Annotated in this window: 188 protein-coding genes, 3 tRNA genes, 3 pseudogenes and 2 riboswitches (1 of these 196 running past the window's edge); of the genes and pseudogenes, 109 read left to right on the forward strand and 85 right to left on the reverse strand. The window is 73.6% G+C overall.

What is annotated here, in order from left to right:
- From ACZ6ZI_RS15855 to ACZ6ZI_RS15890, 8 genes and pseudogenes are all read right to left on the reverse strand, one after another.
- Positions 1-201 (reverse strand): annotated as a pseudogene (locus tag ACZ6ZI_RS15855) (phosphatidylserine decarboxylase); the annotation flags it as partial.
- Positions 202-387: 186 nt separating this feature from the next.
- Positions 388-1,593 (reverse strand): acyl-CoA dehydrogenase family protein, encoded by a 1,206-nt coding sequence (locus tag ACZ6ZI_RS15860; protein WP_030868030.1) that lies wholly within the window; start codon positions 1,591-1,593, stop codon positions 388-390.
- 2 nt (positions 1,594-1,595) lie between these two features.
- Complete coding sequence (locus ACZ6ZI_RS15865; RefSeq protein ID WP_030155134.1) at positions 1,596-2,108, reverse strand: MaoC family dehydratase; 513 nt, start codon at positions 2,106-2,108, stop codon at positions 1,596-1,598.
- A gap of 16 nt (positions 2,109-2,124) precedes the next feature.
- Positions 2,125-3,099 carry an HpcH/HpaI aldolase/citrate lyase family protein gene (locus tag ACZ6ZI_RS15870; protein ID WP_363054755.1) on the reverse strand — a complete coding sequence of 325 codons (975 nt, stop codon included), beginning with the start codon at positions 3,097-3,099 and terminating at the stop codon, positions 2,125-2,127.
- A complete protein-coding gene (locus ACZ6ZI_RS15875) occupies positions 3,096-5,165 on the reverse strand; it encodes a protein meaA (protein ID WP_469520632.1) in 2,070 nt (689 codons plus the stop codon). Before ACZ6ZI_RS15875 ends, ACZ6ZI_RS15870 begins: the two co-directional genes overlap by 4 nt.
- A gap of 31 nt (positions 5,166-5,196) precedes the next feature.
- Complete coding sequence (gene ccrA, locus ACZ6ZI_RS15880; RefSeq protein WP_363054757.1) at positions 5,197-6,534, reverse strand: crotonyl-CoA carboxylase/reductase; 1,338 nt, start codon at positions 6,532-6,534, stop codon at positions 5,197-5,199.
- A 413-nt stretch (positions 6,535-6,947) separates the two neighbouring features.
- Positions 6,948-7,769: a TetR family transcriptional regulator gene (locus ACZ6ZI_RS15885; protein ID WP_469520636.1), complete on the reverse strand. Its 822-nt coding sequence runs from the start codon at positions 7,767-7,769 to the stop codon at positions 6,948-6,950.
- A gap of 163 nt (positions 7,770-7,932) precedes the next feature.
- Entirely contained in the window at positions 7,933-9,750 is a 1,818-nt protein-coding gene (locus tag ACZ6ZI_RS15890; protein ID WP_469520640.1) for a 3-hydroxyacyl-CoA dehydrogenase family protein, read from the reverse strand.
- A gap of 468 nt (positions 9,751-10,218) precedes the next feature.
- On the opposite strand from ACZ6ZI_RS15890, the gene ACZ6ZI_RS15895 reads away from it, so the two are divergent.
- The gene (locus ACZ6ZI_RS15895; protein WP_469520643.1) at positions 10,219-10,788 is read left to right on the forward strand and encodes a HEAT repeat domain-containing protein; all 570 of its coding nucleotides are present in this window, start codon (positions 10,219-10,221) and stop codon (positions 10,786-10,788) included.
- A gap of 201 nt (positions 10,789-10,989) precedes the next feature.
- Here the strand turns inward: ACZ6ZI_RS15895 and ACZ6ZI_RS15900 are convergent, their stop codons facing one another.
- Together ACZ6ZI_RS15900 and ACZ6ZI_RS15905 are read right to left on the reverse strand one after the other, a co-directional pair.
- Complete coding sequence (locus ACZ6ZI_RS15900; RefSeq protein ID WP_469520646.1) at positions 10,990-11,466, reverse strand: RidA family protein; 477 nt, start codon at positions 11,464-11,466, stop codon at positions 10,990-10,992.
- 34 nt (positions 11,467-11,500) lie between these two features.
- Entirely contained in the window at positions 11,501-13,075 is a 1,575-nt protein-coding gene (locus tag ACZ6ZI_RS15905) for an alpha/beta hydrolase (RefSeq protein ID WP_469520649.1), read from the reverse strand.
- A 344-nt stretch (positions 13,076-13,419) separates the two neighbouring features.
- On the opposite strand from ACZ6ZI_RS15905, the gene ACZ6ZI_RS15910 reads away from it, so the two are divergent.
- The 5 genes from ACZ6ZI_RS15910 to ACZ6ZI_RS15930 all read left to right on the forward strand — a co-directional run bounded on the left by ACZ6ZI_RS15910 (position 13,420) and on the right by ACZ6ZI_RS15930 (position 18,544).
- Positions 13,420-13,863 (forward strand): SRPBCC family protein, encoded by a 444-nt coding sequence (locus ACZ6ZI_RS15910; RefSeq protein ID WP_469520652.1) that lies wholly within the window; start codon positions 13,420-13,422, stop codon positions 13,861-13,863.
- 205 nt (positions 13,864-14,068) lie between these two features.
- Positions 14,069-14,902 (forward strand): M55 family metallopeptidase, encoded by an 834-nt coding sequence (locus ACZ6ZI_RS15915; protein WP_469520655.1) that lies wholly within the window; start codon positions 14,069-14,071, stop codon positions 14,900-14,902.
- Between the two features lies 1 nt (position 14,903).
- Positions 14,904-16,250 carry a M20/M25/M40 family metallo-hydrolase gene (locus ACZ6ZI_RS15920; protein WP_469521604.1) on the forward strand — a complete coding sequence of 449 codons (1,347 nt, stop codon included), beginning with the start codon at positions 14,904-14,906 and terminating at the stop codon, positions 16,248-16,250.
- Positions 16,247-18,268, forward strand: coding sequence for a S9 family peptidase (locus tag ACZ6ZI_RS15925; RefSeq protein ID WP_469520658.1), 2,022 nt, complete (start codon positions 16,247-16,249; stop codon positions 18,266-18,268). Before ACZ6ZI_RS15920 ends, ACZ6ZI_RS15925 begins: the two co-directional genes overlap by 4 nt.
- Before the next feature lie 33 nt (positions 18,269-18,301).
- Positions 18,302-18,544, forward strand: coding sequence for a LapA family protein (locus ACZ6ZI_RS15930; protein WP_363054766.1), 243 nt, complete (start codon positions 18,302-18,304; stop codon positions 18,542-18,544).
- Positions 18,545-18,594: 50 nt separating this feature from the next.
- Here the strand turns inward: ACZ6ZI_RS15930 and ACZ6ZI_RS15935 are convergent, their stop codons facing one another.
- The gene (locus tag ACZ6ZI_RS15935; RefSeq protein WP_469520661.1) at positions 18,595-19,314 is read right to left on the reverse strand and encodes a hypothetical protein; all 720 of its coding nucleotides are present in this window, start codon (positions 19,312-19,314) and stop codon (positions 18,595-18,597) included.
- 35 nt (positions 19,315-19,349) lie between these two features.
- Here ACZ6ZI_RS15935 and ACZ6ZI_RS15940 point away from each other — a divergent pair, with 35 nt between their 5' ends.
- Entirely contained in the window at positions 19,350-19,928 is a 579-nt protein-coding gene (locus ACZ6ZI_RS15940; RefSeq protein ID WP_469520663.1) for a GNAT family N-acetyltransferase, read from the forward strand.
- Between the two features lie 124 nt (positions 19,929-20,052).
- Positions 20,053-22,026, forward strand: coding sequence for a DUF5107 domain-containing protein (locus tag ACZ6ZI_RS15945; RefSeq protein ID WP_469520665.1), 1,974 nt, complete (start codon positions 20,053-20,055; stop codon positions 22,024-22,026).
- A 72-nt stretch (positions 22,027-22,098) separates the two neighbouring features.
- On the opposite strand, the gene ACZ6ZI_RS15950 is transcribed toward ACZ6ZI_RS15945, so the two are convergent.
- Positions 22,099-22,968: a methyltransferase domain-containing protein gene (locus ACZ6ZI_RS15950; RefSeq protein ID WP_469520668.1), complete on the reverse strand. Its 870-nt coding sequence runs from the start codon at positions 22,966-22,968 to the stop codon at positions 22,099-22,101.
- 201 nt (positions 22,969-23,169) lie between these two features.
- Between ACZ6ZI_RS15950 and ACZ6ZI_RS15955 the strand changes: the two genes are divergently transcribed.
- From ACZ6ZI_RS15955 to ACZ6ZI_RS15965, 3 genes are all read left to right on the forward strand, one after another.
- The gene (locus tag ACZ6ZI_RS15955; RefSeq protein ID WP_469520671.1) at positions 23,170-23,742 is read left to right on the forward strand and encodes a TIGR03086 family metal-binding protein; all 573 of its coding nucleotides are present in this window, start codon (positions 23,170-23,172) and stop codon (positions 23,740-23,742) included.
- 90 nt (positions 23,743-23,832) lie between these two features.
- The gene (locus ACZ6ZI_RS15960) at positions 23,833-25,152 is read left to right on the forward strand and encodes an aminotransferase class I/II-fold pyridoxal phosphate-dependent enzyme (protein ID WP_469521607.1); all 1,320 of its coding nucleotides are present in this window, start codon (positions 23,833-23,835) and stop codon (positions 25,150-25,152) included.
- A gap of 281 nt (positions 25,153-25,433) precedes the next feature.
- Positions 25,434-26,453, forward strand: a complete 1,020-nt coding sequence (locus ACZ6ZI_RS15965; protein ID WP_469521610.1) for an MBL fold metallo-hydrolase — start codon at positions 25,434-25,436, stop codon at positions 26,451-26,453.
- Positions 26,454-26,468: 15 nt separating this feature from the next.
- On the opposite strand, the gene ACZ6ZI_RS15970 is transcribed toward ACZ6ZI_RS15965, so the two are convergent.
- On the reverse strand, positions 26,469-26,930 hold the full coding sequence (locus ACZ6ZI_RS15970) for a MarR family winged helix-turn-helix transcriptional regulator (RefSeq protein ID WP_363054774.1): 462 nt from the start codon (positions 26,928-26,930) through the stop codon (positions 26,469-26,471).
- 283 nt (positions 26,931-27,213) lie between these two features.
- On the opposite strand from ACZ6ZI_RS15970, the gene ACZ6ZI_RS15975 reads away from it, so the two are divergent.
- Positions 27,214-28,725 carry an amidase gene (locus ACZ6ZI_RS15975; RefSeq protein ID WP_469520674.1) on the forward strand — a complete coding sequence of 504 codons (1,512 nt, stop codon included), beginning with the start codon at positions 27,214-27,216 and terminating at the stop codon, positions 28,723-28,725.
- A gap of 5 nt (positions 28,726-28,730) precedes the next feature.
- On the opposite strand, the gene ACZ6ZI_RS15980 is transcribed toward ACZ6ZI_RS15975, so the two are convergent.
- Together ACZ6ZI_RS15980 and ACZ6ZI_RS15985 are read right to left on the reverse strand one after the other, a co-directional pair.
- Entirely contained in the window at positions 28,731-29,366 is a 636-nt protein-coding gene (locus ACZ6ZI_RS15980; RefSeq protein ID WP_469521613.1) for a DedA family protein, read from the reverse strand.
- A gap of 2 nt (positions 29,367-29,368) precedes the next feature.
- Entirely contained in the window at positions 29,369-30,145 is a 777-nt protein-coding gene (locus ACZ6ZI_RS15985; RefSeq protein ID WP_469520677.1) for an MBL fold metallo-hydrolase, read from the reverse strand.
- 159 nt (positions 30,146-30,304) lie between these two features.
- On the opposite strand from ACZ6ZI_RS15985, the gene ACZ6ZI_RS15990 reads away from it, so the two are divergent.
- The 3 genes from ACZ6ZI_RS15990 (at position 30,305) to ACZ6ZI_RS16000 (ending at position 34,553) form a co-directional block, all read left to right on the forward strand.
- A complete protein-coding gene (locus ACZ6ZI_RS15990; RefSeq protein ID WP_363054779.1) occupies positions 30,305-30,709 on the forward strand; it encodes a hypothetical protein in 405 nt (134 codons plus the stop codon).
- Between the two features lie 181 nt (positions 30,710-30,890).
- Positions 30,891-33,056 (forward strand): phage holin family protein, encoded by a 2,166-nt coding sequence (locus ACZ6ZI_RS15995; protein ID WP_469520682.1) that lies wholly within the window; start codon positions 30,891-30,893, stop codon positions 33,054-33,056.
- 75 nt (positions 33,057-33,131) lie between these two features.
- Positions 33,132-34,553 (forward strand): amino acid permease, encoded by a 1,422-nt coding sequence (locus ACZ6ZI_RS16000; protein ID WP_469520685.1) that lies wholly within the window; start codon positions 33,132-33,134, stop codon positions 34,551-34,553.
- 82 nt (positions 34,554-34,635) lie between these two features.
- Here the strand turns inward: ACZ6ZI_RS16000 and ACZ6ZI_RS16005 are convergent, their stop codons facing one another.
- Together ACZ6ZI_RS16005 and ACZ6ZI_RS16010 are read right to left on the reverse strand one after the other, a co-directional pair.
- Entirely contained in the window at positions 34,636-36,225 is a 1,590-nt protein-coding gene (locus tag ACZ6ZI_RS16005; protein ID WP_469520687.1) for an RNA polymerase sigma factor, read from the reverse strand.
- Between the two features lie 238 nt (positions 36,226-36,463).
- The gene (locus ACZ6ZI_RS16010; protein WP_469520689.1) at positions 36,464-37,225 is read right to left on the reverse strand and encodes a methyltransferase domain-containing protein; all 762 of its coding nucleotides are present in this window, start codon (positions 37,223-37,225) and stop codon (positions 36,464-36,466) included.
- A 57-nt stretch (positions 37,226-37,282) separates the two neighbouring features.
- A riboswitch (ZMP/ZTP riboswitch) is annotated at positions 37,283-37,377 on the forward strand.
- A 99-nt stretch (positions 37,378-37,476) separates the two neighbouring features.
- Here ACZ6ZI_RS16010 and ACZ6ZI_RS16015 point away from each other — a divergent pair.
- Positions 37,477-38,322: a bifunctional 5,10-methylenetetrahydrofolate dehydrogenase/5,10-methenyltetrahydrofolate cyclohydrolase gene (locus ACZ6ZI_RS16015; protein WP_469521615.1), complete on the forward strand. Its 846-nt coding sequence runs from the start codon at positions 37,477-37,479 to the stop codon at positions 38,320-38,322.
- Between the two features lie 305 nt (positions 38,323-38,627).
- Positions 38,628-39,881: an NADH:flavin oxidoreductase/NADH oxidase family protein gene (locus ACZ6ZI_RS16020; protein WP_469520692.1), complete on the forward strand. Its 1,254-nt coding sequence runs from the start codon at positions 38,628-38,630 to the stop codon at positions 39,879-39,881.
- A 225-nt stretch (positions 39,882-40,106) separates the two neighbouring features.
- Here the strand turns inward: ACZ6ZI_RS16020 and ACZ6ZI_RS16025 are convergent, their stop codons facing one another.
- The 4 genes from ACZ6ZI_RS16025 to ACZ6ZI_RS16040 all read right to left on the reverse strand — a co-directional run bounded on the left by ACZ6ZI_RS16025 (position 40,107) and on the right by ACZ6ZI_RS16040 (position 44,521).
- The gene (locus tag ACZ6ZI_RS16025; RefSeq protein ID WP_469520696.1) at positions 40,107-41,336 is read right to left on the reverse strand and encodes an MAB_1171c family putative transporter; all 1,230 of its coding nucleotides are present in this window, start codon (positions 41,334-41,336) and stop codon (positions 40,107-40,109) included.
- The gene (locus tag ACZ6ZI_RS16030) at positions 41,333-42,745 is read right to left on the reverse strand and encodes an NAD(P)/FAD-dependent oxidoreductase (RefSeq protein ID WP_469520699.1); all 1,413 of its coding nucleotides are present in this window, start codon (positions 42,743-42,745) and stop codon (positions 41,333-41,335) included. The genes ACZ6ZI_RS16025 and ACZ6ZI_RS16030 overlap by 4 nt, the downstream gene beginning before the upstream one ends.
- Positions 42,746-42,875: 130 nt before the next feature.
- Positions 42,876-43,490 carry a toxin-antitoxin system, toxin component gene (locus tag ACZ6ZI_RS16035; protein WP_469520701.1) on the reverse strand — a complete coding sequence of 205 codons (615 nt, stop codon included), beginning with the start codon at positions 43,488-43,490 and terminating at the stop codon, positions 42,876-42,878.
- Complete coding sequence (locus ACZ6ZI_RS16040) at positions 43,487-44,521, reverse strand: hypothetical protein (RefSeq protein ID WP_469520704.1); 1,035 nt, start codon at positions 44,519-44,521, stop codon at positions 43,487-43,489. Before ACZ6ZI_RS16040 ends, ACZ6ZI_RS16035 begins: the two co-directional genes overlap by 4 nt.
- A gap of 324 nt (positions 44,522-44,845) precedes the next feature.
- Between ACZ6ZI_RS16040 and ACZ6ZI_RS16045 the strand changes: the two genes are divergently transcribed.
- Complete coding sequence (locus tag ACZ6ZI_RS16045; protein WP_469520706.1) at positions 44,846-45,262, forward strand: hypothetical protein; 417 nt, start codon at positions 44,846-44,848, stop codon at positions 45,260-45,262.
- On the opposite strand, the gene ACZ6ZI_RS16050 is transcribed toward ACZ6ZI_RS16045, so the two are convergent.
- Positions 45,248-46,084: a helix-turn-helix domain-containing protein gene (locus ACZ6ZI_RS16050; protein WP_469520708.1), complete on the reverse strand. Its 837-nt coding sequence runs from the start codon at positions 46,082-46,084 to the stop codon at positions 45,248-45,250. The two genes, ACZ6ZI_RS16045 and ACZ6ZI_RS16050, sit on opposite strands and share 15 nt — an antisense overlap.
- A 40-nt stretch (positions 46,085-46,124) precedes the next feature.
- Positions 46,125-47,942 carry a hydroxysqualene dehydroxylase gene (locus tag ACZ6ZI_RS16055; RefSeq protein WP_469520710.1) on the reverse strand — a complete coding sequence of 606 codons (1,818 nt, stop codon included), beginning with the start codon at positions 47,940-47,942 and terminating at the stop codon, positions 46,125-46,127.
- A gap of 184 nt (positions 47,943-48,126) precedes the next feature.
- Here ACZ6ZI_RS16055 and ACZ6ZI_RS16060 point away from each other — a divergent pair, with 184 nt between their 5' ends.
- A complete protein-coding gene (locus tag ACZ6ZI_RS16060; protein WP_469520713.1) occupies positions 48,127-48,432 on the forward strand; it encodes a 4a-hydroxytetrahydrobiopterin dehydratase in 306 nt (101 codons plus the stop codon).
- A gap of 99 nt (positions 48,433-48,531) precedes the next feature.
- Here the strand turns inward: ACZ6ZI_RS16060 and ACZ6ZI_RS16065 are convergent, their stop codons facing one another.
- From ACZ6ZI_RS16065 to ACZ6ZI_RS16095, 7 genes are all read right to left on the reverse strand, one after another.
- The gene (locus ACZ6ZI_RS16065) at positions 48,532-48,957 is read right to left on the reverse strand and encodes an RICIN domain-containing protein (RefSeq protein ID WP_469520715.1); all 426 of its coding nucleotides are present in this window, start codon (positions 48,955-48,957) and stop codon (positions 48,532-48,534) included.
- Positions 48,958-48,967: 10 nt separating this feature from the next.
- Positions 48,968-49,810 (reverse strand): aldo/keto reductase, encoded by an 843-nt coding sequence (locus tag ACZ6ZI_RS16070; protein WP_469520718.1) that lies wholly within the window; start codon positions 49,808-49,810, stop codon positions 48,968-48,970.
- Between the two features lie 159 nt (positions 49,811-49,969).
- Complete coding sequence (locus ACZ6ZI_RS16075) at positions 49,970-50,740, reverse strand: ABC transporter ATP-binding protein (RefSeq protein WP_469520721.1); 771 nt, start codon at positions 50,738-50,740, stop codon at positions 49,970-49,972.
- A complete protein-coding gene (locus tag ACZ6ZI_RS16080; protein WP_469520723.1) occupies positions 50,737-53,697 on the reverse strand; it encodes an ABC transporter permease subunit in 2,961 nt (986 codons plus the stop codon). The genes ACZ6ZI_RS16075 and ACZ6ZI_RS16080 overlap by 4 nt, the downstream gene beginning before the upstream one ends.
- A 9-nt stretch (positions 53,698-53,706) precedes the next feature.
- Positions 53,707-54,972: an ABC transporter substrate-binding protein gene (locus ACZ6ZI_RS16085; protein ID WP_469520726.1), complete on the reverse strand. Its 1,266-nt coding sequence runs from the start codon at positions 54,970-54,972 to the stop codon at positions 53,707-53,709.
- Between the two features lie 143 nt (positions 54,973-55,115).
- Positions 55,116-56,942 carry an AMP-dependent synthetase/ligase gene (locus ACZ6ZI_RS16090; RefSeq protein ID WP_469520729.1) on the reverse strand — a complete coding sequence of 609 codons (1,827 nt, stop codon included), beginning with the start codon at positions 56,940-56,942 and terminating at the stop codon, positions 55,116-55,118.
- A gap of 139 nt (positions 56,943-57,081) precedes the next feature.
- Positions 57,082-57,933: a LysR substrate-binding domain-containing protein gene (locus tag ACZ6ZI_RS16095; RefSeq protein ID WP_363054799.1), complete on the reverse strand. Its 852-nt coding sequence runs from the start codon at positions 57,931-57,933 to the stop codon at positions 57,082-57,084.
- A gap of 178 nt (positions 57,934-58,111) precedes the next feature.
- Between ACZ6ZI_RS16095 and ACZ6ZI_RS16100 the strand changes: the two genes are divergently transcribed.
- Together ACZ6ZI_RS16100 and ACZ6ZI_RS16105 are read left to right on the forward strand one after the other, a co-directional pair.
- Complete coding sequence (locus ACZ6ZI_RS16100; RefSeq protein ID WP_469520732.1) at positions 58,112-59,149, forward strand: bile acid:sodium symporter family protein; 1,038 nt, start codon at positions 58,112-58,114, stop codon at positions 59,147-59,149.
- A gap of 9 nt (positions 59,150-59,158) precedes the next feature.
- The gene (locus ACZ6ZI_RS16105) at positions 59,159-59,587 is read left to right on the forward strand and encodes a (2Fe-2S) ferredoxin domain-containing protein (RefSeq protein ID WP_469520735.1); all 429 of its coding nucleotides are present in this window, start codon (positions 59,159-59,161) and stop codon (positions 59,585-59,587) included.
- Between the two features lie 12 nt (positions 59,588-59,599).
- On the opposite strand, the gene fdhD is transcribed toward ACZ6ZI_RS16105, so the two are convergent.
- Positions 59,600-60,448 carry a formate dehydrogenase accessory sulfurtransferase FdhD gene (gene fdhD, locus ACZ6ZI_RS16110; protein WP_469521618.1) on the reverse strand — a complete coding sequence of 283 codons (849 nt, stop codon included), beginning with the start codon at positions 60,446-60,448 and terminating at the stop codon, positions 59,600-59,602.
- 206 nt (positions 60,449-60,654) lie between these two features.
- Here fdhD and ACZ6ZI_RS16115 point away from each other — a divergent pair, with 206 nt between their 5' ends.
- The 3 genes from ACZ6ZI_RS16115 to ACZ6ZI_RS16125 all read left to right on the forward strand — a co-directional run bounded on the left by ACZ6ZI_RS16115 (position 60,655) and on the right by ACZ6ZI_RS16125 (position 62,533).
- On the forward strand, positions 60,655-61,596 hold the full coding sequence (locus ACZ6ZI_RS16115; RefSeq protein ID WP_469520738.1) for a beta-ketoacyl-ACP synthase III: 942 nt from the start codon (positions 60,655-60,657) through the stop codon (positions 61,594-61,596).
- A gap of 206 nt (positions 61,597-61,802) precedes the next feature.
- Positions 61,803-61,887 (forward strand) — tRNA-Leu (locus tag ACZ6ZI_RS16120).
- Positions 61,888-61,960: 73 nt separating this feature from the next.
- The gene (locus tag ACZ6ZI_RS16125; RefSeq protein ID WP_469520741.1) at positions 61,961-62,533 is read left to right on the forward strand and encodes a hypothetical protein; all 573 of its coding nucleotides are present in this window, start codon (positions 61,961-61,963) and stop codon (positions 62,531-62,533) included.
- On the opposite strand, the gene ACZ6ZI_RS16130 is transcribed toward ACZ6ZI_RS16125, so the two are convergent.
- The 3 genes and pseudogenes from ACZ6ZI_RS16130 to ACZ6ZI_RS16140 form a co-directional block, all read right to left on the reverse strand.
- Positions 62,530-63,192, reverse strand: coding sequence for a GOLPH3/VPS74 family protein (locus ACZ6ZI_RS16130; RefSeq protein WP_469520744.1), 663 nt, complete (start codon positions 63,190-63,192; stop codon positions 62,530-62,532). The two genes, ACZ6ZI_RS16125 and ACZ6ZI_RS16130, sit on opposite strands and share 4 nt — an antisense overlap.
- Positions 63,193-63,600: 408 nt before the next feature.
- A pseudogene (locus ACZ6ZI_RS16135) lies at positions 63,601-64,320 on the reverse strand (IclR family transcriptional regulator); the annotation flags it as partial.
- Positions 64,321-65,132: 812 nt separating this feature from the next.
- Positions 65,133-65,729, reverse strand: a complete 597-nt coding sequence (locus ACZ6ZI_RS16140) for a sigma-70 family RNA polymerase sigma factor (protein ID WP_469520748.1) — start codon at positions 65,727-65,729, stop codon at positions 65,133-65,135.
- 312 nt (positions 65,730-66,041) lie between these two features.
- Here ACZ6ZI_RS16140 and ACZ6ZI_RS16145 point away from each other — a divergent pair, with 312 nt between their 5' ends.
- From ACZ6ZI_RS16145 to ACZ6ZI_RS16155, 3 genes are all read left to right on the forward strand, one after another.
- Complete coding sequence (locus ACZ6ZI_RS16145) at positions 66,042-68,042, forward strand: hypothetical protein (RefSeq protein WP_469520751.1); 2,001 nt, start codon at positions 66,042-66,044, stop codon at positions 68,040-68,042.
- Positions 68,043-68,333: 291 nt separating this feature from the next.
- On the forward strand, positions 68,334-70,055 hold the full coding sequence (metG, locus tag ACZ6ZI_RS16150; protein ID WP_469520754.1) for a methionine--tRNA ligase: 1,722 nt from the start codon (positions 68,334-68,336) through the stop codon (positions 70,053-70,055).
- Between the two features lie 173 nt (positions 70,056-70,228).
- Positions 70,229-71,440 (forward strand): glycosyltransferase 87 family protein, encoded by a 1,212-nt coding sequence (locus ACZ6ZI_RS16155; protein WP_469520758.1) that lies wholly within the window; start codon positions 70,229-70,231, stop codon positions 71,438-71,440.
- A gap of 84 nt (positions 71,441-71,524) precedes the next feature.
- Here ACZ6ZI_RS16155 and ACZ6ZI_RS16160 read toward each other — a convergent pair whose 3' ends face one another.
- From ACZ6ZI_RS16160 to ACZ6ZI_RS16170, 3 genes are all read right to left on the reverse strand, one after another.
- Entirely contained in the window at positions 71,525-72,181 is a 657-nt protein-coding gene (locus ACZ6ZI_RS16160; RefSeq protein ID WP_469520761.1) for a response regulator transcription factor, read from the reverse strand.
- Positions 72,169-73,539, reverse strand: coding sequence for a sensor histidine kinase (locus ACZ6ZI_RS16165; protein ID WP_469520764.1), 1,371 nt, complete (start codon positions 73,537-73,539; stop codon positions 72,169-72,171). Before ACZ6ZI_RS16165 ends, ACZ6ZI_RS16160 begins: the two co-directional genes overlap by 13 nt.
- Positions 73,540-73,600: 61 nt before the next feature.
- Positions 73,601-75,073 carry a YfcC family protein gene (locus ACZ6ZI_RS16170; RefSeq protein ID WP_469521621.1) on the reverse strand — a complete coding sequence of 491 codons (1,473 nt, stop codon included), beginning with the start codon at positions 75,071-75,073 and terminating at the stop codon, positions 73,601-73,603.
- Between the two features lie 443 nt (positions 75,074-75,516).
- Here ACZ6ZI_RS16170 and ACZ6ZI_RS16175 point away from each other — a divergent pair, with 443 nt between their 5' ends.
- Positions 75,517-76,134, forward strand: coding sequence for a hypothetical protein (locus ACZ6ZI_RS16175; protein ID WP_469520769.1), 618 nt, complete (start codon positions 75,517-75,519; stop codon positions 76,132-76,134).
- Positions 76,135-76,167: 33 nt separating this feature from the next.
- A complete protein-coding gene (locus ACZ6ZI_RS16180; RefSeq protein ID WP_469520772.1) occupies positions 76,168-76,944 on the forward strand; it encodes a bestrophin-like domain in 777 nt (258 codons plus the stop codon).
- Between the two features lie 74 nt (positions 76,945-77,018).
- Here ACZ6ZI_RS16180 and ACZ6ZI_RS16185 read toward each other — a convergent pair whose 3' ends face one another.
- From ACZ6ZI_RS16185 to ACZ6ZI_RS16195, 3 genes are all read right to left on the reverse strand, one after another.
- Positions 77,019-78,203, reverse strand: a complete 1,185-nt coding sequence (locus tag ACZ6ZI_RS16185) for an MAB_1171c family putative transporter (protein WP_469520775.1) — start codon at positions 78,201-78,203, stop codon at positions 77,019-77,021.
- On the reverse strand, positions 78,200-78,757 hold the full coding sequence (locus ACZ6ZI_RS16190; RefSeq protein WP_469520780.1) for a toxin-antitoxin system, toxin component: 558 nt from the start codon (positions 78,755-78,757) through the stop codon (positions 78,200-78,202). Before ACZ6ZI_RS16190 ends, ACZ6ZI_RS16185 begins: the two co-directional genes overlap by 4 nt.
- 64 nt (positions 78,758-78,821) lie before the next feature.
- A complete protein-coding gene (locus tag ACZ6ZI_RS16195; protein WP_363054815.1) occupies positions 78,822-79,490 on the reverse strand; it encodes a helix-turn-helix domain-containing protein in 669 nt (222 codons plus the stop codon).
- Positions 79,491-79,707: 217 nt separating this feature from the next.
- Between ACZ6ZI_RS16195 and ACZ6ZI_RS16200 the strand changes: the two genes are divergently transcribed.
- From ACZ6ZI_RS16200 to ACZ6ZI_RS16215, 4 genes are all read left to right on the forward strand, one after another.
- Positions 79,708-80,694 carry an MmyB family transcriptional regulator gene (locus ACZ6ZI_RS16200; protein WP_469520783.1) on the forward strand — a complete coding sequence of 329 codons (987 nt, stop codon included), beginning with the start codon at positions 79,708-79,710 and terminating at the stop codon, positions 80,692-80,694.
- A 260-nt stretch (positions 80,695-80,954) separates the two neighbouring features.
- Positions 80,955-82,310 (forward strand): 6-phospho-beta-glucosidase, encoded by a 1,356-nt coding sequence (locus tag ACZ6ZI_RS16205; protein WP_469520786.1) that lies wholly within the window; start codon positions 80,955-80,957, stop codon positions 82,308-82,310.
- Between the two features lie 36 nt (positions 82,311-82,346).
- Positions 82,347-84,455, forward strand: a complete 2,109-nt coding sequence (locus ACZ6ZI_RS16210) for a DHA2 family efflux MFS transporter permease subunit (RefSeq protein ID WP_469520790.1) — start codon at positions 82,347-82,349, stop codon at positions 84,453-84,455.
- A gap of 176 nt (positions 84,456-84,631) precedes the next feature.
- Positions 84,632-86,098: an FAD-dependent oxidoreductase gene (locus tag ACZ6ZI_RS16215; protein WP_469520793.1), complete on the forward strand. Its 1,467-nt coding sequence runs from the start codon at positions 84,632-84,634 to the stop codon at positions 86,096-86,098.
- A 13-nt stretch (positions 86,099-86,111) separates the two neighbouring features.
- On the opposite strand, the gene ACZ6ZI_RS16220 is transcribed toward ACZ6ZI_RS16215, so the two are convergent.
- The gene (locus tag ACZ6ZI_RS16220) at positions 86,112-87,185 is read right to left on the reverse strand and encodes an ATP-dependent DNA ligase (RefSeq protein WP_469520798.1); all 1,074 of its coding nucleotides are present in this window, start codon (positions 87,183-87,185) and stop codon (positions 86,112-86,114) included.
- Between the two features lie 75 nt (positions 87,186-87,260).
- Here ACZ6ZI_RS16220 and ligD point away from each other — a divergent pair, with 75 nt between their 5' ends.
- Both ligD and ACZ6ZI_RS16230 read left to right on the forward strand, forming a co-directional pair.
- Positions 87,261-88,280, forward strand: coding sequence for a non-homologous end-joining DNA ligase (ligD, locus tag ACZ6ZI_RS16225; RefSeq protein ID WP_469520800.1), 1,020 nt, complete (start codon positions 87,261-87,263; stop codon positions 88,278-88,280).
- Between the two features lie 90 nt (positions 88,281-88,370).
- A complete protein-coding gene (locus tag ACZ6ZI_RS16230; RefSeq protein ID WP_363054826.1) occupies positions 88,371-88,619 on the forward strand; it encodes a WhiB family transcriptional regulator in 249 nt (82 codons plus the stop codon).
- A gap of 118 nt (positions 88,620-88,737) precedes the next feature.
- Here ACZ6ZI_RS16230 and ACZ6ZI_RS16235 read toward each other — a convergent pair whose 3' ends face one another.
- The 3 genes from ACZ6ZI_RS16235 to ssgD all read right to left on the reverse strand — a co-directional run bounded on the left by ACZ6ZI_RS16235 (position 88,738) and on the right by ssgD (position 92,214).
- Entirely contained in the window at positions 88,738-89,709 is a 972-nt protein-coding gene (locus ACZ6ZI_RS16235; RefSeq protein ID WP_363054827.1) for an acyl-ACP desaturase, read from the reverse strand.
- 247 nt (positions 89,710-89,956) lie between these two features.
- Positions 89,957-91,591, reverse strand: coding sequence for an ABC-F family ATP-binding cassette domain-containing protein (locus ACZ6ZI_RS16240; RefSeq protein ID WP_469520805.1), 1,635 nt, complete (start codon positions 91,589-91,591; stop codon positions 89,957-89,959).
- A gap of 206 nt (positions 91,592-91,797) precedes the next feature.
- Positions 91,798-92,214 (reverse strand): spore wall synthesis regulator SsgD, encoded by a 417-nt coding sequence (gene ssgD, locus ACZ6ZI_RS16245; RefSeq protein ID WP_469520808.1) that lies wholly within the window; start codon positions 92,212-92,214, stop codon positions 91,798-91,800.
- Between the two features lie 405 nt (positions 92,215-92,619).
- Here ssgD and ACZ6ZI_RS16250 point away from each other — a divergent pair, with 405 nt between their 5' ends.
- Positions 92,620-93,768 (forward strand): WD40/YVTN/BNR-like repeat-containing protein, encoded by a 1,149-nt coding sequence (locus ACZ6ZI_RS16250; RefSeq protein WP_469520811.1) that lies wholly within the window; start codon positions 92,620-92,622, stop codon positions 93,766-93,768.
- On the opposite strand, the gene ACZ6ZI_RS16255 is transcribed toward ACZ6ZI_RS16250, so the two are convergent.
- Entirely contained in the window at positions 93,769-94,326 is a 558-nt protein-coding gene (locus tag ACZ6ZI_RS16255) for a GNAT family N-acetyltransferase (RefSeq protein ID WP_469520814.1), read from the reverse strand.
- Between the two features lie 39 nt (positions 94,327-94,365).
- The gene (locus ACZ6ZI_RS16260; protein WP_469520817.1) at positions 94,366-94,665 is read right to left on the reverse strand and encodes a YciI family protein; all 300 of its coding nucleotides are present in this window, start codon (positions 94,663-94,665) and stop codon (positions 94,366-94,368) included.
- 25 nt (positions 94,666-94,690) lie between these two features.
- Between ACZ6ZI_RS16260 and ACZ6ZI_RS16265 the strand changes: the two genes are divergently transcribed.
- A complete protein-coding gene (locus tag ACZ6ZI_RS16265) occupies positions 94,691-95,368 on the forward strand; it encodes an endonuclease V (protein WP_469520820.1) in 678 nt (225 codons plus the stop codon).
- 73 nt (positions 95,369-95,441) lie between these two features.
- Here ACZ6ZI_RS16265 and ACZ6ZI_RS16270 read toward each other — a convergent pair whose 3' ends face one another.
- A complete protein-coding gene (locus ACZ6ZI_RS16270) occupies positions 95,442-96,641 on the reverse strand; it encodes a saccharopine dehydrogenase family protein (RefSeq protein ID WP_469520823.1) in 1,200 nt (399 codons plus the stop codon).
- A gap of 96 nt (positions 96,642-96,737) precedes the next feature.
- On the opposite strand from ACZ6ZI_RS16270, the gene ACZ6ZI_RS16275 reads away from it, so the two are divergent.
- From ACZ6ZI_RS16275 to ACZ6ZI_RS16300, 6 genes are all read left to right on the forward strand, one after another.
- Positions 96,738-97,151: an MmcQ/YjbR family DNA-binding protein gene (locus tag ACZ6ZI_RS16275; protein ID WP_469520825.1), complete on the forward strand. Its 414-nt coding sequence runs from the start codon at positions 96,738-96,740 to the stop codon at positions 97,149-97,151.
- Between the two features lie 119 nt (positions 97,152-97,270).
- Positions 97,271-98,422 (forward strand): CaiB/BaiF CoA transferase family protein, encoded by a 1,152-nt coding sequence (locus tag ACZ6ZI_RS16280; RefSeq protein WP_469520828.1) that lies wholly within the window; start codon positions 97,271-97,273, stop codon positions 98,420-98,422.
- The gene (locus ACZ6ZI_RS16285) at positions 98,422-99,447 is read left to right on the forward strand and encodes an LLM class F420-dependent oxidoreductase (RefSeq protein ID WP_469520831.1); all 1,026 of its coding nucleotides are present in this window, start codon (positions 98,422-98,424) and stop codon (positions 99,445-99,447) included. Before ACZ6ZI_RS16280 ends, ACZ6ZI_RS16285 begins: the two co-directional genes overlap by 1 nt.
- A 19-nt stretch (positions 99,448-99,466) precedes the next feature.
- The gene (locus ACZ6ZI_RS16290) at positions 99,467-100,609 is read left to right on the forward strand and encodes an acyl-CoA dehydrogenase family protein (RefSeq protein WP_469520834.1); all 1,143 of its coding nucleotides are present in this window, start codon (positions 99,467-99,469) and stop codon (positions 100,607-100,609) included.
- A gap of 56 nt (positions 100,610-100,665) precedes the next feature.
- Positions 100,666-101,880, forward strand: a complete 1,215-nt coding sequence (locus ACZ6ZI_RS16295; protein WP_469520837.1) for an acetyl-CoA C-acetyltransferase — start codon at positions 100,666-100,668, stop codon at positions 101,878-101,880.
- 48 nt (positions 101,881-101,928) lie between these two features.
- Positions 101,929-104,115, forward strand: coding sequence for a 3-hydroxyacyl-CoA dehydrogenase NAD-binding domain-containing protein (locus ACZ6ZI_RS16300; protein ID WP_469520840.1), 2,187 nt, complete (start codon positions 101,929-101,931; stop codon positions 104,113-104,115).
- Positions 104,116-104,331: 216 nt separating this feature from the next.
- Here ACZ6ZI_RS16300 and ACZ6ZI_RS16305 read toward each other — a convergent pair whose 3' ends face one another.
- Positions 104,332-105,084 (reverse strand): MerR family transcriptional regulator, encoded by a 753-nt coding sequence (locus tag ACZ6ZI_RS16305; RefSeq protein ID WP_469520844.1) that lies wholly within the window; start codon positions 105,082-105,084, stop codon positions 104,332-104,334.
- A gap of 85 nt (positions 105,085-105,169) precedes the next feature.
- Here ACZ6ZI_RS16305 and ACZ6ZI_RS16310 point away from each other — a divergent pair, with 85 nt between their 5' ends.
- The 4 genes from ACZ6ZI_RS16310 to ACZ6ZI_RS16325 all read left to right on the forward strand — a co-directional run bounded on the left by ACZ6ZI_RS16310 (position 105,170) and on the right by ACZ6ZI_RS16325 (position 112,288).
- Positions 105,170-107,002, forward strand: a complete 1,833-nt coding sequence (locus tag ACZ6ZI_RS16310; RefSeq protein ID WP_469520847.1) for an AMP-dependent synthetase/ligase — start codon at positions 105,170-105,172, stop codon at positions 107,000-107,002.
- A 160-nt stretch (positions 107,003-107,162) separates the two neighbouring features.
- Entirely contained in the window at positions 107,163-108,842 is a 1,680-nt protein-coding gene (gene aspT, locus ACZ6ZI_RS16315; protein WP_469520848.1) for an aspartate-alanine antiporter, read from the forward strand.
- Positions 108,843-108,859: 17 nt separating this feature from the next.
- Entirely contained in the window at positions 108,860-110,563 is a 1,704-nt protein-coding gene (gene aspT / locus ACZ6ZI_RS16320) for an aspartate-alanine antiporter (protein ID WP_469520850.1), read from the forward strand.
- Positions 110,564-110,629: 66 nt separating this feature from the next.
- Complete coding sequence (locus ACZ6ZI_RS16325) at positions 110,630-112,288, forward strand: bifunctional aspartate transaminase/aspartate 4-decarboxylase (protein WP_469520852.1); 1,659 nt, start codon at positions 110,630-110,632, stop codon at positions 112,286-112,288.
- Between the two features lie 110 nt (positions 112,289-112,398).
- Here ACZ6ZI_RS16325 and ACZ6ZI_RS16330 read toward each other — a convergent pair whose 3' ends face one another.
- Positions 112,399-112,614 (reverse strand): hypothetical protein, encoded by a 216-nt coding sequence (locus ACZ6ZI_RS16330; RefSeq protein WP_469520855.1) that lies wholly within the window; start codon positions 112,612-112,614, stop codon positions 112,399-112,401.
- Between the two features lie 30 nt (positions 112,615-112,644).
- Positions 112,645-113,202 carry a glycine-rich domain-containing protein gene (locus ACZ6ZI_RS16335; protein WP_469520858.1) on the reverse strand — a complete coding sequence of 186 codons (558 nt, stop codon included), beginning with the start codon at positions 113,200-113,202 and terminating at the stop codon, positions 112,645-112,647.
- A 199-nt stretch (positions 113,203-113,401) separates the two neighbouring features.
- On the opposite strand from ACZ6ZI_RS16335, the gene ACZ6ZI_RS16340 reads away from it, so the two are divergent.
- Positions 113,402-114,622: a helix-turn-helix domain-containing protein gene (locus ACZ6ZI_RS16340; RefSeq protein ID WP_469520861.1), complete on the forward strand. Its 1,221-nt coding sequence runs from the start codon at positions 113,402-113,404 to the stop codon at positions 114,620-114,622.
- A gap of 118 nt (positions 114,623-114,740) precedes the next feature.
- Here the strand turns inward: ACZ6ZI_RS16340 and sph are convergent, their stop codons facing one another.
- Positions 114,741-115,739 (reverse strand): sphingomyelin phosphodiesterase, encoded by a 999-nt coding sequence (gene sph, locus ACZ6ZI_RS16345; RefSeq protein WP_469520864.1) that lies wholly within the window; start codon positions 115,737-115,739, stop codon positions 114,741-114,743.
- A gap of 189 nt (positions 115,740-115,928) precedes the next feature.
- On the opposite strand from sph, the gene ACZ6ZI_RS16350 reads away from it, so the two are divergent.
- Positions 115,929-116,846: an oxygenase MpaB family protein gene (locus ACZ6ZI_RS16350; protein ID WP_469520867.1), complete on the forward strand. Its 918-nt coding sequence runs from the start codon at positions 115,929-115,931 to the stop codon at positions 116,844-116,846.
- A gap of 40 nt (positions 116,847-116,886) precedes the next feature.
- On the opposite strand, the gene ACZ6ZI_RS16355 is transcribed toward ACZ6ZI_RS16350, so the two are convergent.
- Positions 116,887-118,500 (reverse strand): M1 family metallopeptidase, encoded by a 1,614-nt coding sequence (locus ACZ6ZI_RS16355; RefSeq protein ID WP_469520871.1) that lies wholly within the window; start codon positions 118,498-118,500, stop codon positions 116,887-116,889.
- A 422-nt stretch (positions 118,501-118,922) separates the two neighbouring features.
- On the opposite strand from ACZ6ZI_RS16355, the gene ACZ6ZI_RS16360 reads away from it, so the two are divergent.
- From ACZ6ZI_RS16360 to ACZ6ZI_RS16380, 5 genes are all read left to right on the forward strand, one after another.
- Positions 118,923-119,789 (forward strand): SCO6745 family protein, encoded by an 867-nt coding sequence (locus ACZ6ZI_RS16360; RefSeq protein ID WP_469520874.1) that lies wholly within the window; start codon positions 118,923-118,925, stop codon positions 119,787-119,789.
- A gap of 87 nt (positions 119,790-119,876) precedes the next feature.
- The gene (locus ACZ6ZI_RS16365; RefSeq protein ID WP_469520877.1) at positions 119,877-122,381 is read left to right on the forward strand and encodes a Tex family protein; all 2,505 of its coding nucleotides are present in this window, start codon (positions 119,877-119,879) and stop codon (positions 122,379-122,381) included.
- Between the two features lie 268 nt (positions 122,382-122,649).
- A complete protein-coding gene (locus ACZ6ZI_RS16370; protein ID WP_469520880.1) occupies positions 122,650-123,162 on the forward strand; it encodes a M78 family metallopeptidase domain-containing protein in 513 nt (170 codons plus the stop codon).
- A gap of 22 nt (positions 123,163-123,184) precedes the next feature.
- The gene (locus ACZ6ZI_RS16375) at positions 123,185-124,342 is read left to right on the forward strand and encodes an MAB_1171c family putative transporter (RefSeq protein WP_469521624.1); all 1,158 of its coding nucleotides are present in this window, start codon (positions 123,185-123,187) and stop codon (positions 124,340-124,342) included.
- A gap of 82 nt (positions 124,343-124,424) precedes the next feature.
- Complete coding sequence (locus ACZ6ZI_RS16380; RefSeq protein ID WP_469520882.1) at positions 124,425-125,204, forward strand: SDR family NAD(P)-dependent oxidoreductase; 780 nt, start codon at positions 124,425-124,427, stop codon at positions 125,202-125,204.
- A 49-nt stretch (positions 125,205-125,253) separates the two neighbouring features.
- Here ACZ6ZI_RS16380 and ACZ6ZI_RS16385 read toward each other — a convergent pair whose 3' ends face one another.
- Together ACZ6ZI_RS16385 and ACZ6ZI_RS16390 are read right to left on the reverse strand one after the other, a co-directional pair.
- Positions 125,254-126,891: an ABC-F family ATP-binding cassette domain-containing protein gene (locus tag ACZ6ZI_RS16385; protein WP_469520884.1), complete on the reverse strand. Its 1,638-nt coding sequence runs from the start codon at positions 126,889-126,891 to the stop codon at positions 125,254-125,256.
- A 97-nt stretch (positions 126,892-126,988) separates the two neighbouring features.
- Positions 126,989-128,251, reverse strand: coding sequence for an SLC13 family permease (locus ACZ6ZI_RS16390; RefSeq protein WP_469521627.1), 1,263 nt, complete (start codon positions 128,249-128,251; stop codon positions 126,989-126,991).
- Between the two features lie 148 nt (positions 128,252-128,399).
- Here ACZ6ZI_RS16390 and ACZ6ZI_RS16395 point away from each other — a divergent pair, with 148 nt between their 5' ends.
- Positions 128,400-129,434 (forward strand): GlxA family transcriptional regulator, encoded by a 1,035-nt coding sequence (locus ACZ6ZI_RS16395; protein ID WP_469520887.1) that lies wholly within the window; start codon positions 128,400-128,402, stop codon positions 129,432-129,434.
- Between the two features lie 102 nt (positions 129,435-129,536).
- Complete coding sequence (locus ACZ6ZI_RS16400; protein ID WP_469520889.1) at positions 129,537-130,172, forward strand: DJ-1/PfpI family protein; 636 nt, start codon at positions 129,537-129,539, stop codon at positions 130,170-130,172.
- Here ACZ6ZI_RS16400 and ACZ6ZI_RS16405 read toward each other — a convergent pair.
- Positions 130,150-130,896 (reverse strand): enoyl-CoA hydratase/isomerase family protein, encoded by a 747-nt coding sequence (locus ACZ6ZI_RS16405; RefSeq protein WP_469520892.1) that lies wholly within the window; start codon positions 130,894-130,896, stop codon positions 130,150-130,152. The two genes, ACZ6ZI_RS16400 and ACZ6ZI_RS16405, sit on opposite strands and share 23 nt — an antisense overlap.
- Positions 130,897-131,106: 210 nt before the next feature.
- Here ACZ6ZI_RS16405 and ACZ6ZI_RS16410 point away from each other — a divergent pair, with 210 nt between their 5' ends.
- Both ACZ6ZI_RS16410 and ACZ6ZI_RS16415 read left to right on the forward strand, forming a co-directional pair.
- Complete coding sequence (locus ACZ6ZI_RS16410; protein ID WP_469521630.1) at positions 131,107-131,709, forward strand: HdeD family acid-resistance protein; 603 nt, start codon at positions 131,107-131,109, stop codon at positions 131,707-131,709.
- A gap of 130 nt (positions 131,710-131,839) precedes the next feature.
- The gene (locus ACZ6ZI_RS16415; RefSeq protein ID WP_469521633.1) at positions 131,840-132,340 is read left to right on the forward strand and encodes an ATP-binding protein; all 501 of its coding nucleotides are present in this window, start codon (positions 131,840-131,842) and stop codon (positions 132,338-132,340) included.
- A gap of 63 nt (positions 132,341-132,403) precedes the next feature.
- Here ACZ6ZI_RS16415 and idi read toward each other — a convergent pair whose 3' ends face one another.
- The 3 genes from idi to ACZ6ZI_RS16430 form a co-directional block, all read right to left on the reverse strand.
- Complete coding sequence (idi, locus tag ACZ6ZI_RS16420; protein WP_363054863.1) at positions 132,404-133,003, reverse strand: isopentenyl-diphosphate Delta-isomerase; 600 nt, start codon at positions 133,001-133,003, stop codon at positions 132,404-132,406.
- A gap of 153 nt (positions 133,004-133,156) precedes the next feature.
- Complete coding sequence (locus tag ACZ6ZI_RS16425; protein ID WP_469521636.1) at positions 133,157-134,395, reverse strand: GNAT family N-acetyltransferase; 1,239 nt, start codon at positions 134,393-134,395, stop codon at positions 133,157-133,159.
- 532 nt (positions 134,396-134,927) lie between these two features.
- Positions 134,928-135,065, reverse strand: a complete 138-nt coding sequence (locus ACZ6ZI_RS16430) for a hypothetical protein (protein WP_363054864.1) — start codon at positions 135,063-135,065, stop codon at positions 134,928-134,930.
- Here ACZ6ZI_RS16430 and ACZ6ZI_RS16435 point away from each other — a divergent pair.
- The 15 genes from ACZ6ZI_RS16435 to ACZ6ZI_RS16505 all read left to right on the forward strand — a co-directional run bounded on the left by ACZ6ZI_RS16435 (position 135,039) and on the right by ACZ6ZI_RS16505 (position 152,257).
- Complete coding sequence (locus ACZ6ZI_RS16435) at positions 135,039-136,682, forward strand: DUF5941 domain-containing protein (RefSeq protein ID WP_469520897.1); 1,644 nt, start codon at positions 135,039-135,041, stop codon at positions 136,680-136,682. The genes ACZ6ZI_RS16430 and ACZ6ZI_RS16435 overlap by 27 nt on opposite strands.
- Complete coding sequence (locus ACZ6ZI_RS16440) at positions 136,679-137,431, forward strand: phosphocholine cytidylyltransferase family protein (RefSeq protein ID WP_469520900.1); 753 nt, start codon at positions 136,679-136,681, stop codon at positions 137,429-137,431. Before ACZ6ZI_RS16435 ends, ACZ6ZI_RS16440 begins: the two co-directional genes overlap by 4 nt.
- Positions 137,419-138,480 (forward strand): iron-containing alcohol dehydrogenase family protein, encoded by a 1,062-nt coding sequence (locus ACZ6ZI_RS16445; protein ID WP_363054867.1) that lies wholly within the window; start codon positions 137,419-137,421, stop codon positions 138,478-138,480. The genes ACZ6ZI_RS16440 and ACZ6ZI_RS16445 overlap by 13 nt, the downstream gene beginning before the upstream one ends.
- Entirely contained in the window at positions 138,458-139,237 is a 780-nt protein-coding gene (locus ACZ6ZI_RS16450) for a CDP-alcohol phosphatidyltransferase family protein (RefSeq protein ID WP_469520904.1), read from the forward strand. The genes ACZ6ZI_RS16445 and ACZ6ZI_RS16450 overlap by 23 nt, the downstream gene beginning before the upstream one ends.
- Positions 139,238-139,272: 35 nt before the next feature.
- Positions 139,273-140,118 (forward strand): glycosyltransferase family 2 protein, encoded by an 846-nt coding sequence (locus ACZ6ZI_RS16455; protein WP_469521638.1) that lies wholly within the window; start codon positions 139,273-139,275, stop codon positions 140,116-140,118.
- Positions 140,119-140,211: 93 nt separating this feature from the next.
- Entirely contained in the window at positions 140,212-141,141 is a 930-nt protein-coding gene (locus tag ACZ6ZI_RS16460; protein ID WP_363054869.1) for an ABC transporter permease, read from the forward strand.
- Positions 141,134-141,946 (forward strand): ABC transporter ATP-binding protein, encoded by an 813-nt coding sequence (locus ACZ6ZI_RS16465; RefSeq protein WP_469520908.1) that lies wholly within the window; start codon positions 141,134-141,136, stop codon positions 141,944-141,946. Before ACZ6ZI_RS16460 ends, ACZ6ZI_RS16465 begins: the two co-directional genes overlap by 8 nt.
- Positions 141,947-142,281: 335 nt before the next feature.
- Positions 142,282-143,220: a squalene synthase HpnC gene (gene hpnC, locus ACZ6ZI_RS16470; RefSeq protein WP_469520910.1), complete on the forward strand. Its 939-nt coding sequence runs from the start codon at positions 142,282-142,284 to the stop codon at positions 143,218-143,220.
- Positions 143,217-144,185 (forward strand): presqualene diphosphate synthase HpnD, encoded by a 969-nt coding sequence (gene hpnD, locus ACZ6ZI_RS16475; RefSeq protein WP_469520913.1) that lies wholly within the window; start codon positions 143,217-143,219, stop codon positions 144,183-144,185. The genes hpnC and hpnD overlap by 4 nt, the downstream gene beginning before the upstream one ends.
- Positions 144,186-144,390: 205 nt before the next feature.
- Positions 144,391-145,779 (forward strand): hydroxysqualene dehydroxylase HpnE, encoded by a 1,389-nt coding sequence (gene hpnE, locus ACZ6ZI_RS16480; protein WP_469520917.1) that lies wholly within the window; start codon positions 144,391-144,393, stop codon positions 145,777-145,779.
- A gap of 59 nt (positions 145,780-145,838) precedes the next feature.
- Complete coding sequence (locus ACZ6ZI_RS16485; protein WP_469520920.1) at positions 145,839-146,933, forward strand: polyprenyl synthetase family protein; 1,095 nt, start codon at positions 145,839-145,841, stop codon at positions 146,931-146,933.
- 113 nt (positions 146,934-147,046) lie between these two features.
- Positions 147,047-149,170 carry a squalene--hopene cyclase gene (gene shc, locus ACZ6ZI_RS16490; RefSeq protein ID WP_469520923.1) on the forward strand — a complete coding sequence of 708 codons (2,124 nt, stop codon included), beginning with the start codon at positions 147,047-147,049 and terminating at the stop codon, positions 149,168-149,170.
- Positions 149,167-149,820 (forward strand): phosphorylase family protein, encoded by a 654-nt coding sequence (locus ACZ6ZI_RS16495; protein WP_469520925.1) that lies wholly within the window; start codon positions 149,167-149,169, stop codon positions 149,818-149,820. Before shc ends, ACZ6ZI_RS16495 begins: the two co-directional genes overlap by 4 nt.
- Positions 149,821-149,825: 5 nt before the next feature.
- Positions 149,826-150,857: an adenosyl-hopene transferase HpnH gene (hpnH, locus tag ACZ6ZI_RS16500; RefSeq protein ID WP_363054877.1), complete on the forward strand. Its 1,032-nt coding sequence runs from the start codon at positions 149,826-149,828 to the stop codon at positions 150,855-150,857.
- Positions 150,854-152,257, forward strand: a complete 1,404-nt coding sequence (locus ACZ6ZI_RS16505) for an aspartate aminotransferase family protein (protein ID WP_469520928.1) — start codon at positions 150,854-150,856, stop codon at positions 152,255-152,257. Before hpnH ends, ACZ6ZI_RS16505 begins: the two co-directional genes overlap by 4 nt.
- Positions 152,258-152,305: 48 nt before the next feature.
- Here ACZ6ZI_RS16505 and ACZ6ZI_RS16510 read toward each other — a convergent pair whose 3' ends face one another.
- A complete protein-coding gene (locus ACZ6ZI_RS16510) occupies positions 152,306-153,124 on the reverse strand; it encodes a tyrosine-protein phosphatase (protein WP_363054879.1) in 819 nt (272 codons plus the stop codon).
- Between the two features lie 318 nt (positions 153,125-153,442).
- A riboswitch (cyclic di-AMP (ydaO/yuaA leader) is annotated at positions 153,443-153,607 on the forward strand.
- 4 nt (positions 153,608-153,611) lie between these two features.
- Between ACZ6ZI_RS16510 and ACZ6ZI_RS16515 the strand changes: the two genes are divergently transcribed.
- From ACZ6ZI_RS16515 to ACZ6ZI_RS16525, 3 genes are all read left to right on the forward strand, one after another.
- On the forward strand, positions 153,612-154,634 hold the full coding sequence (locus ACZ6ZI_RS16515; RefSeq protein ID WP_469520931.1) for a peptidoglycan DD-metalloendopeptidase family protein: 1,023 nt from the start codon (positions 153,612-153,614) through the stop codon (positions 154,632-154,634).
- Between the two features lie 162 nt (positions 154,635-154,796).
- Positions 154,797-155,582, forward strand: coding sequence for an SGNH/GDSL hydrolase family protein (locus tag ACZ6ZI_RS16520; protein WP_363054881.1), 786 nt, complete (start codon positions 154,797-154,799; stop codon positions 155,580-155,582).
- Positions 155,583-155,683: 101 nt separating this feature from the next.
- Complete coding sequence (locus ACZ6ZI_RS16525) at positions 155,684-156,928, forward strand: MBL fold metallo-hydrolase (protein ID WP_469520933.1); 1,245 nt, start codon at positions 155,684-155,686, stop codon at positions 156,926-156,928.
- Positions 156,929-157,089: 161 nt separating this feature from the next.
- Here ACZ6ZI_RS16525 and ACZ6ZI_RS16530 read toward each other — a convergent pair whose 3' ends face one another.
- The 7 genes from ACZ6ZI_RS16530 to ACZ6ZI_RS16560 all read right to left on the reverse strand — a co-directional run bounded on the left by ACZ6ZI_RS16530 (position 157,090) and on the right by ACZ6ZI_RS16560 (position 170,811).
- Positions 157,090-160,053 carry an amino acid adenylation domain-containing protein gene (locus ACZ6ZI_RS16530; protein ID WP_469520936.1) on the reverse strand — a complete coding sequence of 988 codons (2,964 nt, stop codon included), beginning with the start codon at positions 160,051-160,053 and terminating at the stop codon, positions 157,090-157,092.
- Between the two features lie 26 nt (positions 160,054-160,079).
- Positions 160,080-160,904 carry an SDR family oxidoreductase gene (locus ACZ6ZI_RS16535; RefSeq protein ID WP_469520939.1) on the reverse strand — a complete coding sequence of 275 codons (825 nt, stop codon included), beginning with the start codon at positions 160,902-160,904 and terminating at the stop codon, positions 160,080-160,082.
- Positions 160,901-161,641: a thioesterase II family protein gene (locus tag ACZ6ZI_RS16540; RefSeq protein WP_469520942.1), complete on the reverse strand. Its 741-nt coding sequence runs from the start codon at positions 161,639-161,641 to the stop codon at positions 160,901-160,903. Before ACZ6ZI_RS16540 ends, ACZ6ZI_RS16535 begins: the two co-directional genes overlap by 4 nt.
- A gap of 109 nt (positions 161,642-161,750) precedes the next feature.
- Positions 161,751-162,809 (reverse strand): amino acid--tRNA ligase-related protein, encoded by a 1,059-nt coding sequence (locus tag ACZ6ZI_RS16545; RefSeq protein WP_469520945.1) that lies wholly within the window; start codon positions 162,807-162,809, stop codon positions 161,751-161,753.
- A 13-nt stretch (positions 162,810-162,822) separates the two neighbouring features.
- Entirely contained in the window at positions 162,823-164,229 is a 1,407-nt protein-coding gene (locus ACZ6ZI_RS16550) for an FAD-binding oxidoreductase (protein WP_469520947.1), read from the reverse strand.
- Between the two features lie 38 nt (positions 164,230-164,267).
- Positions 164,268-168,332 carry a non-ribosomal peptide synthetase gene (locus ACZ6ZI_RS16555; RefSeq protein ID WP_469520949.1) on the reverse strand — a complete coding sequence of 1,355 codons (4,065 nt, stop codon included), beginning with the start codon at positions 168,330-168,332 and terminating at the stop codon, positions 164,268-164,270.
- Positions 168,333-168,390: 58 nt separating this feature from the next.
- The gene (locus tag ACZ6ZI_RS16560; RefSeq protein ID WP_469520952.1) at positions 168,391-170,811 is read right to left on the reverse strand and encodes an amino acid adenylation domain-containing protein; all 2,421 of its coding nucleotides are present in this window, start codon (positions 170,809-170,811) and stop codon (positions 168,391-168,393) included.
- Positions 170,812-171,081: 270 nt separating this feature from the next.
- Here ACZ6ZI_RS16560 and ACZ6ZI_RS16565 point away from each other — a divergent pair, with 270 nt between their 5' ends.
- The 3 genes from ACZ6ZI_RS16565 to ACZ6ZI_RS16575 are packed head-to-tail and all read left to right on the forward strand — an operon-like array spanning position 171,082 to position 175,393.
- Positions 171,082-172,377 (forward strand): MFS transporter, encoded by a 1,296-nt coding sequence (locus ACZ6ZI_RS16565; RefSeq protein WP_469520955.1) that lies wholly within the window; start codon positions 171,082-171,084, stop codon positions 172,375-172,377.
- The gene (locus ACZ6ZI_RS16570) at positions 172,374-174,101 is read left to right on the forward strand and encodes a condensation domain-containing protein (protein WP_469520957.1); all 1,728 of its coding nucleotides are present in this window, start codon (positions 172,374-172,376) and stop codon (positions 174,099-174,101) included. Before ACZ6ZI_RS16565 ends, ACZ6ZI_RS16570 begins: the two co-directional genes overlap by 4 nt.
- 2 nt (positions 174,102-174,103) lie before the next feature.
- Positions 174,104-175,393: an ATP-grasp domain-containing protein gene (locus ACZ6ZI_RS16575; RefSeq protein WP_469520962.1), complete on the forward strand. Its 1,290-nt coding sequence runs from the start codon at positions 174,104-174,106 to the stop codon at positions 175,391-175,393.
- 28 nt (positions 175,394-175,421) lie between these two features.
- On the opposite strand, the gene ACZ6ZI_RS16580 is transcribed toward ACZ6ZI_RS16575, so the two are convergent.
- Genes ACZ6ZI_RS16580 through ACZ6ZI_RS16595 form a run of 4 tightly spaced genes read right to left on the reverse strand, consistent with a single transcriptional unit; the run spans position 175,422 to position 178,882 of the window.
- Positions 175,422-176,039: a LysE family translocator gene (locus tag ACZ6ZI_RS16580; protein ID WP_469520966.1), complete on the reverse strand. Its 618-nt coding sequence runs from the start codon at positions 176,037-176,039 to the stop codon at positions 175,422-175,424.
- A complete protein-coding gene (locus ACZ6ZI_RS16585; protein ID WP_469520969.1) occupies positions 176,039-177,133 on the reverse strand; it encodes a histidinol-phosphate transaminase in 1,095 nt (364 codons plus the stop codon). Before ACZ6ZI_RS16585 ends, ACZ6ZI_RS16580 begins: the two co-directional genes overlap by 1 nt.
- Positions 177,134-177,144: 11 nt before the next feature.
- Complete coding sequence (locus ACZ6ZI_RS16590) at positions 177,145-177,933, reverse strand: alpha/beta fold hydrolase (RefSeq protein WP_469520972.1); 789 nt, start codon at positions 177,931-177,933, stop codon at positions 177,145-177,147.
- Between the two features lie 34 nt (positions 177,934-177,967).
- Positions 177,968-178,882: a phytanoyl-CoA dioxygenase family protein gene (locus tag ACZ6ZI_RS16595; RefSeq protein WP_469520975.1), complete on the reverse strand. Its 915-nt coding sequence runs from the start codon at positions 178,880-178,882 to the stop codon at positions 177,968-177,970.
- A gap of 253 nt (positions 178,883-179,135) precedes the next feature.
- On the opposite strand from ACZ6ZI_RS16595, the gene ACZ6ZI_RS16600 reads away from it, so the two are divergent.
- The 9 genes from ACZ6ZI_RS16600 (at position 179,136) to ACZ6ZI_RS16640 (ending at position 187,089) form a co-directional block, all read left to right on the forward strand.
- Positions 179,136-180,167 (forward strand): beta/alpha barrel domain-containing protein, encoded by a 1,032-nt coding sequence (locus ACZ6ZI_RS16600; RefSeq protein ID WP_469520977.1) that lies wholly within the window; start codon positions 179,136-179,138, stop codon positions 180,165-180,167.
- Positions 180,168-180,616: 449 nt separating this feature from the next.
- Positions 180,617-180,826 carry an MbtH family protein gene (locus tag ACZ6ZI_RS16605; RefSeq protein ID WP_469520980.1) on the forward strand — a complete coding sequence of 70 codons (210 nt, stop codon included), beginning with the start codon at positions 180,617-180,619 and terminating at the stop codon, positions 180,824-180,826.
- 139 nt (positions 180,827-180,965) lie between these two features.
- A complete protein-coding gene (locus tag ACZ6ZI_RS16610) occupies positions 180,966-182,252 on the forward strand; it encodes a helix-turn-helix domain-containing protein (protein ID WP_469520982.1) in 1,287 nt (428 codons plus the stop codon).
- Positions 182,253-182,289: 37 nt separating this feature from the next.
- Complete coding sequence (locus tag ACZ6ZI_RS16615; RefSeq protein WP_469520986.1) at positions 182,290-183,147, forward strand: fumarylacetoacetate hydrolase family protein; 858 nt, start codon at positions 182,290-182,292, stop codon at positions 183,145-183,147.
- 232 nt (positions 183,148-183,379) lie between these two features.
- A complete protein-coding gene (locus tag ACZ6ZI_RS16620) occupies positions 183,380-185,038 on the forward strand; it encodes a sensor histidine kinase (RefSeq protein WP_469520989.1) in 1,659 nt (552 codons plus the stop codon).
- A gap of 45 nt (positions 185,039-185,083) precedes the next feature.
- Positions 185,084-185,533: a roadblock/LC7 domain-containing protein gene (locus ACZ6ZI_RS16625; protein ID WP_469520992.1), complete on the forward strand. Its 450-nt coding sequence runs from the start codon at positions 185,084-185,086 to the stop codon at positions 185,531-185,533.
- The gene (locus ACZ6ZI_RS16630; RefSeq protein ID WP_469520994.1) at positions 185,530-185,949 is read left to right on the forward strand and encodes a DUF742 domain-containing protein; all 420 of its coding nucleotides are present in this window, start codon (positions 185,530-185,532) and stop codon (positions 185,947-185,949) included. The genes ACZ6ZI_RS16625 and ACZ6ZI_RS16630 overlap by 4 nt, the downstream gene beginning before the upstream one ends.
- Positions 185,927-186,547: a GTP-binding protein gene (locus tag ACZ6ZI_RS16635; RefSeq protein WP_469520997.1), complete on the forward strand. Its 621-nt coding sequence runs from the start codon at positions 185,927-185,929 to the stop codon at positions 186,545-186,547. The genes ACZ6ZI_RS16630 and ACZ6ZI_RS16635 overlap by 23 nt, the downstream gene beginning before the upstream one ends.
- The gene (locus ACZ6ZI_RS16640) at positions 186,544-187,089 is read left to right on the forward strand and encodes a GAF domain-containing protein (RefSeq protein ID WP_469521000.1); all 546 of its coding nucleotides are present in this window, start codon (positions 186,544-186,546) and stop codon (positions 187,087-187,089) included. Before ACZ6ZI_RS16635 ends, ACZ6ZI_RS16640 begins: the two co-directional genes overlap by 4 nt.
- Before the next feature lie 55 nt (positions 187,090-187,144).
- Here ACZ6ZI_RS16640 and ACZ6ZI_RS16645 read toward each other — a convergent pair whose 3' ends face one another.
- Both ACZ6ZI_RS16645 and ACZ6ZI_RS16650 read right to left on the reverse strand, forming a co-directional pair.
- On the reverse strand, positions 187,145-188,053 hold the full coding sequence (locus ACZ6ZI_RS16645; protein ID WP_469521002.1) for a transketolase family protein: 909 nt from the start codon (positions 188,051-188,053) through the stop codon (positions 187,145-187,147).
- Between the two features lie 41 nt (positions 188,054-188,094).
- Positions 188,095-188,796 (reverse strand): transketolase, encoded by a 702-nt coding sequence (locus tag ACZ6ZI_RS16650; RefSeq protein ID WP_469521006.1) that lies wholly within the window; start codon positions 188,794-188,796, stop codon positions 188,095-188,097.
- A gap of 178 nt (positions 188,797-188,974) precedes the next feature.
- On the opposite strand from ACZ6ZI_RS16650, the gene ACZ6ZI_RS16655 reads away from it, so the two are divergent.
- The 4 genes from ACZ6ZI_RS16655 (at position 188,975) to ACZ6ZI_RS16670 (ending at position 194,414) form a co-directional block, all read left to right on the forward strand.
- Positions 188,975-189,048: transfer RNA gene (locus ACZ6ZI_RS16655), tRNA-Pro, on the forward strand.
- 183 nt (positions 189,049-189,231) lie between these two features.
- Positions 189,232-190,593: a phosphatase PAP2 family protein gene (locus tag ACZ6ZI_RS16660; RefSeq protein ID WP_469521009.1), complete on the forward strand. Its 1,362-nt coding sequence runs from the start codon at positions 189,232-189,234 to the stop codon at positions 190,591-190,593.
- 607 nt (positions 190,594-191,200) lie between these two features.
- Positions 191,201-192,505 carry a cytochrome P450 gene (locus ACZ6ZI_RS16665; protein WP_469521011.1) on the forward strand — a complete coding sequence of 435 codons (1,305 nt, stop codon included), beginning with the start codon at positions 191,201-191,203 and terminating at the stop codon, positions 192,503-192,505.
- 82 nt (positions 192,506-192,587) lie between these two features.
- On the forward strand, positions 192,588-194,414 hold the full coding sequence (locus ACZ6ZI_RS16670) for an ABC transporter ATP-binding protein (RefSeq protein ID WP_469521014.1): 1,827 nt from the start codon (positions 192,588-192,590) through the stop codon (positions 194,412-194,414).
- A gap of 114 nt (positions 194,415-194,528) precedes the next feature.
- Here ACZ6ZI_RS16670 and ACZ6ZI_RS16675 read toward each other — a convergent pair whose 3' ends face one another.
- The 4 genes from ACZ6ZI_RS16675 to ACZ6ZI_RS16690 form a co-directional block, all read right to left on the reverse strand.
- A complete protein-coding gene (locus tag ACZ6ZI_RS16675; protein WP_469521017.1) occupies positions 194,529-196,913 on the reverse strand; it encodes an ATP-binding cassette domain-containing protein in 2,385 nt (794 codons plus the stop codon).
- Positions 196,914-197,094: 181 nt separating this feature from the next.
- Positions 197,095-198,228, reverse strand: coding sequence for an LLM class flavin-dependent oxidoreductase (locus ACZ6ZI_RS16680; protein ID WP_469521020.1), 1,134 nt, complete (start codon positions 198,226-198,228; stop codon positions 197,095-197,097).
- A 32-nt stretch (positions 198,229-198,260) separates the two neighbouring features.
- Positions 198,261-199,682 carry an NtaA/DmoA family FMN-dependent monooxygenase gene (locus ACZ6ZI_RS16685; protein ID WP_469521022.1) on the reverse strand — a complete coding sequence of 474 codons (1,422 nt, stop codon included), beginning with the start codon at positions 199,680-199,682 and terminating at the stop codon, positions 198,261-198,263.
- Positions 199,679-200,872, reverse strand: a complete 1,194-nt coding sequence (locus ACZ6ZI_RS16690) for an LLM class flavin-dependent oxidoreductase (protein ID WP_469521024.1) — start codon at positions 200,870-200,872, stop codon at positions 199,679-199,681. Before ACZ6ZI_RS16690 ends, ACZ6ZI_RS16685 begins: the two co-directional genes overlap by 4 nt.
- Before the next feature lie 426 nt (positions 200,873-201,298).
- Here ACZ6ZI_RS16690 and ACZ6ZI_RS16695 point away from each other — a divergent pair, with 426 nt between their 5' ends.
- From ACZ6ZI_RS16695 to ACZ6ZI_RS16705, 3 genes are all read left to right on the forward strand, one after another.
- Positions 201,299-202,744: a glyceraldehyde-3-phosphate dehydrogenase gene (locus ACZ6ZI_RS16695; RefSeq protein ID WP_469521026.1), complete on the forward strand. Its 1,446-nt coding sequence runs from the start codon at positions 201,299-201,301 to the stop codon at positions 202,742-202,744.
- A 271-nt stretch (positions 202,745-203,015) separates the two neighbouring features.
- Positions 203,016-203,528: a hypothetical protein gene (locus ACZ6ZI_RS16700; RefSeq protein WP_469521029.1), complete on the forward strand. Its 513-nt coding sequence runs from the start codon at positions 203,016-203,018 to the stop codon at positions 203,526-203,528.
- A 113-nt stretch (positions 203,529-203,641) separates the two neighbouring features.
- The gene (locus ACZ6ZI_RS16705) at positions 203,642-205,213 is read left to right on the forward strand and encodes a flotillin family protein (RefSeq protein WP_469521032.1); all 1,572 of its coding nucleotides are present in this window, start codon (positions 203,642-203,644) and stop codon (positions 205,211-205,213) included.
- A gap of 64 nt (positions 205,214-205,277) precedes the next feature.
- Here the strand turns inward: ACZ6ZI_RS16705 and ACZ6ZI_RS16710 are convergent, their stop codons facing one another.
- The 4 genes from ACZ6ZI_RS16710 to ACZ6ZI_RS16725 form a co-directional block, all read right to left on the reverse strand.
- The gene (locus tag ACZ6ZI_RS16710) at positions 205,278-205,961 is read right to left on the reverse strand and encodes a DUF305 domain-containing protein (RefSeq protein WP_469521034.1); all 684 of its coding nucleotides are present in this window, start codon (positions 205,959-205,961) and stop codon (positions 205,278-205,280) included.
- A gap of 88 nt (positions 205,962-206,049) precedes the next feature.
- Positions 206,050-206,580 carry a DUF6153 family protein gene (locus tag ACZ6ZI_RS16715; RefSeq protein ID WP_469521037.1) on the reverse strand — a complete coding sequence of 177 codons (531 nt, stop codon included), beginning with the start codon at positions 206,578-206,580 and terminating at the stop codon, positions 206,050-206,052.
- Between the two features lie 110 nt (positions 206,581-206,690).
- Positions 206,691-207,764 carry an NUDIX domain-containing protein gene (locus ACZ6ZI_RS16720; RefSeq protein WP_469521039.1) on the reverse strand — a complete coding sequence of 358 codons (1,074 nt, stop codon included), beginning with the start codon at positions 207,762-207,764 and terminating at the stop codon, positions 206,691-206,693.
- Positions 207,765-208,084: 320 nt separating this feature from the next.
- Complete coding sequence (locus ACZ6ZI_RS16725; protein ID WP_469521042.1) at positions 208,085-208,708, reverse strand: LysE/ArgO family amino acid transporter; 624 nt, start codon at positions 208,706-208,708, stop codon at positions 208,085-208,087.
- Between the two features lie 68 nt (positions 208,709-208,776).
- On the opposite strand from ACZ6ZI_RS16725, the gene ACZ6ZI_RS16730 reads away from it, so the two are divergent.
- The 5 genes from ACZ6ZI_RS16730 to ACZ6ZI_RS16750 all read left to right on the forward strand — a co-directional run bounded on the left by ACZ6ZI_RS16730 (position 208,777) and on the right by ACZ6ZI_RS16750 (position 215,016).
- Complete coding sequence (locus tag ACZ6ZI_RS16730) at positions 208,777-209,739, forward strand: LysR family transcriptional regulator ArgP (RefSeq protein WP_469521641.1); 963 nt, start codon at positions 208,777-208,779, stop codon at positions 209,737-209,739.
- A gap of 111 nt (positions 209,740-209,850) precedes the next feature.
- Complete coding sequence (gene corA, locus ACZ6ZI_RS16735; protein ID WP_469521645.1) at positions 209,851-210,933, forward strand: magnesium/cobalt transporter CorA; 1,083 nt, start codon at positions 209,851-209,853, stop codon at positions 210,931-210,933.
- A gap of 194 nt (positions 210,934-211,127) precedes the next feature.
- On the forward strand, positions 211,128-211,970 hold the full coding sequence (locus ACZ6ZI_RS16740; protein ID WP_469521044.1) for a chitosanase: 843 nt from the start codon (positions 211,128-211,130) through the stop codon (positions 211,968-211,970).
- A 243-nt stretch (positions 211,971-212,213) separates the two neighbouring features.
- The gene (locus ACZ6ZI_RS16745; RefSeq protein WP_469521046.1) at positions 212,214-212,567 is read left to right on the forward strand and encodes a DUF805 domain-containing protein; all 354 of its coding nucleotides are present in this window, start codon (positions 212,214-212,216) and stop codon (positions 212,565-212,567) included.
- Between the two features lie 229 nt (positions 212,568-212,796).
- Positions 212,797-215,016 (forward strand): NADP-dependent isocitrate dehydrogenase, encoded by a 2,220-nt coding sequence (locus ACZ6ZI_RS16750; RefSeq protein ID WP_469521049.1) that lies wholly within the window; start codon positions 212,797-212,799, stop codon positions 215,014-215,016.
- Between the two features lie 348 nt (positions 215,017-215,364).
- Here the strand turns inward: ACZ6ZI_RS16750 and ACZ6ZI_RS16755 are convergent, their stop codons facing one another.
- The gene (locus tag ACZ6ZI_RS16755) at positions 215,365-215,823 is read right to left on the reverse strand and encodes a hypothetical protein (RefSeq protein WP_469521051.1); all 459 of its coding nucleotides are present in this window, start codon (positions 215,821-215,823) and stop codon (positions 215,365-215,367) included.
- 149 nt (positions 215,824-215,972) lie between these two features.
- Here ACZ6ZI_RS16755 and ACZ6ZI_RS16760 point away from each other — a divergent pair, with 149 nt between their 5' ends.
- The 3 genes from ACZ6ZI_RS16760 to ACZ6ZI_RS16770 all read left to right on the forward strand — a co-directional run bounded on the left by ACZ6ZI_RS16760 (position 215,973) and on the right by ACZ6ZI_RS16770 (position 219,701).
- A complete protein-coding gene (locus ACZ6ZI_RS16760; RefSeq protein WP_469521054.1) occupies positions 215,973-216,530 on the forward strand; it encodes a GNAT family N-acetyltransferase in 558 nt (185 codons plus the stop codon).
- 110 nt (positions 216,531-216,640) lie between these two features.
- The gene (locus tag ACZ6ZI_RS16765) at positions 216,641-218,362 is read left to right on the forward strand and encodes a glycoside hydrolase family 71 protein (protein ID WP_469521057.1); all 1,722 of its coding nucleotides are present in this window, start codon (positions 216,641-216,643) and stop codon (positions 218,360-218,362) included.
- A 196-nt stretch (positions 218,363-218,558) separates the two neighbouring features.
- Positions 218,559-219,701, forward strand: coding sequence for an aminotransferase class V-fold PLP-dependent enzyme (locus ACZ6ZI_RS16770; RefSeq protein ID WP_469521060.1), 1,143 nt, complete (start codon positions 218,559-218,561; stop codon positions 219,699-219,701).
- Between the two features lie 107 nt (positions 219,702-219,808).
- Here the strand turns inward: ACZ6ZI_RS16770 and cobF are convergent, their stop codons facing one another.
- A complete protein-coding gene (cobF, locus tag ACZ6ZI_RS16775; RefSeq protein WP_469521063.1) occupies positions 219,809-220,561 on the reverse strand; it encodes a precorrin-6A synthase (deacetylating) in 753 nt (250 codons plus the stop codon).
- Between the two features lie 18 nt (positions 220,562-220,579).
- On the opposite strand from cobF, the gene ACZ6ZI_RS16780 reads away from it, so the two are divergent.
- The 4 genes from ACZ6ZI_RS16780 to ACZ6ZI_RS16795 are packed head-to-tail and all read left to right on the forward strand — an operon-like array spanning position 220,580 to position 223,869.
- On the forward strand, positions 220,580-221,335 hold the full coding sequence (locus ACZ6ZI_RS16780) for a (Fe-S)-binding protein (RefSeq protein ID WP_469521065.1): 756 nt from the start codon (positions 220,580-220,582) through the stop codon (positions 221,333-221,335).
- Positions 221,332-222,846, forward strand: coding sequence for a lactate utilization protein B (locus ACZ6ZI_RS16785; protein WP_469521067.1), 1,515 nt, complete (start codon positions 221,332-221,334; stop codon positions 222,844-222,846). Before ACZ6ZI_RS16780 ends, ACZ6ZI_RS16785 begins: the two co-directional genes overlap by 4 nt.
- Positions 222,843-223,472 (forward strand): LutC/YkgG family protein, encoded by a 630-nt coding sequence (locus ACZ6ZI_RS16790; protein ID WP_469521069.1) that lies wholly within the window; start codon positions 222,843-222,845, stop codon positions 223,470-223,472. The genes ACZ6ZI_RS16785 and ACZ6ZI_RS16790 overlap by 4 nt, the downstream gene beginning before the upstream one ends.
- Positions 223,473-223,476: 4 nt before the next feature.
- Complete coding sequence (locus tag ACZ6ZI_RS16795) at positions 223,477-223,869, forward strand: VOC family protein (RefSeq protein WP_469521071.1); 393 nt, start codon at positions 223,477-223,479, stop codon at positions 223,867-223,869.
- Here the strand turns inward: ACZ6ZI_RS16795 and ACZ6ZI_RS16800 are convergent.
- Positions 223,849-224,343: a DUF309 domain-containing protein gene (locus ACZ6ZI_RS16800; RefSeq protein WP_469521074.1), complete on the reverse strand. Its 495-nt coding sequence runs from the start codon at positions 224,341-224,343 to the stop codon at positions 223,849-223,851. The two genes, ACZ6ZI_RS16795 and ACZ6ZI_RS16800, sit on opposite strands and share 21 nt — an antisense overlap.
- A 108-nt stretch (positions 224,344-224,451) precedes the next feature.
- On the opposite strand from ACZ6ZI_RS16800, the gene ACZ6ZI_RS16805 reads away from it, so the two are divergent.
- Positions 224,452-224,525 (forward strand) — tRNA-Pro (locus ACZ6ZI_RS16805).
- A gap of 348 nt (positions 224,526-224,873) precedes the next feature.
- On the opposite strand, the pseudogene ACZ6ZI_RS16810 reads toward ACZ6ZI_RS16805, so the two are convergent.
- Together ACZ6ZI_RS16810 and ACZ6ZI_RS16815 are read right to left on the reverse strand one after the other, a co-directional pair.
- Positions 224,874-225,956: pseudogene (locus tag ACZ6ZI_RS16810) on the reverse strand (site-specific integrase); the annotation flags it as partial.
- A 558-nt stretch (positions 225,957-226,514) separates the two neighbouring features.
- A complete protein-coding gene (locus ACZ6ZI_RS16815) occupies positions 226,515-226,709 on the reverse strand; it encodes a hypothetical protein (protein ID WP_469521077.1) in 195 nt (64 codons plus the stop codon).
- Positions 226,710-226,831: 122 nt separating this feature from the next.
- Here ACZ6ZI_RS16815 and ACZ6ZI_RS16820 point away from each other — a divergent pair, with 122 nt between their 5' ends.
- A protein-coding gene (locus ACZ6ZI_RS16820) for a helix-turn-helix domain-containing protein (RefSeq protein WP_469521079.1) crosses the window boundary here: on the forward strand, positions 226,832-228,938 show its 5' portion. Its footprint extends 782 nt past the window's final position; 2,107 of the gene's 2,889 nt are visible here — the first part of the coding sequence; the start codon lies at positions 226,832-226,834; the stop codon falls past the right edge of the window.

The following is a 228,938-nucleotide window of genomic DNA, read 5'->3' on the forward strand; positions in this document are numbered from 1 at the left end:
GGGGTCGCGGAAGAACCACAGCATGCCCGCGGCGAGCGCGGTGGCGGGCACGGCCGCCGCGGCCCAGCGCCCGGACTTGCGCGCCCGGGTGAGGCTGAGCGCCGCGGTGGCGACGGTCGGCAGAAGCCACGGCGATGCTCCGCGCGCGAGGCGTACGCCAAGGAGGCTGTCGCGAGGTGCAGAGGTTTGGCTGTGGGGCATGGATGACCTTCGTAGCGGGTGATTGCCGCGCCGCAAACGGGGGGACGGGACGGCGGCTTTACTGGAATGCTATCGGTTGCGCGCAACAACTGGGCAAGCCAGAAGCCGAGTCGATGACCGCCGGCCAGTGACTGGCAGTGACTCTTCCGCGGTGGATCGCTGGGCGATCCACCGCAAAAGGGACTTTCAGCCCTGGAGTCGGTACTCCTCGAGCAGGCGTCGCCCGATGATCATTTTCTGGATCTCGGCGGTACCTTCACCGATCAGCAGCATGGGGGCCTCCCGGTAGAGACGCTCGATCTCGTACTCCTTCGAGAAGCCGTACCCGCCGTGGATGCGGAAGGCGTCCTCCACGACCTCCTTGCAGTATTCCGAGGCGAGGTACTTCGCCATCCCCGCTTCGAGGTCGTTTCGTTCCCCTGAGTCCTTTTTGCGTGCTGCATTGACCATCATCGCATGGGCGGCTTCGACCTTGGTAGCCATCTCGGCCAGCTTGAACTGGATGGCCTGGTGTTCCGCGATCGCCTTGCCGAAAGTGTGACGTTGTTGGGCATAGGAGACGCCCAGCTCGAACGCACGCTGAGCGACGCCGCAGCCACGGGCCGCCACGTTGACGCGGCCGACCTCGACCCCGTCCATCATTTGGTAAAACCCTCGGCCGGTCTGACCGCCGAGGACACGATTGGCCGGAATGCGCAGTCCGTCCATGATGAGCTCGGTCGTGTCGACGCCCTTGTAGCCCATTTTGTCGATCTTGCCCGGGATGGTCAGGCCCGGACGGACCTCTCCGAAGCCCGGCTCCTTCTCCACGAGGAAGGTCGTCATCGACTTGTGGGGGGCCGTGCCCTCGGGGTGTCCTTCGTCACTTCGGACGAGGACGGCCACCAGCGTCGAGCTGCCGCCGTTCGTCAGCCACATCTTCTGGCCGTTCAGGACGTACTCGTCGCCGTCCTTCACCGCCTTGGAGGTGATGGCCGACACATCGGAGCCCAGGCCCGGCTCCGACATGGAGAACGCGCCGCGGACCTCGCCCAGCGCCATCCGGGGCAGGAAGTGGTCCTTCTGCTCCTGCGTGCCGTGCTGCTTGAGCATGTACGCCACGATGAAGTGCGTGTTGATGATGCCCGAGACGGACATCCACCCCCGCGCTATCTCCTCGACGCACAGCGCGTACGTGAGGAGGGACTCGCCCAGACCGCCGTACTCCTCGGGGATCATCAGGCCGAAGAGGCCGAGTTCCTTGAGGCCGTCGACGATCTGCTGCGGGTACTCGTCACGGTGCTCCAGCTCGGTCGCGACCGGGATGATCTCCTTGTCCACGAATTCGCGGACGGTCTTCAGGATCTCCCGCTGGACGTCGGTCAGGCCGGCGGTCTGGGCGAGTCGGGCCATGGCTACTTCCCCTGTTCCTTCAGCTGGGGCCGGCCGGGCTGCTCGCCGCCGCGCTCCTTGATGTACGTCTCGGTCGGGACCATCACCTTGCGCCGGAAGACGCAGACGAGGGTGCCGTCCTGCTTGTAGCCCTTGGTCTCCACGTACACGATGCCCCGGTCGTTCTTCGACTTCGAAGGGGTCTTGTCGAGGACCGTGGTCTCGCCGTAGATCGTGTCGCCGTGGAAGGTCGGCGCCACGTGCCGCAGGGACTCGATCTCCAGGTTGGCGATGGCCTTCCCGGAGACGTCCGGCACGGACATGCCGAGCAGCAGCGAGTAGATGTAGTTGCCCACGACGACGTTCTTGCCGAAGTCGGTCGTGTTCTCGGCGTAGTTGCTGTCCATGTGCAGCGGGTGGTGGTTCATGGTCAGCAGACAGAAGAGGTGGTCGTCGTACTCCGTGACCGTCTTCCCGGGCCAGTGCTTGTAGACCGCCCCGACCTCGAATTCCTCGTAGGTGCGTCCGAACTGCATCGCGTCCAGGGCCTTTCTAGTTTTCGGGGATCTCGAACTTGGTGGTGCGCTCCATGCCGGCGGCGCGTCCCTTGCCCGCGATGACCAGGGCCATCTTGCGGCTGGCCTCGTCGATCATCTCGTCGCCGAGCATCGCGGAGCCCTTCTTGCCGCCCGCCTCGGAGGTGCACCAGTCGTAGGCGTCGAGGATCAGCTCGGCGTGGTCGTAGTCCTCCTGGGAGGGGGAGAAGACCTCGTTGGCCGCGTCGACCTGGCCCGGGTGCAGGACCCACTTGCCGTCGAAGCCCAGGGCCGCCGCCCGGCCGGCCACCTCGCGGTACGCGTCCACGTCGCGGATCTGGAGGAAGGGGCCGTCGATGGCCTGGAGGTTGTGCGTACGGGCGGCCATCAGGATCCGCATGAGGATGTAGTGGTAGGCGTCCGCCGGGTAGCCGGGCGGCTGCATGCCCACGACCAGGGACTTCATGTTGATCGAGGCCATGAAGTCGGCGGGGCCGAAGATGATCGTCTCCAGCCGGGGCGAGGCGGCGGCGATCTCGTCGACGTTGACCAGGCCCTTGGCGTTCTCGATCTGCGCCTCGATGCCGATCTTGCCGACCTCGAAGCCCATGGTCTTCTCGATCTGGGTCAGCAGGAGGTCGAGGGCGATGACCTGCTGGGCGTCCTGGACCTTCGGCAGCATGATGCAGTCGAGGTTCTGACCGGCGCCCTCGACGACGGTGATCACGTCGCGGTACGTCCAGTGGGTGGTCCAGTCGTTCACGCGCACGACCCGGGTCTTGCCCGTCCAGTCGCCGTTGTTCAGCGCGTCCACGATGGTGTGGCGGGCGCCTTCCTTGGCGAGCGGCGCGCAGGCGTCCTCCAGGTCGAGGAAGACCTGGTCGGCCGGCAGGCCCTGGGCCTTCTCCAGGAAGCGCGGGTTCGAACCCGGTACCGCGAGGCAGGAGCGACGCGGGCGAAGGCGGTTCACCGGGTGGACTGGCGTGGTCATGCGGGGACCTCCGTGCTTGCAGCGATGTCGATCGGGTCGAGCTTGTTGGCCTTGCGGATCTCGTCGACGATACGGCCGATGATCTCCGTGATGCCGAAGTCCTTCGGGGTGAACACGGCGGCCACCCCCGCCGCCTTGAGGGTGACGGCGTCGGCGTTCGGAATGATGCCCCCGACGATGACCGGGATGTCACCCGCCCCCGCCGTGCGCAGGCGTTCCAGCACGTCGGGGACGAGGGCGCTGTGCGAGCCCGACAGGATGGACAGTCCCACGCAGTGGACGTCCTCGGCCAGCGCCGCCGAGGAGATCTCCTCGGGTGTCAGCCGGATGCCCTGGTAGACCACCTCGAAGCCGGCGTCGCGGGCCCGGACGGCGATCTGCTCGGCGCCGTTGGAGTGCCCGTCCAGGCCGGGCTTGCCGACCAGCAGGCGCAGGCGTCCGGAGCCGAGCTCGTCGGCGGTGCGGGCGACCTTCTCGCGGACCAGGGCGAGCGGGGTGCCCTCCTCGGCGGTGACGGCCACCGGGGCCGAGGAGACCCCGGTCGGCGCGCGGAACTCGCCGAAGACCTCGCGCAGCGCGCTCGCCCACTCGCCGGTGGTGACGCCGGCCCGGGCGCACTCCAGGGTGGCCTCCATCAGGTTCTCGGTCCCGGCGGCGGCCTCCTTCAGCCGGTCCAGGGCCTGCCCGACGGTCGGGAAGACGAACGGGTCGCCGTTGCCCTGCCGGTCCGAGGACTCCTGCCGCTCGGCGCGCCAGCGGCCGATGCGCTCGACGGTGAGGGCCTCCACGGCCGCGTCCACGGTCATGATCGCGCCGTCCAGGTCGGCGGTGAGCGGGTTCTCCTCCGTCTGCTGGAAGCAGTTCACTCCGACGATCTTGTCCTCGCCGGCCTCGATCCGGGCGCGGCGCTCGGCGTGCGAGGAGACCAGTCGGGACTTCAGGTAGCCGGACTCGACGGCGGCCATGGCGCCGCCCATCTCCTGGATCCGGTCGATCTCGGCCAGGCAGTCGGCGACCAGGGAGTCGACCTTGGCCTCGACGACGTGGGAGCCGGCGAAGATGTCCTCGTACTCCAGCAGGTCGCTCTCGTGGGCCAGGACCTGCTGGATGCGCAGCGACCACTGCTGGTCCCAGGGGCGGGGCAGGCCCAGCGCCTCGTTCCAGGCCGGCAGCTGCACGGCGCGGGCGCGGGCGTCCTTGGAGAGGGTGACGGCCAGCATCTCCAGGACGATGCGCTGCACGTTGTTCTCGGGCTGGGCCTCGGTCAGGCCGAGGGAGTTGACCTGGACGCCGTAGCGGAACCGGCGCTGCTTGGCGTTCTCGATGCCGTAGCGCTCCAGGGTGACCTTGTCCCAGATGCGGCCGAAGGCGCGCATCTTGCACATCTCCTCGATGAAGCGGACGCCCGCGTTCACGAAGAAGGAGATGCGGGCGACGACCTCGCCGAACCGCTCCTCGGGCACCTGGCCCGAGTCGCGGACGGAGTCGAGGACGGCGATCGCGGTGGACATCGCGTACGAGATCTCCTGGACGGGGGTGGCCCCCGCCTCCTGGAGGTGGTACGAGCAGATGTTGATCGGGTTCCACTTCGGGATGTGGTTGACCGTGTACGCGATCATGTCCGTCGTCAGGCGGAGCGAGGGTCCCGGCGGGAAGACGTGCGTCCCGCGCGAGAGGTACTCCTTGACGATGTCGTTCTGGGTGGTGCCCTGGAGCAGGGCGATGTCCGCGCCCTGCTCCTCGGCGGCCACCTGGTAGAGCGCCAGCAGCCACATGGCGGTGGCGTTGATCGTCATCGAGGTGTTCATCTGTTCCAGGGGGATGTCCTGGAACAGCCGGCGCATGTCGCCCAGGTGCGAGACCGGGACCCCGACCCGGCCGACCTCGCCGCGGGCGAGGATGTGGTCGGGGTCGTAGCCCGTCTGCGTCGGGAGGTCGAACGCGACGGACAGGCCGGTCTGGCCCTTGGCGAGGTTGCGGCGGTACAGCTCGTTGGACGCCTCGGCCGTGGAGTGGCCGGCGTACGTCCGCATGAGCCACGGACGGTCTTTCTGGCGCTCTGTCATCTCAGGCGATCCTTATGGCCTTTGAGCCGACTCAGATGTTCCGGAAGCGGTTGATCGCGTCGAGGTGCGTGGCGCGCAGCTCGTGGTCGCGCACGCCCAGGCCCTCTTCCGGGGCGAGCGCGAGGACGCCGACCTTGCCCTGGTGGAGGTTGCGGTGGACGTCGTAGGCGGCCTGGCCGGTCTCCTCCAGGGAGTAGACCTTCGAGAGGGTGGGGTGGATCTTGCCCTTGGCGATCAGGCGGTTGGCCTCCCAGGCCTCGCGGTAGTTCGCGAAGTGGGAGCCGATGATGCGCTTGAGGGACATCCACAGGTAGCGGTTGTCGTACTCGTGCATGTAGCCCGAGGTCGAGGCGCAGGTGGTGATGGTGCCGCCCTTGCGGGTGACGTAGACGCTGGCGCCGAAGGTCTCGCGGCCGGGGTGCTCGAAGACGATGTCGATGTCCTCGCCGCCGGTCAGCTCGCGGATGCGCTTGCCGAAGCGCTTCCACTCCTTCGGGTCCTGGGTGTGCTCGTCCTTCCAGAAGCGGTAGCCCTCGGCGTTGCGGTCGATGACCGACGTCGCGCCCATGGCCCGGCAGATGTCGGCCTTCTCGGGCGAGGAGACCACGCAGATCGGGTTGGCGCCGCCGGCCAGCGCGAACTGGGTGGCGTAGGAGCCGAGGCCGCCGCTGGCGCCCCAGATGAGGACGTTGTCGCCCTGCTTCATGCCGGCGCCGTTGCGGGAGACCAGCTGGCGGTAGGCGGTGGAGTTGACCAGGCCGGGGGAGGCGGCCTCCTCCCAGCTCAGGTGGGCGGGCTTGGGCATCAGCTGGTTGGACTTGACGAGGGCGATCTCCGCGAGGCCGCCGAAGTTGGTCTCGAAGCCCCAGATGCGCTGCTCGGGGTCGAGCATCGTGTCGTTGTGGCCGTCCGAGGACTCCAGCTCGACCGACAGGCAGTGCGCGACGACCTCGTCGCCGGGGTTCCAGGCGTTGACGCCGGGGCCGGTGCGCAGCACGACGCCCGCGAGGTCGGAGCCGATGACGTGGTACGGGAGGTCGTGGCGCTTGGTGAGCTCAGAGAGGCGCCCGTAGCGCTCCAGGAAGCTGAAGGTGGACACCGGCTCGAAGATCGAGGTCCACACGGAGTTGTAGTTGACGGAGGAGGCCATGACGGCCACCAGTGCCTCGCCGGGGCCCAGTTCGGGGACGGGGACCTGGTCGAGGTGCAGGGACTTGCGGGGGTCCTTCTCGCGGGTGGTGAGCCCGGCGAACATCTCCACCTCGTCCTTGTGCACGGTGATCGCGCGGTAGGAGTCGGGGAGCGGCAGGGCCGCGAAGTCGGCGGCGGTGGCGGACTGCGACTGAATCGCGTCCAGGATGTCCTTCACGGTATTGCCTCCGGCTGAGCGCTGATGAGGGTGCGCCGAATGGATACGCGGTGCGTGCGTGGGAGCGTGTGGGTGGTGCTGCGAGGTGCTGCGAAGTGCCGTCGGTCCGGCGGTGCGGTGGTGCGGGCACACCCGTGGTGAGGTGTGCGGGAGCCTGGTGACGCAGGCATCCGGGGCGCGTTCCGTGCCGAGTGGGCGTGGGTCGCGGGGACGTCCGGACGAGATTCAACGTATGGCACCCCGTGTCACTCGACAAGGCACCGGGTGCCAAAACTTTCTCTCATTTGCCGATTGACCTGCGCAGATGAGCGATGATCGATCAGAGTTACCCGCGAGTAGGGCTATTTTGGACAAACAAGAGGGCCGCCCCCGATACGGGGGCGGCCCGGTGTGACGCGTGTGACGTCGAGCGTCTACCGCTTGTTCTTGAGCGCCTCTTCGATCGTGCGCATGACCTCGTCCAGCGGAGCGTCCGTACGCGCCACCGCGACGAGCACCTCGCCCTCGGTCCGCACCGCCGCCGGCTCCGGCGCCGGCGCCGGAGCGCCCTGCGTACGGCCTGCCCCGATGCCCGATCCGAAGGTCTTGCGGACGATGGAGAAGGCGTGGTCCAGCTGCGCCTCCACGTCCCCCTGACCGCCGGCGCGCAGCCAGCGCCGCAGCACGTGGTTGTGGGCGGTCACCACCGCGGAGGCGGCCACCTCCGCCAGCAGCGGGTCGTCGTTGCCGTCGTGGTGCTCGGTCTCGTCGAAGTGGGCCAGCAGGTAGCGGGTGAACAGCCGCTCGTACCGGGCCACCGAGGCGATCTCCCGCTCGCGCAGCGCCGGCACCTCGCGGGTCAGCCGGTAGCGCTCCACGGACACCGCCGGGGAGGCGGCGTACATCTTCATGACCTCCTTGATCCCCCGGCACACCGTGTCGAGCGGGTGCTCGTGCGCCGGCGCCACGTCCAGGACCGCCTCGGCGCGGGTCAGGGTGTCGTCGTGGTCCGGGAAGATCGCCTCTTCCTTGGACCGGAAGTGCCGGAAGAAGGTCCTGCGCGCCACCCCGGCCGTCGCCGCGATCTCGTCGACCGTCGTGGCCTCGTACCCCTTGGTCGCGAACAGCTCCATGGCCGCGGCGGCGAGCTCACGGCGCATCTTGAGCCGCTGAGCGGCCGCCCGCGTGCCGGCGGCGCTCTCCGGGACGTCGGAGGGCGCGGAGGCGCGGGGCGAGGTCTTGGCGGGCTGGGACATAGAGCGAAAGTACTTCATTCGCGCAGGGGAGCGCGCCTGAGGGGGGTGGGACGGGGGTGGATGCGGGGGAGAGCCCGCACTGGGCTCGGAAGGGTTCGTCCGCCGTGAGGGTCCGGCGGACCCGAGCAGCCCTCCCCACGCATCCCGCTCGGGGCCCGCCTGGTTACCGGCGGGCGTACTCACGGAATCCGCGGCCGGTCTTCCGGCCCAGGCATCCCGCCGCCACCAGGTGCTCCAGCAGCGGGGAGGGCGCCAGGCCCGGGTCGCGGAACTCCTGGTGGAGGACCTTCTCGATGGCCAGCGACACGTCCAGGCCGACCACGTCGAGGAGCTCGAAGGGGCCCATCGGGTAGCCGCCGCCCAGCTTCATCGCGGCGTCGATGTCGTCGAGGGTCGCGTAGTGCTGCTCGACCATCTTGATCGCGTTGTTGAGGTACGGGAACAGCAGCGCGTTCACGATGAAGCCGGCCCGGTCCCCGCAGTCCACCGGGTGCTTGCGCACCTTCAGGCAGACCTCGCGGACGGTGGCGTGCACGTCGTCCGCCGTCAGGACCGTGCGCACCACCTCGACCAGCTTCATCGCCGGCGCCGGGTTGAAGAAGTGCATCCCGATCACGTCCTGCGGACGCGACGTCGCCCGCGCGACGGCGATCACCGGCAGCGAGGACGTCGTGGTGGCCAGCACCGCGCCCGGCCGACAGACCTTGTCCAGGTTCGCGAACAGCTCCTGCTTGATCGCCAGGTCCTCGGCGACGGCCTCCACCGCGAGGTCCACCTCCGAGAAGGCCTCCAGCGAACCCGCCGGCGTGATCCGCCCCAGCGTCAGCTCCGCGGCCTCCGCGGTCAGCCGGCCCTTGGACACCGCACGGCCCAAGGACTTGCCGATCGCGGCCTTCGCGGCCTCCGCCTTCTCCTGGCCGCGCGCGGCCAGCACCACGTCGTAGCCGGCCTGCGCGAAGACCTGGGCGATCCCGCTCGCCATCGTCCCCGAGCCGGCCACGCCGACCGAGGAGACCGGCCGGCCGGTCCCCAGCAGGGAACCGTCGGGCGGCGTCTGGAGGTCGCGGACCGCGACGGAGCTGCCCGGAGCCTCGTACGTGTAGAAGCCCCGGCCGGACTTCTGCCCGGTCAGGCCCGCCTCGGCGAGGTGCCCCAGGATGGGGGCCGGGGCGTGCAGCCGGTCCCCGGAGGAGGCGTACATGGCCTCCAGCACCGTACGGGCGGTGTCCACGCCGATCAGGTCGAGCAGCGCCAACGGGCCCATCGGCAGCCCGCAGCCGAGCCGCATCGCGGCGTCGATGTCCTCGCGGGAGGCGTACTTGGCCTCGTACATCGCGGCGGCCTGGTTGAGGTAGCCGAACAGCAGGCCGTCCGCGACGAAACCGGGCCGGTCGCCCACGGCGACGGGCTGCTTGCCCAGCTCCGAGGCCAGGGCCGTGACCGCCTCGACGGCGGGCGGCGCGGTGAGCACGCAGGAGACGATCTCGACCAGCTTCATCGCCGGCGCCGGGTTGAAGAAGTGCAGGCCCAGCACCCGCTCGGGGCGCAGCGACTCGGCGGCCAGCCGGGTCACCGACAGGGCGTTGGTGCCCGTCGCCAGGATCGTGTCCGGCCGGACGATCGAGTCGAGCTCGCGGAAGACCCGCTGCTTGAGCTCGTACTCCTCCGGCACCACCTCGATGACCAGGTCCGCGTCGGCGGCGGCCGCGAGGTCGGTGAAGGTGCGGAAGCGGGCGAGGACGGCCTCGCGCTCCTGCTCGGTGAGCCGCTCCTTGGCCACGGAACGGGCGGTCGAGGCGGCGAGCGCGGCGCCGGCGCGCCGGGCGGCGGCCTCGCTCACGTCGATGCCGACGACCTCGCGGCCGGCGCGGGCGAGCACCTCGGCGATGCCGGAGCCCATCGTGCCGAGACCGACGACGGCGATGGTGGCGAGGGCGGGACGGGCGGAAGCGGACTGACCGGACGTGGACGGAAGGTCCATCGCGGACTCCAGTGGAAGAGGGTGACGACTTCTGTGGTCCGGCGCGCGGCGCACGTGCGCGGCCGGTGGGAGCGCGCGCGGCCGCGGGTACGCCGCCGGGGGCGCGCGGGCGCGGTCCCGTGTGCGGCGCGAACGCGGAGGAGGAACGCGGTGCGCGTGAACCCGAGGACGCGGCCCGAGGGAGACGGCCGCGCGAAGACCCCGAGGGGGAGGGAACGGCGGACCCCGTCCCGGGGGCCGCGCCGCGTGGAAACACGGTGCGAGGCGCCGCAGCGAGCTCCGCGAACGGAGACCCGTACGGGCCGCGGTACCTGCGGTACCGAACCGACTGGCACGGGGCGGCTGCGTCACCAGGCCTGCCCCGTACGTGTTGAAGGGAGAGTAACTCGTCGGTAACTGCTTGGCCAGAGCAGGGGAGATACCGCCGGATGTGACGTACGCCGCCCCCGCCCGCCCTAGGGTGGGCGCGTGAACGACGTCTTGGAGCGCCTACGACTGGAAGCGGACGGTTCCCCGGAGTACGGGAGGCTGCTCGCGGCGGACCCCGACGCGCTCGCCGCGTCCCTGTCCTCGGCCGGCCGCCCCCTGTGGTCCCGCGAACTGGCCGCCTACCGGCTGGGGCTGGCGGGGGACCGCCGGGCCTTCGAACCCCTGGTGCTGCTCCTCAACCACCGGGACCCGGCGCGCTGCGAGGCCGCCGCCCAGGCCCTCGCCGTCCTCGGCGACCCGCGCACGGCCCGGGCGGCCGCCGCACTGGCCACCAACACCCTGCGCACCGCGTACGCCCTGCACCCGGTGCGACTGTTGGCCGCGCTGCGGGCGCCCGAGTCGGTCCCGGCCCTGATCGCCACCCTGGACCGGCTGCTCGCGCCGCACGACCCGTACTGGCGGGTGGCGCTGGCCTGCGTGGAGGGGCTCGGAGACCTGGGCGACGCGCGGGCCCGCGGGGTCCTGGTGCGGGCCCAGTCGCACCCCCGGCTGGCGGTGGCGGCCACGGCCGGCCTCGGCCGACTGGCGGCCGGCCGGCCCGACGCCTGAGGCCCGACGACCGGGGCCCGACGCCCGAGGCCCGACGGCCGGGGCCCGACGCCCGAGGCCCGGCGACCGGGGTTCGACGCCCGGGGCCCGACGCCCGACGCCCGACGCCCGAGGCCCGAGGCCCGACGCCCGAGGCCCGGCGACCGGGGTCCGACGGCCGGGGTGGACGGCGGCCCGGGGGAGGGGCGGCCGGGCGGCGGCTCAGGCGCGGGCCGGCTCCGGGACGATCGCGAAGGCGTCGATCTCCACGAGGAGTTCCGGCCGGACCAGGGCGGCGACCTGCACCGCGGAGGAGGCCGGCACCCGGTCCGCCGCGATCACCTCGGCGCGGGCCGCCCGTACCGCGGGGAGGTGTGCCACGTCCGTGACGAAGTACGTCAGCTTCACCACGTCGTCGAACGTGGCACCCGCCGCCGCCAGGCACCGGCGCAGGTTCTCGAAGACCTGACGGGCCTGGGCGGCGGGATCCCCCTCGCCGACCAGCTCGCCCGCCTCGTCGAAGGAACACTGCCCCGAGATCGCCACGAAGCGGCCCGTGCCCCACACCACGTGGCTGTAGCCGGCGCCGCCGCTGACGCCCTCGGGGGCCGCGACCCGGGTGAGGTGACCGCCCTCGGCGGAGCCGGACGGGGTCGGGGTCGCGGCCGGGGAGCCGGACGCGGATATCGGTGTCGTCATGCGGACGATCTTGTCAGAGGCGGGCCGGAAGGGATCAGCCGCGGAAGCCCAGCAACCCGTGCAGGGCCGCCCCGCCCGCCGACGCGGGCACCGCGCGGGTCGCGGTGGTCGGCTTCGGCGCGCTCTGCGCGGGACAGGTGGCATCGCTCGCGGCGCCCGTGCGCAGGTAGGCGGCGAGCTTGTCGTCGAGGCACTTGTTGCCGCTCAGCGCGATCCCGTGGTTGCCGCCGCCCTGCTCCACCACCAGGTGCGAGCCCGCCAGCTTCTCGCGCATGCTCACCGCGCCCTCGAACGGCGTCGCGGCGTCCTCGGTCGCCTGGAAGAGCAGGGCCGGCGGAAGGGCGTCGTTGGTCACGTCCGGGGCCTGGAGCTGCTCACCGGGCCAGAACGCGCAGGGCGCGTTGTACCAGGCGTTGTTCCAGGTCATGAAGGGCGCCTTGGCGTGCGTGGCCCACATGTCGGCCCGCCACCGGTTCCAGTCCCGGGGCCAGGCCGAGTCGCGGCACTGCACCGCCGTGTAGACGCTGTAGCTGTTGCCTGCCGAGGGCTCCACCGCGCCGAACCGCTCGTACGCGGCCACCAGCGGCTTGCTGTCGCCCTCGCGCGCGTACGCGGCGAAGGCCTCGGCGAGCGCGGGCCAGTAGCCGTTGAAGTAGCCGCCCGGCATGTAGGTGTCCTCCAGCTCGGCCGGACCCACCTTGCCGCCCGCCGCCTTCTGCCGCAGGCCCTCGCGCATCCCGTACCAGCGGGCCTCGACCCGGGCCGGGTCGTCGCCGAGGCGGTAGGTGGCGTCGTGCTCGGCCACCCAGGCCAGGAAGGCCTTGTGGCGGGCGTCGAAGGCCACGTCCTGGGCGAGGTTGTCCTGGTACCAGACGCCGGCCGGGTCCACCACGGAGTCCAGCACGAGGCGGTGCACCCGGTCCGGGTGCAGCTTCGCGTACACCGCGCCCAGGTAGGTCCCGTAGGAGTAGCCGAAGTAGCTCAGCCGGGGCGCCCCGAGCGCGACGCGCAGCACCTCCAGGTCACGGGCGGCGGAGACGGTGCCGATGTGCGGGAGCACGTCCGCGTGCCGGGCCTGGCAGGACTCGGCGAAGGCGCGGACCCGGTCGAGGTTGGCGCGCTCCACGGCCGGCTCCAGGGGGACGGAGTCCGGTCGTACGGGCTTGAAGTGGTTGCCGCCGCAGTCCAGGGCGGGCTCGCTGCGGCCCACGCCCCGGGGGTCGAAGCCGATGACGTCGTACTGGGCTGCCACGTCCTTGGGCAGGGCGGAGGCCACGAAGCCGGCCAGCGCCCGACCGCTGCCGCCCGGCCCGCCGGGGTTGACCAGCAGCGGCCCCTGGGAGCGGGCGGCGGTGTGCGGGACGCGGGTCAGGGCCAGGGAGATCTGTCGTCCGGCGGGGGCGTCGTGGTCGAGGGGGACCTTGAGGGAGGCGCACTGGAGCGTCGGGTGCCGGGGGGTCGCGCAGCCGGTCCAGGTCAGCGCTGCGACGGCGGACCGGTCCACGGGCGCGGGCGCGGCCGGCGCGGCGGTGACGGGGCCCGCGAGGGCGGCGACGACGGTGGACACGGACAGCATGACGGCGGCGCGCTTCTTCAGGGGGTGGAGCATGGGGCCTCCCAGCCGAGGGTTCTGGCCGGAATCGTCCCGGAAACCGCGCCCCCGAAACGGGATCGGCCCGCGGATTGGCCCGATGTGATGACCCGTCGGTCGGCGACCGGAGGCACCCCACCCCGCACGCCCCCGGCCGCCGGGGCGTGCGGGGTGGAGTGAGGGTCGGGACGGTGGCGCCGCCCGCCGTCGGCGGCGCGCGGGGTGATCTCCCGGGGGTTCCGCCCGGGAGGGGGCGCCGGAGTTCGAGGGGGCGGGTGGGCGGGAGGGGGTGGATTTGGGTCGTACGGCCGGAGGTGGTTGGCTTGCCGCGACGAGCGAACACGACTGCTGGAGGAACAGGTATGGCGCAGGTCGAGGCCACCACGGAGCGCATCATCGGGGCCGACGCGGAGACCGTCTTCGACGCGCTGGCCGACTACACCGGCACCCGCCACAAGCTGCTCCCCGAGCACTTCAGCGAGTACGAGGTGCGCGAGGGCGGCGACGGCGAGGGCACCCTCGTCCACTGGAAGCTCCAGGCCACCAGCAAGCGCGTCCGCGACTGCCTGCTGGAGGTCAGCGAGCCCACCGACGGGCAGCTCGTGGAGAAGGACCGCAACTCCTCCATGGTCACCACCTGGACCGTGACCCCCGCCGGCGAGGGCAAGTCGAAGGCCGTCGTCAGCACCGTCTGGAACGGCGCCGGCGGCATCGGCGGCTTCTTCGAGCGCACCTTCGCCCCCAAGGGCCTCGGCCGCATCTACGACTCGGTCCTCGCCAAGCTGGCGGAGGAAGTCGAGTCCTGATCAAGGGCCTTGTCCCGGGGCCGCCCCGCGGCGCGCCCCGGGCGGCTCACCGGTTCGGGTGGATTTCCCCGGCGCCGCCGCCCGGCCCGCCGCCCGGCCCGGGCGCCCCGGCGCGGCGCGCGGCCGGCCGGCGTGGCCCCCGGGCCGGCGCGGCCGCGGAGGGCTAGGGTGGGGGACTCCGCGACCCGACCCACCGGGGGGCCCGATGAAGATCCTCGTCTCGGCCGACATGGAAGGCGCCACCGGCGTCACCTGGCCCCAGGACGTGCTGCCCGGCACCCCCCAGTGGGAGCGCTGCCGGGGCATGTTCACCTCCGACGTGAACGCCGCCGTCCTCGGGTTCTACGACGGGGGCGCCGACCGGGTCGTCATCAACGAGGCCCACTGGACGATGCGCAACCTGCTGCTGGAGCGGCTCGACGCCCGCGCCGAGATGCTCACCGGCCGCCACAAGTCGCTCTCCATGGTCGAGGGCGTCCAGCACGGCGACGTCGACGGGGTCGCCTTCGTCGGCTACCACACCGGCGCCGGCACGGAGGGCGTCCTCGCCCACACCTACCTCGCCAACTCCATCACCGGCGTCTGGCTGAACGGCCGGCGCGCGAGCGAGGGACTGCTCAACGCCGCCGTGGCCGCCGAGTACGGGGTCCCCGTCATCCTCGTCACCGGCGACGACCTCACCTGCTACGACGCCGCCGACTACGCCCCCGACGCCCGTACCGTCGCCGTCAAGGACCACGTCTCGCGCTACGCGGCCGTCTGCCGCACCCCCGCCCGTACCGCCGCCGACATCCGGGCCGCCGCCACCGAGGCCACGAAGCTCGCCGTCCGCCACGAACCCGTCCGCGGCGGCCCCTTCACGGTGGAGGTCGAATTCGACGCCGAACACCTGGCGATGGCCGCCACCGTCGTTCCCGGCGTCGCGCGGTGCGGCGAACGCAGGATCGCGTACACCAGCCCGACCATGTACGAGGGGATCCGGACCTTCAAGGCGGTCACGACGGTCGTCTCCTCGGCGGTGGAGGAGCAGTATGGATGACATGAACGTGCTGGACGCCACCGCGGAGCGCGACGTCGACGCGACGGCCCTCGACGAGGTCGTCGAGTTCACCTCCGGGCTGATCCGCATCGACACGAGCAACCGCGGCGGCGGCGACTGCCGCGAACGCCCCGCGGCCGAGTACGTCGCCGAACGGCTGGCCGCCGTCGGCCTGGAACCGACCCTGCTGGAACGGACCCCCGGCCGCACCAACGTCGTCGCCAGGATCGAGGGGACCGACCCCCGCGCCGACGCCCTCCTGGTCCACGGCCACCTCGACGTGGTCCCCGCCGAGGCCGCCGACTGGAGCGTCGACCCCTTCTCCGGCGAGGTCCGCGACGGGGTGGTCTGGGGCCGCGGGGCCGTCGACATGAAGAACATGGACGCCATGGTGCTGGCCGTCGTCCGCGCCTGGGCCCGCGCCGGGGTGCGCCCGCGCCGCGACATCGTCCTCGCCTTCACCGCCGACGAGGAGGACAGCGCGGTCGACGGATCCGGCTTCCTCGCCGACCACCACCCGCACCTGTTCGAAGGCTGCACGGAGGGCCTGTCCGAATCCGGGGCCTTCACCGTCCACCCCCGCCCCGGCCAGGCCCTCTACCCCATCGCCGCCGGCGAACGCGGCACGGGATGGCTGAAGTTGACCGCCCACGGCACGACCGGACACGGATCCAAGCCCAACCGGGCCAACGCCGTCAGCCGGCTCGCCGCGGCCGTCGCCCGGATCGGCGCGCACGAGTGGCCGGTCCGGCTCACCGACACCGTCGTCGCCTGCATCACCGAACTCGCCGCCCTCCAGGGCCTGTCCGTCGACCCCCGGGCACCCGGCTTCGACCTCGACGCCGTCCTCCAAAAGCTCGGACCGGCCGCCGCCCTCGTGGAGGCCACCGTCCGCAACAGCGCCAACCCCACCATGTTCAGCGCCGGTTACAAGGTCAACGTCATTCCCGGACACGCCACCGCCTACGTGGACGGCCGCACCGTACCCGGCGGCGAGGAGGAGTTCCGCGCCACCCTCGACGAACTCACCGGCCCCGACGTGCGGTGGGAGTTCCACCACCGGGAGGTCGCCCTCGAAGCCCCCGTCGACGGACGCACGTACGCGATCCTGCGCGACTGCGTGCGGCACTTCGACCCCGACGGGCACGTGGTGCCCTTCTGCATGGCCGGCGGCACCGACGCCAAGCAGTTCTCCCGGCTCGGCATCACCGGCTACGGCTACTCCCCGCTCAAGCTGCCGCCCGGCTTCGACTACTGGGCCCTCTTCCACGGCGTCGACGAGCGCGTCCCCGTCGACGCCCTCCACTTCGGCGTCCGCGTCCTCGACCGCGCGCTGCGGACCCTGTGAGCGGGCCCGCGCACCCGCCCCCCGGCGAGGCCCCCTACGGCAGCTGGCCCTCGCCGATCGACGCCGCGCTCGCCGCCTCCCACGACGGCCGCCCCGAGTACGTGGGCACCATCGGCGCCGAGGTCTGGTGGACCGAGCCGCGCCCCACCGAGGCCGGCCGCCGCACCCTGGTGCGCCGCCCGGCCGACGGCCGCGCCGCCCGAGACGTCCTGCCGGCGCCCTGGAACGTGCGCAGCCGGCTCACCGAGTACGGGGGCCTGCCCTGGGCCGGCGTCGAACGCCCCGGAGCGGGCCCGCTGGTGGTCTTCGTCCACCATGCCGACCAGCGGCTCTACGCCTGGGAGCCGGACGCGCCCGACGGCGGCGGGCCGCGCCCGCTGACCCCGCTGTCCCCGGTCGGCGGCGGTCTGCGGTGGGCGGACCCGGTCGTGCGCGCGGGCGCCGGTGACGACACCGGCGAGGTGTGGTGCGTGCTGGAGGAGTTCACCGGCCCGGCCCCCACCGACGTACGACGCGTGGCGGCGGCCGTCCCGCTGGACGGTTCGGCCGCCGAGGACCGGCGCGCCGTACGGGAGTTGACCGACGACCGGCACCGCTTCCGGACGGGACCGAAGCCCTCCCCCGACGGGCGGCGCGCCGCCTGGCTGGTGTGGGACCACCCCCGCATGCCGTGGGACGGCACCGAGCTCCAGGTGGCCGACGTGGCCGCCGACGGTACCCTCGCGGAGCCCCGCACGCTCCTCGGCGGGCCGACCGAGGCGGTGGCGCAGGCGGTGTGGGCGCCCGACGGGAGCCTGCTGGCGGTCAGCGACCGCGAGGGTTGGTGGAACCCGTACCGGGTGGACCCGGACGGCGGCGGCGCCGTCAACCTGTGCCCCCGGGAGGAGGAGTTCGGCGGCGCGCTGTGGAAGCCGGGGCTGAGCTGGCTCGCCCCCCTGCCCGACCGGCTCCTCGCCGTCCTGCACGGACAGGGCACGGCCCGGCTCGGCGTACTGGACGCGGACGGCGGCGCACTCGTCGACGCGGCCGGCCCCTGGACCGCCTGGCAACCGACCCTCGCCGTCAGCGGCACCCGCGTCTACGGGGTCGCGGCCAGCCCGCGCAGCGCCTACGAGGTCGTCGAACTCGACACCGCGACGGGACACACCCGGGTGGTCGGAGCCCACGCCACCGACCCCGTGGACCCGGCCCACTACCCGGAACCGCAGACCCGCACCTTCGCCGGACCCGGCGGCCGCGAGGTCCACGCCCACGTGTACCCGCCGCACCACCCCGCCCGGTGGGGCCCCGCCGCCGAACTGCCCCCGTACGTGGTGTGGGCCCACGGCGGCCCCACCGACCACGTGCCGCCCGTGCTCGACCTGCACATCGCGTACTTCACCTCGCGGGGCATCGGCGTCGTCGAGGTGAACTACGGCGGCTCGACCGGCTACGGCCGCGCCTACCGCGAGCGGCTGCGCGAGCAGTGGGGCGTGGTCGACGTGGAGGACTGCGCGGCCGTGGCCCGCGCCCTGGCGGCCGAGGGCACCGCCGACCCCGACCGGCTCGCGATCCGGGGCGGCAGCGCGGGCGGCTGGACGGCGGCGGCCTCCCTGGCCGCCGGCGACCTGTACGCCTGCGCGGCGATCATCTACCCGGTCCTCGACCTGCGCGGCTTCGCCGCCGAGACCCACGACCTGGAGTCCCGCTACGTCGACGGCCTGGCCGGCCTGCCCGAGGCCCTGGCGGTGCGGTGCCGCGAACGCTCGCCGGTGGCCCGCGCCGACCGGATCACCGCCCCCTTCGTCCTCCTCCAGGGCCTCGACGACCCCGTCTGCCCGCCCGCCCAGGCCGAACGGCTGCTCGCCGCGCTGCGCGGCCGGCCCGTGCCGCACGCGTACGTCACCTTCGAGGGCGAGGGCCACGGCTTCCGGCGGGCGGAGACGATGGTGCGGGCCCTGGAGGCCGAGCTGTCGCTGTACGCCCAGGTCTTCGGGATCGACCGCGGGGACGTCCCCCGTTTGGCCCTGCACAGCTGACCACCGTCGCCGGCGCGGGCCGACGATGGGCCCATGACCCCCCACACCGCCAAGGGCGGCCCGCAGCGCCGAGGGGCGATCACCCCGGGCCGCGTCGGCATCGCCGCCCTCGTGGTCGTCACCCTGGTCTTCATCTTCGAGAACCGCCGGCAGACCGAGATCCGCCTGTTGGTCCCGCTGGTGACGATGCCGCTCTGGGTGGCCCTGCTGATCTCCGCCGTCCTGGGCGGGATCTGCGGCGCCTACGTGATGGGCCGCAGGTCCCGCCGCAGGTAGCCGCGCGCGGCCGAGGGCGGACGCGGGTGGACGGGCGGGACGTCGCCCGCCTACGCGGTGTGCAGCCAGACGCGCAGCGGACCGAGCGGGGCGAAGCCCGCGCGGAGGGCCGCGGCGAGGTCGTCCCCGGCCTCGTAGCCGACGACCGGCAGGGCCGGCCACCGGGCGTCGGCGGCGGCCAGGACGGCGGCCCACGTCTCGTCGGTGTCGGCGTCGTCCGCGGCGAACAGGTTGGACACCCCCACGACCCCGCCGCCCGTGCTCGCCACCGCGCCCGCGACGACGCGCCCCGCGGCCCTGCCCGCCAGGAAGACGAGGTCCTGATCGAGCAGGGCCGGACGGAACAGCCCACCGGCCCCCTCGCCGGACCAGGCGGCCTCCCAGGCGTCGAGCTCCCCGGCCGTCGCGACCTCGGACCACTCCAGCCGCCGCCCGGGGGCCGGGAGCGCCGAGCCCGCGGCCCGGTGGATCCACGAGGCCTCGAAGAGCACCTCGAAACCGGCCGGGGCCAGGTCCAGGGCCGCGAAGCTGTCCTTGACCGAACAGCCCGGGACGGCGGTGTCGATCCCGGCCCGCACCGCCTCGACCGTGCTCGTCGGCGCCAGGGTCACGGCGTCGGGGTACAGGGGAGGCGTGCGCGTCGAGCTGGTCCAGGCCTCGGCGGAGAACGAGGGGCGCAGGTCGTGCGTCCGGCAGACCGCGTCGCACCAGAGGGCGTTGTTGCGGGCCGCGGCACGCAGGAGTTCCCCGGAAGGGTCGTCGTTGATCACGGCGGAGATGCTCGCACAGCCCCTAGCCTGGGCACATGTCATATTCCCGCTACCTGGTGCGAAGTGCCCGGGTCGGGCTGCGCCCGTTCCGCGTCGCCGACGGCCCCGAGTTCACCGCCCGCGTCCGCGAGAGCCGCGACCTGCACCGGCCCTGGCTCTTCCCGCCCGCCACCCTGGAGGAGTTCGAGCCCTACGCGGCCCGCCTGGGCGAGGGCGGGGCGCGCGCCGGGTTCCTCGTCTGCGAACCCGACACCGGGGCGATCGCCGGCTTCGTCAACGTCAACAACATCGTCCGGGGAGCCTTCCGGTGCGGGGCGCTGGGCTACGGGGCGTTCGCGCACTCCGTCGGCCGGGGCCTGCTCGGCGAGGGCCTCGACCTGCTCCTGGACCACGCCTTCGCCCCCGCCGCGGAGGGCGGCCTCGACCTGCACCGTCTGGAGGCGAACGTGCGGCCGGGCAACACCGCCTCGATCGCCCTGGTCCGGGGGCGGGGCTTTCGACTGGAGGGGCTCTCCCCGGACTTCCTCCACGTGGACGGGGCCTGGCGCGACCACGAACGCTGGGCGATCACCGCGGACATGCCCCGCCCGCACACCGCGCACGTGCCGGTGTGAGCCGTCCGGGCCGTCCGGGCCGTGAGGACCCTCGGGGTCAACCGGGCGGTCTTTGCCCAACCCTGACCGGTGGTCGTGCGCGGAACCCCTGTGCAGCCGCCGCGCCGGCGTGTTCCATTTCCCCATGGCCACCACCGTCAGACGCGATCGGCTGATCCTTCCCGCCGCCCCGCTGGGCCCCGACAACCCGCTGCCCGCGCTGTGCGCCCCCGACGGCGTCCACGCCCTGGACGAGCGCGCCCGCCGGGAGCTGCCGCGCGACATGGCCCGCCAGATCGGCTACGAGCCGCTGCGGTCCGTGCTGCCGACGCGCCTGCGCGACGGGTACGGCAGGGAGCGCGTCGAGCGGGCGGTCGAGGCGATCGTCCTGGAGAACGAACGCCTGCGGGTGACCGTGCTGCCCGGCCTCGGCGGCCGGATCCACTCGCTCGTCCACCTGCCGTCCGGCCGCGAACTGCTCTACCGCAACCCGGTGTTCCAGCCCGCCAACTTCGCCCTCAACGGCGCCTGGTACTCCGGCGGCATCGAGTGGAACATCGGCGCCACCGGCCACACCACCCTCTCCTGCGCCCCCCTGCACGCCGCGCTCGTCCCCGCCCCGGACGGCGGCGAGATGGTCCGGCTGTGGGAGTGGGAGCGGCTGCGCGACCTGCCCTTCCAGGTGGACCTGTGGCTTCCCGGGGACTCGGAGTTCCTCTACGTCGGCGTCCGCGTGCGCAACCCGCACGAGCGGCCCGCGCCCGTCTACTGGTGGTCCAACACGGCCGTCCCCGAGGACGCCGGCACCCGCGTCCTGGCCCCCGCCGACGAGGCCTGGCACTACGGCTACGAGCGCGACCTGCGCCGCGTCCCCGTCCCGGACTGGCGGGACGCGGACCGCACGTACCCGTTGGGCAGCGACCACCCCGCCGACTACTTCTACGAGGTCCAGGAGCGGCGGCGGCCCTGGATCGCCGCCCTCGACGCCGAGGGGCGCGGCCTGGCCCAGGCCTCCACCGCGCGGCTGTGCGGCCGCAAGCTCTTCGTGTGGGGCGCGGGGCCCGGCGGGCGCCGCTGGCAGGAGTGGCTGGCCGCGCCCGGCGCGGGCGGCTACGCGGAGATCCAGGCCGGACTGGCCCGGACCCAGCTGGAGCACGTACGGCTGGAGGCCGGTGCGGAGTTCAGCTGGCTGGAGGCGTACGGGCCGCTCGCGGCGGACCCGGCGGCCGTGCACGGGGCCGACTGGGCGGCGGCCCGCGCGGCCGGCGCGGCGGCCCTGGACGAGGCCCTGCCGGCCGAGGTGCTGGACGCCGCCCACCGCGGCTGGCGGGCCGTCGCCGACACCGAGCCGGGGGAGCGGCTGGCGACCGGCTCCGGCTGGGGCGCGCTGGAGGTGTTGTGCGGGGGCCACACCCTGCCGGGCACCCCCTTCGAGGAGTCGACCCTCGGGGAGGAACAGGAGCCCTGGCTGCGGCTGTGGCGCACCGGAGCGCTGCCGGCCCCGAGCGGGGCGGTGCCGCCGGGGCCCGCGCTGGTCGCCCCGCACTGGCGGGACATGCTGGAGACCGCCCCCGCCGACCCGCTCACCGAGTACCACCTGGGCGTGGCCCAGTGGCACGCCGGCGACGTGGCCCAGGCCGTCCGCAGCTGGGAGCGCGGGCTCGCCCTCGCCCCCGCGCGGTGGCCGCTGCTGCGCTGCCTGGCGGTGGCCGACACCCTGGCCGGGGCCCCCGACCGGGCCGCCGACCGCTACGCCGAGGCCTTCGACGACCTGCTGCGGGAGGGCGGGAGCGAGGGCGGGGAGGCGTGGTTCGCCGCCGAGTCCGCGCTGGGCCGGGAGGCGTTGGCCGCGCTGCTCGCCGTGGGCCGGCTGGGCGCGGCCCGTGCCGTGTGGGACCGGCTGCGGCCCGCCCTGCGCGAGCAGGGGCGCTTCCGGCTGCTGGCCGCCCGCCTGCTGGCCGCCGAGGGGCACGTCGGCGCGGCCCGCCGGGTCTTCGAGGAGGGCTTCGAGATCCCCGACCTGCGGGAGGGGGAGGAGACCCTCTCGGAGGTGTGGGCCGGCCTCACCGACCGCCCGCTGCCGGCGGCCTACGACTTCCGGATGCGCCCGCCGGGGTGAGGCGGGAAGGGGCGGACCGGGGCGGGGCGGGGCGGGCCGGAGCGGACCGGGGCGGGCGGCGGGCGCCGGTCGTCAGGCCCGGCACAGCAGTTCGCCGTTCAGCACCGAGAACCAGGCGTCGGGCGCGGTGGCCCACGCCCGCCAGGCCCCGGCCGCGGCGGTCAGGTCGGCCGGTGCGGCGTGTCCGCCGGCGACGGCGACGGAGGCGTACGAGGAGGCCGTCGTGCGGTCGGCCCACAGCGAGGACCACCAGGCGACCTCCTCGGGCGTGGCGTAGCACCAGGCGGTCGCGGTGGCCCGGACGTCCGTGAAGCCCGCCGCGCGCGCCCACGACAGCAGTCGGCGTCCGGCGTCCGGCTCGCCGCCGTTCGCGCGGGCCACCCGCCGGTACAGCTCCAGCCAGTCGTCCAGGCCGGGGGAGGCCGGGTACCAGGTCATGGCCGCGTAGTCGGCGTCGCGGACCGCGACGATCCCGCCCGGGCGGCAGACCCGGCGCATCTCGCGCAGTGCCCGTACCGGGTCTCCGACGTGTTGCAGCACCTGGTGGGCGTGGACCACGTCGAAGGTGTCGTCCGCGAAGTCCAGGGCGTGGACGTCCGCCGTGGCGAAGTCGACGGCGTCGGACAGCCCGCTCTCGTGCGCGTGGGCGCGCGCCCGTTCCAGCACGTCCTCGGCGGCGTCGACCGCCGTGACGTGTCCGCCGGGGGAGACCAGCCGGGCCAGGTCGGCCGTGATGGTGCCCGGTCCGCAGCCCACGTCCAGCACCCGCAGGCCGGGGCGCAGCTCGCCGATCAGGTACGCGGCCGAGTTGGCGGCGGTGCGCCAGCGGTGCGAGCGCAGGACGGACTCGTGGTGGCCGTGGGTGTAGACGGCGGTCTCGTGGGCCGTCTCGTGCGTGGTGTCCTGCGTGGCGTCGTGCGTGGCGTCGTACGTGTCTCCCATGGCGGGGCTCCTCGTCCTCGAAGGTGATGATCACGTTAAGGGATTCGCTCGCTTTGTGAGACCGATGTTTTGACATGTGGACACACCCCTGTGCGGGCAAGGCTTGTCGATCGACCGGTGGCGGCGTGTGTCGCCGGCGAGGACAGTGGGCCACGAGGGCCCGGCGCCCCGTCGGCGCCCTCGGCGAAGGCGGTGGACACCGTGTCCGAGACCCTGCTCGAACAACACGCCGCGGCGCTGCGGCTCTTCGGCGAGCGCGTACGGGCGGTCGCGGACGACGGCTGGGGCGCGCCGACCCCGTGCACCGAATGGACCGTCCGGGACCTGGTCAACCACGTCACCGGGGAGATGCTGTGGGTCCCGCCCCTGGTCTCCGGGGGCCGCACCGTCGAGGACGTGGGCGAGGAGCTCTCCGGCGACCTGCTCGGCGCCGACCCGGTCGCCGCCTGGGAGCGGGCCGCGGCGGGCGCCCGGGACGCCCTGGCCGAGCCGGGGGCTTTGGAGCGGACCGTGAACCTCTCCTACGGGCCGACGCGCGGGGCGGCGTACTGCTCCGAGCTGACCGCCGACTGCGTGGTGCACGCCTGGGACCTCTCGCGGGCCATCGGCGCGTCGGACCGGCTGCCGGAGGGGCTCGTGGAGTTCGCCCTCAAGGAGGTCATGCCCTACGCCGACGGCCTCGCCGCGAGCGGGATGTTCGCCGAGCCGCTGGACATCCCGGCCGGGGCGGACGCCCAGACCCGACTGCTCGCCCTGGTCGGCAGGCGAGGCTGACGGGCATCACGGGGCAAACAATCGTATAAAGGGCACGTCGATGGGCGGCGGCGGGAAGCGGCGGCGGGAAGGTGAGGCACCGTGACGGGCATGGCCGAGGGCATGGCCGAGGGGACGGCCGAGGGCGGTGCGGACGCCGCGGCGGCGCCCGCGCCGACGACCGGTGAGAGGCGCCGCCGGGCCCCCGAGGGGCGCGGCCCGGTCCGCTACGGTCCCCCCGCCCCGCAACCCGGACTGCCGGTCCTGCCCGAGCTGACCGCGGTGCTGGCCGAGGCCGCGGACCGGGCCGCGCCCGAACCCCCGGGCGGCGGGGAAGCCGTGCGGGAGGCCGCCTGCCGCTACTGGGCCCGCCGCGGCCTGCCCACCGACCCCGAGAACGTCGCCGCCGGACCGGGCGCCCCCGCCCTGCTCCTGGCGCTCCTCGGCGCCCACGGCGGCGACGTTCTGCTGCCCCGGCCGTGTCCCGCCTGGTGGACCCCCCAGGTCCGGCTGCTGGGACGCCGCGCCTACCACGTGCCCACCCCGGCGGAATGCGGCGGCGTACCCGACCCGTACGCCCTGCTGGAGACCGTCCGACGGGTCCGCGCCGAGGGCGGCGACCCGCGCGTCCTGCTGCTGTCCGTCGCCGACGACCCCACCGCGACCGTGCCGCCGCCCGAACTGCTGCTGGAGGCCTGCGAGGCGGCGCAGTCCGCCGGCCTCTTCGTCGTCAGCGACGAGAGCTGGCGCGACACCGTGCACCGGCCCCACGACACCCTCGTCCTCAGCCCGGCCGAGATGCTCCCGGACCGGGCCGCCGTCCTCGTCGACCTCGCCGGGGCCCAACTGCCCGCGGGCTGGCCCGCCGCCGTCCTACGCTTGCCCGACACCCCGCGCGGCACCTGGCTCAGGGCCCGGACCCTCGACGTCCTTACCGCGACCGGGGCCTTCGTCGCGGGCCCCGTCGCCGGGGCCGCCGCGTACGCGCTCGACGAGCCGGACGCCGTCGCCGGCCGGGCCTACGCCGCCGCCGCCCTGCACGGCGCGGTGGCCGCCGCCGCGCACCGGGAACTGCTCGCCGTCGGAGTCCTGGCGCGGCCCCCGCAGGCCGGCCGGCACCTGTACGTCGACCTGACCCCGCTGCGCGCGGAACTGGCCCGCCAGGGCGTCGGCGACGCGATGGAACTCGAGGACTGGCTCGGCGCCCGGCTGGGCGCGGCGACCCCCGGCGGACAGCGCTTCGCCGACGACCTGGGCGCCCTGCGCGTCCGGCTGTCCACCGGCCCGCTGCTCGGCGCCACCCCGGAACAGCGGCTCGCGGCGCTCCACGCCCGCGATCCGCTCGCCCTGCCGCACGTCCGGGGCGCGCTGGACCTGCTCGGGTCGGTCCTGGCCGGGCCCGCCGACCGACGGCGAACGGAGACCACCTGATGCACGACCAGCCGGACGCCCCCACGACCGACCGCGCGGCCCCGGGCGCCGAGCCCCGCACCGCCCCCCGCACCGCCCCCCGCACCGCCCCCCGCGCCACACCCCCGGCCACCGCCGCGCCCGCCCCGGCCGTGGCGCCTGTCGCGCCCGTGGTGCCTGCCGCCGAGCCCGTTCCCGCCGCCGCGCAGTCCCCGGCCGGTCGGCCTGCCCCGGCCGCCGCCCCGTCCGTCGCGGTCGTGTCGTCCGTCCCGGCGGCCGCAGCCGCCCTGGCCGCCCCGGCCGTGGCGCCTGTCGCCGAGCCCGTTCCCGCCGTCGCGCCCCTCCCCGGCGGCGGCCCCACCGACCCGCCCGGGCGGCACCGCCGGTGGCCGCGCTCGTTCGCCGACCGGCTGACCACTCCGCTCCCGGGCATCCGGGCCTTCGCCCGCCTGGCCCGGGAGGGCGCCTTGCGACCCGGCCCCGAGGGCCTGCGCGGCATCCCCTACCTGCCCTACGCGCCCGCCCCGCTGCCCGCCACCGCCCCCGGGGAGCTCTCCGTCACCTGGGCCGGACACGCCAGTTGGGTGCTGCGGACCGGCGGCCTGACGGTCCTCACCGACCCCGTCTGGTCCCGCCGGATCCTCGGCACCCCGGCCCGGATGACCCCCGTGGGCGTGCCCTGGGAGGACCTGCCCGCCGTGGACGCCGTGGTGATCAGCCACAACCACTACGACCACCTCGACGCCCCGACCCTCAGGCGGCTGCCTCGCCGCACCCCCCTCTTCGTCCCCGCCGGCCTCGCCCGCTGGTGCCGCCGCCGGGGCTTCACCCGGATCACCGAACTCGACTGGTGGGAGTCCGCCGAACTGGGCGGCGTACGCTTCGACTTCGTGCCCGCGCACCACTGGTCCCGGCGCTTCCTCCTCGACACCTGCCGGACCCTGTGGGGCGGCTGGGTGCTCACGGACACGGCCACCGGCCGCAAGGTCCACTTCGCCGGGGACACCGGCTACGGGCACTGGTTCGCCGAGATCGGCCGCCGCCATTCCGGCATTGACCTCGCCCTCCTGCCGATCGGCGCCTACGCCCCCCGCTGGTGGCTCCGCGACGTCCACACCGACCCCGAGGAGGCCGTACGGGCCTGCGTGGACCTCGGCGCGCGGCGGATGGCCCCGATGCACTGGGGCACCTTCGTCCTCTCGGCGGAGCCCGTCACGGAACCCCTGCGCCGGGTCCGCGCGGCCTGGTCGCGGGCCGGTCTGCCGCGCGAGTGCCTCTGGGACCTCCCCATCGGTGCCTCCCGCACCCTGCCGGCCCCCTGACGCGCGCACCGCCGCTCAGTGGTGCCAGGCCCGCCCGCCGGTGTTGTGGATGAAGCGCTGGAGCACCTTGAGGGTGGCGACGTACTCCTCGTCCGGGATGCCGGCGTGCCGTTCGCTCCACAGGTCCTTCTGGAGGGCCGCCGCGCGGTCGAAGAACTCCCGTCCCTCGGCGGTGAGTCCGAGACCGCCCGCGGGCTCCTCGGTCACCCAGCCCCGGGCGATCGTCGTGTCGATCTCCTCGTGGATGCCCTCCGCGCCGACCGCGAGGTAGCCGCGCAGGGTGGCGGCGACCGCCTCCCGGGTCCTGTCCTCGGGCTCGGCCAGGGCCAACCGGGCCAGGATCCACCACTGCGGCTGGGTGGTGCCGATCTCGGCGAGCGCGCCGCGGGTGCGGCCGACCACCGCGTCGTAGGCGGCCCAACTCCAGTAGCCGATGGGCTGATGGGCCAGTTCCGCGTCGCTGTGCGAGTACTCCATGGCGTCTGCGCTCCGTTCGGTCGTACGGGTTCCCCTCCGACGACCGCGAGCCTACGAACCCAACCGCACTTGAGGTCCAGCCCCTTCGGGAAGATCGCCGACACGGGATCGCGCACGGGGAAGCGACCGGCGACCACGGACGTCACCCCTGATCGCCGTGCCCGGGGGCGGGTCACCCCTTTCGACCGCCGCGCCCTCCGCGGCCGGCTGAACCACCCCTGTCGCACGGGAGCCGCAGCGCATAGCGTGCCGTGCGTCGAAGCACCGAGGGGAAGGCGCGTACGTGGACGACAGTGAACTGCTGTTCCTGGGGGTGGCCCGGCAGGCGGAGGCGGTGCGGGCCGGGAAGGTGACCGCCCGGGCGCTGACCGAGGCCGCGCTGCGGCGGACCGAGCGACTCGACGGGGAACTCGGCGCCTACCGCGTGGTCCTCGCCCGGCAGGCGCTCGCGGAGGCCGACGCCCGTGACGCGGCCCGCGCCGCCGGGGACGAGCGCCCGCTGCTCGGCGTACCGATCGCCGTCAAGGACGAACTGGACGTGGCCGGCGAGAGCACCACCTTCGGCGGAGAGGCCCAGCGCACCCCCGCCGCCGCCGACGCGGAGGTCGTCCGCAGGCTCCGGGAGGCCGGGGCGGTGATCGTCGGCAAGACCACGATGCCGGAGTTCGGGCAGTGGCCCTTCACCGAATCCGCCGCGCACGGCCACACCCGCAACCCCTGGGACACCACCCGCACCCCCGGCGGCTCCAGCGGCGGCAGCGCGGCCGCCGTCGCGGCCGGACTCGTCGGCGCGGCCCTCGGCGGAGACGGCGGCGGCTCGATCCGCATCCCGGCGGCCTGCTGCGGCCTCTTCGGGCTCAAACCGCAGCGCGGCCGGGTCCCCACCGCCCCGAACCCCCACCTCTGGTACGCCCTCGGCACCGTGGGCCCGCTCACCCGCACCGTGCTGGACAGCGCGCTGCTCTACGACGTCATCGCCGGCCCCGCGGAGGGCGACCGCTGGACGGCCCGCCCCACCACGACCGACTTCGTCCGGGCGGCGGGCACCGAGCCCGGCCGGCTGCGGATCGGCTGGTCGGCCAAGCCCGCCACACCCGGCGTGCGCCCCCACCCGGAGCACGTGGCGGCCGTGCGCGAGACGGCCCGCCTGCTGCGCGAACTCGGTCACGACGTACGCGAGATCGACCCCCGCTACCCGGACACCACGGCCGCGTTCCTGCCCCAGTTCTACGGCGGCGTACGCGCCGAGGCCCGTACCGTGGACCGTCCCGACCTGCTCGAACGGCGCACCCGGCAGGTCGTGCGGGTCGCCTCGCTGGCCCCGGAGGGGGCGGTGGAGTGGGCGATCCGCGCCGGGGAGCGGCTGGCGGTACGGGCCAACCGGGTCTTCGACCGCTGCGACCTGCTCCTGACCCCGACCCTCGCCGAGCGGCCCCGCCGGATCGGCGTCCTCGACGGCCTCGGCATGGCGGGCGCGATGCTCCGCTCCCGCCCGATGGTCGCCTACACGGCGCTGTGGAACGTCACCGGGAACCCGGCGGCCTCCGTACCGGCCGGGTTCGCCGCCGACGGACTGCCGCTGGCCGTACAGCTGGTGGGCCGGGAACACGACGAGACCACGATCGTGCGGGTGGCGGCGCAGCTGGAGGCCGCCCGCCCCTGGGCCGACCACGTCCCGCCCCTGGCCCGCGACACCACCCCACCCCACCCCGCCCCTGACCCCCGCAGCCGCCCCCTCCCGGGATCCCCGCCCGACCGCGCGATCGGACGGGGATCCCCCTGCCGTGGCCGGTAGGGTCCCTAGGGGGTCTCGCGCGTGCCGCGCAGCCGGCGCCACAGGCCCGGGGCCACGCTGATCACCACGGTCAGGGCGACCGCCAGGGCCACGCCCTTCCAGGGGTCGGAGAACAGCGATCCGCCCAGGATCCCGATCAGCCCGTACGTCGCCGCCCACGCCAGGGCGGCCGGCGCGTCCCCGCGCGCGAACCGCCGCATCGGCACCCCGCCCCACAGGCACGCCAGCATCACCGGGATCCGGCCGGCCGGCACCAGGCGTGACAACACCAGCACCTGGACCCCGTGTTCGTCCAGCCTCGCCCTCGCCCACTCCAGCCGCTCCGGAGTGGCCCGCCCCCGCAGGGACTCCAGCCACCGCGAGCCTCCCCGCGACCGCACCCCGCGCAGCCCGAGCCCGTACAGGGCGACGTCGCCGACGAACGCCGCGAGCGCCGACACCCCGAAGACCAACAACACCCCGAGCGGCACCGGCTGGTGGTGGAAGGCCACCACCGCCGCCGAACTCACCAGCGCCCCCGTCGGGATCACCGGCACCAGCGCGCCGAGGGCCACCAGGAGGAACAGCGCCGGGTAGCCGACGGCCTGCCCGGTGGTCTCGGCCGGCGTCCCGCCGACCACCGCCGCCGCCTCCCGCAACAGGGTCACGGCAGCGACACCCGCTCCCCGTGGTCCGGGACGCGCACCGTCACCTTCGGCGCCAGCCGCAGCGCGTGCCGGGCGAAGTCCTCGCCCGGCGCGTGGAACTCGTGCGGCCGCACGGCGTCCATCCCGATCGGCCAGTACGTCCCGTAGTGCACCGGCACGGCCGCCGCCGGGGCCAGCGAGGCCAGGGCCCGCGCCGCCCGCTGCGCGTCCAGGTGGCCCGGACCCAGGTACGGGCCCCAGCCGCCCACCGGCAACAGCGCCACGTCCACCGGCCCGACCTCCTCGGCCATGGTGGCGAACAGGCCCGTGTCCCCGGCGAAGTAGGTCCGCCCGGCCCCCTCCACCACGTAGCCGAGCGCGGGCGCGCGCTGCGGTCCCACCGGCAGCCGGCGCCCGTCGTGGCGCGCGCTGACCGCCCGGATCCGTACCTCCCCCCGGACGTCCACCACCTCACCCGGGATCACTTCCGTCACCACCAGCCCCATGACCCCCGCCAGCCGCGCGAGCCCCGGCAGCGCCCTACGGGCGCCCCTCGGCACCACGAGACGGGTACCGCGCGCCAGCCGCGCCAGCGACGGCAGGTGCAGATGATCGGCGTGCAGGTGCGAAACCAGCACCACGTCCGCCTCGGCCGCCTCGGGCGGGGGCACCGCCCCCCGCCGCCGGCGCAGGTGCGCCAGCCGCCGGGCGAACAGCGGATCGGTCAGCACCCGCACCCCGGAATCCGACACCGTGCACGTGGCGTGCCCCCACCAGGTGATTTCGACCGGCACCGCGACTCCCTCCCTCGCCCCCGCACCTCCCGAGCCTAGGCCTTGCCCCCACGATCCGCCCGTAACCCTCGAACGCGCTCCCCGTCGCGCCCGTCAGCGTGAAGCGGAACCTGCCGGCCCCCTCCTCCCCGGGCCCGGATCGGAGTAGGGTCGGGCGCCATGGATGCGCTGCGCGTGGCCGCGATCGCCAGCCTGGTCCCCCTTGAGGAACTCGACGCCGACCCCTTCGCCGTCGACACCCGCAGCCAGCACGCCATGTGCGCGCGCTGGGCGGCGGACCAGGGCTACGTGGTGACCAGGCACCTGCTCTTCTACGGCCTGCGGGCCGACCACTGCGGGCTCTGGTGCGACGTCGACGCGGGCCAGGTCGACCTGTTCGTCGCCCCGAACCGCAGGGTCCTCGCCCGCGCCCTGCGCTCCGTGGAGGAGTTCACCGCCGAGTGCGCGCGGCGCGGGGTGCGCCTGGAGACCGCGGGGCTCGACGAACCCCGCTACACCTCCGCCATGAAGGCCGAGGTGCACCGGCGCCTGTCGATGCCCACCGCCGGCTACGACGGCACCTGAGCCCCGACTGACCGGGCCGGCCCGCCCGGCCGCCCCGCCCGGCCGGTCCGGCGCCGCCACCCCGCCCGCCACCCCCCGTACGTTCCCGCGCCACCCGTGTCGACCACCCCCGTCCGCCGCCCTGTGCGACGCTGGCCGGGGGCCCGCGCGGGCGCGGGCCGGGGAGCGAGGCGGGTGCGGCGTGCGACGAGGGCGGGTACGGGTGCGGTGGCGGAGCGCGGGCGGCGCACTGGCGCGCGTGGTCCTGGTGTGGGCGGCCTCCACCCTCACGATGCTCGTGCTCGCCGGGATCCTGCCGGACTTCCGCCTCCAGTCCGCCGACGGCGACAGCGTCACCCGCATCGGGCTGACGGCCGCCTGGGGCGCCGGCGCCTTCGGCCTGCTGACGGCCCTGGTGTGGCCGGTGATCGTACGGGCCCTGCTGCTGGTGCCGGCGCTCGTGCTCGGCCTGCTCGTCTTCTTCCTCAACGGCTCGCTCCTCCTGATGGCGCTGAGCCTCGTCCCCGACGGGCGCGGCGCCCTCGCCCCCGAGACGGCGGTCGTCGTCGCCGCCGTGATGTCCGCCGTCGCCTCGGCCACCTCCACCGCCCTCGCGGTCCGCGACGACGAGGCCTACCGCCGCCGGCTGTACCGGCTCGCCGACCGCCGCAGGCGGCGCGGGCGCCGGGCCGGCGGGCCCGGGCGCGAGGAGGCGCCGCCGGCGCTGGTCGTGCTCCAGCTCGACGGGGTGGGTTACGCGGAGCTGCGTCGCGCGGCCGCCGGCGGGCTGATGCCGACGGTGGCCGGCTGGCTGGAGGGAGGGCACCGCGTCACGTCCTGGCGTACGGACTGGTCCAGCCAGACCGGGGCCAGCCAGCTCGGCATCCTCCACGGATCCAACTTCGACGTGCCCGCCTTCCGCTGGTACGAGAAGGAGACCGGCGAGGTGATGGTCTGCAACCGGCCCACCTGCGCCGCCGAACTCCAACGCCGCGCCGTCGCCCGCACCGGTGACGGCGGCCTGCTCACCCTCGACGGGGCCAGTCGGGGCAACCTGTTCAGCGGGGGCGCCGACCAGCTGGCGCTGGTCCTGTCGGTCTCGGCCCGACGAGGGCGCGCCAACCGCTCCCGCGCGGGGTACTTCGCGTACTTCGCCGACCCGGCGAACGCCGTCCGCACGGCGCTGTCCTTCGTGTCCGAGGTGGTCCGCGAGATCGGCCAGTCGCTGCGCGCGCGGATGCGCGAGGTGCGCCCCCGGGTGGCGCGCGGCGGACTGTACCCGCTGATCAGGGCCTTCGCGACGGTGATCGAGCGCGACGTGGTCGTCGCGGCGGTGATCGGGGACGTGCTCGCGGGCCGTACGGCCGTCTACGCCGACCTGGTGGCCTACGACGAGGTCGCGCACCACTCCGGTCCGCGCGGCCGGGACACCGACCGGGTCCTGGCCCGGCTCGACCGGAGCCTCGCCCTGATCGCCCGGGTCGCCGAGCACGCGCCACGCGAGTACCGCTTCGTGCTGCTCTCGGACCACGGGCAGAGCCCGGGGGAGACCTTCCTCGGCCGCTACGGGCTCACCCTGAAGGACCTGGTGCGGGCCGGCTGCGGGCTGCCGGTGTCCCGCCGCGTCGGCCGCACCCGCAGCGGGGCGGAGGCCCGCGCCGCGGTGCTGGCGGCGCTGCACCGGCCGGAGGAGACGGGGGCGGAGACGGGGGAGGACCGGCCCGCCCGGGGCTTTGACCCGGTGGTGCTGGCCTCCGGCAACCTGGGGCTGGTCTCGTTCCCCGACGTGCCGGGGCGGGCCTCGCGGGCCCGGATCGAGCGGTCGCACCCCGCGCTGTTGGCCACCCTGGCCAACCACCCCGGGGTGGGCTTCCTGCTGGTGGACGGGGAGGTGCTGGGGCCCGGCGGCGCGGTGGCGCGGCTGGACGTGCCGGGCGAGGCGGAGGAGCTGCTGGCGGCGTTCGGGCCGGGCGCGGCGGACGCGGTGCGGCGTACGGACGCCTTCCCGCACGTGGCCGACATCATGGTCAACTCCGCGTACGACCCCGCCACCGGGGAGGTGCACGCCTTCGAGGAGCAGATCGGCTCGCACGGCGGACTGGGCGGGGCCCAGGGGCTCCCGTTCCTGATGTGGCCGACGGAGCTGTCGGAGCCGGGCCCGGGGCTGGTGGGGGCGGAGTCCGTCCACGCGGTGCTGCGCCGCTGGTTGCGCGAGGCGGACGGCCCCCAGGTGCCGCTTTCGGCCCCGGGCGGGCTGGATTCGGCCACGCTCGGGGAGTCGCCGCTCCCGAAGGATCACCGGTGGGAGGCCGCATCCGACGGAACCCTTCCGTCCGCTGGGGTGCGCGCGCCGGACGAAAATCGGTGATTTGGTGCGCACATCGCCGTGGTCAACCATGTGTTGACCTGCCCACCATGTGAGACACCCAGAGGCGCACCACCGATGACCAGCACCGCAGCCCCGCCCGCAGAGACCACCGGCCCGCCGGCCGACGAGGCCGCGGACCAGGGGCAGGGCACACAGGCCGCAGCCGGCCGCGACGGCGGCGGCCCGCACGCCCGCCGGTTCGGGCTCCCCATCGCCACCTGCCTGGTCATGGGCAACATCATCGGTGGCGGGATCTTCCTGCTGCCCGCCTCGGTCGCCCCCTTCGGCACGATCAGCCTGCTCGCCTTCGGGGTCCTCACCGTCGGCGCCATCGCCCTGGCCCTGGTCTTCGGCCGGCTCGCCGAACGCCACCCGCGCACCGGTGGCCCGTACGTCTACGTCCGGGCGGCCTTCGGCGACTTCGCGGGCTTCCTCGCCGCCTACAGCTACTGGATCACCGCCTGGGTCTCGAACGCGGCCCTCGCCGTGGCGGCCGTCGGCTACCTCGGCGTGCTGTTCCCGGCGATCGGCGACCACAAGTGGGCCATGTGCCTGGCGGCACTGGCCGTGCAGTGGCTGCCCGCCCTCGCCAACCTGGCCGGCACCCGCTACGTGGGCGCCGTGCAGCTCGTCGCGACCGTCCTGAAGCTGCTCCCGCTGCTGCTGGTGGCCTTCGGCGGCCTGTTCTTCTTCGACCCGGACAACCTCGGCCCCTTCCGGGCGGGCGACCAGAGCGCCGTCGGGGCCGTCTCCGCCTCCGCCGCGATCCTGCTGTTCAGCTACCTGGGCGTGGAGTCCGCCGCCGTCAGCGCCGGCGAGGTCCGCGACCCGGCGCGCAACGTCGGCCGCGCCACCATCCTGGGCACGGCGGGCGCCGCCTGCGTGTACCTCCTCGGCACCCTGTCGGTCTTCGGCCTGGTCGCCCACGACGACCTGGTCTCCTCCGAGGCGCCCTTCACCGACGCCGTCAACGCGATGTTCGGCGGCACCTGGGGCGGCACCCTCGTCGCCTGCGCCGCGGTGATCTCGATGCTCGGCGCCCTCAACGGCTGGACCCTGCTCAGCGCGCAGACCCCGTACGCCGCCGCCCGTGACGGGCTCTTCCCGAAGGTCTTCGCCACGAAGAGGCGCGGGGTGCCCGTCGTCGGCGTCGTCGTCACCGTGGTCCTGGCCTCCTGCCTGACCGTGTACAACTACACGGCCGGCTCCGAGGGGGTCTTCGAGGTCCTCGTCCTGGTCACCACCTTCACGGCGACCGTGCCCTACCTGCTCTCCACCGCCGCCCAGCTCTACTTCCTGGCGTCCGGCCAAGGCGAGCGGGTGCACCGCGGGCGGCTGGTCCGCGACGCCACCCTGGCCTGCCTGGCCTTCGGCTTCTCGATGTGGCTGGTCGCCGGATCCGGCTACGCGGCCGTCTACCAGGGCGTCCTGTTCCTCTTCGCGGGCGTCCTCGTCTACGCCCTGATGTCGGCCCGCAGGCACCGCGCCGCCGCCTGACGGGCGCGTCGCCCCCGCCCCGCACACGCGGAAGCCCGCGCCGATCGGCGCGGGCTTCCTTGTGTCCGTGACGAGGGGACGATCAGTCGAGGTAGTCGCGCAGCACCTGCGAACGCGACGGGTGGCGCAGCTTCGACATGGTCTTGGACTCGATCTGGCGGATGCGCTCACGGGTGACCCCGTACACGCGACCGATCTCGTCCAGCGTCTTCGGCTGGCCGTCGTTGAGGCCGTAGCGCATGGAGACCACGCCCGCCTCGCGCTCGGAGAGCGTCCCCAGGATCGACTGGAGCTGCTCCTGGAGGAAGGTGAAGGACACCGCGTCCGCCGGGACGACGGCCTCGGAGTCCTCGATGAGGTCACCGAACTCGCTGTCGCCCTCCTCACCCAGGGGGGTGTGCAGGGAGATCGGCTCGCGCCCGTACTTCTGGACCTCGATGACCTTCTCCGGGGTCATGTCGAGCTCCTTGCCCAGCTCCTCCGGAGTGGGCTCCCGGCCGAGGTCCTGGAGCATCTGGCGCTGGACACGGGCCAGCTTGTTGATGATCTCGACCATGTGGACGGGGATGCGGATGGTGCGGGACTGGTCGGCCATGGCGCGCGTGATCGCCTGCCGGATCCACCAGGTCGCGTACGTGGAGAACTTGAAGCCCTTGGTGTAGTCGAACTTCTCCACGGCGCGGATCAGACCGACGTTGCCCTCCTGGATCAGGTCCAGGAAGAGCATGCCGCGGCCGGTGTAGCGCTTGGCCAGCGAGACCACGAGGCGGAGGTTGGCCTCCAGCAGGTGGTTCTTGGCGCGGCGGCCGTCCTCGACGAGGATCTCCAGCTCGCGCTTGAACGCGGGCTTGTGGTCCTCCTCCTCTTCGAGCTTGTACTCGGAGAAGAGACCCGCCTCGATGCGCTTGGCGAGCTCCACCTCCTGCTCGGCGTTGAGGAGCGGCACCTTGCCGATCAGCTTCAGGTAGTCCTTGACGGGGTCGGCGGTGGCGCCGGCGACCATGACCGTCTGCGCCGGAGCGTCGTCCTCGTCGTCGTCGGACAGGACGAAGCCCTGGCCACCGGCCTTGGGCGCCTCCTCCTCGGCCTCCTCGGCGAGGTCCTCGACGGCCCATTCCTCGCCCTCGACGGCCGGGTTCTCGGCGTCGTCGGCGTCCTTGGCACCGGCCTTCTTCGTGGCGGCGGTCTTCTTGGTGGCCGTGGCCTTCTTGGCGGCGGTCTTCTTGACCACGCGCTTCTTGGGCTCGGCGGCGGCCTCGACCGTCGTCTCGTCCCCGGCGGTGGTCGACGTGGCGGATATCGCCGCGGCGGCGGCCGCGGGGGCCGTGCTCGCCGCGGAGGCCTTGCGCGCGCCGATGGGGCGCGGCGCGGCGGCCGCCTTCTTGGTCACGGTGCGGGCGGGGGCGGCGGCTGCCTTGCGGGGCTTCTTGGCAGGAGCCTTGGTGGCGGGAGCGGCGCTGACGTGGAGGGCGACACCCTCCTCGTCCAGGACCTGGTTCAGGCTGCGCAGGACCCGCTTCCACTGGTCCACCGGGATGCGGCCGGCCTCGAAGGCCTGGCGCACGTCGTCACCGTTGATGTGACCCTGCTCGCGGCCGCGCTCGACGAGCGCGACGAGGGCCTCCGATTCGGCGATCTCCGGAGGGAACGTACGGGACGGGCTGAGCGACACAAGGAGCCTCTCGTTGCGAACAGATAGGAAGTGGGCGGGACATCATCGCGCGAACTCGGGAAACAGACCCGAGGGGGGTCTGTATTCCGGGCCGCGCGAGGACACCTGTCGGTTCATCGCACGCCCGAGTCGATTCGTTACGCGCTGAATTGAGTGACCTGCGCCACGCTGTGGCCGCGCAACCGGATCCGGCGTGGATCCGTCGGCTCCGGAGCCGCACGTTCCGCCGTGGTCCCCGTCACTCGGCCTTGCGGGCCTCGATCAGGAAACGGGCGGTGTGCGCGACGAACGGGCCTTCGCGCTCGATCCGTTCGTGGAGCTCGCGCAGCCGGTCCCGGTACTGCCCGACCGTGAAGCCGGGCACCATCCAGATCACCTTCCGTAGAAAGTAGATCACGGCTCCGATGTCGTGGAACTCGGTCCGCAACCGCTCGGAGCGCAACTCGACCACCTCCAGTCCCGCCTTCGTGGCATCGGCGACGGCGTCGTCGGGGTGCCGGCCGCGGCGGACCTCCTCGGGCTGCGGCCCCAGGAAGTACTCCACCAGTTCGAAGACGCTCGCCGGACCCACCTGCTGCGACAGGTAGGTGCCGCCCGGGGTCAGCACCCGGGCGATCTCGTCCCACCAGATGGTCACCGGGTGCCGGCTGGCGACGAGCTCGAAGGCCCCGTCGCCGAAGGGCAGCGGCGGCTCGTCCGCGTCGGCGACCACCACCGCGCCCAGCGGGTGCAGCAGGCGGGTCGCCTTCTCGATGTTGGGCGGCCAGGACTCGGTGGCCGCCATCAGCGGCGGCAGGGGGCCCGCTCCCGCGAGCACCTCGCCTCCGCCGGTCTGGATGTCCAGGGCCGAGCGGACGCCGGCCAGACGCTCGCCCAGCAGCCGCTGGTAGCCCCAGGAGGGCCTCTGTTCGGTGGCCCTGCCGTCGAGCCAGGAGAAGTCCCAGCCGTCGACGGAGACGGATTCGGCCTCGGCGACAAGATGGTCGAAAGTACGCGTCATGTATCGATCGTCCCAGGTCGGGCGCCGGTCATCCACCGGATAAGTCGACTACAGTGGGCGGCGGGCCGTGACTGGCGTTCGGGTGGATCACCACCGGGGAGCGGCCCGGCGTGCCTGACGTACGCCGACTGCCGCGCGCCTGGGCGAACCGCGATCCGCAGCGACGTTCAGGAGACCCCGTGACGACTGCCCAGACTGCCCAGCCCGCCACCACGGCCACCGCCGCCGCCCCGACCTCCGGCGCACGGCTCATGGACGGCACCGCCCTCGCCCGCCGCATCTCGGAGCGGACCGCCGCCGTCGCCGCGAAGATCACCGAGCGCACCGGCGCCGCGCCCTGTCTCGCCACCGTCCTGGTCGGCGAGGACCCCGCCTCCGTCACGTACGTGCGCATGAAGCAGAACCGTTGCGCCAAGGCCGGGATCACCTCCCGCCACGTGGAGCTGCCCGCCTCGACCACCACCGAGGAGCTCGTCGCCACGATCACCGCCCTCTCCGAGGACCCGGAGATCAGCGGCATCCTGCTCCAGCACCCCGTCCCGCACCACATCGACGAGCGCGCCGCCTTCGAGGCCATCGCCCCGGGCAAGGACGTCGACGGCGTGACCATGCACTCCTTCGCCGCCATGGGCTTCGGGCTGCCGGGCTTCGTCTCCTGCACCCCCGGCGGCATCATGCGCCTGCTGGAGGCCTACGACGTGGACCTCACCGGCAAGCACGCCGTCGTGGTCGGCCGCAGCGCCATCCTCGGCAAGCCGGCCGGCATGCTCCTGCTGGAGCGCAACGCCACGGTCACCTACTGTCACTCCCGCACGCGGGACCTGTCCTCGATCGTGCGCCAGGCCGACGTGCTGGTCGCCGCCGTCGGCAAGGCGGAGTTCATCCGGGGCGAGGACATCAAGCCGGGCGCCGTCGTGCTCGACGCCGGTTACAACGAGGGCAACGTCGGCGACGTGCACTTCGAGTCCGCTGCCGCCCGCGCCTCGCTCATCACCCCGGTGCCCGGCGGCGTCGGTCCCATGACCATCGCGGTGCTGCTGGAGCAGACCGTCCGGGCGGCCGCCGAGCAGGCCGGTCTGGACCTCGCGGAGCTCTGAGCCCGCGCACATCGCCCCGTACGCCGTACGCCGTACGCCCGTACGCCCGTACGCCTTGCACGTCGAACGCCCCGGACCCTTCGGTCCGGGGCGTTCGGGCTGTCCGGGCCCCGCGCCGGGGCCCGGGGTGCCGTCCGGTCTCCGGATTGCGGACCCCGTGCACCGCTGTGCGAACCCCGCGCAAACGGGCGCCGGGGCCCGTCCGTTGGATCGCGCAGGTGCCTGACGGACCGTCGCGGATGGCGGGTATCTTGTGCCCCGGGCTGCCGCAGCGCCCATGCCGCACGCTTTTGGGGGGATTTGTGATGGACCTGTTCACGCCACTCGACCTACCCGGTGGTAGCACCCTCCCGAACCGCCTCGCCAAGGCGGCCATGGAAGAGAGCCTCGCCGCCCAGCCCGGCCAGCTGCCCGACGCCCGCGTCGAGCGGCTCTACGCGCGCTGGGCCCGCGGCGGCTGCGGCCTCATCGTCACCGGGAACGTGATGGTCGACCGGCGGGCCCTGACGGCGCCGGGCACCATCGTCCTGGACGCCGACTCCCCTCTGGAGCCCTTCCGCCGCTGGGCACGGGCCGCGGCGAGCGGCGGCGGCCGGGTGTGGATGCAGATCAACCACCCGGGCCGTCAGGTCGGCTCTGACATGCCCGGCACCGCCTGGGCCCCGTCCGACATCGCCATCAGCCTGGGCAGACACACCAAGCGGTTCGCCCGCCCCACCGCCATGACCGAGGACGACATCGAACAGACCGTCGCCCGCTTCGCCGTCACCGCCCGCCGCGCCGAGGAGGCCGGCTTCCACGGGGTCCAGATCCACGCGGCCCACGGCTACCTGCTGAGCCAGTTCCTCTCCCCGCTCGTCAACCGGCGCACCGACCGCTGGGGCGGCACCCCGGAGAACCGCGTCCGGCTGCTCACCGAGATCGTCACCGCCGTCCGCGAGGCCGTCTCCCCGGGCTTCGCCCTCGGCGTCAAACTCAACGCCGCCGACTTCCAGCGGGGCGGCTTCGACATCGAGGACGCGCAGCAGGTCATCAAGGTCCTCGGCGACCTCGGCGTCGACCTGGTCGAGCTCTCCGGCGGCACCGTGGAGAGCCCCGCCTCCCTCGGCCGCACCACCGACCGGCGGACCCTGGAACGGGAGGCGTACTTCCTCTCCCTCGCCGAGAGCCTGCCCGCCTCCGCCACCGTCCCGCTCATGCTGACCGGCGGCATAGCCCGCCGCGCCACCGCCGAACGGGTCCTGGAGCGCGGCTTCGCGGTCGTCGGCATGGCCTCCGCCCTGGCCCTGCGCCCCGACCTGCCCGAGCGCTGGCGGGCCGGCGAGGACGTACGGGTCACCGTGCCCCGACTGGCGTGGAAGGACAAGGACCTGGCCGGCGCCGGGGTGCTGGCCCTGATGCGCTTCCAGCTGGCCCGCCTGGCCCACGGCCGCGAGCCCCGCCCCACCGCCTTCCCGCGCTGGGTGTTCACCACCGACAGCCTCCGCCACCGCCGCCGGGTGCGCGCCTACGGGGCCTGGCTCGCCCGGGAGCCGGCGCCGCGCGCGGCGGCCCGCTAGGCCGTCTCTTCCGGATCTTGCCTGACCCTCCCCCAGCCCCAGGGGGCTGGGAGGTGCCCCCTGCCGCTCGGCACCGCGCCTCGCCGCGTTGTCGAGGCACCCGAGTACGTCCAGTAGTCGGGAGCCTCTCCGCCTTGCGATGCTTCCCCTCGGCCCTGCGGGCCTGGGGAGACCCCATGGCACCGAACGACGCGGGCTTGACCGGCAAGATCCGAAAGAGGCGGCCTAGGGCCCGTCGTCGAACTCCCGCCCGCCCCGCGACGCCCGGCACGCGCTCCCGCCCCGCCGGGCCGCCGCCACGATGGGGGAGCGGCGGAACTCCCGGGCGAGCGCCGCCAGGGGCTGCCCGCCCAACCCGTACGGGGCCTCCGCCCCCGCCCGCGGACCCGGCGGGGGGCCGTGTCCGCCCGCCCGCTCGCCGGCCGCCCGCAGCCGGCAGGCGGCGGCCAGCATCGCGGCGTCCGCGACCACCCGGGCGGCCGCCTCCGGGTGACCCTGGCGGCGCGCGGCCTCGTAGGCCGCCGACCGTACGGCGGGGTCGAACCAGCCGACCAGGGCCAGCACCCCGTCGTCGATCACCGACTCGCGGTGGATCAGCCGGATCCCCACCGGGGACCACCACGTCAGCGGCACCGTCGTCACGCTGAGGGAGGCGAAGTCCCGCAGCGCCTTCCACAGCGGGCGCAGCCGCCGGTACTGCGCGAAGTCCCGCCAGGCGGCCGATCCGCCGATCATCGGCACGACGAACCCGGCGGCCATCAGCAGCGCCGCCGCCGAGGCCAGCGGCGGAGCCAGGTCCGTGGACAGCGCGTCCCAGTCGCGACCCGCCCAACGGGCCCCCACCGCCGCCCACTTCGCCGCGGCGTAGCCGAGGTCCAGCACCCCGCCGAGCATCAGCAGCCCGAGCCCCCAGCGCAGCGGCCGCAGCCCGGCGTCCAGCCGCAGCAGCCACTTCAGGGACAGCAGGGTCAGCGCGGCACTGCCCGCGGTGTGCGCGAGGAGGTAGCAGACGATCATCTCGCGCAGCCAGGGAGTGTCGGCGTAGTACGTGTCCAGGTCCCGCAGCCGCTCCACGGGCGCGTCCCCCAGCGCGAACAGCACGAAGATCGCCACGCACACGGTGCCGAACACCACGACCGTCCACCGCGTCGCCCGCCGCAGGGCCTCCGGCGGACCGCCGGACCAGTGCAGGATCAGTACGACGGAGGCCCCCGAGAAGGCCGTCAGCAAGCCGTACACCAGGGGGGCCGCGCCGTTGACGATCCCGGTGACCCGGTTGACGGCGGCCAGCGAGGGCGGGGCCGCGAGGAAGGCGAGCAGGCAGCCGACGCCCAGCAGCGCGCAGACGGCCCGCATGATCGGTTGGTCGCGGCCGCGCCGCAGGTCCGGGGCCTTCACCAGCAGGGCGAGGACCATCACGGCCCCCGCCAGGTACAGCGGGAGTCCCTGGCTCACCGGGCGCGGTCGGCGGGGTCGAGGCCGGCCACCGTCCGTTCGGCGGCCGTGAGCGGGGGTGCCTTCAGGGCGCCCCGCCCGGAGGCGCGCACCACCCGCCACATCAGCTCGGGGCGGAACCAGTGCGTGGGCGGGCTGGACATGGTGATGACCTCCAGGAAGGCCGCGGTCAGCGGCTCCTGGGTGGTGGCCCCGGTCATCAGCCGGTTGACGTAGGCGTCGAGGAGCCCGGCCCCGGGTCGGGGCCGCATGCCCTCGGCGCCCGGGTACTTGATGTCCTGCGAGGTGGCGAGCTCCCACGCGGTGGCCACCTGCGGGGCGAGGGCGCGCTGCGCCGCGTTGCCGAATCCGGGCCGCGCGAGCCCCTCGGCGCGCAGCAGGGCGCGGACCGCGAGGAGGCCCCGGGCGGCGACGGTCATGCCCTGCCCGTAGAGGGGGTTGAAGGTCGCGACGGAGTCCCCGACGGCGAAGAACCCGTCCGGCAGGTCGGCCTTCTCGAAGAGGATCCGCCGGTTCGCGGTGCCCTGGGTGACGGCGACGTCGCCGAGCGGCTTCCGACCTTCGAGGAGTTCGCCGACGATGGGGTGGCGGGTGCTCCTGGCGAACGGGACGAAGGCCTCGGGGTCGTTGGTGGGTTGGCCGCCCCGGGTGCCGGACAGGGTGGCCTGCCACAGGCCGTCCTCGATCGGGACGATCGTCGCGGTCCGCCCGGGTACGGGCACGCGGGGGTCGGACTGGACGTTGACGATGGGGAAGCCCAGGGCGTGGGCCCCTTCGGGCGCCTCGAACAACCGGGTCGCGTAGACCAGGCCGGAGTCCACCCCGGCCTGCCGTACGCCGGTCACGCCCAGCCCCTCCAGCCAGGACAGGGCCCGGGAGCCGCGGCCGCTCGCGTCGACGACGAGGTCCGCCGCGATCGGCCGGTTCCGCTCCTCGGGGGTGTCGACGCGCACACCGGTGATCCGCGCGGCCGTCCCCTCCAGGGCCCGCACCCGGCTGCGCTGGAGGGTGGTGACCCCGGGCAGGGAGACCACGCGGCGACGGACCACCGAGTCGAGGAGGTCGCGGCTGCACGAGATGCTGAACTGCCGCTCGCCGCTGCGCGGGAGCCACCCCTGCGCGGTCATCGTCACCAGGTCGGTGGGCAGGCTGCGGCGGATCGCGCCGGCGGCGGTCCACTCCTCGCCGACGCCCGGCAGGAGCGCCTCGATGGCCCGCGCCCCGCCCGACCACATGACGTGGACGTGGCGGGCCTGCGGCAGCCCGCGTCGGGGCGTCGGGGCCTCGGGCAGCGTGTCGGCGTCGATGATCGTGACCGTCGCGTGCTCGGAGAGGACGGCCGCGGCGAGCAGGCCGGCCATGCCGGCGCCGATGACGACGGCGTGGCGGGGCGGGGTGGACTGGGTCATCGTGTGGTGCTCTCTGTCGGGCCGCGCGGAGCCGGCTGCGAAGGGGGCGGTGGGGTGGCGGGGCCGCCGGGGGCGCGACGCGCGGGCCGTCCCCGGTCCGTCGGCGTCCCGGGCCGCGGGGCCCCGCGGATCAGTGCCGGGCCCGGGGTGCCTTGATCCGACCGGGTCCCGCGGGCACGGTCCGGGGGTTCCAGCCGAGCGCGCTCCTGATCCGCTCGACCTCCTCGGGGAGGCTCTCCTGCCGGGGTGGCGGGAGGAGGGACTTGAGGATCTTGCCGAGGTGCAGGCCGAAGGTCTCGGCCCGGATCTCCGCGGGGTCCCCCAGGTCGGCGCGGGCGGCGGCCCGTCGCACGACCCCGTCCAAGCCCTCCTTTGACCGCAGCAGTTCGGCGAGGTTCCCGTCCGGGCCGGTCAGTCGGGCGGCCACCGCCATCCCGGGACCGTGGCCGTCACAGGTGTCCTCGGCGACGTGCCACAGCTCGTGGCAGGCGATGACGAGCTGGTGCTCGGGCCGCGTACGGGCCTCGATGACGACGAGGTCGCGGTCGTCCAGCTTGAGCCACAGGCCGCTGGCGGTGTCCGGCGGGAACGGCGCGAAACGGAAGTCCAGGGGCCGCCCCGCCCGGTGGCGCGCGAAGGCGGCGCAGAGCCCCGCGATGACCTCGGCGGCGCCGCCCGGCGGTTCGACGCGCGTGTGCGCCATCAGGTCGGCGCCGAGCCTGCGCATGGCCCGGGTGGTCCTCATCGCGCTTCCCCTTCACAGCTTCGGTCCGTGGCGGCGGGAAGGGCGGGCGACGGCGACGCAGGCCGCAGCTGCCCCTCCCGGGCGAGCAGTTCGTCCAGGTAGTCGGCCAGTGACTTCCAGCCCGCCGGGGACAGCCGGCCGGCCCGGGTCACGATGCTCCGTACGTCGTGGGCGCGCAGCACCGCCAGCATCGGGTTGCCGTCCGCCGGTTCGGGCGTGAGCAACTCCCGCTCGATGCGGTGCAGTACGCCGCCCAGCGCCTCGGTGTCGTCTGCGAGCAGGAAGCCGCCCTCGACGCCGTAGAACCGCTGGATCCCGGCGGCGGCCGCCAGGTTGGGCAGGCCGTCACCCCGGGCGAGCCGGGTCAGGGACTGCCCGGAGGCGTCGAAGGAGGCGGCGATGGCCGTCAGGGAGTGGGGCCGGCCGTCGGGCCGGGGCCGGGTCCTGCGCAGGTGCTCGAACCGCTGGTGCACCTGTTCGTTGAGGGGGAGGCGCGGCGGGTGCCCGTCGAGGGTGAGCCGGATGGCCTGCGGGGTGAGGCCGCTGAGGTGGGAGAGCCGGTCGAGGTCGTCCGGGGGGCCGGTGTCCTCGGGGCCCTGCGGGGCGGTGGCCAGCGCCCGTTCGACCGCGCTCTTGCTGTCCGCGAGCAGGAAACCCGCGTAGACCCCGAAGAAGTGCTGGACTCCGGCCGCGTGCCGCAGCCGCGGCAGTCCGGTGCCGGCGTTCAGCGGGCCGAGGGAGGCCCCGGGCGCCCGGAACTCCTCCGCGATGGCGGCGAGCGGCCACTCCCGGCCGTGCTTGTCGCGACGGGTCGCGCGCAGTAACAGGAACCGCCGGTGCACCCGCCGGTCCAGCGGGGCCTCCACCGAGGTGCCCGCCACCACCCGGTGGACCAGCTCCGGTTCCACCCCGGAGAGCCGGCTGAGCCGCTCCACCGCGAGGACCTCCCGGGGGTCCTGCCCGCGCCGCCGGGCCAGCTCCGCCACGCGGTCCCAGCACGCGGCGAGGTCGCTTCGGGCGGCGTCCGGCATCCGCTGGTTCTCCGTACGTCGACAGGGCGTTCGAGTGCTTCGGGCTCCGTGCAGCGTAGCCCGGGGTCCCGACCCTCACCAGCGCATCCCCAACATTTCCCACGGCGCGACCTCAAGAAAGGTTGGCACCCCCGGACGTGGCCGCGGACGGCCGGACGCGCGCGGGGCGGGCACCGCCCGGAGCCCGCGCCGGGCATGACCCCGGAGGTAATCGACCCGCGCCGGTGCCCGGCCGCACAGTGGTGCAAGCGGATCCGGGGGCGCGCACTCGCCCCCGGGCCCGCCTCCCACCGCCACCCCGACCTCGACGGAGGCTGATCCACGATGTCCGCGACCCTGTTCGGCACCCTCGCCCGCACCACCGCCCCCCGCACGGCGCTGCGCCGCTTCCTCGCGCTCGACTCCGTGGTCACCACCGCCAACGGCCTCGCCTACGCCGTCCTGCCCGCCCCGCTCGGCCGGCTGCTCGGCGTCGACCCCGGCCTCCTCGCGACGCTCGGTGTCGTCCTCGTCGCCTACGGGGCCGGCGTCGGCTTCCTCGCCTCGCGCCGCCGCCCGCCGGCGCCGGCCGTCAGGCTCGTGATCGAGACCAACTACGTCTGGGCGGCCCTCAGCCTGGTCTCCCTCTTCGTCTGGTTCGACGCGACGACGGCCGGAGCCGTGTGGATCCCGGCGCAGGCCCTCACCGTCGCCGGGTTCGCCCTGCTCCAGCAGCTCGCCCTGCGCTCAGTCACCGAGTGAGCGCAGGTACTTCACCGTCGCCGGGTCGGCCGGGAGCATCGTCTCGATGGCCAACTCGGCGACCGTCACGTCCATCGGCGTGTTGAACGTGGCGATCGAGGACACGAAGGACAGCACGTGCCCCTCGTGCTCGATGACCAGCGGCAGGGCGATGTTCGCCACCGGCTCCGCGGGCTCCGCGTCACCGGGGCGCTCCGCGACCGGATAGGCCGCCACCTCCTCGTACAGGGCGCGCAGCGGTTCGGAGCGGGCCAGCGCGATCTGCCGCTCCATCTGCGCCAGCAGGTGTCCGCGCCACTCCCGCAGGTTGCGGATCCGCGGCGCCAGGCCCTGCGGGTGCAGGGTGATCCGCATGGCGTTCAGCGGCGGTTCCAGCAGGTGTTCCGGCAGGCCGTCCAGGAGCATCGCGATGCCCCGGTTCGCGGCGACGACGTCGTACGTCGCGTCCACCACCAGGGCGGGATAGGGCTCGTAGCCCGTCAGCAGCCGCTGGATCCCCTCGCGCAGGGTCTCCATGGTCGGGGCGTCCAGCGGCGTCCGCGCGTAGCGCGGGGCGTAACCGGCCGAGAGCAGCAGCGCGTTGCGCTCCCGCACCGGTACGTCGAGCCGGTCGGCCAGGCGCAGCACCATCTCCTCGCTCGGTCGGGAGCGGCCGGTCTCGATGAAGCTGATGTGGCGCGAGGAGGAGTCGGCGCGGCCGGCCAGCTCCAGCTGGCTGATGCCGCGCCGCTCGCGCCAGGTGCGCAGCAGGGCGCCGACGGTGGGCGGGGCGGCCCTGTCGGGCGTGATCGTCGTGCCGCTCGGGGCCTTCTTGCCGGTCATGACCGAGACGGTAGTCGAGGGCGGGCCGGTCGGCACCGCCTCAACCGAGGTCGAAGACGTTGGGCAGGCCCAGTCGGTAGCGCCACAGGTCGTGGCGCTTGGCCGGTTCCACCTCCGGCGCCCGGTACAGCGGCGTGATCGTGCAGCGCGCCGCCTTCGAACCGTCCCGGTCCAGCAGGGCGTTGACGGCGGCGCGGGCCGAGGCGTTGGCCCCCTCCATGGTGGCCAGGTCGATGTCGACGGCGACGTAGTCCCCGCTGAGGAAGAGGTTCGGGATCCGGGTCCGGGCGCTGGGCCGGTGGTGCAGGGTGCCGGTGGGGTGGATGAGGAGCTCGTCCTCGTTGGTGGGGTTCGGGGTGCCCAGACCGTCCACCCCCGGGTCCAGGAACCAGGAGTGCAGGGTCGCGTCGGACAGCACCGTCCGGCCGGTGTCGTTGAGGGCGGCCTTCAACTGCGCCCACACCTCGCGCGCCACCTCCTCGCGGGTGCACCGCCTGGCCGTCTTCCCGTACAGGATCCCGGGCCGGTCCCACTCCGATACGTCCACCGACAGGCAGTCCACCACCGCGCCGTCCCCGTAGTCCGCCGGGAAGTCGCGGGCCGGCCAGTGCCGCGCCTGCTGGATCGCCGTCAACGACCACGGGGAGTCGATGCAGTTGAGGTGCCCGTGGACCAGGGGAGCCCGGGCGGTCAGGTAGAACTGGATTCCGGTCATCCAGTCCGTCCGCAGGGCGTCGCAGCGCCCCAGCATCGGATCGGCGGCCCGCAGGGCGGCGCCCCAGGTGCGGCGGGCGTGCTCGACCGGCAACGCGCTCACGTAGTGGTCGGCGACGACGGTGCGGGCCGTCCCCGCCTCGTCGGTGACGGCGACGCCGCTCACCCTGCCGCCCTCGCAGCGCACCTCCCGCACCGTCCAGCCGATCCGGAACTCCACGCCCAGCGAGCGCAGCAGGTCCTCCCAGGGGTCGATCCAGGCCTCGTTGGTGGGGAGGTTCAGGATCCGGTCGGGCGGGCCGTCCGCGCCCCGCCCCAACAGGTTGAAGACGAAGGCCTCGCCCAGGGTGCCCACCGTCCGGGTGGAGGCCTCCTCGGCCTTGGTCGCCACGATGTTGCGGGTCACGCCGATCGCGAGGATGCGCTGGTACTCGGTCGACATCCGCGCGGCGCGGGTGAACTCCCACCACGGGGTGCGCTCCCACTGCCCGTCGCGCCGCTCGTCGCAGCTGGTGAGGAAGACCAGGGCGCGGTTGACGAAGTACGCCGTCTCGTGCGCGGGCAGCCGCACCAGGGTCTCCATGATCCCGGTCAGGGCCCGCCGCAGCTCCTCGGGGGTCAACGAGGCGGGGGAGTGCTCCGGCCAGGGGATCGGCGCGCGCAGGTCCTCGCGGCCGCCGGAGCGGGCGAACATCATCTCGGGCGGGGCGACGAGGTTGTCCCACACCCCGTTCGCGTTCCCGGGGAAGGGGATGCGCCGCATCGTGTCGGGCAGGTTGTGGTAGATGCCGGGGATGAAGCGGAAGCCGTGCTCCGCCGGCAGCGGACGGCGCCCGCCCCGGGCGCTGCCGGGCACGTCCATGCTGCGTGCCTTGCCGCCGAGCGCGCGCCGTTCGTAGACGGTGACGGCGTAGCCGCGTTCGGCCAGTTCGTGCGCGGCGGTCAGTCCGGCGACTCCCCCGCCGAGGACGGCCACGGTGCGGCCGTTCGGCGGGAGGGGCGCGGGACGGGCGGCGGCCGGTCGGGCGGTGGGCGGCTCGCCGGCGGGCGCGGCCGAGGCGACGGGAGCCCCGAGGGCCGCCGTGGCGCCTCCCACCGCCGCGCCCGCGAGGAACGTACGCCTGGAACTGTCTGTGCGCGTCACGAAGGGCCCCCTGCGCGTCGGATGGATTACCGGCGGTAACAGTCACGTCCGGCGCAGGAGCATAGGGGCGGCGCCCCGCTCTCGGAAGGCTCGGAAGAACCCGCACGCACTATGGCGCGAAAGGGTTCCCGCGACGGCGCTGTGGGAACCTTGACTCCACGTCAACGGGAAAAGGGAGCCGGCGATGTCGAGCGAACCGCTGTCACAGAAGGAGATCGAGGACCGGCTGCGGGAACTTCCCGGCTGGGCCGTCGAGGACGACCGCCTCGTGCGCACCTACCGCCTCGCCGGGCACCTCGCCGCCGGCGCCCTCGTCGCGCACATCGTCGTCGTCCAGGACGAGTTGGACCACCACTCCGACCTGACGCTCGGCTACGACACCGTGCGCGTGTCGGTGAACACCCACAGCGCCGGCGACCGCGTCACCGACACCGACTTCACCCTCGCCGAACGCGTCGAGGCCCTGTCGCCGGCCCACGGCGCGAGCTGACACGCCCGTACGGACGACCCCCGCGCCCCGCCCGTACGGCAGGGGTCCCCGCGCCGCGCGGGGACCCCTGCCGTACGCGGGCGTGACGGGGCCGCCGGCTCAGGCCGGTTCCAGCCGCCACCACTGCGCGGGGGAGTCCGTGTCCTCGCCCTGCCGCACCCGGCCCTGCGCGTCGACCTCCAACGACAGCCCGCTGATGCCCGCCACCAGCGAGACGACCCCCGGATCGTCGAGGTGCTCCTCGACGATCCACTCCTGCGCCCCGAAGGCGTTGGCCCGCCACACCTGTACGCGCGCCCCGCTCTCCGTCGACGCGTTCGCGACGTCGAGCCGCCTGTCGTTGTCCTCGCTCACCACGTGGAAGATCCCGCCGCCGCTGTGCGCCGGCGAGATCCGCCACCGGCGCGCGGCGACCGGCGCCGGCGGCCCGTCGGGCCCCACGCGCACCCGCGAGGCCCCCTCCAACTGGAGCACCAGGCCACTGTCCACGTTGCGGATCCGGTAGACCCCCTCCGAAAGGTTCACCTGCCCGACCTCACACGTCGAAGACGGCCGGGTCGGGCCCGATCCGCCGACCGTCGGCGCCGAGCGCGTCCAGGGCCGCGAGGTCCTCGGCGTCCAGCTCGAAGTCGAACACGTCCAGGTTCTCCCGGATCCGCGACGGCGTCACCGACTTCGGGATCACGACGTTCCCCAGCCGCAGGTGCCAGCGCAGCACCACCTGCGCCGCGCTGCGGCCGTGCTTCGCGGCCACCGCCGTGACCTCCGGCAGCGTGAGCAGCTCCTTGCCCTGACCCAGGGGGGACCAGGCCTCGGTGACGATGCCCAGCGAGGCGTGCAGGGCGCGCAGCTCCTCCTGCGGGAAGAGCGGGTGCAGCTCGATCTGGTTCACGGCCGGGACCAGCGGGCTCTCGGCGCCCAGCCGCTCCAGGTCCGCCGGGCGGAAGTTCGACACGCCGACGGCCCGGGCACGGCCGCTCTCGGCGATCTCCTCGAAGGTCTTCCAGATGCGCAGGAAGTCGTCGCGCATCGGGCGCGGCCAGTGGATGAGGTACAGGTCGACCCCGTCCAGGCCCAGCTTGTCGAGCGAGTCGTCGAAGGCGCGCAGCACCTCGTCACGGCCCCACCGCTGCTTCGGCCCGTTCCACAGCTTGGTGGTGACGAAGAGTTCCTCGCGCGGCAGGCCGGAGGCGGCCACCGCCTTGCCGGTGCCCCGCTCGTTGGCGTACACCGCCGCCGTGTCGATGCTGCGGTAGCCCGCCTCCAGGGCGGTCGCGACCGCCCGCTCCGCCTCGTTGTCCGGGACCTGCCAGACGCCGTAGCCGAGTTGGGGCATCGTGATGCCGTTGTTGAGCTCGATGGTGGGGACCTGGATCACGTCGGGTCGTTCCCTCGGGGTCGATGCGGTCGTGGCCCGGCCGCGGGCCACGGTGTACGAGGGGCGACAACCGGCCCCTCGTACACCGTATTCCCGCCACCCGCGACGGTGCCCGCACGCCCCCGCGCGCGGCCGGGCGACGTGCCGTACGGGTGGGGCTCACGCCGTGCCGAGGTAGGCCTCCCGCACCCGCGGATCCGCCCGCACCTCGGCCGGCGTCCCCTCCGCGAGGACCGTCCCGAGGTCCAGGACGACGACCCGCGCGCAGAGCTCCATCACGAAGCCCACGTCGTGCTCGACCAACAGCACCGCGCAACCCTCCTCGTCGGCGAGCCGCCGCACCACGCGGGCCAGCAGTTCGCGCTCCGGTCCCGACAGGCCCGAGGCGGGTTCGTCGAGCAGCAACACCCCCGGCGGATCGGCCACCGCCCGCGCCAGCTCCACCATCCGGGCCTGCCCCACCGGCAGCCCGCCCGCGTACGCCGCCGCGAGTTCCCCCGCCCCGCACTCCGCCAGCAGCCGCCCGCCCCGCTCCCGGCGGGCCCGCTCCCGCGCCCGCCGCGCCGGCAGGGCCAGCAGGTCGGCGGCGAGTCCGCCCCCACCGCCCCGCCACTCCTGGGCGACCAGGACGTTGTCGGCCACGCTCAGCTGCCCGAACAGCTGCCGGCGCTGGAAGGTCCGGCGCATCCCGTGCCGGGCCCGCCACACGGGGGACCGGCGCGTGATGTCGACGCCGTCGAGCAGCAGCCGGCCCCGATCGGGGCGCCGGATGCCCGACAGGACGTCGAACAGGGTGGTCTTCCCTGCCCCGTTCGGGCCGATCAGCCCGCACACCTCGCCGGCCCGGACCCCGAGGTCCACCCCGTTCAGGGCCCTGACCCCGCCGAAGCGGACGTCGACCCCCCGCGCCTCCACCACCCAGCCGCTCATGTCCCGCTCCCCGACGCCGTGTCCGTGTCCGTGCCCGTGCCCTGGCCCGTACCCGCTCCGGACCCCGCCGCCAGTCCGAGGTAGGCCTCGGTCAGCCGGTCCGCCTCCACCTCGGCCCGGGGACCGCACCACGCGACCCGGCCCCGCGCGAGGTAGGCCACGGTGTCCGCGACGCCGAGGATCCCGGCGGCCTTCTCCTCCACCAGCAGCAGCGCGCAGCCGGCGTCGCGCAACTCGACCAGCAGCGCGTACACCTCGTCCACGACGCGCGGCGCGAGCCCGAGCGAGGGTTCGTCGGCGATCAGCACCCGGGGCGGGCGCTGCAACAGCGGGGCCAGCGCCAGCATCTGCTGCTCCCCGCCCGACAGCGCGCCCGCGACCACGGCGCGGCGCTCCCCGAGACGGGGGAAGCGGTCGTAGACGGCGGCCCGCCCGTCGGCCTCCGGCAGGCGCAGGGCGAGGTTCTCCTCGATGGTGAGGGAGGGGAAGATCCCCCGCCCCTCGGGGGCGAGGAGCACCCCGGCCCGGGACCGCCGTACGGCCCCGTCGCGGGTGGCGTCCCGTCCCGAGACCCGGACCGCCCCGCCCGTGACGGGCAACAGGCCGGCGGCCACCCGGCAGGCGGTGGACTTCCCCGCCCCGTTGGGGCCGAGCACCGCGAGGATCTCCCCGTGACGCACGGCCAGGTCGACTCCGTGCAGCACGGTGCCCCCGTCGTAGCCGGCGCTCACCCCGCACAACTCCAACGCCGCCCGTACGCCGCCCCCTCCCGCACCCCCGCCGCCGTCCCGCTCACGGGCCCGGGGCACGTCCGGGGCGCCACCGCCCCGCCACCCCCCGGCCGGGACGGTCTCCACCGCCCGCCCGCCCCCGCCGTCTCCTGCGGAGGCCTTCCCGCCACCCGAACCGCCTCCGGTGCCGTGCCCCGCCCCTGCCGGCTGCCCGGGTGCGGGGCCGGACCCCCGTCCCGCCCCGGCCCCGACGGGCTCCCCGGCCCCGGTCCCGGCCGCCCGCCCCGCCCCGGGCCCGCTTCCCGGCCCGGCGAGGGCTGCGGCGCGGCGTTTGGCGCGTCGGAGGGCCGGGGCGGCGCAGTAGCCGTCGGGGTCGTTCGCCAGGGCGAGCCCCGCCAGGCCGAAGAGGATCACCGGAAGGTGCGCCGACCCGGTCACCCAGTCCGCCATAAGGCGCGGCGCGACGGCGAACACCAGGCCGGCCACCACCGCGTACTGCGGTCTGCGGACCCCGGCCGCCACCACGACCGCCAGCCACACCAGCCCCGTCATCGCGGTGAAGTCGGTGGCGGTGATGCGGGTGTTGTACGAGGCGTACAGCACGCCCCCGAAGCCCGCGAGCCCCGCCGACAGCGTGAACAGCAGCAGCTTCGTCCGCAGGACGGAGACCCCCGAGGCCATCGCGGCGGCCGGCGCCGACCGCACCGCCAGCATCGCCCGCCCCGACGGGGAGTTCCGCAGCGCGCTCAGCCCCGCCGCCACCACCGCGACCAGCACCACCAGCGCCACGCCCAGGGCCCGGTCGTCGGAGAGGTCCACCGGCCCGAACACCGGCCGGGGGATCGGCCAGCCCGCGTCCCCGCCCCGCAGCCACCGCATCTGGAACAGCACCTGGTCCGCGAGGAACGCCAGCGCCAACGTGGCCAGCGCCAACGACCGCCCCCCGAGCCGCAGCGCCGGCAGCGCGACCACCGCGCCCAGCGCCGCCGCCACCAGGGTTCCCGCCACCAGCGCCGCCCAGAACGGCCAGCCCCGGCTCATCAGCACCCCCGCCACCAGCGCGGCCCCGGTGACGAAGGTGGCCTGCGCCAGCGAGACCATCGCCCCGAGCCCGGTCACCACCGTGATGGACAGGAACACCAGGGAGACGGCCAGGCCCTGGGCGAGCAACCCGCTCCAGAACGGGGTGGTCACCGTGTAGAAGGCCACGCACAGCAGCCCCGCCGCCACCGCCCACACCCCCCAGCGGCGCCGCCACGAGGCCCCGTCCAGGGGGTCGACCGGTGGGGTCTCCACCGCCGAGACCCCGGCCGCGCGCGCCCGCCGGGTCAGGACCAGCAGCCCGCCGAAGAGGATCAGGAACGGCACCGCCGTCCGGAAACCGGTGATCCCCTCGGCGAACGACGCGTACCCGGCGACGAGGTTCTGGACCACGCCGAGCCCCAGCCCGCCCGCGAAGGCGAGCGGTACGGAGGCGAACCGGCCGATGACCGCCGCCGTCGCGGACACGAACAGGAACAGGGTGAAGTCGTGCGCGGACAGCCCCAGCAGCGGCGTCGCCAGCACCCCCGCCAGGCCCGCCAGCCCGGACGCGATCATCCACGCCAGCGACGACAGCCGGTCGGCGCTGATCCCGCGCAGCTCGGTCAGCGAGCGGTTGTCGACGGCCGCGCGCAGCAGCAGCCCCGTGCGGGTGTGCCGCAGCAGCACCCACAGGGCCACCGCCACCACCGCCGTGACCACCCAGGTGATCAGCTGGTCGGAGTCGACGCCGACCCCCTCGGCGAGCTGCCAGGACCGCGCCGGGCTCGGTCCCACGCCCGGCAGCCCGAACTGGTTCTCCGCCGGCTTCACCGGGGCGCCGGCCGCGTCCAGCAGTTCCACGATCCACAGCCCGGCCGCCGGCAGCGCCACCAGCAGGCCGATGGTCGCCACGATCTGGGCGCTCTCCCCGACCCGTGCCAGCCGGCGGAACATCAGCCGGTCGAGCCCCCAACCGAGCCCCGGGGCCAGGACGCACACCACCACCAGCGCGGCCGGGACGGCGGGCCAGCCGAGCCCGGAGTGCAGCTCGTGGAAGGTGAGCGCGCACAGGTAGGCGGTGGCCCCGTGCGCGAAGTTGAACAGCCCGGAGGCCGAGTACGACAGCACGAGGCCGGTGGCCAGCAGCGCGTACAGGGCGCCGGAGACCAGACCGCTCAGCACGAAGACGAGCAGATCACCCATGCCGGGTTCCTACTTGAAGGGGATGGGCTCGTGGCAGGTGAACGGGACGGAGACCTCGTACGCCCCGTTCCTCAGCTGGACGAGCGCCCCGCAGCCGAAGCTGTCCTTCTGGCCCTTGGGCAGCGTCCGGGCGCCGACCAGGGTGTCGGTGTCGGAGAAGCTCTGCGCGGCGTTCTGGAAGTGGGTGGGGGTGAGGTCCCGGCCGGCCTTCTGCGCGATCGACAGGAAGAGGTCGGCCGACATGTAGCCGGTCAACATGTGCATGTTCAGCGGCACGTCCTGTCCGCCGGAGGCCGCCTTGATGTCCGCCTTGAACCGGTCCATCTTCGGGTTCGTGGACTCGAAGGGCTCGAACTGGAGCAGGACGTGCACCCCGTCGAGGGCCTGGCGGGTGGCGTCCTTGGCGAGCAGCCCGGGGTCGTAGTCGGTGGGGTCGGACAGGACGCCCTTGTAGCCGCCGCGCTTGAGGGCGGTGAACAGGCCGATGTTGTTGGGCGTCTGCATGACCGAGACGACGGCGTCGGGGGCCCGGCCCCCGGCGCTGCCGAGGATCTCCTTGACGTACGCCGACCAGTCGCTCGGGACGGCCGTCGCGGGGACGGAGGCCTTGGCGTAGGCCACGTCGAAACCGGCCGAGGCGAAGCCCTGTCGGAAGGTGCGCACGCCGAACTTCCCGGCGTCGCTGTCGTTGGCGACGATCGCCACGGACTTGCCCCGCGCTCCGCCGAGGATCTTGGCGATGCCCTCGGGCCAGGTCTGGTTGATGGTGCCGCCGGGGGAGGGGACGAGGCAGCCGTTGAACCCGTAGATGTACTTGGGGCCGCAGAAGGACGGCAGGGTGCCCCAGCCGAAGGTGGGGACCTTCTCCTGTTCCAGGAAGTCGGCGCCGGAGAAGGTGACCGAGCTCATCGGGGCGACGGCGAAGACCTTGTCCTGCTGGACCAGCTTGCGGGCGGCCGCCATGTTCTTGCCGGGGTCCTGGCCGTCGTCCTCGGCCCCGATGTAGTCGATGCTGCGGCCGTGGACCCCGCCCTCGGCGTTGGCCCGCAGGTAGCGGGCCCGCGCGCCGAGGTCGGTGTCCTTCTTGCTGTAGCCGCTCGAACTGGTCATCGACACGATGCCGCCCACCTTGATCGAGGTGTCGGTCACCCCGCGCGCGGCCGCCGTGGAGTCCCCGGGCTTGCCGGGATCGGTCCCCCGGGAGGGGGAGTTGCAGGCGGAGACGAGCGCGAGCGCGGCTGCGGCCACGGCCAGGGCGCGGATGGGTCGTGACATGTGGGATCCCCTCCGGTTGGAATCCCCGCATTCTGTGCGTGACCTGACGCACCGTCAATATTCGTGGCAGGGTGAAGTGACGCATCGTCAGAAACGGTGCGGGGTCCCGGTGGCCGCCGGTGGCCCCCGGGCCGCGGGCCCGTTCAGGAGGGGTAAAGGTCGGTGATCTCCCGCGCGTAGGCCTTCTCGATCGCCCGCCGCTTCAGCTTCAACGAGGGCGTCAACAGACCGCGTTCCTCCGTGAACTGCTCCGCCAGCACCCGGAAGGCGCGGATCCCCTCGGCCTGCGAGACGAGGGTGTTCGCCGCCACCACCGCCCGCCGCACCTCCGCGGTGAGCGCCGGATCGCCCACCACCTCCGAGGCGGTGCGCTGCGCGAGGCCGCGCATCGACAGCCAGTGCGCTATCCCCTCCATGTCCAGGGTCACCAACGCCGCCACGAACGGCCGGTCGTTGCCCACCAGCACGCACTGCGCCACCAACGGGTGGGAGCGGACCCGCTCCTCCAGAGCGGCCGGCGCCACGCTCTTGCCGTTGGAGGTCACCAGGATCTCCTTCTTGCGGCCGGTGATGGTCAGGTAGCCGTCCGCGTCCAGCCGCCCCAGGTCCCCGGTCGCCAGCCACGCGCCGCGCAGCACCTCCTCCGTCCCCCGCGCGTCGCCCAGGTACCCGGAGAACACGTGCGGGCCGTGCAACCACACCTCCCCGTCCCCGGCGATGTGGACCGTGCAGCCCGGGATCGGCAGCCCCACCGTGCCGTACTTCGTCGCCCCCGGCGGGTTCGCGGTCGCGGCCGCGCTGGACTCCGTCAGCCCGTACCCCTCGTACACGGTGATCCCGGCGCCGTCGAAGAACAGCCCCAGCCTGCGCGACATCGCGGACCCGCCCGACATCGCGTGCCGCGCGCGCCCGCCCAGGGCCTCGCGCACCTTCCCGTACACCAGTCGTTCGAACAACTGGTGCTCCATCCGCAACGCCGCCGTGGGGCCCGGCCCCGTCCCGAACGACTTCTGCTCGCGCGCCTCCGCGTACCGCACGGCCACCTCCACCGCCCGGTCGAAGGCGCCGACGCGGCCCTCCGTCTCCGCCTTGCGGCGGGCCGCCGCGAACACCTTCTCGAAGACGTGCGGAACCCCCAGCACGAAGGTCGGGCGGAAGGCGGCCAGGTCCGGCATCAACTCCGCCGCCGCCAGCACCGGCTGGTGCCCGAGCTTGACCCGGGCCCGCACCGCCGCGACCTCGACCATCCGCCCGAAGACGTGCGCGAGCGGCAGGAACAGCAGGGTCGAGGGCTGCTCACCGGGCCCCGCCCGGAACACCGACTCCCACCGCGCCACCATCGTGTCGGCCTCGAACATGAAGTTCGCGTGGGTGAGCACGCACCCCTTGGGACGGCCCGTCGTCCCCGAGGTGTAGATGACGGTCGCCACCGCGTCGGGAGTCACCGCCCGCCGGTGCCGGTGCACGACCCCCTCGTCCACCGTCCGACCGGACTCCACCAACCCCTCGACCGCACCCGCGTCGAGCTGCCACAGCAGCCGCAGACCCGGGAGCCGCTCGATGACCGAACCGACGGTCATCGCCTGGTCCTCGTCCTCCACCACGCACCCGGCGCAGGAGGAGTCCTGGAGGATCCAGTGCACCTGGTCGGCGGAGGACGACGGGTACACGGGCACCGGCTGCGCGCCGATCGCCCACAGCGCGAAGTCGAACAGCGTCCACTCGTAACGGGTGCGCGACATGACGGCGACCCGCTCCCCGAACCGGATCCCCTGCGCCAGCAGCCCCTTGGCGAGGGCCATCACCTGATCGGCCAGCTCCGCCGAGGTCACGTCGCGCCAGACCCCGCCCGTCTTGCGCCCGAGCACCACCCGGCCCGGATCCTGCCCGGCGTACTCGAACACGCAGTCGGCCAAACCGCCGACCGGCGTGGCTGTGACCAGGGGTGGGACGGTGAATTCGTGCGGCATCCCGCTCCTCTCCGTGCCGGGCGCCGCGACGCTACCCCACCGGCCCCGGCCCCCGGCACCCCCCGGGAAACCTCCACAAGATCTTCCCGGCGGCCGGGCCCGCCACGCGCCCCGACCGCGACCACCTCGGCCGACCGTCCTACGCCGGCCGGCTGAGGCGGTCGCCACCCGCGAGGACCGCCGCCGCGAGGGCCTCGGCGGCCGGGGTCGGCCGGTTCCCCTGGAGCAGCGCGAACTCCACCGGACCCAGCTCCGGCAACCCGCCCACCCGGACCAGCCCCGGCGGGATCAGGCCCCGCGTGTGGGCCATCACCCCGAGCCCGGCGCGGGCCGCGGCGATCAGACCGCTGAGGCTGCCGCTCGTACAGGCGATCCGCCAGGCCCGGCCCTCCCGCTCCAGCACCTCCAACGCCCGCGCGCGCGTGATCCCCGGCGGCGGGAAGACGATCAGCGGCACCGGGCGCTCCGGGTCCACCCGCAGCCCCTCCGCCCCGATCCACACCATCCGGTCCCGCCACACCAGCCGGCCCCGCTCGTCCCCGGGCCCGCGCCGCTTGGCCAGCACCAGGTCCAGCCGGCCCGCGTCCAACCGCTCGTGCAGGGTGCCCGACAGTTCGACCGACAGTTCCAGGTCCACCTCGGGGTGCTCGTGCCGGAACCCCTCCAGGATCTCCGGCAACCGGGTCAGTACGAAGTCCTCCGACGCCCCGAACCGCAACCGCCCCCGCAGCCGCGTCCCCGTGAAGAAGGCCGCGGCCCGCTCGTGGGCCTCCAGGATCGTCCGGGCGAAGCCCAGGAGCGCCTCACCGTCCTCCGTGAGCGCCACGCTGTGCGTGTCCCGGGCGAACAGCGGCCGACCGGTCGCCTCCTCCAGCCGCCGCACGTGCTGGCTCACCGTCGACTGGCGCACCCCCAGCCGGTCGGCGGCCTGCGTGAAGCTGAGCGTCTGGGCCACGGTGAGGAAGGTCCGCAGCTGAACCGGGTCGTACATACCGCGAGCCTAAGCCCTGCCATCGCCGAACGTGATGACAGTCAGTGCGGTATGCGCATTTCCCGATGACCGCCCACCGGCCACCATGGCGGGGGAGCGCCACGGGAACCGTCCGCAGCCGTCCGCCCCGCCGCCCACGGCCCCGCCGACCTCCCCCGACAGCAAGCGAGCACCGCCCATGCGCCGCCCCCGCCTCCCCGCCCGGTTGCCCCTCGACCCGTACCTGGCGGCCCTGCTCGCCACCGTGGGCATCGCGGCCCTCCTCCCCGCCCGGGGCCCGGCCGCCACCGTCGCCGAAGGGGCCTCCACCGGCGCGGTCGCCCTCCTCTTCTTCCTCTACGGCGCCCGGCTCTCCACCCGCGAGGCACTGGAAGGCCTGCGCCACTGGCGCCTGCACCTCGCCGTGCTCGTCTCCACCTTCGTCCTCTTCCCGCTGCTCGGCCTCGCCGCCCGCGTCCTCGTCCCCACCCTCCTGACGCGGCCCCTCTACGAGGGCCTGCTCTTCCTGTGCCTGGTCCCCTCGACCATCCAGTCCTCCGTCGCCTTCACCTCGATCGCCCGCGGCAACGTCCCCGCCGCCATCTGCGCCGGATCCTTCTCCAGCCTCGTCGGCCTCCTGCTCACCCCCCTCCTCGCCGTCGTCCTCCTCGACGGCGGCGCCGGCTTCTCCCTCGACGCCCTCCTCAAGATCGTCCTCCAGCTCCTGCTGCCCTTCCTCCTCGGGCAGCTCCTGCGCGGCCGGATCAACGGCTTCCTCGTCCGACGCAAGAAGGTCCTCGGCCACGTCGACCGGGGCTCGATCCTCCTCGTCGTCTACGCCGCCTTCAGCGCGGGCATGGTCGCCGGCATCTGGCACCGGGTCAGCCCGGCGCGCCTGGGCGCCCTGATGCTGGTGGAGGCCGTGCTCCTCGCCCTGATGCTCCTCGTCACGTGGTACGGGGCGGGCCGCCTCGGCTTCGCCCGCGCGGACCGCGTCGCCATCCAGTTCGCCGGGTCGAAGAAGAGCCTCGCCGCCGGACTCCCCATGGCCGGCGTGCTGTTCGGCCCCCAGGCCGCGCTCGCCGTGCTGCCGCTGATGCTCTTCCACCAGACGCAGCTGATGGTCTGCGCCGTCCTCGCCCGACGCCGCGCCGCCGACCCCCCGACCGAACTCCCCGCCCAGGCTGTGGCGGAGGTCTCGCCGCGGGGGCAACACCCCGCGGCGCGGGGCCGGTAACGTGCGGCGGTGACCTGGATACGCCCGCACGCCGCCCACGCCCCGCGCCCCTGCACCCTGGTGGTGTGCCGGGGCTGCTGCTGCGGCGACCCCCGCAAGAACCCCGGCACCGACCACGCCGGCCAACTCGCCCGCCTGCGCGAGGCCGCCGAGGCGTCCGAGGGGCGGCTGGCCGTCCGTACGAGCGACTGCCTCGGGCCCTGCGCCCAGGCCAACGTCATCGTCGTCCAGCCCACGAGCGAGGCCCGCTCCCGAGGAGCCCGCGCGGTCTGGTTCGGCTGGGCCCTCGACGACACCGCGACCGACGAGATCATCGAATGGGCCCGCTCCGGCGGCCCCGGCACCGGCCCCCTCCCGGCCACCCTCGAACTGCACCGCATCGACCCGCCGGAACCCAAGGCGCCGACGGGCCGCACCCGCGGCAGGCGGAAGCGCTGAATCCCGCTCCCGCTACGCGACCGTCCCCGTACCCGGCAGGAGGATCCGTTCCTCGCCCGCGTAGATGTTCATGTCGGCCCCGCGCAGGAAGCCCACCAGGGTGAGCCCCGATTCCAGGGCCAGGTCCACCGCCAGCGAGGACGGGGCGGAGACGGCCGCCAGCACGGGTATGCCCGCCATCACCGCCTTCTGCGCCAGCTCGAAGGAGGCCCGGCCGGAGACCAGCAGCACCGACCCGGCCAGCGGCAGCAGGCCCGACTGGGCGGCCCGACCGACGATCTTGTCCACGGCGTTGTGCCGCCCCACGTCCTCCCGTACGTCGAGCAGCTCGCCCGTCGCGGAGAAGAGCCCCGCCGCGTGCAGGCCGCCCGTGCGGTCGAAGACCTTCTGCGCCGCCCGCAACCGGTCCGGCAACGCCGTCAGCAGTTCGACGGGGATCCGTACCGGGTCGTCGGCCAACCCCGGGAAACGGGTCGCCGTCCGGACCGCGTCCAGGCTGGCCTTGCCGCACAGCCCGCAGGAGGACGTCGTGTACACGTTCCGCTCCAGCGTGATGTCCGGCAGGGGCACCCCGGCGGCCAACCGGACGTTGACGACGTTGTAGGTGTTGGAACCGTCCTCGGTCGCGCCCTCGCAGTAGGTCACGGCCTCGACGTCCGACGTCCGACCGATCACCCCCTCGCTGACGAGGAAGCCCACCGCGAGCGCGAAGTCGTCGCCCGGGGTGCGCATCGTGATGGCCAGCGGCCGGCCGTTCAGCCGGATCTCCAGCGGCTCCTCCGCGACCAGCGTGTCGGGGCGGACCCCCGTCGCGGCGCCCCGGACCCGCACGACGCGGCGTCGTTCGGTGACCCGTCCCATGGTGATCAGCCCACCCGTTCCGTCCTCGTCGTGCACCTGACCATGACATTCTCCCGGATCGCCGGACGATCACGCCCCCGGCAGCGAGTTGCTCGGAATTCTCCAAATTCCGCTACCGGAATCCTGTCGGGTCACACGCACACGTACCCGTCAGTAGCAGGCAAAGCTGGGTGATCCTGACTGCCGTACAGAGGGGGACCCCGCCCATGACCGGTTCACGCGTGGTGGCGCTAGGGCACTACCAGCCCGCGAAAGTGATCACCAACGAGGACCTCGCGGCCATGGTCGACACCAACGACGAGTGGATCCGTTCGCGCGTCGGGATCAAGACCCGTCACATCGCGGGCCCCGAGGAACCGGTCGACGAGCTGGCCTACCAGGCCGCCGGAAAGGCCCTCGCCAACGCGGGCCTCACCCCCGACGACATCGACCTCGTCCTGGTGGCCACCTCCACCGCCATCGACCGCTCGCCCAACATGGCCGCGCGGGTCGCCGCGAAGCTGGGCATGGGCGGCGGCCCCGCCGTCATGGACCTCAACGTCGTCTGCTCGGGCTTCACCCACGCCCTGGCCACCGCCGACCACGCGATCCGGGCCGGCTCCGCCACCCGCGCCCTGGTCATCGGCGCCGACAAGATGACCGAGATCACCGACTGGAGCGACCGCACCACCTGCGTGCTGACCGGCGACGGAGCCGGCGCGGCCGTCGTCGAGGCCAGTGAGCGGCCCGGCATCGGCCCGGTCCTGTGGGGCTCGGTGCCGGAGATGGGCCACGCGGTGCGCATCGAGGGCACGCCGCCCGTCTTCGCCCAGGAGGGCCAGGCCGTCTACCGCTGGACCACCAGCCGGCTCCCCGCGCTGGCCCGCAAGGTCTGCGAGAAGGCCGGGATCACCCCCGAGGACCTCGCCGGAGTCGTCCTCCACCAGGCGAACCTGCGGATCGTCGAGCCCCTCGCGGCCAAGATCGGCGCCGTGAACGCCGTCGTCGCCCGCGACGTCGTCGACTCCGGCAACACCTCCGCGGCGAGCATCCCGATGGCCCTGTCGAAGCTGGTCCAGCGCGGCGAGATCCCCTCCGGCGCCCCGGTCCTCCTCTTCGGCTTCGGCGGAAACCTCTCCTACGCCGGCCAGGTCATCCACTGCCCGTAGCCCCCCGCCCCCGCGCCCGGTCCCCGAGGCCCGCCCCGCCACCGCCCCCCGGGGCGACGCCGGGGCGGGCCTCGCGGCATCCGGGACATGCCCGCAGGTCAGCGCGGCGTGGCGGGACGACGACCGGTCGGATAAGTGGTCGGAGGCCCGCCGATCCCCTGCTATTGTTGTCCATGTCGCCGCGGGAAACCGGGGCCGACCACCTGGTCCGGGTGGCGGAATGGCAGACGCGCTAGCTTGAGGTGCTAGTGCCCTTTATCGGGCGTGGGGGTTCAAGTCCCCCCTCGGACACAACAAGCAAGAGCCCCACTCCGGTGGGGCTCTTTCGCGTTCCGGCCTCGCGCCGGTGAGCGGGGGAGAATCGGTGCGACAGGTCGAGGACGAGCTCGCCCGGCAGGACTGGAAGGGCATGCGGTGCGGCTGTGGCCGCTCCGCCGAACACATCGCCCGGGAGCTGCTGCGGATCACGGCGGAGGGAGCGCGGGACGAGGCGACCTCCCGGGACTTCGAGGAGCACGTCTGGTCCCCGGTGGTGCTGTACGAGCCCGCCCCCGCGGTGACCTCCGTCCTGCTCGCCGCGCTCGCGGCCGAGCCGGCGCCCGACACCCGCACCCGCCTCCTCGACCTCCTCCAGTCCCTGGTGACCGGCGAGGGCACCGATCCGGACTCGGCGCGCCGCGGGCTGGACCTGCCGGAGCTGTGCCGGGAACGCGCCGCGCGGGGCATCGGACTCCTCCACCGGGAGGTGCTCTCCAACCGCTCGCCGGGGGCGGCGGGCGCCGCCTTCGAGATCCTGACGGTGCTGGACCCCGACCGGGCACGCCTGCGGGACCTCCGCGAGATTGCCGCCGACCGGCTGCCCGTGTGCTGCCGTACGGGACTGTGCCACGACTGGTGGGAGGACGAGGAGCAGAGCCGGGAGACGGACCGGATCTAGCTCGTCGCCGTGAGGACCGTGACCGCGGTGACCGCCGCCATGGCCGCCTGCATGTCGCGGATCGCCTTGCGGACGCTCTCCGCGGCCCACTGACCCTCGGCCATCTCCGCCATCCGGGCCTTCACCTCGGCGCGAGGGCCCTCCGCGAACGCCAGGTCGTGCAGCTTCGCCGAATGCAGCAGCGCGATCAGCCCCGCCGTGCGCTGGTCCGGCTCCGCTCCGTCCAGGACGCACGCGCGGAGCCGCTCGCGCAGGGCCCGCTCGTGGGAGCCGTCCGCCTCGGGATAGCGGCGGACCGGGAACATGCCCAGCGCCTTGTGTTCCCTGCGCTCGACCACGCCCCGCGCGCACAGACTGTCCAGCGCCGCCGCGACGGCCTTGGTGTGGTCCTTCGTCAGCCAGCCGGTCACCGTGTGCCGGCCGCGCCGCTCCAGCCAGGTGCGGATCAGCTCCAGCCGGCCGTCCAGGAGGGCGTCGCCCGTGGGGCTGGTGTCAGCCGCCTCCAGCTCCTTGCCGACGATCGTCAACCGCCCGGCGAGGACCAGTTCGAGGAGGATGCCGCCCGCGACGGCCCACCCCGCGGCCTGCCGCTTCTTCGCCGTCCCGGACTCGTCGTCCAGCGACAGCAGCATGACCTCTTCCGCCAGCGTGATGTTCATGAACGTCCCCCCGTAGTTCCTACGAGGAGGACGATCGGCGCCCCCCGACGGTTCCCCGGTCCCTCACAGCCGCAGGACCACCAGGCCGTCCCGCGCCGGCAGCGTGCCCGGCGCGACCTCGGTGAAGGTGTGGGGGAGGGCCAGGCGCGGGTGGTCGGGGTCCGGCGGGGCATCGGCGGCCTCGAAGAGGTAGGCCGCCGCCGCCGAGGGATCGCTGACCAGGTGCGGCCCCTCCTGCGTGGTGACGCGCGTCAGCGGAGTCCGGAAGAGGCGGCCCAAACGGCGCAGGGTCTCTGGGGTGCCCCCGGTCGGGACGCCGGTCGCGGTCGCGGCCCGGACACCGGCCGGCCCGACGGCCCGGGCGGCCGTCGGGGGAGCGGCCGGCGCGTCCGGCGGGATCGCGCCCGACAACAGCAGCGCCAGCAGCACCGGGACCGCCTTGCGGCGCAGGGCCTCCGTCGCCGAGTGCAACCGGTGGGCTTGCGCGGCGGGCAGGGACAGCGCCAGGCTCCCCGCCGCGCCGCCGGTGGCGATAGGCACCGCCGAACAGACCACGCCGGGCGCGTACTCGTGCAGGTCGAAGACGGGCGCGCCCGGGGCGACCGCGTCCAGGGCGTTGAACAGGACCCGGCTGTCGGTGATCGTGCGCGGCGTGAGCCGGGCCGGTCGGTGACGGGCCACGTGGTCGGCCCGGCCGTCCCGGTCGAGCTGCGTCAACAGGCACTTGCCGACCGCGCTGGCGTGCGCGGCGGCCCGGAAGTCCACCCACTCCCGCACCGGCGGCGTCCCCGGCCCGTCGGCCATCTGCGTGATGCGGACCTCGCCGTCCGCGTACCGGCTCAGGTAGACGGCGGCGCCCGCGCTGTCGCGCGCCAACGCCAGGGTGCGCTGGAGCTGCCCCGCCAGGCCCAGGCCGCCCGGGGCAGCGAGCCGGTCCAGGGCCGGGCCGGGCGCGTAGACGCCGACCCCGGTGCGCCGCGCGTACTCCTCCTCGCACAGCATCGTCAGGATCGGCCGCAGCGCCGCCTCGCCCAGCCCCGACCTGCGGGCCAGCCGGTCCGTGCGCACCCCCAGCGGATGCCGCTCCAGTACCTGGACGACGTCCAGCGCGCGCCGGGCCTGCGCCAGGGCGCCGCCCGTGTCGACCGGGCGCGCGGGCCCCCGGGGCGGGGGCACCGGCGCGGGGCGGCGGCGCGGCGGGAAGACGGCGCCGGGCCGGGGGCCGGGCGTCGGGGGCGGGGGCGGCGGCAGGAACGCGTCCAGCACCAGGGGCAGCCCCGGCCTCGGCATCGGCACCGGGCCCAGGTCGGGGTCGTCGTGCTGGTCGACGTAGCGCAGGACGGCCGCCTGCGCGCACAGCCGGACCTCGCGCAGTTCGCGGCGCCCGCTCGGGCGGAAGCCCCGGCGGCCCAGCTCGCGCGCCCACACCCGGGCGTCGTGGTGTTCGCCGCGCCGGGAGTGGTCGAGGAAGAGGCAGTACGCGGCCTGCGCGGTGTGGGGGCTGCCCGAGCCGGCGGCGAACTGCCACCAGAAGCGGGACCCCTCCCGCATGCCCGCCAGGTGCAGAAGGCAGCCGAAGACGACCGCCCCGGGCAGGTCGCACTGCCCGCTGTCGAGGAAGCGGTCGAGGTCGCCGCGGGCGCGGGCGTCGCAGACCACGGCGAGGCAGGCCGCCTTGAGGTCGCGCCGGGCCCGCTCGGAGTCGAGCGGGGTGTCGCGGGCGGGATCGCTCCATCCGAAGGGCCGTCGCCGGCCGCCCCGTCCGACGGGGGCGGCCGGGCCGGGAGCGCGCGGGACGCGCAGCAACCGGGCCTCGGCCGCGCCGAGGTCGTAGTGGGGGTAGCGGTCGCGCACGACCGCCCGCTCCAGGAACTCGGCGAGCGGCCTCCGCCCCCGGGCGCCGTCGCCCCGGCCGTCGCGGTCGTGGTCCTCGCGGCCCCTCATGATTCGGCGGACGCGTCGAGCAGCCGGGCCAGGCGCCGGTGCGCCTGGCCGAGCTGGGAACGGACGGTGGCCTCGTCGACGCCCATCACGGCGGCGGCCTCTCCGGGGGTGCACTGGAGCCCGTAGCGCAGCATCACCGTGTCGCGCTGCCGTTCCGCGAGACGGGCGACGGCGGAGTAGAAGCGGATCGCGTCGGTGAGGACCTCGTAGCGGTCGGACGGGGAAGCGGCGGAACCCGACGGGTCGGTGGGGTCGGTGGGCTCGGGGGTGTCGGGGCCGCCGGAGTGGACCTCCTTGAGGGCGGCCTCGAAGGCGCTGATGTCCATCGGCTCGGGTGGTCGGCGGCGCGGGTCGCGGTGTCGTTGCCCGTCGACGATGCGCTGCTTGAGCACGGTCCAGGCGTAGGCGTCGAGCCGGTCCATGTGCAGCATGCGGAGCCATTCGTTCATGATCGAGTCGAACGCGGCGTCCACGGCGTCCTCCGCGGCCGCGTCCGAGCCCAGCTGAAGGTACGCGAAGCGCATGTACGCGGGACGCCGGTTGGCGTGGAAGGCCCAGTACGACAGGCGCGCGGTCGGATCCCACTGACTCATGGGCGTCGGCTGCCGCCGTCGGCTGGGCAGGCCCACGGCCCCACCGGACTCCTCCGGTCCGCCATCGTTCACCGTTCCCCACCTCATCCCCTGTGCGCGGCCCATCAGACCAGCGCCGGCGCGTTCCGGGGGCGCGGAGCGGCAAGATGGAGGATTACGGCCGTCGACGATCGAGTGGTGATCGGGAACGATCGGGACGCGTTTCAGCGGGCACGGACGCATATGCCCTGTCGGTGGGGGCGCACGGTGCAAGTGCGCCGGGGAGACCCGCGGGGCGTGTGACCATCCCACGAATCACTCGTTTGACGGGCCGTGGCTTCCTCACAACGCCCCGGCTCCACGCCGCAGACGCCCCCCGGTCCCTCCCCGCGGCCACCGCGCGCGCGGAGCGCGGTCGAGCAGGCCGAGGCCGTCCTCGTCGAGCACTACCCCCGGCTCGTGCGACTGGCCTACGTGACCCTCCCCGACTCCCTCACCCGGCACGACCGGATCCTCCTCGCGCACCGCGCCGTCCAGCGCGCCCTGCCCCGCGCCGGCGCCGTCCGGGCCGCGCCGGCCGGCCCCGGCGGCCCGGGCGGGCCGTTGGAGGAGGTGCGGGTACGCGTCCTGCGCGCCGTCCTCGCCCCCGGCGGCCGCACCCGACTGCCGCCGCTGCGCCTCATCCGGCCGTGCACCCCTCCCTACGTGTGGGGGCTGCGCATGTGGCCCCCGGCGGGCGGGATCGACGAGGCGGCCCGTCTGGTGGCCGGGGCGCCCGGCCCGGTCCGGGCGGCCTTCGCCCTGCACCGGCTGGAGGGACTCCCCGAGGAGGCGGCGGTACGGCTCCTCGCCGCGGCCGGGGCCGGCGACCCCGAGGACGCCGTGCGCGAGGCCCGCGCCCTACCCGTCGGCGAAACGCTCCTGCGGGAGCTGCGCAACCCCGCCCACGACGCCAGCGTGGTCAGCGCCCGCCCCACCGACCTGCTGCGCCGCCGCCGCAGGGTCCGCGCCGGCTGGGCCGCCCTGGCCGCGTTCGCCCTGGCCTGCACCGTCCTCACCGCCGACGGGTCGGCGCCGCGCACCGAGACGACCCCCGCCGCCGGGCCGGTCGCCGCCCGGGCACTGGATCCGGCCCGGCTGGTCCGCGTACCCGCCGAGGCCTGGGCCGACACCGCCCGCGTGGACTTCACCGCCTGGCCCGCCCGGGGCGCGCGCACCGCGGACCGGGCCCTGCTCGCCCGCGCCCTGGGCGCCTGGGCCGCCCGGCCCGGATCGGTCACCGTCACCACCGCCCCCGGCACCGCCGCCGACCCGCCCGCGCACTCCCCGCGGCTGCTGTACGCCGGGGACGTGCCCGGACCGGACGCCGGCGGCGCGCGCGCCGTGGTGGTCCTGCTCGACGGCGACCGGATCGCACGCTACGCCGAGGCCGCGGGCGGCCCGCGCGCACGCACCCTGGACCTCGCCCGCACGGACGAGGCCGGGGTCACCACGGCCGCCGCCCTGACCCTGACCCGGGACGGGGCCGGCGGCTCCGCGCGCTACCTGCTCGCCCCGTGGATCGCCGGCGCCGGCGTCCGCGACCTGCTGCGCGCCGGGGACGCGGCCCGGCCCCTGACGGTGGGCGCCGACGGGGTCACGCCCCCGGTGGAGGTGCCGCGGGGCGACGGCCCGTGCGCCGCGTGGCCCGCGCTGGAACTGACCTCCTCCGCCCGCATCGTCGAGAAGCACGCCTTCGTCCTCGCCGACCTGGGCGGGCTCACCCCCGTCCACCTCACCCACACCCCCCTGCCCGACGGACCCGGGGCCGTGCCGGCCCGCCAACCCCGCGAGGCGACCGGCCCGGCCGCGCGCGCCGACTGGGCGCCCGTCGTCTGCGGGCTGCGGGAACTGCGCGGCGGCGCGACCCGGGCCGTCAACCTCTGGGCCTTCGCCGAGACCGAACTCCCCGACGGCGCCGGCCGGGCCCGCTGGACCTGCACCCGCGCCTCCGGCTGGGCCGGGCCCGGCGACGTGCTCGTCCAACTGCGCCCGCCCGCCGGACCCCCGCTGGACGTCGCCCGTGCCCGGTCCACCGCCGCCTGCGGACGCTTCGGGCAGCACCTGCTGGCCGGCACCCGCTGGCGTTCCCCGGCGGGCCGCGCGTACCTGCTGGCCGCCGGGAGCCGCGAGGTCACCGGCATCACCGCGACCGGCGCCGTCCGGGCCGAGGCGGACGGACGCGCCCTGGCCGCCCCCGCCGGACCCGAGGGCGCCCCCGTGACGCTGACGGGCCGGCTCGCGAGCGGCGCCCGGATCACGGCCCTCGACGGCGCGGGCGGCGGCCGGGACTGACGCCGCGGCGACCCCCGCCGCCGGTCCGCGAGACCGGTCCGCCGCCGGTCCGACACCGGTCCGGCGGCGCCTTCGGGCGGCTGTAGCATGGGCCCATTGCGAGGGCCGTGACGGAGAGGTCACAGCCCTCGCTCGTTTTTGCGCCATGTCCACCCACAGAAATGCGGGCGCGTGCCGTTTCGACGGTTCGATACGATGAACCGCGTCACAGTCCGTCACAGACGGCCCGGTACCGCACGCTTTCGCACTCAGTGACCGTCGTCACGCACAAATGAAATGGAGCATCCGAGGATGGCTCGACACCTGATCACCAGCGCGCTTCCGTACATCAACGGGATCAAGCACCTGGGCAACATGGTCGGGTCGATGCTTCCGGCGGATGTGTACTCCCGGTACCTCCGCCAGCGCGGCCACGACGTCCTGTACATCTGCGCCACCGACGAGCACGGCACCCCCGCCGAACTCGCCGCCAAGGAGGCCGGCATCTCGGTCGCCGACTTCTGCGCGCAGGCCCACGACGCCCAGAAGGCCGTCTACGACGGCTTCGAGCTGTCCTTCGACTACTTCGGTCGCAGCTCCTCCGCGCAGAACGCCGAGATCACCCAGCACTTCGCGCGCCGGCTCCAGGAGAACGGCTTCATCGAGGAGCGCGCGATCCGGCAGGTCTACTCGCCCGCCGACGGCCGCTTCCTCCCGGACCGGTACGTCGAGGGCACCTGCCCGCACTGCGGTTACGACAAGGCCCGCGGCGACCAGTGCGAGAACTGCACCCGCGTCCTGGACCCCACGGACCTGATCGAGCCCCGCTCGGCCATCTCCGGCTCCACCGAGCTGGAGGTCCGCGAGACCAAGCACCTCTTCCTCCTCCAGTCCAAGCTCCAGGTCGAGGTCGAGGCCTGGGTCGCCGAGCACGAGGAGGAGTGGCCGCAGCTGGCGTCCTCCATCGCCCGCAAGTGGCTGACCGAGGGCCTGCACGACCGTGCCATCACCCGTGACCTCGACTGGGGCGTCCCCGTCCCGGTCGACACGTGGCCCGAGCTGGCCGCCGAGGGCAAGGTCTTCTACGTCTGGTTCGACGCCCCGATCGAGTACATCGCCTCCACCAAGGAGTGGTCGGACGCCGACCCGGCCAACCGCGACTACAAGTCCTGGTGGTACGAGGCCGAGGACGTCCGCTACACCCAGTTCATGGCCAAGGACAACGTCCCGTTCCACACGGTGATGTTCCCGGCCACCGAGCTGGGCACCCGCGAGCCGTGGAAGATGGTCGACTACGTCAAGGCCTTCAACTGGCTGACGTACTACGGCGGCAAGTTCTCCACCTCGCAGAAGCGCGGCGTCTTCACCGACCAGGCGCTGGAGATCCTCCCGGCCGACTTCTGGCGCTACTTCCTCATCGCGAACGCGCCCGAGTCCGACGACTCCTCGTTCACGTGGGAGCACTTCGCCGCCACGGTCAACAAGGACCTCGGCGGCACCCTCGGCAACTTCGTCAACCGCGTACTGACCTTCTCCCGCAAGAAGTTCGGCGACGAGGTCCCCGCCGGCAGCCCCGCCGGCGAGGTCGAGGCCAAGCTGGGCGAGCAGATCGCCGAGCTGCTGGCCGAGTACGAGGGCCACATGGAGTCCCTCCAGTACCGCAAGGCCGCCGCCGCGCTGCGCGCCCTGTGGTCCGCCGGAAACGCCTACCTCGACGAGAAGGCCCCCTGGCTGGAGGTCAAGACCGACCTGGAGGGCGCGGCGCTGACCCTGCGCACCGCGATGAACCTCATCCACCTCTACTCGGTGGTCTCCGAGCCCTTCATCCCGGCCTCGGCGCGGGTCATGCGCTCCGCGTTCGCGCTCGCCGACGACACGGCGACGTGGGTGTCCCCGGAGCAGGCGAAGGCGCTGGACGCGGTTCCGGCCGGTACCCCGTTCACCGTCCCGCCGGTGCTCTTCGCGCGGATCACCGAGGAGGACCTGGAGTCCTACCGCGAGCGCTTCGGCGGCGACCCGGAGGCCCAGGCCTAAGTCGTACGGTCCGAAGGGGCGCGACCCGCGGGGTCGCGCCCCTTCGGCGTTCCCGCCCTTCGGCGTTCCCGCCCTTCGGCGTTCCGGGCGGCGGCGGGGGTAGGGAAAACCCGACCGCGAAGGCTCCACCTGGGCGTGCAGACCCGGCGGACCCGCGCGGCTGGAATGGGGGCATGACCCCTCCTCCCGTCGTCCGCCGCGCCGGCGGCTGGCTGCTCGCCGCCGTCTGGGCCCTGTCGTTCCCGCTGTTCTCCTCCCTGGGCCCGCACCGGCTGTGGGGCTGGTGCGCGGCCGCCGGCTACCTCTCCGCCGCGGGCGCCGCCGCCCTCGGACGCCGCCGCGCCGCGCTCGGCGCGGCCCTGGTGGGCGCCGTCGCCGTACCCCTGCTGTACCTGGTCCTGACCGGGCAGGGCCAGTCCGAGGTGGCGGTGATCGAACGCTCCGGGCGGCTCCTGCTCGACTCCGGACGCCTCTACGTGGACGGGCCGACCCGGGTCGAGGACTACACCCCCTACCTCCCCGCCACCGCCCTCCTCGGCCTCCCGCGCGCCCTGCTCGACGGCGCCTTCGGCCCGGGCGGGGAGTGGGCGGTGCGGCTGTCGGGCGACGCCCGGCTCTGGTGCGCGGCCGCCCTGTTCGGCTGCCTCGCGGCCGGTCGCCGGCTGCTGGGCTCCGCCCCCTCCCCGCTGCTCCCGCTCCTCGTGGCCTCGCCGGTGGTGGCGATGCCGCTCGTGGTGAGCGGGGTGGACCTGCCGCTGGCGGGCCTGTGCTGCCTGGCGCTCGCGGCGGCCGTGTCCGGGCGGCCGGTGGTCGCCGGGGCGGCCCTCGCGGTGGCCTGCGGCCTCAAGTGGACGGCGCTGCCGGCCGTCGCGGTCGTCCTCGCCGTCCTCGCCGCCGGACGGGGCCCGCGGGCCGCCCTGCGCTGCGCCGGGACGGCGGCCCTCGGCACGGCCGTCCTGGTGGCGCCGGCGGCGCTGCTCCAGCCGGCGGAGCTGTGGCGGCAGGTGTTCGCCTTCCCCACCGGGCGGGCCGAGGTCGCGACCCCGGCGGGCAGCCCGCTGCCGGGGCACCTGCTGGCCGGACTCGGGCCGTGGGGCTGGCACCTGACGGTGGGGCTGCTCGTGACGGGCGGCCTGGCGGTGGCCCTCTCCCTGGTGGTGCGGCCGCCGCGCACCCTCGTGGCGGCGGCCGACCGCCTGGCGTTCGGCCTCACCCTGGCCTTCCTGCTGGCCCCGGCCGGGCGCTTCGGCTACCTGGCGCTGCCGCTCCTGCTGGTGGTCTGGGCGCGGTCGGCGACGGTCCCCGGGACCTCCCGCGTGGTCGCCGGCTCCGCCGGGCGCGGAGCCCGCGGCGCGGCCGTGCCGCACCGCGCGAACCCGGCCTAGTGCCTGCCGTCGAACTCCCGCCTGCCCCGCGGCGTCCGGGCGGCGACAGGAGTGTGACGACAGGCCCTGGCGCGGGGCGGCGGGTCAGGGTCCGGTGCCCCGCAGGTGGGCCAGGACCGCCAGGACGCGCCGGTTGCCCTCGGTCGGGTCCAGGTCCAGCTTCGTGAAGATGCTGCTCGCGTGCTTGACGACGGAGGCCTCGGTGATGAACAGCCGCGCGGCGAGCGCCTGGTTGTTGAGGCCCTCGGCCATCAGGGCCAGCACCTCGCGCTCGCGCGGCGTCAGCCGGGCCAGGGGCCGGTCCGCCGCCCGGGGGGCGAGCAGGACCCGCACCACCTCCGGGTCGATGACCGTTCCGCCCTCGTGGACCCGGCGCAGGGCGTCGAGGAACTCCGTCACGTCGCCGACCCGGTCCTTGAGCAGGTAGCCCAGGCCGGCCGCCGAGGCGCCGGTGAACAACTGGGTCGCGTACGCGGTGGCCACGTACTGCGAGAGCACCAGGACCGGCAGGGAGGGGTCCCCGGCGCGCAGTTCGAGCGCGGCCCGCAGGCCCTCGTCGCGCAGCCCCGGCGGCATCCGTACGTCGGTGACCACCACGTCGGGCCGTTCGGTCGCGACCGCCCGCAGCAGGCCCGGGGCGTCGCCGACGGCGGCGAGGACCCGGTGGCCGCCGAGGGTCAGCAGTTCCGACAGTCCGGCCCGCAGCAGGACGGAGTCCTCGGCGATGATCACCCGGAGCACGGGACCTCCACCCGGAGTTCGGTGGGCCCGCCCACCGGACTGGACACCATCAGCCTGCCCTCCAACATCGCCACCCTGTCCGCGAGACCCGCCAGGCCCGCTCCCGCGCCGGGGTCCGCCCCGCCGCGGCCGTCGTCGGTGACGGTCAGGACGAGCCGGCCACCCTCGACCCTACCGGCGACGGCGACGTGCTCGGCGCCGCTGTGCTTGGCGGCGTTGGCGAGGGCCTCCGTGACGGTGAAGTAGGCGGTGACCTCGACCCGTTCCGCCAGGCGGGGCACGTCGAGGTCCACCTCGACCGGCACGGGATGGCGCAGCGCCACCTCCGTCACGGCGGCGGAGAGTCCGTGGTCGGTCAGGACCTGGGGGTGGATGCCCCGTACGAGGTCGCGGAGTTGCTCCAGGGCCCGTCTGGCCTCGGCGCGACCCCGGTTGACCAGCGCCACGGCCTCGGCCGTGTCCTCCGTCGCGGGGACTGCCCGCAGCCGCATCTCCGCGAGCCCCAACGTCATCCCGAGGGCGACCAGTTGCTGCTGCGCGCCGTCGTGGAGGTCCCGTTCGATGCGCCGACGTTCCGCCTCGAAGGCGTCGACGAGGCGGACCCGCGAGCGCGTCAGTTCCAGGACCCGTTCGTCCTCCTCGCGCGGCCCGAGCAGCAGCCGGGCGGCCTTCACCTGCGCTCCGGCGACGAGCCCGCCCGCGTACGCCGTCACGGCGAGGGCGAGCAGACCGACGGCCGTGCCGCCCAGGGCCTCCAGCGGTCCGGCCACGGCCCGGCCGGGTATCAGCATCACCGGTTCCGGGGCGAGCGCCCACACGACGACCGGGGACACGACGAGCGTCACGGAGAAGGCCAGCAGGACGAGCACGCCGAAGCCGGCGGGCGCGAACACCACCCCGAGCAGGGCGGCGTGGCCGAACTCCCGCCAGGTGGCCCGCTCCCGCAGCCTGGTCCGCAGCCAGGCGGCGGCGCCGGCCCCGGCGAGCGAGGTGTGCGGGTCGGGCACCGGCAGGGGGTCCACCCAGCGCAGTCGGCGTCGTTCCAGCTCCCCGAGCGGCACCGCGCCCGCCAGGGCGGTCACCAGGAGCAGCAGCCCGATCCCGACCACGGCCAGCAGCAGCCCGAGCCCGACGAGCAGCGCCAGCGCGACCAGGACCGCGCAGCCGAGCGCGAATCCGCTCCCGAGGTACGCCCAGCACCGCCAGGGCCACCACGAGAACAGGAACCGGCGCGGACGTCCCAGCAGCGCCCACACGGCCACGGGGGATTGCGCGCGCGGGTCGGCGCCGGCGCCCACGGGCGCTCCCGCTCCCGCACCCGCTCCCGTACCCGACACCCCGTCCGGCTTCCCGTCCATGTCCACGCCCCCTTCGGCCGAACCGTCAGCCTACGGGGGCGGGCGCCCGACGGGCGCCGCGTCACATCGCTGCGCCCAGGACGAGGAAGCCGCAGATCAGCACGGCCAGGATGGCCAACAGCGGCCAGATGAAACGCAGGTACTTGTCGTACCCGACCTTCGCGAGGGCGACGCCGCCGATGACCACGGCCGAGGTCGGGACCCACAGGTTCATCCAGCCGCTGGCGGACTGCCAGGCCGTCACCACCACCGCGCGGGAGACCCCCGCGAAGTCGGCCAGCGGGGCCAGGATGGGCATGGCGAGGGTGGCGTGGCCGGAGGTGGAGGGGATCAGGAAGGCGAGGGGCAGGTTGACCAGGAAGACGATCACCGCGAACAGTCCGGCCGAAGTCCCGCTCACCACGCCCTCGATGGAGTGCAGCACGGTGTCCGTGATCTTCGAGTTGTTCATGATGACGGTGACCCCGCGCGCCAACATGATGACCAGGGCCGGGGAGATGAAGTCGGCGGCCCCCTGGACGATCGTCGCGCTGATCCTCGCCTCGCCCATCCGGGCCACCGCGCCGACCAGGACCGCGGCGCACAGGAAGAGGGCCGACAGCTGGGGGAAGGACCAGTCCAGCTCCCAACCGTACGGGGTCGCGTCGGCCCGGCCGGTGAGGGCGCTCGACCAGGGCACCACCGAGAAGATCATGAAGGCGAAGACCAGCACCAGCAGGAGGAGCACGGTCTTGTGCAGGCGGGTCAGCACCGGCGGTTCGTCCGCGTCGGCGGCGGCCTTCTCCATCCGGTCGCCGGGCAGGAACCCGCACAGGGACTTCGACGGATCCCGCCGCACGCGGCGCGCGTAGCGGATCACGTAGAGGACCGTGACGGCCGTGAGGACCACCCACATGGCGAAGCGCAGCACGATCCCGTCGCCCAGCGAGATGTCGGCGGCGGAGGAGGCCACGCCGGTCGCGAACGGGTTCACGGTGGAGCAGAGCACACCGACGCCGGCGCCCAGGATGGCGGCGCCGACGGCGACGAGCCGGTCGTAGCCCAGCGCCAGCATCATCGGCACCAACAGGCCGTAGAAGCCGAGGGTCTCCTCCGCGAAGCCCTCCACGGTGCCGAGGACGGAGAAGACCACCATCACGGCGGCGATCAGCAGCGCGCCGCGGTCGCGCAGGCGGTGGGCGAGGAGGGCGATGCCCCGGTCGAGGGCGCCGGTGGCGAACACGACGGTGATGAACGCGCCGATCGCCAGGACGAACAGGAACACGCCCGCGGCGCCGTACAGGTCTCCGGTCAGGCTCGGGCCGACCTCGCGGGTGGCGGGGTCCTGGATGCCGTACAGGCCGTTGACGGGGGCCAGGAAGAGGTCGTTCAGGCGGTCGGTGAAGCTCTGGGTGTCGTCGACCCGGTGGTAGGTGCCCGAGAGCGGGGCGCCGCCGTCGTTGCGCTCGTACTCGCCGGCCGGGACCAGGAAGGCCAGCAGCCAGATCGCGAGGGTGACCAGGGCCAGGATGGTGAGGGCGCTGGGGAAGCGCATGGCCCTGGGGGCGGCGGGCCCGGGGTCCGGCGGCGGCGCGGCCGGGGCGGGCGGCCCGGGCGGGCGGGGTGCGTCCGGGGTGCCTCGGCCGTCCGTGTCCACGCGCCACCGTCCCTTCGGTGCTGCCGAGCTGCGGGTACGTCCTCCTTCCGATCATCGGACGACCCGGGGCGCGCCGTCGTGACGGGATGGGCCGGGAGGGTGAGCGTGAGGACGACGGCGCCCCGGGGGCGGTCCGGCGGTGCTCCGGCGCGGTCCGGCGGTGCCCTGGCGCGGTCCGGGGCGGTCCGGCGCGGTCCGGCGCGGTCCGGTCGGGCGGGGCCGGCCGTTCGAAGGCGTCCCCCGGACAGGGACACCGACCCGTCCGCCGCGTGTCGAAGCGCCGACTTGATCGTTTCTTCGGCAGTGACCCTCGTACCGGGTGCCGAATCGGGAGGACCGCGGTGACGGCTTGGCAGTACTACGCCGCGGCGGGGCTGGTGGCGGCCTCGTGCCCCCTCCACGGCCACGTCGCGGTCGCCGGGGACGGCCACGGCCGCGGGGCGCGGGTCGACGTGTGCGTCCCGGGCGGCCCGCCGAGGCCCCCCGCCGTGCTCCCCGGCCCCGCCCCCCGACCGCAGGGCCCCCGCCCCCACGTCCCCGGGTCACCCGTACCGCGCCCCGGGGCGCCGTCGGTACGGGTGACCCTGCCGGGCGAGTCGCGCCCGACCGCGAGCCACCCGGGACTGGCCCCCGCTCCGCCGGCGGCGCCGGAACCCGCGCCCCCGGCACCGGGGGACGATCCGAAGCCCGCGCCGGCCGAACCGACCGCGCCGGCCGCCGAGGACCCGCCGGAGCCCGCCGCGGCGCGGGCCCCGGCCCCGCCCGCGGTCGCGGCCGGCGCCGCGTTCACGAGCGCGTTCCACGTGCGCCCGTACCGCTCCGTGGCCCTGGCCCGACGGGGCCCGGACGGCATGGGCACCATGATGCTGATGGTGGTCGTCGCCACCCCGGCCGTGCTCGCCGCCGCCGCGCTGCGCCCCCGCTCCAAGGGCCGTGGCGCCGGCGCCACGGCCCGCTGACGCCCCCACCGACCCACGAACGGGAGACCCCTCGTGTCCGAATGGCTGGTCCTGGCCATCGCCATGGTGCTCGTCTGCGCCGCCGTCCTCACCATGACGACCATCCGGCACCGCCGGGTCGCGGCCGACGAGGACACCAGCGAAACCCCCGACGTCATCGAGTACATGATGATGATGGTCGGCGTGGTCTACGCGATCGTCCTGGGCCTGGCCATCGCGGGCGTGTGGGAGGCCCGCGGCGCCGCCGAGGACAGCGTGCGCCGCGAGGCGCAGTCGCTGTACGAGGTCAGCCAGCGCGCCGACGTCTACCCGGCCGTCGTCCGCGACCGCATCCGCGGCGAGGTCGACGCGTACGTCGCCCACACCGTGGCGGTGGACTGGCCGCGGATGGCCGACGGCGAGAACGCCTCCGCCGAGGGCGCGCGCCTGCTCGGCAAGCTGCGCACGGACGTCACCCACCAGACGCCCGCGACCGAACTCCAGGCGCAGGCCTACCAGCCGCTCCTCGACCACATCGCGGCCGCGGACGACGCCCGGCACTCGCGCACCCAGAGCGACGAGACCACGCTGCCGGACGTGATCTGGGTCGGGCTCGTGGTCGGCGGCGTCGTCACGATCGGGCTCATCTTCACCCTGCAGATCCGCCGGTCCGGGCGGGAGCTGCTGCTCGCGGGGCTGTTCAGCGCCCTGATCGTGTTCCTGCTGTTCATGGTCTGGAGCTTCGACGCGCCGTACGGGCGGGACGGGGTCGACTCGGCGGCTCCCTTCCAGGACCTCTTCCCGAAGACGTCGGTCACGGCCTCCCGCTGAGGGCCGGCCCGTCCGCGGGCGCGGATCGACCCGCTCGCGGGCGCGGATCGGCCCGTCCGCCGGCGCGTGTGGGCTCAGCCGCCGGCGGGGGTGGCCCGGCGCCGGGTCGCCGCCACCACCGGCGAGTGCCGCAGCGCGTGCGAGATGCGGACGAGGTCACGGGGCCCGTCCGCCATGATGAGCACCCGTTCCCCCTCGCCGGTGTCCTCCGCCGCCGTCCCCTCCGGGTCGGCGGCGCTCGTGCGCACGGCGGCAGCCACCATCGCGGCGTCGGCGACGGCGCGGGCGGTCTCCTCGTCGGCGCCGTGGGCGAGGGCCTCCTCGTAGGCGGCGTCCCGGTGCCGGCGGTCGAAGCAGGGACCCAGGCGCAGGAACCCGTCGTGGATGTCGGACTCCCGCTGGATCACCCGGATCTCGGCCGGCGACCACCAGGACATCCGCACCCCCGGGGTACCGGCCGGGGCGGTGCTCTGGACCTCGTGCCAGAGCGTGCCGAGCCGGCGGTACGTCGACCAGGTCTGCCAGCTGTCCGAGGTGCGCTGGCACACCAGCGGCAGGATGAAGCCCACGGCGCTGATGAGGGCGCCGGCGGAGGCCAGCGGCGGGGCGACGTAGGTGCTCAGGTCGTCGAGGTTGTGGCCCAGCCAGCGGGCGACGACCGCCGACATCTTCGTGGCGTCGTAGGTCAGGCTGAAGGCGTAGCCCGCCACGATGATCACCAGGCCGCCGCGCAGCCAGCCGCGGACCTGGAGCGACCAGCGCCAGCACATCGCGACCATCGTCATGGCCGCCACGTTGTGCGCCAGCAGGTAGGCGGCGATCATCACGCGGATGTACGGGGTGTTCGCGTAGAAGGTGTCGAAGTCGCGCAGCCGCTGTTCCGGGGCGTCGCCCAGGGCGAACAACACCATGATGGCGACGACGACGGTGGCGTAGCCCGAGATCCAGCGGCGCGAGGTGGCCCGGATCTCCTCGGCCGGACCGCCGCGCCAGTTGAACATGAGCACCAGGCAGGAGGCGCTGAAGGCGGTCATCAGGCAGTAGACGAGCGGGGCGGAGAAGTTGGGGATGCCCGTCCACTCGTTGACGGCGTCGATGGTGGGCGGGGCGGCGAAGGTGAAGACCGCCCCGGCCAGGGTCAGCAGGACACAGACCGACCGCAGGAGCGGGTCGCGCCAGTTGTTGCGCAGGGCCGGCAGCTTGAAGACGAGCGCGATCGCCATCGCCGCCGCCGGAATGTAGTAGTCCTGTCCTTTCAACGGTCGTTCCTGTGCCCCCGGTAGCCGAGGGAGGTCTCGATGCGGCCGGCCAGCTCGTCGCGGTGGGCCGGGGCCCGGTGCGCGGCGGAACCGGCCAACCAGGTGCGACACCGACTGCCGAGCAGCAGGCCGAAGGTCTCGGCCTCGGTCTCCTCCTGGACGTCGGCGCGGGTGCGCGCGGCGACGCTGCGGACCGTCTCGCCGATGTCCACCCCGTCCGTCAGCAGCCGGGCGGCGACGGCGGCGCCGTCGACGTGGTGGCTGCAGTGGCCGGCCTTCATGTGCCACAGCTCGTGCCCGAGGATCACCAACTGGTGGTCCGGCGCGGTGCGCTCCTCGATGACCACCAGATCGCGGTCCGCCATGTCGAGCCACAGCCCACTGGCCGTCCCCTGGGGGAAGGAAGCCATCCGGAACTCCACCGGGCGCCCGCGATGCCGGCTCATGCCCTCGCAGAGGGCGGCGTAGAGGTCCACGGGTTCCACGGGGGCGGCCAGCTTGATGCCGGCCACCAGCTCCGCGCACAACCGGCGCTGCGCTCTGCCTATGCTCACCGTTCTCCCCGTCGGCGCGGATCCGGATCAGGACTCAAGGATCAGATCCAGACTTTCGACTGGGTCATGATTCGTTCGGTTTGACGCTTTCGAGAAGCATGTCCAGCCATTCGGTCACCTTGTCCCGGTGCTTGTCGCTGGGCAGTTGCGCGGCCCGCCAGGCGATGCCCCGTACGCCGTGGTTCTGCAGGAGTCTTGCCAGCGGATCGCCCGCCGAAGCGGCCTCGGCCGGTACGGTCTGGCGTTCGTGTTTCGCGAAGTCCTGGAGCAGCTGCTGCTCGGTCCGCTGGAGCGCGTCGGTCAGGGCGTCGGCGTCGTGGGCGGTGAGGAAGCCGGCGTGGACCCCGAAGAAGCGCTGGATGGCGTCACAGTGTTCCATGGTGGGGCGGCGGTCGCCGTTGATCAGGGCGCCGGCCTGCTGGCGCGACATCCCGGCGCCGTCCGCGATCTCCTGCTGCGTGTAGCGGCGCCCGTTGGATTTGACCCGGGTGCGGCGGAGCAGGTCGAGGCGCTGGAGGAAGCGCGCCTGGAGGTCGGGTTCGCCGGCCCGTCGGCCGTCGAGCAGGGTTTTGATCACGTCCGTCGGGACCCCGGAGGCCTCGGAGAGCCGGCGCAGGTCGAAGACCTGGTTCACGTCACGGCCCATTTTGTTCGCGAGTTCGGCGACCCGCGTGACGGTCGCTGCCAGGGGCGCGTTGGCCACCGCGACGGGAGCCGGGAAGCCGTCTGTCACCAGTGGTTCTCCTAGATCGCGCGAGGTCAGTGGGCACGTGGTCGGCCTCAGGGAATCTATCCGGTCTGCCTCGGGAGAGCCAGAACTTGCCACAGCTGTGGCGGGAATGAGCTGTCGCAAGGCTGGAATTGCCACAATAGTTGACACTCGAATGAAGTCGGTAGCAGGATCGCCACACGGAAATGAAGATCCAGACCGTGAGGAGGGGGAGCTCTCGGTGCCACATCTCGCAGCGGTGGGCCAGTCCGATGGCCTCGTCCGAGCCGGTGAGGAGCGCCTGGCGGGCGAGGAGTCCGCGCCCGGCGCGGTGCGGTCGGAGCGGCGCAAGGAGATTTTGCGCCAGCGCCGTGAGGAACTGGGCCTGAGCCAGGAAGACCTCGCCTCAAGACTGCGCATCAGCGTCCGTGCCTACGGGAACTGGGAGCGCGGGCTGGTCAAGGAGTGGACGGACCGCAAACTGCTCGCCCTGGCCGAGGCCCTGGAGATGAGCGAGCGGCAGTGCTTCTGGCTCTTCCGGGTCATGGTCGACCGGGACCCGCCGCCCACCTGGCGCGCGGCCGAGGAGAACCGTCTGCCCCGGGACCCGGCCCAGCGCGACTACCTGTGCGACTACGCGGCCCTGATGGAGGCCTCGCCCTACCCGACGTTCCTGGTGGACCACCGGTGGGACGTGGCGCTGACCAACTCGGCCTTCGACCGGCTCTTCCAGACGGTGCGCCCGCACCCGACGGCCCTGCCGGACGACAACTTCCTGCGCTTCGTGCTGTTCCACCCGGACGCCGCGGCCGTGCTGGAGGACCACGAACCGGGCTGGTGCGTACCGCTGTTGGCGCAGTTCGCCGCGGCGCTGGCCGCCGCGCCGGACGACGAGGGGCTGCGGAGCATCCGTCAGGAGGTGGCCCGCGACCCGTTCATGGAGGCGGCCTACCGCTACGGGGTCCCGCACTGGCTGAGCACCCACGGGGAGCAGGCCGCGGAGCGGGACGGCGCGGTGCGGACCGTCCGCCACCCCGAGTCCGGTTGGGGCACGGTGCGCTGCCGGCTGGTGGCGGAATCCGGCCACATGCTGGAGGCGATGGGGCTCACGCGGATCACCTTCGTGCTCTCCGCCCCGCAGGGAACGCCGACCGGTCCGGTGCGCGACGGCGGCGTCCCGCGGCAGCAGGGACCGCGCCTGCGGGCCGTGCCCTCGCCGGTCGACTGAACGGACGGGGGACACTGGTCCCCTGAAGCGTGTGCCACGGCCCCCGGCGGCCCGGCCCCCGGCGCGGTCCCCGCGTCGCGGTCGGCGGCGGGGGCGGATGCCACGGTCGGTGCCACGATCCGTGTCACCGCGCGAATGTCACCGATCGTGGCATCGGGCGGGACTCGGCGCCACCGACCGGGCGACGGCGGCCACGGCCGGGGAACGCCCCGGCCGGCGGGTCCGGGGCACCGGTCGTGACGGCGAAGGGCGGTAGGGGCGTGCGGTTGACCATCCTCGGCGGGGGCGGATTCCGCGTCCCGCTCGTCTACGGGGCCCTCCTCGGCGATCACGCCGAGGGACGGGTGTCCCACGTGACGCTCTACGACGAGGACCCCGGCCGGCTCACCGCCATGGCCCGGGTCCTCGCGGACCAGGCCCGCGCCGCCGGCGTGCCCGACGCCCCCGGGGTCACCGCCACCGGGGACCTGGACGAGGCCCTGCGCGGCGCCGACTTCGTCTTCTCCGCCATCCGCGTCGGCGGCCTGGAGGGACGCGCCACGGACGAGCGCGTCGCCCTGGCCGAGGGGGTGCTGGGCCAGGAGACCGTGGGCGCCGGCGGGATCGCGTACGGGCTGCGGACCGTCCCGGTGGTCCGCGCGCTGGCCCGCCGCATCGCCCGGATCGCCCCCGAGGCCTGGGTCATCAACTTCACCAATCCGGCGGGCGTGGTCACCGAGGCCATGGCCGAGGAACTCGGCGACCGGGTCATCGGCATCTGCGACTCCCCGGTCGGCCTCGGCCGCCGCATCGCCCGCCTGCTCGGCGCCCGTCCCGAGGAGGCCTGGATCGACTACGTCGGCCTCAACCACCTGGGCTGGGTACGGGGCCTGCGGATCGGCGGGCGCGACGAGCTGCCCCGCCTGCTGGCCGACCCCGAGGCCCTGGAGTCCTTCGAGGAGGGCCGCCTCTTCGGGGCCGAGTGGCTGCGCTCCCTGGGCGCCGTCCCGAACGAGTACCTCCACTACTACTACTTCAACCGTGACACCGTACGGGCGTACCAGGAGGTCAAGCAGACCCGCGGTGCCTTCCTGCGCGACCAACAGCGCGGCTTCTACGCCGAGGCCGGCCGGCCCGGGCAGCCCGCCGGGGCGGCGCTCGCCGCCTGGGACCGGACCCGGGCCGAGCGCGAGGCCACGTACATGGCGGAGAACCGCGAGGTGGCCGGGGTCGGCGAACGCGAGGAGAGCGACCTGGAGTCCGGCGGGTACGAGCGGGTGGCGCTGGCGTTGATGCGGGCCATCGCCCGCGACGAACGGGCCACCCTGATCCTCAACGTCCGCAACCGCGGCACCCTGTCGGTCCTTGACGCGGAAGCGGTGATCGAGGTGCCCTGCCTCGTCGACGCGAACGGCGCCCACCCCGTGGCCGTCGACCCGCTGCCCCTGCACGCCGTCGGCCTGGTGACCTCCGTCAAGGCGGTCGAACGCGAGGTGCTGGCGGCCGCGGCGAGCGGCGTGCGGGCCGACGCCGTCAAGGCCTTCGCCCTGCACCCGCTGGTGGACTCGGTGGCGGTGGCCCGGCGCCTGCTGGACGGGTACGCGGCGCAGCACCCGGGCCTGGCCCACCTGCGCTGATACCGCGCGGCCGTCACCCGTACGGTCCCGTGCCGGATGCGGGGGCGCGGGGGCGCTGTGAGAGTGCGAGATGTGACCACAGCCCCCGCCGTCCCCGCCGCGGCGCCGCCCCTGCCGGACCGGCGGACGCGCAACGTGATCTTCGGGACGATCATGTTGGGCGTGCTGCTGGCCGCCCTCGACCAGACGATCGTGGGCACCGCGCTGCCCACGATCGTGGCCGACCTCGGCGGCGGCGACCACATGTCCTGGGTGGTCACCTCCTACCTCCTCGCCGAGACCGTCGCGACCGTGCTGGTCGGCAAGTTCGGCGACGTCTTCGGCCGCAAGCTCATCTTCCAGATCTCGGCGATCGTCTTCATCACCGGCTCCTTCCTGTGCGGCCTCGCGGGCAACATGACCCTGCTGATCCTGTGGCGGGGCGTGCAGGGCATCGGGGCCGGCGGGCTGATGGTCACCGCCATGGCCCTGATCGCCGACGTGGTGCCGCTGCGCGAACGGGGCAAGTACCAGGGCGCCATCGGCGCGGTCTTCGGGGTCGCCACCGTCATCGGGCCCCTGCTGGGAGGCCTGTTCACCGACCACCTCACCTGGCGCTGGTGCTTCTACGTCAACGTGCCCATCGCCATCCTCGTGGTCATCGCGGCGGCGCGCACGATCCCGACCGGACGGGCCGAGGGGCGGCCGGTCATCGACTACCTGGGCATCGCGCTGGTGGCGATCGGTTCGAGCGCCCTGATCCTCGCGACGAGCTGGGGCGGCAACGAGTACGCCTGGAACTCCGCCGTGATCATCGGCCTGTTCGTCGTCGGCGTCGTGGCCCTGGGCCTCTTCTGCCTCGCCGAGCTGCGGGCCGTCGAACCGATGCTGCCGATGAGGCTGTTCCGCAACCCCGTCTTCAGCGTCTGCTCGGTGCTGAGCTTCGTCGTGGGCTTCGCGATGCTCGGCGCGATGACCTTCCTGCCGACCTACCTCCAGTACGTGGACGGGGACTCGGCCACCGTCTCCGGTGTCCGGACGCTGCCGATGGTCATCGGCCTCCTGATCGCCTCCGTCTTCAGCGGCAACGTCACCAGCAAGACCGGCCGCTACCGGATCTTCCCCATCGTCGGCTGCGCGGTGATGGGAGCGGGCCTCTACCTGCTGTCGCTGATGGGGCCGGGCACCGACACCTGGCTCGAATCGCTGTACATGTTCGTCCTCGGAGTCGGCATCGGCCTGTGCATGCAGGTGCTCACGATCGCCGTGCAGAACACCGTGGACTACGCCGACCTCGGCACCGCCACCTCCGGCGTGACCTTCTTCCGCACCCTCGGCAGCTCCTTCGGGACCGCCGTCTTCGGCACCATCTACGCCAACACCCTCACCCCGAGGCTCAAGACGGCCGTCGCCGAGGCCGCCGCGGCCACCGGCCAGGACCCGGCGCGCATCGGCGCGGCGGCGCAGAGCCCGCAGGGGGTGCGCGAACTGCCGCCCGACGCCGCCGGCCCGGTCGTCGCCGCGTACGCCGACACCCTCCAGACCGTGTTCCTGTGGACCGTGCCGGTGGCGGTGGTCGGCTTCTTCGTCGCCCTGTTCCTCAAGCAGGTCCGGCTGCGGGACTCCGCGCGGGCCGCCTCGACCGACATGGGCGACGGGTTCGCCTCGCCTGCCTCGGCCTCCGGGGACTCGGCGAAACTGCTGGAACTCGCCGTCGGCAAACTGGTGCGCACCATGGGCCCCGACACGGCCCGGCAGATCGTCAACGGATCCGACACGCGGCTGGACATCGCCGGCGCGTGGGCGGTCATGCAGGTGGACCTGCTGACCCGGACGGTCGGCCACGCCGCCCTCACCATGGTGGCCGCCCGACGTTCCGTACCGCCGGAGGTGCTGCTGCCGGTCTTCGACCGGATGGCGGAGGAGGGGTACCTGACGCGGGAGAACGGCTTCTTCTCGCTCACCCCCGCCGGCCGGCGGGAGGCCGACGTCATCTCGGCGGCGTGGGCGCGGTGGCTGGGCGACCGACTGGAGAAGGACCGGGGACGTCCGCGCAGCGCCGAGCTGCGGGCGGCGGCCGACGCGATCGCCAAGCGGCTGCTGGCGGAGGACCTGCGGGAGGGCCACTTCGCGCCGGTGCGCGCCGGACGGGAGCGGGGGGCGTAGCGCGGGCGGTGGGGGCCCGTCCGTCTCTCGCGGCACATCATCGGTCGCCCCGGTCGCCCCGGACGGCTCGTGCACCTGTGCGACTGGGGGACTGGTGTGCGGGTTTCGGCCACGTCCGCTTCGTGCAGGCTCCGGTTGGTCCGATCGTCGTACGTTCGTCGGTTCAGGGGGTCCGCATGGTGCATGTGCTGATCGTCGGCGGCGGGGTCGCGGGGCTCGCCACCGCGCTGCTGCTCGCCCGGCGGGGACACACGGCCGAGGTGTTCGAGCGCGACACCCGTGCCCCCGGCACCGCCCTGGACCGTGACTTCTTCGACTGGCGCCGGACCTCCGTGCCGCAGGCGGCGCAGCCGCACGTCCTGCTCGGCGCCGCCCGCCAGGTGCTCGTCACCGAGCTGCCCGACGTCCACGCCGAGATGCTGCGGCTCGGGGCGCGGGAACGGCACGAGCTGGACTGGTTCGACGTACGGCCCCCCGAGCGGCCGGGCGACGAACGGCTCGTCATGATCCAGGCCCGCCGCATCGTGCTGGAGAGCGCCCTGGCCGGCGCGCTGCGGGCCGAGCCGGGCGTGGTGACGCGCCACGGGGAGCCGGTCACCGGCCTGCTGACGGCGACCGGGGCCGGGAGCGGTCGCGGCGGGGGAGGCGGGGGCGGAGGCGCGGGGGGAGGCGCCGCGGGCCGGGGCGCCGCAGCGCGGGACGGGATCCGGGTGACCGGGGTGACCACGCACGCCGGCGCCTACGGAGGGGACCTCGTCGTGGACGCCGGCGGCCGCAGGGGCGGCTGCGAACACCGGCTGGCGGACGCCGGCTGCCGGCCGGGGAGCGTCGAGCGCCACCGTACGGGGCTCGCGTACTTCTGCCGCTGGTACCGGCTGCCCCCGGGCACGGACGAGGGGCCGCGCCGGCCGTGGACCGTCACCGGCGGCGGCTTCGCGGGCTGCGCGGTCTTCCCGGCCGACAACCGGCTCTTCGCCGTCACCCTGTTCCTGCACACCTCGGACCCGACCCGCTCCGCGCTGCGCGACCCCGCCGTCTTCGAGGAGGCCGCCCGCTCCTTCCCGCCGGGCGCCGCCTGGCTGGCGCTGGGCGGCGAACCGCTGTCCGGGGTCCTGGCCACGGCGAGCCTGGACAACCGGTGGAGTACCCTCGCCGACGAACGCGGCCCGGTGGTGAGCGGGCTCGTGCCCGTCGGGGACGCCCTCGCCCACACCAACCCGACCCTGGGGCAGGGCACCTCCCTCGCCCTGTGGGCCGCGCGCCGGGTGGCCCGCACGGCGCACCTGGACCCCGGGTCGACCGAGTTCGCCGCGGCCCACCACGCCTGGGCCGTCCGTACGGTGAAGCCCTGGTTCGACTACCAGGTCGCCGCCGACACGGCCATCGGGGACCGTTTCGCGACCCGGGCCGGCCGGACGGGGACGGCGCGGGCGGTGGCCGCTCTCTTCGAGTGCGCGCTGGAGGACCCGGAGGTGATGCGGGCCCGTGCCAAGGTCCGCCACCTGGCCGAACCGCCGGCCCGGGCCTACGCCGACCCCCTCGTCCGCTCCCGGGTGGCCCACTGGCTCGCGCTCCGCCCCGGATTCCTCCCCCACGACGCCGGCCCGGACCGCGCCCACTGGGAACGCCTCACCGCCGGCTGACCGGCGGTGGGCGTCATCGGGGTTCCGACGGGCCGAGGACCTCGGCCAGGTCGTAGCCCACCACTTCCTCCAGCTGGTCGTAGGTGCAGGTCTCGGGGGTGCGGTCGGGGCGCCAGCGGGCGAACCGGGCCGTGTGGCGGAAGCGGTCGCCCTCCATGTGGTCGTAGCGCACCTCGCAGACCCGCTCGGGGCGCAGGGGCACCCAGGACAGGTCCTTCTTGCCCGTCCAGCGGCTCTGCGCGCCCGGGAGTCGGGCGCCCTCGTGCGCGGACTCCTCGGTCCAGGCGGCCCAGGGGTGGCCGTGGGCGTCGGGCATGCGCAGGGGTTCCAGCTCCTCCACCAGCTCGGCCCGGCGCTTCATGGGGAAGGCCGCGCAGACGCCCACGTGCTGGAGGGCGCCGTGCCCGTCGTACAGCCCGAGGAGGAGCGATCCGACAATCGGACCGCTCTTGTGGAAACGGAAACCGGCGACGACGACATCGGCCGTACGCTCGTGCTTGATCTTGAACATGAGTCGGGCATCGGGCCGGTAGGGGAGGTCGAGGGGCTTCGCGATCACCCCGTCCAGCCCGGCGCCCTCGAACCGCTCGAACCACTCCCGCGCGAGCGCCGGGTCGGTGGTCGCGGGCGCGAGATGGACGGGGGGCAGTGCGGTGGACAGTGCGTCGACGAGCAGGGCGCGGCGCTCGCCGAGCGGGGTGTCGAGGAAGGCCTCGTCACCGAGGGCGAGCAGGTCGAAGGCGACGAAGGAGGCCGGGGTCCTCTCGGCCAGCAGCTTCACGCGGGAGGCGGCCGGGTGGATCCGCTCGGTCAGCCGGTCGAAGTCGAGACGGCCGCCGTGGACGATCACGATCTCCCCGTCCATCACGCAGCGGATCGGCAGGTTCTCCCTCAGCGCGTCCACCAGCTCCGGAAAGTACCTGGTCAGGCTCTTGCTGGTGCGGCTGCCGATCTCGACCTCGTCACCGTCGCGGTGCACGATCGCCCGGAAGCCGTCCCACTTGGCCTCGTACTGCATCCCCGGCGGGATCTTCGCCACGGACTTGGCGAGCATCGGCTTGACGGGCGGCATCACCGGCAGGTCCATACCCGGCATTCTGCGCCGCTCCGTCCGGGCGCGCCCGGTGTGCGCACCCGCCCGGGCCCGCCTACCGTGGCGCACATGGGTGCTGCGGGTGCTGCGATCGAGCTCGACGCCGGCGGGCGGAAGGTACGCCTGTCCAGTCCGGACAAGGTGTACTTCCCCGAGCGGGGCCTCACCAAGAGGGACGTCGCCACCTACTACCTCGCCGTCGCGGAAGGGATCACCCGTGCCCTGCGCGACCGGCCCACGACCCTGGAGCGGTTCCCCGACGGGGTGCAGGGCGAGTCCTTCTTCCAGAAGCGGGCCCCCAAGAACCTGCCCGACTGGATCCCGACCGCGCACATCGCCTTCCCCAGCGGGCGCACGGCGGACGAGATCTGTCCCACCGAGCCGGCCGCCGTCCTGTGGGCCGCCAACCTGGGCTGCCTCACCTTCCACCCGTGGCCGGTACGGCGCGGGGACACCGACCGCCCCGACGAGCTGCGCATCGACCTGGACCCGCAGCCGGGCACCGACTACCACCACGCGGTGGCCGCCGCCCACGAGCTGCGCGCCCTGCTGGAGGAGCTGGGTCTGCGGGGCTGGCCGAAGACCTCGGGGGGCAGGGGCCTGCACGTGTTCGTGCCGATCGCGCCGCGCTGGACCTTCACGGAGGTGCGCCGGTGCGCGATCGCCCTGGGCCGGGAGCTGGAGCGGCGCATGCCCGGGAAGGTCACCACGGCCTGGTGGAAGGAGGAGCGCGGTGAGCGGATCTTCGTCGACTACAACCAGACCGCCCGGGACCGGACCATCGCCTCGGCGTACTCCGTCCGGCCGCGCCCGCACGCCCCCGTGTCCGCCCCGCTGCGGTGGGAGGAGGTGGATGACGCGGAGCCGCGCGACTTCGACATCGTGACGATGCCGGCGCGCTTCGCCGAGCTGGGCGATCTGCACGCCGACATGGACGAGCACGCCTTCGGCCTGGAGGCGGTGCTGGAACTGGCCGACCGCGACGAGCACGAGCACGGCCTGGGCGACATGCCGTATCCGCCCGACTACCCGAAGATGCCGGGCGAGCCCAAGCGGGTGCAGCCGAGCCGTGCGAAGCACGAGGAGTGAGCGAGGAGAGAAGGGCTGCCGGCAACCGCCGGCGGGCGGTGTTGATCAGGCGTTGATCGGACGTCCATCTCGGGCGGCCACGATCGGCGCATGTCGATGAACACCACCACCACGACCACCCCCGCCTGGTACGACCTCGCCCTGTGCGCGCAGACGGGCCCGGGGTTCTTCTTCCCGGAGCCGGGCTCCTCGCTCACGGACGCGAAGCGGCTGTGCGGGGCGTGCGAGGGGCGGGCGGCCTGCCTGGAGTACGCGCTGGCGAACGACGAGCGCTTCGGCGTGTGGGGAGGGCTCTCGGAGTCCGAGCGCCGGGCCCTGCGACCGGCCGGGGGCCGCTGACGGGCGCACCCCCGGCGGAGCGGTGCTCGGCCGGGGGCGGTGGCTGCCGTGCGGGGGCGCGTCGTGCGCGGGCGGGGCCTGCGGGGGCGCGTCGTGCGGGGGCGCGTCGTGCGGGAGGTCAGCCCTTGCGGGCGGCGAGGCGGGCGGCGCGGGCCGCGAGGCGCTCGTCGAACTTGCGCGCCTCGGAGTCCAGGCCGTCCATGAACAGACCGAGCTCCTCCTGGGCCTTCTGCCCCTCGGGGCCCAGACCGTCGATGCTCATGATCTTCAGGAAGCGGATCACGGGGCTCAGCACGTCGTCGTGGTGGATCCGCAGGTTGTAGACCCCGCCGATCGCCATCTGCGCGGCCATCCGCTCGAAGCCGGGCATGCCGTGGCCGGGCATCCGGAAGTTGACGACCACGTCGCGCACGGCCTGCATCGTCAGGTCCGGGGCGATCTCGAAGGCCGCGCCCAGCAGGTTGCGGTAGAAGATCATGTGCAGGTTCTCGTCCTGCGCGATACGGGCCAGCATCCGGTCGCAGACCGGGTCACCGGACTGGTGGCCGGTGTTGCGGTGCGAGATGCGGGTCGCGAGCTCCTGGAAGGCGACGTAGGCCACCGAGTGCAGCATCGAGTGGCTGTTGTCGGACTCGAAGCCCTCCGACATGTGCTGCATCCGGAACGCTTCCAGCTTGTCCGGGTCCACGGCGCGCGAGGCCAGCAGGTAGTCGCGCATCACGATGCCGTGGCGGCCCTCCTCGGCCGTCCAGCGGTGCACCCAGGTGCCCCAGGCGCCGTTGCGCCCGAAGAGGGTCGCGATCTCGTGGTGGTAGCTCGGGAGGTTGTCCTCGGTCAGCAGGTTGACCACGAGCGCGATCTTGCCGATGTCCGTGACCTTGGACTGCGAGGGGTCCCAGGCCTCGCCGTCCTCGAAGAAACCGGGGAAGTTGCGGCCGTCGCTCCACGGGACGTACTCGTGCGGCATCCAGTCCTTGGTGACCTTCAGATGGCGGTTGAGTTCCTTCTCGACCACCTCTTCCAGCGCGAACAGCAGCTTGGCGTCGGTCCACGCCTCCGAGCTGCCGAGGTGGGGAGAGGTGATCGTCACGGGTGCTCCTGGGGACAAAGCGAATTACCTACGGTTCCGTAGCCTACGGAGTCGTAGGTTAAGCGCGACATCAAGGCCAGCCAAGCCCCGGCCATGCCTATGCCCGGTTACATCCCGTTATCCATGCAGTTCGAGGGGTCGCTGAAGGGGCGAGGGGGGCCAAGAATCACGCCGGAAGGTGGCCCGCGACCCCGCCTTGACGGCCGGAACCGGCATCCGGTCCCGGCCGTCGGCACGTCCCCCGCCGCTACCAGCGGGAGTCGCGGACCTCCTCGGCCGTGGTGGCCCGCAGCTCGCCGTCGAGCACGAGCCAGCGCGTGATGCCGATCGACTCCAGGAACGGCACGTCGTGGCTGACGACCAGCAGCGCGCCCTCGTACGACTCCAGGGCGTCGGTGAGCTGCCGCACGCTCGCCAGGTCCAGGTTGTTCGTCGGTTCGTCCAGCATCAGCAGCTGGGGAGCCGGCTCGGCCAGGAGCAGGGCCGCGAGCGCGGCCCGGAACCGTTCGCCGCCCGACAGGGTGCCGGCGGCCCGGTCGGCGCGGGCGCCGCGGAACAGGAAGTGCGCGAGTCGCGCCCGGATCTGGTTGACCGTGGCGTGCGGGGCGAACCGCGCCACGTTCTGCGCGACCGAGAGCGCGTCGTCGAGGACGTCGATCCGCTGGGGCAGGAAGCGCGTCGGCACGTGCGTCAGCACCTCCCCGGACTCCGGGGCGAGCGTCCCGGCGATCGTCCGCAGCAGCGTCGTCTTGCCCGAGCCGTTCCCGCCGACCAGGGCGATCCGCTCCGGGCCGCGCAGTTCCCACTCGCCCGCCACCCGCGCCCCGTGGGGCAGCCGCACGTCGCTCAGGGTCAGGACCCGGCGACCGGGAGGGACCTGCGTGGCCGGCAGCTCGATCCGGATCGCGTCGTCGTCGCGGACCGCCTCCACCGCCTGGTCCAGCCGCTCGCGGGCGTCCGCGAGCTTCCCGGCGTGCATGATGCGGTGCTTGCCCGCCGACTCCTGGGCGGACCGCTTGCGGGCACCCATCACGATCTTCGGCTCGCGCTTGTTCTCGAACATCTTCTGCCCGTACCGCTTGCGGCGGGCCAACTTCACCTGGGCTTCCGCCAGTTCGCGCTTCTGGCGTTGTACGTCGGCTTCGGCCACCCGCACCATCCGCTCGGCGGACTCCTGCTCGGCGGCGAGCAGCTCCTCGTAGCGGGTGAAGTTGCCTCCGTACCAGCGGACTTCGCCGTCGCGCAGGTCGGCGATCTGGTCGACCCGGTCCAGCAGCTCCCGGTCGTGGCTGACCAGGACCATCACCCCGGACCAGGACTCCACCGCCGCGTACAGGCGTCGGCGGGCCCGCAGGTCCAGGTTGTTGGTGGGCTCGTCGAGCAGGAGCACGTCCGGGCGGGCGAGCAGCAGGGCCGCCAGTCGCAGCAGGACGCACTCGCCGCCCGACAGCTCGCCGACGGTGCGGTCCAGCCCGATGCCGGTCAGACCGAGCTGGTCCAGCGTGGCCCGGGCCCGCTCCTCGACGTCCCAGTCGTCGCCCACGGCGGCGAAGTTGGCCTCGGTGGCCTCGCCCGCCTCGATGGCGTGCAGGGCGTCGCGGGTGGCCCGGATGTCGAGCGCCTCGTCGACGCGCAGGGAGGTGTCGAAGGTGACGGTCTGCGGCAGGTAGCCGATGGTGCCCGCCACGGACACCTGTCCGTCCGTCGCGGCCAGTTCACCGGCCAGCAGTTTCAACAGGGTCGACTTGCCACAGCCGTTGAGCCCGATCAGGCCGGTCCGGCCGGGACCGACGGTCAGGTCGAAGTCCTCGAAGACGGGAGTGCCGTCGGGCCAGTCGAAGGACAGGGCGGAGCAGGTGACGAAAACAGGGGCATGACTCATGGAGGCCTCCAGGTTGCGTAAGGGGTGCGTGCAACGCGGGGAGACAGCCGACTGTCACGGGAAAGGGGTGGTGGTCGGTGTCTCGGACCTCAGAAGAGCAACGTCCTGCTCCGTTTCGACGGCGATGGGGCGTCATCGAAACTACGGGCGGCCGGAGCCGCCCGCAAACGAATTACCGTGACGGGCGCGCGCGGCGCGGCGGGGGCTCAGTGCGGACCGCGCATCAGCTCGGCCAGGCCGTGGTCCAGGTCGAGGTACAGGTGCTCCGTTCCGGGGACCACGATCTCGGCGGCCCGCTCCAGGAAGCGTTGGAGTTCGGCGGTGGTCATCAGCACGATCGCCACCCCCTCGGGGGCGTGGAACTCGATCGACGTCCGGTCCCCGTCGTAGGGGCGGACGCGCACGTCACCACAGCCGGCCGGGTTGCGGATGCCCGACATCAGCAGCTCGCGGGCGAAGGTCCACGACACCTCGACGCCCTCCAGGGTGGCCAGGGCGGGGAAGGCCATGCGGACGGCGAAGGGGTCCGCACGGTCGTAGCAGAGGGTGACGGGCACGGTCTCGACCTTCGGTGCGGTGGCGACCAGTCGGGCCTGTACGGCCTGCTCGATGACAGTGATCAAGGCGCGCTCCCTTGCGGCGGATCTGCTGCCGGGCTGTGGGGTGGAACCCGGGCAACCGGATAGACGCCGGAATCGGCAAATCCGTGCATGGCCGATGACGTGAGCTGTGTCACCGATTGGCCTGATGTCATCCGTCTGATCGCACAGAGTGACCGTACGGGGTGCGCGGCGCAAGGGAAGACCCGGGCCCGGGGGGCCGCGCGGCGAGCGAAACAAGGCCGGTTCACGCTCACTCGGCAGGCCCAAGGCACCGCATTCCTCCCCCGTTCGGCCCTACCGCCCCCGACGGTCACGTTCCGTCGCGTGCGCGGGAGGGGGTGGCCGAGGGGCGACCGTACGAGGGCCCGGGAAGGGCCGGAACCGCACCCTGGACGGGGGCGGGGGCGTGCGTTAGCTTCCGGCGCCATGAGACTTCCGGTGATGGGCATGTGCGTGGCGCTGCTGTGCGCGGTGGTGCCGGTGGGATCCGCCTCGGCGGCGACCCCGCCCCCGACCCCGATCCCGACGGCCACCCCGACAGGGAGCGCGCCCGACGCGGCGCCTGACGCGGCGTCCGACGCGCTCGCGTCCCGCGGGGCCGGCTGGGCGGTGAAGACCACCGGGAAGGACTCCCGCTTCCGGGGGTTGGCCGCGATCGACCGGACGACGGCCTGGGTCGCCGGCTCCAAGGGGACGGTGCTGCGCACCACCGACGGGGGCCGCTCCTGGCGGGACGTCTCGCCGCCCGGGGCCGTGGCCGAGGCGCTGGAACTGCGCGACATCGAGGCCTTCGACGCCCGGCGGGCGGTCGCCCTGTCCATCGGCGAGGGCGAGGCCTCCCGGATCCTGCGCACCGAGGACGGCGGGGCCACCTGGACCGAGACCTTCCGCAACCCCGACCCGCGGGCCTTCTACGACTGCCTGACCTTCTTCGACTCCCGGCACGGGCTGGCGATGAGCGACCCGGTCGACGGTCGCTTCCGGATCCTGGCGACGGACGACGGCGGGCGCGCCTGGCGGGTGTTGCCGGACGCGGGCATGCCGCAGGCCCTGCCCGGGGAGGCCGGTTTCGCGGCGAGCGGCCAGTGCCTGGTCACCGCCGGCCCGCGCGATGTCCGGCTCGCCACCGGCGGCGGACCGGTCGCCCGCGTCCTGCACTCGTCCGATCGCGGCCTGACCTGGAGGGCGGCCGACTCCACCCTCCCGGCCGGGGACCCGGCGCGCGGCGTGTTCGCGCTGGCCTTCCGCGACCGTACGACGGGTCTGGCGGTCGGCGGGGACTACCGCACCGGCGAGGCCTCGCCGCGCGCCGCCGCCCGTTCCCTCGACGGGGGCCGGAGTTGGGGCGGGGCGACGACGCCGCCGCCCGCGTACCGGTCGGGCGTCGCCTGGTACCCGTACGGGCGCTCGACGGCCCTGGCGGTCGGCCCGACCGGCACCGACGTGACCACCGACGCCGGTCGCACCTGGCGTGCTCTGGACGGCGGTTCCTTCGACACCGTCGACTGCGCGGACGACGGGGCCTGCTGGGCGGCGGGGGAGAAGGGCCGGGTGGCCCGGCTGGAACGACGCTGATCAGGCCGGCGGCGAGCTCCCCGGCGCGCTCGCCGTATCCGGCGCCGCGTCGGGCACGGGCTCCGCACCGGCCGCCCGCCCGCTCCCCGGCGTGAGGAACAGGTCCATGCCCGGGTAGCGGCCGGCGGTGAACCCGGCGGCGCGGTAGACGGGTTCGCCGTCGGCGCTCGCGTGCAGCTGCACGTGCCCGACGCCGATCCCCTCCAGCCAGGCCACGAGCCCCTCGACGATCCGGCGCCCGTGGCCCCGGCCGCGGGCCGCCTCGTCGGTGACGATGGCGTCGAGGTAGCCCCGACGGCCGTCGGGGCGCAGGGGGTTCGGCAGGTGGTACGTCACCCAGGCCATGCCGGTGGCGAGCAGCGGTTCCCCGGGGGCGCCGCCGACGACCAGGCAGCGCACGTCGGCGCGGCCGGTCAGGCGCTCGCGGAACCAGCCGTCGGCGACGACCCGCCAGGGGGCGTCGGCCGGGCCGGGATCGGTGCCGAGCGAGGCGAGCGCCACGGCACGCAGGCGGATCAGTTCGGGTATGTCGGCGGGGTCGGCGGTACGGGGTCGCACGATCGGTCTCCTGGCGGGGCTGCGGCCGTGGCCGTACGGTCAGGCAGGCGGGTTCTCGCGGACCGGGGCCAGGTCCGCCGAGGTCTTCGTGGCGATGAACTCGGTGATCCGGTAGGCACAGACGCCCGCGACCGCGAAGGGGTCCCCGGCCGCGATCCGCTCGATCTCCGCCCGCGAACGACCGGCGGCCACGATCACGCCGCCCTCCCGCGGCACCTTGCGGCCCGAGGCGAGGAAGACGCCGCTCGCGTAGTACCCGTCCAGCCACGCGAGGTGCGCGTCCATGTGTTCCTCGACGGCCTCGATCGGTGCGGTGTAGGTGAGTTCCATGATGAACATGATCGCCAGGCTACTCTCGCTTCCCATGACGAGTGCGAAGCCCCCGACGGACGAGACCGAGGCCCGGGCGATACAGGACCGACTGCGCGAGAGCCTGGTGCTCGACGAGCCGGGCCCCCCGCCGGGGCGGGGGCTCGTCGCGGGGGTGGACGTGGCCTACGACGACGACCGCGACCTCGTGGCCGCCGCCGTCGTGGTCCTGGACGCCGCCACGCTGGAGGTCGTCGCCGAGTCGACGGCCGTCGGCCCCGTCAGCTTCCCCTACGTACCCGGCCTGTTGGCCTTCCGCGAGCTGCCCACCCTGCTCGACGCGCTCGACGCCCTGGCCGTCACCCCCGACCTCGTCGTCTGCGACGGCTACGGTCTCGCCCACCCGCGCCGCTTCGGGCTCGCCTGCCACCTCGGCGTGGTCACCGGCCTGCCGAGCATGGGCGTCGCGAAGAACCCCTTCACCTTCACCTATGAGGAACCCGCCGGCGCCCGCGGCGCCGCCGCGCCGCTCCTGGCGCCCGACGGCGCCGAGGTCGGACGGGCCCTGCGCACGCGGCGCGGCGTCAAGCCGGTCTACGTCTCCGTCGGGCACCGCGTCTCGCTGGACAACGCCTGCGCCCACGCCCTCGCGCTGAGCCCGCGCTTCCGGCTCCCCGAGACCACGCGGCACGCCGACTCGCTGTGCCGGCGCGCCCTGCGCGAGGCCTCCTGACCCCGGGCGGCCCGAGCCGCGCGCCCGAGCGGCGTGCCCGGGCCGCCGCGTGCCCGGGCCGCTCCGCGGCGGGTCAGCGCTCGTCGGCCACCCGGAAGCGGATGCCCGCCTTCTGGAGCCGGTCCAGCAGGGCGTCGCCCATCGCCACGGCGGTCGTCAGCTGTCCGGCGCGCTCCGGCAGGGCGTCGTGGGCCAGGCACAGCGCGGACTCGGCCAGCATCTTCGCCGTCTCCCCGTAGCCCGGGTCCCCGCCCGAGACCTCGGTGAACACGCGGCGGCCCCCGCCCTCGCCGACGAAGCGGACCGTGAACCAGCTGCGCGCGCGGCGCTCCGCGTCCGGGCCCCGCCCCGACTCCCAACGGCCCATCAGCCACCGCCGGGCCGGCGGGACCTGGGCGAGGGCCGCCACCGCGCCCACGGCGGCGCTCCCGCCCACGGCGACCGGCAGGTGCCGCACCGAGGCGTAGTGCCGGTAGCGGAAGTCGGGCCCGTAGCGCTCCAGCGCCGCCGCCGACCGGGTCACGACCCGGGGGTCCAGCGAGGGCAGCGGCAGCGCCCAGGTGCCGGTCTCCCGGCTGAACCGCGGGGCGCCCACGGGTCCCCGTACACGACGTCCGAGCAGCCGGGGCTCGTGCAGCCGGCGGGCCCGCGCGGCCGAAAGGGTCTGCGGGCCCCGGCCCATCGCGGTGAGGGCGGAGGCCAGGGTGCCGCCGGAGGCCAGCGCGGAGGAGCGCATGAACCCGTCCACGCGCAGCGGCACCCCGGCGGGCAGCCGGTTGACCGTGAAGTACGCCCCGAGGTCGGCCGGGATCGAGTCGAAGCCGCAGGCGTGCACGAGTCGGGCCCCCGTCTCGCGGGCGCGCGCGTCGTGCGCGACGTACGTCCGGTCGACGAACTCCGGCTCGCCGGTGAGGTCCACGTAGTCGGTGCCCGCCCCGGCGCAGGCGGCCACGATCTCCTCCCCGTACCAGACGTACGGGCCGACCGTGGTGGCCAGCACCCTGGTCGAGGCGGCGAGTTCGCGCATCGCCCTGGCGTCGCCGGCGTCGGCGCGCAGCAGCGGCAGCCCGGCGCAGGCCGGGTTCAGGCCCGCGAGCCGCTCGCGCAGTGCTTCGAGACGGGCGAGTTCGCGCCCTGCCAGTGCCCACCGGCAGCCGGCCGGCGCGTGTGCGGCGAGGTACTCGGCGGTGAGGGCGCCGACGAATCCGGTGGCGCCGAAGAGTACGACGTCGTGGGCCCGTTCGGGACCGTGGTCGCGGACGTGATCGTTCATGGACCGCTCCTCCCAGCTGGTGTCGGGGGCTGACGTTAGCGTGGGACCCGACGGTCTGTGCGATCAGGTGTGACCTGCGGTAAGTGGGAGGCGTCGGTGAAGGCTGCGGTGCGCAAGTGGGAGACGGTGCGCGAGTTCGCCCTGGGGCTGCCGGAGGCGGTCGAGGAGTTCCCCTGGGGTCCCGAGGACTGCGTGGTGAAGGTGAACAAGAAGATCTTCGTCTTCCTGGGGAACACGGACGGACCCCGGCCGCCGGGCCTGTCGGTCAAGCTCAAGGACGAGGCGCTGCACGGGCACGCCATGACCGCCCCCGGCGCCGAGCCCACCGGTTACGGGCTGGGCCGGGCGGGGTGGGTGTCGGTCCCGCTGGGGGAGAAGGGGGCGCCGTCGGCGGAGGTGCTGTGCGAGTGGGTGGAGGAGAGCTACCGGACCGTGGCGCTCAAGAGGCACCTGAAGGTCCTCGACGCCCGCCCGTCGGTCCTCGACGCCCGCCCCGCATCCGAGGCGTAGCGGGCGCGGTCCGGCCAAAGAGCCGCGGTTCCGCTCTTGTGCCGATCGGAACACGTTCCTAGCATCCCTGGTGTTACATCAGTTGTGTCACACACTCGCACCAGGGCGCTGGGGGCTCGATGGCAGTGACAGGGAACGGACGGCCTGCGGGCCGCGGTCCGCTCGCGGGAGTGCGCGTCGTCGAGCTGGCGGGCATCGGGCCCGGCCCGTTCGCCGCGATGCTCCTCGCCGACCTCGGCGCGGACGTCGTGCGCGTCGACCGTCCCGGCCCCGGCGGCCTCGCGATCGACCCGGCCTACGACGTCACCAACCGCCACAAGCGCTCGGTGCTCGTCGACCTCAAGTCGCCCGAGGGCCCCGGCCTGGTCCTCGACCTCGTCGAGCGGGCCGACGTGCTGATCGAGGGGTTCCGTCCGGGCGTCGCCGAGCGGCTCGGCGTCGGGCCCGCCGTCTGCCACGCCCGCAATCCGCGCCTGGTCTACGGCCGGATGACCGGCTGGGGCCAGGAGGGCCCGCTCGCGCGGACCGCCGGGCACGACATCGCGTACATCGCCGTCACCGGCGCGCTGGGCATGATCGGCGACGCCGACGGGCCGCCGGCCGTCCCGGCCAACCTGGTCGGGGACTACGCGGGCGGCTCCCTCTACCTCGTCATCGGCGTCCTCGCCGCGCTGCGGCACGCCCACACCCCCGACGGGACGGGCCAGGTCGTGGACGCCGCGATCGTCGACGGCACCGCCCACCTCACCGCCATGATCCACGGCATGGTCGCGGCCGGCGGCTGGCAGGACCGCCGCGGCGCCAACCTCCTCGACGGCGGCTGCCCCTTCTACGGCACCTACGAGACCTCCGACGGCGGGTACATGGCCGTCGGCGCGCTGGAGCAACAGTTCTACGACACCTTCGTGCGGCTCCTCGGCATCGAGGCCGAGGCCCCCGCCCGCAAGGACCTGGCCCGCTGGGGCGAACTGCGCGCCACCGTCGCCGCGCGCTTTCGCACCCGCACCCGCGACGAGTGGACGGCGGTCTTCGAGGGCAGCGACGCCTGCGTCGCCCCCGTGCTGTCCCTGGGCGAGGCCCCGCACCACCCCCACCTCGCGGCCCGCGCCACCTTCACCGACTTCGGCGGCATCACCCAACCGGCCCCGGCGCCCCGCTTCTCCGCCACCCCGACCGCCGTCACCGGCGGCCCGGCCCGCCCGGGGGCCGACACCGCATCCGTGGCCCGCGACTGGGACGTACCGGGCCTGACCACCGGGAAGGGCGCCTGATGGAACTGTCCATGCTGCTCGACTACGCGGGCGACCCCCGCAAGGCCGCGGACGAGGCCGCCGCGCTGGAGGCGGCCGGTCTCGACGCCGTCTGGGTCGCCGAGGCCTGGGGCTTCGACTCCCCGACGATCATGGGCTACCTGGCCGCCCGCACCGAGCGGATGAAGATCGGCTCGGCCATCCTCAACGTCTACTCCCGCACCCCCGCCCTCATCGCCCAGACCGCCGCCGGCCTCGACGCGATCTCCGGCGGCCGGGCCGTGCTCGGGCTCGGGGCCTCCGGCCCGCAGGTCGTCGAGGGCTGGCACGGGAAGCCGTACGACAGGCCGCTGGGCCGCACCCGCGAGACCGTCGAGCTCTGCCGGCGGATCTGGCGCCGCGAGACCGTCGAGCACCACGGCATCACCGACATGCCGCTGCCCGCGGAGAAGGGCGGCCGGCACGGCAGGCCGCTGAAGATCCTCACCCGCCCCGTCCGCGACCGGATCCCCATCCACATCGCCTCCCTCGGCCCCGCCAACGTGGCGCTGACCGCCGAGATCGCCGACGGCTGGCTGCCCACCCTCTTCCTGCCCGCGAAGGCGTCCGCCGTATGGGGCGACGCCCTCGCCGCGGGCACCGCGAAGCGGGACCCCGCGCTGGGGCCGCTGGACACCGTCGCGGGCGGCCTGCTCGCCATCGGCGAGGACGCGGCCGCCGCGCGCGACCTCGCGCGCCCGCAGATCGCCCTGTACGTCGGCGGCATGGGCGCGCCCGGCAAGAACTTCTACAACGACCTCGCCGTCGCCTACGGCTACGGGGAGGCGGCCCGCAGGATCCAGGAGCTCTACCTCTCCGGCCGCAAGCGCGACGCGGCGGCGGCCGTCCCGGACGAGTTCTGCGAGCTGATGACCCTGTGCGGGCCCGAGGGGTACGTGCGCGAGCGCGTCGAGGCCTTCCGGGAGGCCGGCGTCACCATGCTCAACGTGACGCCCGTCGGCCCCGAGCCGGCCCGGCTGATCGAAACCGTCAAGAGCTGGCTGTAGGACACGGGGGAGACGCACGATGCAGCGCAGGATCTACGACGCCGACCACGAGGCGTTCCGCGAGACCGTCCGCACCTTCCTGAACAAGGAGGTGCTGCCGCACTACGAGCAGTGGGAGAAGGACGGCGTCGTCAGCCGTGACGCCTGGCTCGCCGCCGGCCGTCAGGGGCTGCTGGGCCTGGCCGTACCGGAGGAGTACGGCGGCGGGGGCAACCCCGACTTCCGCTACGCCGCCGTCCTGGCCGAGGAGTTCACCCGTGCGGGCGCCCCGGGCCTGGCCATCGGCCTGCACAACGACATCATCGGCCCGTACCTGACCTCGCTGTCCACCGAGGAGCAGAAGCGCCGTTGGCTGCCCGGGTTCTGCTCCGGCGAGACGATCACCGCCATCGCGATGACCGAACCCGGCGCCGGCTCCGACCTCCAGGGCATCCGCACCACCGCCGAGGACCGCGGGGACCACTGGCTGCTCAACGGCTCCAAGACCTTCATCTCCAACGGGGTCCTCGCCGACCTGGTGATCGTCGTCGCCCGGACCACCCCCGAGGGCGGCGCCCACGGCCTGTCCCTGCTCGTCGTCGAGCGGGGCGCCGAGGGCTTCGAACGGGGCCGCAACCTCGACAAGATCGGCCAGAAGGCCCAGGACACCGCCGAACTGTTCTTCCAGGACGTGCGCGTCCCCAAGGAGAACCTCCTCGGCGAGCTCAACGGCGCGTTCGTGCACCTCATGACCAACCTCGCGCAGGAGCGCATGGGCATCGCGATGGCCGCCATCGCCGCCGCCGAACACCTGCTGGAGATCACCACCACCTACGTGAAGGAACGCGAGGCCTTCGGCCGGCCGCTGTCCAGGCTCCAGCACGTCCGCTTCGAGATCGCCGAGATGGCGACCGAGTGCGCGGTCACCCGCACTTTCCTGGACCGCTGCATCACCGACCACTCCAACGGCGAACTCGACCACGTCCACGCCTCGATGGCCAAGTGGTGGGCCACCGAACTCCAAAAGCGCGTCGCCGACCGCTGCCTGCAACTGCACGGCGGGTACGGGTACATGAGCGAGTACCGGGTCGCCCGGGCCTTCGTCGACGGCCGGATCCAGACCATCTACGGCGGCACGACCGAGATCATGAAGGAGATCATCGGCCGCTCCCTCCTGGGCTGAACCGCCGAACCCCCTTCCCCCGCCTCCCCCTCGGAACCCTGCGAAAGGCTTGACCAGTGAGCACCGAAGCTTACGTATACGACGCGATCCGCACCCCGCGCGGCCGCGGCAAGGCCAACGGCGCCCTGCACGGCACCAAGCCGATCGACCTGGTCGTCGGCCTCATCCACGCCCTGCGCGAGCGCAACCCCGGACTGGACCCGGGCACCATCGACGACATCGTGCTGGGCGTCGTCGGCCCGGTCGGCGACCAGGGCTCCGACATCGCCCGGATCGCGGCCATCGCGGCGGGCCTCCCCGACACCGTCGCCGGCGTCCAGGAGAACCGCTTCTGTGCCTCCGGCCTGGAGGCCGTCAACCTGGCCGCCGCCAAGGTCCGCTCCGGCTGGGAGGACCTCGTCCTCGCGGGCGGCGTCGAGTCCATGTCCCGCGTCCCGATGGCCTCCGACGGCGGGGCCTGGTTCGCCGACCCCATGACCAACTGGGACACCGGCTTCGTGCCGCAGGGCATCGGCGCCGACCTCATCGCCACCATCGAGGGCTTCTCCCGCCGCGACGTGGACGAGTACGCCGCCCTCTCCCAGGAGCGCGCGGCCAACGCCATCAAGGAGGGCCGCTTCGCGAAGTCCGTGGTCCCGGTCACCGACCGCAACGGCCTGGTCGTCCTGGACCACGAGGAGTTCGTCCGCCCGGGCACCACGGCCGACTCCCTGGCCCGGCTCAAGCCCTCCTTCGCCGACATCGGCGACCTCGGCGGCTTCGACGCCGTCGCCCTCCAGAAGTACCACTGGATCGAGCGGATCGACCACGTCCACCACGCCGGCAACTCCTCCGGCATCGTCGACGGCGCCTCCCTCGTCGCCATCGGCACCCGCGAGGCGGGGGAGCGGGGCGGTCTGCGCCCCCGCGCCCGGATCGTCTCCGCCGCCGTCTCCGGCTCCGAGCCCACCATCATGCTCACCGGCCCCGCCCCGGCCACCCGCAAGGCCCTGGCCAAGGCCGGCCTGACCATCGACGACATCGACCTGATCGAGATGAACGAGGCCTTCGCCGGCGTCGTCCTGCGCTTCGTCAAGGACATGGGCATCACCCTCGACAAGGTCAACGTCAACGGCGGCGCCATCGCGCTCGGCCACCCCCTCGGCGCCACCGGCGCGATGCTGCTGGGCACCGTCGTCGACGAACTGGAGCGCCAGGACAAGCGCTACGGGCTCGTCACCCTGTGCGTCGGCGGCGGCATGGGCGTCGCGACCGTCGTCGAACGCGTCTGAACCGTCCTGCATCCCCTCCCCGGACCTTCCGAAACGAAAGCAGTGACCATGAGCGAGTCCACCACGATCCGCTGGGAACAGGACGAGACCGGCGTCGTCACCCTGATCCTCGACGACCCGAACCAGTCCGCCAACACGATGAACCAGGCCTTCAAGGACTCCATCGCGGCCATCGCCGACCGCGCCGAGGCCGAGAAGGACTCGATCCGCGGCATCATCTACACCTCCGCCAAGAAGACCTTCTTCGCGGGCGGCGACCTCAAGGACATGATCGGGCTGCGCCCCGAACACGCCCGGATCGCCTTCGACACCGGTACCGAGATCAAGCGCTCCCTGCGCCGCATCGAGACCCTCGGCAAGCCGGTCGTGGCCGCCATCAACGGAGCGGCCCTCGGCGGCGGTTACGAGATCGCCCTCGCCTCCCACCACCGCGTCGCCCTCGACGCCCCCGGATCGAGGATCGGCCTGCCCGAGGTCACCCTCGGCCTGCTCCCGGCCGGCGGCGGCGTCACCCGCACCGTGCGCCTCATGGGCATCGCCGACGCGCTGCTCAAGGTCCTGCTCCAGGGCAACCGGTACGACCCGAAGCGGGCCCTGGACAACGGCCTCGTCCACGAACTGGCCGCCACGCCCGAGGAGATGCTCGCCAAGGCGCACGCCTTCATCGACGCGAACCCGCAGTCGCAGCAGCCCTGGGACGTCCCCGGCTACCGGATCCCCGGCGGCACCCCGTCCCATCCGCGCTTCGCCGCCAACCTGCCGGCCTTCCCCGCGAACCTGAAGAAGCAGCTGAACGGGGCCCCGTACCCCGCGCCGCGCAACATCCTCGCCTGCGCCGTCGAGGGTTCCCAGGTGGACTTCGAGACCGCGCTGACCATCGAGGCCCGGTACTTCACCGAGCTGGTCACCGGCCAGACCGCCAAGAACATGATCCAGGCGTTCTTCTTCGACCTCCAGGCCGTCAACGCCGGCCGCAGCCGCCCGCGGGGCGTCGAGCCCCGCGCGGTCCGCAAGGTCGCCGTCCTGGGCGCCGGGATGATGGGCGCCGGCATCGCCTACTCCTGTGCCCGCGCGGGCATCGAGGTGGTGCTCAAGGACGTCACCCCGGAAGCCGCCGCGAAGGGCAAGGCGTACTCGGAGAAGCTCCTCGACAAGGCCCTCTCCCGGGGCCGTACGACCGAGGCGAAGCGCGCCGAACTGCTGGCCCGGATCACCCCGACCGCCGAGGCCGCCGACCTGGCCGGCTGCGACGCCGTCATCGAGGCCGTCTTCGAGGACACCGCCCTCAAGCACAAGGTCTTCCAGGAGATCCAGGACGTCGTCGCCCCCGACGCGCTGCTGTGCTCCAACACCTCGACGCTGCCCATCACGGGCCTGGCCGAAGGGGTCTCGCGTCCCGCCGACTTCATCGGCCTGCACTTCTTCTCGCCGGTCGACAAGATGCCGCTGGTGGAGATCATCAAGGGCGATGCCACCGGCGACGAGGCCATCGCCCGCGCCTTCGACCTGGTCCGGCAGATCGACAAGACCCCGATCGTGGTCAACGACTCGCGCGGCTTCTTCACCTCGCGCGTCATCGGCCAGTTCATCAACGAGGGCGTGGCCATGGTCGGCGAGGGCGTCGAACCCGCCTCGATCGAGCAGGCCGCCGCCCAGGCCGGCTACCCGGCCAAGGTGCTCTCCCTGATGGACGAGCTCACCCTGACCCTGCCCCGCAAGATCCGCAACGAGACCCGCAAGGCCTTCGAGGCCGAGGGGCGTGCCTGGAGCGAGCACCCCGCCGACACGGTCATCGACCGCATGGTCGACGAGTTCGGCCGTCCCGGCCGCAGCGGAGGCGGCGGCTTCTACGAGTACGACGAGGCGGGCAAGCGCGTCGGCCTGTGGCCGGGCCTGCGCGAGCACTTCGCGAAGCCGGCCGGGCAGGACCCCGCCGGGGCCGTGCCCTTCGAGGACATGAAGGAGCGGATGCTCTTCTCCGAGGCCCTGGACAGCGTCCGCTGCCTCGACGAGGGCGTGCTCACCTCCGTCGCCGACGCCAACATCGGCTCCATCATGGGCATCGGCTTCCCCGCCTGGACCGGCGGCGTGCTCCAGTACATCAACGGCTACGAGGGCGGCCCCGCCGGCTTCGTGGCCCGGGCGAACGAGCTGGCCGCCCGCTACGGCGAGCGCTTCACCCCGCCGGCCTCCCTGGTCGCGAAGGCCGAGCGCGGCGAGACGTACGCCGACTGAGCCCGGCCCCGCCGGCCCCGCCCGGCCCCGCCCGGCCCCGCCCGGCCCCGCCCGGCCCCGCCGGCCCCGCCCGGCCCCGCCGGCCCCGCCCGGCCCCGCCCGGGGCCGGGCGGGCCCCCGGCCGTGCGGTCCGTCCCCCACGGGGCGGGCCGCACGGCCCGGAGACGTCACGGCGCGCGGCGGGGTCACGGCCCCGAGCGGTCACGGCCCGAGCGGTCACCGCCCCGAGTCGCCGCCCCCGGGCTCCGGTTCCGCGACGAACGCCGCCCGCAACTCCTCCTTCAGCGACCGCTGGAACGCCGTCACCAGGGCCTGCACCACCATCGGCTGCATGTGCGCCGACAGGGCCTTCATCGACTCCACGCGCTCCGGATCGTCCTCGCCCTCGGTGAACGGACTCCACACCTCGTCGCGGAACAGGGCCGTCAGCTGGTGGGCCGCCGTCCGGGCGTGCTCCAGCAGCACCTCGCGGGCCGCGAGGATCGTCTCGTGCGCGATCGGCACGTCCAGCAGCGCGACGCCGAGCCGCAGCAGACCCACGTCCACCCGGAAACCGTCCCCCGAGGCCGCCAGCACGTTCATCGCCGCCAACCTGCGCAGGTCACCGTCCGCGAGGTTCCGTCCGGCCCGGCGCTCCAGCTCCGCCCGCGAGAACTCCCGCGCCCCCTCGGGCGCCCAGGTGGTCACCAGCGCCCGGTGGATCGCCAGGTCGTGCGCGCTCAGGTCGTCGGGCAGCGCGTCCAGGTACCGCTGGATCGCCGACAGGGTCATGCCCTGGTGCTGCAACTCCTCGATCAGCGCGAGGCGCGACAGGTGCTCCGGACCGTAGTGCCCCACACGACGGGCTCCGATCACGGGAGGGGGCAAAAGCCCGCGCGTGCTGTAGAACCGTACGGTGCGGACGGTGACACCGGCCTTCGACGCCAGCTCGTCGACGGTGAGCATCGGCTCGGTCGCCCGGTCGGTCATCGTCCGCTCCTCGCTCTCTGCTCCACAGCTTGGGTTCAACAGTATTGCTGTCGCACCAACGATGTGAAACGGCCAGGAGCTGCCCATGACCACGAACCTGCGACTCCCCGGACGACCCGAGGAACTCACCCTCCCGACCCTGCTCGCCCGCAACGCGGAGGAACACGCGGAGCTGCCCGCGCTCTCCTGGCGCGAGGGCACCGCCTGGACCACCCTCACCTGGGGCGAGGTCCGCCGCGAGGTCGCCGACCTCGCCGCCGGCTACAGCGCCCTCGGCGTGGGCCGCGGCGACCACGTGCTGATCATGATGGGGAACCGTCCCGAGCACTGGCTGAGCGACCTCGCCCTCGTCCACCTCGGCGCCGTCCCCGTCACCGTCTACGGAACCTCCGCGCCCGACCAGGTCGCCCACATCGCCCGCCACAGCCGGGCCCGGCTGGCCGTCGTCGAGGGCGCCCGCGAACTCGCCCGCTGGGAACCCCTGCTGGCCGACACCGCGACCCCGCTGGAGCGGCTCGTCGTCGCCGAGCCCGCCGACGCCGGACCCCACCGCGCCTACGCCTCCGTCCGGGCCGCCGGCGCCCGCGCGCACCGCGCCGACGCCTTCGAGAAGGCCTGGCGCGAGAGCCGCCCCGAGGACCCCCTCACCGTCGTCTACACCTCGGGCACCACCGGCGACCCCAAGGGGGTCCGCCTCACCCACCGCAACATCCTGCTCCAGACCGTCCGCCTCGACCGCAACGTCGACCTCCCCGAGCACGCCGAGCACATCTGCTACCTGCCCTTCGCGCACATCGCCGAACGCATCCTCGGCATCTACCTCCCCCTGCTGCGCGCCGCCCACGTCCGCCTCGTCGCCGACCCGACCACCGTGGCCGTCGCCGTGCGCGAGCTGCGACCCGTGCAGTTCTTCGGGGTGCCCCGGGTCTGGGAGAAGCTGGCCGCGGGCGTACGGGCGGTCCTGGCGCGGCTCCCCGAGGAGCAGCAGAGGGCCATCGCCGAGGCGGGGGACGTGGCGCGCTCCGTCGCCGGGCACCGCGAACGCGGGGAGGAGGTGCCGGCCGCGCTGGAGGCCTCGTACGCCCGGGTCAAGGAGGCGGTGCTCGATCCGCTGTTGGGACTGGCCGGGCTGGACCGGCTGGTGTGGACGGCCAGCGCCACCGCGCCGATGCCGATCGACGTGGTCCGCTTCTGGGCGGGCTGGGGAATCACGATCATGGACGCCTGGGGGCTGACCGAGACCGCCGGGGTGTGCACGGTCAACAGCCCGGACGGGTTCCGGCTGGGCTCGGTGGGCCGCCCCATCGAGGGCCTGGAGCTGAAGGTCGCCGAGGACGGGGAGGTCCTCACGCGCGGCGCGACCGTCTTCGACGGCTACCTGCGCCCCGACGGCACGGTGGAGGCCGCGACCGACGCCGAGGGCTGGTTCCCCACCGGGGACGTGGGCCGGATCGACGAGGACGGCTTCCTGTGGATCACCGACCGCAAGAAGGAACTCATCATCACCTCCAACGGCAAGAACGTCTCGCCGGCGCTGGTGGAGAACACCGTCAAGGAACACCCGCTGATCGGCCAGGCCCTGGTGCACGGCGACGGCCGCTCCTACCTGGTCGCCCTGCTGGTCCTGGACCGCGAACTGGCCCCCGTCTGGGCCGCCGCCCGGGGCATCGAGGTCCAGGGCCCCGACGGGTTGGCGACGCACCCCGAGGTGCTCGCCGAGGTCGCGCGCGCGGTGGAGGCCGCCAACGCCCGCCTCAACCGCACCGAGCAGATCAAGCGCTACCGGGTTCTGGAGGGCGAGTGGGGCCCGGAGTCGGGTGAACTGACCCCCTCGCTGAAACTGCGCCGCCGGGTGGTCCGGGAGAAGTACGGCCCGCTGATCGAGGCGCTGTACGAGGACCCGTACCCGGCGGGCTGACCCGGACGGTCGAGCCCGCGAACGGGCGCGCGGGCGACGCCCCGCGTGACCCGGACGGCCGAGCCCGGCGGGCGGTCACCCGCCCGCCGGGCCAACGTGGACGAATGTCCGTACTTTCGTCCCGACCCTCCGGCCGCGGCGCGGAGCGGGGTGAGCGCTCGTGGGCGTACTGAGCGACCATCCCGAACTCGCGCTCTTCCTCTGCCTCGCCGTCGGCTACCTCGTCGGCAAGCTCCGCGTCGGCCCCATCACCCTGGGCGGCATCTGCGGGACGCTGATCGTCTCCCTCCTGCTGGGGGCCTGGGCGAAGATCCAGATCGACGCGGACGTCAAGACGATCTTCTTCGCCCTGTTCATCTTCGCCCTGGGCTACCTGGCGGGACCGCAGTTCTTCGCCAACCTCAACCGCAAGAGCCTGCGCTTCTTCACGCTCTGCCTGATCGAGCTGGTCTCCGTCCTGACCCTGGCCTACTTCCTGGCCAAGGCCTTCGACCTCGACGTGGGCACCGCCTCCGGCATCCTGGCCGGCGCGGCCACCGAATCCGCGGTCGTCGGCACGGCGAGCGAGGCCATCGGCAAACTGCCGGGCCTGAGCGCGGACCAGATCGAGACCTACCAGGGTCACGTGGCGACCGCCTACACCGTCTGCTACCTCTTCGGCCTGGTCACCATCGTGATCTACACGAGCCAGATCATGCCGATGCTGCTGCGGATCAACCTCAGGGACGCCTCGCGCGACCTGTGGGAGCGGATGCGCGGCAGCGGCGGTGGTCTGGAGGGCGACGAACGCGAGGCCCTCCCCGGTCTCGTCGGCCGGACCTACCTCGTCACCCTGGCCGACGGACGTACGGTCGGGAACCTGGAATCCGACTTCGGCGGTCGCGTCACGGTGGAGGCCGTCAAACGCGGCTCCAAGACCCTCGAACCGTACCCGGAGCTCGAACTCACCCTTTCCGACCTGGTCCTCCTCGTCGGCAGGCGGGCGAACACCATCGAGGCGGGCCGCGCGATCGGCCCGGAGACCCCCGGCATCCCCGGCGTGGACACCCCGCTGGCCACCAGCCAGATCGCGGTCACCAAGGCCACCGTGTCGGGGCAGACGATCGACCGCATCGTCCGCGAGCACCCCGAGTTCTCCCGCTCGGGGGTGTACGTCACCGAGGTGCTCCGCGGCGACCAGACCCTGCCCGCCACCCCGGACACGGTCATCCAGCGCGGCGACGTCGTCACCCTCGTCGGCGCCCGCAGCGGGCTGTCCAGGATCGTCGCGAAGATCGGCACCGTCGCCAAGAACGACGCCACCGACTTCATCTACCTCGGCTTCGGCATCGCCGCCGGCTCCCTCCTCGGCCAGATCGTGGTCCGCTTCGGCGGGGTCCCGCTCTCGCTCGGGACCGGCGGCGGCTGCCTGATCTCCGGGCTCCTCTTCGGCTGGTTCCGCTCCCGCAGGCAGACCTTCGGGGCCTTCCCGCCCCAGGCCGCGACCACCATCAAGGACATGGGCCTCGCCGTGTTCATCGCCTGCACGGGGCTCACCTCCGGCCCGCAGGCCTGGCCCCTGCTCAAGGAGTACGGGGCCCTGCTGCCCTTCGCGGGCATCGCCATGGTCCTCGTACCGGCCACGCTCTCCCTCTTCGTCGGCCGCAAGCTGTTGGGGATCGAGCCCCCGCTGCTGATCGGCGCCATCGCGGGCCAGCAGTGCTCGACCCCGGCCATCACCTCGGTCACCCAGGTCGCCCAGAGCTCGGTGCCCATGCTCGGCTACACGATCACCTACGCGCTCTCCAACTTCCTGTTGCCGCTGACCGGTCCGATCCTCGTCGGCATCCTCGGAGCCTGAACGCCGGAGGGCAATCCATGATCGACTTTCTCGACCGGAACGTCTTCGCGCCCCATCCGGAACTGCTCGTGTTCCTCACGGTCGCCCTGGGCTTCCTCGCCGGCAAGCTGCGGTGGCGGGCCATCGCGCTGGGCGCCGTCACCGGCTGCCTGGTCGTGGGCCTGCTCCTCGGGGCACAGTTCAAGATCACCATCGACGGCACCGTGAAGAACCTCTTCTTCACCATGTTCCTCTTCGCGCTCGGCTACAAGGTGGGCCCGCAGTTCTTCCGGGGCCTGAAGAAGGACGGGCTGCCCCAGGTCGTCAACGCCGTCGTCGTCTGCGTCACCGGCCTGTTGGTCTCCTGGGGCTTCGCCGTCCTCCTCGGCTACGGGCCCGGGCTCAGCGCGGGGCTGCTCGGCGGCGCGCTCACCCAGTCGGCCGTGATCGGCGTCGCCCAGGACGCGATCGGCAACCTCCCCGGCCTCACCCCCGACCAGATGAAGGAGCAGGAGAACCTCGTCGCCGTCGGGTACGCCGTCACCTATCCCCTCGGCACCATCCTGTGCGCCATGCTGCTCGCCAACGTGCTGCCCCGGCTCTACCGCCGCGACCTCGCCGCCGAGAGCGCGCTGCTGGCCAAGGAGCTCGACGCTCCCGAGGACGATCCGGACCTGCGCGAGGGCTACTACGAGGTCGTCCTGAGGGCCTACACCCTCCAGCGACCCGACCTCGTCGGCCGCACCATCGAGGACTTCGAACAGCAGCAGAAGGCCCTCGACCGCCGGATCTACCTCACCCGGGTGCGGCGTGACGGACAGATCCTCGACCACACCCAGCAGACCGTGCTGCGCGAGGGCGACGTGGTCGCCGTCAGCGCGCTGCGCGGCTCGCTCGTCGAGTTCGACGCCCGCACCCACATCGGCGCGGAGACCGACGACGTCGAACTCCTCGGCTACCGCACCGAAAGCCTCCACGTCGTCGCCTCCGAGAAGGCGTGCCTCGGCAAGACGATCGCGGAGCTGCGCCAGGAGCCCTTCATGGTCGGCGTGTTCATCGACCGGGTGTACCGCTCGGGCGCCGAGTTCCCCTACCGCCTCTCCACGAAGGTGGAACGGGGGGACACGCTGGTGCTCTCCGGGCCCGCCCGGCTCGTGGACCCCGCCGGAGCGGCGATCGGCAAGCCCGTGCCGACCAGCTTCGCCACCGACATGATCTGGGTCGGGGCCGGCATCTTCCTCGGCGGCTGCGTCGGCATCCCCGCACTGACGGCCGGCGGGGTCCCCATCTCCCTGTCGACCTCCGGCGGCGCGCTGATCATGGGCCTGGTCTTCGGCTGGATCCGGGGCAGGTACCCCACGTTCGGCAACGTCCCGCCCGGAGCCCAGTGGTTCATGGACACCTTCGGGCTGTGCCTGTTCGTGGCGGTCGTCGGTCTCAACGCCGGCCCCGGCTTCACCAGCGGCCTGGCGACGGCCGGCTGGGGACTGCTCGTCTTCGGCGCGATCGCCACCGTGATCCCGCTGATCGTGGGCTTCCTCGTCGGGCACCACGTCCAGAGGATCCGCTTCCCGATCCTCATGGGCGTCCTCGCCGGCGGACAGACCACGACGGCGGCCATCGGCGCCGTCAACGAACAGTCCAGGTCACAGGTGCCGGTGCTCGGGTACACCATCCCGTACGCGATCGGGAACGTGCTGCTGACCATCTGGGGCGCGGTCATCGTGCTCCTCACCCACTGACCACCCATCACAGCGTCCCTTCCCCCGACGAACGCCGGTCCGCCGGCGCCGACCCGAGGAACCACCGTGCCGGAGACCAGCTTCAGCCGCGAGGAGATCCAGTCCTTCGCGCAGCTCAGCCCCTTCGAGCTGAAGGACAAGTTCATCCAGCTCGCCACCGCCGCCCAGGAGGAGAAGCCGGGGCAGAAGGACACCACCGCCCGCGCCATGCTCAACGCCGGTCGCGGCAACCCCAACTGGATCGCGACGGGTCCGCGCGAGGCCTTCTACGCGCTCGGCTACTTCGCGCTCGACGAATCGCGTCGGGTGTGGACCGCCGACAACCTCGGCGGCATGCCCGAGAAGGCGGGCATCGGCGACCGCTTCGACTCCTGGGTCCGACGCCACCCGGAGCTGCCCGGTGTCGAGATGCTGTCCGCGTGCGTCGCGTACGCGCTGTCGCGCTGGCCGTTCGACAAGGACGCGTTCGTCCACGAGCTCACCGATGCCATCACCGGTGACAACTACCCGGTACCGGACCGGATGCTGACGCACGCGGAGCACGTGGTGCGCGGGTACCTCGCGGACGAGATGTTCGACAAGCGCCCCCCGGGGGACAACACGCTCTCCCTCTTCGCCACCGAGGGCGGCACCGCCGCCATGTGCTACATCTTCGACTCGTTGATGAAGAACGGAGTCCTCCACAAGGGCGACAAGATCGCCCTGATGACCCCGGTGTTCACCCCGTACATCGAGATCCCCGAACTCGACACCTTCGAGTTCGAGGTGGTCAACGTCTCCGCGAACCTCTTCGCCGAGACCGGCGTGCGCCAATGGCGCTACCCCGAGGACCAGGTCGCCCAGCTCGCCGACCCCGCCGTCAGGCTGGTCTGTCTGGTCAACCCGAGCAACCCGCCCTCCCTGGCCCTGAGCGAACGGGTCGCGAACCAGATCAAGGACATCGTCGCGGGCCCCAACCCCGACCTGATCATCGTCACCGACGACGTGTACGGCACCTTCGTGCCCGGCTTCCGCTCGCTCGCCGCCGAGCTGCCGCGCAACACCCTGCTGGTGTACTCGTACTCGAAGCACTACGGGTGCACGGGCTGGCGCCTCGGCGTCATCGGGCTGCACGAGGACAACGTCATCGACGAGATGATCGCCGGCTTCCCGCGGGAGCACAAGGACCGCCTGGCCAAGCGGTACGGCACGCTGAGCCTGGAACCCGAGAAGATCCGCTTCATCGACCGCCTCGTGGCCGACTCCCGCTCGGTGGCCCTCAACCACACGGCCGGGCTCTCCCTGCCGCAGCAGGCGATGATGACCCTCTTCTCCCTCTTCGACCTGATGGCCGAGGGCCAGGCCTACAAGGAACGCATCCGCGCGATCGTCCACCGACGCCTCGACCTCCTCCTCGAAGGCGCGCAGATGAAGATCAGCGACGACGACCGGCGGGCCGGCTACTACATCGAGCTGGACCTGCTCGCCGAGGCCGAGCGCACCCACGGCAAGGACTTCGCCGCCTTCCTGGAGAAGAACTACGAGCCCGTGGACCCGCTGTTCCGGCTCGCCGAACAGACCTCGGTGGTACTGCTCAACGGGGGCGGCTTCGACGGCCCCGAATGGTCGGTACGCGTCTCCCTGGCGAACCTGGACGACCTGGACTACCTGAAGATCGGCCACCACCTCAGGGGGATCTTCGACGACTACGCCGCGGAGTGGCGCCGCGCGGAGGCGGCCGGCTGACGGCGAGGGGTGCCCGCCCTCGCGGCGGGCACCCCGAGCGCGCCGGGTCGGGACGGGATCGAAGCCGCGGACGCGGCTGCCCGCCCCGGCCGGAGGGCGCTGTTCGCGGGTCAGCGTGCGACGACGAACCCGCGCCGCGGTTGCCGTGCGCCCGCCGCGGCGAGGCGCAGCAGGACGTGGCCCGTGATGTCCCGCCGGGGAACGGTGTCCTGCGCGGCGATGAGCCAGGGCCCGGACGGAACCGCCGGGTCCGCGGGTACCACCGCGCCGGGAATCCCGTACCGGCGCATCGCCGTGTGGATCTCCAGGGCGTGTTCCGCGTCCATGTCCGCACCTCTCGTTCGGGGGCGTCGATCCTATTCCCCGCCGCCACCGCTGGAGCAACCGTGCGTCGCGCAGCCACCGGGGTTGATCGGCCCGCACCCGCCCGGGACCGGGGTGTGCGAGCAGTTCGCGGCGACGGCGACCAGGGACCTTTTCGGGCCGCCCCACAGCTCGGCGTCCGGGGCGTATCCGGCCTGCTCGATCAGGGCGACCGTGCGGGTCATGACGTCGGGGTCGTGACGGCCTTCGTCGGGCCGCTCCGGGTAGTGGTGGACGGGCCGCCCCAGCCTGGCGCACAGGCTCGTGTACAGGTGCGTGTGGAGGATGAGGGCGTGCCATCCCTCGTCGACCTCACGGGTCGGGGCGATTCGCACGGTGGGGAACCGTGCCGCCGCCGCGACGAACTTGAGAGCCTCGACGACGAGCCTGCCCGCCATCTCGGCCTCCATGCCCGGGTTGTTGTCCAGGACGGTGGCGCGCACGTCGTTGAACTGGGCATCGGACAACAGGCCGCGCGGCGTCGCGGCGGGTGGTGAGAGCGGGCCCGGCTTGGTGCCGCACGGAGGGGGCGGAGGGGTCGGACTGGTCATTTCGTCTCCCTGGAGGTCGTGGTGCGGGCGGATCGGTGGACGCCGGTACGACCGCCGTGACTTCAAGCGGCCTCGATCGGGCGATGGACCCGGGCATGCGCCCTTGGTGGCGGGGGCGCCCCGGCGTTGCCCCACCATGTCGCGCGGTACCCGGCCGAAGCCACTGCACCGCCCTATAGGCCCGCCCTATATTCGGGGAATGGAGCCGGAGTTGGACGTCTGGGTACACCCCGACCTACGAGCCGCCGCCGCCATCGAGGACTGGCCGACACTACTGAAGACGTGGCGGAACCTGACCCGCAGCAGCCAGAGCAGGCTGGGGGCCCTCGTCGGCCTGGCCCAGCCGGACGTGTCGGCGATCGAGAACGGCAGGCGCGCCGTGACCTCCGTAGAGGTCCGGCAGCGGATCATCGACGGCCTCGGCGTCCCGCTCGAACTGGTCGGTGCCCGACGGGAGGGGCTCCCTCTCCCCTCGCTCGTGCTCCCCGGCGTGGTGTCGGAGGCCGATACGGAGAGACTCACGGCGGTCAAGACCGGAGGCCTACGCCTCGACACCCCCTCGCTGAACGCGATGGACTCGCTCTTGGCCGCGCATCGCCGAGCCGAGGACACGGTGGGATCACGTGCCATCGCACCACTGGTCACCGCCCAGTTCCGGGAGGTGCGCGCGCTCCATGGGCAGGCCCGGGGACCGCTGGCGGACCGGATCGTGAAGCTCCTCGCCGAGTACGCCCAGTTCTTGGCCTGGATGGCGCAGGATCAGGACAACGGGCCGGTCGCATTGGGGTGGTTCGACCGGTCGTACGACTGGGCACTGGAGTCCGGCCACGGAGACATGGCCGCTACGACGATGAGCATGAAGGCGCACCTCGCGTGGTCCGACGGCCAGGGCCGGCGCTGCGCCAGGCTCGGAGAGGCCGCGGCGGCGACATCCGGGGCGAGCGACACCACGCGCGCCATGGCGGTCCAGATGGCCGGACGGGGTCATGCCCTCGACGGAGAGAGGGGCGAGGCGCACCGGCGGCTGGACGAGGCGCAGCAGATCATCGCCGCCACGGCCGACGCACCGCCGTGGCTCTACTTCTACGGCGAGTCATGGTTCTCCGCGCAGCGGGGTATGGCCGACGTCCACCTGAGGAACTGGGGCGGCGCGGTCCGGCACCTGACGCTGGGGCTCGCCGGTTTCGATGCCTCCTACCGGCGTGACCGGGCCTGGTACGGGGCGTGCCTCGCGCACGCGTACGCCGGCGCCGGTGAACACGAGGCGGCGTTGGAGACGGCGCAGGGCATCATCGTCGATGCCTCCGAGATCGGTCGGCCGCACTCGTGGGGGGAGCTGCACAGGGTGGGAAGCCTGCTTCTGCGGCGCGGGGCTCCGCAGGGGCGTGCCCTGGTCGACATGCTTGCCGCGCTCGACTGACTCCGGCCACACGAAAGCGCCCCCTCCCGGCAGAAGGCGAGAGGGGGGCGTTCTCGGGTGGGGGGTGCTGTCGGCGATGAGGTCGAGGGTGCTCGGCGCTCGATCCGTGCCGCCTGAGCTACTGGGCCGCGGAGCCCACGACCGGGTAGTGGTCCGAGAGGGCGTCGTACGTGTAGGAGGTGCCCCAGCTGGAGACCGTCCAGGGGGTCGTCGTCTCCTTGACCACGTTGTTGTTCCAGCCGGCCGGGCGGGCGTGGCCCTTGCGGTGCAGGACGTAGTCCAGGTCCTCGCGCGGGTCGGTCGGGTAGCGGTACTTCGCGATCGAGTTCAGCGCGGTGTCGAAGGAGTACGGGTGGCCCGTGCGGCTGTCGGTGCCGGCCAGGTCGGCGTCGGCCAGCATGGAGGCGTACTCCGGGGTGCGCGAGTCGACGTTCATGTCGCCCGCGACGATGACCTGTTCGGCCGCCGGTATGTTCTTCGCGTCCAGGAAGGCGTCGATGGCCCGGAACTGTCGGGAGCGCATCTGGGCCGCCTCGCCGGCCCCGCAGCCGGGGTCGGTGGACTGGGCGTGCGTGCCCACGACGTGCACCCGGGTGCCGTTCACGTCGAGGACGACGTAGGCGAAGCCCTTGTTGGACCACCAGTCGGCGCCGCACGCGTCCTTGTAGACGACCTGCTCCTTGCGGACGATCGGCCACTTGCTGAGGACCATCACCCCGCCGTCCTCGGGCGTGGTGGCGGAGTACGCGCCGCCCGTGGCGTCCCAGCCGCTCTTGCTTCGGCCCACCACGGGCGTGGCGTACGGGTAGCGGGAGGCGGAGTTCGCCCGCAGTGCGTCCGAGGCTCCGTTGTCGAAGGCCTCCTGGAGCACCACCACGTCGTGGCCCTGGTAGAAGGAGGCCTTGGGGATCTCGGCGGCCCGGTGGTCCTGGCCCCAGTTCGGGTAGAGGTTCTTGCTCATCAGGAACGCGTTGTACGTCAGCACGCTCAGCCGCGGAGTGGCGGCCTCCTCCGCCGCCGTGGCGGCGGGCGCGGTGGCGAGGGCCAGGGAACCGACGGCCAGGGCGGCGACGGCCGTGGCGGCGGCCCGGTGGCGGCGGTGCGAGATCTGCGGCATGGGGGTCTCCGTCATTCCTGCGGGAAGATCGACGCCGTCATACAAGCAGCCGCGGTTACTTCGGGGTAACACCCGTGACAAGACTTTCTGTCCTGCTCGGGACATCGTGGGGGACCGACCGCCGGGGGCGGTCCGACGGAAGGGGTGAATACTGGAAGGACCGCCACAGGACACCCCGGGGGAGCACGGATGAGTACGAAGGCGACGCCCGGCACCACCGGCGACCACGACCCGGACCGGGAGCGCGGGGGAGCGCGCGCCCGCGATCCCGAGCCGCCGCCGCCCGGCGGAGTGCTCTGGAGCACCGCCGGGGACATCCGCTCCCTGCTGACCCTGCCCGCCGCCTTCACCCTCCAGGTCGCCCACCCCGCCGTCGGCGCCGGCGTCGACCGGTACTCCGTCTTCCGCACCGACCCCTGGGGGCGCGGCGAACGCTCGCTGCGCTCGGTGCAACTGTGGGTGTACGGCGGGGACGGGGCCGCCGCCGAGGGCCGGCGCGTGCGCCGTCTGCACCGGGAGATCCGGGGCGTCGACACCCGGGGCCGCGCCTACCACTCCCTCGACCCGGCCTGCTACGCCTGGGTGCACGCCACCGGCTTCCCCGTCTCCCTGTACGCCGGCCGCTACCTGTTCCGCCGCATCACCCCCGCCCAGGAGCGGCAGTTGTACCGGGAGTGGCTCCAGGTGGGCCGGATCCTGGGCCTGCGCGACCGGGACATGCCGCAGACCGTCGAGGAGTTCTGGCCCTACTACCACCGGATGCTGGCCGAGGAGATCGAGCCGACCAAGGTCGCCCGCGAACTGGTCGCCACCGACACCCCGGTGCCCCGCCCCGAACCCCGCTCCCGCGTCGCACGGGCACTGCTGCGCCTGACCTGGCCGCTGCTGCGGGTCGCCTACCTGCGCTTCCGGGCCTTCGTCACCGTCGGGTACATGCCGCCCGAGGCCCGGGCCGCCATCGGCCTGGAGTGGACGCCCGCGCAGGAACGCCGGCTGCGCCGGCTCAGCACGGCCGCGCGGATCCTCGTACCGCTGCTGCCGGAGAGGGTGCGCTACCTGCCGATCGCCCGCGCCGCGCGGGCGCGCCGGCGCGCCGGAGTCCGCTGAAGGACCCCGGCGCGCCCGCACGCGGCGCCGTCGGGCGCGATCAGTGGCCGTGGTCGTCGCCGGCGGCGTGACCCCGGTCGTCGCGGTCGTGGACGGTGTTCGTCGCGGCGATCTTCTTCCAGGACTTCGGCTCCGCCGCCGGCTTGGCGGGCGCCGAGCCGAAGGTGCGGGCGCCCGGGGCCGCCGCGGTCGACGGGGCGTAGCCGGGCTTGCCCGCGGTGTAGAGCCAGGTCTCGAACAGCTGGGCGAGCGGCTTCTTCGAGATCTTCTCCGCGTACCGGACGAAGTCCCCGACCTTCGCGTTGCCGTAGGCCCGCTCGGTCGGCCAGCCCTTGAGGATCTTGAAGAAGTCCTCGTCGCCGATCTCGTCGCGCAGCGCCTGGATGGCGATGGCGCCGCGGTCGTAGACGGCCCCGTGGAACTGGTTCTCGGCGCCCGGGTCACCCGGCTTGACCTGCCAGAACGGGTCCTCGGCCGGGCGGGAGGCGTAGGTCCACTGCGCGAGCTCGCGCGCGGTGCCCTCGCCCTCCTTCTCCGACCACAGCCACTGGCTGTAGCGGGCGAAGCCCTCGTTGATCCAGATGTCCTTCCAGTTGTCCACGGAGACGCTGTCGCCGTACCACTGGTGGGCCAGCTCGTGGACGACCACCTGGATGTTGGCGCCGCTCGCGAACTGGCGCGGGCTGTAGAAGGGCCGCGTCTGCGTCTCCAGCGCGAAGCCGCTGGGCACGTTCGGGACGTAGCCGCCCAGGGCGTTGAAGGGGTACGGGCCGAACACCCCTTCCAGCCACTCCGCGACCTCGCCGGTCCGCTCGATGCTCGCGCGCGCCGCGCCCGCGTTGTCGCCCAGGTCCTTGCTGTAGGCGTTGAGGATCGGCAGGCCGTTCGCGGTGGTGTCGGTGGTGATGTCGAACTTGCCGACGGCCAGCGTGGCCAGGTACGTGGCCTGCGGCTTGTTGGAGCGCCAGTTGTAGCGGGTCCAGCCGAGCTTGGAGGACTGCGACTGGAGGACGCCGTTGCTGATGGCCTGGGTGCCGTCCGGGACGTTGATCGACACGTCGAAGGTGGCCTTGTCGAGCGGGTGGTCGTTGCTCGGGAACCACCAGGCGGCCGCGTCGGGCTCCTGCGCCGCGACCCCGCCGTCCGGGGTGCGCTGCCAGGCCGACCAGCCGTCGACCTTGAACTCCGAGGGCTTGCCCGCGTACTTGACGACGACGCTGACCTGCTTGCCGCGCGGGAGCGCCTTCTCGGGGGTCACCTCCAGCTCGTGGGCGCCGGAGGTGGCGAACTTGGCCTTGATCCCGTTGACGCGGACCTCGCTGACCTTGAGGCCGAAGTCGAGGTTGAAGCGCGACAGGTCCTGCTTGGCGGTGGCCAGGAGGGTCGCGGTGCCCTCCAGCAGGTCCGTCTTCGGCTGGTACTGGAGGCGCAGGTCGTAGTGGGAGACGTCGTAGCCGCCGTTCCCGCTGGCCGGGTAGTAGGGATCGCCGAGACCCGGGGCACCCGGAGTCGAGCTCGCCGCGGATGCCGGGATCACCAGCAGGAGGGAGGCGGCGAGCACGCTCGGGGCGATGACTGTGCGGCGCACGATGAGCTCCAAGTGGTAGGGGAGGCCGATGTGTTCGACCGTATTCACCCGCGATGCCCGCGTCATGTCCATGGCCACCTCTGTCACACGATCGCCATTCGGCCGTCACACCCCGCTCAGCGGACACCGCGCGGGGCCGGTGTCCCCGTACGGGGAGCCGCGCGCGGGGGCGCGGACCGTACGCGGCCGGGCGGGCGAACGGCGTCAGGAAGGCCGGAAATCGTCGGGTCCCGAGTCCCCGGAACCCGGGATCCCGGGAGGACGGGCGCCGGGCGGGCGGGCCGCGACCGGACGGGTGCCGCGACCGGAAGGGTGCCGGCCCGCCGGGCGGGCGTCGAGGAGGCGCGCGGGCGGCGGCGGGCCCCGAAGGGGCCGAAGGCCTGGACGACGTCGCGGGCGTCGCGCCGCGCCGCGTGGGGCGGGGCGGGACCTGAACGCCGGGCTCTCGGGGGTACCGGACATACTGAGCGGTCGGTAACCTGCGGGGCATGACGCTTCCCGCGCACGCCGCCCGCCGCTGTTGGCACGCCGCCATCAACCCCCTGCACTCCACCGTCTACTTCTCCCGCGACCTCGCCACCGAGTACGCCGCCCTCGGCGTCACCGACTCGGTGGCCGTCAACCTCGCCTCCCGCTCGGCCGCCATGGGCGCCGTCGGCCCCGGCGCGGTCACCGCCGCCTTCTACAACTACCGCCACGACCTCGTCGCCACCCACCTGCCCGCCGTCTGGCGGACCCTGACGCCCGAGCAGGCCCTCGCCGCCCGACTGCGCGCCGTCGACGCCACCCTGCGCCGCGTCCTGGGACCCGAGGCCGTCGACTCGCCCGAACTCGCCGAGGCCGCCGACCTCGCCCTGCGCGCCGCCGAGGCCTGCACCCGGCACGGCCGCACCCTCTACGCCGCCCACGCGGACCTCCCCGTCCCCACCGAGCCCCACCTGCGGCTGTGGCACGCCACCACCCTGCTGCGCGAGCACCGGGGCGACGGCCACCTCGCCGCCCTCCTGATCACCGGCCTCGACCCCCTCGAAGCCCTGGTCAGCCACACCGCCACCGGGCACGGCATGAGGCCGAAGTGGGTCAAGGGCATCCGCGGCTGGCGACAGGAGGACCTCGACGCCGCCGCCGACCGGCTGCGCGCCCGCGGAGCCCTCGACGCCGCCGGGGAACTCACCGAGGAGGGCGCCGCCCTGCGCGAGCGCCTGGAGACCGAGACCGACCGGCTCGACGCCGCCCCCTACGAGCACCTCGGCGCCACCGGTCTCGCCCGCCTCCACGAACTCGGCGGAGGATTCGTGCGCCGGGCCGTCATGGGGGGCGCCTTCCCGGCGGACCTGACCGGCAAGGCCGCCTGACCGCGACCCGCAGGCCTCCCGACGTCCGCCGCGGCCACCTGCCACAATTGGCAGCCTTCCACGCAAACGAAGGCAGGCGGGACCGCAGTGACGATGTCCATCGAAGGCAGGATCGCCGAGGAGCTCGGCGTACGGGAGCGGCAGGTCAAGGCCGCCGTCGAGCTGCTCGACGGCGGCTCCACCGTGCCGTTCATCGCGCGCTACCGCAAGGAAGCGACCGAGATGCTCGACGACGCCCAGCTGCGCACCCTGGAGGAGCGGCTGAGGTACCTGCGCGAGCTGGAGGACCGCCGCGCGGCGGTCCTGGAATCCGTACGGGAGCAGGGCAGGCTCGACGCCGAGCTGGAGGCGCGGATCAACGCGGCCGACACCAAGGCCCGACTGGAGGACATCTACCTCCCCTTCAAGCCCAAGCGCCGCACCAAGGCCCAGATCGCCCGCGAGGCCGGCCTGGAGCCCCTGGCCGAGGGCCTGCTGAGCGACCCCTCCGTCGAACCGGCCGCCGCCGCGGCCGCCTTCGTCGACGCCGACAAGGGCGTCGCCGACCCGGCCGCCGCCCTGGAGGGCGCCCGTGCCATCCTCACCGAGCGCTTCGCCGAGGACGCCGACCTGATCGGCGACCTCCGCGAGCGCATGTGGGGGCGCGGCCGGCTCGCCGCGAAGGTCCGCGAGGGCAAGGAGGAGGCGGGCGCCAAGTTCGCCGACTACTTCGACTTCGCCGAGCCCTTCACCGCCCTCCCCTCGCACCGCGTCCTCGCCATGCTGCGCGGCGAGAAGGAGGACGTCCTCGTCCTGGACCTGGAGCCCGAGGCCCCCGAGGACGCCGCCACCCCCGGCCCGTCCACCTACGAGGGCATCGTCGCCCGCCGCTTCGGCGTCGCCGACCGCGGCCGCCCCGGCGACAAGTGGCTCGCGGACACGGTCCGCTGGGCCTGGCGCACCAAGATCCAGGTGCACCTCGGCATCGACCTGAGGACCCGGCTGCGCGCCGCCGCCGAGGACGAGGCCGTACGGGTCTTCGCGGCGAACCTGCGCGACCTGCTGCTCGCCGCCCCCGCCGGCACCCGCGCCACCCTCGGCCTGGACCCGGGCTTCCGCACCGGCGTCAAGGTGGCCGTCGTCGACGCGACCGGCAAGGTCGTCGCCACCGACGTGATCCACCCGCACGTTCCCGCCAACAAGTGGGACGCCTCGCTGGCCACGCTCGCCCGCCTCGCGAAGGAGCACGCGGTCGAGCTCGTCGCCATCGGCAACGGCACCGCCTCCCGCGAGACCGACAAGCTCGCCGGCGACCTCATCGCCCGCCACCCGGAGCTGAAGCTCACCAAGGTGATGGTCTCGGAGGCCGGCGCCTCCGTGTACTCGGCCTCGGCGTTCGCCTCCCAGGAACTGCCCGACATGGACGTGTCGCTGCGCGGGGCGGTCTCCATCGCCCGCCGGCTCCAGGACCCGCTCGCCGAACTCGTCAAGATCGACCCGAAGTCCATCGGCGTCGGCCAGTACCAGCACGACCTGTCCGAGGTGAAGCTGTCCCGCTCCCTCGACGCGGTGGTCGAGGACTGCGTCAACGGCGTCGGCGTCGACGTCAACACCGCCTCCGCGCCGCTCCTTTCGAGGGTCTCGGGCATCAGCGGCACCCTCGCCGAGAACATCGTCGCCCACCGCGACGCCAACGGCCCCTTCCGCAGCCGCAAGGGCCTCAAGGACGTCGCCCGCCTCGGCCCGAAGGCCTACGAACAGTGCGCCGGCTTCCTGCGCATCCGCGGCGGCGACGACCCGCTGGACTTCTCCAGCGTCCACCCCGAGAGCTACCCGGTGGTGCGGGCGATGGGCAAGACCGCGGGCGCCGAGGTCGCGGCCCTGATCGGCAACACCTCCGTCCTGCGCTCCCTGCGGCCGGAGCAGTTCGTCACCGACTCCTTCGGCCTCCCGACCGTCACCGACATCCTGCGCGAGCTGGAGAAGCCGGGCCGCGACCCGCGTCCCGCCTTCAAGACGGCCACCTTCAAGGAAGGCGTCGAGAAGATCGGCGACCTGGCCCCCGGGATGATCCTGGAGGGCGTGGTCACCAACGTGGCCGCCTTCGGCGCCTTCATCGACATCGGCGTCCACCAGGACGGCCTCGCGCACGTCTCCGCCCTGTCGAAGACCTTCGTCAAGGACCCCCGCGACGTGGTGAAGCCCGGCGACATCGTCCGGGTCAAGGTCATGGACGTCGACATCCCCCGCAAGCGCATCTCCCTGACCCTGCGCCTGGAGGACGAGGCCGGCGCCGAACGCGGCGCCGGGGTGCCCGGCCGGCGCGAGGAGCGCCGCGAGGACCGCCGCGGCGGCGGACGCCCGCCGCAGCAGCGCGGCGGCGGCCAGTCCGGCCAGACCGGCCAGACCGGCAACGGCGGCAACGGCCAGGGACGGAGCGGCGGCCAGGGCCAGGGCGGACGCGGCGGACGCGGCGGCGCCGGCGACCGCCGCCAGGGCGCGCAGGGCGGCGGCCGTCCCTCCTCGGCGCCCGCGCCGGCCAACAGCGCCATGGCCGACGCCCTGCGCCGGGCCGGCCTCACCGGCCCCGACCAGGGCCGGGGACGCTCCTGACACGGCGACCGGCGCCGCCGGCCGGCGGGAAGCGGCACGAAGCGGCAGGAATGGCCGAATAGGCACCCCACCAGCGGGAATGCCTTGCCAACCCGCCCGGCACGTCTGTAGGGATGGTGGAACGCCCGTTCGTCACGCGCGAACGGGCGTTCCGCATTCCCCCACCGGGGCCCCACCCCCGAGCCGCCCCAAGGCACAGGACGCCATGCCGCCACCCACCCACGCCTACCGACGCTGCCCGCGAAAGGGTCCGCGGAGGGAACCGCACATGCCCCACCGGAACCTCAGCCTGCGCAAACGGTGCGAGGTGATTCTCGGTCACATGGACCTCGCGCCACCGCTGTCCCTCGAGACCCTGTGCGCCCGCATCGCCGAGCGCCGGGGCCGGCCGATCCGCCTGCACCCGCTCCCCGAGGAGGCCGCCGCGTCCGGGGTATGCGGGCTGTGGGTCGGCACCGACACGGTCGACCACGTCTTCTACGAGGACCGCACCACCCCCCTGCACCGCGAGCACATCGTGCTGCACGAACTGGGCCACATCCTCTTCGGCCACCACTCCCTCGACGGCGAGGAAAGCGACGGGCACGCCCCCGTGGTCCTCGGCCGCACCGACTACAGCACCCGCCAGGAGCGGGAGGCGGAGATGCTCGCCAGCATGATCCGCGTCCGCATCCGCACCTCCGGCGCCGCGCACGCGCGGCCCGCCTCCGCCGCCCGGGGCGCGCTCGCCCGGCTGGAGTCCGCCATGGGCTACGAGCGGGGCGTGCGCGATGGCGGCTGAGCTGCTCGCCCTCGGCGACCGGCTGGCCCTCCCCAGCGTCCTCGCCCTGTGGGCCGCCGTCCTGCTGCGCGCCCCCGGCGCCCTGCGCTCCCCGGAGCAGCGCGGACTGTGGCTCGCGGTCGCCACCGCCGCCGCCGCGATGACCCTGAACCTGCCCGCCGTCGTCGCCTACGCCATGAGCCGCGATCCCGGCTACGCGCACTCCGTCGGCCTCGTCCGCAACGTCATCGGGGTGCTGTCCGCCGGCGCCGTCCTCTACTTCGTCGCCGCCGCCACCCGCGGCCCGCGCCTGCGCCTGGCCTCCTGCGCGGGCACGGCCGCCTGGCTCGCCACCCTCCTGACCCTGGACCTGGCGGCCCCGGCGCACGGCCCCCACACCGTCGGGCCCGCCGGCGCCCCGGTGCCCTCGCTCGCCTACTGGCTCGTCCTGATCTCCGCCCACCTCGTCGCCAACACGATCTGCGTGCGGGTCTGTTGGCGCTACAGCAGGCGCACCGAGAGCCGCGGCCTCGCCGCCGGACTGCGCCTGTTCGGCCTCGGCACGGCGCTGGCGGGGCTGTTCTGGTTCGCCTTCCTGCTCAAGGCCCTGTTCGGGACCACCTGGGCGATGCCCGCCCTGCCCCTGCTGATGAACCTGCACGGCCTGTTGCGGGCCGCGGCCATCCTGGTCCCGACCCTGTTCACCCTGCGCCGCACCACCGCCGACATCGCCACCGCCTGGCGGCTGTGGCCGCTGTGGCGCGACCTGGTCCAGGCCGTCCCGCACGTGGTGCTCTCCGAGCCCCGCACCGGCCGGGTCCTGGAACTGCTGTGGCCGCCCGTACCGCGCGACCTGCTCGTCTACCGCAAGGTGATCGAGACCCGCGACGCGATCCTGATCCTGGGCGAGTACGCGGCCCCCGGCGCGACGGAGCGGGCGCACAGCCACGTCGCCGGCAGCGGGATCCCCGAACCCCGGCGCGCCGCTGCGGCGTTGGCCTGCGTACTGAAGGAGGCGCGCCAGGCCAAGCTCGCCGGGCGGACCGGGGTGCCCGGGCCGACCCCCGGCCTGGAACTGCCCGCCGAGATCAGGGCATCGGGGGAGGGCGGCGACCTGGAGGGCGAGGCCCGCTTCCTCGTGGACGTCGCCCGCGCCTACGACTCGCGGGCCGCGACCGCCTTCGCCCCCGGCGCGGCCTGACCGGCCACCGACGCCGACCGATCCGCCGTACGGGACCGCCGCGCGCGGACCCGCGCACCGAACCGCAGGAAGTGGGACCCAGTTGACCACCGTACTCATCACCGGCGCCAGCGCCGGACTCGGCGCCGCCTTCGCGCGCGGCTTCGCCGCCAAGGGCTGCGACCTGGTCCTCGTCGCCCGCGACAGGGAACGCCTCGAATCCGTCGCCGCCTCACTCGCCGGGGAGTTCGGGACGGTCTGCGAGGTCCTGCCCGCCGACCTGCTGGACACCGGCGACCTCGAACGCGTCGCCGCCCGGCTCGCCGGCACCGCCCGACCGGTCGACGTCCTGGTCAACAACGCCGGTTTCGGACTGCCCGCGCCCTTCCCGTACAACCCGTACGAGGACGAGGAACGGATGCTCGACCTGCTGGTCAAGGTGCCGCTGCGGCTCACCCACGCCCTGCTCCCGGGGCTGCGCGAGCGGCGCCGGGGCGCCGTCCTCAACGTCTCCTCGGTCGCGGGCCTGCTGCCGACCGGCACCTACGGGGCGGCCAAGGCCTGGGTCACCGCCTTCAGCGAGTCCCTGCGCGTCGACATGGAGCCGTACGGGGTGCGCGTGCTGGCCGTCGTACCGGGCTTCACCCGCACCGAGTTCCAGGAGCGGGCCGGCATGGACGTCAGCGCCCTGCGCGAGGCGGTGTGGCTGGAGCCCGAGGCGGTGGTCGCCAAGGCCCTGGGCGACCTCGCCCGGCGCCGCCCGATCAGCGTCACGGGTCGCCGCTACCGGGCGTACGCCCTGGCCGTACGCCACCTGCCGCGCGGGTTCGTCGCCCGGAGGATGGCCCGCCGGCGCGCGGCCCCGACGGGGACGCGCACCTGACGCGCGACCGCGCCGACCCCGCACCGCCCCAGGCGGTGCGGGGGCCGGGCTAAAGCTCCGTGACCTTGCCCTCCGCGACCTCCAGGCGGCGGGTCACGTGGACCGCGTCGAGCATCCGGCGGTCGTGGGTCACCAGCAGCAGGGTGCCCTCGTAGGCGTCGAGGGCCGCCTCCAACTGTTCGATCGCCGGCAGGTCGAGGTGGTTCGTCGGCTCGTCCAGGACCAGCAGGTTCACCCCGCGCCCCTGGAGCAGCGCCAGCGCCGCGCGCGTGCGCTCGCCCGGGGAGAGGGTCGCCGCCGGACGCAGCACGTGCGCCGCCTTCAGGCCGAACTTGGCCAACAGCGTGCGGACCTCGGCCGGTTCGGTGTCCGGCACCGCCGCGCAGAACGCCTCCAGCAGCGGCTCGTCGCCCAGGAACAGCCCGCGCGCCTGGTCCACCTCGCCGACCAGCACGCCCGAACCGAGGGTGGCGGCGCCGGAGTCCGGGGCGAGCCGGCCCAACAGCACCGCGAGGAGCGTGGACTTGCCGGCGCCGTTGGCCCCGGTGATCGCCACCCGGTCGGCCCAGTCGATCTGGAGGCTCGCCGGCCCGAAGGCGAAGTCGCCCCGCCGCACGGCCGCCTCGCGCAGGGTGGCGACGACCGAGCCGGAGCGCGGGGCCGACGCGATCTCCATGCGCAGCTCCCACTCCTTGCGCGGCTCCTCGACCACCTCCAGCCGTTCGATCGCGCGCTGCGTCTGGCGGGCCTTGGCGGCCTGCTTCTCGCTGGACTCCCCGCGCAGGTTCTTGCCGATCTTGTCGTTGTCGCCCGCCTTGCGGCGGGCGTTGCGCACGCCCTTGTCCATCCAGTTGCGCTGCATCTGGGCCCGGCCCTCCAGGGCGGCCTTCTTGCCCGCGTACTCCTCGTACTCCTCGCGGGCGTGACCGCGTGCGCGCTCGCGCTCCTCCAGGTAGGACTCGTAGCCGCCGCCGTAGAGGTTGATCTGCTGCTGGGCCAGGTCCAGTTCCAGGACCTTGGTGACGGTCCGGGTCAGGAACTCGCGGTCGTGACTGATGACGACCGTGCCCGCGCGCAGCCCCTTGACGAACTGCTCCAGCCGCTCCAGACCGGCGAGGTCGAGGTCGTTGGTGGGCTCGTCGAGGAGGAACACGTCGTAGCGGGACAGCAGCAGCGAGGCGAGACCGGCCCGGGCCGCCTGCCCGCCGGACAGGGCCGCCATCGGCAGGTCCAGGCTCACCGAGAGCCCGAGCTCGCCGGCCACCTCCTCGGCCCGCTCGTCGAGATCGGCGCCGCCCAGGTCCAGCCAGCGGTCGAGGGCCTCCGCGTACGCGTCGTCCGCGCCCGGGGTGCCGTCGACGAGTCCCTGCGTGGCCGCGTCGAGCTCCGCCTGCGCGGCGGCGACCCCGGTGCGGCGGGCCAGGAAGGCGCGGACCGACTCGCCCTCGCGCCGCTCCGGCTCCTGGGGCAGGTGGCCGACGGACGCGCCGGGCGGGGACAGCCTGAGCTCACCGGTCTCGGGGGTGTCGAGCCCGGCGAGCATCCGCAGCAGGGTCGACTTGCCGGCGCCGTTGACGCCGACCAGGCCGATGACGTCACCGGGCGCCACCACGAGGTCGAGATCGGCGAAGAGCGTGCGCTCACCGTGCGCGGCGGTGAGCTTCTTGGCGACGAGGGTTGCAGTCATGATGCCCCGATCCTATCCGCGCCCCGCCGCACCCCCGGCGGCCACCGCCCGCCCGCGCGCGACCCCGCCGCCCCGCCCCGATCCCGATCCCGCGGAGCTAGGAGCCGATCAGGCGCAGCCCGCACCACAGGGCGGTCACGGCCACCACCAGGGCGGCGGGGGTGGTGAGCAGGCCGAGCCGGGTGAAGCGGCCGAGGCCCACCGGTACGCCGTGCTCCAGCAGGACCCGCCGCCACAGCAGGGTCGCCAGCGAGCCCGCGTAGGTGAGGTTCGGGCCGATGTTCACGCCGATCAGCACGGCCAGGACCGGCCCCGCCCCGCCGCCGGCCGCCAACGGCAGCAGGGCCAGCACGGCGGGCAGGTTGTTGATCAGGTTCGCCAGGACGGCGGCCACCCCGGCCACGGCGAGCAGCGTCGGCAGGGAGTCCCCCTCCGGCAGCACCCGGGCCAGGCCGTCGCCGAGCCCGTGGTCCACCACGGCCCGGACGACCACCCCGAGCGCGAGGACGAACAGGCAGAACGCGGGAGCTGCCGAGGCCACGACCCGCCGCACCGTCGTCTCCCGGCGGCGCAGGGCCCGTACCGCCAGGGCGATCGTGCCCGCCAGCGCCGCCCACGCGGGACTCGCCCCGGCGACCGAGGCCACGGCGAAGCCGACCAGGGTCAGCGACAGCACCACGAGCGCGAACCGGGGCATCGGCGCCGGCTCGACGGCCTCGGGGACGTGCTCGGGCGCGGCCGCCAGGTCTGCGCGGAAGAAGCGGCGGAAGACGGCGTACTCGACGGCGATGGCGCCGACCCAGGGCAGGAACATCAGGGCCGCGAACCGGGTGAAGGTGAGCCCGCTCGCGGCGAAGGCCAGCAGGTTGGTCAGGTTGGACACCGGAAGCAGCAGCGACGCCGAGTTGGACAGGTGCGCGGTGGCGTGGACGTGCGGGGCCGGTCGGGCCCCGAGGCGGGCGGCCGTCGCCAGCACCACCGGGGTCAGCAGCACCACCGTGGCGTCGAGGCTGAGCGCGGCCGTCACCCCGGAGGCCACCAGGAACACCCCGCCGAGCAACCCGACGGGGCCACCGCCGGCCGCCCTGCGGGCCACGGCCGCGCCGGCCGCGCGGAAGAGCCCCTCGTCCGCGCACAGCTGGGCCAGGGCCAGGATCACCGCGAGGAAGCCGACCACCGGCAGCAGCTCGCGGACCTGCGCCCAGGCGTCGGACGGCGACACCGCGCCGAGCGCCACCAGCAGCCCGGCCGCCGGCACCGCGGCCGCCGCCTCCGGCAGTCCGCGCGGGCGCAGCACGGCGAAGCCCAGGACGCACAGGAGCAGGGCGGCCGAGAGGGACTCGGCGAGGACGGTGTTCAGGGCGCTGCTCCGGAAGGACGGGGTCGGTGACGGGCCGGAGCCCAAGGATCGCAGCCCCGCCCGGGCCGCCCCGCACCGGATGCCCGATGGCCGGATAGGTGGGATCCCCGTCATTGCGGCCATCGGCGGTGCGTCACACCATGGAGGCATGACGTCGCGAAACGTACTGGTCGTCCTCTACGACGGGGTCCAGAGCCTGGACGTGACCGGCCCGGTCGAGGTGTTCAACGGGGCCTCGCGCTGCCCCGGCGACCGGAAGGGCTACACGATCCGGACGGTCTCCCCGGGAGGCGCCCCGGTGCGCACCGACAGCGGCCTGAACCTGCTTCCCGACGGCCCGCTGGAGGGCGCCCGGCCCGACGCGGACACCACCCTGCTGGTGCCCGGCGGGCGGTACTCGGGCGATTTCGAGCCCCGGATCACCGAGTGGCTGCGCGCGTACGGGGGACGCGCGGGCCGCCTGGTCTCCGTGTGCACCGGCGGCCTGCTGCTCGCCGAGGCGGGACTGCTCGACGGTCGCCGGGCCACCACCCACTGGAACGCCTGCGAGGGGATGGCCCGCGCCTATCCGGCGGTGACGGTGGAACCGGACCCGATCTACGTCCGCGACGGCCACGTCGCCACCTCCGCCGGGGTCACCGCCGGCATCGACCTGGCCCTGGCCCTGGTCGAGGAGGACCACGGGCGGGACGTGGCACTGCTGGTCGCCCGGCACCTGGTGGTGTTCCTGCGCCGGCCGGGCAACCAGGCGCAGTTCAGCGCGCAGCTCGCGGCGCAGACCGCCCGGCGCGAGCCGCTGCGGGAGGTCCAGCGGTGGATCGCCGAGCATCCGGGCGGCGACCTGAGCGTGGAGGCCCTCGCCGGGCGGGCCGCGCTGTCCCCGCGACACTTCGCGCGTGCTTTCCAGGCCGAGACGGGGGTCACGCCGGGGAGGTACGTGGAGCGGGTGCGGGTGGAGCACGCGCGGCGGCTGCTGGAGGACACGGGGGAGGGGGTGTCGCAGATCTCCCGGGCGTGCGGGTACGGCACCCCGGAGGCGCTGCGCCGCGCCTTCCTGCGCCACCTCGGCCAGTCCCCGGCCGAATACCGCCGCCGCTTCGGGCCCACGCCGCCCGCCACCCCCGCCACCCCCGCCACCCCCACCGCGCCCGCCGCCCGCTTCCCCGCCCTCGACCCGGTCTGACCGATCGGCCCCACGGGCCGTCCCCGTACGCCCGTCCCCGTACGACCGCCGCCCGATCCCGGGCGGCGCGACCGCACACCGTCCGCTCCCGAGGAGCCAGCCATGCAGATCGCCGTACTGCTCTACGACCGCTTCACCGCCCTCGACGCCATCGGCCCCTTCGACACCCTGGGCCGGCTCCAGGACGCCGAGGTCGTCTTCGTCTCCGAACACCCCGGGCCCGTGCGCACCGACAACGGCTCCCTCGCCCTCGTCGCCGACAAGGCCCTCGACGAGGTCACCCGACCCGACATCGTGATCGTGCCCGGCGGCCCGCACCCCGAGCTGCAGATGGACAACCCGGCCGTCCTCGACTGGCTGCGCTCCGTGGACGCGACGACGACCTGGACCACGTCCGTGTGCACCGGCTCGCTGCTCCTGGCCTCCGCCGGCCTCCTCGACGGCCGCCGGGCCACCAGCCACTGGCTCTACCTCGACCGGCTGCGCCCCTTCGGCGCCGAGCCCACCGGGGACCGGGTGGTCTACGACGGCAAGTACGTGACCGCCGCCGGGGTCTCCTCCGGCATCGACATGGGCCTCGGTCTCCTCGGCCGGATCGCCGGCGACACGTTCGCGCAGACCGTGCAGCTCATGTGCGAGTACGACCCCCAGCCGCCCTACGACGCCGGTTCGCCGGAGAAGGCACCCGCCGCGCTCGTCGCGGCGCTGCGCGCGGTCAATCCGTTGGACGCCAGCTGAACTTCGGCGTCCGGCGCTCCAGGAAGGCGGCGACGCCCTCGGCGGTGTCGCCGCTGCCGGCCGCCTGGTCGGCCCAGTACCCGTCCCGGTCGGCGAGGCCGTCGGTGAACTCCTTGGCCGCCGCCTGCGTCAGGCGCGAGCGGGTCGTGAGGATCCGGGCGAACGCGGCCACCCGCTCGTCCAGCCGACCGGCCGGCAGCAGTTCGTTCAGGAAGCCCGCCCGCAGCGCGGTGTCCGCGTCGATCAGCTCGGCGGAGAAGAGGAGGTACTTGGCCCAGGCGGGGCCGACCAGGGAGGCCAGCCGCCGGGTGGACGAGGGCGGGTAGACGATCCCCAGCCGCGCGGGGGTCACCCCGAAGGAGGCGCCCTCCTCCGCGAACCGCAGGTCGCAGGCGGCGGCCAGCTGGCTCCCGCCCCCCACGCAGAACCCGCGGACCGCCGCGATCGTCGGCAGCGGGAACGCGGCGAGGGCCTCCTCCGCGGCCACCGCGAGGGCCTGCGGGTCGTCGTCCCCGGTGAGGGAGGAGATGTCCGCGCCCGCGCAGAAGGTGGGACCGCGCCCCGTCAGGACCAGGACGCGCACGTCGGGATCCGCCCCGAGGCGCGCGAGCTCGCGCGGCAGCGCCCGCCACATCGCGGCCGTCATGGCGTTCCGCTTGGCGGGGTGCGAGATCACGACGGTGGCCACGCCGTCGGACACGGAGGAGTGCAGGCCTGCGTCCATGCGCCGGATGCTATCCCGGGCGCCCGATCCTATGATCGGGGGGAGTCCGTCCGACCGGGGGAGTCCGTCGCGGGGGGTGCTGAAAGGTGGCACACGTCCATGGGCACCGACCGCACCGACCACCCGGCCGATCACACGGGCCGCGCCGCTCACCACGGCCGCACGGGTCCGCAGCAGGACCGAAGGAAACTCAGCCGCGGCTTCGGCCTGATGGCCCTGCTCGGGGTCGTCCTCGTCCTCGCCGGGCTGGTGGGCCTCTGCTACACCGGGTTCGCGACCCTCACCTCGATGTTCCTGTTCGGCTGGCTCCTGCTGATCGGTGGCGTGATCGGCCTGGTGCAGGCGGTGCAGGCGCGCAAGAGCAACTACTTCTGGCTGGCCGTCATCGTGGCCGCCATCAACATCGCCGCCGGTTTCGTGATCCTGCGGCGCCCCGAGGCCAGTGCCGAGGCGCTGACCATGTTCGCGGCGCTGTTCTTCCTCATCGGAGGCGTGTTCCGGCTCGCGGGCGCCCTCGTGGTGCGCGGGGCGCACTTCGGGCTCACCCTCGTCCAAGGCGCCTTCGGCGTCCTGCTCGGGATCCTCGTCCTGTGGAGCTGGCCGGGCAGCAGCCAGTACGTGATCGGCGCGTTCTTCTCGCTCGCCCTGTTGTTCGACGGACTGAGCCTGATCGCCCTGGGCATGGGAGCCCGGCGGATCCTGGGCCTCGTCAAGGACGAGGAGCCCGAGGGCGCGGTCGTGGGCGGCGCCGCGGACCCCGGCGCGGCCGCCCCCGCTCCGGGCACATCGGATCAGGAACGGTCGAACAACTGACTCTGTCATACGCCGGCGGTCAAAAAGCGTCCGATTGCCGCTGACTTATGGTCAGCGGTCCGGTCCGGACCAGCGTCTTCTCCACTCTTGACACGTGGAGACGATCGAGCGTGAAGACGGGGGCCGGAAGATGAACGAGAGCGGGAGTGTCCCGCCGGCCGGGGGAGGTGAGGTGCCGGCTCCGGCCGACCCCCTCGCGTACGAAGGGGTGTGGCGCTTCACCGCCCCCGCGGTAGAAGAATCCGTTCCGCAGGCCCGCCGGGCCGTGCGCGACCTGCTCGGCCGCCAGGGGGTGCCGACCCACCAGGACGTGGTGTACTCCCTGCTGCTGATCGTCTCCGAGCTGGTGACGAACTCGGTCCGGCACGCGGCGCTGCTCTCCCCCGAGGTGGCCGTCGAGGTGGCCGTGGGGCGGGCGTGGGTACGGGTGGCCGTCGAGGACAACCACCCGTACCGGCCCAAGGCGCTGGAGGCCGACTTCGGCCAGACCGGCGGCCGGGGCCTGCTGCTCGTGCGCGAGATCACGCGCGAGGCCGGCGGGGTGTGCGACGTCGAGCACACCTCCACGGGGGGCAAGGTGATCTGGGCGGCCCTGCCGCTGACCACCCCGGCCCCGGCCGCCGTCGGCTGAGCGCGGGCCCGGCCGCCCGAGCCGGCCGCCCGAGCCCGCCGCCGCGGCTCGCCCCGGCCACCGCTACCAGCCGGCGGCGTCGCCCGTCAGCTCGCGGATCGCGGGCCGCGCCGCGTCCAGCACCGTCATGAACCAGGCGGAGAAGGGTGCCTCGGCGTGCCGCTTCGCCAGCTCCTCGGCCGTGACGAACGCGGTGTCGCCGACCTCCTCCGGATCCGGTCGCGGCGTCGAGCGCGCCAGTCCCACGAACAGGTGGTTGTACTCCTGCTCCACCAGGCCCGACGCCGGGTCCGGGTGGTTGTAGCGCACGGTCCCCGCCTCCGCGAGCAGCGCGGGCGACAGGCCGAGCTCCTCGTGGGTGCGCCGGGCGGCCGCCGCGAACGGCGACTCGTCGGGGTAGGGGTGCCCGCAACAGGTGTTCGACCAGACACCGGGGGAGTGGTACTTCCCGAGGGCGCGCTGCTGGAGCAGCAGCCGGCCCTGCTGGTCGAAGAGGAACACGGAGAACGCCCGGTGCAAGAGCCCGGGTGCCTGATGCGCGGAGAGCTTCTCCGCCGTGCCGATGGTGTTCCCGGACTCGTCGACCAGTTCGAGCATGATCGGTTCCTGAGTGCCGGTGCCGGGGGACGCGTGGCCTGCGTCGGTGGCTGGTGTGGTCGGCATACCCATCCTTCGCTTCGGACTTCGACCTTCAGTCTGCCGTACAAAAGAGGCTTGTCCCCACTTCGGTGATCCGCGCATGTCCCCTCCCCGCCGCGTGGTAGGGCGGCGGGGAGGGGCGTGCTCAGCGGGTCGCCGGCACCTTCGGGCGCAGGATCAGACGCCGAACGGCGCCGGGTACGCGATGGTCCCCGACGGCACCGGAACGGAATCGTCCAGTACCAGCGCCATCATCGCCTCGTCCGGTACCTCGAAGGGTGCCCGGATGCCGAACCGGGAGGCCGGTACGAAGCCGAAGCGCGGGTAGTAGGCGGGATGGCCCAGCACCAGCACCAACGACTCCCCCCGCTCCCTGGCCGCCGCCAGCAGCGCGCGCACCACCGTGCTGCCCGCGCCGGAGCGCTGGAGCGCCGGATCGACGGCCACCGGCGCCAGCGCGAGCGCCGGTACGCCGTCCACCTCGCACCGGGTCAGCAGGGCGTGCGCCACCACCGCGCCGTCGGACCCCTCGGCCACGTAGGACAGCCCCGGCAGCCAGGCCGCGTCGGCGCGGAGCGCGTCCACGAGATCAGCCTCCAGCGGGGTTTCGAAGGCGGCCAGGTTGACGCCCCGAACGGCCGCCCGATCGGACTGCGTCTCCGGACGGGTCCGTCGCGGGTCGCCGTCGCCGGCGCTCACCGGGGTCAGCACGTAGCCGGTGTACCCGTACTCGTGTCCGTGCCGTTCCCGTACGGCGAGTTCCTCGCGTACGGCGGCCAGCGCGACGGCCCGGGCCGCGTCGCCGCCCGGGGCCTCGCGGACCCGCTCGCCGAGCGGACCGTAGTACTCGGCCCAGTCGGAGTCCGGCTGGGGCAGCAGACCCAGCAGCCGGTACCCGGCGGCCTGGACGGCGGCGATGTTGCGGGAGCCCGACCGCAGCGGGTATTGGGGGTCCCAGAAGGCGCGGGCGCCGGCCGAGGGTTCCCCGGTGGTCCACTCGCACTCGCTCAGCACCAGCGTGCCGCCGGGCGCGAGCAGCCTCCTCCACTCGGCGAGCGCGCGGTCGAAGCCGATGTTGTAGGCCGAGCCCTCGGCCCAGACCAGGTCGAAGGAGCCGTCCTCGAAGGGGAGCGCCCCCATGTCGGCCCGGACGGGCCGGATCCGGTCGGCGAGGCCGCGCGCGTCGGCGGCGGCCCGCAGTTCGTCGAGGAACGGCTCGTGCAGGTCGACGGCGGTCACCTCGGCGCGGCCCGCGCCGCCGGCCTCGGCGGCGAGCAGCAGCGCGCTGCGGCCCGGACCGCAGCCCAGGTCCAGGACGCGCGGCCGCTCGGGCAGCGCTCCGCACAGGGACAGCAGGTGGCGGGTGGAGGCGTCGGAGCCGGGGGACTGCCGGGGCAGGCCGCCGTGCAGTTCCATGAACGCCGCGAAGACCGCCTCGGGAGAGGGGGAGGCGCAATCAGGCGTGGTGGAGGTGGAGGTCGAGTCGGAAGTGGTGTGACGGGTGTTGTCGGACAACGTGAACCCTTGTGAACGGGGGCTCCGGCCGACGGGGTGGGATCGGTGAGATCAGACCCGGCCGGACGCCCGGAGGGAGGTGATGGGGATGTACCGGAGTTCGCTGCGCACGGCCGCGACCACTACGACGGTCATCAACCCACCTCTTCCTCTCTCGGACCCGCAAGGCTCCACGTGACGGTCTGTACTCGATCTGTGCACGACCGCCGGAAAGCGGTCGGGAATACAGGTGTACGAGACTCGTGCACGTACGCCGTCCAGCGTAACAGCAGGGCCGAACGGCTGGTGAACGACGCCTTCCATTCATCCGATAGCCTCTGCCGACGTGCCGCCGCCCCCTCGGGCGCCCGCCGAGCGGCCCGTCGAACGTGTTCGTCGCAAGGAGTGAGTTCGTCTGTCGACCGTCATCCTCACCGGCCCGCCGGTACCCGGATCACCGCTCCAGGACGAGCTCCGCTCGCTCGGCTTCGACGTCCGCCCGGTCCCCGGGCCCGAGGACGCCGCCGCCGCGCTGGCCGACGTACCGGCCCACGAGCGGGTGGCGGTGGTCGACAGCGCCTTCGTCGGTCACCCGCACGCCCTGCGCCTGGCCCTGACCGACCCGCGCTTCGACGCCTGCGCGGTCACGGGCGCCCTCGCCGTCCAGGCCGGCGCGCGCGGAGCCCTCGACCGGGCCGCGGCCCTGGCGCCCGAGACCGTGGGGGCCGGATCCGGCCCCTACCCGGACCGGCTCGCCGCCGCCGTCGAGGCCTCCGGGACCGACGTCCGGCGCCCCGAGCTCGGCACGCTGGTCGCCGCCGTCCCCGCACCGGGGGAGGAGCGCGACCGGGCCCTGGCCGAGGTGGCCGCCGTCGACGACGAGGCCGTCCGGCTGCGGACGGCCGTCAAGTCCCGCGACGGGTTCTTCACCACCTTCTTCGTCAGCCCGTACTCCCGCTACATCGCCCGCTGGTGCGCCCGCCGGGGCCTGACCCCGAACCAGGTCACCACCGCCTCGCTGATCACCGCGCTGATCGCCGCGGGCTGCGCCGCCACCGGCGACCGCTGGGGCTACGTCACGGCCGGCGTGTTGCTGCTCGTCTCCTTCGTCCTGGACTGCACCGACGGGCAGCTCGCCCGCTACTCGCTCCAGTACTCGACGATGGGCGCCTGGCTCGACGCCACCTTCGACCGCGCCAAGGAGTACTCCTTCTACGCGGGCCTCGCGCTCGGCGCCGCCCGCGACGGGGACGACGTATGGGCTCTCGCGCTCGGCGCCATGGTCCTCATGACCTGCCGGCACGTCGTCGACTTCGCCTTCAACGAGGCCAACCACGACGCCACCGCGAACACGAGCCCCACCGCGGCCCTCTCCGACCGCCTCGACAGCGTCGGCTGGACCGTGTGGGCCCGCAGGATGATCATCCTGCCCATCGGCGAGCGCTGGGCGATGATCGCCGTCCTGACGGCCCTCACCACGCCCCGGATCGTCTTCTACGCCCTCCTCGTGGGCTGCGCCTTCGGCGCCCTCTACACCACCGCCGGCCGTGTCCTGCGCTCGCTGACCCGAAGGGCCACCCGGACCGACCGCGCCGCGCGGGCCCTCGCCGACCTCACCGACTCCGGGCCGCTCGCCGAACTCGCCGCCCGCGCCGGGGGCCGCTTCCCGACCGCCGCGCGGCTGCCCGCCGTGGTCCTCGCCGCGCTCGCCCTGGTCGCCGCGGCCTTCTTCCAGCCCTTCGGGAGCGTGACCCTCGTCGCGGTGGCCCTGTTGTACGCGGTGCTGAGCGGCCTCGCCGTCGCCCGGCCGCTCAAGGGGCCCCTGGACTGGCTGCTGCCGCCGCTGTTCCGGGCCGCCGAGTACACCACGGTGCTGGTCCTGGCCGCCAAGGCGGACGTCCCCGGAGCCCTTCCGGCGGCATTCGGCCTGATCGCGGCGGTCGCCTACCATCACTACGACACGGTCTACCGCATCCGCGGTGGCACCGGAGCGCCCCCGCACTGGCTGGTGCGGAGCACCGGCGGGCACGAAGGCCGGGTGCTGCTCGTCGCGGTGTCGGCCGCCGCCCTGTCGGGGCGCCCCGCGGACTTCCCCGTCGCGCTCACGGTCCTGGCCGTGTTCGTGGCTCTGGTGGTGCTCGTGGAGAGCATCCGTTTCTGGGTCTCCGCCGGAGCACCCGCCGTACATGACGAAGGAGAACCAGCATGATCGGCCTTGTACTCGCTGCCGGTGCCGGACGCCGCCTGCGTCCCTACACCGACACCCTGCCCAAGGCCCTCGTGCCCGTCGGCCCCGAGGGGCAGGAGGACAGCCTCACCGTCCTCGACCTGACCCTGGGCAACTTCGCCGAGGTCGGCCTGACCGAGGTCGCCGTCGTCGTCGGCTACCGCAAGGAGGCCGTGTACGAGCGCCGCGAGGCGCTGGAGGCCAAGTACGGCGTCAAGATCACGCTGATCGACAACGACAAGGCCGAGGAGTGGAACAACGCCTACTCCCTGTGGTGCGCCCGTGACGTCCTCAAGCGGGGCGTGATCCTCGCCAACGGCGACACCGTGCACCCCGTCTCCGTCGAGAAGACGCTGCTCGCCGCCCGCGGCGAGGGCCGGAAGATCATCCTGGCCCTCGACACGGTGAAGAGCCTGGCGGAAGAGGAGATGAAGGTCGTCACCGCCGACGGCGAGGGCGTGCGGAAGATCACCAAGCTGATGGACCCCGCCGACGCGACCGGCGAGTACATCGGCGTCACCCTCATCGAGCCCGAGGCCGCCGAGGTGCTCGCCGAGGCCCTGAAGACCACCTTCGAGCGCGACCCCGACCTCTACTACGAGGACGGCTACCAGCAGCTCGTGAACGACGGCTTCACGATCGACGTGGCCCCCATCGGCGACGTGAAGTGGGTCGAGATCGACAACCACGACGACCTCGCCAAGGGCCGGACGATCGCATGCCAGTACTGACGCGGCTGATCCCTTCCCCCGTCGTCGTCGACATCAGCTGCGGGGCGATGGACAAACTGGACGGCATCCTCGCCGACCAGCGCATCTCCGCGTCCGGCAAGCTCGCGGTCGCGATCAGCGGCGGTTCCGGGCAGGCGCTGCGCGCCCGCCTGGAGCCGGCCCTGCCGCACGCCGACTGGTACCCCGTCGTCGACGGCACCATCGACTCCGCGGTCAAGCTCGCAGACGACATAAAGGGTCGCCGCTACGACGCCGTCGTGGGCCTGGGCGGCGGCAAGATCATCGACGTGGCGAAGTACGCCGCGGCGCGGGTCGGCCTGCCCATGGTGGCCGTGGCCACCAACCTGTCGCACGACGGGATCTGCTCCCCGGTGTCCATCCTGGACAACGACAACGGGCGGGGCTCCTACGGCGTCCCCACCCCGATCGCGATGGTCATCGACCTGGACGTGATCCGCGAGGCGCCCACCCGCTTCATCCGCGCCGGCATCGGCGACGCGATCTCCAACATCTCGGCGATCGCCGACTGGGAGCTCTCGCACCGGATCACCGGCGAGGCCGTGGACGGACTGGCCGCCGCCATGGCCCGCACCGCGGGCGAGTCCGTCCTGCGCCACCCCGGTGGCTGCGGCGACGACGAGTTCCTCACCGTGCTCTCCGAGGGCCTCGTGCTCTCCGGCATCGCCATGTCGATCAGCGGTGACAGCCGCCCCTCGTCCGGCGCCTGCCACGAGATCAGCCACGCCTTCGACCTCCTCTACCCGGGTCGCTCCGCGCTCCACGGCGAGCAGGTCGGCATCGGCGCGGCCTTCGCGATGCACCTGCGGGGGGCCGGCGAGCAGTCCGGGCTCTTCGTCGAGGTGCTGCGCCGCCACGGGCTGCCCGTGCTGCCCGAGGAGATCGGCTTCAGCGTCGACGAGTTCGTCGCGGCCGTCGAGTACGCCCCCCAGACCCGCCCGGGACGCTTCACCATCCTGGAGCACCTCAACCTGTCCGCAGCCGATATCAGGGACGCTTACGCCGACTATGTCCAGACCATCCATCGCTGAACTGCGGCCCGTCGTCCACCCGGCGGGCGTGAAGGACCGGCGCAGCGGAGAGCACTGGGGCGGGCGCCTCTACATGCGCGAGGTCTCCCTGCGCGTCACCCGGCTCCTGGTGACCACCGGGGTCACGCCCAACCAGCTGACCTACGTGATGACCCTCGCCGGCGTCCTCGCCGCCCCGGCCCTGCTCGTGCCGGGCGTCTGGGGCGCGGTCCTCGGCGTCGTGATGGTCCAGCTGTACCTGCTGCTGGACTGCGTCGACGGGGAGGTGGCCCGCTGGAAGAAGCAGTTCTCCCTGTCCGGGGTCTACCTCGACCGGGTCGGCGCCTACCTGTGCGACGCGGCGGTCCTGGTCGGCTTCGGCCTGCGCGCGTCCGACCTGTGGGGCGGCGGGCGCGTCGACTGGCTGTGGGCCTTCCTGGGCACCCTCGCGGCCCTGGGCGCGATCCTGATCAAGTCCGAGACGGACCTCGTCGGCGTCGCCCGCCACCAGGTCGGCAAGCCCGTGGTCCAGGAGTCGGCCGCCGAACCGCGTTCGGCCGGCATGGCGCTGGCCCGCCGGGCCGCCGCCGCGCTCAAGTTCCACCGGCTGGTCCTCGGCATCGAGGCCTCCCTGCTGATCCTGCTGCTGGCCGTCCTCGACCAGATCCGCGGCGACCTGTACTTCTCCCGGCTCGGGGTGGCCGTCCTGGCCGGCATCGCGCTGCTCCAGACGGTTCTGCACCTGGTGTCGATCCTGGCCTCCAGCAGGCTGAAGTGAGCGCGCCGACGCGGCTGGGCGCCGTGATCATCACCATGGGGGACCGCCCCGACGAGCTGAAGGCCCTGCTGGACTCCGTCGCGCGCCAGGAGGGCGACCCCGTCGAGGTCGTCGTCGTCGGCCAGGGCGTGAAGGTGACCGGGCTCCCCGAGGGCGTGCGCGCCGTCGAGCTGCCCGAGAACCTCGGCATCCCGGGCGGGCGCAACGTCGGCATCGAGGCCTTCGGCCCCGGCGGCCGTGACGTGGACGTCCTGCTCTTCCTCGACGACGACGGGCTGCTGGAGCGCACCGACACCGCCGAGCTGTGCCGCCGGGCCTTCGCCGAGGACGACCGGCTGGGCATCGTCAGCTTCCGCATCGCCGACCCGGACACCGGCGCCACCCAACGCCGGCACGTCCCGCGGCTGCGCGCCTCGGACCCGCTGCGCTCCTCCCGCGTCACCACCTTCCTGGGTGGCGCCAACGCCGTCCGGACGAAGGTGTTCGAGCAGGTCGGGGCGTTGCCGGCGGAGTTCTTCTACGCCCACGAGGAGACCGACCTCGCCTGGCGGGCCCTCGACGCGGGGTGGCTGATCGACTACCGCGCGGACATGGTGCTGCTCCACCCGACGACGGCCCCGTCCCGCCACGCGGTCTACCACCGTATGGTGGCCCGTAACCGGGTCTGGCTGGCCCGCCGCAACCTGCCGGCCCCGCTGGTCCCGGTGTACCTGGGCGTCTGGCTCGCCCTGACGCTCGTCCGCAGGCCCTCCGGGCCGGCCCTCAAGGCCTGGTTCGGCGGGTTCAAGGAGGGCTGGACCACCCCCTGCGGTCCCCGGCGCCCCATGAGGTGGCGCACGGTCTGGCGGCTGACCCGGCTGGGTCGACCGCCCGTCATCTGACAAGCTCGCGTCTGGGAGCATGGGCCCGATCACGGGCCCGGCGCTCCAGCCCCGATGCCCCTGCCGCATCTTGAAGACGGAAAGTTTCAACTTGTGAGTGACACAACCCACGACGGCGCCCTCGCCACGAGCAGGCCGCCGTCCGACGACGCGGGCCTGACCCCTGCGGAGCTCGCCGGGAAGTACGGCCTGTCCGTCAGCGGCGCGCGGCCCAGCCTGGGCGGATACGTACGGCAGCTGTGGGGCCGACGCCACTTCATCATGGCCTTCTCCCGGGCCAAGCTGGTGGCCCAGTACAGCCAGGCCAAGCTCGGCCAGATCTGGCAGGTGGCGACCCCGCTGCTGAACGCGCTGGTCTACTACCTGATCTTCGGCCTCATCCTGGACGCCGGCCGGGGCATGGAGAAGGGGGTGTACATCCCCTTCCTGGTGATGGGCATCTTCGTCTTCACCTTCACCCAGAACTCGCTGATGGCGGGCGTCCGGGCGATCCCGACCAACCTGGGTCTGGTGCGCGCGCTGCACTTCCCGCGCGCCTCGCTGCCGATCTCGTTCTCCATGCAGCAGCTCCAGCAGCTGATGTACTCGATGATCGTCGTGCTCGTCGTCGCCGTCGCCTTCGGGAACTACCCGCAGCTGTCCTGGCTGCTGGTGCTGCCGGCGCTGGTACTCCAGTTCGTCTTCAACACCGGCCTCGCCCTGATCTTCGCGCGCATGGGGTCCAAGACCCCCGACCTCGCGCAGCTGATGCCCTTCCTGACGCGTACCTGGATGTACGCCTCCGGCGTCATGTTCTCGATCAACGAGATGCTGAAGGACAAGCCGCAGTGGATCGCGGACGTGCTCCAGTGGAACCCCGCCGCGATCTACATGGACCTGGTCCGCTTCGCGCTGATCGAGGACTACGGACGGGAGAACCTGCCGCCACACGTGTGGGGCTTCGCGATCGGCTGGGCGGTCCTGATCGGCCTCGGCGGCTTCGTGTACTTCTGGAAGGCTGAGGAGCGTTACGGCCGTGGCTGACATCACCGAAGCGGGCAAGAACAAGACCGGGGTCCCGGCGAGCCGGGTGCCGACCGTCATCGCGGACGAGGTCCACATCGTCTACCGCGTGAACACGGGCAGCTCCGGCAAGGGCAGTGCCACCGCGGCGCTGAGCAAGATACTCCGCCGCGGCAAGGGCGACGCCCCGGGCGTGCGCCGCGTGCACGCCGTGCGCGGGGTCTCCTTCACCGCGTACCGGGGCGAGGCCATCGGCCTCATCGGCTCCAACGGTTCCGGCAAGTCGACCCTGCTGCGCGCCATCGCGGGCCTGCTGCCCTGTGAGTCCGGCAAGGTCTACACCGACGGCCAGCCGTCCCTGCTGGGCGTGAACGCGGCGCTGATGAACGACCTCACCGGCGAGCGCAACGTGGTCCTCGGCGGTCTCGCGATGGGCATGACCCGCGAGCAGATCAAGGAGCGCTACCAGGACATCGTCGACTTCTCCGGGATCAACGAGAAGGGCGACTTCATCTCCCTGCCGATGCGCACCTACTCCTCCGGCATGGCCGCGCGCCTGCGCTTCTCGATCGCCGCCGCCAAGGACCACGACGTCCTGATGATCGACGAGGCGCTCGCCACCGGTGACCGCAAGTTCCAGGTGCGCTCCGAGGCGCGCATCCGAGAGCTGCGGGAGAAGGCCGGCACGGTCTTCCTGGTGAGCCACAACAACAACTCGATCCGCGACACCTGCAGCCGCGTGCTGTGGCTGGAAAAGGGCGAGCTGTTGATGGACGGGCCGACCGAGGAAGTGGTCTCGGCGTACGAGAAGGCCACCAGCCACTGACGGCGGGCCGCGCGCCGGCTCCCCGTGAACGAGGCCCCCGCCGCTGTCCGCGGCGGGGGCCCCGTCGTGCGGCGGCGACATTCCGGGGCGCCGCGGGCACCCGATAGGCCCGCGCGGTGTTGTACAGCGTAAGCTGGACCAGTTCTCAATCGCGCCAAGAGGGGACGATTCCCCGCGGCCGGAATCCCGTCGGGTACTCCCCGGTAAGGTCCGGCGGCGTGTCCGAAATGGGATGACTTGGGTCGGCAGTGTAGAACGGGAGACGTGACGGCAATGGCTACGGGAATCCTCCGGCCCCCAGGCACGGTGGCCGTCCCCGCCCCGGGCGGCGGGCGGTGACCCCCGAGCACGGCCTCCGTCCCCACCCGGACACGGACCGGGAACCCCCCGCGCGCGCCACCCTCGCCAAGGCGACCTCGGAGAACTTCCCCGTGGCCCCCGCCTTCCTGCCGCGCGCCTGGCGCCGCGGCCTCATGGCCGTCTACGGGTACGCCCGCCTCGTCGACGACATCGGCGACGGCGACCTCGCCCCCGGCGGCCACGACGCCGTCCTGCTCGGCCTGGACCCGGCCGCCACGGGCGACCGCCCCGCCATGCTCGACGCCCTCGAAGCCGACCTGCGACGCGTCTTCGGCGCCCCCGACGGCCCCCCGCGCCACCCCCTGCTGTCGGCGCTCGTGCCCGTCGTCCGCGAACACGGCCTGACCCCCGAGCCCTTCCTCGCGCTCATCGAGGCCAACCGCCTCGACCAGCGCGTCACGCGTTACGAGACCTACGGCGACCTCCTCGCCTACTGCGAGCTGTCCGCCAACCCCGTCGGCCGCCTCGTGCTCTCCCTCACCGGCACCTCCACCCCCGAGCGGATCCGCCGCTCCGACGCCGTCTGCACCGCGCTGCAGATCGCCGAGCACCTCCAGGACGTCGCCGAGGACCTCGCCCGGGACCGGATCTACCTCCCGGCCGAGGACATGCGCCGCTTCCACGTCACCGAGAACGACCTCGCGGCCCCGACCGCCGGGGCCTCGGTACGCTCCCTCGTCGCCTTCGAGGCCGCGCGCGCCCGCGCCCTGCTGGACGAGGGCACCCCCCTCGTCGGCAGCGTGCACGGGCGCCTGCGCCTGCTGCTCGCCGGTTTCGTCGGCGGGGGACGGGCCGCCCTGGGGGCCGTCACGGCCGCCGGCTTCGACGTACTTCCCGGCCCGCCCAAGCCCACCCGGAGCGGTCTGCTCCGCGAGGTGGCCGCCGTCCTGCGCACAGCGCCGAGAAAGGGGTGAGCCCGACCGTGGAGGGCCCCACACACGTGTCCGCACCGTCCGCTCCGGTCCTCGCCGCCTACAGCTACTGCGAGGCCGTCACCGGCACGCAGGCGCGCAACTTCGCGTACGGCATCCGGCTGCTGCCCACCGACAAGCGGCAGGCCATGTCCGCGCTGTACGCCTTCTCGCGGCGCGTCGACGACATCGGCGACGGCACCCTCGCCCCCGAGGCGAAGCTGGTCCGACTGGAGGAGACCCGCGCCCTGCTCGGCCGGATCCGGGCGGAGGAGATCGAGGAGGACGACACCGACCCGGTCGCCGTCGCCCTCGCGCACGCCGCGCGACGCTTCCCGATCCCCCTCGGCGGCCTCGACGAACTCATCGACGGCGTCCTGATGGACGTCCGCGGCCAGGAGTACGAGACCTGGGACGACCTCAAGGTCTACTGCCGCTGCGTCGCCGGCGCCATCGGCCGGCTCTCGCTCGGCGTGTTCGGCGCCGCGCGCGCCGGCACCCTCGGCGCCGACGCCGCCCGCGCCGACGAGTACGCCGACACCCTCGGCCTCGCCCTGCAACTCACCAACATCCTCAGGGACGTCTCCGAGGACGCGGCCAACGGCCGCACCTACCTGCCCGCCGAGGACCTCGCCAAGTTCGGCTGCTCGGAGGGCTTCGGCTCCGGCCGGGCCCCCGCCGGCTCGGACTTCGCCGGACTCGTCCACCACGAGGTCCGCCGCGCCCGCGCCCTGTTCGTCGAGGGCTACCGGCTGCTGCCGCTGCTCGACCGGCGCAGCGGTGCCTGCGTCGCCGCGATGGCCGGCATCTACCGGCGCCTGCTCGACCGCATCGAACGCGAACCCGAGGCCGTCCTGCGCGGCCGCGTCTCGCTGCCGCCGCACGAGAAGGCGTACGTGGCCGTGCGCGGACTGTCCGGACTCGACGCCCGGACCATCTCCCGCCAGAGCGCCCGCAGGCGCGCCTGATGGCCCGGACCGCGCTCCGCGGCCCGCGCCCGGCCGCGCACCCGGACGGCCCGGCGACCGGCCGGCGCCCCGCCGGTCGCGGCCGGGCAACCACCGCGACGCACACCGCGTCTTCACCCCGGGCGACGGGCCGACGGCCGGCCACGACCACCGCCGCGTCGGACCTCCGCACGCCGGCGACCGGACACACCACGGGGGAGGGACCATGAGCGGCACCGACCGCGGCGAGCGCCGCGCGGTCGTCGTCGGCGGCGGCCTCGCGGGCGTCACCGCCGCGCTGGAACTCGCCGACGCCGGACTGCGGGTGACCCTCCTCGAAGGCCGCCCGCGCCTGGGCGGCCTGGCGTTCTCCTTCAAGCGCGGCGACCTCACCGTCGACAACGGCCAGCACGTCTACCTGCGTTGCTGCACCGCCTACCGCTGGTTCCTGGACCGCGTCGACGGCACCGCCCTCGCCCCGATCCAGGACCGCCTCGACGTACCGGTCCTCGACGTCGCCCACCCCGGCCGCCCGCGCCTGGGTCGGCTGCGCCGCAGCGCGCTGCCCGTCCCCCTGCACCTGGCCGCCTCCCTGGCCCGCTACCCGCACCTGTCCCTCGCGGAGCGCGTCGGCGTCGGGCGCGCGGCCCTCGCGCTGCGCCGCCTCGACCCCGCCGACCCGGCGCTCGACGGCCTCGACTTCGCCACCTGGCTGGGCCGCCACGGCCAGAGCCCGCGCACCGTCGAGGCCCTGTGGGACCTCGTCGGCGTCGCCACCCTCAACGCCACCGCCGACCAGTGCTCGCTGGGCCTGGCCGCCATGGTCTTCAAGACCGGCCTGCTCTCCGAGAACGGCGCCTCCGACATCGGCTGGGCCCGCGTACCGCTCGGCGAACTCCACGACACCCTCGCCCGCAAGGCCCTCGACGCCGCCGGCGTCGCCACGACCCTGCGCGCCCGCGTCACCGCCCTGTCCCGCACGGACGAGGGGGGGTGGCGGGTCGACACCGAGGACGGGCCCCTGGACGCCGACACCGTGGTCCTCGCCGTCCCGCAGCGCGAGGCGCACGGCCTGCTGCCCGAAGGGGCGCTCGCCGACCCCGACCGGCTCCTCGACATCGGCACCGCCCCCATCCTCAACGTCCACGTGGTCTACGACCGCAAGGTCCTGCGGCAGCCGTTCTTCGCCGCGCTCGGCACCCCCGTCCAATGGGTCTTCGACCGCACCGACTCCTCCGGCCTCACCGACGGCGGCCAGTACCTGGCCCTGTCCCAGTCCGCCGCCCAGGAGGACATCGACGAACCCGTCTCCGTCCTGCGCGCCAAGTACCTCCCCGAGCTGGAACGGCTGCTGCCGGCCGCGCGCGGCGCGAAGGTACGGGACTTCTTCGTCACCCGCGAACGCACCGCCACCTTCGCCCCGACCCCCGGCGTCGGCCGGCTGCGCCCGGGCACGCGGACCGACACGCCGGGGCTGTACCTGGCCGGTGCGTGGACCGCCACCGGTTGGCCCGCGACCATGGAAGGCGCCGTCCGCAGCGGTCTGGACGCGGCCCACGCCGCGCTCGCCGCCCTGGGCCGTCCCCGCGAACACCCTCTGCAGGAGGCGGTATGACGACGACCACGACCACCAGCACGACCGGCACAGCACGTACAGGAACCAGAGGAGAGCCAGTGAACCCCGGGAACCCGGCTGTCGAGAACACGGCTGCCAGTGTGGGCACGGCCGGCGCGGAGAAGGCGGACACCCTCGCCCTCCTGGAACGCGGCCGCACGCTGTCGACGCCCGTGCTCCGCGCCGCAGTGGACCGGCTCGCGGCGCCGATGGACACCGTCGCCGCCTACCACTTCGGCTGGATCGACGCCCAGGGCAACCCGGCGGACGGCGACGGCGGCAAGGCCGTACGCCCCGCCCTCGCCCTGCTCTCCGCCGAGGCGGCGGGCGCGGCGGCCGAGGTCGGCATCCCCGGCGCCGTCGCCGTGGAACTCGTCCACAACTTCTCGCTGCTGCACGACGACCTGATGGACGGCGACGAGCAGCGCCGCCACCGCGACACCGTGTGGAAGGTGCACGGCCCGGCGCTGGCCATCCTCGTCGGCGACGCCCTGTTCGCCCTCGCCAACGAGGTGCTGCTGGAACTCGGCACGGTGGAGGCCGGTCGCGCCACCCGCCGGCTGACTACCGCCAGCCGCAAGCTGATCGACGGGCAGGCCCAGGACATCTCCTACGAGCACCGCGAGCGCGTCAGCGTCGAGGAATGCCTGGAGATGGAGGGGAACAAGACCGGAGCCCTGCTCGCGTGCGCCGTGTCCATCGGCGCGGTGCTCGGCGGCGCGGACGACCGCACGGCCGACAAGCTGGAGGAGTACGGCTACCACCTCGGCCTCGCCTTCCAGGCCGTCGACGACCTCCTCGGCATCTGGGGCGACCCGGAGTCCACCGGCAAGCAGACCTGGAGCGACCTGCGCCAGCGCAAGAAGTCCCTGCCCGTGGTCGCCGCCCTCGCGGCGGGCGGACCGGCGTGCGAGGAGCTCGCGAAGCTGCTCGCGGCCGACGCCAAGAGCAACGACTTCGAGAACTTCTCCGAGGAGGAGTTCGCCCACCGGGCCGCGCTCATCGAGGCGGCCGGCGGCCGTCGGTGGACCGCCGACGAGGCCCGCCGCCAGCACGCGATCGCCATCCGCGCCCTGGACGACGTGGACATGCCCCAGCGGGTGCGCGAGCAGCTCGTCGCCCTCGCCGACTTCGTCGTCGTGCGCAAGAGGTGATCTCGGCCCGAAAGTGGATATGAATCGCGAGTCGCCGACCGGCGCCGCCTGACGGGCGGACCGGTCGACGGCGGACCCCAGCACAGCAGAGGACACTGTTCTAAGGGGAAGCCATGACAGCGATGACCGACGGCGGCGGCGCGGTGGCCGGCGGCGCCGATCCGCACGACGCCCGCACCGCGGCCGGGGCGCGGGCCCGACGGCCCGTGCCGGCCGCCCCGGGCGCCGGCGCCGATCTGCGCGGCGCCGTCCAGGAGGCCACCGCGCGCGCCGTCCGCGACCTCCTGGCCCGCCAGGACCCGGCCGGCTGGTGGAAGGGCGACCTCCAGACCAACGTCACCATGGACGCCGAGGACCTGCTGCTGCGGCAGTTCCTCGGCATCCGCGACGAGGCGACCACGGCCGCCGCCGCCCTCTTCATCCGGGGCGAACAGCGCGAGGACGGCACCTGGGCCACCTTCCACGGAGGTCCGCCCGAACTCTCGGCCACCATCGAGGCGTACGTGGCCCTGCGCCTGGCCGGCGATCCGCCCGACGCCCCGCACATGGCCCGCTCCTCGGCCTGGATCAGGGCCCACGGAGGGATCGCCGGCGCCCGCGTCTTCACCCGGATCTGGCTCGCCCTGTTCGGCTGGTGGAGCTGGGACCACCTGCCCGAACTCCCTCCCGAACTGGTCTTCCTGCCGCCCTGGGTGCCGCTGAACATCTACGACTTCGGCTGCTGGGCCCGCCAGACCATCGTCCCGCTCACCGTGGTCTCCGCGCTGCGGCCGGTGCGCCCCGCCCCCTTCGCCCTGGACGAGCTGCACACCGACGCCCGCACGCCCTTCCCCGACAAACCCCTGGCGAGCGCCGCCAGTTGGGACGGGGCCTTCCAGCGCATGGACCGGCTCCTGCACCTGTACCGCCGGGTGGCCCCCCGCCGGCTGCGCGAGGCCGCCATGGCCACCGCCGCCCGCTGGATCATCGAGCGCCAGGAGAACGACGGCTGCTGGGGCGGGATCCAACCGCCCGCCGTGTACTCCGTCATCGCCCTGCACCTGCTCGGCTACGCCCTGGACCACCCGGTGATGCGGGCCGGCCTGACCTCGCTCGACCGGTTCGCCGTCTGGCGCGAGGACGGCGCCCGGATGATCGAGGCCTGCCAGTCCCCGGTGTGGGACACCTGCCTGGCCGCCATCGCCCTCGCCGACGCGGGCCTGGAGCCCGACCACCCGGCCCTGGTCGCGGCGGCCGACTGGATGCTCGGCGAGGAGATCCGCAAGAGCGGGGACTGGGCCGTGCGCCGGCCCGGGCTCGAACCGGGCGGCTGGGCGTTCGAGTTCCACAACGACAACTACCCCGACATCGACGACACCGCCGAGGTGGTCCTCGCGCTGCGCCGCGTCCGCCATCCCGAACCGGCCCGGATCGAGGCGGCCATCGCGCGCGGGGTGTCCTGGAACCTCGGGATGCAGTCGCGCAACGGCGCCTGGGGCGCCTTCGACGCCGACAACACCTCCACCCTGCCCAACCGGCTGCCCTTCTGCGACTTCGGGGAGGTCATCGACCCGCCCTCGGCCGACGTCACCGCCCACGTCGTGGAGATGCTCGCCGTCGAGGGCCGGGCCGCCGACCCCCGCACCCGTCGCGGCATCGACTGGCTGCTCGCCGAACAGGAGCCCGACGGCTGCTGGTTCGGGCGCTGGGGCACCAACTACGTCTACGGGGTCGGCTCGGTGCTCCCGGCGCTGACCACCGCCGGCATCGCCCCCTCCCACCCCGCGATCCGGCGGGCCGTGCGCTGGTTGGAATCCGTACAGAACGAGGACGGCGGCTGGGGCGAGGACCAGCGCTCCTACCGGGACCGCGCCTGGGCCGGGAAGGGCGCCTCCACCCCCTCGCAGACCGCATGGGCGCTGATGGCGCTGCTGTCGGCGGGGGAGCGGGACGGCGAGGCCGTCGAACGCGGCCTCGCCCACCTGGTGGACACCCAGCGGGCCGACGGCACCTGGGACGAGCCGTACTTCACCGGGACCGGCTTCCCGTGGGACTTCTCCATCAACTACCACCTCTACCGCCAGGTGTTCCCGCTCACCGCGCTCGGCCGCTACCTGCACGGGGAACCCTTCGGCCCCGGAGGACGGCGCGGCGCCCCGGCCCCGTCCGCCTCCGCCACCCCGGCCCCGTCCGCCGCCACCCCGTCCGCCGCCGCCACCCCGTCCGCGTCCGCGGGCGCGGCCGAGGAGGCCGGATGACCGGGGAGGCCGGCTCCCCGGCCCCGCTCCTGATCGCCTGCGCGCTGCGCATCGAGCGGACGGCGTTGCGCGGCGCCGCCCGCGTCGCCCGGGAGGCGGGCCGGCCCGCCGCGTCCGTCCTGCGGACCGGGATGGGCCCGCGCGCGGCCGAGCGGGCCGTCACCGAGGCCCTGGGGCGCCCCGGGATGGAGGGGGCCGCCGTCCTCGCGACCGGGTTCTGCGCGGGCCTGGTGCCCGGCACGCACCCGGGCGACCTGGTCGTCGCGGAGACGGTGCGCGACCCGCGCGGCTCCGTGACCTGCACGGGCACCGCCCTGTTGGCCGAGGCCCTGGCCCGCGCCGCACCCGGGCGCACCGTGCACACCGGCGTCCTGACCGGCTCCGACCACGTCGTGCGGGGTCAGGAGCGCGACCGGCTGCGCGCCGGCGGCGCCCTCGCCGTCGACATGGAGTCCGCCGCGACCCTGTGGACCGCCACCCGGGGCGGGGCCCGCCCGGTTGCGGCCGTCCGGGTGATCGTGGACGCTCCGGAGCACGAGCTCGTTCGTATCGGCACGGTTCGCGGTGGAATATCGGCCTTCCGTGTGTTGCGTGCCGTACTGCCCGCTTTTTATGACTGGCACCGTTCGTTGCTGCTCCCCAGGAGGTGAGCCAGATGGCCATGCCACTGCGACAGTCCATCAGGGTCGGGACCTATCTGCTCGAACAGAAGGTCCGCAAGCGTGAGAAGTTCCCGTTGATCGTCGAACTGGAGCCGCTCTACGCCTGCAATCTCGCGTGCGAGGGGTGCGGGAAGATCCAGCACCCCGCCGGAGTGCTCAAGCAGCGCATGCCCGTGGCCCAGGCGGTCGGCGCCGTCCTGGAGTCCGGCGCGCCGATGGTGTCCATCGCGGGCGGCGAGCCCCTGATGCACCCCCAGATCCACGAGATCGTGCGCCAGCTGGTGGCCAAGCGGAAGTACGTCTTCCTCTGCACGAACGCCATGCTGCTCCGCAAGAAGATCGAGAAGTTCACCCCTTCCCCGTATTTCGCCTTCGCCGTCCACATCGACGGACTGCGCGAACGCCACGACGAATCGGTGGCCAAGGAAGGCGTCTTCGACGAGGCGGTCGCCGCCATCAAGGAGGCGAAGCGGCGCGGATTCCGGGTCACCACGAACTCCACCTTCTTCAACACCGACACCCCCCAGACCATCATCGAGGTCCTCAACTACCTCAATGACGACCTCCGCGTCGACGAGATGATGATCTCGCCCGCCTACGCCTACGAAAAGGCCCCCGACCAGGAACACTTCCTCGGCGTCGAACAGACCCGCGAACTGTTCAGGAAGGCCTTCGCCGGCGGAAACCGGCGCCGCTGGCGCCTCAACCACTCCCCGCTCTTCCTCGACTTCCTGGAAGGCAAGGCGGATTTCCCCTGCACCGCCTGGGCCATTCCGAATTACTCGCTCTTCGGCTGGCAACGCCCCTGCTACCTGATGAGCGACGGGTACGTCCCCACCTACCGGGAACTCATCGAGGACACCGACTGGAGCAAGTACGGCCGCGGCAAGGACCCGCGCTGCGCCAACTGCATGGCGCACTGCGGCTACGAACCCACCGCCGTCCTCGCCACCATGGGGTCCCTCAAGGAGTCCCTGCGCGCGGCCCGCGAGACCATCGGAGGCAACCGGGAAGCCTCGTCATGACGGCCGCCCAGGGCGGAGCCGGCGGCTTCGACCTCGCCGCGCTGCTGGCCGAGCGCGGCGGGGAACGCTACGAGCTGCACGCCCGCCACCTCAACCCCCAGCTGCCCCGGATGCTGCACACCATCGGCTTCGACAAGGTCTACACGCGGGCCGAGGGCGCGCACTTCTTCGACGCCGAGGGCAACGACTACCTCGACATGCTGGCCGGATTCGGGGTCATGGGCCTGGGCCGCCACCACCCGGTGGTCCGCCGCGCCCTGCACGACGTCCTCGACGCCGGCCTCGCCGACCTCACCCGCTTCGACTGCCCGCCGCTGCCCGGACTGCTGGCCGAGCGGCTCCTCGCGCACAGCCCCCACCTGGACCGGGTCTTCTTCGGCAACAGCGGCACCGAGGCCGTGGAGACCGCCCTGAAGTTCGCCCGGTACGCCACCGGCCGCCCCAGGGTCCTCTACTGCGACCACGCCTTCCACGGGCTCACCACCGGCTCCCTGTCCGTCAACGGCGAGGCCGGCTTCCGCGACGGCTTCGCCCCGCTGCTCCCGGACACGCGGATCGCCCTCGGGGACCTCACGGCCCTGGAACGGGAGCTGGCCCGCGGGGACGTGGCCGCGCTCATCGTCGAGCCCGTCCAGGGCAAGGGGGTGCACGCGGCCCCGCCGGGATTCCTGCGCGCCGCGCAGGAGATGCTCCACCGGCACAAGGCCCTGCTGATCGCCGACGAGGTGCAGACCGGCCTCGGGCGCACCGGTGACTTCTACGCGTACCAGCACGAGCCGGGCGTGGAACCGGACCTCGTGTGCGTGGCCAAGGCCCTCTCCGGCGGGTACGTGCCGATCGGGGCCACCCTCGGCAAGGACTGGATCTTCCGGCGCGTCTACTCCTCCATGGACCGGGTGCTCGTGCACTCGGCGAGCTTCGGTTCCAACGCGCAGGCGATGGCCGCCGGCCTCGCGGTCCTGTCCGTCATGGAGGACGAGGGGATCGTCGCCCGCGCCCGCGCCACTGGCGACCTGCTGCGCGGTCGGCTCGCCGCGCTCGTGGACGAGTACGAGCTGCTGCACGAGGTGCGCGGGCGCGGGCTCATGATCGGCATCGAGTTCGGCCGGCCTTCCTCGCTGGGGCTGCGCGGCCGTTGGACGATGCTCCAGGCCGCCCGCAAGGGCCTGTTCGCGCAGATGGTCGTGGCGCCCCTGCTGAGCCGGCACCGGATCCTCACGCAGGTCTCCGGCGACCACCTGGAGGTCATCAAGCTCATCCCGCCGCTGATCGTCGACGAGGCGGACGTGGACCGCTTCGTCGGGGCCTTCCGCGAGGTCATGGACGAGGCCCACGGCGGCGGCTCGCTGATGTGGGACTTCGGCCGGACGCTGGTCAAGCAGGCCGTCGGCAACCGCTGACGACCGCGGCTTCCCGCGGGGCCCGCGCGGCCCCGCGGGGGAGCGGTCCTACGGCTCCAGCAGCCGCCCGCGCAGTCGCTCCAGGGTCTCGGGCGCGAGCGCGAGACCCTCGGCGAGGTAGCGGTCGACCCCGCCCCAGCCGCCGTCGATGGCCTCGAACGCCGCGAGGAGGTACTCGGCGCGCGCGTCGAACAGCGGCGAGAGCAGCTCCATCACCTCGGGGGTGCGGGCCTCCGCTTCGTCGTCGCGGCGCACCCGGTAGCGGCGGTGCGGGGCGTTCGACTCCAGGTAGTCCGCCACGATGGCCTCGCGCTCGACCCCGAGCGCCAGCAGGGTGACCGCGATCGACAGGCCGGCCCGGTCCTTGCCCGCCGCGCAGTGCATGAGCGCCGGCACGCTGTCGTGCGCGAGCGCGTGGACGACCCGGCTGTGTTCGGCGGTACGGGTGCGCACCATGGTGCGGTACGACTCGGCCATGCGGGCGGCGGCCCTCCCTTCGCCCAGGAGCGCGCGCAGCTGCGCCAGATCGCCCTCGCGGACCATCTTCCAGAACTCGCGGCCGTCGGCGGGATCCGACAGCGGGATGTTCACGTTCCGTACGCCCGGCAGCTCGACGTCCGCCCCCTCCAGGGCGTGGTCGGCGCGGTTGCGGAAGTCGAAGACGGTGTGGAGGCCGAGGGAGCCGAGGAACTCTGCACCGGTTTCGGTGGCATGCGCGAGATGTCCGCTTCGGAACAGAAGTCCCGGCCTGACCCTCCGTCCGTCGGCGGTGGGCAACCCGCCCACGTCACGGAAGTTGCGCACGCCGATCAGCTCCGGCTCCGGTTCGGGCCGCGGCGGAAGGGGCGGGGGTATCAGCTGGGTCACGTGTGCTCCTCCATCTAGTCCTGTGTTGTCCGAATTACGCTGGTTGAGGCCAACTTGCCATAGGGGGAGGCGAGATCGCGCCGGACTCCGTGAGCCAGATCATACGGTGACCGTGCGTGCCTGATCACGAAATGCGAATTGCCTTGCCGGGGCGGTTGTTGATGGTCCGGAACAAACGGAGGGTGACAGGAATTACCTCGATTCCCCTTCCTCGTGAATGCGTCGGGGAATCGGCGGCTTGTTGGGCACGGTCCCGCTCGATTACCTTCGCGATCGATCCGGGTGGACCGCCTAATCCTGCCGCCGCCCGGGAACCGCACCCGACCATCGACGCGCGCGGCAGGAGCGGGGGAACCAGGTAAGCCGCCGTACCGGATCCCATCCGGTCGGCTAGGGGTGAAGCCGCACACGTCCTCGACGGATACGGCCGGACATCTCCAGTCCGAACCCGACAGCTCACCTCGCAGGCGACGGAGAGGAATTCGCCATGCCCGGAAAGGGTAAGCACCGCCGTCCGAAGTCCCGTTCCCTGTCCCGCGGAATCGCGGTGGCCGGCACCGGCGGCGCCGCGCTCGCGCTGCAGTTGATCGGAGCCGGCGGCGCCCACGCCACCGGTCCGGCCGCCACGTCGAACACCCCGGCCGCCGCGCCCGTGCGGGCCGAGGCGGCCCCCGTCGCCGCGCCGGCCGAGGCTCCCGCCGCCGCGCCGACCGTCTACACCGTCGTGCCGGGCGACCACCTCTCGAAGATCGCCGCCGAGCGCCACGTCACCGGCGGCTGGGAGCGGCTCTACGCCGACAACCGCGAGGCCGTCGGCTCCGATCCCTCCCTCATCCACCCCGGCCTGAAGCTCACCCTCGACGGCGCGGGCGCCCGGACCCCCGCCCCGCAGGCGCCGGCCGCGCCCGCCGCGCCGACCCAGGGCTCCTCCACCGGGACCCAGGCGGGCGACGAGGACTCCTCCGGCGCGGACGCCGCCGACGGGGCGACCCCCGAGGCCGCGCCGGCGCCGAAGCCCGCCCCGGTCAAGAAGACCGTCCCGGCCCCGCGCTCCGTCGGCAAGGCCCCGGCGGCCCCCGCCGCCCCGGCCGCCCCGGCGAAGGCCGGCGCCTTCGTCTCCCCGGTCGCCGGCGGCGTCACCACCCCGTACCGCCTCGGCGGCAGCATGTGGTCCTCCGGTTACCACACCGGCGTCGACTTCACCGCGAGCACCGGCACCACCGTGAAGGCGGTCGGCGCGGGCACCGTCGTTTCCGCAGGCTGGGGCGGCTCGTACGGCAACGAGGTCGTCATCCGCCACGCCGACGGCAAGTACTCCCAGTACGGCCACCTCTCCTCGCTGTCCGTCTCCGTCGGCCAGAGCGTCACCGCCGGCCAGCGCATCGGACTCTCCGGCGCCACCGGCAACGTGACCGGCCCGCACCTGCACTTCGAGATCCGCACGGGCCCGTCCTACGGCTCCGACATCGACCCGGTGACCTACCTCCGGTCGAAGGGCGTCAGCCTCTGAGGACACCCGCCGACGGGCGGTGAGGAACGTGGGGCCGGGGCCTGAGGGGGGTCCCGGCCCCATCTGTACTTATTCCTTATCCCCCGGGTGGTATAGATCACGGTCCGTCAACCCCTCATTACGTTGGCGTAGGTTGCTTTCGGGGGTGAAGGATGGGTTCCCGTGGCAGCGACGAAGACGACACTCAAGACCATCGGCTCGTACGCGGCGATCGGGGACAGCTTCACCGAAGGCGTGGGGGACCCGGGACCCGGGGACTCGTATCTCGGCTGGGCGGACCGGCTCGCCGTACTCCTGGCGGATCGGCGTGACGAGCACGACTTCAGGTACGCGAACCTCGCGGTGCGGGGCAAGCTCCTGGACCAGATCGTGGCCGACCAGGTCCCGAGGGCCAAGGCCCTCGCCCCGGACCTCGTCAGCTTCTGCGCGGGCGGCAACGACATCATCCGGCCCGGCACCGACCCCGACGACGTGGCGGAGCGCTTCGAGGCGGCCGTCGCCGACCTCACCGGCGCCGTCGGCCAGGTCATGATCACCACCGGCTTCGACACCCGGGGCGTCCCGGTCCTCAAGCACCTCCGGGGCAAGGTGGCCACGTACAGCGCCCACGTGCGCGCCATCGCCGACCGCTACGACTGCCCCGTCCTCGACCTCTGGTCGCTGAGGTCCGTACAGGACCGGCGCGCCTGGGACGGCGACCGGCTCCACCTCTCGCCCGAGGGGCACACCCGCGTCGCGCTGCGCGCGGCGCAGGTCCTCGGCTACGAGGTCCCGGCCGACCCGGACCAGCCCTGGCCGCCCACGCCGCCGCGCGGCTCGGTGGACGTCACCCGGGACAACATCCAGTGGGCGCGCGAGCACCTCGTGCCGTGGATCGGCCGCCGGCTGCGCGGGGAGTCCTCCGGCGACCACGTCGAGGCCAAGCGCCCGGACTTGCTGCCGCTGTAGCCGACCCGGGCGGAATCCTCCGGCGTCGGTGCGCGTTGGTCTGGTACGGAGTACGGAGCACGTCCGTACCAGACCGACCCGCACATTCCCCAGGAGGCGCCTTGACCGGCTCCCGACCCCTGCGTCCCCGGCTGCGCGCCCTGCGGCCCGAAGCCTTCGGCGCGGACCCCACCGGGGCGCGACTGGAGCGGATCCTGCGCTCGCCGAACTTCGCCGACGGGGCCTTCGTGAACCCCCTGGGAACCCGGGTCAGGCCCTCCGGGTCGAAGGCCGAGTTCGCGCGGATCTACTTCCACAAGGAACAGCGGGTCCGGCGCAACCCCGGAGCGCCGATCCCCGTCTACCCGACGACCCTCGCCGAACTGGCCAAGCCGCCGGTGAGCGGTCTGCGGCTGACCTGGATGGGCCACTCCAGCGTCCTCGCGGAGATCGACGGCCGTCGCGTCCTGTTCGACCCGGTGTGGGGCGAGCGCTGCTCGCCCTTCCCCTTCGCCGGCCCCAAGCGGCTGCACCCCGTCCCCGTGCCGCTCGCCTCGCTCGGCGAGGTCGACGTCGTCGTCATCTCGCACGATCACTACGACCACCTCGACCTGCCCACGATCAAGGCCCTCGCCGGCACCGACACGGTCTTCGCCGTCCCGCTGGGCGTCGGCGCCCACCTGGAGCGCTGGGGCGTCCCCGCGCACCGCCTGCGGGAACTGGACTGGAACGAGGCCACCGAGGTCGCCGGCCTCACCCTCACCGCGACGCCCGCCCGCCACTTCTGCGGGCGCGGACTGCGCAACCAGCAGTTCACCCTCTGGGCCTCCTGGGTCGTGGCGGGGGAGGAGCACCGGATCTTCCACAGCGGGGACACCGGCTACTTCCCCGGGTTCCGGGAGATCGGCGAGGCCCACGGCCCCTTCGACGCCACGATGATCCAGATCGGCGCCTACTCCGAGTACTGGCCCGACATCCACATGACGCCCGAGGAGGGCATGCGGGCCCACCTCGACCTCCAGGGCGGCGTCGCGCGCGGCACGATGCTGCCGATCCACTGGGGCACCTTCAACCTGGCCCCGCACCCGTGGGACGAGCCCGGGGAGGGCACCGTCGCCGCGGCCGAGGCCGCCGGGGCCGCCGTCGCGCTGCCGATCCCGGGACAGCCCTTCGAGCCCGGCGCGGCCGACGCCCCGGGCGAGGCCTGGTGGCGGCCCTTCGTCGCGGGCGTCACCCCCGCGCCGGAGGCCGTCGCGGGCGCGGCCGGGCGGTCCGCGGCGGCCCCGGCGTCCGCCGGCCCGGTCGCCGAGGCCGGACCGGGGGCGGGCCCGACCGGGCGAGGGGAACCGGAGGCCGTCGGCTCCTAGGGCTGTAGTCGAACTCCCGCCTGCCCCGCGACGCCCGGCACGCCGAGAGCACGTACCGGACGCCGGGGGGCCGCCCTCCGGGCGACGGCAGGCCCCGGCCGGCGCGCGTACGTGCCCGCCCGCCCCGGGCGGGCGGGCACGTCAGGACGGACGACGGCCCGTCACCGGGAACCCTCCGGCGCGAGGCGGGCCGCCAACCCGCTCGGGGTGGGGCGGGCGTAGAGGTCCCGCACCGCCACCGAGCCCAGGCCCGCCTTGCGCAACGCGCCCAAGAGCCGTACGGCGAGCAGGGAGTTGCCGCCGTTCTCGAAGAAGTGGTCGTCCGCCCGGGTGTTCGGCCCGACGACGCCGCGCCAGACGGAGAGGACACGCTCCAGGGTCTCGGACCCCGCGGCTCCGGGCCCCGGGGTCGCGCCCTCCTCCCGTACGGCGGCGGCCGGGGAGCGTCGCGGCAGCGCCGCCCGGTCCAGCTTCCCGTTGAGGGTCAACGGCAGCGCGGGGAGCGCGATCAGCTCCGCCGGCACCATGTAGTCGGGCAGCAGGGCCGCGACGCGACGGCGGACGTCCGCCGTGGTCCCCGCCCCGTCGGCGGGCACCACGTAGGCGACGAGCCGGGCGTGGGCCGGACCGTCCTCCCGGCCCAGGACGATCACGGCGGCGTCCGCGACAGCGGGATCGTCCAGCAGCACGGAGCGCACCTCCCCCAGCTCGATGCGGAACCCGCGGATCTTGACCTGGTCGTCCAGCCGCCCGGCGTGGTCGAGCGAGCCGTCGAGCCGCAGCCGCCCCAGATCGCCGCTGCGGTACAGCCGGCGGCCGCTCACGCCGTCGACCACGAACCGCTCGGCGGTGAGCTCCGGCCGGTTGAGGTAGCGCCGCGCCACTCCCGCCCCGCCCACCCAGATCTCGCCGAGCGCGCCGGGGGGCAGCGGCCTTCCCCGCGCGTCCCGGACGGAGACGGACCAGCCGGCGAGGGGGCGCCCCACGCGGTGGAGGTGCGTCGCGGGAGCCCAGGGCAGGACGTCGTGGAGGGTGACGTGCACGGTGGTCTCGGTGATCCCGTACATGTTGACCAGACGGCTCTCGCCGACCGGATGGCGCCGGAACCAGCCGCCCAGAGTCCGGGGGTCGAAGGCCTCGCCGCCGAGGACGACGAGCCGCGGCGCCGGGCCCGCCTCCCGCGCGTCGTGCTCCAGCAGGGCGGCGAAGGCGGACGGCGTCTGACTCAGTACGGTGACGCCCTCGCGCACCAGCAGGGCGTGGAACTCCTCGGGCGAACGCGTCACGAGGTGGGGTACGACGATGAGCCGGCCCCCCGTCAGCAGGCAGCCCCAGATCTCCCACACCGAGAAGTCGAAGGCCGCCGAGTGGAAGAAGCTCCACACGTCGTCGGGGCCGAGGGCCATCTCCCCGCGCGTGGCCTCCATCAGGGCGAGGACGTTTCCGTGGGGAACGACCACCCCCTTGGGCCGGCCGGTGGTCCCGGAGGTGTAGATGACGTAGGCGGTGTGGTCGGGACCGACGACCGGCAGCTCCACGTCCGGCGCCGCCTGCGCACCCGCCGACAGGGCCGCCGGCGCGAGCACCGGGGTACCGGGCCCGGCGGGGAAGGTCGAGACGGTGCTGATGACGAGGGCGAGCCCGGCGTCCTCGGCGATGTGGCGCAGCCGCTCGTCGGGGGAGTGCGGGTCGAGCGGGACGTAGGCGGCGCCGCTCTTGAGCACGGCGAGCAGGGCCACCACGAGGTCGACGGTGCGCTTCAGGCAGACGCCGACGAGATCGCCGGGGGAAACGCCCCGCCGCACCAGCTCGCGGGCCCAGGCCGAGGCCCGCTCGTCCAGTTCCCGATGGGTCAGCCGTCGCCCGCCGTCGTCCACGGCGATCGCGTCCGGCCGGTCGCGGGCCGCCCGCTCGACGGCGGCGGGGATCCCGAGGGCCTCCGCCGGGCCCGGCCCGGTGCGGTCGCCCCACGCGACGACGGCGCGCGCGTCGGCGTCGGTCAGCAGGGCGAGGTCGGCGACGATCCGCCCGGACGGCTCCCCGTCCAGCTCGGAGGCGAGCCGCCCGACCTGCCGGAGGAACGCCTCGGCGACCGTCGCGTGCACGGCCTCGGGCGAGCGGGTGCAGGTGTCGAGGACGACGCCGTCCCCCTCCCGGACGAAGACCGGCGCCAGCGCGAAGGCGTCGGGCGGGAACGGCAGGTAGGTCAGGCCGGGCCGGCGGTCCGACAGGACCACGCAGACCGCCGGGCCTTCGCCGCCGCCCGTCCCGCCCGCCCTGTCCGTCCCGCCCGCCCTGTCCGTCGCGTCAGCCCTGTCCGTCCCGTTCGCCCCGTCCGTCTCGCCCGGCGCGCGGAGTCGGGCCTCGACCCGGTCGAGCAGCCGCCCGATCGGGAGGTCCTCGTCGACCTCGACCCGGATCACCTTCGCCTCGGGGAAGTCCCCGAAGGTCGCGTCCGACACGACGGCCAGCCGCACCGCGGCGGCGCGCTCGTACCGGCTCAGGGCGAGGGCCGCGGCGGCCACGGCGGCCACCGGTCGTACGGGCCCCTCGGCGGCCGTCCCGGGCGCGCCCGGGACGGGGTCCGGACCCGGACCCGTGTCGCCGGCCAGGCCCCACGGGGGTGCACCGGCCGGACGCCGACCCGCGTCGTGCGCGTCCCGGCCGGCCCCGGCCCCGGCTCCGCCGTCGGTCCCGGCCCCGGCCCCGGCCCCGGTCCCGGTCAGGAGGTCGAGCAGGTCGCCGGGATCGGCGTCGGCGGCGGTCAGCGCACGGGCGACCGCGCGCAGCCCCTCGGCGGTCAGCCGTCCCCGACGGGCGACGACGCTGAGGTCGGCCGTGCCGTCCGGATGGCGGGTCAGGACCACGCGCGGGCCGGCGGCCCCGGGGCCGAGCGGCCGCAGGGCCTCTCGGTGCCCCCGGGCGGAGGCGGTCGGGGTGACCCCGGCCCGCGAGATCCAGTAGCTGCCGACCTCGTTTAGCCGCGCCGAGGAGGCCGCGCGGGCGATCCGCTCCGCGGCCCGGTCGATGCGGGCCCCGTGGGACAGGCGCAGGACGAGGCCGTGTTCGGTCGCGTCCCCGAGCACGGAGCCGGCGCCCGTACCCGTGTGAGTCGTTTCGGTCATCTCATCTCCACATCGGCCGGGACGGCTCATCGGGCGGAGAACCCGCCGTCGACCGTCAACGTCGTTCCGGTCACCTGGCGGGAGTCGTCACAGGCCAGCCAGAGCGCCGCGTTGGCGATCTCCTCGGGTTCGATCAGCGCGTTCATCGGCTGGGCCGTCACGAAGGTCCGCTCGTGTTCGTCGACGTCCACGTCGAGACTGCGGGCGATCTCGGCCAGCATGCGTCCCTCCACGTGGGGGGCGTCGCGCACCGAGCCGGGGCACAGGGCGTTGACCCGCACCCGCAGCGGCGCGAAGTCGAGTGCCGCCGCCTTGGTCAGTCCGACCAGCGCGTGCTTGGCCGCCACGTAGGCCGCGAAGTTCCGGTACCCCACGAGGCCCGCCGTCGAGGAGACGTTGACGATGCTGCCGCCGCGCCGGGCGAGCATGCCGGGCGCGACGGCCCGGATCATCCGCCAGGCCCCGGACAGGTCGACGTCCAGCATCAGCTGCCACTCGTCGTCCTCGATCTCGTGGACGGGCCTGCCGGACGGGGCCGCGATGCCGGCGTTGTTGACCAGTACGTCGACCGTGCCGAACCGGCGCAGCGCCGTGCCGATCGCGTCCCGCACCGAGGAGCTGTCCCGGACGTCCGCGAGCACGGACAGGGTGGCCGCGCCGGCCTTCCGGCACAGCTCGTCGGTCCGCTCCAACTGGTCCCGGTCGGCGAGCGGGTACGGTACGCCCGCGATGTCCGCGCCGATGTCCAGGAGCACCAGGTCCGCGCCCTCCTCGGCGAAGCGCACGGCCGTCGCCCGGCCGAGCCCGCGGCCCGCCCCGGTGACGACGGCCGTCCTGCCCTCCAGCCTCACCGCGCCTCCCGCCCGGTCGGGGCCTTCGCGCCGGGGTGGAGGTCCGCGGCGATCAGGCGGAGCAGTTCCCCGGGCGCGTCCAGCAGGTACATGTGGCCGCCCGGCAGCTCCGCGTACGTGAACGCGCCGGTGGTCGCCTTGCCCCACTCGGCCGCGTCACCCGCGCCGACCAACGTGTCCGCGTCGCCCCGCAGGCAGGTCACGGGCGCCTCTACGGGCGCCTGCGACAGCGGACGGTAGCCCTCGTGCATGGCCACGTCCGCGCGCAGCATCGGCAGCAACAGCTCCCGGAACTCCGCCACCTCCCACACCGGGTGCCGGTAGCCCGCGAAGGTCTCCACGGCGGCGAGGAACGCGTCGTCGTCGAGGTCGGCCGCGCTCTCGGTGCGACCGTGGAAGGGGCCCGGCGACCCGCTCACGTACACGTGGGCGACCGGGACCTCGGTGCGCTCCTCCAGGGCGCGGGCGAGTTCGAAGGCGAGCACGGCGCCCATGCTGTGCCCGAAGAGGGCCACGCGGCGGTGTCCGGCCGCCGCGGCCTCGGCCGCGGGGAGCAGGGCCCGGACGGCCTCGGCCACGTCGCGCAGGGGTTCCTCGTCGGTGCGCTCCTCACGGCCCGGCAGTTGCAGGGGCGCCAGGAGGACACCGGGCGGGGTCAGGGGGTGCCACTTGGCAAACACGCTCGCGCCGGCGCCCGCGTAGGGCAGGCACAGGAGCGGTACGGGCTCGGGCGTCATCGCGGGCTGTCTCGTTTCGTGCGGGGACGCGCCGCCCCGGACGCGGGTGCGTCCGGGGCGGCACGTTCGGTGTGTGGGGGACGCGTGGGCCGGCGCGGGGCGCGGGACCTCAGGGGCGCAGGACCGCCGGCGGCCAGGCCAGGGGCTCGTCGACGCGGGAGACGAGGGGCAGGTCGCGGATGTCGTCGTGACCGAGCACCCACATCAGGAACCGCTCGAAGCCCATGCCGAACCCGGAGGTGAGCATCGGGGTCTCCTCACGCATGCGGACGTACCACTCGTACTCCTCCTCCTTGACGTTGTGCATCGCCATGGACTTGCGCAGGAGCCCGGGATCGACGTGGCGCTCGCCGGAGCCGACGACCTCGCCCATGCCGAAGAGGAGGTCGGCGCAGCGCGCCCGGTCGCTGTCGTCCGGGCTGAAGGCCTGGTAGAAGGGCACGGCCAGGGTGTCCTGGTCGTGCACCCACACGAACTCGCTGACCCTGGCCATCAGCAGGCGCTCGCCCTCGCGGGTCAGGGTCCGCCAACCGCCCTCGTCGCGGACGCAGCCGTCCTCGTCCTGGAGGATCCGTATCGCCTCGTCCAGGGTGACCCGCTCGAACGGGGCGGTGTGACGGGCCATGCGCTCCAGGTGCGAGACGTCGCCGCGCGCGCTGAGGAGCTGCTCGCCGTGCCGGTCGAGCAGGGCCGCGGAGAGCGCCTTGACGTAGCCGTCGACGTAGCGGATGAGGTCTTCCATCCCGCCGGGTATCTCGGCCTCGCTGTGCGTGAACTGGCTCAGGTGCGTCGCGTCGGGGGTCTCGCCGCGGAAGCTCGGCAGGACGCTGTAGCAGCCGCCGGGCGAGAGGCGGCAGCCGTACTCCAGGGCGAACTGCATCGAGTCGGCCAGGTAGGTGTCGACGCCGCCCACGTCGACCTTGACGGCCTCGGTGTCGCTGCCGAGGGCGGTGGGGCAGGTGACGGTGCGCGTCGTGATCGGGAGCCACAGGTGTTTGAGCCCCTGCGAGCGCGCGTACTCCATGGTCGTCCACTGGAGGGTCTCCTGGAGGTCGGCCACGAGCTGGTACCAGGGGGAGCGCAGGGCCCGGACGAACGCCCCGGGCTCGTTGCTCGCGTAGGTGAGCGGCGGGGTGACGCGCGGGGTGAGCGGGGTGGTCGGCGACATGGGGGGTCCCTTCTTACCGGGGGGCGGAGGAGGTCGGGAGGATGTTCTGGTTGCCGGACAGCACGTTCAGCGGGTCGAAACGGCGCTTGAGTTCCGCCAGGCGCTCGTACCGGGCCGCGCCGTAGACCTCGGCGACCTTGCCGGGCGCCTCGTCCTGGAGGTAGTTGACGTACGCGCCGCCGTGCTGCCACGGCGCGAGCCCTCGTACGCCCCGCTGGCTCCAGTCCGCGTTGGCCGCGTCCCGGTCGGGATCGGTCCACTGCGAGGAGACGGTGACGATGTACGGGGCGTCCCGGCGGGGGAAGGCGGACTCCTCGTCGGGGACGTCCGCGATGGCGCCGCGCAGGTACTCGAAGTCGACGGACGAGTACGGGGAGACCATGGCGGCGGCGCTCGCGAGCAGCTGCCCGGCGGCGTCACCGGTGAGTTCGGACAGGTAGCAGGACTTGGTGTAGTAGCGGTTCCCGTGGGGCTCGCCGTGGTCCCCCAGCGCCTGGAGCTCGGCGTACTCCAGGAGGCGGACGTCGCTTCCGGCGGCGGACGCGAACAGCGGATCCGTGTGCTCCGGCCCCCTCGCGGGGTCGCCGAACCAGGCCGCCGTGAGGAACAGGGCCGGCTCGCCGCGCAGTTCCGCGGGGATCCAGTCCTGCGTCCCGGCGTGCTTGAGGGCGCCCACGGCGTGCAGGTCGGGGCCCTGGGCCTCGGCGAACTCCCGGTAGCGGGCCAGCGCTTCGAGCCCCCGGTCGAGGGGGAAGACGCCGGTGTGGAGGTGCACCGGGCCGACCGGGCGCAGCCGCAGCGTGAAGCGGGTGACGATGCCGAGGTTGCCGCCGCCGCCGCGCAGGCCCCACAACAGGTCCGCATGGTGGTCCTCGTCGGCCACGACCACGCTGCCGTCGGCCAGCACCACCTCGGCGGCGAGGATGTGGTCGCAGGTCAGGCCCCATTTGCGGGCGAGCCATCCGTAGCCGCCGCCGAGGGCGAGGCCGCCGAGGCCCGTGTGCGAGACGACGCCGGCGGGGCAGGCCAGGCCGTGCGGGGTGGTCGCGGCGTCGACGTCGGCGAGGAGGCTGCCGCCCTGGGCGTGGGCGATCCGCCGCTCGGGGTCGACCGTCACCTCCCGCATGAGGGAGAGGTCGATCAGTACGGCGCCGTCCGCGAGGGCGGTCCCCGCGACGTTGTGGCCCCCGCCGCGCACGGTCACCGGCTGCCCGGTCGCCCGGGCGTAGCGCAGCGCGGCGCCGACGTCGGTGGGGGAGGTGCAGCGCAGGATCGTGCTCGGCCGGCGGTCGTGCATGCCGTTCCACACGGCCCGCACCCGGTCGAAGTCGGGGTCGGTCGGTCCCACGACCGGGCCCCGGAAGGAGCGGCGCAGTTCCGTCTCGGCGGAGGGGGAGGTCGGTTCGAGGAGTTCGGTCACGGTCGTGCTCGCCTTCCGGTGGTTCGCGTGCGGTGCCCTCAGGGGCGGGTCAGGTCGGGGGTGAGGATCTCGGCGATCCGGCGCCGGGGTTCGGCGTCCATGGCCTCCTCGTGCCGGCAGTCGAGTGCGTGTCCGGTGACGTCCTTCAGGTACGGGTCCCAGGACAGGGGGCTCGGTCGGGAGGGGCCCCGGCTCCCGGTGGCGTGGAAGTACACGGTCCGGCCGGTGAAGGGGGCGGGCCGGTGCCGGGCCAGCAGACGGCTCGCGTTGACGCCGACCCGCACGAGCCGGTCCAGGTCCCCGACGGAGGTGCCCCACCGCTCCCGGGCCCTCGCGCGCAGTTCCTCCAAGACCCGCTCGGTGTCCTCCTCCGCGGCCCGTCCGGGGTCGGGGGGAAGGGGGGCCAGGGTGGTCAACAGGCCGTACTCGTCCCACTGTTCGGGGGTGGCGTGCGGCGGGTGGGGCCAGCTCTCGCCCGGGAAGGCGTCGATCAGGACGAGCAGGTCGACGCGGTGCCCCTCGCCCTCCAGGCGCGTCGCGAGCGCCTGGGCGATGTTGCCGCCCAGCGACCAGCCGAGCAGCCGGTAGGGGCCCTCCGGCTGCACCCGGCGGATCTCGCCGCACAGCGCGTCGAGCATCTCCTCCAGGTCCGCGGGCGCGGTTGTCCCCTCGGCCAGGCCGGGGGCCTGGAGCCCGTACAGCGGCACGGCGGGCGGCAGGTGGACGGCCAGGCCCGCGTAGCTCCAGGCCAGGCCGGTCGCGGGATGTACGCAGAACAGCGGCCGGGCGCCCGCGCCGGCGCGCAGCGGCAGCAGGACCGCGAGGTCCTCACCGGGGTCGTGCGCCCCGGCCGCCGCGAGGATCCCGGACACGGTCGGCGCCCGCAGCAGCGAGCGCACCGTGACGTCCAGCCCCATCTCCGTCCGCAGACGGCTGAGCAGGCGCATGGCCAGCATGGAGTGCCCGCCGAGGTCGAAGAAGCCCTCGTCGACGCCGACCCGGGGCAGGTCCAGCAGCTCGCGGAAGAGGCCGCACAGCAGTTCCTCCCGCCGGGTGCGCGGCGGGAGGCCTCCCTCGTCGACGGCCGTCCCCGGCGCCGGCAGGGCCTTGCGGTCGATCTTGCCGTTCGGCGTCACGGGGAGTTCGTCGACGCACACGAACACCGAAGGCACCATGTACTCCGGCAGCGCCGCGGCGGTGTGGCTCCGCAGCTCCGCCGCCGAGGGCGCCCCGCCGGCCACGGGGACCACGTAGGCGAGCAGGCGGGTGCCGCCGTGCCGGTCCGGCGCCGCGAGCACGAACGCCTGGTGGACGAGGGGGTGCCGTTCCACGACGACCTGCACCTCGCCGGGCTCGATCCGATGCCCGCGGATCTTCACCTGGTGGTCGGCCCGCCCGAGGAACTCCAGCTCCCCGGCCGCGTTCCAACGGACGAGGTCGCCCGTGCGGTACATGCGCTCGCCGGGCTCGCCGAACGGGTCGGCGACGAAGCGCAGGGCGGTGACGTCGACCCGGCCGGCGTAGCCGCGGGCCAGCCCGGCGCCGCCGACGTACAGCTCGCCGACGGCCCCGGCGGGCACCAATTGGAGCAGGTCGTCGAGGACGTACGCCCGCGTGTTGCGCAGCAGGCGTCCGATGGGGGCACGCTCGCGGCGGAAGTCGTCGCCGGCGCGGATCACCGAGATCGACACGTCGTCGGAGCACTCCGCGGGGCCGTAGACGTTGGCCAGCGGGATGTCGGGGTGGCGGGCGAACCAGCGGTCGACCAGGTCGGGGGGCAGCTCCTCGCCGTGCACGAGCATCCAGCGCAGGCCGCGCAGGAGGTCGACGTGCCGTGGGTCGAGGTCCCACAGGTCGAGGACCGCCCGCAGCACCTGCGGCACGATCTGAAGGACGGTGATGCCCTCGTCGGCGACGCAACGGGCGAGCGCCAACGGGTCACGGATGGTGTCCTCGTCCAGTACGTGGACCCGGCCGCCCACCGCCGCCGTCGTCAGCGCCTGCCAGACGGCGACGTCGAACGTCAGCGGCGCGTTGAAGGCCATCGTGTCGTGCTCGTCGAGGCCGTAGAGCTCGATGACGGCCAGCAGGTGGTTGGACAGGCCCCGGTGGGGCACCAGCACCCCCTTGGGGTGACCGGTGGACCCGGAGGTGAACACGGCGTAGGCGAGGGCGAGCGGGTGCGCGGCGCCGCCGGCCCCCTGCGGGGTCCCCGGGTTGCCGGCCGGGGAGGGGGCGTCCGCGAGCGGTCCGGCCCGCCGGACCCCCTCGACGCCCTCCAGCAGCAGCGCGGTCCGCTCCTCCAGCCCCGGCTCGGTCAGCACGAAGCGGGCGCCGCTGTCGGTCAGCATCCGCCGGGCCCGGTCGAGGGGCAGGTCGGCGTCGAGCGCCAGGTAGCCGGTTCCGGCCCCGAGGGCGCCGAGCGCGGCCGTGACGAACCAGGTGCCGCGCCGGGCGACGATGGCGGTCAGGTCGTCGGCCCCGGCCCCGGCGGCTCCCAGGCCGCGGGAGAACGCGGCCCCGGCCCCGTCGAGCTCCCGGTAGGTGTGGCGGCCGTCCGCCCCCGACACGGCCACGGCGTCGGGCCGTACGGCGGCCCGCGTCCGTACGGTGGCGGCCAGGTCGAGGTGGCGCTCCGCGACCTCGGGGCCGTTCCACTCCACCAGTTGCCGGTGCCGCTCGGACTCCGTCAGCACCGGCAGCTCGCGCAACCGCACCGACGGGTCGTCGGCGACCCGTACAAGCACCCGTTCGAGGCGTTCGGCCAGGAGCCGGACGGAGCCCTCGTCGAAGAGGTCCGTCGCGTACTCGAAAGACACGCGCAGCCCGTCCGGGCGCCCGGACCCGGTGCGGCGGTCCTCGAAGTCGAGGGACAGGTCGAACTTCGAGGTCCGCGTGCCCAGGCGCAGCAGTTCGGCCTCCAGCCCGGGCAGCCGCAGGGCGTCCCCCGGACCGCCCTCGTGCAGGGCGACCATCACCTGGAACAGCGGGTGGTGGGAGGGGGACCGCTTCGGGTTCAGGGCCTCCACGAGCCGGTCGAAGGGCACGTCCTGGTGGGCGTAGGCGTCGAAGTCGGCCGCCCGCACCCGGGCGAGCAGCTCCGCGAACGTCGGGTTGCCGGAGGTGTCGGTGCGCAGGACGAGCGTGTTGACGAAGTAGCCGACCAGTCCGTCGAGCGCCTCGTCCGACCGGCCCGCCGTGGGGGTGCCGAGCGGGATGTCGGTGCCGGCGCCGCAGCGGGTGAGCAGCGCGGCGACCGCGGCCTGGAGCAGCATGAACAGGCTGCAACCGTGCCGGCGGGCGACGTCGACCAGCCTGCCGTGCAGGGCCGCGTCGAGGAGGTGGTCGTGGACGTCCCCGGCGGCCTCCACGCCGTCGGCGGGCCGCCCGTCGCCGCCCCGGTCGGGCAGGACGCCCCGGTCGGGCAGGACGCCCCGGTCGGGCAGGACGCCCCGGTCGGGCAGGACGCGTCGGTCGGGCAGGACCAGCCGGTCGGGCAGCCCGGACAGCGTCCGGTGCCAGTACCGCAGCTGCCGGCTGACGAGGCTGTCGGGGTCCTCGTCGTCCCCGAGGAGTTCGCGCTGCCACAGCGTGTAGTCGCCGTACTGCACCGGCAGCGGCGCCCAGTCGGGCGCGCCGCCCCCGAGTCGGGCGGTGTACGCCGTGCCCAGGTCCCGCAGCAGCGGCGTCAGGGACCATCCGTCGCAGACGGCGTGGTGCAGGACCAGCGCCAGTACGTGCTCCTCGTCGGCCGACCGGATCAGGCGGGCGCGCGTCAGCAGGTCGCCGTCGAGGTCGAAGGGCTCCTCCACGACTGCGCGCAGCACCTCGTCGAGCGGTTCGCGGTCCGCGGCCGGCAGGACCAGGCGCGGGCCGGCCGCGTCGGCGGGCAGGACCCGCTGGTACGGCACTCCCTCGTGCTCGCCGAAGACGGTGCGCAGGCTCTCGTGACGGGTCACCACGTCGCGCAGCGCGGCTTCGAGCGCCGGGACGTCGAGCGGGCCGGTCAGCCGCACCGGCACGGGCACGTTGTAGGTGGAGGTGGGCCCCTCCAGGCGGTGGAGGAACCAGAGCCCCTGTTGGGCGTAGGACAGCGGGAACACGCTCACTCCTTGGGATCCCCGGCCGACGGGCGGAACGGGTACGGGGGTTCGGGCGCCGTCACGAGCGGCGGGCCAGGCGCGGGCGCGCCGGGCCGTCGGAGTCGCCCCGCTCCAGCAGGGCCGCGATGCCGGCGACCGTCGGGGCGTCGAGGACCCGTGCCAGCTCGATCGGCACTCCGGTGACCGAGCGGATGCGGTTCCACAGCCGCATCATCCGCAGGGAGTGGCCGCCGAGATCGAAGAAGTCGTCGTCCAGGGAGACCGACTCCACCCCCAGCACCTCGGCGAACGCGGCGGCCACCGTCACCTCCAGCTCCGTGCGGGGGGCGCGCCCGCGGCCGTCCGGGTCGGGGGACGCGGGCAGGGGGATCGCGAGCAGCGCCGCCCGGTCGATCTTGTGGTTGCGGGTCCGCGGCATCACGGCCACCTGCTGGAGCGAGCCGGGCACCATGTAGGCGGGCAGCAGTTCGGCGAGCCGGCCCGTCAGCGCGGCCGTGTCCAGCGGGCTCCCGGCGGTGAAGAAGGCCCGCAGCGAGGCGATGCCGTCGGCCTGCGGACTCAGGACCACGGCGGCCTCGCGGACCTCGGGGAGCAGGCCCAACCGGACCTCGATCTCCCCCGGTTCGACCCGGTAGCCGCGGATCTTGACCTGGTCGTCGGCGCGCCCGAGGTAGTCCAGCAGCCCCTCCTCCGTCCAGGCGGCGCGGTCGCCGGTGCGGTAGAGGCGGCCGTCGATGCCCGGCGCCGTCACGAACGCGGCCCGGTCGAGCTCGGGCCGGTTGAGGTAGCCGCCGCTCAGCCCGTCCCCGCCGACGCAGAGTTCACCGGGGACGCCGAGGGGCTGGGGGTTGAGGTCCCGGTCGAGCACCCACGCCGTGGAATTGGCGATCGGGCGTCCGATGGGGATCCGGCCGGAGCCGGCCTCGGTGACGCGCTGCACCACCGAGAACGTCGTGTTCTCCGTCGGACCGTAGGCGTTGCCGAGGGTGAGGGTCGGGCAGGCTTCGAGGGCCCGCGCCACGTGGCCCGGGGACAGGGCCTCACCGCCGACGAGCACGTGACAGCCCGCCAGCGCCGTGGGGTCCTGGTCGACGAGCTGGTTGAACAGGGTCGCCGTCAGGAACATGAGGTTCACCCCGTGCCGTTCGACGGCGGCCCGCAGCTCCACCGCGCTGAGCACGGTGGTGCCGGGGACCAGCACGACGGTGCCGCCGTTGAGGAGCGCGCCCCAGAACTCGAAGGTGGTGGCGTCGAAGGCGAGGGCTCCGGTCTGCAGGATGCGCGAATCGCGGGACAGGTCGACGAAGTCGGTGCCGCGCACCAACCGGACCACCGCCCGCTGGCCGATCGCCACGCCCTTGGGACGACCGGTGGTCCCCGAGGTGTACATCACGTACGCCTCGGCCCGCGGCCCCGAGGGCGGCGGCAGCGGCCGCTCGTCCTCACGCTCCTCGCGCTCCTCCCGGGGCGCGGTGAGGTCCAGCACCGGGACGGCGGCCGTGACCCGGGGGTCGTCGGTCACCAGCAGGCAGGCACCGCTGTCCTCCAGGAGGAAGTCGCGGCGCTCCGTCGGCGTGTCGACGTCGAGGGGGACGTAGGAGGCGCCCAGCCGTACGACCGCCAGCATCAACGCCGGCAGCAGGGGCGTCCTCTCCAGCAGGAACGCCACGCGCCGGCCCGGGGCGACCCCCCGGGCGCGCAGCAGCCCCGCCAGTTCCTCCGCCCGCTCCCGCAGCCGGCGGTAGCTGGTGGTCCCCTCCGCGTGGCTGACGGCCACGCCGTCCGGCCGGGCCTCGGCCTGCTCGGCGAAGAGCTGGTAGAGCCCCGTGTCGCGCGGGTACTCCCGGTCCGTGCGGGACAGCGCGCGCAGTCCCTCCAGCTCGGCGTCCGGGGTGAGGCGCAGTTCGCCGATCGTCGGCTCGCCGTCGGCGCACAGTCGCCCGAGCAGGTGCTCCAGGTGCCCGAGCATCCGCTGGACGAAGAGGGCGCCGAACGTGTGCTCGTCGGCGTCCGCGTGCAGGGCGAGCCCGCCTTCCCGGGACCGTTCGTGCGAGAGGACCAGCGCCGCCCGCGTGCCGGCGGGCGCCGGACCGTCGAGGACGCACACGATCTCGGACGCGCCGCCGCGCTCCGGCTCCGGGGCGCGCACCGTCCGCAGCGCGGCGGCGACGAAGGCGACGTGGTCGCTGGCCCGCAGCGAGGTGGGCATGGTCGCCACCAGGTCACGGGCCGGGTCGGCGGGCGACCAGGTCGTCCGCCGGATCCCCAGACAGAAGGCGGTGCCGTCGGCGTACTTGCGCGCCAGGACGAGCGCGGCCGCGCAGACGAGCTCCTCGGTCCGGTCGCCGATCAGACTCGCCAGCCCGGCCGGAAGAATGCGGGTGGACCGCGTCGTGCGGCACGGCCCCGTCATACGGCAGGTGGCGCCGAAAGGAAATCCGGTCGGGACGTCGGCCTGCCCCGGAAGCTCATTTCCCACGAGTTCTCTTCACCCATTTCGATCGGTCCGCACGGGCTCGTTCCCGTAAGGCGACAACGGCCGCGCCACATGCGTTCACGGGCGATTCGGATACCGTCGGCAATCAAACGCAGACCGATGCTAAGCAGCCGGACATCCGGCCGGGCGGCAGAACCCCGGGCACAATGGCGGTAGTTCGAACATGCCGGTCTGGTGCGCGGTACGAAGGGGCCGGCAGTGTAGGCCGGGCACGGAGCCCTTCCCCCCCACTACCCCAGGCAGGACAGGAAAGTGACACAGACGGCGCCGGCGCGGCGCACCGAAGCGGACCCCCCGGCCTCCCTGTGGCGGAACAGGAACTTCCTGCTGCTGTGGACGGGCCAGGGGATGGGCACCCTGGGCCCGCGGGTCGCCCTGGTGGCCATGCCGCTGCTGGCCCTGGAGGTGCTCGACGCGTCGACGTTCCAGGTCTCGTTGCTGACCCTGCTCGGCTGGCTGCCCTACCTGGTCTTCTCGCTCCCCGCGGGAGTGGTCGCGGACCGCCTCGACCAGCGCAGGACGATGATCGCCTGCGACCTGGGCCGCATGCTGCTCCTGGTGTCGATCCCCGTCGCGAGCATGACCGGATGGCTGAGCCTCGGCTACCTCTACGTCGTCGTCGCGACGACCGGCACCCTCACGGTGCTCTTCACGGTCGCCTACCGCAGTCAGCTGCCCAAGCTGGTCGGGGCCACCCAGCTGGTGGACGCGAACGGCAAGTTGGGCATGTCGGACGCGCTGGCCGAGATGGGCGGCCCGGCGCTCGCCGGCCTGCTCGTCGGCCTGATGGGCGCCGCGCGCGGCCTCTTCGCGAACGCCGCCACCTACGCCCTGAGCGCCCTCACGCTCGGACTGATCAAAGTGCCGGCCGCGGATCGGCAGGGCGCGGCGGTCAAGCGCCTGCCGTTCCGGACCGCCGTCACCGAGGGGTTCGCGTTCGTGCGGCGCGAAGCGGTCCTGCGCAGCCTGCTGCTGTGCACCACCGTCTCCAACTTCTTCTTCATCGCCGCCTCCTCGGTCCAGGTCACCTTCATGTCGCGCGAGCTGCACGCCTCGCCCGCCGTCATCGGCCTGGTCTTCTCCTGCGCGGCGGTCGGCGGGCTGCTCGCCGGCGCCTTCGCCAACCGACTGTCGAACGCGATCGGTTCGGCACGGATCATCTGGGTCTCCATGCTGGTCCCCGGCCCCCTCTACCTGCTGATGCCCGCCGCGGGCCCCGGCTGGGGCCTCGCCCTCTTCGCCCTCGGCCTCGCGGCGTTCTCGGCGAACTCGACGCTGTTCAACACCGCCTCCCTCTCCTACCGCCAACGCGTCTGCCCGCCCGACCTGCTGAGCCGGGTGAGCTCGGTCTACCTGTGGATCTCCTACGGGGCAGTCCCCCTCGGCTCCCTCCTCGGAGGAACCCTCGGCGCCACGCTCGGCCTCCGCCCCACCCTGTGGATCTGCGCCCTCGGCCTGTGGAGCGCGGCACTGTTCGTCGTTTTCTCGCCATTGCGCGCGATGCGAGACACCCCCGGAATCCCGACCGAGGTCGAGGAGAAGAAATGAACACGGAAGAAACGGTCGGGGAAAGCGTCGCGGACACCCTGCTGGCCATCTTCAGGAACAGCCTGGCGATATCCGACGTCACCCTCGACGGCAAGTTCTACGCGATGGGCGGAGATTCGCTCCTCGCCGTACGCGTCGTCAACGAGGCGCGGGAAAAGGGAATCGATCTCTCGCTGCGCGATCTGCTCGTCCACCAGTCGGTGCGCGCCCTGTTGAACTCCGAAAGCGTCCGGGCGGGCACCGCGAAGAATGCCCCGGACCGTTTCGGGACGCCCGTCGCCGGCGCGGGGCCGACGCACACCGCCGAGCCGTTCTCCCTGCTGTCCGCGCGGGACCGCGCACGGCTGCCCGACGGACTCCAGGACGCCCTGCCCGCATCGGCGCTCCAGGCCGGCATGCTCTACCTGTGCGAGGCGGGCGGGGACCGCCACCTCTACCACAGCGTCGAGGGCTGGGAGGTCCGCGCCCCCTTCGACGAGGCCCGCTTCCGCGCGGCCGTAGGGGACCTGACGCACCGCCACCCCGCCCTGCGGACCTCGTTCGACTTCGGAAACCTGTCCGCTGCGGCCCAACTGGTGTGGAGCCACGTCGAGCCCGCGCTGCGCGTCGAGCACGCCGACTCCGCCGACGCGGCGCTGCGCCTCCTCGAGGACTGGCGCTCCCTCACCGGGATCGCGCCGCTCGACTGGCGCACCGCACCCCTGGTCCGGTTCCTGGTCGTCACGCTGCCCGGCTCCTTCCACGTGGCCGTCTCCGCCCACCACGTGGTGCTGGACGGCTGGAGCTTCAGCCGGCTCGCGGTCGACCTGACGCGCCTCTACGACACCGGCGCGGACGAGCGCGGCACCGAGGAGGAGGCGGCGGACGCGAGGACCGCCGAGGAGGCGGCGCGCGAGGAGGCCGCCGTCAACGCCCGCGTCCAGCACGCCTTCGTCGCCGCCGAACAGGCCGCCTCCGCCTCCGCCGCCGCCGAGGCCCACTGGCTCGCCCAGGCGGGCACCGCGGACGCGCTCGTCCCCTACGTCGACCCGACGCGCGCCGTCGACGCCTCGGCGCGGCTCCGGCTGGACCTGCCCCGGGACCTCGTCGCGTCGCTGTCCGGCGTGGCACGGGACCTGGGCACCTCGCGGAAGTCGGTGCTGCTCGCCGCGCACGCGGCGGCGCAGGGAGCATGGTCCGGCCGCGACCGGGACGTGGTCACCGGGCTCGTCTTCAACACCCGCCCGGAGAGCCCGGGTTCGGACCGGGCCACCGGACTCTTCCTGAACACCCTCCCGGTCCGCTTCGAGACCCTCCCCGACAGCTGGCGCGACCTGATCCGCCACGCCGACGAGCTGGAGCGCGGCGGCTACGCCCACCGGCACTACCCGCTGGCCCTCCTGACCGAGCGCCTGGGCCGCCCGGCGTTCCCCGTCGTCTTCAACTACATGCACTTCCACGCCTACCGCGACCTCGACCGGCCCTCGGCCACCCCCACGCGCGGGCGATGGCGCAGGGGCAAGCCCAGCTTCCCCCTGCACGTCAACGTCGAGATCACGAACGGCCGCGGTCAGGTCCGCATCGGCTTCGACCCGGACCTCGTCCCCCGCCCCTCGGTCGAGGCGTACGCCCGCACGCTCCACGAGGGCCTCATCCGGCTCGCGGCCGACCCCGCCGGCCCGCCGCGGTGGACCCCGGACCCCACGCACCGTCCGCACACCGCCCCCCAGGAAAGCGACGACTGATCATGGCAACCCGCCCCCGGCCGCGTTTCGCCGTCCTCTACGACCTCGGCGCCGTCCCCGCCGGCGAGATCGGCGCGGGCCTCGCCGACCTGGGAGACGTCACGTTCCTGGTACCGGACGGCTCCGACCACGTCGAGCAGCTGCGGCCCGTGATGGAGATGCTCGGCGACGTCCACACCCTCTCCGGCGAGCCGGCCGAGGACGCCCGGCTGATCCGCGCGCTCGCCCCCGACGCCGTCCTCACCTTCTGCGACGACCTGCTCCGGCCCGCCGGAGCGCTCGCCGCCGCGGCGGGCGTCCCCGGCCCCTCGGAGCGGACCACCCGGCTGTTCACCGACAAGGGCCTGCAACGACGCGCCCTGCGCGAGGCGGGCGTGGACCGCACCCGGACCGCGGTGATCGACACCCTCGCCGCGTGGGACGCCGCCCTCGACGAGGTCGGACTGCCCGCGATCGTGAAGCCCGTCAGCGGAACCCTCAGCCGGCACACCTTCGCCGTACGGTCCCCCCGGGACCGCGCCGAGGTGCGCTCCCACCTGGAGGGACTGGTCGCGGCGGGGGAGTGGGGACCGTTCATCGTCGAGGAGTACCTCCGGGGCCTGCCGAGCGAGCCCTTCGGCGACTACGTCTCGGTGGAGAGCGTGTGCACCCCCGAGGGGATCACGCACCTGGTGCTCACCGACAAGACCCCGGTCATGCCGCCGTTCCGGGGGACCGGCCGGATCTGGCCGAGCCACCTGCCCCGGGCACGGCAGCGGGAGGTGCTCGACCTGGTCGGCGCCGCGCTGGAGGCGGTCGGCGCGGACCGGGGCTTCACCCACACCGAGGTCAAGCTCACCGCCGACGGACCCCGCGTCATCGAGATCAACGGCCGCATATCCGGCTACGTCAACATGATGGCCCGGGAGACCTGCGGAGTGGACCTGGTCGAGCTCGGCGCCCGCGTCGCCCTCGGCGAAGAGGTGGAGCGGGCCCCCTTCGACTTCGGCGGCAAGGTGCACTTCCAGTACAACAACCTCGCCCCGCTGCGCCCCTGCCGCCTCGAAGGCGTGGACGGCGCCGAGGAGGTCCGCGCCCTGCCGGGCGTCACCGCGTACCGCGCCTTCGTCCGCCCCGGCACGGACCTGGCGGGCGGGACCTCCACCCGCACCCTGGACGCCCTCTCCGGCGTGGGCGACAGCCACGACGAGGTGCTCGCCACCATCGAGGCGGCGCGCGCCGCCCTCACCTTCGCGTTGCGCTTCGAGGACGGCCCGCGCCGGCTGACCGGCCTGGAGCTGCCCGAGCACTGACCGCCGCCCGGCCCGCCGCCGAGGCCCGTCAGACCCCGGCGGCCACGGCGACCCCGAGCGCGAGGAGCACCAGCCCGGTGACCAGACGCAGCCGACGCTGCACCACCGGCCGGGTCATCAGGGCGCGGCCACGGCTGACACCCCAGGTGAACAGCAGGTACCAGCAGGCGTTCACCGACGCCCACACCGCGCCCAGCAGCGCGATCGAGGCGAAGACCGACCCGCGCGCGGTGACGAACTGCGGCAGCACCGACACCGCGAAGACACCGGCCTTCGGGTTGCCCAGGTTCGTCGCGAGGCCCGCCCCGAAGGCCCCCCAGCGCCCCGTGCGCCCGTCGGTCCGCCCGGCCGGCGCCGGACCGCCGCGCCCCGCCCTGAGCGTGTTGACCCCGAGGACGACGAGCACCAGGCCGCCGGCGATCCGTACGACGGCGTACAGGTCGGGGTTGGTCAGCAACAGGGTGGACAGGCCCGCCGCCGCGGACAGGGACCACAGCAGCAGCCCCACCGCGTTGCCGACGATGGTGGCCCGCGCGACGCTCAGGCCGCCCTCCAGCGTCTGCCGCATCATCATGGCCTGACCGGCGCCCGGGAGCATCGCCAGCAGCCAGGTGGTCATGACGAAGAGCGGCAACTGCGTGGGCACTACGGCAGCCCGTCGGCGACGGCGGCCAGGAACACGTCGTTCTCGGCCGGTGTCCCCACCGACACCCGCAGCCAGGACGGGACCCCGCCGTCGCGGACCAGGGCCCCGCGCGCCACGATCTCGCGCCAGGCCCGGCGGGTGTCCCGGAAGCGGCCGAACTGCACGAAGTTCGTCTCGGATGCGGCCACCTCGTAGCCCGCCGCCCGCAGTTCCCGCACCAGCCGGTCCCGCTCCGCGGTGATGCGGTCGACGTTCCCCAGCCGGGCCGCCGCCCGCTCCAGCAGGGCCAGCGCGATCGCCTGGGTCGGCGCGGACAGGTGGTAGGGCAGCCGCACGAGCTGGACGGCGTCCACGATCGCGGGGGCGCCGACGAGGTAGCCCAGCCGCAGCCCGGCCAGGCCCAACCCCTTCGAGAGGGTGCGCACGACGACCAGCAGCGGCCGCTCCTCGATCAGCGGCAGCGGGGACGGGGTGCGCTGGAACTCGACGTACGCCTCGTCCAGGATCACCAGCGCCGGACCCGCCGACTGGGCCGCGTCGTACAGGGCGGCCACCGTCTCGGGGCTCACCGCGGTGCCCGTCGGGTTGTTCGGAGCGGTGATCAGGACGACGTGCGGACGGCGCTCGACGATCGCCGCGCGGGCCGCGTCGGGCGCGATCGTGAAGTCCCGCGCCCTCGGCGCGCCGCACCAGGCGGTGCCCGTGCTGCGGGCGATCTCGCGGTGCACGGCGTAGGAGGGCTCGAACCCCATGGCCAGGCGGCCGGGGCCGCCGAAGACCTGGAGGAGCTGCTGGACGACCTCGTTCGCGCCGTTGGCCGCCCAGACCCGCCCCGCGCCGAGCGGCGGACCGCCCTCCGCCTCCAGGTGGCGGGCGAGCGCGGCCCGCAGGGCCAGGGCGTCGCGGTCCGGATAGCGGTTCAGGTCGCGCAGCACCGGACGCAGGAGCGCCAGCACCTCGTCGACCAGATCGTCGGGGAGCGGGTACGGGTTCTCGTTCGTGTCGAGCCGGACGGGGACGTCGACCCGCGGCGCGCCGTAGGCGGTCAGCCCCCTCAGCTCCGAGCGGATCGGCAGTTCATCGATGCTGACCATGGGAAGGTCCTTCAGTCGTCGAAGTCCAGGAAGTCCGACACGAGGGGCCCGGCGACGGCCCGGAACTCCTCGAAGTACGCGTGCCGCGCGCCCGGCAGCAGCGCGAGCCGGGCGCGGGGGACACGGTCCGCCAACAGACGCGCGTTGGCGACGGGGTTGAGCCGGTCGTCGGTGCCGTGCACGACCAGCGTCGGGCAGCCGATCCGCGGCAACGCGTCCCAGGCGTCGTGCCGGTCGCTCGCCACCAGGTGCCGGTTGCGCGCGAACGCCGGCATCGTCGGATCGCCGAGGGTGCGGTGGGGGCCGGGGTGCTCCGCGAGCCAGGCCGGCGTGTACATCAGGTCGAGCAGCGCCGCCCGCCGGCCGGCCGCGTCGCCGCCCGCCAGCGCCCGGCGCACGCTCTCGTCGCGCTCGACCGCGTGCGGACCGCCAGGAGAGGTGCAGCCGAGGACGAGCGAGCGCACGCGGTGCGGCAGGTCGACCGCCAGCCACTGCGCGACGCGGCCCCCCATCGAAGTGCCGTACACGTCCGTCCGCTCGATCCCCAGGTGGTCGAGGACCGCGCGCACGTCGTCGGCGAGCAGCCGCGTGCTGTAGGGCACGTCCGGCCTGTCGCTGTCCCCGGTGCCGCGGTAGTCGATCGTGAGGGTGGCGCGGACGGCGTGGAAGTCCTCGCGCACGCCGTCCCACCAGTGGTGCGAGTTCGCCTGGCCCGCGAGCAGGACCAGCGGGGAACCCGTCCCCCGGAGCTGGTAGGCGATGCGGGTGCCGTCCGCGGACCGGGCGTACGTCGTGCCCACGTCGCTCCTCTTCGATCGGGGTGGTGCGCGGAGGCTACATGCCGGCGACCGGGGCGGCGTCGGATTCCGCCTCGTGCGAGAAGTAGCCGGTGGTCGCCTTGCGGCCGGACCGCAGGTGGGCCCCCTCCTGGATCTCGAAGAGGGAGTTGAACTCGGCCGCGGCGAGCGGCAGTCGCCACGTGCCGCCCTCGCCGCGGGCCGTCTTGGAGACCTTGCCCCGCACCAGCTTGGCCGTGGGCTCGTTGTGCGCCGCGTGCGGGCCGTAGTAGAGGGGGAAGGCGTCGCTCGCCCGGTAGGCGGGGATGAAGGCGCGGCGGTAGCGGTCCGAGTTGTTCTGCTCGGAGGAGTGGACGACCAGCGGGTGCAGGAAGACGACACTGCCGGCCTTGCCCTGGCAGTCCACGACGGTGGACTCCGCCACGCCCACGCCGTCGAGGCTCACGATCTTGCCGCCGAAGAACCCGTCCACCTCGTGGCTGAGCAGACCGCTCTTGTGCGAGCCGGCGGCCACCTGGAGGCAGGCGTTCTCCCGGGTCGCGTCGTCGAGGTAGACGAGCGCGGCCACCAGGTCGGTGTTGGAGTGCGGGTAGTAGGCGAAGTCCTGGTGCCATTCGACGGGGCTGCCGACGTGCGGCGCCTTCACGTTGAGCTTCGAGTACTGCAGGATCAGGTCGTCGCCGATGAGGTCGGCGACGGCGTCGAGCAGGCGCGGGTGCTCCGCCAGTTCGGCGAACACCTTGTCACGGCTCGTCGGAGCCCAGATGCGACGGGCCTTCGAGGCGTCACCGGGTTCCGTCTCGGCGACGGAGTTCAGGTCCTGACTGGAAAGCAGGTCGTCGACGACCTGTCGCGCCCGATCGACGAAGTCGCTCTCGAAGAGCCCTTCCACGACCAGGAAACCGTTCTCCCGATAGGCTTCGATCTGGCTCTCGGAGAGGACGTGTCCCATGAATGCACTCTCTTTCCGGCAATCGCCCCGCCGACCGGCGGGGCGCGGTCCATCGGCACATGCGTGTGAACGATCTGCGGCAGCGGGTCTCGCACCGCCTGCCCCCGACCATACAAGGACCAACCGGACTGGAGAGGAGGCAACTTGGAGAATTCGAAAAGCAGCGAAAGTGCCTCCGGTAGTGCCCCTCGGGTACTGCGGTACTGCGTAGCGTGAGGAGCCCTGAGCGACTTTCCGACGGCTAGGGAGTTCCATGACCGGCGTCTCGCGAGAGCCCGCTGACCGTAGTACTGCGGCGGCGGTCGAAATCCTTGACTGCACGCTTCGGGACGGCAGTTACTCCGTGGACTTCAAATTCACGGAAGAGACCATTCGAGCCGTCCTCACCGGCCTGGAGAATTCGGGGATGGGCCTGATCGAACTCGGCCACGGACTCGGTCTGGGCGCGGGTGAGGCGCTTTCCCGGCCCAGCCTCGTCACCGACGAACGCTGCTTCGAGATCGCGGCCGGGACCCTGCGCCGGGCCGCCTGGGGGATGTTCTGCATTCCCGGGCTCGCCGAGCCGGCCCAGCTGGCCCGCGCCGCCGGGGGCGGGATGGTCTTCGTACGCGTCGGCGTCGACATCACCGACGTGTCCCCGGCCGCCCGGTTCGTCGGGCAGGCGAGGGAACTGGGCCTGCGGACGTTCGTGAACCTGATGAAGACCAACGTGCTCGACGAGCGCGGCGTGGTGGCGGCGGTCCGACGGTGCGCCGGGTTCGGGGCCGACGCCGTCTACCTGGTGGACTCCGTCGGCGGCTACCTGCCGCACGAGGTCGAGGCGCTGTTCCGACGGGTCGGCGAGGAGACGGGCGTCCCGCTGGGCTTCCACGGACACGACAACCTCGGTCTCGCCAACGCCAACGCGCTGGCCGCCGCGACCGCCGGCGCGCGCTACGTGGACACCACCCTCGACGGCATCGGGCGCGGCGCGGGCAACACCGTGACCGAGGCCTTCGCCGCGATCCTCGCGCGTCACCGGGGGATCGGGGCGTACGACTACCGGGCGCTCGCCCGGCTGAGCGAGACCGTCGTGCGCACCCTGCCGCGCCTGCACGACGACCGCACCTTCCAGGTGCTCGGCGGACTGACGCAGACCCACTCCAGCTTCTTCCCGCTGATCACGCGCTGTGCGGAGGCGGCCGACGTCGACGTCTTCGAGCTGATGACCGCCGTCGCCGAGGTCGAGCGCGTCCGCCCGACGGAGTCGCTCGTCAAGGAGATCGCCGCCGGTCTGCGCTCCTGAGTCCGGGCCGGTACGCCATCGGGCCGGCCGCCGCGGGGACACCCCGGGGCGGCCGGCCCCCGCTCGTCCGCGACGCCGGTCGGCGGCCCCGCGGGCCGGTCGCGACCGGGGGTCGACGGAGCGACTTGACATGCGCGGCCGGCGGCTCGGCATGACGTGCCTCACACGATTAATCCGTGAAATGCCGTCGGCGTCGAAAGGTTCGCGCCGGCATGGCGTCAAGTGGCGGGTCCTTATATCGGGAGCATGCGACCAAACCGCGCATCGCCTTCCGTTCGGGTCGACGGCATGAGGCAGTTGTCGGCCGGCGCAAGTGCCGATATGCCTCCCATTGGAACGCAATGCTTGATCGCCCGAGGGTTCCCCGGCCAACCAACTCCCGTTAGGGTCAGACCAGTCGGTACGTCCAATCTAGACGTTCCGCATGGGTAATCGCTTGAGGGGGACTCGTGGCAAACCTTTTCGACGATGCCGACGGGGAATTCGTAGTTCTTGTGAACGCCGATCGACAGTTCAGCCTCTGGCCCGACTCCATCGAGGTCCCCCCGGGCTGGGACGTGGTTTCGGGACCGGCCGGGCGCCGGGCATGCCTCGATCGCGTCGAGTCCGACTGGCGGAGCCTGCGGCCGGCGAGCCTCTCCGGAGAGCTCCTCGACTGATCCGTCGAAAATTACACTTCCGGCCAACGGGGGCCAGGAGAATTCCTCACCGGGAATGGCTGCCGGCCGCGTACGGAACCGTCACCCCCACCAACGGGACGGCGTGCGCGCGTATCCACATCTGGAGCAATTGAAGATGATGAACTGGGCGAATGTCGAGGACTTCGGTATCCAACTCCAGCGGTATCGCAAGAGGGCCCAACTGAGCCAGAAGACCCTGGCCGACCTCTCGACGGTCAGCGTGCGGGCCGTCCGCAACCTGGAGCTCGGGCAGGTGGCCGCCCCCCGCCGGGAGACGGTGCGCCTCCTCGCGGACGCACTCCTGCTGACCACCCACGAGCGCCTCTCGTTCGAGCTCTCGGCGGGCGGCGAGGTCGACGAGGCGCTCTTCGCCACCCTCAGCCCGCCGACCGACGTACTGGCGCGTCCCCTCCTCGGGCGCACCCGCGAACTCGACTCACTCGTACGGCAGTTGCGCAGCGATCAGCAGCGGATCACGGTCCTGTCCGGATTCCCCGGCGTCGGCAAGACGCACCTGGCGGTCGCCGCAGCGCGCACCGTCGAGGCCGCGACGGCCACGCCGGTCCTCTGGGTCCAACTGCAGAAGGGCCGCGACCGCGGCCCGCTCCAGGCGGCCATCGCCGACCTGCTGGTGGGCGAGGGGACGGGCGTGGGCCGGCTCGCCCGCCAGATCGGCGACCGGGCCACCCTCCTCGTCCTCGACGGCAACGACAGCGGCCAGGTCCGTCGCGAGACGGTGTGGACCCTCATCCGCGAGTGCCCCCACCTCAGCGTCCTGGAGACCGGGCGCGTCCCCCACGGCGTCTCGGACCACCACAGGTTCCTGGTGTCCCCCCTGCCCACCTGGCGGGCGGGCACGGCGCAGGTCCCCACCACCCACTCGCCCGCCCTGGACTTCCTGTTGCGACGCTTTTGCGACCTGCGGCCCCACTTCCAGGCGGGCGAGGGCGACCACCAGAAGCTCGCGGAGGTCTGCGCCCGACTCGACGGCCTGCCCGGCGCCCTCGAATCGGCCGCCTCCTGGGCCACCGTGATCTCCATCGACGAACTGGTGACCATGGCCCGGGACGAGCCGGAGGCCCTCGCCAGCCACCCCGCGACGCGCAGCGACCCGGTGGCGGCGGCCCAGGGCGTACTCGGTCAGCAGACCCCCGTCACCCAGGACCTGGCGCTCCGGCTCGCCGACCGGCCCGAAGGGTGGACCATCGACCAGGTCGTCCGCCAGGCGGGGCTCCCCAGGGCGCAGGCGGCCCTCGCCGTCCAGTCGCTGCTGCACGCCGGCCTGATCGTCGAACTCCCGTCGAAGCCGGGCGGCCCCGTCCGCTTCGCCCTCCTGCACCTCGCCCGGGTCGCGATGCGGGGGCGCTCCCCGATCGTGCCCAGACTCGCGCTCTGCGCGAGCTGACGAGTCCTCATCTTCTGTTCCTCGAAACGGAGTACGCATGCGCCTGTGCACCATGACCCTGGACGGCCGGGAAGACGTCGGCATCGCCGTCGACGGTGGGATCGTCCCGCTGAGCGTCCTCGCGGACCGGGCGGGGTCCCCCTTCGGTCCGACGCTCTTCGACATCGTTGTCGGCGACCGGTTGGACGCCATCCGGGAGGCCTTGGCCGATCCGGAGGTCAAGGCCGCGGCCGTGAGCTCCGCGGAGGCGGTCTTCGGCCCGATCTACCGCCGGCCGCCCAAGCTGTGGGGTGTCGGACTGAACTTCCGCAGGCACGCCGACGACCTCGAGGTCGAACAGCCCGCGGGCACGCCCGGCTCGTACCTGCGTCCGAGCAGCTGCGTCATCGGCCACGGGGACGAGATCGTCCTGCCGACCCAGTCGGACCGCGTCACGGCGGAGGCGGAGCTCGGCGTGGTGATCGGCCGGACCTGCCGGGACGTCGCACCCGAGGACGCCGCGTCCGTCATCTTCGGCTACACGACCGTCCTGGACATGACCGCGGAGGACGCGATCCGCGTCAACCCGCGCTACATACCCTGGTCCAAGGCCTTCGACACGTTCTGCAGCCTCGGCCCGTGGATCGTGACCCCGGACGAGGTCGGGGACCTGTCGACCCTGCGCGTCTCCACCGTGGTGAACGGCGAGACCATCGCCACCAACCGGGTCTCGGCCATGATGCGCGACCCCTACTGGCAGGTCGCCCACTTCTCCGGCGGCATGACGCTCGACGCGGGATCCGTCCTCGCCACCGGCACCCCCGGGGCCGGCGTCATCCGCGACGGCGACGTCGTCGAAGCCGTGGTGGAGAGGGTGGGCACCCTCCGCAACACGGTGCGCCGAGCCTCCCGTTAGGCACGGCCCCCGCGCGCGGTCGGGCGGCGTACGCCCGTGAAGGGCGGGGGCGTACGCGCTCCCGGCGCATTCGGGCTGTCGTACGAGCGCTCCGTCGGGAGCGGGAAGCAGGCCGCCCAAGTTCCCCAACTGGGCGTCCGGGGCGGGAGCGTGCGGTCTAGCGTGGGTATCCGGTGATCAACACCGGGCCCCGGGAACGCTGGGGGCCGGGCCCCACGTACCGAGGACCCCGATGTCCGGACTCCGCGCCGCACGCCACGCACCGTCGAGACACGCCGCCACCGGTCCCGACCGGCGGATACGGCCCCAGCTGGTCCGCGCCGCCGTCCTGCCCACGCTCGCCGCCGGGCTCAGCGGCGCCGCCGCCGTGATCTTCACCCTCCAGCTCGGCGGCGGCGCCGGGGAACGCGACGCCCGCCTGTGGCCCGTCCTCACCGGCTGCGCCCTGCTGGTCCTCGGGGCCCTCGCCGCCGCCCTGCTCGGGGCGCAGCGCGGCGCCAAGACCGTCCGGGACCGCTGCGAGGCGCTGCGCCGCTCCAGCGTGCGCGGTCGCCAGGAGCTGCGGACCGCCGCCGAGGCGCTGGAACGCGGGGAGGCCCCGTCCCGTCCCGCGCGCGGCGCCCAGGGCCCGGCCGGCCCGTCCGGCGAAGGGGGCGGGGGCGGCGGTGGAGGCGACGAGTTCCGGCTGCTGGCCCAGGAGTTGCGCGGCGCCCGCGAACAGGCCCACGAGACCCTGGTCCGGCTCGCCGTCGCGCCCGCGCCCAGCGACAGCGACCGGAAGGTGGAGGTCTTCGTCAACCTGGCGCGCCGCCTTCAGTCCCTCGTGCAGAGGGAGATCTCGCTCCTCGACGAGCTGGAGGACACGGTCGAGGATCCCGACCTGCTGAAGGAGCTCTTCCACGTCGACCACCTCGCCACCCGGATCCGCCGGCACGCCGAGAACCTCGCCGTGCTGGGCGGCGGCGCCTCGCGCCGCCAGTGGACCCGCCCGATCGACCTGAGCGAGGTGCTGCGCTCCTCCGTCGCCGAGGTCGAGCAGTACACCCGGGTCAAGGTGGTGCCCCCGGCGGGCGGCACGGTCCGCGGACACGCCGTCGCCGACGTGGTGCACCTGCTGGCCGAACTCGTCGAGAACGCCACGGTGTTCTCCGCCCCCGACACCGATGTGGTGGTCCGCGCGGAACGGGTCACCGCCGGCATCGCCGTCGAGGTCGAGGACCGCGGCCTGGGCATGCCGCCCGAGGAACAGCACCGGATGAACGCCCTGCTCGGGGACCCCGACCAGGTGAGCGTGGGGCACCTGCTGGCCGACGGCCGGATCGGGCTCTTCGTGGTCGCGGCGCTCGCCCGCCGGCACGGCGTCAAGGTGGAGCTGAAGTCCAACATCTACGGCGGGGTCGTCGCCGTGCTCGTCCTGCCCCAGGGCCTGCTGGGCGCGCAGGCGCCGACCGCCTCCGACGTGCGGGGCGGCGCGCGGACCACCTCGTGGGGCACCGGCCAGGGCGTGGGACTCCCGCCGCTGGAGCCCGTACGGGTCCCCGCGCCCGCCTCCTGGCCCACGACGCCCACCGGCCCCACCGGCCCCGTCGCGCCCGGCGGACCGCGCCGGTCCGCCGCCCCCGAAGGGCCCGCCACCCCGACGGACCGCCACCCGACCCCCACGGTGCCCATGGCCCGCGTGGACGGCGGCGACGGCCCGATCGGCGACGACGAGGACGGGGACCGCCCCCTCCTGCCCCGCCGGCGCGCCCAGCAGCACCTCGCCCCCCAACTGCGCGAGACCCCCGCCCCCCGCCCGGCCGCCGACCCGGAGCCCGCCCCGCACGACCCCGGCCTGATGGCGGCCTTCCAACGCGGCTTCGGCCGGGCCGAGTCGGACCCCCACGCGTGAACCGGGCCCCCGCCCGGACCCCCACCCAGCAAGGAGCACATCCCCATGACCGGTGAGACCGCGACGAAGACCGGCAGCCTCTCGGACCTCGACTGGCTGTTGGGCGGACTCGTCCAACGCGTGCCGTACACGCGCAGCGCGGTGCTGCTGACCGCCGACGGGCTCGTCACCTGCGTCCACGGGCTCGACGCCGACAGCGCCGACCACATGGCCGCCCTGGCCTCCGGCCTGTACTCGCTGGGGCGCAGCGCCGGAGCGCGCTTCGGGGACGGCTCGGAGGTCCGCCAGGTGGTCGTGGAACTCGACACCGCCCTCGTCTTCGTCTCCGCGGCCGGATCCGGTACCTGCCTCGCGGTCCTGGCCGACCGGGAGGCCGACGCGGGCGTCCTCGGCTACGAGATGGGCATGCTGGTCAAGAGCGTGCGACCGTTCCTGGCGGCCCCGCCGCGCCGCCCCGTGCCCGTCGCCTCCCCCGCCGTCGAAGCGGAGCGATGAGGGCCCGGGCGCGGGGGGTCCACGGCACCCGGGCGGCGCTCGACCCGCCGTGGCTGGACGATTCGGCGGGCCGGGTCGTGCGCCCGTACACCGCGTGCGGCGGGCGGACCCGTTCGGCCGTCGCCCTCGACCTGCTCTCCCTCGTCACCGCGACGGGGGTGCGCCCGCGCGTCCCGCTGGGGGCCGAACACACCCTCGCGCTGCGGCTGTGCGCGGGCACGGCCGCCGTCACCGTGGCCGAGCTGGCCGGGCAGCTCCGGCTGCCGGCGGTGGTGGTGAAGGTGTTGCTGTCCGACCTGATGGAGTACGGGGCCGTCATGGTGCGGGCGCCGCGCTTCCCGGGCGGCGGATCCTTCGCCGCCGACGACCAGAGCCTGCTGAGGGCGGTGCTCGATGGCCTACGCCGCCGGCTGTGAGCCCGCCCCGGGCCTCCCCGCGACCTTGAAGATCCTGGTCGCGGGCGGGTTCGGCGCGGGCAAGACCACCTTCGTGGGGGCGGTCAGCGAGATCGAGCCGCTCTGCACGGAGGAACTCCTCAGCGGCATGAGCGCGACGGCCGACCGGCTGGAGGGGGTGGAGACGAAGACGACGACGACCGTCGCGCTGGACTTCGGCCGCATCACCCTCGACGAGCGCCACGTGCTGTACCTGTTCGGCACGCCCGGTCAACACCGGTTCTGGTTCCTCTGGGAGGAACTGTGCGCGGGCGCGCTCGGCGCGGTCGTCCTCGCCGACACCCGAAGGCTCGCCGACTGCTTCCCCGCCGTGGACTTCTTCGAGCGGCGCGGCATCGGCTTCCTCGTCGCCGTCAACGAGTTCGACGAAGCCCACCGCTACACGGCCGAGGAGGTCCGGGAGGCGGTGGGCCTCGACCCGCGGGTGCCCGTCGTACGGTGCGACGCGCGGCTGACCGGCTCCGGGACGGCCACCCTGGCCGCCCTCGTCCACCACCTGCTCACCGCGGCCGGCCCCACCGGCCGACCCACCCACACGGATCCGGGGGAACCGCCATGAACCGCTACGAATCGACCGGCCACCTGTTGTTGACCCCGGTGGACCGGGAGGCGCCGGCGCGCGCCGTCCGCCTGCGCGAACTGGGCCTGGGGGAACGCCCCGACCCCGAGCTGGACGCCTTCGCGGCACGGGTCGCGCGGCGGCTCGACGCCCCGTACGCGGGCGTCAACTTCGTCGGCGGGGAACGACAGTTCTTCGCGGGCCTGCACCACGCCCGAGAGGCCCCGGCGAGCGCCTACCCGGCGCGGGTCCTGGCCCGCGACCACGGCTACTGCCCGCACGTGGCGGTGCGGCGCAGCGCGCTGGTGCTGGAGGACGTACGGGACTTCGCGCGCTTCGCGGGCAACGCCGTCGTGGACGAGAGCGGGGTGCGCTCCTACCTGGGCGCTCCCCTGACCGACCGGCGCGGGATCGTCCTGGGCACGGTGTGCGCGGTGGACGTGGTGCCCCGGCGCTGGGGCACGGCCGGCCTGGCGACGGTCAAGGAGTTGGCGTCGGAGCTGGTGGCGCTCTTCCACGCGCGCGAGGACCGGCGCCCCTGACGGAGTCCGCGGCCGGGTGGGGGACGGGGCCGTCCCCCGCCCGGGCGGGCGGCGTTCAGCGGGCGGCGTTCGGCAGGAAGGCCGTGATCCGGCCGCGCAGCGAGGCCGGGTCCAGGCCGTGGGCGGCGGTGTGCTCCTCGATGGTGCCGTAGCGGCGCAGCTCCGCCCTGCCGACGCCCAGGCCCAGAATCCGGTGCGGGACGTCGAGGAGGGCCTCGCCGGCCTGCCGCGCGGAGGTGCCGGCGAGGTAGGGCTCGACCAGTACCACCTCCGCGCCGGCGCGCGCCGCGGCGGCGCGCAGGGCCGCGTCGTCGAAGGGGCGCACGGTGGCGGCGTAGAGCACCGTGACGTCGAGGCCCTCGGTCGCGGCCAGGACGTCGTCGAGCAGCGGGCCGACGGCGAGCACGACGCCCGCGCCGCCCTCGCGGACGGTCTGGAAGCGCAGGTCGCCGAGCGGGCGCGGCGCGCTGTTCGACTGCTGGGAGAGCCGGACGTAGACCTTGTCGTCCCCGGCGGCGTAGGCGTGCCGCAGCAGCTCCTCGGCCTCGTCCGGGTGGCCCGGCACGTGGACCGTCCAGCCGTCGAGGGTGTCCAGCAGGGCCACGTCGCCCGGCGCCATGTGGGTGTACCCGCCGGCGGGCCAGTCGTGGCTGGCGCCGGCGCTCACCAGGACCCCGCCCGTGTCCTGGTGTCCGAAGTCCAGCTTGATCTGCTCGAACGGCCGCTCCACCAGGAAGGCGGCGAAGGTGTGCACGATCGGCCGCAGCCCGGTGAGCGCCAGGCCGCCGCCGACGCCGATGAGCAGCTGCTCGCGGATGCCGACGTTGATCACCCGGTCCGGGTGGCGCTCCTGGGCGGGGCGGAACCCGTCCATGGTGATCTCCGCCAGTACCAGCGCGAGCCGGGGGTCCTCGTCGAGCACCCCCGAGGTGACCGAGACGAACCGTTCCCGCATGGTGTCCATGATGGTTTCCCTCCCTGACCCTTCGACCCTGTCCGGGTCCTTCAGAACTTCTTCTCGACCCGGGCGACGACCGCGTGCGGCCGGCCCGGGTGGGGTGCGGTGAAGGCGGCGTACAGCGCCGCGTGGTCGCGCCCGTCGACCGTGACCGCCGACCAGCCGGCGGCCTCGAAGCGGGAGGCGATCCCGCCCCGCCAGCCGTGGGTGGCGGAGTCGTTGTCGATCACCACGGTGTGCAGGTTCTCCAGCCCCGCGGAGCCGGCGTAGGCCAGGGCCTCGTGGTTGCTGCCCTCGTCGAGCTCCGCGTCGCCGATCAGCGTCCAGACCGCGGCCCCGTCCTCGCCCCGGGCGCGCAGCCCGAGGGCGCTGCCGACCGCCAGCGGCAGCCCGTGCCCGAGCGAGCCGCTGCCGATCTCCACGCCGGGGATCAGGGTGCGGTCGGGGTGGTGGCCGAGGGGGGAGTCGTAGGAGCCGAAGCCGGGGAGCCAGTCGACGGGGAAGAACCCCTTGGCGGCGAGTACGGCGTAGTAGGCCATCGGCCCGTGCCCCTTGGACAGCAGGAAGCGGTCCCGGCCGGGGTCCTCGGGGGCGCGCGGGTCGACCCGCAGCACGCGGTCGTAGAGCACCCACAGCACGTCGAGGGTGGAGGTGGCGGCGGGGCCGTGCTTCTCGGCTCCCGTCATGAGGGCGATCAGTCGCCCCAGATCCTGGTGGCGGTACCCGGCGTCCGTGGTTGCCTGTGTCATGCAACCACCATGTGACCTCAAGCGCGGTTGAGGTCAAGCGTCGTCCGTCCGGTCCGCCGGATCCGTCGGATCCGGCGTCGGATCCGGCCGTTCGGGAAAGGTGCGCGCGAACACCCCCGGAAGTGCGGTATCGTTCTTCTGCGCGTCCGGCCAGGGGAAACCCCAGGTCAGCGCGCATCGGGACGTGGCGCAGCTTGGTAGCGCACTTGACTGGGGGTCAAGGGGTCGCAGGTTCAAATCCTGTCGTCCCGACTCTGCTGACGCAGGTCGGAGGCCGTTCTCTCATCCGTGAGAGGGCGGCCTTTCGTGTATCCCGTCCCGCCCCCCGATGTGGCGCACGTCGCGGACCACCGCCGCCGGCAGCGGCACCGCCGCCCCGCGTAGCATGTCCGAGCGAACAACGACCACGTTAACGTCTGGCAAATCGGCTGAAAATTGATATCTAAAGCATCGCGAACCCTTTCGCGCAGAGACGGTGGAACCGGGACCGCCGCGTGGCGGCGCCCGCGCGTCGTGTTGTGGACCGCGGCGAGCGTGGTGACCCTCGGGTTCCTCATCGGGCTGGAGATCGCCGCGCGCGGCTACGGCACGCGCGGACCGATCGCCGCCCAGGCGCGAGAGGTGATCTTCGCACCCCAGTCGGGGACGGTGCTCTACGCGGCCATGGCGTTGATGATGGTCGTGCTCACCTGGAGACAGCGGTTCATCGCGATCGGCGCCGCCATCGGCATCGACCTCGTCTTCTGGCTCGTGCGGTGGCTGGTCGGCGCCGAGATGATGTACGGCAACGGCGCCCTGCTGGTGACCCTGGCCTGCGGGGTCATCGCCCTCACGCGCCGCACCGGCCGCGAGCGCGCCCTGCTCCTCCAGGGCGTCGGCCTGGCCCTGCTGCTCGTGACCGGCCGCAAGACCGGCTACACCTGGCTGCTGATCACCTCGAAGACCCGCCCGATGGTGCTCGACCAGTACGTGGCGACCGCCGACCACGCCCTGGGCAACCCGTCGTGGGTGGCGGGGCGGATCGTCGAGGCCACCGGCGTGGTCGGCTTCCGCGTCCTGGAGTTCGTCTACATCCAGCTCGCCGTGATGGCCGTCATCGTCGCGCTCTACCAGCTGCGCAACGTGGCGGCCGAGCGGCGCTTCCCGAGCCACCACCTCGTGCGCACGTTCCTGGTCATCGGGCTGCTCGGGCCGGGCATCTACATGATCTTCCCGGTGGTCGGGCCGATCTTCGCCTACGGCGCCGACGGCGGCCAGTGGGCGCTCGCCGACCTGTGGCCGAACACGCCGCCGCCGCTCGGCGTACCCCTCCCGATGCCCTTCGACGGGTTCACCCCGCGCAACTGCATGCCCAGCCTGCACACCGCGTGGGCCACCGTGATCTTCATCCACTCCCGCAAGGGCCCCCGCGCCCTGCGCTGGGCCGGCACGTTCTGGCTGATCGCCACGCTCGGCGCGACGCTGGGCTTCGGCTACCACTACGGCGCGGACATCGTCGCCGGCGTCGTGTTCACGCTCACCATCGAGGCGGGGCTGCGCGCGCTCGCGCGCGGCTGGGACCGCTCGGCGACCGTCCTGGTCGCCTCCGGCGCGGCCGTGTTCGTCGCGCTCCTGCTGGCGTACCGCTACCTGTCGACCCAGATGGCCGCGCACCCGTGGCTCTTCGGGCCGCTGGTCGTCCTGTCGATGGTCGCGGTGATCTACGGATACGTCCGCACCACCCGGGCCTGGGAGCGCACGCCCGTGCCCGTCCGGCTGCCGGGCCAGCGCCGGGAGCAGCAGCCCGAGCTGGTCTGAGTTCGAGCCGAGCCGGGTCGAGTCGGGTCGGGGCGAGCCGAGTCGGGTCGCGTGCGCGGGCCGCGTTCGCGTGTCGGGGCCGTACCGGAGGGATCCGGTACGGCCCCGACCGCTTTCGCGCGGCGTCCGCCTCAGGACACGGTGACCCGGGCCGGGGCCCAGGAGGTGTGGTCGAAGGTCGAGCGGTGCTCGGCGTCCTCGACCCGCAGAGGTAGGAGTCGCGGGTGGGCGGGGGAGGTGGCGTCGCGACCGTGCCCGTCGTGGGACAGCGGACGGGGCCCGCCGCGGTGAGGGCGCCGCCCTCCGCGGTGCATTCCCACGGGGGCGCGGGGGCGGCGTTCGCGGGCGGGGTCACCTGCCACGACGCGGTGAGCCGGGCGCCGGGCCGGGCACCGTGACCCGCCTGTCCACCCGGGCCACGCACCGACCGCCCCGGTTCGCCCGGCGCCCGCCCGGCGCCCGACCGGGTCGCGTGCGGCGCCCGTCGGGGCGGGGCGGGCGGACGTCCGTGGCGGGCGGGGTGTCGCCGCGTGCGCGCGACCCCCTACAGTGCGTGATGTCCCGCCCGGTCCGTGCCGACGTACCACCGTCGAACAGGAGCAGATCCGTGACCACGCACGCCCGTCCGTCCCCGGCCGGTCGCCGGATCCCCGAGCTCGATCCCGCGGAGGTCGGGCGGTGGCGGGAGCGGGGCGGTGAACTCGTCGACCTGTTCGCCCGGGCGCGGGAGGAGATCGGCGGGGTCGCCGCCGTGCGCCTCGGGCCGCGCCCGACGGTCCTGGTCACCGACCCCTCGGCCGTGAGGCACGTGCTCGCCCTGCATCCCGACCGCTACGTGAAGCGCTCCCACCGGGCGCGCCTGCTGATCGGCGACGGCGTCCTGGCCGCCACCGGCGACGCGTGGCAGCGACAACGGCGCCTGTTGCAGGGCCGGTTCACCGGGCCGGGCATGCGCCGCTGGGAGAGGCGGATCGCCGGGGCCGCGCGGACTGCCGCCGTGCGCTGGGACGCGTACGCCCGCACCGGGGAGGTCTTCGACGTCGGCGACGAGATGCGCCGCTTCGCCCTGGACACCATCTGGCGCTCCCTGACCGGGCACCCCCTGGACACCGGTACCGAACGCGAACTGGCCGCCGTGGCCGCCGTGGTGGCCGCGCTGCCCAGCCTGCCGGTCGACGGGGTACGGGCCCGGGGGGCCGTCGCCGACGAGCTCGCCAGGATCGACGCCGTCGCGGCCCTCGCCATCGACGCCGCCCGCGCCGGCGGGGCAGGTCCCGACGGTCCGGGGCTGCTGCACGTCCTGCTGGAGGCGGCGGACACCCGTCCCGAGTACACCGACGGGCTGATCCGCGACGAACTCGTCACCCTGCTCGTCGCCGGCCACGAGACCACCGCCGGCACCCTGACGTGGCTCCACCTCCTCCTGGACCGCAACCCCGAGGCCCGTGCGCGGGCCCTCGCGGCGGGCGCGCACGGCTCACCCGAACGGCGCAACGCCCTCCAGGGGCTCGTCCACGAGACGCTGCGCTTCTACCCCTCCGCCTGGATACTGCCGCGCAGCGCGGCGCGGGACGACCTCCTCGCCGGGTACGTCGTCGAGGCCGGCACCGACGTACTGGTCTGCCCCTACCTCACCCACCGGGACCCGGACCTGTGGGAGGACCCGGAGCGCTTCGACCCGGCACGGTTCACCACCCCCGGCCGCCGCCCCGCCCACCCCGGCGCCTACCTGCCGTTCGGCCTCGGCCCCCGGGCCTGCCTGGGCCTGCGGTTCGCGATGGTCGAGTCGACGGTCCTGCTGGAGCACCTGCTGCCGGCCCACACCCCGAGGTTCCGCTCCGTCCCGACGGAGGCGGCGTACGGCATCACCGTGCGCCCAGACGGCCCGACCCCCGCGACGCTCACCGGATAGCGCCGAAAACGCTTGGACGCTGCCCGGTGCCGCGCGGGACACTGCGGACCCTCTCCGATCGGTCCGACAAAGCAGGGTTGGGATGGGTACGCCTCAATCGCGCAAAATCACGCCGAACAAAGGTTCGGTGGTCCTCGCACTTCGCTACTACGGACGGGAGTTGGCGCGCCTTCGATGGCTGACCGTGCCCGCGATGCTGCTCCCGGCGCTCGGCAACATCGGCATCGACTACGTGGCCCCGCTGGTCATCGCCAAACTCGTCGGCCGCATCGCCGACGACGCGGGCTCCGGGGCCGGCGTCGACGTCGCGGCGATGCTCCCCTACGTCATCGGCTTCGCCGTCGTCCTCCTGTGCGCCGAGGCGCTGTGGCGCGCCGGCCTCCACTGTCTGAACCGCGTCGACGCCCTCGGCATCGAGCGGCTGTACGTCATCGGCATGGACGAACTCTTCGCGAGGGACGCCGCGTTCTTCCACGACAACTTCGCCGGATCGCTCACCAAGCGGGTCCTGAGCTTCGCCTCCCGCTTCGAGGAGTTCATGGACACCCTCACCTTCTCGGTCGTGGGCAAGTTCGTGCCCCTGCTGTTCGGGTCGGTGGTGCTCTGGCAGTACGAACCCCTCCTCGTCGTCGGGCTCCTGGCGATGATCGCCTTCGCGGCCCTGCTCGTACGGCCCCTGATCCGCCGTCGGCAGGCCCTCGTGGACGAGCGGGAGGAGGCCATCGCCCGCGTGTCCGGCCACGTCGCCGACAGCCTGATGAACATGGACACGGTCCGGGCGTTCGGCGCCGAGGACCGCGAGGCCGCCGAACACCGCAGGCGGGTCGCCGAGTCGCGCCGGCTCACGCTCCGCTCGTGGGACTACGGCAACCTGCGCATCGACACCATCGTCGCCCCGATGTCCGTACTGACCAACGCGCTCGGCCTGCTCCTCGCCGTCACCCTCGCCGGGGGAGGGCACGGCGTGGAGGCCGTCGTCGTCGCCTTCACCTACTACTCCAACGCCACCCGGATCATGTTCGAGTTCAACCAGATCTACCGCCGGCTGGAGAGCTCGATGACGGAGGCCGCGCAGTTCACCGAACTCCTGCTGAAGCCGGCGACCGTGCTCGACCCGCCCTGCCCCGAACCCCTCCTCTCCGAGGGCGCCGACGTGCGCTTCGAGAAGGTGGACTTCACCCACGGCGGCGCCGAACCGCTCTTCGAGGGCCTCGACCTGGCCGTGGCCGGGGGGTCGAAGATCGGGCTCGTCGGACGGTCCGGAGGCGGCAAGACCACCCTGACCCGGCTGCTGCTGCGGATGACGGACATCGACGCGGGCCGGATCCTCATCGGGGGCCAGGACATCAGCCGGCTGTCCCAGGCCGACCTGCGCGGCCTGATCGCCTACGTGCCCCAGGACCCGGCGATGTTCCACCGCACGCTGCGGGAGAACATCGCCTTCGCCCGACCGGACGCGACCGAGGCCGAGATCCGCGCCGCGGCCGAGGCCGCGCACGTCACGGAGTTCGCCGACGCCCTGCCCGAGGGCTTCGACACCATGGTCGGCGAGCGCGGGGTGAAGCTGTCCGGCGGGCAACGCCAACGGGTGGCCCTCGCCCGCGCGATCCTGCGCGACGCGCCCATCCTGCTCCTCGACGAGGCCACCAGCGCCCTCGACTCCGAGAGCGAGATCCTCGTGCAGGACGCGCTGTGGCGGCTCATGGAGGGGCGGACGGCGCTCGTCGTCGCCCACCGCCTGAGCACCGTCGCCGGCATGGACCGGCTCGTCGTCCTCGACCGCGGCCGGATCGTCGAACAGGGCACGCACCAGGAGCTGCTCGCGGCGGAGGGCGCCTACGCGAAGCTGTGGCAGCACCAGTCGGGCGGCTTCCTGGAGGACGCCCCCGACCGGGCCGACCTGCGCTGAGGCGCGGCTCCGGAGGCGGGGCGGGGCGGGCGGGGGCGGGCCCGGGTGCCGGGGTGTCGGCCGGGTCGGCGGGCGCGTCCCCGCGCCGCCGGCCCCGCCCCCCCGGGACGGGTCTCAGGAGCCGACGTACGCCGCCAGGTGCTCGCCCGTCAGGGTGGACCGGGCCGCGACCAGATCGGCCGGCGTGCCCTGGAAGACGATCTTCCCGCCGTCATGGCCCGCACCGGGCCCCAGGTCGATGATCCAGTCGGCGTGCGCCATGACCGCCTGGTGGTGCTCGACGACGATCACCGACTTGCCGGAGTCCACGAGCCGGTCCAGCAGCGCCAGCAGGTGCTCGACGTCCGCCAGGTGCAGCCCGGTCGTCGGCTCGTCGAGGACGTAGATCCCGCCCTTGTCGCCCATGTGGGTGGCCAGCTTCAGCCGCTGCCGCTCCCCGCCCGACAGGGTGGTCAGCGGCTGCCCGAGGCTGAGGTAGCCGAGGCCGACCTCGGAAAGGCGTACGAGGATCCGGTGCGCCGCCGGGGTGTGCGCCTCGCCCGCGCCGAAGAACTCCTCGGCCTGCGACACCGACATCGCCAGCACCTCGCTGATGTCCCGCCCGCCCAGCCGGTACTCCAGCACCGACGCCTGGAACCGCCGGCCCTCGCACTCCTCGCAGGGGCTCGCGACCGCGGCCATCATCCCGAGGTCGGTGTAGACCACCCCGGCGCCGTTGCAGGTGGGGCAGGCGCCCTCGGAGTTGGCGCTGAACAGCGCCGGCTTCACCCCGTTGACCTTGGCGAACGCCTTGCGGATCGGGTCGAGCAGGCCGGTGTACGTCGCCGGGTTGCTCCGTCGCGAGCCGCGGATCGGGGTCTGGTCGACCGACACCACCCCCGCGTCCGCCGGGATCGACCCGTGGACGAGCGAGCTCTTGCCGGAACCGGCGACGCCCGTGACGACCGTCAGCACCCCCAGCGGGATGTCGACGTCGACCCCGCGCAGGTTGTTGGCCGTGGCGCCCCGCACCTCCAGGGCGCCGGTGGCCTCGCGGACCTCCTTCTTGACGCCCGACCGGTCGTCGAGGTGGCGACCGGTGAGGGTGCCGCCCGTCCGCAACCCCTCGACGGTGCCCTCGAAGCAGACCGTGCCGCCCGCCCGTCCGGCGCCCGGGCCGAGGTCGACCACGTGGTCGGCGATCGCGATCATCTCCGGCTTGTGCTCCACCACCAGCACCGTGTTGCCCTTGTCGCGCAGCCGCAGCAGCAGCTCGTTCATCCGCTGGATGTCGTGCGGGTGCAGCCCCGAGGTGGGCTCGTCGAACACGTACGTGACGTCGGTCAGCGAGGAACCGAGGTGACGGATCATCTTCACGCGCTGCGCCTCGCCGCCCGACAGCGTGCCGGCCGGCCGGTTCAGCGACAGGTAGCCGAGACCGATCTCGACGAACGAGTCCAGGGTCCGGCCGAGCGCGGTGAGCAGCGGCGCCACCGACGGCTCCCTGAGGCCCCGCACCCACGCGGCGAGATCGCTGATCTGCATCGCGCAGGCGTCGGCGATGCTGATCCGCTTGATCTTCGAGGAACGCGCGGCCTCGCTCAGCCGGGTCCCGTCGCACTCGGGGCAGGTGGTGAAGGTGACCGCCCGCTCCACGAAGGCCCGGATGTGCGGCTGCATCGCTTCCTTGTCCTTGGACAGGAACGACTTCTGGATCTTGGGGATCAGGCCCTCGTAGGTGAGGTTGACCCCGTTGACCTTCACCTTCGTCGGCTCGCGGTAGAGGAAGTCCTGCATCTCCCGCTTGGTGAACCGGGAGATCGGCTTGTTCGGGTCCAGGAACCCCGACTCGGCGTAGATCCCCACCGTCCAGACGTTGTCCGACTTCCAGCCGGGGATGGTGAAGGCGCCCTCGGCGATCGACTTGGAGTCGTCGTACAACTGCGTGAGGTCGATGTCGGAGACCGAGCCGCGCCCCTCACAGCGCGGACACATGCCACCGGTCCGGTTGAAGGTCGCCTTCACGGTCTTCTGCGCCCCGCGCTCGACCGTGATCGCGCCGCTCGCCCGGACCGAGGGCACGTTGAAGGCGTACGCGCCGGGCGGCCCGATGTGCGGCTTCCCGAGCCGGCTGAAGAGGATCCGCAGCATGGCGTTGGCGTCCGTGGCGGTGCCGACCGTGGAGCGCGGGTCGGCGCCCATGCGCTGCTGGTCGACGATGATCGCGGTCGTCAGTCCGTCGAGGACGTCGACCTCGGGCCGCGCCAGGGTGGGCATGAAGCCCTGGAGGAAGGCGCTGTACGTCTCGTTGATCAGCCGCTGCGACTCCGCCGCGATCGTGTCGAACACCAGGGAGCTCTTGCCCGAACCGGACACACCGGTGAACACCGTCAGGCGCCGCTTGGGGATCTCGATGCTGATGTCCTTGAGGTTGTTCTCGCGCGCTCCGTGCACGCGGATCAGCCCGTGGCTGTCGGCGGCGTGCGGGGCGGGCGAGCGGGTGTCCGTCCTCCTGGCCATGGCTCTCGTGTCTCCCTCGGTCGGCGGGGCCGCCTGCGCGGTCACCTGCGGCGTCACCCGGCCCGGCCGGAACACCTCCGGGCCGACGATCACGCTACCGGCGGCCCGGCGGCCGGCGCTTCTCGAATCCTGACCGGATCCCGATCGCCGTCCGCCGGACCTCCCCTCCCGCCGGGGCCCCTCAACCCTCGGCGGGCGTTCCTCGTCGGCCCCACTCGCGGGCCAACAGTTCGTACGAGCGGACCCGGGCCGCGTGGTCGTGGGTGATCGTGGTGATCAGCAGCTCGTCCGCCCCGGTCGCCCCCGCGAGCCGCTCCAGGTGGTCCGCGACGGTCCGCGGCGACCCGACGAACCGGGTGTCCACCCGGTCCGCCACGAGCGCCCGGTCGGCCTCGGTCCACGGCAGGGCCCGCGCCTCGTCCGGGGACGGGTAGGCGATGGCGCCCTCGGCGGTACGGATGCTGCGCACCCAGGGCCCGTACCCCTCGGCCAGGCCGTGGGCGCTCTCGTCGTCCTCGGCCACCACCACGTCCGCCGAGACCGTCACGTACGGGCGCTCCAGCTCCGCCGACGGTTTGAACGCCGCCCGGTAGCCCTCCACCGCCTCCAGCACCGAACCGGGGCTGACGTGGTAGTTCCCGGCGAACCGCAGACCGTTCCGCCCGGCGGTCTCCGCGCTCTGCCCGCCGCTGCTGCCCAGGATCCACACCTGTACGTCGGCCCCCTCGCCCGGTACCGCGCGCGCCCCGATCCCCTCCGGGGACCGGTACTCCCCGCGCAGCAGCGCGAGGACGTCGTCCACCTGCTCGCCGTAGTCCTGCGCGGTGGCTCCCGGCAGGTTCAACAGCTTCTGCTGGAGCGCCACCCGGGGGTGACCCAGCAGGTGCGCGAAGGAGAACCGGGGCGGGATCAGCAGCCCGTTCGGCGTGTACCCGACGAAGGGCTCGGCGGCCCCCTCCGCGGGCCGCGGGGGCCGGCCCGCCGAGCGGCCCAGCCCCAGGTCGAGCCGGCCCGGGTGCAGGGCGTCGATCAGGCCGAACTCCTCGACCGTCGACAGCGCGGTGCGGTGACCGAGCTGGACGGCGCCCGAACCGATCCGGATCGTGGAGGTCGCCGAGGCGGTCAGGGCGAGCAGCACGGCCGGGGAGGTCCCGGCGACGCCGGGGTTCAGGTGGTGCTCGGCGAACCAGTACCGCGCGTAGCCGAGACGTTCTGCCTGTCGGGCCAGGTCGATGCTGCGGTGCAGGGCCTCCGCGGCGGTGGAACCGGAGGTGATCGGCACGAGGTCGAGGACCCCGAGCGGGATGCCGGACATGACGGGTCTCCTTACGGGTCGGCGTACGCGCCTTACAGGTCGGCGTACGCGCCGGCGGCCTCCGCACCGCCGCCGGCCCCCTCGGCCCCGGCGGCGGGCCGCCGGGCCTCGGGTACGGACAGGCCGAGGTGGTCGCGCAGGGTGGTGCCGGTGTACTCGGTGCGGAAGGCGCCCCGCTCCTGGAGCAGCGGCACCACCGTGTCGGCGAAGGCGTCGAGCCCGCCGGGGGTCAGGTGCGGGACCAGGACGAAGCCGTCGGCGGCGTCCGCCCGCACCAGGTCGTCGATGGCGTCCGCGACGGTGGCGGGGGAGCCCACGAAGGTCTGCCGGGCGGTCGTGGCGATGACCAGCTCGCGGATCGACAGGTTCTTCGCCTCGGCGAGCGCCCGCCACTCCCGGGCCGTGGCGAGGGGGTCCCGGAACTGCCGCACGCTCGCCCGACCCAGGGCGATCGTGTTCTCCCCGGGCACCGGGTCCACCTCGGGCAGCGGGCCGTCCGGGTCGTAGCCGGACAGGTCCCGGTTCCAGACGTGCTCCAGGTACGCGATCGCGGTGGCCCCGCTCACCTGGAGGCGGCGCACCTCGTGGGCGAGCTCGCGGGCCTCGGCGTCGGTGTCGCCGAGGACGAACGTGGCGGCGGGCAGGATCAGCAGCTCCTCGGGGCGCCGGCCGTACCGGGCGAGGCGCCCCTTGACGTCGGCGTAGAAGGCGCGGCCCTCGTCCAGCGTGCCGTGGCGGCCGAAGATCGCGTCCGCGCGGGCGGCGGCGAACTCGCGCCCCTCGTCCGAGTCGCCCGCCTGGAAGATCACCGGTCGGCCCTGCGGGCTGCGCGGCACGTTGAAGCGGCCCTCGATGTCGAAGTGCCGCCCGCGGTGCGCGAAGGTACCGGCGCGCCCGTCCCGCAGGAAGGTGCCGGAGACGGGGTCGGCGGCGATCTCCGTACCGTCCCAGGAGTCGAAGAGCTCGGTGGCGGTCGCCAGGAACTCCCGGGCCCGCGCGTAGCGGTCCTCGCGCGCCAGGAACCCGCCGCGGCGGAAGTTCTCGCCGGTGAAGGCGTCCCAGGACGTCACCACGTTCCAGGCGGCCCGGCCGCCGGAGAGGTGGTCGAGGCTCGCGAACTGGCGGGCCACCTCGTACGGCTCGTTGAAGGTGGAGTTGATCGTGCCCGTCAGCCCCAGGTGCTCGGTGACGGCGGCCAGCGCCGCGAGCACGGTGAAGGTGTCGGGACGGCCGACCACGTCCAGGTCGTGGATCCGGCCGCCCTGTTCGCGCAGCCGGAGTCCCTCGGCGAGGAAGACGAAGTCGAACCTGGCGCGTTCGGCGGTCCGCGCGAAGTGGGCGAAGGAGTCGAAGTCGATGTGGCTGCCCGCCTCGGGGTCGCTCCACACCGTGGTGTTGTTGACGCCGGGGAAGTGCGCCGCCAGGTGGATCCGCTTGCGCGGCTCGCCGCTCATGCCGTCCTTCCGGTTCCGGGGGTCCGGGCCCCGCGTCGGGTCGGGTGCGTGGTGGAGCCGGCGGCGCCGGCGGCGTACCGGTTGGGCGGGCGCTCCAGACCCAGCAGACCGCGCAGGGTCCCGGCACCGTACGAGCCGCGGAAGGCCCCGCGCCGCCGGAGCTCGGGGACCAGGCCCCGGGTGATCGCCGGCAGGTCGTCGGCCAGTACCGCGGGCCGCAGCCGGAAGCCGGTCACCCCCGCGCGCCGCCACTCCAGGAGCAGCTCCGCGAGCCCGGCCGGGGTGCCCGTGAAGAAGGCGCCCTCCGGGTCGTACGGGCCGCCGGCCGCCTCATCGAGCCGGTCGCGCCGGGCCGCCGCGGTCGCGGTGTCCGGGGCGAGCAGGACCGTCAGGTCGGCGAAGACGTGCCGCGGCGCGGCCTCCGAGCCGAAGGCGGCCGAGGCCGCCGCCCGCGCCTCGTCGAGGTCGCGCGGCGCCACGTACACCAGGTCCACCAGACCGGGCCGGGGCGCGGCCGAGCCGGCGGTCGCGGTCACCAGCGGCTGGCCCTGCGGCGGTCGGGGGGTGATCGAGGGGCCCCGTACGCGGAAGTGGCGCCCGACGAAGTCGATGTGGTGCAGGCGGTCGCGGTCGACGAAGCGGCCCGTGGCGGCGTCGCGGATCTCCGCGTCGTCCTCCCAGCTGTCCCACAACCGCCGGACGACCTCGATGTGGTCGGCGGCCTCCTCGGCCGACTCGCCGACCGGCAGCGGGAACGTACGACGGCCGAAGTGGGCCGCCTCGTGCGGCGGCGCGGAGGCCCGCAGGAGCACGCCCGCCCGCCCCCGGCTGACGTGGTCCAGTGTGGCCAGCGCCTTGGAGATGTGGAACGGCTCGGTGTGGGTGGCCGTCACGCTCGGCACGAGCCCGATGTGCCGGGTCAGCGGGGCGACCCGGGCGGCCGTCAGGACCGCGTCCAGCCGCCCCCGCACCCGGTCGGTACGGGTGTCGTGCTCCGTCGGGGAGGAGGACTGGAGGGTCAGGCCGTCCTCGAAGGTGACGAAGTCCAGCAGACCCGCCTCGGCCTCGGCGACGACGTCGGCCCAGTACCGGGCGGTGAACAGTTCGCCGGGGCGGGCCCCCGGCTCCCGCCAGGCCGCGGGATGCCACCCGGCTCCGTCCAACGCGACGGCGAGGTGCAGTTCGGACACGTCGAGCCCTGCCTTCCGGATCGGTCTCGGAGGAGACCTTCCGGATCCCCTCCGAGAACGCTATGCCGGGGCGTCGGCCCGAACCATGGATGGGCCGTTAAGTGCATTTGACGGGATTGTTTCCCGCGCCGGCGTCTGCGCCCGGAGGGCGGGCGCGTACGCGGACGTGGCCGCGGAACCCGGGCGGCGATCGGCTGTCCCACCCTTCCGGCCGGGGACGCCGGACCGTCACACCACGGCTGACCTGCGCGGACCCTGCCGGTGGCCGGGTTCGGCGGGACTCGATCGGCACCCGCGCCGAAGGACGGTCACCGGGCGCGGGCGTCCAGGGGGTGGACGGGTCCGACGGAGCGGGGGGCACCACTGGAATGATCAAAGGACGGTGGGGTTAGCATATGAGCGCCGCCTAGCTCGAAAGATGAACCTGTGACTGTCAACGAGGACTCGTTCACCAACTGGAAAAACCGCGAAGAGATCGCGGAGTCCATGATCCCCATCATCGGGAAGCTGCACCGGGAGCGTGACGTCACGATCCTGCTCCACAGCCGCTCCCTGGTGAACAAGTCAGTGGTCAGCATCCTCAAGACCCATCGATTCGCCCGGCAGATCGACGGCGAGGAGCTCTCGGTCACCGAGACGATGCCGTTCCTCCAGGCCCTCACCACCCTCGATCTCGGCCCCTCGCAGATCGACATCGGCATGCTCGCCGCGACGTACAAGAGCGACGACCGCGGTCTGTCGGTGGAGCGGTTCACCGCCGAGGCCGTCGCCGGCGCGACCGGTGAGAACAAGATCGAGCGCGGCGACGGCCGCGACGTCGTCCTGTACGGCTTCGGCCGCATCGGCCGCCTGGTCGCCCGCCTGCTCATCGAGAAGGCCGGCTCCGGCAACGGCCTGCGCCTGCGCGCCATCGTCGTCCGCGGTGGCGGCGAGCAGGACCTCGTCAAGCGCGCCTCGCTGCTGCGCCGCGACTCCATCCACGGCCAGTTCCAGGGCACCATCACCGTGGACGAGGAAACCAGCACCATCCTCGCCAACGGCAACGCGATCAAGGTGATCTACGCGAACGACCCCTCCGAGGTCGACTACACCGCGTACGGCATCAAGGACGCCATCCTCATCGACAACACGGGCAAGTGGCGCGACCGCGACGGTCTCGCCAAGCACCTGCGCCCGGGCATCGACAAGGTCGTCCTGACCGCCCCCGGCAAGGGTGACGTCCCGAACATCGTGCACGGCGTCAACCACGACACGATCAAGCCGGACGAGCGGATCCTGTCCTGCGCCTCCTGCACCACCAACGCGATCGTCCCGCCGCTCAAGGCCATGGACGACGAGTACGGCGTGCTGCGCGGCCACGTGGAGACCGTCCACTCGTTCACCAACGACCAGAACCTCCTGGACAACTACCACAAGGCCGACCGTCGTGGTCGCAGCGCGCCGCTCAACATGGTCATCACCGAGACCGGTGCCGCGTCCGCCGTCGCCAAGGCCCTGCCCGAGCTCAAGGCGCCCATCACCGGCAGCTCGATCCGCGTCCCCGTCCCGGACGTCTCGATCGCCATCCTGAGCCTGCGCCTGGGCCGCGAGACCACCCGTGAGGAGGTCCTGGAGCACCTGCGCGACGTGTCGCTGCACTCGCCGCTCAAGCGCCAGATCGACTTCACGACCGCCCCCGACGCCGTCTCCATGGACTTCGTCGGCTCGCGCCACGCCTCGATCATCGACGCCGGCGCCACCAAGGTCGACGGCGACAACGCCATCCTGTACCTCTGGTACGACAACGAGTTCGGCTACTCCTGCCAGGTCATCCGCGTCGTCCAGACCGTGTCCGGCGTGGAGTACCCGACGTACCCGGCCCCGCAGGTCTGAGCGACCCGGATCCGCCCGACGGCCCCCGCGCCGTAGGCCCCGAACGCGCCGCGGCCGGGGCGAAGAAGGAACCCCCTTCCTCGCCCCGGCCGCGGCGCTTCGTCGTTTCCGGGGCCGGGCGGGGCCGGGCGGAGCGGGGCGGGGGCGGGGCCCGCACGTCGTGCGTCAAAAACGCATAAAGATTGCCGGAACCAGGCAGTGTGCGGGCCGGGGGCGCGATGACACGATGCCGTTGTCCGGCGGGTTCGACACGCGGCAGGGGGAGAGTGCCATGGGATGGTTTCTCGGTCTCGGCATCACGGGGGTCCTCCTGCTCGTCGGCTCGCTGGTGTTCGACGGGGTGCTGGAGTCGGTCTTCGACGCCGCCGCCGCCGGACCGCTCGACGGTTGGCTGTCGCTCCCGGTGATCGCGGGCTTCGTCTCGATGCTCGGCTTCACGGGGGCGATCGTCCTCGGTTCCACGGGACTGGGGACGGGAGCGGCGGCCACCGCCGGCGCCGTGGCCGGTGCGGGCGTCGGCTGGGCCACGTACCGCTTCGGCCGCGCCCTGGCGCGCGACCGCGACGGGGCGGCCCCCCGCCAGGGCGACCTCGTCGGATCGGCCGGCACCGTGGTCACCGGCATTCCCGGGGGCGGCGGCTACGGCGAGGTCCTGCTGCGGCTCGCCGGCCAGCCGGTGAAGTACGCCGCCACCTCCGCCGGGCCGCTCGGCCGCGGCGCCGAGGTGTGGGTGAGCGCCGTCCCGACGCCGACCTCCGTCGAGGTCCGCGCCGTGGAGCGCTGACCGAGGCCCTACGGGGCCCGCGGCCCGGCCACCCGCCCGCCACCACCTCGGCGGTGCGGCGGCGCGCCGCCCCGTCCCATGTCGTTGTTCCGCCTGTTCACGGGAGTGTGCCCATGAGTCCTGTCGTCGTCTCCGTCGTGGGGGTGGTCGTCCTCCTGGTCCTGTCGGCCCTGGTCGTCGTCACCCGGTACAAGGTCGCCGGCCCCAGCGAGGCCTTCATCATCACCGGCCGGCGCGGCAGGAAGACCACGGACCCGTCCACCGGCCGGGTCGTCACCGACAACAGCGGGCAGAAGGTCGTGGTCGGCGGCGGGGTCTTCGTCGTCCCCTTCGTGCAGCAGCGCTTCACCCTCGACCTGTCCAGCCGGCACATCCCCGTCGCCGTGCGCGGCGCGGTGACCCTGCGCGGCATCAAGGCCAACCTCGAAGGCGTCGCGATCGTCAAGGTCGGCGGCACCGAGGACGCCATCCGCGCGGCCGCCCAACGGTTCCTCCAGCAGCAGGACGGCATCGTCGGCTTCACCCAGGAGGTGCTGTCGGGGGCCCTGCGCGCCATCGTCGGCCGCATGTCGGTCGAGGACGTCATCCGTGACCGCGCCGCCTTCGCCGGCCAGGTCGCGGAGGAGGCCGAGGCGAGCCTGTCCGGGCAGGGCCTCGTCCTCGACGCCTTCCAGATCCAGGACATCACCACCGAGGGCTCCTACCTGGAGGACCTGGGCCGCCCCGAGGCCGCCCGCGCCAAGCAGGAGGCCGACATCGCGGAGGCCAACGCCCGCCGCACCGCCGAGCAGGCGCGCCTGAAGGCGGAGGAGGAGATCGCCGTCGCGCAGCGCACGCTCCAGCTGCGCCAGGCGGAGATCAAGGCGGAGACCGACGCGGCCTCCGCCCAGGCCAACGCCGCGGGTCCGCTGGCCGAGGCCGACCGGCAGCAGCAGATCCTCACCGAACAGGAGAAGGTCGCCGAACGACAGGCCGCCCTGACCGACCGCCAGCTCGACACCCAGGTGCGCAAGCCCGCCGACGCCCGCCGCTACGAGGCCGAACAGGAGGCGGAGGCCAAGCGGGTGGCCCGCGTCAAGCAGGCCGAGGCCGAACGCCTCGCGGCCATCGCCGCCGCCCAGGCGGAGGCCGAGAGCGCCCGACTGACCGGTGAGGGCGAGAAGCAGCGCCGTTCGGCCCTGGCCGAGGCGGAGGCCATCGAGGGCGCCCGGCGCGGTGAGGCCGAGCGGGCCCGACGCGCGGCGATCGCGGAGGCGGTCCGCCTGGAGGGCGACGCGGAGGCCGCGTCGATCGCCGCCCGGGGCGCCGCCGAGGCGGAGGCCATGGACAAGAAGGCCGAGGCCTTCGCCCGCTACGGCGAGGCCGCCGTGCTCCAGATGCTGGTCGAGGTCCTGCCCGAGGTCGTCGGCAAGGCCGCCGAACCGCTCGCGGCCATCGACAAGATGACCGTCATCTCCACCGACGGGGCGAGCCGGCTGTCCCGTACCGTCGCCGACAACGTCGCCCAGGGCGTGGAACTGCTCGGCTCGACCACCGGACTGGACCTCCCGCAGCTCCTCAAGGGTCTGACGCGGGGCGCCGACGCCGCCACCGCCGCGCAGGCGGGGGCCGGCGAGGCTTCCGGCACCGGCCGGGACCGCGGCTCGGACCGGGGTGGCGACGGGCGGATCCCCATCGCGGGGTAGCGGGAGCCGCAGCGCGGCCCGGCCCGGGGACCACCGTCGGTGAGCCCCGGGCCGGACCCGTCGGCTACTTCCCGCCGAGCAGTTCCCTCATGTGGGCGATCTCGGCACCCTGCGAGGACACGATGGCGCCGGCCATGTCCTTGGCGGCCTGGAACCGGCCGTCGGACTGTTCGGTCTTCGCCATGGCCACGGCGCCTTCGTGGTGCTTGACCATGAGTTCGAGGAAGGCGGTGTCGAAGGCCCGTCCCTCGGCCTTCGACAGGCGGTCCATCTCCTCGCCGGTCATCATCCCGGACATGGCGTGCCCGCCGTGCCCGCCGTCGGCTCCGGCCGCGGGCACCTGCTCGCCCCAGGCGGCGAGCCACCCGGAGAGGGTCTTGATCTCCGGGTCCTGGGCCTTCCTGATCTCCTCGGCGACCTTCCTCACCTCGGCGGATCCGGCGCGCGTCGCGGCCAGGTCGGCCATCTCGACGGCCTGCCGGTGGTGGGGGATCATCCCCTGGGCGAAGGCGGTGTCGGCCGCGTTGTTCTCGCCGCGGGCGCCCGTGCCCGGCAAGGACCCGGCGGAGGGCGTGGCCCCGGCGGGAGGCGTGGCGGCGGCCGTCCGGCCGGAGGAGCCGTGGCCGGAGTGCGTCGGGCCGCCGTCGGCCGGGTCGGAGTTCCCGCCGCAGGCTGCGAGGACGAGGGCGGCGGTCGCGGCCAGCGCGACGGCGGAGGTACGACGGATCGTGGAACGCCGGATGGTCATGGTGGTGCTTCTCCTGTGCTGCGGCACGCCGGACGACGGCGTGCGGGAAGTGGACGGGCTCGTGCGTCGGGGTGACGCCGGAGACCGCCTATACGCGCAGGAGTTGCAGTTCCGAGAGTGAGGGTGGTGCCCGTCCGTCCACCGCCGAGGCGGGGGCGATCCCGTGGGCGGCCGGCGCCGGCGCCCCGAGCGCGCCGGGCGCGGGCGCCGGGCCGGGCAGGACCGGGGGAGCGCCGGTGCCGGGGGCCGCGCAGGTGGCGTCCGCGTGCTCGGCGTGACCGCCACCGGGGCCGTCGTGCGGACAGGCGCAGGGCGCGGCGGGGACCGCGGCGTCCCGCGCGCGGACCGGCGTCGTGCGGTCCGCCGGCGTGTCGTGGGGTGAGGCCTCGGGCCGCGCCGCGTCGTGGGACGGGGCGGCGTGCCCGGCGGTGTCGTGCGGGGAGGTCGCCGCCGCGAGGGCGGGCCGGAACGCCGCGGCGACGGCCGCCGGGGCCTTCGCCGGGATCCCGCCCGGGCCCAGCCCGTGCATGCCCAGCAGGCCCGTGAGCACGGCCAGGACGAGCCACAGGCGTCGGGGCAGCCCGAAGGGGCCGCTCGCCCGACGCACCGTTTCGCTCATGCGCGCATCGTAGGCGACCCGGGAAAAATACTCCAAGGGGGTATGCCCACGCGGAGGACCCCGCTGTCCTCGCCGATCCCCGCCGCCCCCCGCCACGGTCCGTTCGGGTCCTACGGGGCGCCGGCGGGGCGGCCCTCGTGCAGCTCCAGCGGCCCGGTGCCCTTGGCGCGCGCCTTGAGGCAGGCCTTGATCTGCCGGCGCAGCAACGGTTTGACGACCCCGCGCAGTTCCCCGGGGTCCACCGTCCGCCAGCTCAGCAGCTCGCCCTCGGGCAGGCGGATCCGGCCGAGCGTGTCGGCGTCGAGCACCCCGCCGTCGTAGAGGAAGCGGATCCGCGCCGGATGGCCGGGGCGGTGCGACCAGTTCACCGCCAGGAGCCGGCCGGGGGGCAGGTCCAGCCCCAGTTCCTCGCGGACCTCGCGGGCCGCTCCGGCCCTCGGGGTCTCGCCGAGGTCGCTGTCGACGCCGCCGCCCGGCAGCAGCAGGCGCCCGGCGTCGCCGTAGCCGGGCTCGACCAGCAGCACCCGGCCGGCCCCGTCGGTGAACAGGACGTTCGCCGCCGTGAGGGACTTCGGCCGGGCGGCGCGATGGCCGGCCGCGTCGAAGCCGCCCGCGTGCTCCAACGCCGCCCGGTCGGCCGGATCGAACCCGGCGGGCGAGCCCGGCTGGGGCACGCCGTCGACCAGGTGCGCGAACGAGCCCAGCCGCAGCGCGGCCAGCGCCGCGCGCAGCCGGGGCGCCAGGCGGGCGGGCAGGCGCGCGTGCGCCTCGTCGGGGGTGAGCCAGTGCGCCCCGGTGATCTCCCCGTCCGCGAAGGAGACGGCGTCGATCCGGTCGGGGGCGAGCGGGCCGACGAGATGGACGTGCACCACGAGCGAGCGGCCGAGCCGGCCGGGTCGGCAGGAGTCGACGGCGAGCAGCCGGCCCACCGGGACGGACAGGTCCAGCTCCTCCTTGAGCTCCCGGGCCAGGCCCTCCTCGGGGGTCTCGGTGTCCTCGACCGTGCCGCCCGGCAGTTCCGCGTCCTTCTTGTAGGAGGTGGTCAGGACGAGGACCCGGCCCTCGGTGTCCATGACGATCCCGGTCGCGGCGACGAGCGGGGCGGGCTGCGCGGCGTAGTACGCGCGCAGCCCCTCGTCGGACGCGGACGCGAGGGCGGCGGTTGAGGAGGGCTGGTCGGGCACGGTGGGGGCTCCAGCGGGTTCGTCGTGCGGCCGGCTCGGTGCATCGCCGGCATCACCGCATGCCTACCACGCGGCGCCCCGCCCCCCGCCCACGGACACCTTCACGATCCGTGGGTGAGGGCCGCCTCGACCACGGCCCCGGGGCCGGCGCGCGGAGGATCCGCCGGTCGAGCTCGTGGACCCGCCTTCGTCGCGCACCGCCCGTCGATCATGGGTGATCACCCTGAACCACCCCTGAACGCACCCCGATCGTGTCGCGAGCCCGAGGGCGGGGTCGAGGGCCCCGGCTGAAACCGTCCGGCGTCACTTCGACGACACGCTCAGGCCCGTACGAGGAGCAATCCGCCCAGGGTCACCATCGTCGCGGCGACCAGGCCGTCCAGCACCCGCCAGGCCCCGGGCCGCGCGAGCAGGCCTCCGAGCAGCCGGGCCCCGTAGCCGAGGGCGGAGAACCAGATCAGGCTGGCCAGGACCGCGCCGATGCCGAACGCCCACCTCAGGTCGCCCCGGTCGGCGGCCAGGGAGCCCACGAGCAGCACGGTGTCCAGGTACACGTGCGGGTTGAGCCAGGTCATCGCCAGGCAGGTCAGCACCGCCCCGCGGGCGGAGCCGACGGCCGCCCCCGAGGCGGTGAGGGCCGCCCCGGGGGCGGGGCGCAGCACCCGGCGGGCCGCCAGGAGCCCGTAGCAGATCAGGAACGCGCCGCCGGCGACCGCGACGGCGGTGAGGGCGGCGGGCCAGGCGGTGACGAAGGCCCCGACCCCGGCCACGCCGAGGGCGATCAGGGCCGCGTCCGACACGGCGCAGATGGCGACGACCGGGAGGACGGCCTGGCGGCGCGCCCCCTGGCGCAGCACGAAGGCGTTCTGCGCGCCGATGGCGACGATGAGGGACAGTCCGGTGCCGAAGCCGGCCAGGGCCGCTGTGGTGATGCCGTGGTTCATGGGACGACCGTAGGCAGCGTGGCGCAACCAGTACAGCTAAAGATTTTTACGTAGCATTAGCGCTCGTGATGGAAGACCTTCCCCTGGACCAGGTCCGGACCCTGCTCGCGGTCGTCGACGAGGGCACCTTCGACGCCGCCGCCGCGCTCCTGCACGTCACCCCCTCCGCCGTGAGCCAACGCGTCAAGGCGTTGGAGCAGCGCACCGGGCGGGTCCTGCTGATGCGCTCCAAGCCGGTGCGCCCCACCGAATCGGGAGAGGTGGTGATCCGCTTCGCGCGCCAGCTCGCCCGGCTGGAACGCGACGCGCGGGCCGAGTTGGGCATGGCCGACGACCTGGGCCCGGTCCGACTGCCCCTGGCGGTCAACGCGGACTCCCTCGCCACCTGGTTCCTGCCCGCGCTGACCCGGGTGCCGCAGGAACCGCCGATCTGCTTCGAACTGCACCGCGAGGACGAGGGCCACACGACGGCGCTGCTGCGCGAGGGGCAGGTCATGGCCGCCGTCACCTCCTCGCCCGACCCGGTGGCGGGGTGCTCGGTGCGGGCCCTGGGTCTGGTGCGCTACCTGCCGGTGGCGAGCCCGGCCTTCGTCGCCCGTCGGCTGCCGGGGGGCGCGCGATCGGAGGCGCGGCGGCTGTGGGAGGCGCCGGTGATCGTCTTCGACCGGCGCGACGAGCTCCAGGACTCCTACGTACGGGTGCTGTCCGGCGGCGCCGCCGGGGCCGGCTCCGTCCGTCACCTCGTGCCGACCTCGGAGGGCTTCCGGGACGCGGTGGTGGCCGGGCTGGGGTGGGGGCTGGTGCCCGAACCGCAGGCCGAGCCGCTGCTGCGGTCCGGGGCGCTGGTGGAGCTGGCGTCGGGCCGCCCCCTGGACGTACCGCTGTACTGGCAGCAGTGGAAGCTGGACTCGCCCGCCCTGGCGACGGTGGCCCGCGTGGTCGCCGAGGTCGCGCTGGAGGAGCTGCGCCCCGTGCCCCCCGCCCGACCGGACGTCGGCCCGGCCCGGCCCGCGCCGCCGACGGGACGCTGAGGGCGGCGCCGGACCGGGACGCGCCCCGACCCTTCCCGACCGTGGCCGGGGCGGGGGTGCGACGGTGGCAGACTGGCCGCTGATCCGCCGAAGGGGAGTACGTCCGTGTCCATGTTCAGCAACCTGCGCCGCGCCGTGCGCCGCGGCTACCGGCGGGCCGTCGACCTCAGCCACCCGGCCCGCTCCCCGCTCGGCAGCGCCGTCGTCAACTGCGTCGTGTACGTGGACGGCGCCCGCCAGGACGGGTGCACGGAGGTGGAGGAGGCCCTCCACCGGGTGCGCAAGGCGGGCGAGGGCTTCGTCTGGATCGGTCTGCACGAGCCCTCCCAGACGGAACTGGCCGGCCTCGCCGCACTGTTCGGGCTGCACCCGCTGGCCGTCGAGGACGCGGTCAACGCCCACCAGCGCCCCAAGGTCGAACGCTACGACGAGACCCTCTTCGCCGTCTTCAAGACCGTCCGCTACGTCGAGCACGAGGAGCTGACGGCGACCAGCGAGGTCGTGGAGACCGGCGAGCTGATGGCCTTCGTCGGCGAGGACTTCGTGATCACCATCCGGCACGGCGGACGCGGCACCCTCGGCCCCGTCCGCGAGGCCCTGGAGGCCGAGCCGGCGCAGCTGGCGCAGGGTCCGGCCGCCGTCCTGCACGCGATGGCGGACCACGTCGTCGACGACTACGTGGCCGTCACGGACGCCGTGCAGAGCGACCTCGACTCCGTGGAGACCGCCGTGTTCAGCGAGCACGGCGGCCGGGGTGACGCCGGTCGCATCTACCAGCTCAAGCGGGAGCTGCTGGAGCTGCGCAGGGCGGTGGCCCCGCTCGACCGGCCGTTGCAGCACCTGGCGACGCAGCCGATACCGGTCGTTCCGCCGGAGGTCCGCGCCTACTTCCGGGACGTGGCCGACCACCTGACCCGCGCCACCGAGCAGATCTCCGCCTACGACACCCTCCTCGACTCGATCCTCCAGGCCCACCTCGCGCAGGTGACGGTCGCCCAGAACGAGGACATGCGCAAGATCACGGCCTGGGCGGCCATCGTCGCCGTCCCCACGATGGTCTGCGGGGTCTACGGCATGAACTTCGACCACATGCCCGAACTGCGCTGGACCTACGGCTACCCCACCGTCCTCGCCGTCATGGCCGTCGCCTGTTTCCTCATCCACCGGGGCTTCCGCCGCAACGGCTGGCTCTGACGGACCTCGGGGCCCGCCTCCCCGACCCCCGCCCTCCGGCCCCCCGTCCCCCCCGACTCGGGGGGTCGGGCGTGGCCGAAAAGCGTCGGCGGGAGCGATGGGCGCGTGGTGCGTGGGGTGTTCGCGTCTCCCGATGTCTGGTAGGAAAGTTTCCTAACGGAATCGGGAACGCCCAACCACCGCATGGAGGCCCCGTGTTCACCCCTCACCGCAAGTCCCTGACGATCGGCGCCGTTCTCACGGCCGCCCTGCTCGCCGCCCCCGTCGCCGCGCACGCGACCGACGCCCCCCGGGCCGAGGCCGGCCCCCGCGTCGCCGCCGCGGCGGCGACCGGCCTCGACGATCCGGCGAAGAAGGACATCGCCATGCAGATCGTCTCCAGCGCCGAGAACTCCTCGCTGGACTGGAAGGCCCAGTACAAGTACATCGAGGACATAGGCGACGGTCGCGGCTACACCGCCGGCATCATCGGCTTCTGCTCCGGCACCGGCGACATGCTCGACCTCGTCGAGTACTACACCCAGGTCAAGCCGGGCAACGTGCTCGCCAAGTACCTGCCCGCCCTGCGCAAGGTCGACGGCAGCGACTCGCACGCCGGACTCGACCCGAACTTCACCAAGGACTGGGCCAAGGCCGCCCAGGACAGCGCGTTCAAGAAGGCCCAGGACCACGAGCGCGACCGGGTCTACTTCGACCCGTCCGTCAAGCAGGGCAAGTCCGACGGCGTCGGCACCCTCGGCCAGTTCATCTACTACGACGCCATCGTGATGCACGGCGACGGCACCGACTCCACCAGCTTCCGCAACATCCGCAAGCGCGCCCTGACCAAGGCCAAGCCCCCGGCCCAGGGCGGCAACGAGACGACCTGGCTGAACGCCTTCCTCGACGCCCGCGTCTGGGCGATGAAGCAGGAGGAGGCCCACAGCGACACCAGCCGCGTCGACACCGCCCAGCGGGTCTTCCTGAAGAAGGGCAACCTGAACCTCAACACCCCGCTCGACTGGAAGGTCTACGGGGACTCCTTCCACATCGGCTGACCCGGACGGGCCGGCCCGCGTCGGGTCGGCCCCGACCGTCTCCCCGGATCCGCGGGATCGCCGACATCCCCGGCACCGCCACCCCCAGTCGCCCCTCTATCCCCAACCCCCGCAGAATGCAAGCGAGTTGGCCAAATCGAGACCTGCGGAACCGGCTTGGGTGTGCCCCCCACAGGGAATGAGTCCGGCCCGGCCCCTTCCCGGGTGGAGCGGGCCGATCGATGCCGTCCTCAGGGGGGACTCGTGCACTACTACATCGACGTCATCAAGCGCTACGCGGACTTCTCCGGCCGGGCACGCCGCCAGGAGTACTGGATGTTCGTCCTCTTCAGCATCCCGATCATCGTCGTCCTGATGGTGGTCGACTTCGCCCTCGGCAGCTACCCGGTCATCTTCTGGATCTACAACCTCGCCGTCTTCCTCCCGACGCTGGGCGTCAGCGTCCGCCGCCTGCACGACACCGGCAGGTCCGGCTGGTGGTACCTGGTCAGCGTCATCCCGTTCGTCGGCTGGATCGCCATCATCGTCCTCATGGCCATCGAGGGCGACGCCGGTCCCAACACCTACGGACCCAACCCCAAGCAGCTCCAGGCCTGAGCCGCACCGCGCCAGGCCGCACCACCCACGACGGCGCCGCTCCACGACCTACCGGGTCGCGGGCGGCGCCGTCGCCGTCGTACGCCCGGACGGGTCGCGCCGCCGCCGGGGTGACACGCGTCTCGTCCGTCTTGCGGCAGGGGGCTGTCCAGAGCGGCCCGATCACGAGATATCTTGATGTCGAGCAATGTTGCAGACGAGAGACGCAGACTGTGGAGCGGAGCATCCGGTGACTGACTCGACCATCATCTACACGCACACTGACGAGGCCCCGGCCCTCGCGACGTATTCCTTCCTGCCTGTGATCCAGGCCTACGCGTCGACGGCCGGTGTGAATGTCGAGACCCGTGACATCTCCCTGGCCGGTCGGATCATCGCCAGCTTCCCCGAGCACCTGGAGGAGGGCCAGCGCATCGCCGACGCCCTCGCCGAGCTGGGCGAACTGGCGAAGACCCCGGAAGCCAACATCATCAAGCTTCCGAACATCTCGGCCTCGATCCCGCAGCTGAAGGCCGCGATCGCCGAGCTCCAGGGCCAGGGCTACGCCCTCCCGGACTACCCGGACGACCCGAAGACCGACGAGGAGCGCGAGATCCGCTCCCGCTACGACAAGGTCAAGGGCAGCGCCGTCAACCCGGTCCTGCGCGAGGGCAACTCCGACCGCCGCGCGCCCGGCTCGGTCAAGAACTACGCCAAGGCCCACCCGCACCGCATGGGCGCCTGGTCCTCCGAGTCGAAGACGAACGTCGCCACCATGGGCGAGCACGACTTCCGCTCCACCGAGAAGTCCACCGTGATCGCCGAGGCCGGCACGCTGCGCATCGAGCACGTCGACGCCGACGGCACCACCACCGTGCTGCGCGAGTCCGTACCGGTCCTCGCCGGTGAGGTCGTGGACGCGTCCGTCATGCACGTCGACGCCCTGCGCACCTTCCTGAACGACCAGATCGCCCGCGCCAAGGCCGAGGACGTCCTGTTCTCCGTGCACCTCAAGGCCACGATGATGAAGGTCTCCGACCCGATCGTCTTCGGCCACGTGGTCCGCGCGTTCCTCCCGAACACCTTCGCCCGCTACGGCGCCACCCTCGCCGCCGCCGGCCTGTCCCCCAACGACGGCCTCGGCACCATCCTGAACGGTCTGGGCGCCCTGCCCGACGGCGACGCGATCAAGGCCTCGATCGACGCCGAGATCGCCGAGGGCCCCGCCCTCGCGATGGTCGACTCCGACAAGGGCATCACCAACCTGCACGTCCCCTCGGACGTCATCGTCGACGCCTCCATGCCGGCCATGATCCGCACCTCCGGCCACATGTGGGGCCCGGACGGCGCCGAGGCCGACACCCTCGCCGTCCTCCCGGACAGCAGCTACGCGGGCGTCTACCAGGTCGTCGTCGACGACTGCCGCGCCCACGGCGCCTTCGACCCGGCCACGATGGGCTCGGTGCCGAACGTCGGCCTCATGGCGCAGAAGGCCGAGGAGTACGGCAGCCACGACAAGACCTTCGAGATCGCCTCGGCGGGCACCGTCCGCCTCGTCGACGCCTCGGGCGCGGTCGTGCTGGAGCAGGAGGTCGCCGCCGGTGACATCTTCCGCGCCTGCCAGACCAAGGACCTCCCGATCCAGGACTGGGTCAAGCTCGCCGTCACCCGCGCCCGCGCCACCGGCGCCCCGGCCGTGTTCTGGCTCGACAAGACCCGTGCCCACGACCAGCAGCTGATCGCCAAGGTCAAGACGTACCTGGCCGACCACGACACCGACGGTCTCACCATCGAGATCCTCTCGCCGGTCGAGGCCACGGCGTACTCCCTGGAGCGCATCCGCCGCGGCGAGGACACCATCTCCGTCACCGGCAACGTGCTGCGCGACTACCTGACCGACCTCTTCCCGATCCTGGAGCTGGGCACCAGCGCCAAGATGCTGTCGGTCGTCCCGCTGATGGCCGGCGGCGGCCTCTTCGAGACGGGCGCGGGCGGCTCGGCCCCCAAGCACGTGCAGCAGCTCGTCAAGGAGAACTACCTCCGCTGGGACAGCCTCGGCGAGTTCTTCGCCCTGGCGGCCAGCTTCGAGCACCTCGCCACCACCACCGGCAACGCCCGCGCCCAGGTGCTGGCCGACACCCTGGACCGCGCGACCGGCACCTTCCTCAACGAGGACAAGTCGCCGACCCGTCGCATCGGCGGCATCGACAACCGCGGCAGCCACTTCTACCTGGGCCTGTACTGGGCGCAGGAGCTGTCCCGCCAGATCGACGACCCGAAGCTCGCGGCCGCCTTCGAGCCGCTGGCCAAGACGCTCGCCGAGTCCGAGCAGAAGATCGTCGACGAGCTGAACGCCGTCCAGGGCTCCCCGGCCGAGATCGGCGGCTACTACCAGCCCGACCCGGCCAAGGCCGCGACCGTGATGCGTCCCTCCGCGACGTGGAACGAAGCGCTGCGACTCCTGGGCTGATCCCGCCCGGGTCCCGACGGGGACCCGCGCGACCCGCTCCGCCCCGGCCGGCCTCGTGCCCGGCCGGGGCGGACCCGTATCCGCGTACGGCCCCGGCCGGGTCCACCGCCGCCGGCCCGATCCGTCCGGGCCGACGGCCGGCGGCGAATCCGCAGGTCAGACCCCAGGATCCGGACCCGCGTCATTCAATGACCCTCGCATGACAGTGCCGTGGCGTTGCCGCGCCGTGGCACGCGTGTGACCGGGCCCGCGGTCGCCCGGTCGCCCGGTCGGCGCGTGAGCGGGCCCGGCGTGCGCGGGCCCGGCCTTCGCGGTCGCTCAGGCGCGGTCGCCCGGTCGCCCGGTCGCTCAGAGGTGGTGCACCCGGCCCTGGCCCACGGCGAGCGGCTGCCGGCCGGCGGCCAGGATGCGCAGGCCGGGCGCGACGGCGAGCAGCGCGCGCAGCCAGTCCAGCGCGACGGGGTTCAGCCGGTCGCTGTCGTCCAGGACCAGCAGCATGTCCCGTTCGGCGAGCCACGAGGCGGCGTTCGCGGTCCCGCAGGGCAGGAAGGGCATTCCGGGTACGCAGCCCAGTGCGGACACCAACTCCCCGACACTGCCCTCCCGTCCGACCGAGACCACGGCAGTGCCGTCGCAGAAGTTGGACGCGAGGCGCCGCGCCACGTCGCGGACGAGCGTGCTGCGCGGCTCGTGGGACCGGCCGGTGACGGTCAGGACCCGGCCCCGCCGCACGGCGGTGAGCAGGGCGGACAGCTCGGTGGACGTGGCAGGCAGTGTTCCGCTCGTTCGGTGGTCCCTCATCATCACGATGCCCCCCATTGCATGCGTGACCGGCGCGGCAACAGGGATGATTCGAGCCGCGTGACGACGATTATGCGCCAATTCCACCGCATCACCAGGGGAATGTCGTATTCCGTCACCGGGGCCCGGACGCCACCCCGTGTTTTCCTTCGGGGGTGAACATCGAGAGCTCCAGAGTGCCCCACGAGAGGCCGATCCGCAGCCTGCGGCGCAGGACCGACGACGACCTCGCCACGTGCGTACGGCTCCTCGCCGAAGTCCACGCCCACGACGGCTACCCCGTCAACTGGCCCGAGAATCCAGCCGCTTGGCTGGCCGGTGACCCCGTGCTCGGCTCCTGGGTGGCCGAACTCGGCGGCCGCCCGGTGGGACACGTCGGTCTGTCGCGCGGCGGCGAGGCAGACGCGGCCCCGCTGCTGTGGAGCGCGCGCGGCGGCGCCGGGTCCGGGCGGACGCCCGACCGTACGGCCGTCGTCGGTCGGCTGTTCGTCGCCCCGGCGGCGAGGGGACACGGGATCGGCGCCCTGCTGATCGCCCGGGCCGTGGAGGAGGCCCGCCGTCGCGCGTTGCACCCGGTGCTCGACGTCGTGGCCTCCGACACCGCGGCGACGTCCCTGTACGAGCGGCTGGGCTGGGAGTTGCTGGACACCGTCGAGCAGCGGTGGGGGCCGCGCCAGGTGGTCTCCGTACGGTGTTACGCGGCGCCCGCGTGACCCCGCGCCGGGCGTGACCGGGGGGCGGGGGACGGTTGTCCGGACGTCGGGCATGCGCTCTACTGCCGTTGGACCCCGGGAGCGGGGCGGACGTCGGCGGAGGGGCCACGATGACAGCGGACCGGCAGCAGCGGCGCCCGGCGGCGCGGGACGGCGCACGGGCCGCGCGCGCCTCGCACCGAAGGCCCCGACACCGGGGCCCCCGCGCCCTGTTGGCCTTCCTCCTGGCCGCGTTCCTCCTCGTCGGGATCGGAGCCGCGGCCGGCATCGCCTGGAACGCCGACCCGACCGGGTCCCGATCCGACCGGGCCGGGCGCGACACGGGTCCCCCCGGAGCCCGCACCCCCACCCCCACGGGAGCCGTGCCGGCCGCCCCGGCCCCCGAGCCGCCACCGCCGTCCCCGTCCGTCTCGGCCTCCCCCTCCGGACCGGCCCCGACGGACGGCCCGCCCGGCCACGCCGCCACCCCGGCCCTGCCCTTCGACCTGCCCTCCCCGGCCGCGCTGCGCTCGGGAGCGGCCGCCGGGAAGCTGGTCTTCGCCCACTACTTCACCCCGTACCCGCTCTCCCTGGACAACGCCGCCGCCGACGTCGACTACTACACCCGCAACTACCTCCAACCGGCCGGGGAGAACGGCCGGCACCTCGGCTACGGCGGCCTGCTGCGCGACCGCCCGCCGCCGGTGGCGCCCGGGACGGGCGACTGGGAGTACGCCAACCTCCTGCGGGAGGTCCGCACCGCCCGCGCCGCCGGCCTCGACGGGTTCACCCTCGACCTGCTGTCCCTCTCCGGGAAGAACTGGGAGCGCTCGACCTCGCTGCTGCGGGCGGCCCACGCGGTCGACCCCGGCTTCAAGATCATGCTGATGCCGGACATGGCCTCCCTGGACACCGACGATCCGGCCGTGCTCGCGGACGCCCTCGCCGCCCTCGCCGCTTCCCCCGCGGCCCACCGGCTCGGCGACGGACGCCTCGTCGTCTCCCCCTTCAAGGCCGAGGCGAAGGACGTCGGGTGGTGGGAACGGGTCCTCGACCTCCTGGCCTCCCGGCACGGCGTGCGCACCGCCTTCGTGCCGCTGTTCCTCGACTTCGCGGCCCACGGCACGCGGTTCGCCCCCATCAGCCACGGGTTCTCCGAGTGGGGAAGCCGCAGCCACGTCGGCCAGGAGGGCGCCACCGAGGACGTCCGCCGGGCCCACGCCCTCGGCAAGATCTGGATGCAGCCGGTGTCCGTCCAGGACGCCCGCCCCAACCAGGGCGTCTACGACGAGGCGGGCAACACCGCCACCCTGCGGTCCACCTGGACGCACGCCATCGAGGACGGCGCCGACTGGGTCCAACTGACCACCTGGAACGACTACTCCGAGGGCAGCCACATCGCCCCGTCCCTGCACAACGGCTCGACGTACCTGGACCTGACCTCCTACTACCTGACCCGCTTCAAGACGGGCAGCTGGCCCGAGATCGTCCGCGACACCCTCTACCTCACCTCCCGCACCCAGTTCGCGGGCGCCGCCCCGACCGTCCCCGGGCAGACGCGGCTGATGTCCCTGCGCAAGGGCAGCGCCGCCGCCCGGGACACCGTGGAGGTGCTCAGCTTCCTCACGGCCCCCGGCACCGTCCGCACCACCGTCGGCGCCGCGAAGGCCGCGCACGAGACCCCGGCCGGGGTCCACGCCCGACTGCTCCGGCTCGCGCCGGGCACCAGCTCGGCCCGGCTGGCGCGCGACGGCTCCGAGGAGGTGCGGGTGGAACTGCCCTACCCCGTCGAGCGCACGCCCGACGTCCAGGACCTCCAGTACTACGCGGCCACCAGCGGCCGGAAACCCTAGGCCCTGTCGTCGCACTCCCGCCCGCCCCGCGATCCGGGCGACGACGGGAGTTCGACGACAGGCCCGGGGCCCTGTCGTCGATCGGGCGCAGGCCAATACGTGCGAAGTGGTCCTTCCGCGCGCGCCCCGCCCCCGGCATGATCCCGATGCCGCACCCACCGCCCGGTGCGTCACCGACCGTCCCCGGAGGTACCCCGTGACCCAGCCGCCCGCCCCGCCCGTCTTCCCGGGCGGTCCCGGCCTCTTCGCGCTGGACCCCGCCATCGCCCACCTCAACCACGGCTCCTACGGGGCGGTCCCCCTCCCCGTCCAGCAGGCCCAGGAAGCCCTGCGCGACCGGGCCCACGCCGACCCCGACTCCTTCTTCAACGGCGCCGCCGACCGGCTGGCCGGCACCCGTGCCCGCGTCGCCGCGCACCTGGGCACGGACCCCGACGGCCTCTCGTTCATCACCAACGCCACCGAGGGGGCCAACCTCGCCCTCGACGCGATCCCCCTCGCCGACGGGGACGAGATCCTCGTCACCGACCACGGCTACGGCACCGTCGTCGACGCCGCCGCCCGCCGCGCCCCCCTCAACACCGTCGCCCTCGACCCGCGCCTGCCCGACGAGGACGCCGTCCGAGAGACCGTCCTCGCCGCCCTCACCCCCCGTACGAAGGTGGCCCTGCTCGACCACGTCAGCTCGCCCACCGCCCGACTGATCGCCACGCCCCGACTGATCGCCGACCTCTCCGCCCGCGGGGTGACGACCGTCGTCGACGGCGCCCACACCCCCGGCATGCTCGACCGGCCGATCGCCCCCGGGGCCGACTTCTGGTTCGGCAACCTCCACAAGTGGGCCTACGCCCCCGCCGGTACCGCCCTGCTGCACGTGGCCCCCTCCCACCGGACCCGCGTACGCGCCCAGTCCCCGTCCTGGGAGGACCACCACGGCTTCCCGCGCGCCGTCGAATTCCGCGCGACCGTCGACTACACCGGCTGGCTCGCCGCCCCCGAGGGCCTCGACCTGCTGGAACGCCTCGACGCCGAGAAGGTCCGCGCCCACAACAGCGCCCTGGCCGCCTACGGAGCCGAGCTGCTCGCCGGGCTGCCCGGCGTCGAGCTCCTGCCGCACACCCCGGGCCTGCCCCTGCGCGCCCTGCTGCTGCCGCCGGGGATCGCCGAGACCCGAGACCAGGCCGTCGCCCTGCGCGAGGAGATCGCCGCCCGCCACCGGATCCGGGTCCTGATCTGGCCCCGGCCGGGCGGCGGCGGCATCCGGATCTGCGGCCAGATCTACAACCGGCCCGAGGAGTACGAGCGGCTCGTCGCCGTCCTGCCCGAGTTCCTGGGCTGACGGGGGCGGGGTCGGGGCCGGGGCCGAAGCCGCCCGGGCCGGGGTCGCCCGGGCCGGGGTCGACCGGGGCCGCCGCGGTCGACCCCGGCCGCGCCGGACGGCGTGCCTCAGTGGCGTCGCAGCAGGTACGTGTCCATGATCCAGCCCTTGCGGGCCCGCGCCTCGGTCCGCAGCTCCTCGATGCGCCCGGCCACGTCCGCCAGCTTCCCCGAGACCAGGATCTCGTCCGGCGTGCCGACGTAGGCGCCCCAGTAGATGTGCAGGTCCTGGTCGAGGTGGGCCGTGAAGGCGTGCCGCGCGTCCAGCATCACCACCACGTCGTCCACGTCCTGCGGCCAGCCCTCCGCGAGCCGCCGGCCCGTGGTGATCTGCACCGGCCGGCCCACCCGGTTCAGGTTGACCCGGTGCCGGGCCAGCAGCGCCGAGACGCTGCTGATCCCCGGCACCACCTCGTGCTCGAACGCCACCCGCCCGTGCTCCAGCACCTCGTCGAGGATCGCGAGCGTGGAGTCGTAGAGCGAGGGGTCCCCCCACACCAGGAAGGCCCCGGTCTCGCCCTCCGCCAGGTCCTGCGCGATGAACCGCTCGAAGATCTCGGCCCGCGCGCTGCGCCAGCCGTCCACCGTCGGGGTGTAGTCCGCCGGGGTGCGGTCCCGGTCCGGGTCGCGACCCTCCACCAGCCGGTGCCCCGGACGGGCGTGCGCGTCGAGCATGGCCCGCCGCAACCCCGTCAGGTCCGACTTCTCCTCCCCCTTCTCCAGGATGAGGAACGCGTCCGCCGCGCCGATCGCCCGCACCGCCTGGAGGGTCAGGTGTTCCGGGTCGCCCGCGCCTATGCCGATCACTGAGAACTTCTTCACCCGGCTATTGTGCCCATCATGCGTGTCGCCCTGTTCGTCACCTGCGTCAACGACGCGTTGTACCCCGCCACCGGCATCGCCGTCGTACGCCTCCTGGAGCGGCTCGGCGTCGAGGTGGACTTCCCCGCCGCCCAGAGCTGCTGCGGTCAGCCCCAGTACAACACCGGCTACCGCCGCGAGAGCGAACCGCTGCTGCTGCGCACCGCCGGGGCCTTCGCCGGCCACGACCACGTGGTCACCCCCTCCGCCTCCTGCGCCGCGATGATCCGCGAGCACTACCCGCGCATCGGTCGCAAGGCCGCCGAGGAGGGGCGCGGCACCCTCCTGGAGGAGCGCGCGCGGGACCTCGTACCGCGCGTGTACGAGCTCACCGAGTTCCTCGTCGACGTCCTCGGCGTCACCGACGTCGGCGCCTTCTTCCCGCACACCGTCACCTACCACCCCTCCTGCCACGGCCTGCGCTCCCTCGGGCTCGGCGAGCGCCCGCGCCGGCTGCTGGCCGCCGTCAAGGGGCTGGATCTGGTCGAGCTGCCCGGCGCCGAGGAATGCTGCGGCTTCGGCGGCACCTTCGCCCTGAAGAACCCGGACGTGTCCACCGCCATGGGAACCGACAAACTGCGCAACGCCCTGGAAACCGGGGCGGACGTCCTCTGCGGCGCCGACAACTCCTGCCTCACCCACCTCGACGGCCTCCTGCGCCGCGCCGACGCCCCGCTGCGCACCCTGCACCTCGCCGAGATCCTCGCCTCCACCGAGGAGGACCCCCTCCGATGACCGCGGTCCCCCTCGGCATGCCCGGCTTCCCGCCCGCCCCGGCCTTCCCTCCCTTCCCGGAGGCGGCCCGTGAGGCCGTACGGGACGACGTCCTGCGCGCCAACCTCCGCCACGCCACCCACACCATCCGCGACAAACGCGCCCGCGCCGTCACCGAACTCTCCGACTGGGACCGGCTCCGCGAGGCCGGCAAGGCCGTCAAGGACGCCACCCTCGCCCGCCTCGACGAACACCTGCTGCGCCTGGAGGCCTCCGTCACCGCCGCCGGCGGCACCGTCCACTGGGCCGCCGACGCCGACGAGGCCAACCGGATCGTCACCGACCTGGTCCGCGCCACGGGGGAGCGGGAGGTCGTCAAGGTCAAGTCCATGGCCACCCAGGAGATCGGCCTCAACGAGGCCCTCGAAGCCGCCGGCATCGCCGCCTACGAGACCGACCTCGCCGAACTGATCGTCCAGTTGGGCCACGACCGCCCCTCGCACATCCTGGTCCCCGCCATCCACCGCAACCGCGCCGAGATCCGCGAGATCTTCACCCGCGAGATGGGCGCCTGGGGCCGCCCCGCACCCGCCGACCTCGACGACAGCCCGCCCGCCCTCGCCGAGGCCGCCCGCCTCCACCTGCGGGAGAAGTTCCTGCGCGCCAAGGTCGCCGTCTCCGGAGCCAACTTCATGGTCGCCGAGACCGGCACCATGGTCGTCCTCGAATCCGAGGGCAACGGCCGGATGTGCCTGACCCTCCCCGAGACCCTGATCTCCGTCGTCGGCATCGAGAAGGTCGTGCCCACCTTCCGCGACCTGGAGGTCTTCCTCCAGACCCTGCCGCGCTCCTCCACCGCCGAGCGGATGAACCCGTACACCACGATGTGGACCGGGCTCGGACCCTCGAAGGGCGCGGACGGCGACGGCCCCTCCGCCTTCCACCTCGTCCTCCTCGACAACGGCCGCACCGACACCCTCGCCGACCGGGTCGGCCGACAGGCCCTGCGCTGCATCCGCTGCTCCGCCTGCCTCAACGTCTGCCCCGTCTACGAACGCGCCGGCGGCCACGCCTACGGCTCCGTCTACCCGGGCCCCATCGGCGCCATCCTGAGCCCCCAACTCCGCGGCACCGCGAGCGACATCGACGCCACGCTGCCCTACGCCTCCACCCTCTGCGGCGCCTGCTACGAGGTCTGCCCCGTCGCCATCGACATCCCCGAGGTCCTCGTCCACCTGCGCGAGCGCGTGGCCCAGGGCGGCCCCGTGACCCGCGCCGGCGTCCGCGTACGCCTGCGCCCCGCACACGGCCGCACCGCCGAACGGGCCGCGATGCGCGCCGCCCGCCTCCTCCTCGACCACCCGGGCGCGCTGCGCGCCGGCGAGCGGCTCCTGGCCCGCGCCCGCCGCCTGCGCGCCCACCGCCTGCCGGGCCCCGGCCGGGCCTGGACCGACACCCGCGACCTGCCCGCCGTACCGGAGCGCTCCTTCCGCGACTGGTGGGCGACGAGGCGACAGGAGGACCCCCGATGAGCGGCAGGGACCGCGTCCTGGCCCGGATCCGCCGGGCCCTGCACGACACCCCCGCGCCGGAGATCCCCCGGGACTACCTGCGCGTGCACGGCGCCCGCACCCCGGCCGAGAGCGCCGACCTGCTCGCCGCCCACCTCACCGAGTACCGGGCCACGGTCCACCGCGTCGACGACACCGGCCTGCCGCTCCTGCTGGCGCGCCTCCTGTCGGGCGCCCGCACCGTCCTCGTCCCGCCCGCCCTGCCCCCGCACTGGCTCGCCGCCACCGAGGCCGCCCCCGTCCCCGACCGGGCGGAGTCCACCCCGCGCGAACTGGACCGGGTCGACGCCGTGGTCACCGGCTGCGCCCTGGCCATCGCCGAGACCGGCACGATCGTCCTCGACGGCGGCCCCGACCAGGGCCGGCGACGCATCACCCTGATCCCGGACCACCACGTCTGCGTCGTACGCGTCCCCGACCGGCTGGTGGACTCCGTACCGCAGGCCCTCGAACGCCTCGACCCCACCCGCCCGCTGACCTGGATCTCCGGCCCCTCGGCCACCAGCGACATCGAACTCGACCGGGTGGAGGGCGTCCACGGCCCCCGCACCCTGGACGTCGTCCTCCTGCGCGCCGACGCACAATAGGGGCATGCCCTCGCACCTCGCCCTGACCGCACTCCTCGTCCACGACTACGACGAGGCCATCGACTTCTACACCCGCGCCCTCGGCTTCGAACTCGCCGAGGACACCGCCCGCCCCGACGGCTCCCGCTGGGTCGTCGTCCGCCCGCCCGGCGCCAAGGAGAGCGCCCTCCTGCTGGCCCGCGCCAAGGGCGAGGCCCAGACCCCCCGGGTCGGCGACCAGACCGGCGGCCGCGTCGGCTTCTTCCTCTACACCGACGACTTCGCCGCCGACCACGCCCGCATGACCGTCGAAGGCGTCCGCTTCCTGGAGGAACCGCGCCACGAGCCGTACGGCTCCGTCGCCGTCTTCGAGGACCTCTACGGCAACCGCTGGGACCTACTCCAGCCCGCCGCGTAGCCCCGGCGCCTCCCGTACGGCATCGACCGCCGCGCCCCCCTCCACCCGGCCCGCCAGCTCCCGGGCCCACAGGACCAGCCCCCGCACGTCGATGCCGTACGGATCCCCGCCCGCCCCCGCGCCCGCCCGGGCCTCGATCCCGGCCGCCCCGCGCCGCAGCAACCGCGCCCCACCGACCGCGTTGCCCCGCGCGGCGTGCGTCAACCCCACCGCGAGCTGCGCCAGCCCCCGCCACAGCGCCTCCTCCGCGCGCGGCCGGGACTTCCACGCGTCCTCGAACACCTCGTGCGCGTGGAAGGGCATCCCGGCGTCCAACAACCGCTGGGCCTCCTCCACCGTCCCCGCCGGCGAGCGCACCACCCCCTCGGGCTGCCGCTCCACCCCCGGCGCCCCGTACGGCAACGGCCGCCCCAACCCGTCCCGCGGCCGCGCGCTGCGCGCCCGCCCCTCACCATCGCGATCCCGTCCGTCCACGCGCCCATCCTCGCCTGCGGGGATCACCCGTGCACGCGCACCCCTCGACGTGGGGTAATGTTCTGCATGTGCCCGGCGCGAGGGGGAAACCCCAGGTGGCAGGCACATCGGGACGTGGCGCAGCTTGGTAGCGCACTTGACTGGGGGTCAAGGGGTCGCAGGTTCAAATCCTGTCGTCCCGACTGTGCTTCACGCACGTCGGAGGCCGTTCTCTCATCCGTGAGAGGACGGCCTTTCGTGCGTCCGGAGCCATGGTGGTCGCAGTGTGGTCGCACGTCCAGTCTGCGGCCGGGAGGCCGTGGCGCTGAAGGCCGGCGGCGCGGGGGAGCGGAGCCGGCGGACAATCTCACCGAGCCGGTGGATGTGGTCGCGTGGTGGTCGCAGCCGGCCGGGCGGCTCGTGTCGGCGTGGGCCTTCTCGGCTCCGGTGAGGGTGCGGTCGATGGTGTCGACGGCTTCGCGAGCGGCCTGCCGGGTGAGGTGGCTGTAGATGTTCGCGGTCGTGGACAGGGTGGAGTGCCGCAGTGTCTTGGAGACCACGGTGAGCGGCACACCGGCCGTGATGGTGATGGTGGCGGCGAGGTGGCGCAGGTCGTGGACGGTGATCCGCGGGACGCCGGCTTCTTCGGACAGCTGATGCAGCCGGTCCAGGACGTGGTGCGGGCCGAGCGGCTGGCCGTTGGGTCGGCAGAAGACCAGTCCGGTGAACGGATCGGCAGGGTTGTTCTGCGCACAGGGCGTTGTCATCGATCGGTGCCGGAGGGCGGTGGCGACGCGGGGTGAGATGGCGACCCAGGCGCGGCTGGAGCGGGTCTTCGGTGCGGTGATGACGAGGTGGTTGTTGTCGATGGCGGAGAGGGTGCAGCGTACGTAGAGGACGCCTTCCGTGAGGTGGACGTCTTTCCAGTGCAGGCCGAGGGCTTCGCCCTTGCGCATGCCGGTGCCGATGAGGAACTCGAACAGGTCGGCCATTTCCGGGTCGGCCTGGTGGCAGTAGGTGAGGAAGTGGACCGCCTCCTTCGCCGTCCAGATGCGTCGTTCCGGCGCCGCCGGGCGCCGCAGGACCGGGGGACTGGCGGGGTTGTGGGGGAGGCGGTGCTGGCGGACGGCGTCGCCCAGGGCGCTGGAGAGGGTCGCCAGGCAGCGGTAGAGGGTGGTCCGGCCGCGGCCGGCGGCGAGCTGGCACGTGACGTAGGCCGAGATTTGCCGGTGAGCGGGCTGGTCGAGCTTGAGATTCCCGAATGCGGGGACGAGGTCATTGCGGACGTAGTCGCGATAGCGGGCCATGGTCGTCGGCTTCAGCACCAGAGCCTTCGCTCCCAGCCACGCGTTCAGGTAGGCGGCGACGGTCTGGTTCGGGTCGGCGTTGTATCCGCCGGCCTCGCCCTCGAGGAAACGACTCAGGGCCTGCTCGGCGGCGTCCTGGCTGGTGAAGCCGCCCCGGCGCACTGTGGTGCGGTGGTGGTCCGGGGTGGGGACGTCGACGGCGAAGCTCCAGGTGCCGTGGTCGCTGTCGGTGGCCAGGTGGGGGCAATGGGTGCCGAGCTGGCGATGCTGGGTGTCTCTGCAGCCGCAGCGGCGGTAGATCCGGCCGCGGCCGACGCTGGTACGCATGGGGATCGCCTCCGGGAGGCGGAGGGAAGTGGACACTTCCACCCTGCGACCACAGGCGACCACCACGCCGTCCAAGGCCGTGTGACCAGCCAGTTTCCCTTGTCAGGGCGCAAGAATCCGCCCAGACGTCCAGCAGATTCTGCGTCTGTTGGTAGTGAAGCGGCCGCTCCGCGCTGACCAGCGAAAGCGTCGGTGTGCGCGGCTCCTAGCTGGTCCGGGCATGGTTCGGATGCGGTGCGTGTGGCGCCTGGGAGGGGCATGCAGTGGCTGCGGTGGGAGTGGTGCGGAGCGATCGGGAGTTGGTGTGGGTCAGAGGAGGTTGGGGCACCACGGATCCCAGACAATTGTCTTGGGTGTCGAGCGGGGTGAACCAGGTAACCATCGCGTGATGCTCTCGAACGAAGACAACGCCGAGCAGCGCAGAGCCCTAGCACGCGTCGAGCACACCCTCGCCCGCGCGATGCAGTACACATAGTGGCGATGACGGCGGGGGCGACGGCCGTACACATCACCGGGGTGCTGACCCGCGTCCAGGAGACCCGCGCCTGACTGGTGCCGTCACACCGCAGCCAGGGCAGACGTGACGGCCGCCGCCAGCGTCAACACGGCGGCGAAGGCGACGGCGGCCCGGGCCAGAGCGGTCGGGTAGGAGGCGCCGTCGAGTCGCGCGAGCTTGCCGGCGACGCCGGCAGCGAACAAGGCGAAGAGAACGACCAGTGCGGTGGTGATCAGGAGGATGCTGAGAGCGGACACTGCGACTCCATGCTGGTGGGATGGTCTTGACGTATCCGAGAGTCGGGGAAGTCGTGTTCGCCATGGTTCGGACGGTGGAAAATGAACACCGACGAACAGCTCGGGCGAGAGGGCATTGGTAGGTGAACGGTGGAACGCGAGATCGTGACTCGGCGCTAGCCGAGTTGCGCAGGCGGCTCGGCAACGGCTTTGCCGTTCTTGGTCTGACCAAAACTCAGCTCGCTGCCCGGGCGAGACTGGGCCGCACGACGGTTCAGGAAGCGTTCAACCCCAAGGCACCCATCCCCTCCCCCGGTACGATCGCCGCGCTTGCGCACGCGCTTGGGCTTCCCGAGACCGAGTTGCTGGACCTGCGGCGCATCGCCGTTGGGGAGACTCCGGCGTCGACGGAGGTGGTAGAGGCTCTGGGGAAGCCGATCGCGGAATGGGACCCGCATCACTTGGAGGTTCATCCTGCTGGGTCCGACGTGGGCCTGGGGCACCGATCTGTCTCCGTGCTCTCCGGATACGTCCGACGAGACCATGACCGGGTGCTGGCCGCCGCCGTCGCAGCGGTGGCAGCAGGCGAACGACGCATGGTGGTGCTGGTCGGGTCGTCCTCGACGGGCAAGACCCGGGCATGTTGGGAAGCTGTACAGCCGTTGGCGTCGAAGGGATGGGCACTGTGGCATCCCTTCAACCCGACGCGTGCCGAGGCGGCGCACGACGCGCTCGCCCGTGTAGGACCACGCACCGTCGTGTGGCTGAACGAAGCCCAGCACTACCTGGGCGACCCCAGCCACGGAGAACGGATCGCTGCCGCCCTCCACGCCATGCTCACCACCCCCGGACGCGGGCCCCTCCTCTTACTGGGCACCTTGTGGCCCGAATACGCACGCCGGTACATCGCTCCTCCCACCCCCACGGCCCCGGACCCACACAGCAGGGTGCGGGAACTCCTAACAGGCCGGATCGTGCACGTGCCCGAGACCTTCGACGTGAAGGCACTGCAGGAGGCAACCACGCGAGCGCAGACAGGTGATCAACTGCTCGCGGACGCCCTCGGACGGGCCCGCGGCAGCGGTCGGGTGGCACAGGACCTTGCGGGAGCCCCCCTCCTCCTTCACCGCTACCTGACCGCGAGCCCTCCTGCCAGAGCTGTACTGGAGGCAGCCATGGACGCACGGCGCCTCGGCGTGGGTTTGCACCTGCCCCAGGAATTTCTGACCGATGCGGCGGGCGATTACATCGGCGACGAGGACTACGGCAGCTTTCTCCAGCGGCCGGACTGGGCTCAAGACGCTCTGGCCGAACTTGCTGAGCCTGTCCACGGCAAGCAAGCTCCCCTGCGTCCTGCGCACACCCGCCCCAAGCGGACTCCCCCTGTCAGCGAGCCTGTGCTCGCTGAATTGGGAGGAACCGGAACCGTGTTCCGTCTTGCCGACTATCTGGAGCAGCATGGCCGTCAAACTCGGCGTCACCTCTGCCCGCCGGCTTCGTTCTGGAGTGCTGCCCTCGCACGACTCACACAGTTCGACGACCTCAACGGCCTTGCTACGGCGGCGAAGGCCCGACATCGCCTGCAGTGGGCCCATCACCTTCAGCGTCGCGTCGAGCAGTCCGAACTGGCCGGTGCTCCCCAAGAGGCCAAGGCGGTCGTCGACGAGGGCCACGGCCTCGACGAGGACACCGGCAGGCTCTGGTCACGGGCGGTGGCCGGGGACCCCGACGGCGCGGAAGCTGCCGCCCTGGACGGAGCTGCCGCCGGCAACCCCTCGGGCTTGTGGGTAATGGGCGTCTGGCGAGCGGAGGCCGGGGAAACGGCTGCTGCGGAAAATCTCTTCTCGCAGGCGGTCGAGGCCGGGTTCCTGGAGGCTTTGAGTGACCTTGCTGTAATCAAGGACGATTCCGGGGATCACCGTACGGCGGAGGCCTTCGCCCGTAGAGCGGCGGAAGCGGGTCACACAGAGGGCCTGCGGAGTCTTGCGGAGCGGCGTGAGAAGAGTGCGAACCACTCGGACGCGGAGGCACTGGCACGGGCACTCGCCGACTCCGGATCCACAGAAACCCTGCGTGCACTCGCGCTGAAACGTCAGAAGGCCGGAGAAGTATCCGCCGCCGAGGCGCTCTTCCGGTACAACGCCGACGCGGGTGACACTTGCAGCCTGCACCATCTGGCCCTGCTGCGTGACGACGCCGAAGACCGGAAAGAGGCGGAGACCCTCGCACGACAGGCATCCGACGCCGGCG

The organism is Streptomyces sp. NPDC103540, from assembly GCF_055584445.1.

Excerpts from the sequence above, each read along its gene's own strand:
- ACZ6ZI_RS15860 (WP_030868030.1), bottom strand. The coding sequence starts at position 1,593 with ATGGCCCGACTCGCCCAGACCGCCGGCCTGACCGACGTCCAGCGGGAG.
- ACZ6ZI_RS15865 (WP_030155134.1), bottom strand. The coding sequence starts at position 2,108 with ATGCAGTTCGGACGCACCTACGAGGAATTCGAGGTCGGGGCGGTCTAC.
- ACZ6ZI_RS15870 (WP_363054755.1), bottom strand. The coding sequence starts at position 3,099 with ATGACCACGCCAGTCCACCCGGTGAACCGCCTTCGCCCGCGTCGCTCC.
- ACZ6ZI_RS15875 (WP_469520632.1), bottom strand. The coding sequence starts at position 5,165 with ATGACAGAGCGCCAGAAAGACCGTCCGTGGCTCATGCGGACGTACGCC.
- ACZ6ZI_RS15885 (WP_469520636.1), bottom strand. The coding sequence starts at position 7,769 with ATGTCCCAGCCCGCCAAGACCTCGCCCCGCGCCTCCGCGCCCTCCGAC.
- ACZ6ZI_RS15890 (WP_469520640.1), bottom strand. The coding sequence starts at position 9,750 with ATGGACCTTCCGTCCACGTCCGGTCAGTCCGCTTCCGCCCGTCCCGCC.
- ACZ6ZI_RS15900 (WP_469520646.1), bottom strand. The coding sequence starts at position 11,466 with ATGACGACACCGATATCCGCGTCCGGCTCCCCGGCCGCGACCCCGACC.
- ACZ6ZI_RS15905 (WP_469520649.1), bottom strand. The coding sequence starts at position 13,075 with ATGCTCCACCCCCTGAAGAAGCGCGCCGCCGTCATGCTGTCCGTGTCC.
- ACZ6ZI_RS15910 (WP_469520652.1), top strand. The coding sequence starts at position 13,420 with ATGGCGCAGGTCGAGGCCACCACGGAGCGCATCATCGGGGCCGACGCG.
- ACZ6ZI_RS15915 (WP_469520655.1), top strand. The coding sequence starts at position 14,069 with ATGAAGATCCTCGTCTCGGCCGACATGGAAGGCGCCACCGGCGTCACC.
- ACZ6ZI_RS15920 (WP_469521604.1), top strand. The coding sequence starts at position 14,904 with ATGAACGTGCTGGACGCCACCGCGGAGCGCGACGTCGACGCGACGGCC.
- ACZ6ZI_RS15930 (WP_363054766.1), top strand. The coding sequence starts at position 18,302 with ATGACCCCCCACACCGCCAAGGGCGGCCCGCAGCGCCGAGGGGCGATC.
- ACZ6ZI_RS15940 (WP_469520663.1), top strand. The coding sequence starts at position 19,350 with ATGTCATATTCCCGCTACCTGGTGCGAAGTGCCCGGGTCGGGCTGCGC.
- ACZ6ZI_RS15945 (WP_469520665.1), top strand. The coding sequence starts at position 20,053 with ATGGCCACCACCGTCAGACGCGATCGGCTGATCCTTCCCGCCGCCCCG.
- ACZ6ZI_RS15950 (WP_469520668.1), bottom strand. The coding sequence starts at position 22,968 with ATGGGAGACACGTACGACGCCACGCACGACGCCACGCAGGACACCACG.
- ACZ6ZI_RS15960 (WP_469521607.1), top strand. The coding sequence starts at position 23,833 with ATGGCCGAGGGCATGGCCGAGGGGACGGCCGAGGGCGGTGCGGACGCC.
- ACZ6ZI_RS15970 (WP_363054774.1), bottom strand. The coding sequence starts at position 26,930 with ATGGAGTACTCGCACAGCGACGCGGAACTGGCCCATCAGCCCATCGGC.
- ACZ6ZI_RS15990 (WP_363054779.1), top strand. The coding sequence starts at position 30,305 with ATGGATGCGCTGCGCGTGGCCGCGATCGCCAGCCTGGTCCCCCTTGAG.
- ACZ6ZI_RS16000 (WP_469520685.1), top strand. The coding sequence starts at position 33,132 with ATGACCAGCACCGCAGCCCCGCCCGCAGAGACCACCGGCCCGCCGGCC.
- ACZ6ZI_RS16010 (WP_469520689.1), bottom strand. The coding sequence starts at position 37,225 with ATGACGCGTACTTTCGACCATCTTGTCGCCGAGGCCGAATCCGTCTCC.
- ACZ6ZI_RS16015 (WP_469521615.1), top strand. The coding sequence starts at position 37,477 with ATGGACGGCACCGCCCTCGCCCGCCGCATCTCGGAGCGGACCGCCGCC.
- ACZ6ZI_RS16020 (WP_469520692.1), top strand. The coding sequence starts at position 38,628 with ATGGACCTGTTCACGCCACTCGACCTACCCGGTGGTAGCACCCTCCCG.
- ACZ6ZI_RS16030 (WP_469520699.1), bottom strand. The coding sequence starts at position 42,745 with ATGACCCAGTCCACCCCGCCCCGCCACGCCGTCGTCATCGGCGCCGGC.
- ACZ6ZI_RS16035 (WP_469520701.1), bottom strand. The coding sequence starts at position 43,490 with ATGAGGACCACCCGGGCCATGCGCAGGCTCGGCGCCGACCTGATGGCG.
- ACZ6ZI_RS16040 (WP_469520704.1), bottom strand. The coding sequence starts at position 44,521 with ATGCCGGACGCCGCCCGAAGCGACCTCGCCGCGTGCTGGGACCGCGTG.
- ACZ6ZI_RS16045 (WP_469520706.1), top strand. The coding sequence starts at position 44,846 with ATGTCCGCGACCCTGTTCGGCACCCTCGCCCGCACCACCGCCCCCCGC.
- ACZ6ZI_RS16050 (WP_469520708.1), bottom strand. The coding sequence starts at position 46,084 with ATGACCGGCAAGAAGGCCCCGAGCGGCACGACGATCACGCCCGACAGG.
- ACZ6ZI_RS16060 (WP_469520713.1), top strand. The coding sequence starts at position 48,127 with ATGTCGAGCGAACCGCTGTCACAGAAGGAGATCGAGGACCGGCTGCGG.
- ACZ6ZI_RS16075 (WP_469520721.1), bottom strand. The coding sequence starts at position 50,740 with ATGAGCGGCTGGGTGGTGGAGGCGCGGGGGGTCGACGTCCGCTTCGGC.
- ACZ6ZI_RS16080 (WP_469520723.1), bottom strand. The coding sequence starts at position 53,697 with ATGGGTGATCTGCTCGTCTTCGTGCTGAGCGGTCTGGTCTCCGGCGCC.
- ACZ6ZI_RS16085 (WP_469520726.1), bottom strand. The coding sequence starts at position 54,972 with ATGTCACGACCCATCCGCGCCCTGGCCGTGGCCGCAGCCGCGCTCGCG.
- ACZ6ZI_RS16090 (WP_469520729.1), bottom strand. The coding sequence starts at position 56,942 with ATGCCGCACGAATTCACCGTCCCACCCCTGGTCACAGCCACGCCGGTC.
- ACZ6ZI_RS16095 (WP_363054799.1), bottom strand. The coding sequence starts at position 57,933 with ATGTACGACCCGGTTCAGCTGCGGACCTTCCTCACCGTGGCCCAGACG.
- ACZ6ZI_RS16100 (WP_469520732.1), top strand. The coding sequence starts at position 58,112 with ATGCGCCGCCCCCGCCTCCCCGCCCGGTTGCCCCTCGACCCGTACCTG.
- fdhD (WP_469521618.1), bottom strand. The coding sequence starts at position 60,448 with ATGGGACGGGTCACCGAACGACGCCGCGTCGTGCGGGTCCGGGGCGCC.
- ACZ6ZI_RS16115 (WP_469520738.1), top strand. The coding sequence starts at position 60,655 with ATGACCGGTTCACGCGTGGTGGCGCTAGGGCACTACCAGCCCGCGAAA.
- ACZ6ZI_RS16130 (WP_469520744.1), bottom strand. The coding sequence starts at position 63,192 with ATGAACATCACGCTGGCGGAAGAGGTCATGCTGCTGTCGCTGGACGAC.
- ACZ6ZI_RS16140 (WP_469520748.1), bottom strand. The coding sequence starts at position 65,729 with ATGAGTCAGTGGGATCCGACCGCGCGCCTGTCGTACTGGGCCTTCCAC.
- metG (WP_469520754.1), top strand. The coding sequence starts at position 68,334 with ATGGCTCGACACCTGATCACCAGCGCGCTTCCGTACATCAACGGGATC.
- ACZ6ZI_RS16155 (WP_469520758.1), top strand. The coding sequence starts at position 70,229 with ATGACCCCTCCTCCCGTCGTCCGCCGCGCCGGCGGCTGGCTGCTCGCC.
- ACZ6ZI_RS16165 (WP_469520764.1), bottom strand. The coding sequence starts at position 73,539 with ATGGACGGGAAGCCGGACGGGGTGTCGGGTACGGGAGCGGGTGCGGGA.
- ACZ6ZI_RS16170 (WP_469521621.1), bottom strand. The coding sequence starts at position 75,073 with ATGCGCTTCCCCAGCGCCCTCACCATCCTGGCCCTGGTCACCCTCGCG.
- ACZ6ZI_RS16210 (WP_469520790.1), top strand. The coding sequence starts at position 82,347 with ATGCGGGGGCGCGGGGGCGCTGTGAGAGTGCGAGATGTGACCACAGCC.
- ACZ6ZI_RS16215 (WP_469520793.1), top strand. The coding sequence starts at position 84,632 with ATGGTGCATGTGCTGATCGTCGGCGGCGGGGTCGCGGGGCTCGCCACC.
- ACZ6ZI_RS16220 (WP_469520798.1), bottom strand. The coding sequence starts at position 87,185 with ATGGACCTGCCGGTGATGCCGCCCGTCAAGCCGATGCTCGCCAAGTCC.
- ligD (WP_469520800.1), top strand. The coding sequence starts at position 87,261 with ATGGGTGCTGCGGGTGCTGCGATCGAGCTCGACGCCGGCGGGCGGAAG.
- ACZ6ZI_RS16230 (WP_363054826.1), top strand. The coding sequence starts at position 88,371 with ATGTCGATGAACACCACCACCACGACCACCCCCGCCTGGTACGACCTC.
- ACZ6ZI_RS16240 (WP_469520805.1), bottom strand. The coding sequence starts at position 91,591 with ATGAGTCATGCCCCTGTTTTCGTCACCTGCTCCGCCCTGTCCTTCGAC.
- ACZ6ZI_RS16250 (WP_469520811.1), top strand. The coding sequence starts at position 92,620 with ATGAGACTTCCGGTGATGGGCATGTGCGTGGCGCTGCTGTGCGCGGTG.
- ACZ6ZI_RS16260 (WP_469520817.1), bottom strand. The coding sequence starts at position 94,665 with ATGTTCATCATGGAACTCACCTACACCGCACCGATCGAGGCCGTCGAG.
- ACZ6ZI_RS16265 (WP_469520820.1), top strand. The coding sequence starts at position 94,691 with ATGACGAGTGCGAAGCCCCCGACGGACGAGACCGAGGCCCGGGCGATA.
- ACZ6ZI_RS16270 (WP_469520823.1), bottom strand. The coding sequence starts at position 96,641 with ATGAACGATCACGTCCGCGACCACGGTCCCGAACGGGCCCACGACGTC.
- ACZ6ZI_RS16280 (WP_469520828.1), top strand. The coding sequence starts at position 97,271 with ATGGCAGTGACAGGGAACGGACGGCCTGCGGGCCGCGGTCCGCTCGCG.
- ACZ6ZI_RS16285 (WP_469520831.1), top strand. The coding sequence starts at position 98,422 with ATGGAACTGTCCATGCTGCTCGACTACGCGGGCGACCCCCGCAAGGCC.
- ACZ6ZI_RS16290 (WP_469520834.1), top strand. The coding sequence starts at position 99,467 with ATGCAGCGCAGGATCTACGACGCCGACCACGAGGCGTTCCGCGAGACC.
- ACZ6ZI_RS16300 (WP_469520840.1), top strand. The coding sequence starts at position 101,929 with ATGAGCGAGTCCACCACGATCCGCTGGGAACAGGACGAGACCGGCGTC.
- ACZ6ZI_RS16305 (WP_469520844.1), bottom strand. The coding sequence starts at position 105,084 with ATGACCGACCGGGCGACCGAGCCGATGCTCACCGTCGACGAGCTGGCG.
- ACZ6ZI_RS16310 (WP_469520847.1), top strand. The coding sequence starts at position 105,170 with ATGACCACGAACCTGCGACTCCCCGGACGACCCGAGGAACTCACCCTC.
- aspT (WP_469520850.1), top strand. The coding sequence starts at position 108,860 with ATGATCGACTTTCTCGACCGGAACGTCTTCGCGCCCCATCCGGAACTG.
- ACZ6ZI_RS16330 (WP_469520855.1), bottom strand. The coding sequence starts at position 112,614 with ATGGACGCGGAACACGCCCTGGAGATCCACACGGCGATGCGCCGGTAC.
- ACZ6ZI_RS16335 (WP_469520858.1), bottom strand. The coding sequence starts at position 113,202 with ATGACCAGTCCGACCCCTCCGCCCCCTCCGTGCGGCACCAAGCCGGGC.
- ACZ6ZI_RS16340 (WP_469520861.1), top strand. The coding sequence starts at position 113,402 with ATGGAGCCGGAGTTGGACGTCTGGGTACACCCCGACCTACGAGCCGCC.
- sph (WP_469520864.1), bottom strand. The coding sequence starts at position 115,739 with ATGCCGCAGATCTCGCACCGCCGCCACCGGGCCGCCGCCACGGCCGTC.
- ACZ6ZI_RS16350 (WP_469520867.1), top strand. The coding sequence starts at position 115,929 with ATGAGTACGAAGGCGACGCCCGGCACCACCGGCGACCACGACCCGGAC.
- ACZ6ZI_RS16355 (WP_469520871.1), bottom strand. The coding sequence starts at position 118,500 with ATGACGCGGGCATCGCGGGTGAATACGGTCGAACACATCGGCCTCCCC.
- ACZ6ZI_RS16360 (WP_469520874.1), top strand. The coding sequence starts at position 118,923 with ATGACGCTTCCCGCGCACGCCGCCCGCCGCTGTTGGCACGCCGCCATC.
- ACZ6ZI_RS16370 (WP_469520880.1), top strand. The coding sequence starts at position 122,650 with ATGCCCCACCGGAACCTCAGCCTGCGCAAACGGTGCGAGGTGATTCTC.
- ACZ6ZI_RS16385 (WP_469520884.1), bottom strand. The coding sequence starts at position 126,891 with ATGACTGCAACCCTCGTCGCCAAGAAGCTCACCGCCGCGCACGGTGAG.
- ACZ6ZI_RS16395 (WP_469520887.1), top strand. The coding sequence starts at position 128,400 with ATGACGTCGCGAAACGTACTGGTCGTCCTCTACGACGGGGTCCAGAGC.
- ACZ6ZI_RS16400 (WP_469520889.1), top strand. The coding sequence starts at position 129,537 with ATGCAGATCGCCGTACTGCTCTACGACCGCTTCACCGCCCTCGACGCC.
- ACZ6ZI_RS16405 (WP_469520892.1), bottom strand. The coding sequence starts at position 130,896 with ATGGACGCAGGCCTGCACTCCTCCGTGTCCGACGGCGTGGCCACCGTC.
- ACZ6ZI_RS16410 (WP_469521630.1), top strand. The coding sequence starts at position 131,107 with ATGGCCCTGCTCGGGGTCGTCCTCGTCCTCGCCGGGCTGGTGGGCCTC.
- ACZ6ZI_RS16415 (WP_469521633.1), top strand. The coding sequence starts at position 131,840 with ATGAACGAGAGCGGGAGTGTCCCGCCGGCCGGGGGAGGTGAGGTGCCG.
- idi (WP_363054863.1), bottom strand. The coding sequence starts at position 133,003 with ATGCCGACCACACCAGCCACCGACGCAGGCCACGCGTCCCCCGGCACC.
- ACZ6ZI_RS16425 (WP_469521636.1), bottom strand. The coding sequence starts at position 134,395 with ATGGAACTGCACGGCGGCCTGCCCCGGCAGTCCCCCGGCTCCGACGCC.
- ACZ6ZI_RS16440 (WP_469520900.1), top strand. The coding sequence starts at position 136,679 with ATGATCGGCCTTGTACTCGCTGCCGGTGCCGGACGCCGCCTGCGTCCC.
- ACZ6ZI_RS16445 (WP_363054867.1), top strand. The coding sequence starts at position 137,419 with ATGCCAGTACTGACGCGGCTGATCCCTTCCCCCGTCGTCGTCGACATC.
- ACZ6ZI_RS16450 (WP_469520904.1), top strand. The coding sequence starts at position 138,458 with ATGTCCAGACCATCCATCGCTGAACTGCGGCCCGTCGTCCACCCGGCG.
- ACZ6ZI_RS16455 (WP_469521638.1), top strand. The coding sequence starts at position 139,273 with ATGGGGGACCGCCCCGACGAGCTGAAGGCCCTGCTGGACTCCGTCGCG.
- hpnE (WP_469520917.1), top strand. The coding sequence starts at position 144,391 with ATGAGCGGCACCGACCGCGGCGAGCGCCGCGCGGTCGTCGTCGGCGGC.
- shc (WP_469520923.1), top strand. The coding sequence starts at position 147,047 with ATGACAGCGATGACCGACGGCGGCGGCGCGGTGGCCGGCGGCGCCGAT.
- ACZ6ZI_RS16495 (WP_469520925.1), top strand. The coding sequence starts at position 149,167 with ATGACCGGGGAGGCCGGCTCCCCGGCCCCGCTCCTGATCGCCTGCGCG.
- hpnH (WP_363054877.1), top strand. The coding sequence starts at position 149,826 with ATGGCCATGCCACTGCGACAGTCCATCAGGGTCGGGACCTATCTGCTC.
- ACZ6ZI_RS16505 (WP_469520928.1), top strand. The coding sequence starts at position 150,854 with ATGACGGCCGCCCAGGGCGGAGCCGGCGGCTTCGACCTCGCCGCGCTG.
- ACZ6ZI_RS16515 (WP_469520931.1), top strand. The coding sequence starts at position 153,612 with ATGCCCGGAAAGGGTAAGCACCGCCGTCCGAAGTCCCGTTCCCTGTCC.
- ACZ6ZI_RS16530 (WP_469520936.1), bottom strand. The coding sequence starts at position 160,053 with ATGACCGAAACGACTCACACGGGTACGGGCGCCGGCTCCGTGCTCGGG.
- ACZ6ZI_RS16540 (WP_469520942.1), bottom strand. The coding sequence starts at position 161,641 with ATGACGCCCGAGCCCGTACCGCTCCTGTGCCTGCCCTACGCGGGCGCC.
- ACZ6ZI_RS16545 (WP_469520945.1), bottom strand. The coding sequence starts at position 162,809 with ATGTCGCCGACCACCCCGCTCACCCCGCGCGTCACCCCGCCGCTCACC.
- ACZ6ZI_RS16570 (WP_469520957.1), top strand. The coding sequence starts at position 172,374 with ATGAACACGGAAGAAACGGTCGGGGAAAGCGTCGCGGACACCCTGCTG.
- ACZ6ZI_RS16575 (WP_469520962.1), top strand. The coding sequence starts at position 174,104 with ATGGCAACCCGCCCCCGGCCGCGTTTCGCCGTCCTCTACGACCTCGGC.
- ACZ6ZI_RS16585 (WP_469520969.1), bottom strand. The coding sequence starts at position 177,133 with ATGGTCAGCATCGATGAACTGCCGATCCGCTCGGAGCTGAGGGGGCTG.
- ACZ6ZI_RS16595 (WP_469520975.1), bottom strand. The coding sequence starts at position 178,882 with ATGGGACACGTCCTCTCCGAGAGCCAGATCGAAGCCTATCGGGAGAAC.
- ACZ6ZI_RS16600 (WP_469520977.1), top strand. The coding sequence starts at position 179,136 with ATGACCGGCGTCTCGCGAGAGCCCGCTGACCGTAGTACTGCGGCGGCG.
- ACZ6ZI_RS16610 (WP_469520982.1), top strand. The coding sequence starts at position 180,966 with ATGAACTGGGCGAATGTCGAGGACTTCGGTATCCAACTCCAGCGGTAT.
- ACZ6ZI_RS16615 (WP_469520986.1), top strand. The coding sequence starts at position 182,290 with ATGCGCCTGTGCACCATGACCCTGGACGGCCGGGAAGACGTCGGCATC.
- ACZ6ZI_RS16620 (WP_469520989.1), top strand. The coding sequence starts at position 183,380 with ATGTCCGGACTCCGCGCCGCACGCCACGCACCGTCGAGACACGCCGCC.
- ACZ6ZI_RS16625 (WP_469520992.1), top strand. The coding sequence starts at position 185,084 with ATGACCGGTGAGACCGCGACGAAGACCGGCAGCCTCTCGGACCTCGAC.
- ACZ6ZI_RS16630 (WP_469520994.1), top strand. The coding sequence starts at position 185,530 with ATGAGGGCCCGGGCGCGGGGGGTCCACGGCACCCGGGCGGCGCTCGAC.
- ACZ6ZI_RS16635 (WP_469520997.1), top strand. The coding sequence starts at position 185,927 with ATGGCCTACGCCGCCGGCTGTGAGCCCGCCCCGGGCCTCCCCGCGACC.
- ACZ6ZI_RS16640 (WP_469521000.1), top strand. The coding sequence starts at position 186,544 with ATGAACCGCTACGAATCGACCGGCCACCTGTTGTTGACCCCGGTGGAC.
- ACZ6ZI_RS16645 (WP_469521002.1), bottom strand. The coding sequence starts at position 188,053 with ATGGACACCATGCGGGAACGGTTCGTCTCGGTCACCTCGGGGGTGCTC.
- ACZ6ZI_RS16650 (WP_469521006.1), bottom strand. The coding sequence starts at position 188,796 with ATGACACAGGCAACCACGGACGCCGGGTACCGCCACCAGGATCTGGGG.
- ACZ6ZI_RS16670 (WP_469521014.1), top strand. The coding sequence starts at position 192,588 with ATGGGTACGCCTCAATCGCGCAAAATCACGCCGAACAAAGGTTCGGTG.
- ACZ6ZI_RS16675 (WP_469521017.1), bottom strand. The coding sequence starts at position 196,913 with ATGGCCAGGAGGACGGACACCCGCTCGCCCGCCCCGCACGCCGCCGAC.
- ACZ6ZI_RS16680 (WP_469521020.1), bottom strand. The coding sequence starts at position 198,228 with ATGTCCGGCATCCCGCTCGGGGTCCTCGACCTCGTGCCGATCACCTCC.
- ACZ6ZI_RS16685 (WP_469521022.1), bottom strand. The coding sequence starts at position 199,682 with ATGAGCGGCGAGCCGCGCAAGCGGATCCACCTGGCGGCGCACTTCCCC.
- ACZ6ZI_RS16700 (WP_469521029.1), top strand. The coding sequence starts at position 203,016 with ATGGGATGGTTTCTCGGTCTCGGCATCACGGGGGTCCTCCTGCTCGTC.
- ACZ6ZI_RS16705 (WP_469521032.1), top strand. The coding sequence starts at position 203,642 with ATGAGTCCTGTCGTCGTCTCCGTCGTGGGGGTGGTCGTCCTCCTGGTC.
- ACZ6ZI_RS16710 (WP_469521034.1), bottom strand. The coding sequence starts at position 205,961 with ATGACCATCCGGCGTTCCACGATCCGTCGTACCTCCGCCGTCGCGCTG.
- ACZ6ZI_RS16715 (WP_469521037.1), bottom strand. The coding sequence starts at position 206,580 with ATGAGCGAAACGGTGCGTCGGGCGAGCGGCCCCTTCGGGCTGCCCCGA.
- ACZ6ZI_RS16725 (WP_469521042.1), bottom strand. The coding sequence starts at position 208,708 with ATGAACCACGGCATCACCACAGCGGCCCTGGCCGGCTTCGGCACCGGA.
- ACZ6ZI_RS16730 (WP_469521641.1), top strand. The coding sequence starts at position 208,777 with ATGGAAGACCTTCCCCTGGACCAGGTCCGGACCCTGCTCGCGGTCGTC.
- corA (WP_469521645.1), top strand. The coding sequence starts at position 209,851 with ATGTTCAGCAACCTGCGCCGCGCCGTGCGCCGCGGCTACCGGCGGGCC.
- ACZ6ZI_RS16765 (WP_469521057.1), top strand. The coding sequence starts at position 216,641 with ATGACAGCGGACCGGCAGCAGCGGCGCCCGGCGGCGCGGGACGGCGCA.
- ACZ6ZI_RS16780 (WP_469521065.1), top strand. The coding sequence starts at position 220,580 with ATGCGTGTCGCCCTGTTCGTCACCTGCGTCAACGACGCGTTGTACCCC.
- ACZ6ZI_RS16785 (WP_469521067.1), top strand. The coding sequence starts at position 221,332 with ATGACCGCGGTCCCCCTCGGCATGCCCGGCTTCCCGCCCGCCCCGGCC.
- ACZ6ZI_RS16790 (WP_469521069.1), top strand. The coding sequence starts at position 222,843 with ATGAGCGGCAGGGACCGCGTCCTGGCCCGGATCCGCCGGGCCCTGCAC.
- ACZ6ZI_RS16795 (WP_469521071.1), top strand. The coding sequence starts at position 223,477 with ATGCCCTCGCACCTCGCCCTGACCGCACTCCTCGTCCACGACTACGAC.